The sequence below is a fragment of the Paenibacillus jiangxiensis genome (genome assembly GCF_046098255.1).
GTDB classification, from domain to species: Bacteria; Bacillota; Bacilli; order Paenibacillales; family Paenibacillaceae; genus Paenibacillus; species Paenibacillus jiagnxiensis.
Window position 1 is genome coordinate 57672 of sequence record NZ_JBJURI010000002.1, and the last position, 230686, is coordinate 288357.

Below are 230686 nucleotides of genomic sequence, written 5' to 3' on the forward strand. Positions count from 1 at the left end.
TTTGCAGAGCCGGAGGATGGCGGTGACAAAGTTGCCGATCAATCCGGGCATGGCAACGATCTGGTGCGTGTGGACACAGACGGCAATGATGAGGACAATCCCGATATTTACGCCCGCTGGTCGGACGATACTTCCCCTCTTTCTTTAAGCAAGGGCAGCATAGAGATGCATCATTCGCGGGTCGAGGCAACGGAATCGACCTATTTCAGAACGGAAGACTTTGCGCCGCTGAATGGGGAGACATTCCCGAACGGCTACACGATCGAAGCCTTTGTGAAAATCAATGATGATTTTACACAAGAGAAAAACGGGTGGATGAATATTATGAATCGCCCGAAGGGCAATGACGGGACGCCATATAATACCGGTCAATGGCCGACAGATGATGTGGCGCGGCTGGCCGTGTCCAACCTGAAGGAATTTCAGTGGGAGACATACGACAACGGGAAGGGCGATTCCTATTCGACTGCATGGTCCGGTGAAAATGCGCTCGGCCAATGGATTCATGTCGCTGCTGTCAATGACGGCAAAACAACCGACCTGTACGTTGACGGAGCCCACCAGCTGCGGACCGTAACTGGCAACCCGCTCGGAATTCAGGTGGCGAGACAGGACGGGAAATTTACACCGTGGCTGATCGGCAAACCTGAAAACAGCTTTAACGGCTGGATTAGCGAGGTGCGGATTACGGACCATGCGCTCAGTCTGAATGAAATGCTGCTTCATACCAACAATGCGCCGGTAAGCGGTAATTTGTCCCTGACCACGAAGATGAACACGCCGGTTAATGGAGCGGTACAGGCAAATGACGCCGATCTGGACCTGCTGACCTACAGTGTTGTCCAGGCTCCGGCGAAAGGCGAAGTGAAGATGGCTTCCGATGGAACGTTCACCTATACCCCGAAGAGGAACGCTTACGGGAGCGACACATTCACGTTTAAAGCAAATGACGGTAAAGTGGATTCCAACACAGCTACCGTCAATATCGAGATAGTGCCGAATATAGCGCCGGAAGCAACAAACAGTTCTTACCAGGTCAACATCAACGGGAAGCTGAGCAAAAAGCTGACTGCCATAGATAATAACGGGGACAAGCTGACTTACACGGTGACCCAGCCGAGCCACGGTACGCTGACGCTTACCGATGAGCATCAGGGAACATTTGAATATGTACCGGATGCCGATTTTACCGGCAGGGACTCTTTTACATTTAAAGCCTCTGACGGTGCACTGGAATCGGAGACGGCGACGGTCAGCATCAATGTCACCAATTTGAAGGACCATATCGTTTCTTACTGGAAGTTCCAGGATTCCGGAGACGGAACCTATGATGTAAAGGACTTGACGGGTAATGGCAACGATATGTTCCGTGTTGATGCGGGCAGTGAGGACTCACCGGATGTTGAAATCGGCTGGGACAGCGACCGTGCTCCATACAGCCGCAGTGCGGGCAGCCTCCGCATGTCCAATGATCATCAGGCGGATGAAATTTCTTATTTCCGGACTGTTGACGATGCGCCGGTGAACGCCATGACCTTCGAAGAGGGTTATACCATCGAAGCGATTGTGAAGATCCCGTCGCAATTTGATGCGGACAAGCATGGCAATGCGGGACTGCTCAGCCGGGGAGTGACAGGAGCAGCAGGCGGCAAAACGGAAGACGATCCTCAGCGCGCGATTGCCGGTTTGAATTTGACTAATCTGAAGGAGCTGCAATGGTCTGCTTATCCGACAGATCAGGACAACGTCAAGATAGCTCAATCTCCGGAAATTACCACAACCAACTGGATGCACATTGCTCTTGTAAATGATGCGGAAACGACGACAATGTACATTGACGGGTCTCCTCAGGTTACTGTGGCGGAAGATGCCAAAGGCATTGCCACTGCAATGGCGGATGGCAAGTTTGCGCCGTGGATCGTCGGTACGACCCTGTATGGCTCTGACTGGATGAACGGTTTTAACGGTTCCATTTCCGAAATTCGTTTAACGGATGTCGCACTGGATGAAAGCGAGTTTTTGCTCACCAACGAAGCGCCTCAGGTAGCCGATCTTTCGCTGACTACCACGGTTGGACAAGCTGTTTATGGACAGCTTCAGGGGGAAGATCCCGATCTTGACCCGCTGCAGTTTATCATATCGAGCGATCCGTCTCACGGTAAGGTTGCGATTACAGATGAAAGCGAAGGCATGTTTGTCTATACTCCTGAGCAGGATTTCACTGGCACCGATTCGTTTGAATATGTCGTGACAGATGGGATAGTCACTACCGACCCGGCAACCGTGCGGGTTCATGTAGGGACTGATAGCGTAATCCTGAGCAGTTTATCGCTGTCCAAGGGAAAACTGAGCCCTGCGTTTGCTCCGGAAATTACAAGCTATACTGCTGTTGTGCCATATGAAGTCAAGAATATTACCGTGACGGCCAGCGTTAAGAACAGCGTGACAGCCAGCGTCTACAACAATGTAACAGACAGCGTATATCACAATGTGACAGACAGCGTCACTGTAATTACGGTGAATGGCATCACGGTTCCCAACGGGGCTGAGAGTGAGCCAATTGATCTTGAGGTAGGAAGAAATGCGATTGAAGTCGTTGTAACGAACGGGACAGTTACTCAGGATTACAATGTGGTTGTCACGAGAAAAGACGCTGACGCTCCTGTGCCTGGTAAGGTGGAACTTACAGGTTTGACACTGTCAAACGGCACATTAAGTCCGGCATTTGATCCGTCAGTCACCTCTTATTCGTCCAGTGTTGCAAATGGGGTAACGAATGTTACGGTCACAGCCAGCGTTTATGACGCTGACTCCACTGTTATTACCGTTAATGATGTCCCCGTAGCAAATGGACAAGAGAGCGGGCCAATTGCTCTTAAAGTCGGCCAAAATCAGGTTAAGGTCGTTGTTGAAGCATTGGATGGGGCACCGTCGAAAACGTACAATGTGACGATTGCAAGAAGAACTTCCGGCAATTCAGGAGGCGGCAGCAGCGGTGGCGGTGGTGGAAACGGCGGTGGAAGCAATGGCGGCAGCGGCAGCGGTGGAGGTACAAAGGTGACTCAGCCTGCTAAGCCGGAATCCGATTCATCGATGAAAGACGGCATTCTGCACCTCACATTGAACTGGGACGAGATTAGCAAGCAAGCGAATAGCGGAAACGCCATCGTATACGAGGTGGCCGATAGTGAGCAGGCGTACACGGGATTGACCGTCGATATTTCCAGGGAGTTTTTCTTATCAGGCAAAGATTTGACACTGAAATCCGCACTGGGCGATATTACCATCCCGAGCGGAGTGCTTGAACCGGATTCATCGGCACATGCTGTCAGTCTTAATTTTATCACTGGGCAGAGACCATCTGTTCAATCAGATTCCTTGGTGCCGGTGTCGGGTCTGTACGATTTTAAAATCAACGTTGACGGCAATCAGGTTCATGCCTTTGGCAAACCGGTTGTTATTACGTTCGCTTATGATCAGGCAGACACAGATCCGAATAAAGTGGCAGTCTATTATTACAACCCGGCGACAGAGAGTTGGAAGTATGCAGGGGGCGATATAACAGGCGACGGGAAAATTAAGTATACGGTAGCGACGGGGCAGTTTTCACAATATGCCGTCATGGCGTACACCCAAACGTTTGCAGACACACTGAATCATTGGGCAAGGGCGGATATTGAATGGCTCGGAATGCGCCAGATCATCAACGGCGTGACAAAAAGCAGCTTCGTTCCTGACCAGGAAGTAACGAGGGCTGAATTTGCGGCGATTTTGGTCAAAGCGCTTGATCTGGATTCTTCGTCCACGAATCATATGTTCTCTGATGTAAGCATCGATAGCTGGTATGCGGACAGCATTGGGGCTTTGTATGAATCCGGCATTATCCAGGGCACGGGAACGAACCGGTTCAATCCGAACGGAACGATCAGGCGCGAGGAAATTGCGGCCATGATCGTCAGGGCTCAGTCTTTCCATGAAGGTGAAGCTGCAGTCAAGGAGAACACGTCCGGGGATAAGGCTTTTGCGGATGCAGAGGACATCTCCGCTTGGGCGATCCCTTACGTGGTGAAGGCCAACGAGATGAAATGGCTGCAGGGTTATCCGGATAACAAATTCCTGCCTAAGGCAACAGCCACGCGTGCAGAAATCGCGGCTGTTACACACCGATTTCTGGAGTGAAAATCCGACAGTTTGGTATACGATGGCATGAAAAACAAAAGGTCGAGAACAAGGAGATTGCTCCTGTTCTCGACCTTTTTTTGCCCACAGGGAGTTAGTGATTGATTGCTGAAGTGAAGGGTCTTTTTTTTGGGACACCCCGTTTTATTACTTTGGAGCGCGGAAGCCGGCTTTCTCTGCTTCCGCAACGGTACAGAACCATTGCTCCGGCTTGGTGCGCTCATAAGAGGGGGACTCCGGGGTATGGTAAATTTTATCCCCTTTGGAGTTGATATTGCCCTTGATGGCGCACGACGCAGCGGGAGGAGACGTTTTTGTGTTTGTTTGTGCTGCTGTGTCGGCGCCTTTTTTGCTCCCGTCAGTAATTACTGTGCCATTTTTCATTTCATCCGGGTGAAAGCCGTCCTCCTGCGCGTAATTCTCGACACTCCAGATGCCGATTGCCTGCTTCATGCTGGCCTTCTGAAGCTCTTCAAATGGATCGACATAACGCACATTCGGCGGATAGATATAGGCGACACGGGCCAAGCCTTCTTTCAGCAGCGTTTCCTGCACCATGACACCGTCAGCATATACGTATGCCAGCAAACGCCCGTACTTGTCCCGCTGTGGCCCGACATCAAATTCCAGCTCAATCGTTTTCGCCTGCTCCAGAAGCTGTTTGGTGTAAGCTTTTGCTTCCGGGCCAAAGGGCTGCACTCCCAAACGGGGGTGCGACGTCTCCGGTGTATCGATCAGCAGCATTCTCACCGATTCCTTTTTGCCGTCATAGATCACTTTCAACGTATCGCCATCGACGGCTCTGTCCAGCTTGACCTTTACACGGGGAAATTCTGTTTTGGCGGATTCCTGTGATTCCTGGACAGTATTCTGGTCAGTGTTTTGAACAGTGTCTGTGGATGTCCCGTTTACCTGGACCAGGGGAGCGGCGCCGCAGCCTGCGATCAGCAGGATCAAGAGCAGTGCTGCAATAATTGAAATCAGTTTTGGCATGTGTGGATGAAAAAAGTTCTTTGTGTTCATTGGTTCTCCTGTCTGTAAGCTGATTTAAGATTGAGCCGGCAGCAATCGGGGCTACCCGGTCAGGTTAGCCCTTTGAGCGTTTCTTTCTCCGTCGCACGATGAACAGGACAAAGGCAATTACGGCCAGCAGTACAGCCGCAGTCACTGCGGCAATCCGTCCCAGATTCGGCACACGGACGGCCAGTTCCAGCCGATTCTCGCTCAGCGGAGAGATGTCCCAGGTCAGGGTTTTACCGTCATCCGTCACCCGATCTGCATTATGAGACAGCGGACGAATGGGGAGCGTCAGGTCGAAGCTGAAATCCAGCTGCCGGGACAGCAGCTTTTTGGCAATAAAGTTCATGCTCTCCAGCTTATCGGCCAACGATTGATCGCCGTCGGGAAGCATTTGCAGAAAATCGGCGGTCAACTGCAGTTGATAATCAGTGGTAAAAAAGTGCTTCTTCACCGCAGAGGACAGTGTCATCCCCTTGGGCAGCTGCTGCGACAGCCTCTGCAGCGCTTCTTCCGGGTCCGTACGTCCGTCCGACTGAGCGGCCGTAAAAGTATGATGCAGCTGAAAGCCTTCCCGCCCGCTTTCCTGAAGCGGTTCAATCTGTATACCGTATTGTTCCAGAGGCTGCTTGTAATCCTCTAAAGCGTTCTGCAGATATAACGAGCTTAATGCATTTTCGCTAACACTGACTTCCACATCCAAATCGATGCTTCGGTCTATATGTACTGTCGCTTGCGCGTCTCCTTTGGCGCATGAACAGAGAAGCAGCAATAATGCTGCTGCGACGATTAGCCGACCGCAACGGCTGATATATAAGCTCATCCTGACTTCCCCTTTCCTGCTGCCGGTTCATCTTGGTCTTTCATCATTGTACTAAATATAGGCGCTAAAACGAATACAGCCTGCTCAAACTTTTGCACCTGCATTATTTTGCAGAAACAGCTTGCCTGGATCACGGGACTGTGATATTCTATCGATAAAAATATAGGACGTGACGGAAGCACCGTTCACCAACCGCATTGCAGCGGCTGATGAACGGTGCTTTTTTGCGTTTCTGGACAGAAAGGGGGAGAGGCTATGAATGGTTTGAGGGTGGTTTTGGCTGTGCAAAGCAAGGAGTATATTGAACCCTTGCTGGATTATTTACATGGGAGCGAATATGCGGGACGAATCCGGATGACTGCATTTTCGCAGCCGGACGCCTTTTGCCAATATATGCGGGAGTCGGTTGACGGAAAACGGCCGGATGCGGTGGTGGGGGAAGCGGCGTTTTTTGAAAGCTGGCCGGAGCATGCAGAAACATCCGTAACCTGTTTCCAGTTGAGTGAAGACGGGCGTTCGGAGAGCGGCATGATCCCGCTGCGGAAATATCAGCCTATTCCCCAAATGCTGGCAGGCATATGGGATGAATGCAGACGGCAGACGGATGGGGAGCTGCGCATAAGCAGCCGGGAGGAGACGATGGTGGTGGGTTTTGTCTCCGCATCCGGCGGCACAGGCAAAACGACGGCGGCCCTTAATATGGCCAAGCAGCTGGGCAGTGCGGGTTATTCCGTGTTCTATTTGAATCTGGAAACGGCAGACTCCAGTTCACTATTCACACCGTCGGCTGAAGGCATAACAGGACTTTCGCGCCTGCTTTATGACATGAAGACGAGGGGGACGAATCCTATTGAGTCTGTCGCGGCCTACAGCATGCGGCAGCATGATTTTAAGGCCGACATATTTCAGCCGTTGGCAAACCGCAAGGAAATCGCTGAGATGACCTGTATGGAGACCTGCGAGCTGATCCATTTGCTTTCAGCTTCCGGTCAATATGATGTAATTGTCGCGGATGCCGACGCCGGGTTAAATGCCCGCACGGAGGCTGTCTTGCAGGCCAGCAGCCGGCTGGTCTGGCTGCTGGCCGACGATGTGATCAGTATGCATAAGTGCGGGCTGCGGCTGAATGAGCTCCGGATTTTGTATAAAGATGCTTACGAAACGCTGATGGATAAGACCTTGTTTGTACTGAACAAATATGCCGGTCAGCAGGTCAACGAGTTGCCGGCTGAAGGAATGGTTCTGCATGGTGTGCTGCCGTACATTCCTTCCTGGAAGCAGATGGACCGGGAGGAACTGATGCTGAGCTCACCCATCTATCAGCGCGAGATTCGCAAGCTGTGCAGGGAACTGCTGAACGAAGCTGCCGTGGCGCTGGTGGAACCTATCCGTACATAGGGAGGACTGAATGGAGAACGGAATATTTCAGGAGCTGCGGCAGGAGATTCGGGCGGGGCTTGATCTTACTTCCTCTGTTACGAATGAGGAACTGACCCGGCAAATCGAAAACAGGGTGCTGTATGATACGAGGCTTGCCGAATTAACCTCACGCGAAAGGTATGCCCTTGTCCGCCGGATCTTTGATTCATTCCGGGGACTGGACGTTCTGCAACCCTTGGTGGACGACCCGGGCATCAGCGAAATTATGATCAACAGCCATACGGAGCTGTTTGTGGAACGGGAAGGGGAGGTCATACGCCTGCCTGTCGCTTTTGAGACCCGTGAGCGGCTGGAGGATATTATCCAGATGATCGTCGCCGGCGTGAACCGGATTGTGAACGAAGCTTCCCCTATCGTGGACGCGCGCTTGAAGGACGGTTCAAGGGTGAATATTGTGCTGCCGCCCATTGCGCTTAAAGGGCCTACCATGACGATCCGCAAATTCCCGGCCGCGCCGCTGACGATGGAAGATCTGATCCGAAAGGATGCCCTAAGTGCAGAAGCGGCCGAACTGCTGCAGCAGCTTGTGCGGAGCAAATACAACATTTTTATAAGCGGCGGTACGGGGTCGGGGAAGACCACCTTCCTGAACGCATTGTCCCATTTCATTCCGGCATCGGAGCGTGTCATCACGATTGAGGATTCGGCAGAGCTGCAAATTACGACCGTTCCTAACCTGGTGTCGCTGGAAACGAGAAATCCCAATACCGAAGGGAAGGGAGAGGTATCCATTCGTGATCTGATTCGCTCCGCCCTGCGGATGAGACCAAACCGGATAATCGTGGGGGAGGTGAGAGGCGGCGAGGCTCTTGATATGCTGCAGGCTATGAACACAGGACACGAGGGCTCGTTATCGACAGGGCACGCAAATAGCATTACGGATATGGTGAGCAGGCTGGAAACGATGGTGCTCAGCGGTGCGGAGCTTCCACTCGGCGTCGTGCGCCAGCAGATCAGCTCGGCCATCGATATTTTTGTTCATTTGTCCAGACTGCGCGACCGGTCCCGGCGTGTGCTGGAGATCAGCGAGGTGATCGGATATCAGAATGGCGAGGTCGTTCTAAATCCGCTGTTTCGTTTCAAAGAATATGCCGAAAGGGAGGGGCGTATTGAGGGCAGTCTGGAGCGAACCGGATCAGGTTTGCAGCAGCAGGAAAAGCTGCGGATGGCCGGTATAAAGCACGAACTGTTCTCGTGGGCTGAAGGAGGTGAAGACAATGAACAAAGGACGGAAGGATAAAATAAAGCTTCGCCCGGAGGAGCAACCGCAATCCGTTCCAAGGACGGAAATCAGGTCAAGATCGCCAGGAGGAACAGCCCATAACAAGGTTAATAAGAAACCGGATTCCCGTATTCGTCCACGAATATCCATTCGCCCGGCAAAGCGGGGATCGCATCATGGCCCGTCTGCGACGGGAGGGGCCGTGGGGCAGATGCAGGACTATACTGTGTACCGTTTATCGGCAGGTCAGAGATTGGTCTGTATCATACTGAGCGGATTGGTGTTTTACGGTGTCGGTTTTCTTTTCTATCACCATTGGGTGATCGCAGGTATGACATCGCTGGCCGGATTGCTGATTCCCCGGTATTACAGCAAGTTTTTGCTGGGGCGGCGGAGGACTGCTTTAAGCATGCAATTTAAACAGGCGCTTTATTCGCTTTCTTCTTCCCTGGCGGCAGGAAAATCCGTAGAGAACGGTTTTCGCGAGGCGGTGGCGGATATGAAGCTGCTTAGTCCTGACGGAGATCATGATCTAATCCGGGAGTTCAGCATCATCAGCGCCAAGATGGAATACGGCCAGCCGGTAGAGGAGGCGCTGCAGGATTTTGCCCGGCGGGCGGAGCTGGAGGATATCGTCAATTTTTCCGACGTCTTTGCGACTTGTAAGCGTACAGGCGGCGATCTTGTTGAAGTCGTGCGAAGATCCTCTGCTGTAATTGGCGAGAAAATGGACATCCAGCAAGAAATCAGTGTAATGGTGGCGCAGAAGCGTTTTGAGGCAAGGGTCATGTTTGCCGCACCCTTTTTATTCGTGCTGTTCATGAATATTTCAGCGGCGGATTATATGACGCCTCTTTATACCGGCACCGGAAGATTGATTTCAACAGGATGTCTGCTCTTGCTGGGCTGCTGTCTCCTGTGGATCAACAAAATCATGAAAATCAACGTGTAGGGGGAAGCGATATGGTGATCATCAGCTGCTTCGTACTGGCATTGCTAATCGGCGGCTGGCTGCTTCTGTACCGGATGCACGGGAAGGAATATGAGTCTTTTAAAACGGTGCGCGTTGAAGGGCTCCGTCTGCAAAAAATGGCCCCTCCGTTTCTGCATCTCCTGTACAAGTTTCGCATCTTTCAAAAGTTCCCGCTGCTCATGTTCAGACTGCAGAGGTCTGTGCAAAAGCTTTACGGAATACGCAGCAGCCAGGAGAAAACGATGCTGTTTCTGGCGGAAATGGCGGGTTACTTTTTTCTGCTTCTGGGAGGAGGGTGCATGCTGACACTGGCCATGGGGGGAGACGCGTCAGGGCTGATGCTTGGATTGGGGCTTGGCATTTTGCTGCCTGCGGCGCTCGTAAAGGATCTTCATGCCAAGGTCAGCAAGCGGGATCAGGAAATGATTATGGAGCTGCCTGAGCTGCTGGGGAAAATTATGCTACTTGTGGGAGCGGGAGAGACGGTACAGCGGGCCATTATCCATTGTACCGAACGGAAAAAGCATCAGGCTGATCATCCGCTGTACCGCGAATTGACGCAGACGATTGCGGAATGGGAAGGCGGATATTCGTTTCAGCAAGCCTTTGAGCAGCTGAGCCGCCGCTGCGGAATTCAGGAAGTGACCGTGTTTACAACAGCTGTGCTGCTTAACATGCGGCGGGGCGGGAGCGATTTTGTCATGGCTTTGGGGGAGCTGTCACAATCGCTGTGGAATAAGAGGACGGCAATCAGCCGGACGCTTGGCGAGCAGGCCTCGTCCAAGCTGGTTTTTCCGATGGCGGTTATTTTGCTGACCGTTATCGTGCTGGTGGGTGCACCGGCATTCATGATGATGAATATGTGAGGAGGAATACAAAGGTGATAACGAACGTTAATCATGGATTGCGGAAATTCTGGAAGGAAGAGGATGGACTGGGAACGTTGGAGATGATTTTGATTATTGCCATTCTTATTGCAGTGGCGATTATTTTCAGAGAGCAAATCTCCAGAATCATTACGGGCCTCTTGAAGAAAGCAGATCAAAAAAGTAACGATTTTATGGATTCCTGATGATCAAAAGGTTGCAAGAAGAAGAGGGAAGCTTCTCACTGGAAGCTTCCCTGGTCATGCCGGTTATTTTGCTGCTGATCTTTGTGCTGCTTTTTTTCTGCATCTATTTGTACCAAAAAACGATTCTTGTCCAGCTGTCTTCAACCGCGTCGGAGCGCTCTGCCTACAGCTGGGACAACAGCCATAAGGATCCGGTTTGGGGCACATTTGAGCAGGGTGAGAGAGATTCCTTGTATTGGAGACTGAAGGACGATGCCGCCCTTGGAGCGCTGTTTGGCTGGGCAGGAGCCGACAATGAGGTGAAAGTTTCCATAATGGATGCTGCTGGTGATGACAGTCCGCTTGCGGCGCAAAAAATGCTACAGGCCGCTGAAGGCCTCCCATGGGGGCTTGATGGGGAGATGAGCTATCGCAATAGCCTGATTACGCGGAAAATTACGACGAATCTGGAGAACATGGCGGAAATTCCGCTGCTGAACTCGGTCATGAGCGAGCCTGAAATGAAGTCTTCGGTCTGGGCAGGTATCGTGGATCCGGTTGAGTTTATTCGAACCGTCGAGCTCATGAGGTATTATGGCGCGAAATTTTTGGGCAGGGGCGGGGGAACGCAGGTGACGCCTGCGGCGGTCGGAGACGTCCTGCAGCAGTATGGGCAATCGGGCATGTGAGGAATTTGCGATGATTCTGTATGAATGAGCATCTACGAAAGGAGCTGAGGCATGTTTCGCAAAGGAAAGGATGAAGAAGGAGCGGTTACGGTATTTTTGATTATGGTTCTTGCCTTTGTATTTGCGTTTGTGGCCATTTTCATTGATTATGCGCGCGTAGCAGCTCTTCATGTACAGACCGAGAAGGTGCTTCATGCGGCGCTCAGATCGGTGATGTCAGCATATGATCCGGCACTTCAGCGTCAATATGGCCTGTTTGCCTATGGCGAGGGAACGGGTGACCGGATCATGGCAAAGGTGCTGAACGACAGTGCCAAGCGAACCCCGCGGGAAGGCTCGCTGGCCTTGATGAACAGCCGCCTGGACAGCAGCTCTCTCAGCATGGAGCGGAAGCTGGGGACCTATGACATTTTTAATAACCAGGTCCGCGAGGATATGAAGTATAAGGCGCCTGTTGATTTCACCTTTGAAATTCTGGAGAAGCTGAAACCTATTTCCCAGAATATGAAGGAGGCGGCTCACACGGTTGATCTGTTGAAGAGGCTGCAAAAGCTTTATGAGAAGCGGGAAGCAAGGCTTGACAGCATGCTGCAGAAGCAGAGAGAGGCGGCGGAAAGCGCAGGCAACTTGCGCAAGCTGATCATGGAAAATGGCAGCAATTATATTGACGATGCGCGGGATGTCGATAAACCCGAAACCGCGGAAGAAGCTGCCGCTCAGTATAACCCGTATTTGGATTTGTATGAAGATAACAAGAAAAATCCAAGCCTCAGAAAAGAACTGGCTCTGCAGGGGTACCGTACAAGGGTCAGCAGGCTGAAGAGTGATATTGCGAAGGAAATGGACAAAATTTTAACCAAGCATAGCAGTCTGCTGCAGGAGGCGGAAACGCAGCTGAATGAAGCGGAGAAAATCAATGCCGAGATGAAGCAGGTCATTGCCGAATACAAAGAGCGAGCTGCCAATGCGGCATATGACGATGTGTCCAGGGCACAAACATCCGGAGGAAGCGGGGGGGCTGCGGACGGCACCATTGCAAGTGCCAGACAGCAGGCCGAGGATCTGCTTACACCCGATTCTGTATTTCAGTCGCTGAGATCGGGCATCCGTGAGCAGGAACTGGCGATTAATGCCGTTAACAGCAAGGTGAAGATCATGAATTCAGGCTTGGCGAATATTTCGGCCAGAACGGAGGATGCCGACAGCCTTAAGAACAAGGTCATCCGTGCGTGCAGTGCACTGGACGAATATTTGAAGGGATATGTTCACCAGGGGGATAATAACAAGCTGACACAGGCGCAGAACCTGCTTGAGAGCAGGCGCGGGTCTGATGCAGAGCGCAAACAATTGGAAGAGCAGTCGCAAAACAAGCTGAGAGAGGCTTATCAAATTGTTGAAATGCTGTCCAGCCTGACACAGGGCAACGAGGAATTTAACGAGCTCGAACAATACTATCTCGAAAGCTTGCAATTTAATGAAGCGGCTGCTGAAGCGGGGACTCCGGCAGGGTTATCCTATGATTCTTACGACGCTGTTGGGGGCGCTATGGACAGCATGGACGGAATGTATGGTTCGACGGCGGGCCTTCTGAACAAGCTGGGGGATGAATTTTTCCAGAACGAATACGCGTTGTCCCGGTTTGAGCATGTGGATTTCAGCCGTTTCGGGAGCCTGATCGGTCCGAACAAAACGGTGGGCAACGCGGCCGAAATTTTGGGAGATCAGCTGCAGGTAAATGGCCAGGAGGTTGAGTACATTTTATACGGCTTTCATAATCCGGCAGGCAACCTTGCAGCAGCATACGGGGAAATATTCGGCATGAGGCTGGCAATCCGGACGATGGAGGGGCTGGTCAAGAACAGCTCCAAGGGGAACCCTCTGCTGGTATTGGCAGCGGCTGTATTATACGGAGTGGAAAAAGCGGTTGAGGATATGATTATGCTGGCGCAGAAAGGATTTGTGCCTTTGTCGGAGTACATAAACTTCAAGATGACCTACAAGGACCATTTGCGGCTCTTCCTGATGCTGCACAGCAATAATGAACGTAAAATGTCCCGCATGCTTGCGCTCATTCGCTTCAATACGGGGGTTAATCCTGCCGAGAGGGATACGTATGCCTCCGGTGAGGTCCGCAGCGGCATACGCTTGTGGTTTTTGCCAGGGGTGATGAAAATGCTGGGTACGGCTTCCGGTGAAGGAGAAGAGATCGAAAAGGGTGCTTTTTATGTGACAAAACAAGCGGTCTTTTCTTACTGAAACGGCTGCGTCTTTTAGGAGAAGGAGGGCGGGGGTGCGTGTGAGAAGCTGGATGCGCGGGTGCAGGGCAGGACAGGAACAGGGGAGCATTGTTCTGGAAGCCTCGCTGGTGCTGCCTGTATTCATATTTTTCATCCTGTTTTTTATTTACATGGTACAGATGACGATCATATCAACGGCCCTGCAAAATGCAGCCTCCGAAATGGCCAAGCAGGTTGCATCCAGTATGTATCCGGTATCGCTTGCGCTTGAAGCGGCCGAAGGCACAGCAGATTCGATCGGCCAGATCGAGATCGTTCCATCCTTGACGATTGAGGAGCTTGCCGCAGAGTTCGGCGGCACGCTGCCGGAGCCTGCGGGCACCTGGGTAGAGGAAGCGGTACTGGCCGGGAAAAAACCTCTGGAGAAGCTGCGGGGACAGGTCAGCGAGGCCGTAATGGACCCGGTTATGAAACCTCTGCTGAAGCCGTTTATAGAGAATACCGTTTTGGATTATCAACGGATACATATCACAGGCGTCGTTGTCCCCGGATTCGATGACAGCGGCGGTCCATACTTCAAAATTGAACTTTCCTATGAGCTGCCAATCAAGGTTCCTTTCATCTACAGGGATACGGTGCTGCAGGCAGCCGCTGAAGAAAGATTATGGATCGGAGATACGGGGGAAGGAGCCGGTGACGGAAGCGGCACAGATCCGGGAGCCGTGAATGGGGGCATACAGATTCTTTCCAAGCCTGAACCTGCGATCAAAGGGGTATACAACACCATTCAGGCCCGGGTTGCTCCGGGTGAATCCGCCAATCTGTCGATCTATTATAAATCAGGCTCCAGCACAGCCAAGCATATCGGATGGACTCAGGCCAATGCCGAGGGTACCGTGGAATGGAACTGGTTTGTTGGGACGAATACAACACCCGGCATTTGGACGTTCGTCATTGAAACAGAGAGCGGACAGCATATTGAGGTGCAGTTTGAGGTGGTAGAAAAAAATACGGCCAGGGAGCGTGTATGATGGGGGTTATGTATATCGGCTGCGCCATTTTTCTTGCGGCCGCGCTAGTTACAGATTTACGGTCCATGAAAATCCCGAACAAGCTGACTCTGCCGGCCGCGCTGGGCGGTTTGACGGTGCATGCGGTCAGCGGCGGCTGGGAAGGGATATTGTTTGCCTGCGCTGGGCTTGGAACGGGATTTGCTTTACTGCTGGTCATGTACTGGGTGGGCGCCGTAGGGGCCGGGGATGTGAAGCTGTTTGCTGGCATCGGCGCCTGGACGGGGGCAGCTTTTGTGTTTCAGTCTGCGATTTACTCTGTATTGTTCGCGGGGGTGATCGGCCTGTTCATCGTATTGTGGAAGCGTGAGGCCATTCTTCGTTTGCGGAGGGTATTGTTTAATCTAGGAGGATTTCTGATATTCCGCGTTGGGAATCCCTTTAAGGCAGGGCGGGAATCACAGCTGCGCTTTCCTTTTATGGTGGCGGTAGTTCCTGGTGTCATCAGCGCTTACGTTTACTTAAGCATTTAACATTCATAGGGGCTTAGAACAAAGCAGGACTAAAAATAATCTGACAAATTCTAGTGAGTTTTTTTGGATAAATTGGAAGGTGGGGTTAAACTGGAGGAGTAAGCGCAAGAGATTATTTGGGGGGTTAAAACATGGAGATGAAAAAAGTGTTGGTGTCGGTTTTTACAGGAATGCTTGCTGTGGCTGCGGTATGGGGAACTGCGGGATTGAAGGAAGCATCCGCGGCTTCGGCTTTCAAGGATATCCCGGCGGGGCACTGGGCCAAGGCCTCTATCGATGCTGCGGTTAACAACGGATATTTAAAGGGGTATTCGGACGGAACATTTCGGCCTAATGCCCAAGTTACACGCGCGGAATTTGCCGCCATTTTGTCCCGCGTCTCTAGCAATGAGGTGGCGCAAGGAAAAGGCAGCTTTGCGGACTTGGTAGGGAACTGGAGTGAGGAAGAAGTTAATAAAGCGATCGGAATGGGATTTATTGCCCCAAGCGATTATCCTAACGGGTTTAAGCCATCCACGTCGCTGACCCGACGTGAAATGGCAAAATGGATGGCGTCTGGTCTGTCTGCGGCACAGGAAGATTTTCAAACCGCTTTGTCCGATACGCAAGACACACTGGTTCCCGTTGCTGAATATTACAAGGGCGGGCTGAACAAGGCGGATTATCCCTATGTATCGGTAGCTTTGGGAACGGGACTGATGACCGGTTATGAAGATGGAACATTTGGACCTGCCAAAACGACCACCCGCGCCGAGGTCGCCGTCATTTTGGAGCGGTATGAAGGGGTGCAGAAGAAAAAGGCTGTAGATTTTCGGGATTTGAACGAGATGAGGGAAGTTGGTTTGACTGGGACGAATTTGACTTCGCTGACTCCTTATGAGTACGGAAAAAATGCAGAGTCCGGTGAAGTGTCTAACTTCTCACGTATTAAAGACCAAACATTTAAATTACGAAACAACCTTGGGACTGAAACCGTACATCGAATGATTATAGTTGATGCAGGAACAGATAAAAAGCCAGTGAATCTCTACGGGAAGATGTTTATAGATAAGAAATTTGACTTCCCTTCTAATTCAGATAGATATGCTGTTTTTATGGAGGCTTCTGTTGTTCCTGATGGTAACGGCCTTACTAATATGGCATTTAATAATGCTACGGGAAACCATTTTCTAAGTGCGTACAGTTTTACAAGCGGGACTTTGAAGAATTATGGCATTACCAACTTGCCGAATGAAGAGTTTGTTTCATCCGGATTCTTTAAAAATGGCGTTGAGAAGCGCTTTTGGATGTACACAACAATAGGGAAAAAGTATGATCCTAGTGTTGTAGGAGAAGGAATGTCTGTAAATGGTAAAGCTGTTTCTATGTACATTCCTAAACCAAATTAGAAGAGGTCGGAGGGATAAGTATTGCTCCCTAGAATTAACAAATTAGTTCTTGTTCTCTTCCTTGTACTTGTATATGCTTGGTCAACTTCAGGTATTCCCGCTGAAGCAGCAGGCCCAATTGCTGCTGTTAGCGGGAATATTGAAGATCAACAGGACCTGAAAGATCCATATGTAACCCCTAATGGGCCAGTTAAGGAGCAAAAATTTGTTATTCCTGTTGAGGGGACAAAAAACGCGAATCCAGGCGTTTATTGGGTTCAAAGGGATGATGGTAAATGGACGGCCACTTCTTACAGAGCATCGGGAGGGAAAGAAATAGCAGAAAACGTGGGTACAGATTCAGAGCCTTGGCCAGCAGTTGGCAAAGTAGAGGATAAAATTGATATGAACAAAAGTGTTTATCAACCTGATTATTACCAAGGTAAAGATGGTACAGAATACAGTCCATCAAAGACAACAAATGGACATATTGCAAAAGCACAGACAACAAGTGACCAAGGTATTTTTTCTGATATAACAAAATTGGAGGTTGTAGATTTATATTTTATTTTAATTACTTCACTTACTGGTGAGGATGGGCCGAGAGTACAGGATGGATCAAATCCATATAAATCAGCTTTTAATAATCAGCAGGAGGTAGATGGGAAACCGTCTACACGCCCTGGGGGGTACCCCAAAAAAACAGCTATGTATTACACACCCGTTAATCTGACTTGGCGCGGTACTATTGTCGAACACAAGAAAATCCAGGCCACGGGTGCTCAACAAATGGCGGTTGGTGAGGAAGATCAGTTCATAGGCGAGGTGGCTACCCAAGCACCCTGGGAAACGGCATACGGAGACTGGGTAGACGTTACCCAACGTCCAGAACAAACGAAATGGTCTTCGGATAACAATGCAGTAGCAATGGTAAATCTAGAGACTGGTCTTGTAAAAGCGGTAAGCCCCGGGGTGGCCACGATCACTGTGCAATGGAAAAACGGAACATATTGGCTTACGGATTCCGTCGTCGTAGCAGTAGGTGGTGTCGAACTGCCTCCAGAGGAGCCTGAAGCATCTGTGGTTTGTACTCCTCCTCAATCGGCAGGTGTCCAAACCGGGAAAGACATGAGTGCCCAGCCAAGCGGGATCATTAAAGCCGACGAGCGCGGCAGTGAAAGATTTGATGTCGCCAAAGGAATCCCAACCTCGGAAAGTCTGTATGGCAACGTAGTAGCCAAGGAGTACCTGTTCAATAACAAGTTTGAGAGATTCACCGGCACTTGTACCTTTACCGTTCCAGTCACAAAGACCTATCACCTGAAATGGACTGAGAAGGAAGAGAGGGACCGGTCGGATGGCACTTCCCATACCGTGACCGTGAAAAAGTCAAGAACGGAGACGGTGACGAAGTCTTATGAAATCATTAGAAACTACTCCTACTGGACTATTCCTGATCTGCAGGTTTATAAAATCTCGACTGCAAAGTTATTCAACTATGCGTTTGAGAACAATGGTATTGTGATCACACCAGGGAGCTCCTACAAGGTGCCCAATATGGATGTAAAGACGGATGTTGTGCATCTGGATGAACCATCACCTGTAACAGCTTCAGCTCCTAGTCAAACGATTAACGGGGGATCAAGCGAACCGGATGTTCCAGATGAAGATTTAAAGAGTTACGCTGAGAAAGCGACCCCGGAACTCGATGTCCGAAATGATGTTTTTGAGCTCAATGGGACGACTATTATGGATGGTAAAACGGTGAAGACAAGCGGGCCGACACCTTCCAAAATTCCAACGGCAGGCAAGATTGATCACAACGCTCTCTTTAAACCGGGCAATGTTGTTCCAACTTCAAAAACCAACAAAGCGGACAATGAAAGCACCGGGACCATGGAGTATGACCCGCTGGAAGGCAGTCTCAATAAGCCGGAGCCATACCGGGAGCCGATTTATAACTTGAATACCGTGACCGTTCATACCCCAGTTGTGATGTATCCAAGTATCACCAATGACAAAGAGCATAATCAGAAGGTGAAGCCGACCGCCGGCACCGCTGCTCTTGTACTGGACAGGCCTTTTACTGTCACCATTCCAACAACAGGGCAACACCGGGACATTAAAGGATATGGCAACCGTGATTATGCCAAGTATACCGCGTACAAGCAGGTGCTCTTTGAGTTCGATGTCTACAACGAGGATATGGGCAAATATATCCCCGCCAATACCTGGATCGATATTCCGATATCGCAGCTGAAAACAACATTCCGAATGCCGGTATGGGTCGATGAAGGGAAGTACACGGTACACTTCCGCTCCATCGCCGAGAATGCACCGGAAAACTTTACGTGGGAGAGCATGGCCAATATGGATGTAGCCAACCATGTTGCTGTAAATACGATTCCTGTGGAAGTGATCGGGCGTCTATATGATTTTAAAATTACGGACATAGCGGACTATGATTGGGAGACGGTATTCCGGACGAAAAAGGGGAGCTCAGAGCAAACCGGCACAGCCTATTGGGTCGGGCCGAACTCCATTGACGGGGCAGCACGCGGAAATAAGCCGCCATTCATTCTTCCGATATTGCCAGGAAGCCACCCGAATGATGGTTATAAAAACGTGGCTATTAAGACAGGCTATCATTTCAAATTTGATTTTAAAACGAAAGGCAATATGTTCGGCGCAAAAGATCATGTGAAGATCGTACCGACCTTCTATTTCGTGAGCAAAGATGGAACCAAGCGGCAAAAGGTTGATTTGTATTATCACAATCAGACCACGGGTCAAAAGTTTGTAAAGGTTGGTACCAGTCAGGATACGGTGACAAGAAGTATTGTTCTGAACAGCCCGATGCGGAACATTTCATCGACAGAGCTAAGCAATACCGCAAAATATGTGGCGACGTATGGTTTTACCGATTTTTTAAAAAAATCAAGCCAAAGGGGCATCATTGGTTCGTACAGTCTGATGGATTTAAATCAGCGGGTCCGTACATTGATTGGACCTGCATCCAATGTACCGAAAAGTGTCGAGCCAGGCAGGGCATTAGCATCCGTGCAAAAATGGTACGGAGAGTACAGCTTGCCGGCGGCTCCGTATGTGGTTCCAGTAGGGTTCAATATTGCGGAGTATGGTAGAACCAACAAGCTGACGGACCATTCGCCGATTTTCCTGAAAGACGGATACATCGCGGTGAACTTCAATATTGAAACCTATAAGGATGGAGCAGATACACCGCATTTGCGTTATTACAGACTGCCGGGGGAAAACACGCCACTGGATAACCAATGGCAGCTGGAAGGGTACAGCAATGCAGCTCAGGATAAGTATGGTCACGAATTTACAGCTCCGGACGGAGACATTGCCTATTATCATGCGAACTTGTCCAGCTATGATGACTTCAGGTCTTCTGTAACCCACTGACATAGAGGTCCGGAACTAACGCAGGCGTTCTGTTCTGGGGCCATGAGATAAAGGAAGGGCGAGTACGGGTGCAGGGCTCTCCAGCTTTATTAAAATTTGAGGAACTTGTTTTACTTTGAGGAACTTGCATTATATAGAGGAGGGAAGAGGCTTGTTTGGTCTGCAGAGGGATTTTACGCTAAATGGCGGGTTATTCATGATTATCAAACAGGAGCCTGATTTGGGATCAGCCGACCTCCACCCGGTTCAAAGCGGTATGGTTACATCCAACCGCATTCCAGGATTGTTGGGCGTTATGATCAAAGAAGTGGATTATCGGATTGAACTGCAGTATGACATCGGCGGCCGGCGGATGCTGTCCCAGATATGGAAAAACGGCAATATTTCAATGAGCCGGTTTTATGATATTATCTATCAAATTGCAGATACACTGCATAACTGCCGACAATATATGCTCGACATGAACCGTTTTATTCTGCATGAAGATTATATGTTTATTTCTGAAAGCGAGAGGTCCGGCAGCGTTAGTCTGACATATGTGCCTGTGCGCAAAAGCCTGTATGAGGGTACGGTTGGTGCACAGATGAAGCAGTTAATTATCCGCCTGATTTCCTGTATCTCCGAATTGAAAGGCGACGGAGTACAGCGGATACTTCAGGTTTGCGACGGGGAATTGTTTGACCCTGGAAAGCTGAAGGAGGTGCTGCTTCAATACATTCATCCCGAAGCAGAGGCATGGACGAAAGGGAACGTTCACGGCAGTCCAGATGCAGCAGAGCCCGGTGGTTATTCAAATCCTGGCCTGAAGCAGCATGCACCGAGATTGAAGCAGGACAACGATTCCATTCCTGAACCGGATCTGAACAGGCCACCTGCCATGGACAGTATACGGTTGCCCCGGGATCAGAGCAATTTTACGGCTGCGACATTAGCAGCCGCCCGTGGGCTGGAGAAGGAGGGCGTCAATGAGGATGAAGCGGAGGAAGGTGACGAGCCGGAATCGGCATTGTATAAATACCGGTTGCATGTCGCTTTAGGATGTTTGCTGGGGGCTGCGGTAATGTGGAGATATGTGTATCTTGAAGCGCCCGGTACAATCCGTCTGTTGATTTGTGCCATTATTACGGCAGGCTTGGCAACGGTGGCATTATTCGCATGGCAGGGGTGGAGTTTGCAGGGAATGCTCGGAAGACGTGAAGATCCCGATATCGGCGATATTCCTGGTGAAGATGATCCGGAGCCGGCAGCTCCTTTGCGCCGGAGATTCCGTTTTGCAGCAGAGCAGGAGGATGAAGGACAGGAACCGTGGAGATGGAACGTACAGGAAAATACAATGAAGTCTGAATATCAGCCGTTCAGCGTTCAGGAGGAGGATGGGGACGGCAGCTTTGAAACCTATGATGATGTTCCGGAGTACTCAATAATTCCGGCAACCACATTGCTTCAGGATAACCGCAATGATAATCCGGTAGCCGTTCGAGCCGGTGCCTTTTTGCGAAGGGTCGCGGGAAAGTCAGGTCAGCCAGAAGAGATTGCCGTCAAGTCAGGCAGCTTTATCATCGGCCGCTCACAGGAAACAGCCCAGTACGTGGATCAGACGGAGGGAGTATCCAGATCGCATGTTGAGTTGAGCCTGAAGGGAAGCGGGCAGTCGCATGTCCTGAAGGATTTGGCGTCCACGAACGGGACCCGCTTAAACGGCAGTCTGATGGTTCCTTACAAGGAATACCCGCTGAACGACGGGGATACATTCGAGTTTGCGGGAGTGGTTTACACCTATTATGCTGCCTAACCTGACTTTTTTAAGGTATTAAAAAGCATAAACTTCATGGAATAATATTCTTAATATCGTAAAAAACTTCCGATAAATGCGGTCAGGCTTCTTTGAAGGTACGTCGATAGACGGTCTTCTTAAGTTATACCGCGCCCGTGGAAACCTTAATCCGTTTACCCCTTGGTACGCAGGTCCTCAAGTGCCTGCCTCAGTTCAGGAAACTGAAATTCGAAGCCATGGTCCAGCAGCTTTTTCGGGATGACCTTTTGTCCTTCCAGCACCATCACGCTCATTTCGCCAAGGGCTGCTTTAATGAGGAAGTTAGGCACGGGAAACCAGTGAGGCCGGTGATACACGGAGGCAATGGTTCTGCCGAAATCGTCATTGGTCACGGGATTGGGGGCAGATGAATTCACTGCACCGGATATAGAACGGTCATGAAGGCAAAGATCCACAATCCTAACCATATCGGTGATATGAATCCAGGTGGTCCACTGCCGCCCGCTTCCGATCCGGCCCCCAAAGCCCATCAAATAAGGCAGCTTCAAAAGGGGAAATGCCCCTTTGTCACGGCCAAGCACCATGCTGATCCGCAGCTTAACAAGCCTGACATCATGAAATGCCTCCGCTGCGCCTTCCCATTGTTCAACAACCGTTGATGGAAAGTCGGTGGGGCGGTGCGGACTGGATTCATCAAAGGTCTTCGTTTCCGATGTCCCATAGAACGACATGGCTGAGGCCTGAATCACGACCTCCGGTTTCTTGTCCAACTGCTTAATAGCCTTGGCTAATGCCGCGATGCTGTCATCTCTCGACTGCATGATCCGCAGCTTGGCGTTCTTCGTCCAGCGCTGGTTCAGGCTCTCGCCGGACAGATTCACGACCGCATCCACTCCCGTGATCCGCTGCGGATCGCGTTCAAGCTCATTCCAGCTTACGTACTGAGGCTGACGGCCGGATATGGCGCGTTCCGGCGGCCGGCGTGTAACAATCATCATTTCGTGCCCCGCCTCAAGCCAGTAATCAGTCAGTGCGCTTCCAATAAATCCGGTGCCCCCGCAGACAGCTATTTTCATAATGATCAGCTCCTTTCAGACCTGCTTCCAATATTGTCATAATCGTACAGGTTGCAATTTCCGCTTGCTTTCTCCTACTATATAGAATATAACTTTGTTTTAACGCTTAAAACAAATCATGCCGTGAGGTCCTGTTCGGAGCTGCCATCCACAGCGGATTTGTCGGTATGTTCAATATTGTTAGATTTTTATAATCACGTTAAAATAAGTAGACATTCGAATGGCAAGGGGGGAAGAAAGATGCTGAAGATTGGTTCTCACGTATCTTTCTCGGATAAGGGGTTGTTAAGCGCGACCCGGGAGGCATCGCAGTACGGTTCCAGTTCGTTCATGATATATACGGGTGCTCCGCAAAATACGCGCCGCAAGCCGATGGAGTCCATGTATCTGGATGAAGGGAAGCAGATGATGAAGGAACTTGGCATGGAGGAGATTGTTGTTCATGCTCCGTATATCATCAATCTGGGCTCTTACAAGAGTAATACGTATGAGCTTGCCGTGAGCTTTTTGCAGGAGGAAATCCGCAGAACACATGCAATCGGGGTCCGGAACATTGTACTTCATCCGGGGGCCTATACGGATAAGGATCCGGAATACGGCATCAGCCGGATTGCGGAAGGACTGAATGAGGTTCTGAACGGAGTCAAAGAGACGGACGTGAATATCGCGCTTGAAACGATGGCCGGCAAAGGTACGGAAATCGGCCGCAGCTTCGAGGAGCTTGCAGCCATTATGGACAAGGTGGAGCATAACGAACGGCTGACCGTGTGCTTGGACACCTGCCATATTCATGATGCAGGCTATGACATTGTGAACAATTTGGACGGCGTTCTTGAAGAATTCGACAGAATTGTTGGCCTGGATCGCATCGCGGTGGTTCACCTGAACGACAGCAAGAATCCCGCAGCAGCAGGAAAGGACCGCCATGCACCGGTCGGATCGGGTTGGATCGGATTTGATACCATCCGTAATGTGGTCCATCATGAAGCGCTGCAGGGCCGTCCATTCATTCTCGAAACTCCTTGGATTGGCAAGGACGCCAAAACACAGCGCCCGATGTATGAAGCTGAAATCGCGCTTCTGCGCGGGGATGTGGCAGAGCGCTTCGGGCAGGAATTTATGAATCAAATTGAAGATTTGCATACTTTTTTCGGCAAGCAGGATATGAATTCACGCCAGTTTGTGTTGGATACCTGGACGCTGCTCAAGAACGATGCAAAAGCCAAAAAAGCAGACCCTCGCGAACCGCTCGAGCGTTTGTATGACAATGTTGCCGAAGCAGGCCTTTTTAATGAGCTTACTGAGGAACAGATTAATCACCGGCTGATTGCATGGTTGGCCGGCAAGCAACTGCTGGTGAATGCATAAGAAGCCTAGGAGGGTCTACGGAAGATGGAAGTCCATGTAAATCAACATCGAGTCAACACACACACCGTGCATGCGAATCGTGCACGCATGCTGATCTCCTGTCCGGACGGTCCCGGAATTGTGGCGGCCGTTTCCCGTTTTCTTCATGAACATGGGGCAAACATCGTGCAATCGGACCAATACACGATGGATCCGGAAGGCGGCATGTTCTTTATGCGTGTTGAGTTCGATCTGCCAAACCTGGCCGAAGCTCTGCCCCGGCTCGAGCAGGATTTCGGCGCAGTAGCGGAACAGTTCCGCATGGAGTGGAACATCTCCTGTGTCAGCCGGAAAAAGAAGCTTGCCATCTTCGTATCCAAAGAGGATCATTGCCTGGTTGAGCTGTTATGGCAATGGCAGGCCGGAGATCTGGAAGCCGATATTGCGATGGTGGTGAGCAATCACCCCGATATGAAGGAGTATGTGGAGTCCTTCGGCATTCCTTACCATCATATTCCCGTAACGGCGGATACGAAGCCTGAAGCTGAGCAGCGCCAGCTTGAAGTGATCGGCAGCGACATTGATGTCATCATTCTTGCACGGTATATGCAGATTATTTCGCCGAAGTTCATTGAGCATTACAGAAACCGGATCATTAACATCCATCATTCATTCCTCCCTGCCTTTGTTGGCGGAAAGCCTTACGCCCAGGCCTATAACCGTGGGGTGAAAATTATCGGGGCTACCGCGCACTATGTCACCGAGGAGCTGGACGGGGGACCGATCATCGAGCAGGACGTTCAACGCGTCAGCCATCGTGACGATGTCACCGAACTGAAGCGCATCGGCCGTACGATTGAGCGTGTTGTTTTGGCCAGAGCAGTGAAATGGCATGTAGAAGACCGGATATTGGTACACGAAAATAAAACCGTTGTTTTTAATTAATCAGGGGAGCAGTTCTTTGGTGTTAACTAACCAGAGAACTGCTCTCTGTTATTTTTGAGAATACAATTTCCGGCAAAATCATACACGAAATTTACGGTTTTGGTTAATGACGATGATCTATAACGGGTATATTGTCTATGTATACCTTTGTGTATGGTAAAGCTCGGCGGCAAGTGGTACAATACAGGAGTAACGAATAAGTCAAAATGAAAGATTCAAGCAGATTGAATCGCATTGACGAACTTGTGAAAAGAAGCCGCGGCCGGGGCCGTATGAAAAATCCGGCAAACATTTGGCATAGTTCAACAATTACGAGGAGGATAACCATGACAGACCAGAATCAAGAAATGATTCATAAGGACGAGAACTCAACCATCGATAACCTGTCGATCACTACCATCCGTACGCTGGCTATCGACGCCATCGAGAAAGCAAATTCCGGTCACCCGGGCATGCCGATGGGCTCTGCTCCAATGGGCTATCAACTATTCGCGAAGACGATGAAGCATAATCCGGATCAGCCAACATGGATTAACCGCGACCGTTTTGTGTTGTCTGCAGGACATGGTTCCATGCTGCTGTACAGCTTGCTGCACCTGAGTGGTTATGGTCTCCCGATGGAGGAAATCAAGCAGTTCCGCCAATGGGGTAGCAAAACGCCGGGCCATCCGGAATACGGTCATACTGCAGGTGTTGATGCCACTACCGGTCCGCTTGGGCAGGGGATTGCAATGGCTGTCGGCATGGCGATGGCTGAAGCGCAAATGTCTGCTACGTATAACAAAGACCAATTTAAAGTTGTGGATCACTTTACATATGCGATCTGCGGCGACGGCGACCTGATGGAAGGCGTATCCCATGAAGCGGCATCCCTGGCTGGACGTCTGCATCTGGGCAAGCTTATCGTATTGTTCGATTCGAACGATATTACACTGGACGGCAAACTGAACCTGTCCTCTTCTGAATCTGTGTCGAAGCGTTTTGAAGCTTACGGCTGGCAAGTGCTGCGTGTGGAAGACGGCAACGATCTGCCTGCGATTGAAAAAGCGATCTCTGAAGCTCAGGCTGAAACAGTGCGTCCTACACTGATCGAAGTGAAGACAATCATCGGTTACGGAAGCCCGAACAAGCAAGGCAAGGGCGGTCATGGCGGTACACACGGTTCCCCGTTGGGTGCCGAAGAAGCGAAGCTGACCAAGGATTTCTACAAATGGGTTTACGAAGAAGACTTCTTTGTGCCTGACGAAGTGCGCGCGCATTTTGCCAAAGTGAAAGAGCGTGGTATCGCTGTCAACAAAGAGTGGGATGAGCAATTTGCGAAATATAAAGAAGCCCATCCTGAGCTGGCGGCTCAATTTGAAACGGCAATCAGCGGCAAGCTTCCAGAGGGCTGGGATCGTGACCTGCCTAAGTATGCTCCGGAAGACAAAGCTGTATCGACACGTGTCGCTTCCGGTAATGCATTGAACGGGCTGGCTCCGAACGTTCCGTTCCTGACAGGCGGTTCCGCCGACCTAGAAAGCTCGACAATGACTCATCTGAACAATATTTCCAACTTCACTCCGGAAGACTATGCAGGCCGCAACATTTATTTTGGTATCCGTGAGTTCGGTATGGCTGCTGCCATGAACGGCATGGCGCTGCACAAAGGCGTAAAAGTGTTCGGCGGCACGTTCTTTGTCTTTACAGATTACCTGCGCCCGGCAGTCCGCCTTGCTTCTCTGATGGGCCTTCCTGTTACTTATGTACTGACTCACGACAGTATCGCTGTCGGCGAGGATGGTCCTACGCATGAGCCTATCGAACAGCTGGCATCCCTGCGGATCATTCCTAACCTGACTGTGATCCGTCCTGCAGACGGCAACGAAACATCAGCTGCATGGGCATATGCACTGGAAAATCAGAATAACCCGGTTGCCCTCGTGCTGACCCGTCAAAATCTGCCGATCCTGGCTGGTACGGTTGATGGCGCTCGTGAAGGCATCAAACGTGGTGCTTATGTGGTGTCTGATGCCAAAGACGGCAAGCCTGCCGCGCAAATTATTGCCACCGGCTCCGAAGTTCAGCTGGCTGTCAAAGCACAGGAAGCACTCGCTCAAGAAGGTATCCAGGTGCGCGTTATCAGCATGCCAAGCTGGGATCTGTTTGAGAAGCAGGACAAGGCCTATAAGGATTCCGTCATCCTGCCAGACGTTAAAGCCCGTCTTGCTGTAGAAATGGCTTATCCGATGGGCTGGGAGAAATATGTCGGCGAACAGGGCGACATTCTCGGAATTAGCACTTTCGGCGCATCTGCTCCTGGCGACCGCGTCATCAAGGAATACGGCTTTACGGTTGAGAACGTCGTGAGCAAAGTTAAAAATCTGCTTAAGTAAGCAGCTTCCATAAAACTTATCACTTCTAGTTCGCTTGAAACTTGGTTTAATCAAAGCAGTAAAGGAATCGGAACCGTCTCCCGGGCGGTTCCGGTTTCGAATCATTCATCAGCCAGTCCTGATGGATGATTCGAAACCAGATGAGGAGAAGTGGGGCATGGAACAATTCAGCGGTGTCAGCGTAGTCAAAAAAGCGAACGTATATTATGAAGGAAAGGTAACCAGCCGGACCGTTTTTCTGGCGGATGGTTCTAAAGTAACTCTTGGCATCATGCTGCCCGGAACGTATGAATTCGGTACGGACTCCCGCGAAATCATGGAAATTCTGTCCGGTGATTTAAGTGTGCTGCTGCCGGGTGAAGAAACATGGCTGGAGATCAAGGGAGAGGGTACATTCCATGTGCCGGCCCAGTCCAAATTCAAACTGGAAGTACGGAGTGTAACGGATTACTGCTGTTCATATCCGGCGTAAAGATGAGTGAAAAGGGTAAGAACATTCGGAATGCGGAAGTTTTACCCTTTTCCTCTTTCACCAGCATCAACCTTTTACCGGAACTTCTCTCGGGAGAAGCTCCATCGATCGGCATAGGGCCTGTCAAGGAACCGGACATAAACTGATATGTCATGCTTGTCAGGCCCTAAAATATAAAGTATCCTATTGCTAAGCCGCTTTATGGGCAAAATATTGAAGCGTCTTGGTTAATAGCAAAACAGGAGGTTCAATTATGTCCAAGAAGGTTTCTTTCGATTACAGCAAAGCGCTCACTTTCGTGGGACAGCACGAAATCGATTATTTTGCAGAACCGATCAAGTTGGCCCATGAGCAGCTGCACAACCAAACAGGTGTAGGCTCTGATTTCCTCGGCTGGATCGATCTGCCTACAAATTATGATAAAGAAGAATTTTCACGCATCCAAAAGGCTGCGGCCAAAATTCAAAGCGATTCCGACGTGCTGATCGTTATCGGCATCGGCGGTTCCTACCTTGGCGCGCGTGCGGCGATTGAAATGCTATCGCATTCCTTCTACAATATTTTGCCGAAGGACAAGCGCAAAACGCCTGAAATCTATTTTGCGGGCAACAATATCAGCTCTACATATGTAAGCCACTTGCTGGAGTTGATTGAGGGCAAGGATTTCTCCATCAATGTCATCTCCAAATCCGGTACGACTACAGAGCCGGCGATAGCATTCCGTATTTTCCGCGCGGAACTGGAGAAAAAATACGGCAAGGAAGAAGCGCGCAAACGCATCTACGCCACTACGGATAAAGCACGCGGGGCGCTGAAAAGCCTGGCGAATGAAGAAGGTTATGAGTCCTTCATCATTCCGGACGATGTGGGCGGACGTTATTCCGTGTTGACTGCGGTAGGTCTGCTGCCGATCGCATCAGCTGGCATCAACATTGAAGAAATGATGCAGGGCGCTGCCGATGCGGCCAAAGCCTACAGCAACCCTAATGTGGCCGAGAATGAAGCTTACCAGTATGCCGCCGTTCGCAATGCGCTGTACCGCAAAGGCAAAGCAACGGAAATTCTCGTGAACTACGAGCCTTCTCTGCATTATGTGTCCGAGTGGTGGAAACAGCTCTTCGGCGAAAGTGAAGGCAAGGACTACAAGGGCATTTACCCGGCATCGGTTGATTTCTCAACAGATCTTCACTCCATGGGTCAGTTTATCCAGGAAGGAAGCCGCAACATTTTCGAGACGGTGATTCAGGTTGAGAATGTGACCAACCACATTACAATCGAAGAGGATCCGGACGATCTGGACGGCCTTAATTTCCTGACAGGCAAAACGATGGACTTTGTGAACAAGAAAGCGTTCCAGGGCACCATGCTGGCACATACGGACGGTCAGGTTCCTAACCTTATCGTAAATATCCCGGACTTCACGCCATACACATTCGGATATCTGGTATATTTCTTTGAAAAAGCCTGCGGCGTCAGCGGTTATCTGCTGGGAGTCAATCCGTTTGATCAGCCGGGTGTTGAAGCTTATAAGAAAAATATGTTTGCACTGCTGGGCAAGCCTGGCTTTGAGGAAGAAAAAGCGAAGCTGGAAGCCAGATTGTCCCAGTAATCCGCAACAATATCAAGATATTGCAGGGTTCACAAGAAAGCAGTTCACCAGCCTGCTGGCTGATGGGCTGCTTTCTTTCAAAATGAATTGGGGAATGATCGGCCATGCTGGAACGTTACCGAACTGTACGTAGTGCCGGCCAGAAAGAAATCGTGATTAAAAAGTCACGCTTCATCGGTCATGTACGGCCAGTTGAACATGAGGAAGAAGCGATTGCTTTTATAGAAGAAATCAAGAAGCTGCACTGGAACGCCACTCATAATTGCTCTGCTTACATGATCGGCGAGCGTGATGAAATCCAGAAGCAGTCGGATGACGGAGAGCCGAGCGGCACTGCCGGCAAACCGATTCTTGAAGTCATCCGCAATCAAGGCTTGAAAAATGTGGCGATCGTCGTCACCCGCTACTTTGGCGGCATTATGCTGGGAGCGGGCGGCCTGATCAGGGCGTATACGGACGGCGCCGTAGCTGCCATTGAAGCCGGGGAAGCCATTACACGAGTACTGCACAGAGAAGTATTTGTAGAACTCGATTATACATGGCTGGGCAAGGTGGAAAATGAACTGCGGAATCGCGGCATACGCATGGGGGATACGGACTTTACGGATAAAGTGAAGTTGACCTGTCTGCCCCTGAATGGGGAGGCGGAAGCCTTCAAGCTTTGGATGACGGATATCACACAGGGACAATCGCTCATAACGGAGGGAAATCAGCTTTACTTTATTGAAGGGGAATAAAATTTATGGCTAGAAGAGCAGTAGAACGGGAGTTGTCACGGGAACGGATATTGGAGGCGGCGAGGCATCTTTTCATTATAAAGGGTTACCGCGCCATCTCAATGCGCAGCATTGGCCAGCATCTGGGGTATAGTCACGGATCCTTATACTATCATTTCAAAGAAAAAGCAGAGCTTTTCTATGCCATTGTCATGGAGGATTTCAGGGCGCTTGGTGAAATTTTGATGCAGGCCGTTCATAAAACACCTCCTGAAGGCCTCAGCAAACCGGAATATCTGATGCTGGAGTTCATCCGGTTCGGGTTGGAAAATCCGTACCAGTACGAGATTATGTTCATGATCCGGGATGAGGAGCTTCTGGCCTACTGCCGTGCCGAGCAAAGCCGATGTCTTGAACTGTTTGCATCCATGATCCGCCAGCACCTGGGGCAGGAGGAGCATTCGGAGACAGACCGGCAGCGCATTCCACACAGCCTCTTTTTATCCCTGCACGGTTTTGTTTCCTATTACATCCAGGACAGACTGACTTTTGAGGAGATCCGGCCGGCTGCGGTAGCTCATGTTAAACTGATGTGTAAAAGTATATGAAAAGCAGGTGCCGCCTGAGACGGCATTTTTATTGGCTTTTATGCTTCACGACGTTGCAATGGCATAACGTTACACAAGAAAAGGGAATGAGGAGAGACGATGGGGCTAACTTGCGCACACATCGTCTTTTTTATTTTTTCAGCCTTTCATAATCTTCACATAATATTGGCGGTGCCTTGGCCCGTCAAACTCGCAAAATAAATCCCTTGCCACCGTCCCAGCAGCAGATGTCCGTCCTGAATGATCAGCGTCTGCGAAGGCCCAGAGGTGATGGCTTTTAAGCAACCTCCCGCGTAATATCGCGTACTTCATCCCGTTTGGCTGTCGTTAATTCAAAAGTGTACAGCATAATCCCAGCTCCTTTCAGAATACATTATTTACATTGACTCTTTTTTTTCTATTTTACCCGAATGATCAAGGCACCTGCCTATAACCGTTTCGAATATAATGTATAAGGAATTTGAATAAATAGGCATTGACGGTCTGCAAATGAATTTGATAAAGTATCACTTAAGCAAAACCAAGTATACTAATTGGATTAATATATTAATTACTTGTTCCTCATATGTAAAAATATAGAACATTCCTTATGGACCGGACTTTTATGGGGGAAGGAAGGCAGGAAGCAGAGCATGAATACCGTTTTTCGTTACAAGGGATGGACGTGGGGGTTCCGCTCAACGGTTTTATTGTATTTTATCGTGTTGGTCATCTTGCCTATTATGGGGGTCTATTATAACTCTGTTACGCTCGGGTGGACCGTATTTATGGAAAGCATCAGGGACCCCATCGCCTGGAAAGCGGTGCTGCTGACCTTGAAAATGGCGGCGATTGCGGCTGTCATCAATGTCATCATCGGCACGATGATCGCCTGGGTGCTGGGAAGGTACAGATTCAAGGGGCGTTCTCTTCTGAACAGCCTGGTGGATCTGCCGTTTGCGCTGCCAACCGCCGTTGGAGGGCTGATGATTCTGCTGCTGCTCGGACCGGGCAGCCTGGTCGGACGCCTGGCTGAAGGTCTTGGCTTCGAAATTGTGTTTCACCAACCGGCTATTGTCATTGCCATGGTGTTTGTGACGTTTCCGTTTGTGATCCGGGCCGTGCAGCCTTTGTTGGAGGAAATCGATCCGTCTGAAGAGGAAGCTTCCTATACACTTGGCGCATCCAGAAGCCGGACATTCCGGAAGGTGATCCTTCCTTCCATGCTGCCGGGCATGATCAGCGGCGGAATGCTGGCCTTTTCACGGGCGTTGGCGGAATTCGGGGCGGTCGTGCTCGTTGCGGGCAACATTCCGGGAAGAACGCTGGTCGCATCGGTGTTTGTCTATGGGGAGGTCGAAAGCGACAATCCGGTGGGCGCGGCCTCGGTATCCGTCATTTTGCTGACATTATCCTTCCTTATTCTATGGGGCATCAACATCGTTCAGACAAGAGGGAGAAGACGATGAAAAAATTGTGGATCGGTCTCACTTATCTTGTATTCATCCTTCTGATTATCATTCCGTTGGTCCGGATCATTACAGGGGCTTTTGCACAGGGCTTCTCAGGTTTTACTGCTGCTCTGCTGCGGCCGGAGGCGCTGCACGCCCTTCTGATGACCGGAGCGGTTGTTGTCGTCGTCACCCTGCTTAATACGCTGTTTGGTGTTATGATGGCTATTTATCTGGTCAGGGCGGGCTGGCTGAGCGACCGGGTGAAAAACATACTGAACAGCATTGTGGATCTTCCTTATGCGGTCTCGCCGGTTATTGGGGGCCTTATGATCGTGCTGCTGCTTGGTCCTGACAGCATCATGGGGGCATTTTTTGAACAAAGCGGATTTCAGGTGGTATACGCCTTCCCTGGCATGGTGATTGCCACCCTGTTTGTCACCTTCCCGCTGATGGTGCGGGAGATTATGCCTGTGCTGCAGGAGATCGGAGCCCAGCAGGAGGAAGCAGCTTCCACACTGGGGGCTTATGGCTGGAAAACGTTCTGGTACGTCACCTGGCCTTCGATTCAGTGGGCTGTCATTTACGGTGTCGTACTGACGGTGGCCCGCTCGCTGGGGGAATTCGGGGCGGTGCTGGTCGTTTCGGGCAATATCATGAATAAGACACAAACGGCCACGACGCTGGTGTATCAGGATGTGGAGAACTTTAATGTTACCGCGGCGAACGGACTGGCGCTGGTATTGGCGGCCTTTTCCATAGCGCTGCTGCTCATTATGGAATGGTCCAAAAAAAGAAAGGAAGTGCATTGATATGCAGCATGTGGAGGTTCGGAATCTGAACAAGCATTTTGGCAGCTTTCATGCCGTCAAGGATGTGTCATTCGAAATTGCCAAAGGTCATTTGATCGGCCTGCTTGGCCCCAGCGGAGGGGGCAAAACATCGATTCTGAGAATGCTGGCCGGCCTGGAAAACCCGGACGGTGGGGATATTCTTTTCCATGGGCAGCGTGTCAATGAGCTTCCTCCGCAGGAGCGCGGCATCGGCTTTGTATTCCAAAACTATGCCCTGTTCAAGCATATGACGGTATTTGATAACATCGCCTTCGGCCTTAAAATCAAAAAAATGTCCAAGGCGCAAATCCGGGAGCGCGTGATGGAGCTCGTGGAGCTGACCGGACTAAAAGGTTTTGAAAAACGCTATCCCCACCAGCTCTCTGGCGGGCAGCGTCAGCGTGTGGCCTTTGCACGCGCGCTTGCTCCCGAGCCGCAGCTGCTGCTGCTTGATGAGCCCTTTGCCGCCATCGACGCCAAAATCCGTCAGGAGCTGCGCAGCTGGCTGCGCGACTTGATCGAGCGGGTGGGCATTACGTCCATCTTCGTGACCCATGACCAGGATGAAGCCATTGAGGTGGCGGACGAGATTATGGTCATTAACCAGGGCCGTCTGGAACAGAAGGGCACGCCTTGGGATATTTACAAAAGCCCTGGTACACCGTTTGTCGCTTCGTTTATCGGCGAATCCACGATCGTGGAGGATGCTTCAACTTTGAAGGGATTCGACACGACCGCAGCCCCTGGAACACGAGCGTTGATTCGTCCCGAATATATTGAGATGGGCCATGATCACGAATTTACTTTGCGCTCCGCTACCGAAGCCGGCACAGTACGGCATTTGCATTTCCGCGGCAGCGAGTGGATGGTGGAGGTCGAAGTGGGCCAAAACCGTCTGATTACCTACAGATCCTTGGAAAAGCAGACGCTGCATCCGGGAGAGGAAGTGCGGGTGCTCATTCACCGGGCCTACCTGTTTAACGACGAAGCAAGCTGGATGGTGGAGAACAGACTGAAGGAAGATCCGATGCCGGTTATGATCTGATGAATATGAAGGACAGCGAGGAGCATGTAATATGCGCAGCAGGTTAAGAGGAACAAAACAACGGTTCTTGACGGTGCTGCTTCTGCTGCTCGCCGTCGCAGTGGTGGCGGCGGGCTGCGGTGGAGCGGATCAGGCGCAGGAGGCGGCAGCCAGCGGCCGGCCGGCGGATGCCACTCTGGTCATCGGCGCTTACAGTGTCGTCAAGGACGCGATGGCTGAGATCATCCCCCGTTTTCAGGCCAAATGGGAGGCAGAGACAGGGCAAAAAGTTGAATTCCAGGAATCGTACGAAGCCTCCGGAACCCAGGCGCGGGCGATTGCGGGCGGCTTTGAGGCGGATGTTACCATGCTGGCCATGGAGGGCGATATCCAGAAGCTGGTGAGTGCCGGGCTGGTCAGCCCGCAGTGGAAGGAACGGAAGCATAGGGGAATGATCACGCGCTCCATCGTTGTGCTCGGCACAAGGGAGGGCAATCCGCTTGGAATTACCGATTTTGCGGATTTAACCAAGCCCGGAGTCAAAGTGCTGTATCCCAACCCGAAGACGTCCGGAGGCGCCCAATGGGACATTAATGCGATCTACGGTGCGGGCCTGAAGATGTCGGAGGAACAAGGGAAAAAGGACCCGGCAGCGGCAAAGCAGTTTCTGGAGGCCGTTCACCGGAATGTGGAATCGCTGGACAAAAGCGGGCGCGCGTCGATGGCTGCCTTTGAATACGGAGTTGGGGACGTCATTGTCACCTATGAAAATGAACTGCTGGCCCGGATTGCCAAAGGGGTTAAGTACGATATCGTTGTCCCCAAGCATACGATCCTGATCGAGAATCCGGCCGCAGTGGTCGATAAAAATGTGGATAAGCACGGCAACCGCAAGCTGGCCGAAGCGTTTGTGGATTTTTTGCAGTCAGAGGAAGCACAGCGCATTTTTGCCGAAAACGGTTTTCGTGCCGTGGATGATAAAGTGTTTAAAGAAACGGAAAGCCGTTTTCCGCAGCCGTCCGGTTTATTTGATATCAATTATTTGGGCGGATGGGACAAGGTGAGGGACGAACTATATTCCAAGCGGGGAATCTGGTATCAGGTATTAGCTGGATTGTAGGAGAAACTTGGAGAATCAAATATTGGTATTGGGAGAACACTGCCGATCTGTCCACATACGGACCGGCAGTGTTTCTTTCTGTAACGGGGTACAGGTATAATGAAGAGGCATGGGGTTGGCAGCCTGGGTGTGGCTGGCCCAACCGAAAAATGAATTTCAGGAAGGAATTCGACAGATGGATCAACTTACTTTTTTGGGAACAGGGGATGCCATGGGCGTTCCCCGCGTCTATTGCAGCTGCGAAGTATGTGAGGAAGCGCGAGAGACAGGAGCCAACCGGAGGCTGAGGTCGTCGGTATTGGTGGAGGGGGATCACGAATCATTTCTCATTGATTGCGGCCCGGATTGGCGCCAACAGATGGAGAGCATGAGCATGCGTGATACAGATACAATCCTCGTAACCCACGCCCACTTTGACCACATTGCGGGTCTGCCGGAGTGGGCGGATGCCTGCCGCTGGCTGGGCAAACGGGGACGGCTGTATGCTCCGCAGGAGGTTATAGACGTCATCCTGCGCCAGTTTCCATGGTTGAAGGGCAACCTGGACATGCTGCCTGCAGACAACGGCGTTCGCCTGGCCGGCTGGAATATTCAGGGCTGGCGCGTCAATCACGGCAAGAACGGTTATTCTTACGCCTACCGGATGACCAAGGATGGTTTCACGTGGGCCTACTGCTCGGACTCCATTGGCCTCAATGAAGCCGAGAAGCAGCCCCTGCACGGATTGGATCTGCTGGTGCTTGGAACAAGCTTCTACCACGAAGAGGCGGAGTACTCTGGCCGTTCGGTGTATGACATGCTGGAAGCTCAGGAGCTGCTGGCCGAGATCAAGCCGAAGCAGACGCTGTTCACTCATATGTCCCATGATGTGGATGTGAACCGGGCTTATTCATTGGCGGACGGTATTTCTCTCGCCAGGACAGGAACAAAGGTATCTCTGGCTCACCAAGACAGCTAGCCTTTTAGTGCGTGTTCAAAAAGTCAGGTTTTCAGCACCGAGAAGGTTGAATGAAGCTAGGGACTGAGGAGCGGAGCGTACTTGAGGTACGTGAGCACCGGAAGTCCCGGCTGAATTCAAGATTCGATGTCGAGTCCGCTTCCTGACTTACTTCGTGATCAAAAGATGACTTTTTGAACTACCTCTTTTATTTTCCGAAACTTCTTAATGAATAGATTCATAGACCGTGAGCAGTCTCTGCATCCCTTCACGGATCTGCCCTTCGTTGGCAAAAGGATAGGACAGCCTGATATGCGGATTGTCCGCGGAAGCCAGCGGATCAAAGACATGGCCTGGTATAAAAGAGACGGATTGCGCCAGCGCTGCCTGCAGGAAACGACGCATATCGACCTGACGGGGCAGCTGTACCCACAGATTAAGCCCACCTGCGGGGCTGGTCCATGTCCACCCGGAGCCCGCCAGGCTGCGCTCCATCGCCTCCTTGCGCAGCTGCAGCGCCGTGCACAGCTTCTCCAGATGCTGCTGCATGCGCGGTGAACGGAAATACTGCAGGAACAGCTTCTGGTTCAGCAGGGGGGATCCGTTATCCGCCAAGGATTTGGCTGCCAGCAGCCCCGGCATGTGGTCTCCCCGGCAGGCAATGGTAGCGATCCGCAAGCCGGGTGCAACGTATTTGCTGTAGCTGCGAATGTAAATGACATGCCCGGTTGTGGCATAGGTGAATACGGGCGGCGGAGTCTTATAACCGAAAGTAATATCATAGGTGCTGTCATCCTCAAGGATGACACACCCATACCGTTCGGCCAGCTCCGGCAGCAGCTTGCGCTGTGCGGCCGGCACGGTGAAGCCCGTCGGATTGTGAAAGGTCGGATTGATATAGAACAGCCGCGGCTTCTCGGTGCGCATGCATTGTTCGATCCGCTCCATATCATATCCGTCCGGGTGGATCTCGACCGTCAGCAGCCGTGCTCCCTGTCTGCGGAAGATTTCCATGGCTGGCCCATATGCAGGACGCTCCACCAGGACACGGTCTCCGGGGCGGATCAGGGTCCTTGCTGTCACATCGATGGCCTGCTGTCCGCCGGAAGTAATTAACAGCTCATCGGCGGTCAGGTGAAAAAGGCCAGTATCCGAAAAGTGGGCCGCCAGCGCTTCACGCAGCTCCGCATCTCCCTGGACAGTCGAGTAAGTGCCGGGAAGCTTGGGATACTCGCGAAACATATTCACCATCAGCTCCGCCCAGAACCGGTTCGGCAGCAGGGCAGGGTCAATGAGCGCTTTGGAAAACTGATAGTCCACCTGAATGGCATGAATACGTGTAAGGTCATCAGCCTGCAGCCAGCTTCCGTATACGGGATCGTCAGCCGCTTCCCGATCCGCCTGCCCGTTTGCAGGCAGTACATAATAGCCTGATTTATCTTTCACATAGATTTTGCCTTTATTTTTGAGCTCCTGATAAGCCCGGAATACCGTCAGTCTGTGCACCCCCAGCTCATCCGAAAGCCTGCGAACGGAAGGAAGCCGTTCGTGCTCCTGCCACTCTCCGCGTTCGATCCGCACCTGGATATAATCCATGACTTGTTCATACAGCCTGGTGGCGGCATCTGCCGAAAAAAACGTTTTGAACGTCATTTCTCTCACGCTCCTTTGCTTCATTGTACCTTATATGGCCCTAGTCTGTTCTATCTTATTTTATCTGTTCTGTTCCTACTGCATTATCATGAAGCACAACAAGGAGGGAACAAGATGGTAGGTGCTGCTTTTGCAATCATGTGCCTGATTTTCGGGACAACTTTTTTGGCCATTAAAGTGGGGATTGATGCTGGCCTGCCCCCGTTTCTGTCGGGGGGTATCCGTTTTGCAGCCGCAGGTGTAATCCTGCTGATTGTGTTACGAATGATTGGCAGGGCGAAGCTGTCGCTGCTGCTGCGCAAGGAAACGATGCTCAGCGGTGCCGGATTAACGTTCGGCACATTCGCTGCCCTGTACTGGGCGGAGCAGCATGTTAGCTCGGGGATCGGGGCCGTGCTGTCCGCAACCGGCCCGCTGCTGATCGTGCTGATTCAATCCCTGTTGCTGCGGCAAAAGGTGTCACGCCGCTCTGTCATTGGCTGCCTGACAGGATTTACAGGTGTAATTCTTGTGATGATTCCCGGCATTGTTGTGGACATAAGCGGATTGTGGGTGTTGGGCTGTGTGGTAATCCTGCTGGGAGAGATTTGTTATTCGGGCGGCGCGGTGTATTCCAAGCATGTGACGGAAAAGCTGGCTGGCACGGACCCGATCGCCCTGAATGCCGCTCAGATGATTCACGGAGGTCTGGGGCTGCTGGTATTATCACTTCTGACCGAAACCTGGCAGGTTAGCGACTGGGCTCCTGTTCCGGCTGCTGCCTCGCTTCTGTATCTGACTATTATCGGATCTATGGGGGGCCACAGCCTGTTTTACTGGATTATGGCGCGGACCAACCCGCTTTTTCCTTCGACATGGCTCTATATATCCCCTCCGATTGCCGTAGGTCTTGGTGTGCTGCTGTATGGGGAGGAGATCAGCCTGATCAGCCTTGCGGGTGTTGTCCTGATCCTGGGAGGATTGATTTTTATGAACCAGACGGCTTGGGATTGGCTTCGGCGCAAAGCGGTACTGTTCACAGGGAATAAAGTATTGAAACATAAAAATAAAGTTATAGACTGACGGCGCTATAAAGGGCTTCATCAGTAGTACTAGGCAGCAATCATTCAAAGGGAGGAAGTATCATGCTTGAAACCATGCTCGCGATCACTTCGATGCAGACGCCTGAAGAAGCCAGGGCCTTTAAAACCCTTAACGAGGAATGGATTGCACGCATCTTCACCATCGAAGAGGCGGACCGGATCATCCTCAATGACCCTGTAAGAAACATCGTGGATAGAGGAGGGGACATACTGATCGCCCGCGCAGGAGGTTCCATCGTAGGATGTGTTGCACTCGTGCCGACCGGATCTGGCGTGTTCGAACTATCGAAGATGAGCGTTGCACCCGAGTGCAGGGGGAGGGGATACGGACGGAGAATCATTCTTGCCGCTATTCGCCGCGCACGCGAGCTTGGGGCAGCTTCTCTCTTTTTAGGGAGCAGCACCAAACTGCCGAATGCCGTTCACCTCTACGAATCCGTTGGGTTCAAGCACGTTTCTGTTGAGCAAATCGGGCCCATGCCCTATGCAAGAGCGGATGTGTTTATGGAGCTGGAATTGAAATGAATATGACGGGCAAAGAACCGGGGATAACGTGAATATGAAAAAGAAGCCTCTTCATCGAATGGGAGAAGAGGCTTCTTTGCAGTGAATGCAGGTAAAACGGTTTATTCGTGCTTATTCCGCGTTCAGCACAAATTTATCGATAACATGCTTGACTCCGTCCTCGTTATTGGTGAGCGTAACGTAGTCGGCAAGCTCTTTAAGCGCATCGATGGCATTGCCCATGGCCACGCCAAGTCCTGCGCATTCCAGCATTTCATGGTCATTCCAGGAATCGCCGATGGCGATCGTTTCGGACATGTCGCAGCCGAAATGCTGCGCCAGGAACGTAAGGGCATGGCCCTTGGTGCCTTCTTTATGCATAATTTCGAGGAAGTAAGGCTTGGACTTCGTAATATGAACTTCATCGCCCAGCAGTTCGCGCAATTGCGGCGCAATTTCATCCAGGTAGTCCGGCTCGTCGATGATGAGCATTTTATGGGTAGGCTGTTCGATCATTTTGCTGAAAACCGGCTCAATATAATAAGACGTCTTGTTCAGTGCGGAGTAGTCCAGCAGCTTCTGGTTCTCCTCGCGCGCATACAGCTTGTCATCCACGTATGTCTGCAGATGCAGGTTGCGTTCCAGGCAGAACTCAAACAGGCGACGGGCAGCGACGATCGGAACGTAGCGCTCATATAATACCTTTTCATCCATCAGGTTTTTAACCAGCGCTCCCTGATAGGTAATGATTGGCACATTCAGACCGGTCTGGCGGGCGATAGCCTGTGCTGAAGCGTAAGCGCGTCCGGTTGCCAGCGTTACAACAACCCCTTTGGCCACAGCGGCCTCCAGCGCTTTCTGTGTTGCAGGAGTAACTTCCTTCTCATCATTGATCAGCGTATCGTCGATATCGATGGCTATCAGCTTGTACATATACGGTTTCTCTCCTTTTTCTCTATAAGTACGTTTTGGCATTGTGGACTGACACGCCATGGTACTCAATTTGATTCACATTGTAGATATTCATTCTTCAAGGAAAACAAGTCCGATGAAATCATCCAGCTCCAGATTGCCGAAATAATGCTTGATGTCCAGAGAAGACAGAGCCTCACGCACCTCAGCTTCTTCATAGCGCTTGCCGCGCAGCACATTTTCGATATCCGCCACGTCGCCGACACCGAAGAAATCGCCGTAGATTTTGATCTCCCGGATTCGTCCGTCCTTCAGGTCCATACGGATATCGATCAGGCCGACGGGGAACTTCTTGACATGCTTGATATTGGATTCAGGCGATTGGCCGTAGTTCCAGTCCCAGGATTGATAGCGCTCGGCGGAAATTTCGTGGATCTTGGCCCAGTCGGCTTCAGTCAGCTCATATTGCGGGACTTGATCCGGCTCCATGCCGAAAATATGGCGCAGCAGCTCGGCCCGGAACTCTTCAATCGTCATCGGGTGATCCATCAGGTCGGCAATGTTGGCTACACGACTGCGCACGGATTTCGTGCTCTTGGATTTAAATTTCTCCGGATTGACGTTCAGGGACGCCTGCACATCATCCAGATTAAGATTAAACATGAGCGTGCCGTGGCTGAACATGCGACCGCGGGTGGCAAACTGGGCATTGCCTGAAATTTTTTTCTCCCCGACCTGAAGGTCGTTGCGTCCCGTCATTTCCGCATTTACCCCCATGTCGCGCAGGGCGTCGATTACCGGCTGGGTGAATTTGAGGAAGTTGTGAAAGGATTGTCCGTCATCTTTGGTGATGAAGCTGAAATTCAGGTTTCCGAGGTCATGGTATACGGCCCCTCCGCCCGACAAACGGCGCACGACCTGAATATTGTTGTCCTTCACATACTCGTTGTTGATTTCCTCCACTGTATTCTGATGCTTACCTATAATAATGGACGGTCTGTTGATGTAAAAGAGCAGGTAGCTGTCGTCCAGCGGAAGATGCTTCAGGGCATATTCCTCGATCGCCAGATTGATGGCGGGATCGGTGATTCCTTTATTGTCGATGAACAGCATGTTCGTTCCTCCGTTTATGACAAGATTCGTCTTTTCATTGTAACCGAAATAGCGACAGGACACAAAAGATTGTGCAGATTGACGGAACGTGAAATACCGCGTCATAATGGGAACCAGAACTGAATTCGTCCGGAAAGGTTGATGGATATGATAGAAGTTTTCGGCCATGGGGGCGATATGGAGACGGCGGCCGCCGTGTTTGGCAGGCGTGCGACTGATTTCGTCGATTTCAGCGCGAATATCAACCCGCTTGGGCCCCCGCCCGAAGTCAGGGAGGCGCTGCGCAGCGGACTGCGGGCGGTTATCCGCTATCCCGACCCGGGTCACCGGACGCTGAAGAGCCTGCTGTCCCGCAGCTTGCAGCTCGCGCCGGAGTGGATTGGCATCGGCAATGGGGCGGCGGAATGCATGGCCCTTGTGCTGCTGGCTCTCGCCCCGGCGAGAGTGGGCATCGTGGAGCCGTGCTTCTCGGAATATGCGGAGCTTGCAGCCCAATTCGGGGCTGAAGTCAGCAGGGTGTATGGCAGGGCCTCGCAGCAGTGGAGAGCGGACAAGGTGGAGATGGTCGGTCTGATGGAAGAGATCGATTTGCTCTTCCTCGGTCAGCCGAATAACCCCAACGGGGTGCAATACGGTCAGGAGGAACTGGAATCCCTCGCTGCCGCTACGGCAAGGACGGGAACGGTACTGGTGGTGGATGAGGCATTTACGGATTTTATTCCCGCGGAACGCAGGGTGTCCTTGCTGCAAAGTCTGGAACGGTACCCGAACGTGATTCTGATCCGTTCCATGACTAAGTTTTACGCGATCCCGGGGCTGCGGCTCGGTTATGCCGTGGCTCATCCGGGTATGATCCGCCGTTTGACGGCCAAGCAGGTGACCTGGAGCGTAAATGGGCTGGCTTTGCTGGCTGGGGAAGCCTGTCTGCAATCCGGCGCCGATTATGAGGAACGGACGCTGGAGCTCGTTCAAACCGAGCGGGAGCGGCTGCTGACGGGTCTGGCGGAGCTGGGCTGTGCGGCGATTCCGGGCGAGGCCAACTATTTGCTTGTCCGCGCGCCCGGGATGTGGAGGGCGGCCGAGCTCCAGGAAGCACTGGGGCGGCGCGGCATTCTTATTCGTAGTTGTGCCATGTACCCTGGGTTGTCGGAGAACCATTTCCGAATCGCTGTCAAAGACCGGAAGGATAATCTGCTGCTGCTGGACACCTTGGGGCGTGTGCTGGAGGAGGAGCAGCGTGACAGGTAGCCTGATCATTGTGGCGGCTTACATTTTGGACCGGATCATCGGCGATCCGCGCTGGATTCCCCATCCTGTGATCGGTATGGGCAAGCTGATTACCCTCGTGGAGAGCATCATCCGCCGGTTTGCCCGGAGCGCGAGAGCCTTGCGCTGGGCGGGTCTGCTGCTTCCCTTGACCGTCGTGGGGGCAGCGTATCTGCTGACGTGGCTTGCCGTATTTTTGCTTGGACAAATCCATGCCTGGCTGGCGATTGCCGCGGAGGTGCTGCTGATTGCAACGACCATCGCCTCCAAAGGGCTGAAGGATGCCGGCATGGCGGTATACAAGGAGCTGCGTTCCGGTGATCTGCCAGCAGCCCGCGCGGCGGTGGGCATGATCGTGGGGCGGGATACGAAGGAGCTGGATGAGCCGGAAATTGTACGCGGCACCGTGGAAACAATCGCCGAAAACATCGTCGACGCGATCATTTCACCGTTGTTCTTTGCGCTGATCGGTGGCGCGCCCCTGGCTATGGCCTATCGTGCGGTCAATACGCTTGATTCCATGGTCGGGTACAAAAATGAAAAATACCTCCACTTGGGCTGGGCGTCGGCAAGGCTTGACGATGCGGCCAATTACATTCCTGCGCGGCTGACGGCGGTGCTGCTTGTCAGTGCGGCGTGGCTGAAGAGGCAGGAGCCGCTTCGCAGCTGGCGGACGGTACGGCGTGATGCACGGCTGCATCCGAGCCCGAACAGCGGTTTCCCGGAATCAGCGGTCGCGGGCGCGCTTGGCGTCAGACTGGGCGGGTACAATGTATACCATGGGGTACGCTCCTTTAGGGCCTATATGGGGGATCCAATCCGACCGCTGGAAGCGGAGGATATCAGGCGGACAACCGCGCTGATGTTCCTCTCTTCCTGGCTGTTCGTCCTGCTGTGCGTGGCAGCCGGAGGAATAAGGTGGATCGTGATTTTGTCGCAATGACAAGTCCGATTCTGTGGGGAGGTATGGAAAATGAGCAGCAATGCGCTCCTTGAACTGAATTTAATTCTGGTCCGGCATGGGACAACGCAGTGGAACCGTGAGAAGCGTTATGTGGGACATGCCGATCCGGGGCTGCTCCCGGAGGCGAAGGGTGAGCTGAGGCCGCTTGGGCAGCGGCTGCACGGGATGTGTTTTGCCAGAGTGTACTGCAGTGACCTCCGCCGCTGTATAGAGACACTGAGGCTGGCTGCGCCGCAGCTTGCGGCTGAAGCTGTCCCGGACGTCAGGCTGCGTGAGCTGGATTTCGGGGAATGGGATGGCGAAACTTACGAATCACTTAAAGATATGCAGCTGTACAGGTCCTGGCTGGATGATCCGCGCCGTGTCACTCCGCCCGGAGGTGAGAGTCTGGAGCATTTTGAGGACAGACTGACCGGCTTTCTAAACTCTCTGCGGGAGAAGGTTCTGCCGGGGGAAGAGAGTGATGCGGAAGGAATTCCTGCCGTACTGGCTGTCACCCATGGCGGCGTGATCCGTCAGCTGGCTGCGCTGACCGTGCCCGGTCTGGACTTCTGGTCCATTCAGCTGCCGCCCGCCGGCATGGCCGGGCTGCGTCTAAGATATGAGGATGGGCGCATTACGGGAAGCTGGCTGAGAAACATCTCATTTCCCTAACCCCGGCATTGCCTGCCTAACCCTGAATTGGGCCGCCAAATTCCGGCCTGGCCTGAATCGTTCACAAATTTGTAAAGTCCATTCCGGCGGGTTTTCCTTGATTTGACGGCAGACTTGCTGGTTGTTCGGGTTGTACAGCCGTCTTTTTTCACCTATAATCACTTTGAAAATGATTAAAGTTAACAGCAGACCAGGTCAGAGCGGCGGTGGATACCTGCGAATTACGCCGTTCTGTTAAAAGGGAAGCCGGTGCAATTCCGGCACGGTCCCGCCACTGTGAAACGGGTATGGACGGCGATACGCCACTGCCGCGGCTGAAGCCGCGGCGGGAAGGCGCCGGCCTTGAGCAATTCCCGTAAGTCAGGAGACCTGCCCGGTCCGCTTAGACCGTCGCTCCTTCGAGGAAAGGATGGCGGGTTCGCGGCTATGAATCCGTGGGCACGGCACATGCCTGCCGTGGATATCGGCTGGCGCAGAGCCCGGTCCTCTCATGAGGGCCGGGCTCTCTTTTGCACAGCCGGAATATACAGAAGAAAAGGGGAGTAACACTGTGACCAGATCAATAAAGAATTGGATGCCCGTGCTGCTGGCACTGATGCTGACTGTGGCGCTTGCTGCATGCGGGAATCAAGGGGCAGGCAACGAGGCTGCAGGAGACAGCGGCGCTTCGCCGCAGCAGACGGCACCGGCGGAAGAGGCGGGTGCTACGGTTTATCCGTTGACCGTCAAGGATGCGACCGGACAGGAGTTTACTTTTGAGAAAGCTCCGGAGAAGGTGATTTCCGTATCCCCGGCCGAGACGGAGGCGCTGTTCGCTCTTGGATTGGACAAGGAAATCGTCGGTGTATCGGATTATGACGATTACCCGGCAACGGCCAAATCCAAACCGAAAATGGGTGGCATTACAAAGCCGAATGAAGAGGCCATTATCGCTGCCCAGCCTGACATTGTTTTTACAGGCATATCGATGAGTGAAGAGGCCGTCAACAAGCTGCGCGAGCTGGGCATTACCATCTTCAAGACCGATCCGAAGACGGTAGAGGACGTCATGAATAACATCACCCTGTATGGCAAAATTATGGACCGCCAGAAAGAAGCAAAGTCAATTACCGATAAAATGAAGGCCGATATCGCCGAGGTGCAGGAAGGTGTTAAAAATATCGGCGAGGACCAAAGATTGCGGGTTTATGTTGAATTTTCGCCAGGCTGGACGGTTGGCAAGGGTGAATTTATGGACGAGCTGATTAGTCTGGCAGGAGGAGAGAACATCGCTTCCGACACGGAAGGCTGGAACCAGATCAGCGAAGAGAAGGTCATCGCGGCTAATCCGGATGTCATCCTGTACAGCAAAAGTGTGGTGGATGAGAATGGCCGGACCCTGGAGCAGATCATCAAAGGACGTGACGGCTGGAGCCACATCAATGCAATTCGCAACAACCGCGTGTTCGGTCTGGACGACAACCTGCTCAGCCGCCCGGGGCCGCGTGTGACGGAAGGGCTCAAGGAAGTGGCCAAAGCCATCTATCCAGAAATTTTTAAATGAACCGCAAGCTTACCGCTTACGGGCTGGCCGGATTCGTTCTGCTGATCCTGACCGTACTGATCTGCCTGGGCATCGGCTCAGTACGGCTGCCTGTCCAGCAGATCGCGGGCATTCTGATGCACCGCCTGCCGTGGGCCGGGGCATATATAACGCCGTTCTGGGACGCTCCTACCGAGCAAATTATTGTTAACGTGCGCCTGCCGCGCGTTCTGCTCGGCATGCTGACTGGTGCGGCGCTTGCGCTTGCGGGCGCAGCCTTCCAGGGGGTGCTGCGCAACCCGCTAGCTGATCCCTTTACTCTTGGGGTATCGTCGGGCGCGTCGGTCGGAGCGGCATTTTTGATTTACTGGGGACTCCAGTATTCATTTTTCGGCCTCTGGACCCTGCCGCTGGTGGCTTTCACTACAGGAATCCTTACTTTATATGTTGTGATCCTGCTGGCAGGGGAAAACGGAAAAATTCCCACCCAAAGCCTGATCCTTTCAGGTGTGGTCATGCAGTCCTTTCTGGGAGCGGTAGTCTCTTTGCTGACCGCCATGTCCAAGGAGACCGTCAATGAAATCCTGTATTGGACGATGGGCAGTCTCAGCCTGAAGGGCTGGGCGTATCCGGGCATTATTCTTCCTTACGTCATGCTCGGGCTGGTGTTCCTGTGCAGCAAAGCCCGTGTATTGAACATGCTGGCGTTAGGAGAAAGGCAGGCCGCATATATGGGCGTAAATGTGGACAGGACGAAGCTGTGGGTGCTGATAGCGGCGACTTTTCTGACGGCGGCGTCGGTATCTGTCTGCGGGGTGATCGGCTTTGTGGGGCTCGTTGTGCCGCATATGATCCGCCTGCTGACCGGACCGGACTACCGGCTGATCATTCCGCTGTCCGCGCTGGGAGGCGCCATCTTCATGGTATGGGCGGACACGGCCGCACGCACGCTGCTGGCACCGACGGAAATTCCGCTCGGGGTCGTTACGGCATTTGTGGGAGCTCCGTTCTTCGCTTACCTGCTGCAGCGCAATAAGAAACAGCGGAAAGGAGAGCTGTCGTGATGGGCACCCAATTCAGGGCAGCCAACGTGTCGGGGGTGCATAAAACCTTTGGCCGGGTGCAGGCGTTATCCGATATCAATTGGGGCGTTACCGCCGGAGAGTGGTGGGGGATCGTCGGCCCGAACGGGAGCGGCAAATCAACCCTGATCCGGCTGCTGTCCGGGGTGGACAGGCCTGATGCTGGAATCGTTCACATTCAAGGCCGGGACGCGGCTGCCTACGGACGCAAGGAGCTTTCGCGCATTGTCGCCGTGCTGCAGCAGGAAGGAGTGCCTCCGGTCGGGTATTCGGTCAGGGATGTCGTGGAAATGGGCAGATATCCTCATCTGGATTGGGCCGGCAGGGATGCTGACACAGATATCGTTGAACGCGTGCTGGATCAGCTTGGGCTTGCGCCCTTAGCCGAACGGAGGCTGGACGAGCTGAGCGGGGGTCAGCGGCAGCGGGTGGCGCTCGCCAAAGTGATGGCCCAGGACCCGCAGATTCTGCTGCTGGATGAGCCTACGACATACCTCGATCTTCATTATCAGCTCCAGTTCATGGAACTGCTGGCCGAGTGGCGGGCGAAAGCGGACATTACCATCATTGCCGTCCTGCATGATCTGAATCTGGCGGCTCAATTTTGCGATTCTTTGCTTGTGCTGAAAAACGGCCGTATCGAGGGAGCGGGAACGGCTGGGGAAATGCTCACGGAGGACAATATCCGCCGCTGGTTCGGAGTGGACAGCCATGTCATGCCCCACCCCGACAGCGCGGTTCCGCAGCTGATGCTGAAAAGAAGGGAATACGGACACTGGGACGGTCCTGTTCTTAAATACATTAAGGTTAGGAAGTGTAAGGATGAATGAAGCTCTGGAGCGGCTTGTCCAACGTATTGCATCGCCTGATGAGGAAGCCAAGCGGCTGGCCGCGGCGCATTTGGATCAATTGACGAAGCCGCCGGGCAGCCTTGGGAAGCTGGAAAGCCTGGTTATTCGGGCAGCAGGCATCACCGGTCAGCCGAAGCCTGATTTGGCACGGAAGGCCGTGGTAGTGATGGCTGCGGACCACGGGGTATGTGAGGAAGGCGTCAGCGCTTATCCTGCCGAGGTGACCCCCCAAATGCTGCTGAATATGCTGGCAGGTGGCGCAGCCGTTAATGTGTTCGCCCGGCAGGCGGGGGCGGAAGTGATCTGTGTCGATATGGGCGTAAATGCGGACATCAGTCATCCGGCCTTGCTGAACCGTAAGTTTAGAAAAGGCACCGCCAACATGGCCAAGGGTCTGGCCATGACACGTGAAGAGGCGGAGCAGGCGATTCTGACGGGAGCGGCCGTGGCCGAAGAAGCTTGCGCACGGGGAGTACAGCTATTTGTCACCGGCGAGCTGGGCATCGGGAATACGACGGCCAGCGCGGCTGTGGCCAGCGCATTTATCGGACTGGAGCCTTCGTTTCTGACAGGACGGGGTACAGGAGTGGACAATGAGGGCCTGAGCCGCAAAACGGCTGCAATCCAGCAGGCGCTGGCCGTCAATCATCCTGACAGAGAAGACGCCGTCGACGTGCTGGCGAAGGTGGGCGGATTGGAGATCGCGGGCATGGCGGGCCTTATTCTCGGCGCCGCAGCCCGTCGCTGTCCCGTCGTCCTGGACGGGTTCATTTCCGGCGCGGCAGCGCTGGCGGCCAGCCGCCTGTGCCCGGCCAGCCTGGATTATATGCTGGCATCGCATGTCTCTGATGAGAAAGGGCATGCCTTGCTGCTGGAGGTGCTCGGTTTGGAGCCGATGCTCCGGCTGGACATGCGGCTCGGCGAGGGCACAGGCGGCGTTCTGGCCCTGCCCCTGATTGATTCGGCCTGTGCGGTAATGCGCGAGATGGCGACATTTTCCAGCGCGGGCGTTTCCGATGGAACGGGAGTGCCGAGCACATGAAGTCGCTGATTACAGGCGGGGCGCGCAGCGGCAAAAGCGGCTTTGCCGAGCGGCTCTGCATGTCACGCGCCGACACGGCCGTGTACGTGGCAACGGCGCAGGCCTTCGACAATGAGATGAAGGAGCGGATCGCTCTTCACCGCAGCCAGCGTGCAGCCGCCGCCTATCCCTGGCAGACGCTGGAGGAGCCGCTGGATCTTCCCGGCCTGCTGGACAGGCTTGGAGGCAGCGGCTCGCCGCCTGCGGTGCTGGTGGACTGCCTTACTTTATGGCTGTCCAATGTCCTGCTCGCCGCCGGGGACGAAGGGGAGGCTTCTGCACGTGAAGCGGTCGAACGCCTGACTGAGGCGGCGGCGTCCTATCCCGGCGAGTTGATTCTCGTGACCAACGAGGTTGGCAGCGGCATCGTGCCCGAGTATCCCTTAGGGCGGCTGTATCGTGATCTGAGCGGGATCATGAATCAGCGGATTGCAGGTGTATGCGGAGAAGTATTTCTCGTTACCGCAGGTATCGCCGTTGAATTAAAGCGGCTGGAGTATCGGCTGTGAAGCGGGGGCTTGAGGCAGCGGCAGCGGCGTTCCAATTCCTGTCACGCTTCCCGGTTAAATCCGGAGGCGACTTCTCACCTGAACTGCTGCAGCGAAGCACCGTCTATTACCCGCTTGTTGGTCTCGCCATTGCCGCCGTAGTTTGGCCGGCAGCTTATCTGTCGACCCTTCTTCTGCCGCCGTTCCCGGCAACTGTTCTGGTCCTGATGCTTTGGGTATGGCTGACCGGGGGGCTGCATCTTGACGGGTGGATGGATTCGGCTGATGCGCTCCTGAGCTATCGTTCCCGTGAGCGGATGCTGGAGATTATGAAGGACAGCAGAGTGGGAGCGATGGGCGTGATCGCTTGTGTCCTGCTCCTGCTGCTGAAGGTTTCTCTCATCTATACGGTTTTGGATGAAAAACTCTGGTCCACTGCCTTGCTGCTGCCACTGATCTGGAGCCGATGGTTCATGGTGGCTGCCCTGTCCGGGTGGCCAAAAGCGCGTCAAGGGGAGGGTCTGGCCGGGCAGTTTCAAACGCTCAAAGGACGTGAGGTCCGCCTTGCCGCCCTCTTAGCCGCCATGCTGACCGTGCTGCTGGCGCTTCTGAACCCTGCCGTCCTCATCTCCCCATTCACGGCTGCCTTCCTGGTGATTCCGGTACTGTCGTGGATCATTGGCAAATGGACAGCACAGCGGATCAGCCGGCGGCTGGGCGGATTAACGGGCGACGTCTATGGCGCGCTGAATGAGCTGCTGGAGGCCCTGCTGCTGCTTGCGGCGGTGCTGCTGCACAGGCTGCTTTTCTAATGGAACAGGCCACAGCTTAATTTCCAATTAGGATTCATGGTGGAGAGGGGGAACTTGTAATGGTCGAAAAGAAAACGGCAGGACAGCAGACTGCCGCTGTCCTGATGCTGCAGGGCACTGCCTCTGACGTTGGCAAGAGTGTGGTCACTGCGGCTCTATGCCGGATTTTCAAGCAGGATGGATACCGGCCTGCCCCGTTTAAATCGCAAAATATGGCGCTCAACTCTTATGTCACGGCTGACGGCAAGGAAATCGGGCGCGCACAGGGAGTTCAGGCGGAAGCCAGCGGAATCGAGGCAACCACCGACATGAATCCGATTCTGATCAAGCCGGTCAGGGATATGCATTCGCAAATTGTGGTGCACGGGGTGCCCTATGCCCATATGAGCGCGGCCGACTACCGGAACCGTTTTCTGCCGGAGGCCAGGCAGACCGTCATGGATGCTCTTGACCGGCTGCGCAGCCAGTACGATATCGTAGTGATGGAAGGCGCGGGCAGCCCGGCCGAAATTAATCTGAAGCAACGGGACATCGTCAACATGAACTTGGCCGGCTGGGCAGACGCCCCTGTGCTGCTAGTGTCTGATATCGATCGCGGCGGGGTCTTCGCTTCGCTTGTGGGAACGATAGAGCTGCTGGAGCCGCATGAGGTGAAGCGGGTCAAGGGGTTTATCATCAACAAGTTCAGAGGCGATTTGTCGCTGCTGCAACCTGGGCTGGATTGGCTGGAGGAGCGGACGGGCATCCCGGTTCTCGGCGTCCTGCCTTATATCTCGGACATCAAGATCGAGGCGGAGGATTCGGTCGTGCTGGATAAGTTGCCTAAATCGCACACGCAGGGTAAGGAACTGGATATTGCGGTGATCCGCTATCCGCGGATTTCAAATTTTACGGATGTGGACGCATTGGCGGAGGAGCCGGATGTCAGTGTACGGTTTGTTACGAAGCCGGGGCAGCTTGGCGTTCCCGATGCCATCATTCTTCCGGGCACAAAGGATACGATAGGCGATCTTGAAGTGCTGAAGACTCAGGGAATTCATAAGGATATCCGGCTCGCCATGGAGAAGGGATGCACTCAGCTTGTCGGCATTTGCGGCGGTTATCAGATGCTAGGAAGGCAGCTGCTGGACCCGGATGCGGTGGAAGCGGGACAGCCGCAGGAGGCAGAGGGACTGGGCTGGCTGCCGCTGCTGACGACGTTTCTGCAGGAAAAACAGACCGTCAGAGTCAGCGGCACCCTGGCACCTGCCAATCCTCTGCCGCTCGCAGGTCGAACAGAGGCGTTCCCGGTGTCAGGATATGAGATACATATGGGAGTTACGGAACGGATGGATGGTCAGGATGAGCTGCTGCCGCTGTTCAGCGTAAGCAGAGATGACGGCGTTCCGTTTGAAGAGGGCAGCGCCGCAGCGGATGGCAGAGTATGGGGCACCTATCTGCACGGCGTATTTGATAATGACCAACTGCGCCGCTCCTGGCTGGACGGCATCCGGCTGAACAAGGGGTTGCCCCCGTTGGTCCAAACCTTTGACGCGCGGGAAGCGAAAGAGCGCGAATTCAACCGGGTTGCCGACCTGGTCCGCGCTCATCTGGATATGAAAAGGGTATACAGTATTATGGGGCTAACGTAAAAAAGGGACTGCCAAGTAGAGAAAATTAAGGACAGTAGGCAGCTTCGAAATACGAATAGAACCATTTCGGATGTAAAAGAGCGAGTATCGTGGTCGGATTCCACAAAATACTCGCTCTTTCTCATATACATGTACGTGGCACTGCGTATGAAGAACATAAGCTTGAGAACAGGGAAGCTTGCCCCTGTTCCCGCCCCTATTACCCCATCAGAAATCGCATTACATTGGGAATTTCTGATGGGCATTTTGAAGCTGGGAGACGCACGGAGCAGCGGAGAGGAAGAAGCAATTCCGGAAAAGCGGAGCGTTCGCCTTTGGCCCGAAGGGTCAACAGCGATTGTAGGAATGCTTCGTTCTCGGAGCGCCTCGGAACATACGCAAGAAGTCCACCAGATCGCCCAATATTGCGAAATCTACAGCTTGAATTTGAGCACAGCCTGCTGCAGAGCGGATGCTTCTTCGTTCAGCTTCCGTACGGTAAGGGTATGGTCATCCATCTCAGCCAGCTGGTTTTCCGCGTTGTGTCCGATCTCCTGCAGCATTTCCTGCGCTCTGGCCGTAATCTGGGCCGTTTCCTCAACAGACGCGCTGACCTCTTCGGAGCCTGCGGATACCTCCTCGGTCGCTGCGGATACGGCCTGAATGGTCAGATTGACATTCTGGATCAGATCCATCAGCTCATTGAAGGCTGCACCGGCATGCTGTACCAATTCGGTCCCGGATACAATTTCGGTATTTACCCGGTTCATGGAATCGACGGACTTTTGCGAGTCCTCCCGCAGCGTGAGCAGGTAATCGGAAATTTGCTGTGTGGCGGTTTTCGACTGGTCCGCCAGCTTACGCACTTCTCCCGCTACCACGGCGAAGCCCCGTCCGTGCTCTCCGGCTCGTGCAGCTTCTATGGAAGCGTTCAGCGACAGCATCTGGATCTGCTTCGTGATCTCAAAGATGGAGGATACAACCTCGCCGATCGCTTCCGAGCGTTCGTTCATCGTGCTTACATATTTTAAGGATTCCCCTGCGGCTTCCCCGACAAGATTCATCTGCGAAACTGCGTTCTGGGCCAGCCTATTTCCGCCCACCGCTTCATCGGCGGCTCTGCTGATCTGGTCCGATACCTCGCCGGACGATGCGGCGATATGCTGAATCCCCTGTGTAATCTCTTCCATCGCACGTGCATTCTCGGAGGCAGCGGTGGCAATCGTTATGCTGCCTTTCGCCACCTCCTCGGCGGAACGGGCAGACTGCTGCGTGGTGCCACTGATGGTATCCACCCGGCGCAGCAGCTCGTGAGATCCCTCAACAACGGCATTCGAGGTGGATAACACTTGTCCGATCATTTCTTTCAGATTGCCGGTCATCTTCCTGAAGCTCCCGGCCAGCTGTGCGATTTCGTCCTGGCCACGGATTTGCAAATCACGGGACAGGTCCCCTGCGGCGATTTGCTCGCTATGCTTCAGCAGCTCGGCAATCGGACGGGTGATTTTGCGGACGGTCAGCGTGGACACAACCCAGCCGGCAGCAATGACCCCAACTGTAATCAATAAGCAAATCCAGAAGATTTGGTTGGCTTTCTGTTCGATAAAACCTACATCTGTATTCACAGCCACAATCAAATTGCTTCCCGGAATCGAGTAAAAGGCTGTCTTATGTACCCCGTACTGATCCTTGTACACGCCGCTTACTTGCCTCTTCTGGCTGTCAATGGCCTGCTGCATTTCATTCATGAAAGGCAGCTTGTTCCCGATCTGGTAAGCTGATTCCGTGTTGCGGGCGACAACGGCGACCTCCTGGTCCGTAACGGTTGCAAGGTAGGCCGATTCCAGCTTGAGGCTGCTTACCTTGTCCTGAAGATAGGATTCCACCGTCATGACGGCTCCGGCTCCGTTCTGGCGGGTTTGAAGAGCCTGTGAAGCATTCAGTTTGCTGTACAGCTCCTGGGCGCCGGTTTCAAGGGATTGAACGGATTGTGGAACGACATAGCTGTTGATGATACTCATGGATACGGCATAAAAGCTGATGCTGAATAGCAGCGAAGCAGCCAGCAGGATAGCTATATTCAGTAGCTTCAGCTTGGCTGCAATAGAGCGGTTAAAGCGCAGCATAGGTGCTCTCCTTTCGTATTCTCTCGGGCTGTTCCGCCCTTTCTAATCCCGTTTCCGTCATGATTGCGGACGGATGCACGTCTTGCGTATGTAACTGCCTCGGCGCTTCACGGCAAATAAAGGCCTTTCCCATGCTGCGTGAAAAAACGGACAGATCATCAGGAGGAGATCTATGAGCGTTGTCGTCGTTTCAGAAGATAGGGGAATGAGGGGCGTTAAGCATCCGTGCCACTTTAGAACTAGGACAGTCCTATTTTACAAAATTAACCGCAGGTTGAATAGTAAAATTTAACTAGAATCCAAAATAAAATATGAATCAAAAGTATCGTATAACTTACATGTCACATGAATTAAAATAAATCATACCTGTTTAATATGGAATTGTGATATAGTAATCAGTGCGGCCAATTATCCAGGAAAATGAAAGCCCGGAGGCTAACCAGGGAAAAGCTTTCGGGATAAATAATACAAAGGGAGAGGGGAACTTCTGTGGATACATTTCTGGTTGTTTTGAATGTGGTAGTCTTGCTGGCTCTGCTGGGTATTTTGTACTGGATGCAGAAAAAGCATATTTCATTTACGAAAAGAGTATTTACCGGTCTGGGTATCGGACTTGTATATGGGGTAATTTTGCAGTTTGCATATGGCGCAGACTCGGAAACGCTGGCCAAATCGGTGGATTGGTTCAACCTGGTGGGCAACGGGTACGTCAAGCTGCTGCAGATGATCGTCATTCCGCTGATCATGGTGTCCATCATATCGGCCATCATGAATCTGAAGGGTAAACAGAATCTGGGGAAAATGAGCTTCTCCATTATTGCGGTGCTGCTGATAACGACCGCCATTGCCGCATCGGTCAGTATCGCAACGAGCCTGGCATTTGACCTGAAGGCCATCGAAATTACAGCAGGTGATGCGGAGCAGCAGCGCGGTGCCGCTCTGGAAGAGCGCGTAGGCGAGGTAGAGGATTTGACCATTCCGCAGCAGATACTGTCATTCATCCCATCCAATCCGTTTGAGGATATGACGGGAGCGCGCAGCACATCCACGCTGGCTGTTGTTATTTTCTCAGCATTTGTCGGCGTCGCGGTGTTGGGACTGGACCGTAAGAAGCCTGAACAGGCCAAGACCTTCCGCGGCATGATTGAGGCGGTTTACGGGGTGGTCATGCGCATCGTCACGATCGTGCTGCGTCTGACGCCATATGGCATTCTCGCTCTGATTACGAAAGTGGTATCGACCACCAACCCGGATGAAATTTTAAAGCTGATCAAATTCGTGCTGGCTTCCTATGTGGCACTCCTGATTATGTTCGTTATTCACCTTGTGCTGATCGCGCTGTTTGGCTATAATCCAGTCACTTATGTACGGAAGGTTCTGCCTACCCTGGTGTTTGCGTTTACCTCCCGTTCCAGCGCGGCTACCATTCCGCTGAATGTGGAGACTCAGACCCGCAAGCTTGGCGTATCCGAGGGCATTGCGAACCTGTCCGCGAGCTTTGGGGCCACTATCGGACAGAATGGCTGCGCAGGCATTTATCCGGCCATGCTGGCTGTGATGATTGCACCGACCGTTGGTATTGATCCGACAAGTTGGGATTTCATTCTTACCCTGATCGCTGTCGTTGTCATCAGCTCATTCGGCGTAGCCGGCGTAGGCGGCGGCGCAACCTTCGCTTCCTTGATCGTGCTGTCCACACTGAACATGCCAGTGGCGCTGGCAGGGCTGCTGATCTCCGTCGAGCCGCTCATCGACATGGGCCGCACTGCGCTGAATGTCAATGATTCGATTACGTCAGGCCTGATCTCCAGCAAAATTCTGAAGGAGAATAATCAGGATGTGTACAATGACCGTGGACCGGATCTGGACGCGGCAGCAACATCTTAAGCTGTAAAAAACGCTGCGGTTCTTTATAGAAAAAGGGACTGCTCCCCGTCATCGTTGATGACTTGCGGGAGCAGTCCCTTTTCACAATCCGGGTTGTATTATGCCAGAATTCTAAGCTCTTTGGGGAACGAGGTCAGCACTTCGACACCGTCCGCAGTAACCAGCACGTCGTCTTCAATGCGGACACCACCTTTGCCTGCAATATATATGCCAGGTTCAACCGTGAAGACCATGCCCTCAACCAGCAGATCTTCATTGGCGCCATGCAGGGAAGGGTATTCGTGAATGCCCAGGCCGAGGCCGTGCCCTACACGGTGGTTAAATGCCGGACCGTACCCGGCTGTCTCGACGATGGCACGTGCAGCCTGATCGATGGAGGCGCAGGTGACACCCGGACGCGCAGCCGCAATACCGGCAAGGTTAGCCTGAAGCACAGTATTATAAATTTGCTCAAACTCGGGGGACAGGCTGCCAAAAGCGAACGTTCTGGTAATATCGGATGCATAACCCCCTGCATATACGCCCATGTCGATCATGAGCAGATCTCCGGGAGCCAGCTTTTTCGTACCCGGTTCTCCATGAGGCAGGGCCGTCTTGGCCCCAAAGAGCACTGTTGTATCAAATGATGGCCCGTCTGCGCCCAGCTTCTTCATCCTGTATTCAAGCTCGGCCACCAGCTCCACCTCGGTCATGCCTTCCCGGACATGGGTCAGCCCGTCACGCAGCACCTCCTCCACCAGATGCACGGCATGCTTCAGCCGCTGTACTTCATCAGCCGATTTTCTAACCCGCATCTCACGCAGCACCGGACCGAGATCTTCGTAGCGGCCTGCACCAACCGCCGCGGCAAGCGCTTCATAACGCGCAACGGACACATGCTCTTTCTCAATAGCGAACGAATCGATGCTGCCGCCGATGATTTCTTTGAGAAGCTCATACGGATTATCCGTGTCGGTATGGGTAACGATGCGGCTGACGGAGGAGCTCTCACGGGCCTTCTCTTCATCGAGCGCAGGCACGATAAGCACAGGCTCCTCCCCGTTCACTAGCAGAAGTCCGAGAAATCTTTCATGCGGTTCGCTGGCGAAGCCGGTCAAATAATAGACATGCGTGGGGTCGGTGACCAGCAGACCTTGCCACTCGTTGTGAGTCAGCGCGTTAAACAGCTTGTTTATTTTATCAGTCATATGAATTCTCCCTTTCAAAATTCAGAATCTATGTATGTTCATGCTGTCTGCAGAAGGCACCCGGCCGGGAAAGTAAGCAACATGGGCGATTACAAGAGCGGGCACCGGACCCGGTGTTTCACGCAAAAGCTGTGGAAAACCAGGTCCGGCGAATTGCAAGACCCTACAAGATTCAAGCCCGTATTCCGCTCAGTGTGCTGATTCGCTCCGAAATGCCGTCGGATTTGTACAATCCACCGTGGTAACAAACGACCTGCCCGATGTCCAGGTCCACTAGCCTGTCAAGGCTCGCAAGGGCCTGCGCCATGTCAGGTGTTACAGGCTCTGCGGGACCCAACAGTTCAGAGTTGACCACCCGCATCGCATCCCCTGCCAGCAGCAGTCTGTCCCCGGGAACATAAATGGAGATGTGCCCTGGTGTATGGCCGGGTGTATGAATGATTTGAATGCCTCCGCCATAAGGGAGTGTCTCGCCATCCTCAAGGATGTGGGCAAAGCGGAAGTCCGGCAGCCTGCGCAGGAAGGCATCCGTCTCTTCTCTCATCAGTCCTTCCATCTGCGAAATTCGCGCAGGCGACAGCTTCAGGAAAGGCTTGTCGCCGGTAATATAGGGAACATCTGCTTCATGCGCCAGAAAAGCCGTGTCGGGCAGCAGGTCGGCGATGGCCCCCAAATTGCCGATATGATCAATATCCTGATGGGTAATAATGACCCGCTTTATGCTGTTAAAATCTTCTCCGGCCGCTGCAACTGCATCCCGCAGACGATCAAATTGGGTGATCATGCCGGTATCGACCAGAGTCAGTCCGTCATCGTCCTTGAGCAGTGTGGGATGGATCGTGCTTGGCCCGAAAGCGGAATCAAACGGGATTTCCAAAATTTTAACTTTAGCGCTGATTTGCATAAGGCACCTCCTTGGCTGTTTTCCAAAACCGATTCAGTCTGCCGTTGCACGAAGCTTAGACGGTGGCGTATACAGCAATAGTTCTATTTATTATAAATCTGTCCGGAGCTGATATGCAAAACAACCACTTCTCAGGTATTGTTTGGGCATAAACGCAAAACAGATGACGGTCCCGCGGGGTCTCCTGTACAATAGGCGTATATACCGGATTGTTTATTTCGGGCATTTTCAGGCATTTGGGAGGAACTTGACATGGAACAGCAGTACATCATCGATTTTGCCCGATTGGAGGATTTGCCTGCGATCGTCGCTATCTATAACTCCACCATTCCCGGCCGGATGGTGACGGCGGATGTGGAGCCGGTGACTGTAGAGAGCCGCAAGCCCTGGTTTGAGGAGCATAACCCGGAGCGGCGGCCGCTGTGGGTCATGCGCAGCGGGGATGATATTGCCGGCTGGGCAAGCCTGCAGTCCTTCTACGGGAGACCGGCCTATAACGGCACGGTGGAGATCAGCATTTATGTGAACGAAGCTTTCCGGGGAGCGGGAATCGGCAGCAGGCTGGTACAGCATGCGCTGCAGGAATGTCCGCGCCTGGGTGTGCAGACGGTGCTGGGATTTGTGTTCGGCCATAATGAGCCAAGCCTCGGACTGCTGCGCAAATTCGGTTTTGAACAGTGGGGGCTGTACCCGCGTATAGCCGTACTGGACGGAATCGAACGCGATCTTGTCATCGTGGGCAAGCGCGTGGAAGGATAAATGGCTAACATTCAAAATTTCTTGACCCGCTTCAGCATCTGGTTAAATACTTCGGAGGCAATAAGACCGACGGCAATGGAGCCGGAGATCATGAGCGCCTGCGCGGCAAGCTCGATGGCTCCGGCATATTCATGTTCCACAAAGCTGCGCATGGCGTCATAGGCGATGCCCCCGGGCACGAGAGGAATCATGCCTGCCACGCTGAAGATGATGACAGGCATTTTATACCATCTCGCAAAGGCCTGGCTCAATACTCCGATCACCAGGGTGGCGGCAAACGTGGCCAGCAGAGTGTCCCAGCGGTCGACGGTGAAAAAATAGACCAACCATCCCAGCATGCCGACAAAACCGCAATGAACCAGCGACCTGCGCGGTGCATGGAACAGTATGCCGAACGCTGCAGAAGCGATGAAGCTGGTAGCGAGCTGTTCAAGTATCATAACATTCCTCCGCTCCCCCAGATGGAAAAGATCAAAGCGACGCCTGCCCCGATGGCAAAGGAGGTCAGAAAGGCGTCAGCCCCTTTGGACAGACCTGATACCAGGTGGCCTGCCATCAGGTCCCGAATGGCGTTGGTGATCAGCAAGCCTGGCACCAGCGGCATGACAGAGCCGATGACAATGGTGTCCAGTTGATGGCCGAAGCCGGCTGTAACGAACAGCGAGGCGGCCAGTCCGATTAGGAAGGCGGCTGAAAATTCGGCGAAAAACTTCACCTGAACGAGCCGGTGAAAATACTGTACTGCCGCAAAGCCGACGCCACCGCAGATAAAGGCTGCGGGGAAGTCGGCCCATATTCCGCGGAACATGATCATGAAGCATCCGCTGGCCGCAGCGGCCGCGAAGAGCTGCACCCATCCGGAGTATGCTTGGGGACTGTGCTCCACCAGCCTAAGCTGTTCGACGGCCTGTGTGGGGGACAGCTCGCCTGCACTGATCCGGCGGGATATATTGTTCACCTCAACCACCTTATGAAGATCCGTTGTCCGCTCTATGATACGGATCAGCTTGGCCGGTTCCGTGCCGTCCATGGAAAAGATGATCCCTGTCGGAGTGACATAGCTGTGCGAGTGAAGGACACCGTAAGCGGCGGCAATGCGCGACATGGTGTCTTCCACTCTGTAGGTTTCCGCTCCGTTCTGCAGCATGACTTTTCCGGCGAGCAGGCACACCTCTATAATGTCATAACTGGAATATTGTAATGTGTTATTCATGATAAATCTCACTTTCATTGGATCCGGCATGCAGCAGCCTATGTTCGTTTCCTTATTGTAGCATGAACAGCTTCTTTCTAGACAGTATGGGCCAAAACGAAAAAACCGCCTGCATGCAGGCGGCGGAGTGCAGAATAGATGATGCTTGGTCAGGATTCCATGACAACGGTATAATAGGACTCATTTAGATGGCCCGCCACATCGGATAATCCCATCGCGCTGAGCTGGGAAGTAACAAACGCCCGCAGCCCGGAATCGGTGAACAGGTGTTTCGTTTGGGCGTCCCGTACAAAGGCTAGCTTGGATTCCTCCGTGGCATGCAGGAAAAATTCCTGGATTTTGTCGCCGTCCCGCTCCCAAAGCAGCGTATCCGGCAGACTAAACGGAGTGTGAGTGCGCTGCTCTGAAGAGACCGGCACAACGCCGAGCCCGTTCAAGGTTTGTACGGCGATACTGCGGCGGCGCGCCATGCGCAGATCCTTGATATAGCGGACCATGTCTGCAATCGGATGAATGCCAAAGCGGGTCCGGAACAGCTCCCTCACCATCTGCCGCCGCTCATCATAAAGCGGGGTCTGGCGCCGTGCCAGATCGTGCAAATAGGCGTCCGTGTGCTCATAATAATGGGTGAGCGGGCTATTATCCGTATAGACAATGCTCAGGAATTCATGCAGATTGCGGGCGACCAGCCATACGCCGTTCCAGTGCATGGGAGATACACAGACCACCGGGGCTTGCGCAAGATCGGCAATGGCACCGAAATCAGTCAAAAAACCGTACTGGAGTCCGTCTACGCCCGCGCGTGCGAACGGGATGACATCCGGCGGGGTCGACATGTACCGTATCCCCCGGCCGCGCTCCATAATCAATCCCAGATCGAAATCGAGGGAGTGCCTGTTCTCTTCAAGCTCCTGTTCAAAGTCGATAAGTTCCTGGATCAGCATCGACAAGGAGCCATAGTTAATTTCAGAACCGGGCTTCATTCAGCTCTCCTCCCTTACTGATGACATGCATTTGTGTTCGTTGGATGGCCAGAAGGGCGCGAACCAACGGATCTGATTGCGGGACCGTAACTAAAAAATTACGTGAAATTATACGAATTGTAAACCGAATTTATAAAAACTTCAGAAAATTGGTAAATAAGTATCATGAAGAGCTTTTGTCAAATAAGCGTTAAACGCCTGTGATTCTCAGGGTCTAATATAAATTATGTGATTCAAGGGTTGCGGGTGCAAGAAGACTTTGCAGAGGGGATAAAAACAATGACATTACAAAAATGGCACCAAGCGGTATTTTTTGACGTAGATGATACCATGTACGATCATTTGCAGCCAACACGGGACGCGCTTCAGCATGTGTTGGGGCTGAACGGCTCCTTTCCGTACGAGGCCGCCTATCATCGCATCCGTTATTACAGCGACAAGCTCGCGGCGGAAGGGGGGCTGCTGCACAGAGCTCCGGGCACGCCGGAGTTGGAGGATATGCGTATACGCCGTTTCATGCTCGCCATGGGGGAATTCGGGAGCAAGCTGACCTGGGAGCAGGCGGCCCAGCTACAGGCTGAATATTTGGATCGCCAGTATCGGATCACCCCTTTTGCCGGGGCCAAGGAACTAATGAAGGATTTGGCGAATAAGGGGTTTCTGGTCGGCTTGATTACCAACGGTCCTGAAGAGCATCAACTTCACAAAATCCGCGCTTTGGCGCTGGAGTCGCATGTGGCCCCTGAGCATGTTTTTATCTCGGGAGCTGTAGGCTATGCGAAGCCTGACCCGCGCATATTCGCTGCGGTGAACGAGCGGACAGGCACGACTGCCGACATGTCCTGGTATGTGGGGGATTCCTGGCGCAACGATGTGGTAGGCGCATCCCTGGCAGGCTGGAAGGTGTTATGGTTTAATCATCGACAGACAGCGCCAGAGACAGCGGAGCACTCCCCTTATGGAACGGCCGCCAGTTATGATGAGCTGAGGGAAATGCTGCTGCCGGTCACATAATAAGAGAAACCTCTATCGACGTACTTCCAAAGAAGCCAAACCGCTACCTGAAAAGGGGGAGATTGAATGAGTGAGGAATGGAGAAAGGCAGAAAGCGTTTTGCAGCGGATTGAAGTCATCGGCACCCCGGACAATACGCCTGTTACCATCAACGGTTACGCGGAAGGTGTACACTGCATCGGCATCGGCACGGATGCCGCGGTATTTACGCTGGACTCTATGCCGGAATATGCATTCAAGATCTACTCGGAACTGGCTGTGGAGAAAAAGAGCGCCGAAGCTTCCGTTTATGAGAAACTGCGGGGATGTCCCTTCTTCCCGGTATTTTACGGAGAAGGGGACAGATATATTGTGATCAGCTACGAGAAGGGGATTACACTGATGGATTGTTTGCTGCAGGGAATTCCCGTACCGGAGCAGGTCATTCAGGATGTAGAGGAGGCCCGAGAGTTTGTCAGATCCAAGGGGCTGAATCCCAGAGATATTCATCTTAAAAATGTGCTGCTGCAGAACGGACGAGCCAAGGTGCTGGATGTATCCGAGTACGTCAAGGATGGTGACGACAAACGATGGGAGCACCTCGTATGGGCCTATCACGCTTTTTATTCTGGATTTGCGGAGGCAAGGATTCCGTCCTGGGTCCTGGATACGATCAAAAATTGGTACTACAGGCTTGATAAGGCCAATCTGAATCTTGAGGAATTTGCCCAGCGGGTCAATCAGCTTTTTTCCCGCTGGATTAAATAAGCGCAATAGGATTGCTGTCTAAAAGTAAGGAAGGTCTCCTTAACCGCACTGGATAAGGAGACCTTTTCTGCTGCTGAGAAAATTTCAGCTCATATTTTTGCCGTAATAGATTTCGTCCATCTCAAGCTTGAGCCTGTCTGTGATTTCCTGCTGCTCCTTGGCGGACAGCTTTTCCTTCGTGTAACCGAACAGGTAGTTGTCCAGATCAAACCGCTTCAGTTTGCATTTGGTATGAAAAAGATGTTCCTGATACACATTCACGTCGATCATATCGAACTGATCCCTGATTTTTTCCGGAATGTAATTCTGGATGGAGCCAATGTCATGGTCGATAAACAGCTTGTTCCCGCTCACGTCACGCGTAAAACCGCGCACCTTGTAGTCGATCGTCATAATGTCGGTGTCAAAGGAATGGATCAAATAATTAAGCGCCTTTAAGGGCGAAATTTCCCCGCAGGTGGATACGTCAATGTCGGCCCGGAAGGTGCTGATGCCCTCGTCAGGGTGATATTCCGGATAAGTGTGCACGGTGATATGGCTTTTGTCGAGAGACATGACGACAGCCTCCGGCAGCGGGCCGGGAGATTCGTCGTAGGATTCTTCAGGTACTTCCACCACCGGACCTTCCGAGACCAGCACCGTAACACTGGCTCCCTGGGGCACATAATCCTGCTTGGCTATATTCAGCACATGCGCACCGATGATCTCCGTGACATGCTTCAGGATATGCGTCAGCCGTTCCGCATTGTACTGCTCGTCAATGTATTCAATGTAGGCTTCGCGTTCTTCCTTTGTTTTGGTATAGCATATGTCATACATATTGAAGCTAAGCGATTTTGAAATATTGTTGAACCCATGCAGGGTCAGGCGCTGTTCTGGCGATAAGTTCATAGGTCATTTCCCCTTATCATGGACGTATGTCGATATTAATGTTCCCGTGCTGAATTTCCTTATTCGACAAAAAAATGCTGTCCTGTGTACTATTCTCTTTACCCGTTCCGGCTTAATAGAAAACAGGGGCAAAACTGTCAAGGAAACAGCCGATGAACATTGCATGAAGTTCGTTTAACAACATATATGTAACAGTAAGTTCAAGAAAAATTTTTATATCTCATCCTATTTTAGAATTATTATAAAAAAGGATTGATTTTTAACTAGGGGATATTTATAGTGGAAACATATCAAGCATACGAGGTGATTCCGTTAATGAGCAATCAAAACCATTTGACTACAAGCTGGGGAGCTCCTGTCGGGGATAATCAGAACTCCATAACTGCCGGCCAACGCGGCCCTGTGTTGATTCAGGACGTACACCTTCTGGAAAAACTGGCCCATTTCAACCGTGAACGTGTGCCTGAACGCGTTGTGCACGCCAAAGGTGCCGGAGCACATGGATACTTTGAAGTAACGAATGATCTGTCCAAGTACACCAAAGCAGCTTTCTTGTCTGAAGTTGGCAAGCGTACGCCGCTGTTTATCCGTTTCTCCACCGTTGCCGGGGAGCTTGGTTCTGCCGATACGGTCCGTGATCCGCGTGGTTTTGCCGTTAAATTTTATACTGAAGAAGGCAACTATGATCTGGTAGGAAACAATACGCCGGTGTTCTTTATTCGTGATGCGATTAAGTTCCCGGATTTCATTCATACCCAAAAGCGTCATCCGCAGACTCATCTGAAAAATCCGAATGCGGTATGGGATTTCTGGTCCCTGTCTCCCGAGTCTCTGCATCAGGTAACGATCCTGTTCTCCGACCGTGGCATTCCGGCAACCTACCGTCATATGCACGGTTTTGGCAGCCATACCTTCAAATGGGTAAATGCCGAAGGTCAGGGTGTGTGGGTGAAATATCATTTCAAAACAGAGCAGGGCGTCAAAAACCTGGATGTGGAGCTGGCTGCGAAGCTGGCCGGTGAAAATCCGGATTATCATACGGAGGATCTGTTCAACGCCATCGAAAAAGGTGATTTTCCTGCCTGGAAGCTGTATGTTCAGATCATGCCGCTGGAGGATGCAAACAGCTACCGTTTTGATCCGTTTGACGTAACGAAGGTTTGGTCGCAAAAAGACTACCCGCTGATCGAAGTGGGTCGCATGGTACTGGACAAAAACCCTGAAAACTACTTTGCTGAAGTGGAGCAAGCTACGTTCTCCCCTGGCAACTTTGTGCCTGGCATCGAAGCTTCACCTGACAAAATGCTGCAAGGACGCCTGTTCGCTTACTCTGATGCACACCGCTACCGGGTAGGTGCCAACCACAACACACTGCCGATCAACCGTTCGGTTGCGGAAGTGAAGAATAACCAGCGTGACGGCTCCATGAGAGCGGACGGAAATGGCGGAGCCAGCACGTATTACGAGCCGAACAGCTACGGCGGACCGACGGAAGCTCCTGAGCACAAGACTACGCCGTTTGCGGTGTCCGGTCTGGCAGAAAGCACAAGCTACGATCATGACGATCACTACACCCAAGCTGGTGACCTGTACCGTCTGCTGAGCGAGGATGAGCGTACCCGTCTGATCGCCAACATCGCCGCCGCGATGAAGCCTGTTGAAAAAGATGAAATCAAAATCCGTCAAATCGGCCACTGGTACAAGGCTGACCCTGATTTCGGCACCCGTCTGGCACAAGCGCTCGACCTGCCTGTACCGCAAGGCGTTTAATATATATTTGTTAATAGTAAATTCGAATTACGGAATTTTTGATTAAAAAGAGCGAGTATTGGTGATCAGTTTCACCGACACTTGCTCTTTTTCCTTTCGCGTTGGTTCCATTTGGGTGTATATTCACTTTACAGGGGGCGCTGGCACTGTCTCCGGCTACTTCGGCGATTTGAATGGGGAGTAAATCTGCTGTGTGCAGATATTGCGCCCGCCGGAAATCTAACGGTTGCAGCAGCTGCTATTTTACGAAAAAAGGCCTGTTCTAAATTCTAACAGTTGTGACCGTCGTTATTTGCCTCAATCTAGGTGAAAATTTCCGGGTTAAGTGAAATAAGCTCCATGGCGACCGCTAGAATTTGAAATCAACGTTTTTGGAACCAATAGCGGTTATGGCACCCGTTAGAATCATTTTGTGGTTAGAAATATATCTTTGTCAGATTTGTCGCAAAATCAGGATTGGGCCGCACTGCTTTTCACCGCGATTTTGCGCCGCTTCCCGTTGACGAGCAGAATGCTCAGCACAATCAGGACCAGTCCGGCGGCAAGGTTCAGGGTAACGTGCTCACCCAGAAACAGCACGCTGCAGGTAATCGCGATCAGCGGAATCAGGAAGGTGAATGAACCGACCTTGCTGGCTTCACCCGAGCCAATCAGTTTGAAGAAGGTGAGCCAGCCGAGCGCGATGACAAAGACGGAAATAAACAGCATGTCATAGATAAACACAGGCTCCCACCGGATGGCCGTCCAGTCCTCCACGACAGCTCCGGAAGCCAGCAGCACAATGCCGCCGATCGTAATCTGGATTGCGGTCATCCATAACGTATCCACCCGCCCGGAAGTTTTCTTCATGTAGACGGTTCCGAGGGTCCAGGCCACGGCGCTGCCAATGGCGAGGAAAATTCCTTCCGGTGCGATATGTCCGGCCAGACCGCCAATGCTGATGGCAGCCACCCCCAGGAAGCCGAGCAGCAGCCCGATCAGCTTTTTCCCGGACATTCCTTCTCCCAGCCACAGCCAGGCCGCAATGCCAAGCAGTACAGGCTGCAGGAACACGATGGCAGAGAATAGGCCTGCTGGAACATAGCCAAGCCCGATCGTCTGAAAACCGTAGAACAGAACAATATTCAGCAGCGAGGAAATCAGATAGATATGCCAGTTCTGTCTGAGGCGCAGCTCCCGGAAGCGCGGCAGTGCAACCAGGATCAATAACAGACCGGCAATGCAGGTCCGCAGCCCCGCGAATAGCAGAGGAGGAGTAAAATCCAATGCAAATTTGGACAAGGGCCAGTTGATACCCCACATGATAATAAGAAAAGCAAGATACACGGCTGTCCGTGATCGTGAAAGCTTCGGCAAAACTAAACACTCCTTTCATAACAATGCTTTATAATGATACAATGGTTTCAAATATAAATAAAATGAATGTTTGTTATAAGGAGCATACCATTTACGTTATGACGAATACACAGCTGCAGTTATTTGTGAAAATTGCCGAAACCGGCAGCTTTACCAGAGCGGGGCAGGCGCTCAATATGACGCAGCCAGCCGTCAGCCGGGCCGTGTCCACGTTGGAGGACGAACTGGGTGTGAAGCTGATCATACGGGATCGGCGCAACGGGGTTGTCCTGACGGAAGTAGGCGGCCGGATTCTAGTGCTGTTTCGCGAAATCTTGAACGGCTTTGAGAAGGTGGAGCAGGAGATTGCCGCCGAAAAGGGGCTGGAGGTGGGCATCATCCGGATCGGAACGTTTACGTCAGCCTCCGCTTATTTCCTGCCAAAGATCATTCGCACGATCGGAGAGAAGTACCCGAATTTGCAGTTTGATCTGCATGAGGGCACGATTGACGAGATCCGTGGCTGGCTCGAATCCCGTCAGATCGATGTCGGCTTTACCATTATGAAGGATGAGCAATTTGAGATGATCCCGCTCCTTAGAGAGGAAATGTTCGCGGTCATCCGCGACGATCATCCGCTGTCCGAACGGACTGCCATCCGGATTGAAGAGCTGAAGCATGAGCCCATGATTATCTGCAAGGGCGGTTTTGAGGCACCCATTTATGAGCTGTTCGCACAGGCGAATACCCCGCTTAAACCCAAATTTGTCGTGTCCAACCTTACAACACTGCTGAATATGATTCAAGAGGAGCTAGGTTCGGCGATCATGACGGGCATGATGCTGGCGTATCACCCCTCGAATGTGACCACACGCGCGATTGAGCCGAGAGCATACCGGGATATTTATATGGCGGTACCGTCCTTTCAGGAAGCGCCGCTGGCCGTAAAACTGTTTATCCGAACGGGGCTGGAGCTTTTCGGGCCTGAAAAGGACAGTTAATAAGCATTGACCACCTGGATACTTGAATGCTGACGGAAGGAGATCAGCTCAGCCATTGTTCGAAAAAGCGGCGGTAGCCTTCTTTCATCACCTTGCTGGAGAAGCGCTTCAGTGCGTAGTCCTTGTTGTCCACCGATACGGTATAGGGGGAAGCCGCCGCCATATTGACGAGCTCAAACCAGTTCTGCTCATTGCCTGCAAAGGCATGGCGCGATCCGATATGGCTGTAGCAGGGATGCTCAGGTTTGACGACGATTTTTCCCATTGCCAGGGCTTCCGTAAGCGGCATCGCAAATGTATCGAATTTGGAGCAACTCCAGTACACCTTGGCCGTGTTCATGAGCGCAAATACGTCATCCTGGGATAAAGCGAACTGCAGCTTCACGTTATGCGGGATGTCGTATTTTTTCATGCTCTCCTTATATCTTTTGCCTCCGAAGACCATGAACACTTCCTTGTCCGGGTTGCTTCGCGCATATTCCAGCACCAGATCCGGACGCCGGTTCTCCTCGTCCCTGCCGATCCACAGAATGCGGTTCTGCACCACAAGAGAAGGATCGAAATGCTTGTCCACGAGCTGTTCATTGAAGCCGATGGGAATGACAGTGACGTCATGAACGCCGAATTTGTCCGCCATCTCCCGTTTCAGGAAATCCGTCTGCACGATCGCCTTGTTCACAATCGAATAGAACGGCTTCATCATTTCATAACCTGTCAGCGCGGGATCGGGAAAGCTGTGCGGGAACAGCACGCTTTTATTGAAGAACATGTTCAAAAAAGTAAACCCGGACACGGTATAGATCACATGCTCAATCTGCTGGGTGTGCAGCTGATCCAGCACGATATCATAGTTGACAAGATCGCCTTTTTCGTGTTCATAGCCTGGCAGCCAGTCATAACCGCTGACATGCCGCTCCGGAGAAATGAAGACGACCTCCACTCCCAATTCGCTGCCGATCTGACGGAGCCTTTCCGCAAAAATACGCGGTCCCTGGGCTTCCGTAAACTGAATTTTCCTCATCACTAATCCGACTTTGGTCATTTATTGTGCCACCTTGTCTTCATTATTGTCATTGTTATTGTTATGTTCGAAAAGCTCGTCCACACATTGTGTCAGACTGTCCAGCGTTTCACGGAGCTGGTCGCGCAGCGCTTCCTCCGGCCAGGTGGCGTCACCCTGTTCCAGATCCGACCAGATTAGCAGCAGCATCCAGATGGAGAAGACAGCCGCGAACAGGTAATATTCCCGTTTAAAATCATGCGGATGCAGCACCGCACCGGATTGAAGCGCCTGATCTATATATGCCTCCAATAAGCGGTTTCGGCTTTGCGAGCTCATACGTTTCGGAAAGAGCGGATGGGACATGTCGATCAGATGGTACAGGTCCCAGAGCCGGGAATTCAGATGAACATGCTCCCAATCCAGCACGATTAATCGGCCGTTCACACGTGTGTAGTTGCCAAGGTGAAGATCACCGTGGCACAGAACATCCGCTTCTGTAAAGCGTTGGTGTTCAAGCAGGTCAAAGAGGGAGCGGACAGTAAGCTGCGGCACCCCCAGGGACAGCAGGACGGCTTCCGCCTCGGCCTGTCTTGCCCTTATGTCTGCGGCAATGTCCTGAATGGGCGGCTTGGGTCCTTGCAAAGAGACCTGCCGCAGCGCTTCGGTCGGCTGTCCATGCCACCACACCATATGCGGAATAACGCTTAAAGCAAGCTCGTCATCATAGACATGAGACATGGCTCCAAGATCCTCGAAGATCATCCAGCTGGTGTCTGGATCAAGAGTGCTCGACTTCTCCAGCAGCTTGGGATATATCGGCGGAAAGGAAGGAAGCAGGTGTTCATAGACCCAACGCTCCTTACCCTCCTGTCCATCATTGGTTAAAGGCTTGAAAATATAGCTCTCGGCAGGCGACACGTAAAAACGCTCCACATGCCTGCCGTTCATGCCGGTATACAGTGTCTCTCTTTTCCATATCCGCTGACCGTCCAGCGTTCCATCCGGCAGTACGTAATGCTTCAGCATCTTCATGCCTCCTGTCTCCAGAATATCATTTTTTGCTGCGTTATATTGTACAAATCAACTGATGATGGGGAAATAGCGGCAAGCCAGGCATCGTAACGTAAACGAATGTGTGTCATGATGGACATTCTTCCCCAAATGCTGGAATAGAAGATATAAATACTATTTTCCAATGTAGGGGCTGGTATTTCAAGAGCGGGATATGGGAAAATTATGTGCTGCATCATCCAGACCTGGCCGCATGCAGCGCCGGGATGAAAATGTATCAGGAGGCCTTACAAATGTACCATATTTACACACATAATGATCTGGACGGCGTCGGCTGCGGCATTGTTGCCAAATATGCGTTCGGGACCGATGTCGAAGTGCGATATAACTCGGTGGGCGGAATCAGCCAGCAGGTGGAACGTTTTTTGGACCGGACAGAGGAAAAGGAAAGCAGCGATACGCTGCTGATCACGGATTTGTCGGTAAGCGAAGAGGTGGAGCAGCGGCTGCAGAAATATGCCGCCCAAGGCGGCCAGGTTCGTCTGATCGACCACCACAAGACTGCGCTGCACTATAATACGTATCCGTGGGCATCCGTGCATGTTGAGCATCGCGATGGCCGGCCAGCCTCAGCGACTTCGCTATTATACGATTTTCTCATCCGCCAGAAGCTGGTGGAGCCTGTGCAAGCACTCGATGATTTCGTGGAGCTGGTCCGGCTGTACGATACATGGGAATGGGAGGCAGAGGGCAAGCAGCAGGCGAAACGGCTGAACGATCTGTTCTATATGATCTCCATCGATGAGTTTGAGGAAAAAATGCTGGGTCGTCTGCATGCCGGCGGGCCGTTTGCTTTTGACGAGTTCGAGGAGAAGCTGCTCAACCTGGAGGAGGATAAAATTGAACGTTATATCCGCCGTAAGAACAGGGAGCTTGTGCAAATTTTTATCAGCAAAGAATGCGTCGGTGTAGTGCATGCGGAATCTTACCATTCTGAGCTGGCCAGCGCCCTCGGCAAGGAGAACCCGCATCTTGACTATATCGCCATTCTGAATATGGGCGGCCGGAAAATGAGCCTGCGCACCATTCACGACGATATTGACGTCTCGGAAATTGCCGGACGTTATGGCGGGGGCGGACATGCCAAGGCTTCCGGCTGCACACTGACAGAGGAGGTGTACCAGTCCTATGTGGCAGATACCTACCCGCTGGAACCGCTTCGTCCGGATGCTTTCCGCAACCGCTACAATGTAAAAGGTACCCCCTCCGGCTCGCTGTATGAAACCAATGACGGAACCAAAGTGCTTGTAAGGATGGAGGAAGAGGAATGGGTGACGGAATGGAGCGGCAAGGCAGCGGCTGACCGGTTCGGCAGCTTTGCCGAGGCGGAGCGGTATTTGAAGCGGAAGCATAAGGTATGGCTTGTGCGTGACGACATTTACGTGCGCTGGCTAAGAGACGAAGTGAGCCGGTATAAAGGTGCGGAAAGTTAGGAAAAGAGAAGGGGCGTTCAAATGGTCCATGGCCGGCTTGGGCGCTTCTTTTTGTGCAGCCACATTTTTTAAATCTTCCAGACCTGAGAGAGAGCTTATTGACATGAATTCACCCTATACTTGGATCGGTGGACACAGGGGATCTTATATTGGCTGTTAGAGCGGTGAATGCATGAAAATTCCGATATAATTGTACTGAACGAAACCGTGAAGGGGTGAAAGCTTTGTCCAAAAACAAACTGCTTGAGGTGATCGCAACCTCCATTGACGATATTCTGCAGCTTAACGAGAGCAGCGCCGACCGCATTGAGCTGGTCAGCGCACTTTCAGAGGGAGGGCTGACGCCCAGCATCGGGATGATCGAGAGGGCCGTGCAGGTGTCTGCTTTGCCTATCCGAGTCATGATCCGGCCGCACAGCCATTCTTTTCGGTACAGCAGGGAGGATCTGGAGGTTATGGTCCGCGATATTCGGTCCGTCAGGGGCATGGGAGCCAGCGGGATTGTACTCGGTGTGTTGACGGAGGAGCAGCAGGTCGATACGGAAGCTCTCTCATTTCTGCTGGCCGAAGCACAGGGTTTGTCCGTAACCTTTCATCGGGCATTTGATGAGGCGCGTGATTTGGAGCAGGCCTTTGACACACTGTTGAAATTTCCGCAAATCGACCGGATTCTGACCTCGGGTGGATGTCCGACTGCTGTGGAAGGGACGGACATGCTTGCCCGTTTGCGGCAGCGTTCGCAAGGTACACCGATCCGTATTCTTGCGGGCAGCGGGCTATCGGAGGATAACCTTGCCGATTTCCTGGAGAGTACGGGAGTTGAGGAGGTGCATTTCGGCCGCGCTGTACGTTTGGAACAGAGGCTGGATGGGCCTATCGATCCGGAATCGGTTCGCCGGATCAAACGTCGCCTGCAATAAATACAATGGGGTTGGAACTGCCCAACCCCATTTTTGAAAATTGCAAATTTATTTCGTTCACGCCAAGACAAGAAGCGATTTTTTACGCCAACGGGATTAAAAGGCAGCCCAATGTGCCGGACGGGTGAGCGACGCGGGCAGATTGGTAGAGCTATCTCCGACTGCAGCGTTGATTTGAAACTGGGTGAGAAAGAGGCTCTCGCTGAGATCGGCTCCGCGGAGGTCCGTGTCCCGAAAGTCGGCTCCGATCAGATCTGCGCCTCTTAAATCCGCGCCTCTAAGATCGGCGGCAATCAGGTAGGCTCCCCGCAAATTAATGCCTCTCATATCCGCCCCCTTCAGCTTGGCCCCGATCAGGTCTGCTCCGCGCCCGTAGCTCTTCCTGCGACGTGACGGCTTATGCCGTCTTAGCGCTTCGGCTCTTACAAGCTCGCTGGTTTGCAAGAGCAGGGCGTTGACGTCAGCACGGTGCGTGTTTATATCAAGCTCCATCAGGGCATCGGGATCAAGCCGGGTAAAATCCTCGGTCTGATCCAGTGCCGAACGGAGCTTGTCATGAACAGGACTGGCCGCTTCCAGCATCAATGTTTCATTGAGGTACCAGAGCAACTCGTGAAGCTGGCGTATGATCAGAAAGATGTCAAACATTTGCTTTGCGGATTCCGGCTGCTGCCGCCAGTCTTGCCCTTTGTAGGTAAATTGGGATACCTTTTGCCCTGCGCCAAAGCAGTCAAATACGGTACAGCCTTTAAAGCCCCGCTCTCTAAGGCTGTCATGAATGCCGCAGCGGAAGTCCCCCCGCAGATTGGGACAGGGCTGCCCCGCGTCTTTATCGGCCGCAAAGTCGGCAGATGCGGCGAACGGTAGCGCGACACAGCATAACCCGAAGCAGTTTTCACAATCAGCTTGCAGGCTTTGGTTGTTGTTTGAAGGGAGCGCTCTTGTACACTCATAATTGTTTGACATAAGTACTTCTCCTAACAATTAAGCTTTAGATTAATTGCGGCATTTGGCCGGGCATTGGTATCACCAAGTCTCATCAAGATGTTTGGCATAGTACATCAAACCGCGCTTGAAGTATTGAAGTTTTTCGTCCGAGGTTGTCTCCAGCAGATTGGTCAGCACGATTTCCATGGCTTCCTTATAGGAATGCGTATTATATAAAGCCATTGCGTGAAGGACCTGCAGCGCCCGGTTGTCAGGGAATTCTGCAACTCCCCGGCGCAGCGTTGCTTCGGCCTGCTGATAGTGTCCCAGATATCGGTATGTGCTCCCGAGACCGAGTAGGCATCTTTCCAGGTCCGATCCGGATAAACCTAAATCAAGAGCCCGCACATAGTAGGGAATCGCCTGTTCTCCCAATCCGGAATTGTCATGAGCCACTCCAAGCTGAAAAATAATCTCTGCGTCATTGGGGTAGGCGGCATCCAGTTCCAGTAAAAGGGCTATTGCATTTTTAAGTATGTCTTGATCCTGTTTGGCCCTACCTTTTTCACGCATTTGAATAGCTTCGGCTAAACGGTCTCTGGTCGTCATTTTCATTACCTTCCTCGTATTGACTTGGTCCTATACTATCACAAAATATATACAATGTTTATTGGGATATCTATCAAAGGCACGTTTGTAATCAGCTTCATCTTTCATTCCTTTGCACCGAAGTGCGCGCTTCTGCTCCAAAGAAAGAATCAGACGGTGAGCAACTGGATGATGTACTACCGTCTGATTCTTTTTAATTTCAATTTCACGGTCCTATCTTATTTCTGATGCGTGGCCAAAATAATAGAGGTGTGTATTTCAGCTTTGAATATCCCGCTGCTGTCGAGGCATAGCAAGGCTTCTTCCAGCTCTTTTTCGAATATAGCCGCCTGGTCCCCAAGGAAGCGCCTTGAGCCAAAGGAGGTTGAATATAGATTTCCAATGATCGACTCAACGGTCCATGTATGCTCGTAGATTGGCAGCCGATGCACCTCGACATCAAAGGGAGAAGCTGCCACGATATCTTCGTGACTGACGGTGGGATGAGTGTAGGTGGAGCTGCCGGCTCTTCTTTCGGGACCATACCATTTTTTAACTACCTTATCGACCGCGATTTGCCAATCTGTCGGCTCCTTCCGGTCAGGGGTATAGCTGTCAATAATGGCTACCCCGCCGTTCCGTTCAACCTTGGGATATAACAGCTCAAGCACACGCTCTCTGTACATCCAGTGGAACGCCTTGGCAATAATGACAAGTCTAAAAGACTCATGCTTAAGCCCATTAATATAGTTCTCTGCATTTCCATGCACCCAATCCACGTTGCAGATCCGCATTTCTTCAGTAATCTGGTGCGCTTCTTCCAGCATTTCCGTTTCATTATCCAAGCCTGTAATTCTTTCAAACCAATCCGCGAATCTGAGGGTTAATTGCCCTGTTCCACAGCCCAAATCAAGGAGCTTGCCTCTTCCATTCAGCGCAAAACGATTCACGATCCATCTGATTAATTCAGCCGGGTAAGCCGGGCGGTATTTGGAGTAATATTGTGCCGTTCCTTTGAATAATTCCGGGCCGTAATCCTTCATGTTGCGGCTACCTCCTTTCAAGGTAAAAAGAACTAAGAATTAAACCTCTGATATGAAAATGATGAGGACTTCATTGGAAGCTTTTAATAAAAATTATCTTCTATACTTACAAGCATAATAGAAAATTATTCCTGCGTCATTCTCCGTTGAAATAATTCGATACCAGTTAACACAAACGAAACCTCTCCTTAATATCGGGCTTACATAAAAAAAGTACGATGATCCCTATGCTGTGGCATTTATTCCTGTCCAGGGGAAATCAGGATGTTGTGGACAACGCAATAGGGAGGAAGCTGGTAAAGTGAGAAGGTATATAAGGCAAATCAATGCTCTTGTTGTACTTCTGTTATTACTATCCATGCTTCAGCCGGAACTTTACGCCAGGGCGGCATTTGATGTGCCGCCGGTATCCGGCTATGGCCAGATCATGGATTCGAGACAGACGGAACTTGCGCCTGATGCGAATTACATCTGGATGGATGTGCAGGATGCGCGTGGCCGCCAGAAGATTCACGCGGTGCAGTTCAATCCGGGGAGCGACCATCTTGAACTGCATGCCGGTACAAAGAGCGGAACGGTGTACGGGATGGAGCCGCTTACGGAAATGGCTGCTTATGCAGACAAGCCCGGAAACCGGGTCATTGCCGGGATTAACGGCGATTTCTATGAAATTTCCGGCTATGCTACGGGCGTGCCGAACGGGTTGTTTATGGATGAAGGAGTCATTCTGAACAGCGGGACTTCATCTTATGCGTTCGGTCTGACAGCCGACGGACGTTCGCTGTACGGAAAGCCGGTTTTGCAGAAGAACATAACCATCGGCGGGCAGACGTCATATCTGACGAGCATAAACCGCCTCCGCGGCGAGAATCAGCTTGTACTGTTCGCTCCCGATTATTCCGCCTCCACGAAGTCGTCCAACGATGGCGATGAGTTTGTACTGGATGTGCTGGAGGGGGAAGTGAAGAGCGGGCAGACGATGAGGTTGAAGGTGGCTGAAGTGCGGCTGAATCAGGGGGACACCCCGCTGCGGGAAGGCCAGGTGGTCCTGTCGGCATCCGGTGACAAGCGCACGCTTACCCAGGGACTCAAGGCGGGTGATGAGCTCAGCGCCAGCTTTGCCCTGGAAGGCGAGTGGAGTGAAGCAGAGCTGGCCATCGGCGGGCAAGGGCCACTCGTAAAAGATGGGGTCGTACAGACCGGAGTGGGACCGTCCGGCGTGCATCCGCGGACAGCGATCGGAACGAAAGCGGATGGCAGCATTGTTCTGTTCGAGGTGGACGGACGGGCTCCAGGCTTCAGCGAGGGCATGGAGACGGCTGAACTGGCCTCCATCATGCAGGAAATGGGCGTAGTGAACGCCATGAATCTGGACGGAGGCGGCTCATCCACACTGGTGGCCCGCATGCCGGGAACAGAAGGTGTTCAGATGATGAATCAGGGCTCGGACGGTTATGAGCGCAAAATCGGCAACGGATTGCTGCTTGTAAATACCGCTCCGGAGGAGCCTGCCGCCTCCAGGCTGGCAGTTCAGCCGGGAGCGGAACGGATTTTGCAGGGAGCTTCCTTCACCTTCAAGGCGGCAGGCATCGATGCTAATGGGCATCCGGCTCCTTATCAGGGGGAGCTGAGCTGGGAGGTGGACCCTGCGCTCGGCACCATGGACAGCAGCGGGGTGTTCACAGCTGGACAGACAGCCGGAACAGGCACAGTACGGGCATCTGCCGGAAATGCGGCGGGAACCGCGCAGATTGAGGTCGTGGACAAGCTGACGGCGCTGGAATTCCCGGACCAGGTCAAGACTTATTCAAACGGTGAGAAGGCAGTCCTTTCCGTAAAGGCATTGCGCAGCGGACAAACCATTCAAGCAGGAAATGACAGCTTTGCATGGCGTGTGGAGGGCGATATTGGCACCGTTGACGAGCATGGTGTGTTCACGGCCACCGATCAGAACGCGGCCAAGGGCAAAATCTATGTCACTTATGGAAATGTCGAAGCTTCCTTTGAGGTGAATGTGGGCCTTCCGCCGGTTATGCTGGAGGATTTCGAGGATGGCATCGGCAGCTACAAAGCAAGCAGTACGCTGGCGAACCATGTGTCCATCTCGGAGGTGACCGATCCCGATTATGTGCGCGGCGGAAGCCGGGCGGTGAAGCTGGAGTATGATTTTACAGGCACGACGGGAACATCGGGAGCCTACCTGACAGCTACCTCAACCGATAGCCGGATACAGATCCCGGGTTATCCGGAGAAAATCAGCATGTGGGTCTATGGCGACGGGCAGAAGCACTGGCTGCGCGGACAGCTCCGGGACGGCGCCAACGCCGCTATCCCGGTCAACTTCACCGAGCAGAACATCGGTGTCGACTGGACAGGCTGGAAGTATGTAGAGGTCGAGGTGCCTAAGGGCAAGACAACACCGCTGACCATGGATATGCCTGTCAGATACATGGAGACGAAGAATACGAATAAAACGGCCGGCGCGATTTATATCGACGACATTCGGGCGATCTACGGTCCTCTCGAGGAGGACAGAACTCCGCCTATTTTCAAGGATATGGTGCCAGCGTCGAATGAAATGGTGAAAACGGGCACACCAACCATTTCCGTGACAGCCGAGGATGATGGTTATGACCCGGTGCAGCATCCGGGGACGACCCTGATCGATCCGGATACGATTCGTGTCTATATTGACGGGCAGCAGGTGGAATACGGGTTTTATCCGCCCAAAGGACAGATTTCCTACAAGCCGAAAACTCCTTTAACCGAAGGGCGGCATAAAGTCAAGGTGGCGGTGCGTGATCTGAGCGGCAATCAGACGATACAAGAGTGGTATTTTACCGTTAACCTTGGTTCACCGTTCTATGTGTACGACACACCGGATACGTTGTATGCTGGCCAAACGTATACATTGGATATTTTCGCCGAGAAGGCCGCCGAGCTGAAGGAAGGGCATGTGGCTTTCCGGTTTGATCCTGCAGCTGTATCAGAGCTGGAGGTTGTGCGGGGAAGCAAGGTAAGCGAAGCCCAGCTTGTTCCGAAGATTGAAGGGGACACGGTTACGCTGGAGCTGCACGGGCTGAATGAAGCAGGCCTGGCGGACGACGAGCTGATCGGGCAAATCCGCTATAAGGTAAGAAGTGATTATATCGGTCCGCATACGCTGGAGGAAGCGGCGCAGCCATTGTCCAAGCCGCTGACCATCGCTTTTGCGTCCGGCTCGGTGACTTCCACCAAGGGAGCAGGTCAGCCGATTTCCTTCACAGGGGCGGACGTGGAGGCTATCGTTCGCACAAAGCTTAACCTGAACTGGGATCCGTATGAGATTGCCCAGGGTTATGAGGCTTCTTTCACCGTAACCGGTGAGGACGGGGCGGCGGCCGAGGGAGCGAAGCTGCTGCTTGATGGTGTGGAAGTGCCGAGAGCAGCCGCAGATGCTGCGGGAGTGCTGCGAACAGACCTGGCGACTCGCAGCAGCGGAACCTTCACTCTCCAAGCGGTGAAGGGGGACGAGTACAGCGCCGTGATGACCTTCAAGGTGGCCGAATATGCGGGCACGGCTGATCCGCGCAGCATCAATGTAACGATGGGAGCGGATGCCGCACGTGAGCGGCATTTCACATGGCACACCGATCCGATGACGACCGATACGATGGTCGAGCTGGTGAAGCGCTCGGAATTCACGGATTTTGAGGCAGACAATGTTACCCGCGTGAACGGAAGCAACTCGCTGTATAACACAAACAATGACGGAACGATCCGTGTACACAAGGCGGAGGCGAAAGGGCTGGAGCCTGACACCGAATATGTATACCGTGTGGGCGACGGCAGCTCTCATATGAGTACACAGGGCACATTCCGCACCAGCGGAATGGCCGGAGATACGACGAAATTCCTGTTTATCGGCGACTCGCAGGCAGGGGATCAGGCCGGATTCGGGCTGTGGGGACAGACGCTGGACAAGGCTTTTGAGGACATGCCGGATGTGGACATGCTGGTGCATGCCGGGGATATGGTCGATAAAGGCTTTGAACAGGAGCAATGGGATTGGTGGTTCGACGCTGCGCAGGATGAGCTGATGAACACGACGCTCGTTCCGCTTGTCGGCAACCATGAGGTTATGGGCAGCAACGGAAACGGCGATTACCTGGCCCAGTTCCACAATCCGCAGAACGGACCGGACGGTACGCGCGGCTCCAGCTTTTCCTTTGATATCAATGACACACATTTTGTCGTGCTGAATACGGAAGGATCGGCCGCAAGCTATGAAGAGCAGGCCAGATGGCTGGATGAGGATCTATCGAACACGGACCGCAAGTGGAAGGTGCTGTTCTTCCATCAGGGACCGTATGGCAGCATCTATGCCAATGAACGGGCGCAGCAGGTGTGGGTGCCGGTGTTCGACAAGCATCATGTCGATCTGGCTATGAACGGACATGATCATATTTACATGCGCAGCTATCCGATGGAAAACGGCGGCATCGTGCCGGATGGGCAAGGAACGCGATACGTCATCGGCGGCTCCTCGGGTCCGAAGTTCTATGCGTTGACGGAGCGGTTCTGGCAGGAGAAGATTTACGATGAGGATGAGCAGATTTTTACCGGGGTGGAAATTACGGATGAAGCCATAACGGTAACAGCCAAAACATTGGACGGCACGGAAATCGACCGCTTCACCATTGGCGGCGCGCGTCCCGAATCGCTTCAGGTGCTGCCGGAAACGGCGGAGCTTGCCCCTGGGGAAACCCTTGCGTTGAAAGCAGTGGTCAAACCGGATAACGCATCTGTTCAAAAAATCATATGGTCAGTGGATCAATCCGGACCGGACAGCGCGGTATCGGTTGACGAGCAGGGACTGGTGACGGCCGTGAAGCCGGGTAGTGCGACGGTAACGGCGGCGGTGTACGGCTACCCTGAAATTTCGGCCAAAAGTATAATAACAGTTGCCGGTTCGCTGAGCGGAATTGAGGTCAAGGGCAAGCAGCAGCTTGTGCCGGGCGGAACGGACCGCGTCATTGTGGAGGCTATGTATCCTTCCGGCAGCCGCAAGGCATTGACCGAAGGAGTAAAATATGCCAGCAGTGATGAGAATGTGGCGGCGATCGATCAGAACGGAACCGTTACAGCGAAGGCTCAAGGAGCAACGGTCATTTCCGCAACGTATCAAGGGTTGACGGACTCGTACAACCTGCGGGTCGTGCGTGCAGCGGACGGTATAAGAGGTATAGAAATCCATGGGCCTGCAGAGCTTGAAGCAGGAGAACGCGGCAAAGTAGTTGCAGAGGCAGTATACGGAGACGGGTCCCGTTATCTGCTTGCAGAGGGAGTTTTCTTTGAATCCTCAAATGAATCAGTTGCCGAGTTTGATCATACAGGAACGCTGAATGCTGTTAGAGAAGGCACAACGGTGATCAGCGCAGTGTATGAATCCTGGTCAGCAGATTATCTGCTGACGGTGACAAGCGGGCCGTCCGAGCCGACACCAACACCGACACCATCACCGGATCGTGACCGGGATAAGGATCGGCCGTCGGGTGGTACTGCAGGTGGAGCAGCTCCCGCGCCTGCGCCAGCACCGACGCCGCCAGCAGCGGACGACGCTGTTGTGATTACACCGGAGCAGCTTGCTGCGCGCGGCAGTGATGGTGCGGCAATCGTTGCCATCGGAGAAGATATACGGCAGGTTCTTCTCCCAGGTAATGCAGCAGACCTTCTGAATGGGGCTCCGCTGCGCATCACTGCAGCGGACGTGCAGCTGGAAATTCCTGCGGCGGTTCTGAGCGAGCTTGCCGGACAGCTCCCGTCCGGTCCATCTGCGGCGGCATGGATTTCCGTCTTGGCTGTACCGGTTGCGGATGATGAGCGTTTAATGACCGAGCTGAGCACCCATACCGGAGCGAGGGTGTCGGCCGCCGGCCTTGTGCGGAATTGGTCCATGAGCATCATGGATGCAGCAGGCAAAAGCTTCACGCTTGACACCTTCTCCGAGCCGCTTCAGGTGTCATTCGCTGCGGATGCGGCGGCAGACCGGGAGCTTACCGCAATCTACCGCATTGCGGAGGATGGATCGTTCGAGTATGTCGGCGGTAAATGGGATGGAGAGCGGATTGCAGCTGAAATTCGCCAGCCCGGGATTTATGCCGTGCTGGAGTATGACAAGTCCTTTGCCGACCTGGCATCCGGACACTGGGCCGAGCGGGTGGTGAAGCGGCTGGCAGCCAGACAGCTGATTGAGGGTGTCTCCGCTGACCGGTTCGAGCCGGGCAGAGAAGTGACAAGAGCGGAATTTATCACCATGCTGGTGCGCGTGCTTGGTCTTGAAGGACAGCATACTGAACCGGTATTCACTGATATTCAAGCAGGCAGCTGGTATGCGGAAGCGGTGAGCCTTGCAAGTCAGGCCGGGCTGGTTCAAGGAACAGGAGCAGCACTGTTTCAGCCGGAGCGCACCATTACCCGTCAAGAGATGGCGGCGATGCTGGTGAGGGCTTATGAGTATGCAGCGGATAACTCAGCTAATGAAGCAAAAGGCAGCAGCTTCTCCGATCTGGAACCCGCTCCTTCATGGGCCCGTACGGCCGCCGGCCGGGCTGGTCAGCTAGGTCTTATGCAGGGACGGGGTCAAGGGCAGTTCCAGCCTTTGGCAACAGGCACACGCGCCGAAAGTGCGCAGATGGTTCTGAATTTGCTGGAGCGTATGGAGCAGCAGTAAGGAAGAGATAGAAAAACAAAACCGTGCAAAGCCGACTAAGTAACTGCGGCTTGCACGGTTTTTTCTGTATAGGGTTTTATGTGTTTCAGGAGCTTAGTTGGAGTGCGGGCTTGCATAGATTCTGTACATGGACAATTCATTGTTTATGGATCTGGCAATGCGGAAGGCCTCTTCTACGCTCCGGCTATTTTGGATGATTTCATAGAATAGCCGAATCACAAACATAAACGCATCATTGCCATCCGGGTAATCATCCGGCCCGATATAGACTTTACAGCCGCGATCCAGAAATGCCTTTGCCAGCCTTGAATCCCCCAGTGTGCATCCATTCGCAATGACTGTTTTGCCATCCAGTTTCGCACAGCGCAATATTTCCTCCGGGCCGAAGTCTCCCTGCGGCTCTTCCTCCTCATACACATCAATGTCCAGTTCGGGCATGATGAATTTACCTGTACAGCCGTGAAAATTAAGTATGATCATATCAATGCCGTTGTAAAGGTCCTCGCCGGACAATACGGAAATGAAATCTTTTGGCCTGCCTATCCAATATGTAATGACACGTGCGCCAAAATATTCTAGAGCCGCACGTACAGCTTGAGTTTCCATATCGCAATCGGGTCCGCATACTAAAGCGACGTTTTTTACGGGCCTGCTCATTCAAGATACCTCCAAAGGCTATTTATTATGACTCACAGTACTTATTTAATCTGGCCAATCGACATGCTCAATTTGTAATTTCCATACTTCAGGAGCCTGTCGAGGAAATCATTCAGCTCCAGCGGGGAGCCAACGCGCACCCGCAGCCAATAACAGCCTTCGCCGCTTACACGGTGAACCTCGGCCACCTGCTCGCTTTGTGCAGCGAATGCCTGAAACGATTGGTGGGCTGTGTTGGAGGTCAGGAAAACAGTAACAAAGGCGTGTACCGCCTGGCCGATTTTGTCCGGATTCCAGCGCAGGGTCGTTCCTTCAATAACACCAAGATCCTGCATTTTCCGTACGCGGGCGCCCACAGCCTGCCCGGTCATGTGCACGAGCTGGCCGATGGCTTTGTAGGATTGGGAGGCGTCCTGCAGCAAATGCTTCAGGATGCGCAAATCCACCTCATCGATTGTTGGATTGCTTAACATCGTAATTTCCTTTCAGCGTGAAAGTAGAATGTGGTTTTTCCGTTCACCATGATGATTACCTTCTCATTCGTTTACATTAAGATTAAAGAAGTTTCAGCCGAGCTGAAGCATGCTTGAATCGTAAGAAAAACTTCCGCTAAACGCGATGTGTCTTCTGTGAGGGCACGTCGGGAGATGTTTTCTTAATTTTAGCAGAATCATGATCTGAAAGATAAGGGGTGTGGAGAACAATGAAGCTTCAATTGATACGCCATGCCACGCTGTGGCTGGAATATGCGGAAATACGGTTCCTGATAGATCCGATGTTCAGTGACGCCGGGGCGAACCCGCCGGTCATCAATACGCCGAACGACCGCCGCAACCCGCTCGTGCCGCTTCCTTTTGCCGTGGATGGTCTGCTTGATCCGGACGCCGTACTTGTAACACACTTGCATCCGGATCATTGGGATGAAGCAGCAATAGCAGTGCTGTCAAAATCAACACCGATTCTATGTCAGCCGGAGGATAAAGTACCTATCACATCTGCCGGCTTCAGCTCCGTATCTGAGATAAGTGAGCACATCACCTTGAAAGGTGTGACGATCTTCCGAACTGGAGGGCAGCACGGCACAGGGGAGATCGGGAAGCGGATGGGTCCCGTATCCGGCTTTATCCTCAAAGCAGAAGGCGAGCCGACGCTGTATATTGCGGGGGACACGATCTGGTGCGACGATGTGCAGAACGCATTGGATGCCTATCATCCGGACATAACGGTGGTTAATGCCGGGGGAGCGCGGTTCAATGAGGGTGATCCGATTACGATGGATGAAGGGGATGTAGTTCGTCTTTGCCAGTATGTGCCTTATACCAAGGTGGTGGCCGTGCACATGGATGCAATCAACCACTGTCTTGCCACAAGAGCGGATTTGCACGGCCGGCTGGAGCGGGAGGGACTGCTTGACCGGGTGGCTATCCCGGGAGACGGGGAGTGGGTGTGATTTAAAATCCAAAGGTTGCGATTTCTTCTGTTTATCTTTAGTCAATTTTTAAGTCGGGGTATGCACGGAGCAGCGGAGAAAACGAAGCAATTCCGGAAAAGCGGAGCGCTCGCCTTTGGCCCCGAATTTCTTCTTCATCACAGAATAATCAAATGAAATTCGGGGACAACAGCGATTGGAGGAATGGTTCGTGTTCGGAGCCTCTCAGAACGCAAGAAAGGAGGACTAGCCCGTCTTCAGGATAAAGTGGTGATTAAACGGTTCAACCTAAATAGTCCAGCGCCAGTGCAAGAAAGGTGTTTCCCGCATTCAACAGCGCCCGTTCGTCAAAATCAAATTTGGGATGATGGTGGGCATACTGGGTCCGTACATCCTCTGTTCTTGCCCCCACTTGGATGAAAGCGCCCGGTCTATGCTCCAGATAATAGGCAAAATCCTCGGCTCCCATGACCGGAGGCGGTTCAAGGAAAGCGTCCTCGCCAAAATGCTTTGCAACCAGCTTTTTCACCCTTTCCGTTTCTGCCGCCGGATTAACCAGTGGGGGGTATCCATTTAAATAGTGAATGTCAGAGCGCGCGCCACCAGCCTCGCTTAATCCCTGAACAATGCTTCTGAGTTCTTCTTCAATCTGCTTGCGTACCTCCGGGCTGAACGTCCGTACCGTGCCCTGCATCTCCGCTTTATCCGCAATGACATTAAACGCCGTGCCGGAAGAGAATTGCCCCACCGTTACCACAGCGGATTCGAGCGGATCAACTCTGCGGCTGACAATTTGCTGCAGCCCGCCCACGATCTGCGCTCCGATGACCAGCGCATCTACGGTTTGGTGCGGTCTGGCCCCGTGTCCGCCCTTGCCGTGAATTTCAATCGTAAAGGCATCAACGGCAGCCATCGCCGGACCAGCTCTCAGTCCGAGTCTGCCGAGAGGATACTCTGATGATAAATGGATGCCGTAAACTGCGTCCACTCCATCAAGGCAGCCGTCCTCGATCATAAACTTGGCGCCGCCCGGTGGTTTTTCTTCAGCATGCTGAAAGATCAGCACCAGCTCTCCATGAAGCGTCTCCCGAAATTCCTGAAGCACACGTGCAACGCCAAGCAAAACAGCCGTATGACCGTCATGGCCGCAAGCATGCATCACGCCGGGCACCTCTGATTTATAAGGAACATCCTTCTCATCCTGAATGGGCAAAGCGTCAAAATCCGCGCGGAAAGCGATGCGCGGCCCCGTGCTTCCGCCGCGGATAAAGCCCAGTACACCATTGCCGCCAACGCCGGTCCGGACTTCAATGCCGAAGGATTGGAGCTGCTCCGCAATGAAGCGGGCCGTGTTATTTTCCTGAAAAGAAAGCTCCGGATGCCGGTGCAAATATCTGCGCCATTCAATCAGCTGCTGTTCATGTTCGGCCAACCTGGCCGCAAAAGCATCATACATGGGCTCAGCCCTCCTAGCGTTGATATGTTTGTACAAATAACTATAAGTGCGAGTTCAAAAAGTCAGGTTTTCAGCACCGAAGCGTATGCTTCCGAAGTGCGTTTTTTCAAAACGCTTGAGTTGGATGAAGCTAGGGACTGAGGAGCGGAGCGTACTTGGGGTACGTGAGCACCGGAAGTCCTGGCTGAATGCAAGATTCGATGTCGAGTCCGCTTACTGATCTGCTTCGTGATCAAAAGATGACTTTTTGAACAACCTCTATAAAGGATAATGACAGGCGACGAAACGGTCATTACCAGCCGGGACAAGCTCGGGTTGTTCTGACCGGCATTTGGCTGTGGCAAAAGGACAGCGCGTATGAAAGCGGCAGCCGGACGGCGGACGGGCGGGTGAAGGGATTTCCCCCTGTATGCCGTTCGCAATGAATTGTTGTCCCGGGGTCATATGAGGAATGGATTCGATCAGCGCCCGGGTGTATGGATGGGCGGGGCTCGCGAACAGCTCATGAGAGGGCGCGATTTCCACCAGCTTGCCCAGATACATTACGCCGATCCGGTCCGAAATATGCCGGACAATTTGCAGGCCATGAGCGATAAACAAATAGGTCAGCCCCAGCCTCTCCTGAAGTTCAAGCAGAAGGTTCACGATTTGCGCCTGCACGGATACGTCCAGCGCCGATACCGCTTCATCAGCCAATATAAAGCGGGGACGCAGCGCAATTGCCCGAGCGATGCCGATTCGCTGCCGCTGTCCGCCAGAGAATTCATGCGGGTATCGATCCATCGCAGAGGCTGCCAGCCCAACCGATTCCAGCAACTCCCCGACTCTGAGCCGTTTCTCCTTTCCGCTTAATTTTTCATGGACCTCAAGCGGTGCCCCAATGATCTCTCCCACCTTCCAGCGGGGGTCAAGCGAACCGTATGGGTCCTGAAAAATCATCTGGAAGTCCCGGCGAATACTTCGAAGCTCCGCCGCACGCAGCTTCGACAGCTCCCGTCCCTGAAATTTTACCTCACCTGAGGTTTGGCTCTCCAACTGAAGCAGCAGCCGTCCCAGGGTTGATTTGCCGCTGCCGGATTCCCCGACCAGGCCGAAGGTTTCTCCTTGCCGGATGGAGAAGCTGACATCGTCCACCGCGCGGACAAAAGAACGTCGCCCCAGCCGTCCGCCTCTTACCGGGTAATATTTGCTGAGCCCGCTAATCTGAAACAGCTCTGGTGCGTCCGTCGGGCGGGAGGAGGAAACATAGGCTGGAGAGGCAGCATCGCCGGTGACAGGCGCTGCCTGCCCTGCGGATTTGCCGGAGGGTACCAAACGTTGTAAAAGTTCGGCATGCCAGCAGGCGACGTCCCGCCCGTCTTTGTGTTCGAGCGGAGGGGCCTCCTGCATACAGCGGTCCGTAGCGAAAGGGCAGCGCGGGTGAAAGAGACAGCCTGACGGCAGGTCCGTCAGCGCCGGAATCGAACCTTCGATGGATGGCAGCCTGGTTCCCTTTTCCGTGTCCAGCGTTGCCACGGACTGCAGGAGTCCCTGACTGTACGGATGGAGCGGCCGGCTGAACAGTTCGGCGGCCGCTGCCTGCTCGACGATCCGGCCCGCATACATCACGACGATTCGGTCGGCGATTTGTGCCGCCACCCCCAAATCATGCGTGATCAGCAGAATGGACATATTGAATTCCTGCTTCAGCTCCTGAAGTAGGCCCAAAATCTGGGCCTGGATGGTAACATCAAGGGCGGTCGTCGGTTCATCCGCGATTAACAGCTCGGGTCCGCAGGACAAGGCCATCGCGATCATGGCCCGCTGTAGCATGCCCCCGGACAATTCGCCCGGATACTGCTTCATTCGCAGCTCCGGCTCGGGAATGCCGACGCGTGACAGCAGATATATGGCTCGTTGCTTAGCTTCCACACGTGTTTTGAAGCGATCATGGGTCAGAATGGTCTGCATGATTTGCTGGCCGATCGTGTATACCGGATCAAAGGCGGACATCGGCTCCTGAAAGATCATCGCCATCTTTTTACCCCTCAACAGCTGCAGCTCCCTGGAGGTCGCCTGGGTTAAATCCGTCCCGTTCAGGCGAATTCGTCCGCTGGTGATCCGGCCGTGTTCGAAATCGGTCAACCGCATCACGGCTTTTGAGGTCACCGTTTTCCCGCTGCCGGATTCACCCACGAGGCAAAGCGTCTCCTGTGTCCCGATCGTCAGGGAAACATCGTGAAGCACCCGTAAAGGTTCGGGCCGGGCAGGGAATTCAACGGACAGATGCTCGATTTCAAGTAGTGGTCTCAATGCTTGCCCTCCTTCGTTAGCTTAGCTTCCGGCCTTCTTCGGGTCCAAATGGTCGCGCAGCCGGTCGCCGATCAGATTGACGGATAACACAAATAAAGTAATGGCAAGACCGGGGAAGGTGCAGATCCACCAGGCTACGGTCAGATACCCTCTGCCTTGAGATAATAGCGCCCCCCAATCGGGAATTTCCTTCACCATCCCGAGTCCCAGGAAGCTAAGCCCCGCTCCTGCCAAAATGGAGCTGCCAATACCCAAGGTAGCCATCACGAGCAGCGGGGACAGCGAACCGGGCAATATATGCTTGCGGAAGACGTCCAGGCGGGTCATTCCGATGGAGATGGCCGCCGTAATATAAGGGCGCCCTTTAATGCTCATGATCTGTCCCCTCATAACCCGGGCATAATTGGGGATGCCTGCCACGGCTACAGCCAGCACGATATTGAGCAGGCCCGGTCCCAACGCGGCCGCGATAGCCAGCGCCAGCAGGATGCCGGGAATCGTCATGAGAATATCGATGAAACGCATCAAAACCAGATCCCATTTTCCTCCCAGATAACCCGAGAGAGAACCGATCGCGCTTCCGGCCAAGCCTCCCACAATGACGGACATCAGGCCGATAAACAGCGAATCCCGGCTGCCGTATACGACAAGGCTGAACACATCCCGTCCGAAGTAGTCCGTACCGAACCAATGCTTGCTGCTCGGGGGCTGCAGAATGCTGTCTGTCTGCATCTCCGTGGGAGGATAAGGGGCAATCCACTGGGGCACCAGCGCGCAGGCCAGCATGAATAAAATAATCCCCCCGGCTGCCAGCACAAACAGGTTGGCTACATTGACGCGCCGGAAGGGCAGCAAGGGCTGAACTCTTTCGCTTGCGGTTCTCCAGAGCTTTTTGTCTATTGCGGTGTCTCTCATTTTCTGTGAAACCTCCTTCCGTTTAAAGCTGCGTATACCTGGCAGGGCAAGCGCCCGCCAAGAACCGCCTTCTTTACAGGGACCTGCGCAATCGCGGATCAATCATCGTGTACGAAAGATCCACCAGCAAATTCACCGTGACGTAAATGATCGCCGAGAAAAAGATGACTCCCTGCACGACCGGCAGATCCTTAGCCATAATTGCGTCAGCAAGGATGCGCCCGATTCCCTGTCTGGAGAACACGGTTTCGATGACGACCGTGCCGGCCAGCATTTCGCCGACCAGCATGCCGATCATCGTGATCGCTGGAATCAGCGCATTGCGGAGAGCATGGCGGTACATGACCGTTCTCTCCACAATGCCTTTAGCGCGCAAAGTGACGATGTAAGGTTCGTTCATCACTTCCAGCATGCTGTTCCGGACGAGGCGCACGATAAAGCCGGAACCGATAATGCCCAGGGTGATCGAGGGAAGCACAAGCGTTTTCCAGCCGTCCGAGCCCATCGCGGGAAACCAGCCCAGATGAACGGAAAAGATCAACAAGAGCAGAATACCGGACCAGAAGGTGGGCATCGAGATACCGAACAAGCCTACGAGACGGGCAAGGATATCGATCCACCCGTTGCGGTGAATGGCCGAGAGCACGCCCAGCAGGATGCCGACAATGACCGAAATGGCCATGCTTGCAGCCGTCAGCGCCAGAGTAGGGGGAAAGCTGGTTACAATTTTAGGCAGAACCGGGCTGGAATCCAGCAGCGATCTGCCAAAATCACCGCGTACCAGGTCCCCGAAATAATCGAGCAGCTGAACGTATAAGGGACGGTCGACGCCAAGCTGGTGGCGCAGTTTATTGATCATTTCCGGCGTGGCTGTGGATGGGTCCAGAATCGTATTGGTGGGATCCCCTGGCAGCAAATAAAGGATGCAAAATACGAGGCCTGCCGAGCCGAAAACCACCAGCAGCGAGCTGGCCAGCCTGCCCGCAATCATTCTGGTCATGATGCCGATACCTCCTCGTTCACATTTTTGCCCCGACTAATGTTGCAGCTTTACATCGTTGAATAGCGGGTATCCCAGCACATCGAATTTCAAATTCTGGACCGTTTTGGCGGCGGCTACGGTGTAAGGGAATACGTAGATCGGTATAATTACCGCCTGATCTTTAATGTACTGCTGCACTTTTTTGTACAATTCGGCACGTTTGGCATCATCCGTCTCTACCGCGCCCTGCTCAAGCCATTGATCCACCTGCGGGTCGGAAAGCTTAGACAACGTACTGGCTCCTGCGGCGGGCGTATGATAGAAAGCATAAAGGGCGTTCGGATCACCGTTAACCTGGCTGTTGCCGTACAAGTCATAATCCTGGTTCTGATAGATGACTGTCGCTACATCTTTCGTAATCTCCACCTGAACGTCAATGCCGATTTTCTTTAACTGCTGCTGGATCATGACCGCAATATCATTGCGTTTCTCACGGTTTGGCGAACCATCCACATAATGAAGCGTCAGCTTCTTGCCGTCCTTCTCCCGGATCCCGTCCGCACCCGGCTTCCAGCCGAGCTCATCCAGCAAAGCCGCCGCTTTGGCCTGATCAGGCTGAATCGAATTTTCCAGCGACTCGTCATAGCTGAATACGCCAGGCGTCAAAGCGGACCAGGCCTGGTTATAGGTGCCTAGATACAAGGTTTTTACGATCGCGCCCACATCAATGCCATACTGCAGCGCCTGCCTTGCCTTCAGTTCATTCCAGGGCGCATGCTCCCGGTTGATGAACAAGGTGTAGGGTAAACCAATGGTATCCGTCTCCAAAATCTGAAAATTTGGATCGTTTTTTAAGGCAAGTACATTTTGCGGAGGAACGGTTTCGGCGGCAAGCACCTGTCCGCTTTGTACGCTGCCGATGCGTGTCGCTTCTTCGGGGACAATTTTGAATGTGATTTTATCCAAATAAGGGGCTCCTTGATTGTCCACCGTTTCCGGGGCCCAATTGTATTCCGGATTACGTTCCACGGTGATCTCAGAGTTTTCCTCCCATTTCACGAACTTGAACGGTCCGGTTCCAACCGGATGCTTGCCGAACTCATCCCCGTATTTCTTGACCGCCGTTGGCGATATAATGCTTAACGGGCCCTGGCTCAGATTGCCCAGGAAAGCCCTGGATGGCTGGGACAGATTCAGCTTAATCGTATATTCGTCGATCACTTCGGAGGATTCGTAAGGGCTGATTTGGGCGGCGGCATTGCCTACCTTCACATTCGGATCGAGAATACGGTCGAAGGTGAACTTCACGGCTTCCGCATTAAACGGTGTGCCATCATGGAATTTAACGCCTTTGCGCAGCTTGAATGTATAGCTTTTGTGATCGTCGGATATGCTCCATTCCGTTGCGAGCCAAGGTTTAATCGTATTGTCCGGCAGTTTGACCACCAGATTATCAAACATGGTCCTGTATACACGTGTGGCAACGGCCAACCCGCTTTGCTGCGGGGCCAGCGTATCGGGTGAAGTCGCCAACGCATAGGTCAGCTCCCCACCTGCGGTCGTTTGGCCTGAAGCGGCCTGATCCGCTCCGGCAGCTGCATTCTCCCCGCTGCCGCCGGAGCAGGCGGACAAGAGCAATGAAACCGTCAAAATCAAAGCCGTCACATATCGATGCTGTTTGGATAATTTCATTTGTTCTGATCCCCCTGTGTTGAGAGTAGGTCAATTTGTGATTTTCTGTTTGGTGTAACGGTTCTCTGGATAGGGCAGCCCCAGATGCCCGCGCAGCGTATCCTCTTCATACTCGTTACGGTACAGCCCGCGCTGCTGAAGAAGCGGGACCACCTGATCCACGAAATCATGGAAGCCCCCCGGTACACCGGACCCGATAATAAAGCCGTCGGCCGCTTCCTCCCGGAACCATTCCTCAAGCTGATCCGCGATATGCTCCGGCGTTCCGATAAACGCCGTTCTTGGTGTCGAAGCCCGCAGAGCGACTTGACGCAAGGTCAAATGGAGCTCTTTCGCGTCTTTTTTGATTTTGTCCGTTGTGCTGCGGAAGCCGTTGGAACCGAAATCGCCCAACTCGGGAAACGGTTCATCCAGCGGATATTGAGTAAAGTCATGATAGTCGAAGAAACGGCTAAGATACGTTAGGGCGTCCTGTATGGAACCAAGCCCGGCAATCTCCTCGTATTTGCGCTCCGCTTCCTCCGCCGTCCGGCCCACAATGACGGATATCCCTGGGAAAATCAGCACCTCTTCCGGAGAACGGTCATAAGCCTGCGCTCTTGTTTTGACATCTTTATAAAAGGCTCGCGCTTCTTCCAATGTCTCCTGTCCGGTAAATACGGCATCCGCCGTTTTGGCCGCCAGATTCCGTCCCGCATCGGATGAGCCGGCCTGGAATATAATCGGACGTCCCTGCTTGGAACGGGCGATATTCAATGGGCCCTGTACGGAGAAAAATTCACCTTTATGGTTAAGCCGATGAAGTTTGGCCGGATCAAAAAACACGCCGCTCGCTTTGTCCCGGATAAACGCATCGTCCTCCCACGAATCCCACAGTCCTGTCGTAACCTCCAGATATTCCTCAGCGATCCGGTAGCGGTCGTCGTGGGCCGGATGTTTGCCTTTATTGAAATTGGCGGCAGCGCCGTCGGATGGAGAGGTGACGACATTCCAGCCGGCGCGCCCGCCGCTGATGTGGTCAAGCGAGGAAAACTGCCGTGCCACCGTAAAAGGCTCACTGTAGGAGGTGGACAATGTTCCGACAAGTCCGATACGCGAAGTCGCGGCAGCCAGTGCGGACAGCAAAGTGAGGGGTTCAAACCGGTTCAGAAAATGGGGAATGGAATTTTCGTTAATATGGAGCCCATCCGCAATAAATACAAAATCAAATTTACCGGCTTCCGCTTTGCGGGCCAGATCCACGTAAAGCGGGAAGCGAATGCTGGCATCCGCCTCCAACTCGGGATGTCTCCACAAGGACATGCTGGAACCAACGCCTTGCAGGAAGGTCCCCAATTTGAGATATCGATTTTGAGCCATGCTGTTTCTCCCCTTTCTCCAGCTAAAAAACAAATCCCGTCTAAACGACTTGGATTACTGTAATTTATATTTGCTATAATAGGCTAACAACCGGACAATGTATATTTGAAAAATTCAATACATCCATTTAAAGTTTCGATTGATTTCACAAAACAACTGGTTCAAATGCTGTTGGGTGATCAAGGGCACAATTTGCTTTTGGGCGATACCTTTTCTATCATTAAAAGTGGAATTGTATTAAAAATCCAAAATCAAGGGAGTGGATCGTACATGTCAGACCATATTCGATTGGGTAAAACGGATTTGCTTGTAAACCGGATCGGATTAGGAGCTAACGCGGTTGGCGGGCATAATATCTATCCTAATTTGAACGAAGAAACAGGCAAAGACGTCGTACGCACTGCGCTGGAGTATGGGGTCAACTTTTTGGATACAGCTTTTATCTATGGACCTGGCCGTTCCGAGGAGCTGATCGGGGAGGTGCTGAAGGAGACCGGGCGGGACAAGGCCGTGATCGCCACCAAAGGCGCGCATAAATTCGTGGACGGCCAAACCGTGATGGACAACTCGCCGGCCTTTCTGAAGCAGTCGGTGGAAGACAGCCTGAAACGGCTGGGGACGGATTATATCGACTTGTATTATATTCACTTCCCGGATGAAAACACGCCGAAGGACGAAGCGGTCGGCGCTCTGCAAAAGCTGAAGGAGGAGGGTAAAATCCGTGCCATCGGCGTATCCAACTTCTCCGTCGAGCAGCTGCGGGAAGCGAACAAGGACGGATACGTTGATGTGCTGCAGTCCGAATACAACCTGTTTGTGCGCGGAGCCGAACAGGAGCTGCTGCCTTACTGCAGCAGCAGCGGCATTTCGTTTGTACCTTATTTCCCGCTCGCTTCCGGCCTGCTTGGCGGTAAATATACACCTGAGACGAAGTTTAACGATTTCCGCGCGCACATTCCGTTATTCCAGGGAGAAGCGTTTCTCCGCAATCTGGAGAAGGTGGAGCAGGCCCGGCAGATTGCCGACCAAAAAGGCGTGGAGCTCGCGCATCTTGTGCTTGCCTGGTATTTGAAGCAGCCGGCCATCGACGTGCTCATTCCCGGGGCCAAGAAGCCGGAGCAGGTGAAGGATAATCTGAAAACACTGGACGTCAGCCTGACCGATTCGGAGACCCAAGCGATCAGCGAGATTTTCCGCGATTAACGGCGATACCGCTGCGGGACGCCTGTGCGTGCCAACAGTTTAACCCCTGTGCCATGCGGCCCAGGGGGATTTGTTTAATGCTTGCGGTTGTTGAACGACGGCTTTTTTCCATAAACAAGCCACAGCGCGAGGGACGAGATCAGCATTAACAGCACGGAATACACAAACAGCATGGCCTGCGCATTGACGGATGCGGATTCGTCGCTCGCTGCCTTGATGACAGGGCCAAGCGGCTGCATCAGGGGATGATATAACAATACGGTCAGATCATACTCTGAAAGCAAACTATTAAAGTTAAGCGTCACGACCGGCAACAATGTGGGCAGGATCACCGGCAAAATAACCTTGAGCATCGTATAGAGAGAGCTGGCTCCCATACTGCGGGCAGCCTCCTCCAATGACGTATCTACACTGGCAAAGCTCGACTTAATCATCCGCAAGGAAAAGGGAATCTTGACGATGATATAAGCAATCAGCATAATAGCGCCTGTGCCGATCAATACCTGATTGAACATCATGAACTTGGGTGAATTATAAGTGGTCATGAGTCCAAGAGCGATCAGCGTTCCGGGCAGCAGCCACGGAATCATCATTCCATACTCATAGACCATATTAATCTTATGGTTATCTTTTTGCACGATCCGGGATGCAATCAAAGCTAGAATGACCACAAGTATGGCCGCTGCCAGAGAATACCCCGTACTGATGACGAACGGCCGGAATGCTTCTGCAGAAGTGAAAATCGTCAAATAATTGCCCAGTGTCAGTTCACTGAGATTCAAAACTCCGGAACGAATCGCTTGAGAGCTGGAGAACGAATAAAGAACAACCAGTACGATAGGAACAGCATAAATGAGAAACAGTACATATGCCAGCGCATGTGCGGCGATGTTCAACACCGGATTTGTTATTTTTTGCTTCTGAATTTTGGATTTCACTTTGGAGACGGAGATATAATTTCCGTTCTTTTCAAACCTGTTCATGATGGCCAGCAAAACGACCGTCGCGATACCCAGAATAACGGCCAATAATGCCGCAACATCCTGCGAGTAGCTACTTTTGGCGAAGGTCATAATGACAGGGTTAATGGTCTGAAAATCCGGCCCGCCCAACACCAAAGGAGCAGACATGGCGTCCAGCCCTGTGATGAAAGTCAAAATCGTAACAGCAAACAACGTAGGCTTAAGCGTGGGCAGCACAACCCGCATAAAAATCTTTAATGAAGAGGCCCCCATATTTTTGGCTGCTTCTATCGTCTGATAGTCTATGCCCCGAATGGCATTCGTCAGAAAAATGATATGATTCGAGGTACAGGCAAACGTCATCACAAATAAGACAGCGCCATAGCCTGTAAACCATTCAGGGTTCATACCGGGAAAAAATTTAAGCAGCAAATTTGTGACCAGCCCGCTGTCGCCATATACAAATTTGTAGCCCGTACTAAGGACAATACCTCCATAAACCAGCGTACTCAAATATCCTAGTTTAAGAAAGGATGCCCCCTTGATATCCAGGTACTCCGTAAATAGAACGAGCAGTATTCCCACAATATTAACCGTGACGATCATGGAGATGGCGAGGATAAAGCTGTTCACAAGAGAGTGCATGGCCCGTTCGGAAGAGAACAGCTTCCGGATGATTTCTGCGGAGAAATGCCCATCATCGTAAAAAATACCTGTAATCATATTCAGGTTCGGATAAATGAGCAGGGCCACGATCACCCAAAGCAGTCCGACTCTAAGCACAAGTCCGCCAGGCCCAATGCGGAGCAGCCAATTTGCCGTGTTATTTTTCATCATCGCATTCACCTGCCTTCAAAACTGCATAATGTCACGGGAATTCAGGTACAGCCTGTGCGTTTCACCTGCTTCGAAATAGACATCGCCATCGTTTTTTTCAATACATTTAATATGGCTTCCACCGATATCCAAGGTATACTTGATATACATGCCGTGATATTCTCTGTCCACGATTTCTCCGTTTAAAGCCACGTCTGCACCAGACAACTTGTGGACACTGGCCCTTTCGAGGCGGATATAGCCTTCCCGGTTAAGGTTCAGCGAGCTGCCGGTTTGTTGATTTATTGTTTGCAAAATGTTTTGGTCCAGGCGGTTCATGTCCCCGATAAAGTCACATACAAATTCAGTGGCAGACCTGTTGTATATTTCGTAGGGTGTTCCGATTTGCTCAATTCTCCCTTTATTAAAAACAGCGATCCGGTCTGACAGGGTCAAAGCTTCTTCCTGGTCATGGGTGACATAAAGGGTAGTAATGCCTAATTCGCGCTGCAGCCTTTTCAGCTCGCTTCTTAGACCGGTGCGCATTTTGGCGTCAAGATTGGAAAGGGGCTCGTCCAGACAAAGGATGTCCGGCTCCAGCACAATGGCCCGGGCCAAGGCAACCCGCTGCTGCTGCCCTCCGGAAAGCTCTGCCACATTACGGGTAAAGTGGCTTTCATTCAAGCCGATTTTTTGGACCACTTCCTTAATCTTCTGATCCATCTCTTCACGCGATTTTTTCTGCAGCTTCAATCCAAACGCGATATTGTCATAAACATTCATGGTGGGGAACAGGGCGTAGCTTTGAAATACGATGCCTATTTTACGCTTTTCAACCGGCAGGTGGGTGATTTCCTTGTTGTTTACGAGAATGGAGCCCTGAGAAGGTGTAATAAAGCCTGCCAGTGCACGCAAGGTCGTCGTTTTTCCGCATCCGGAAGGTCCAAGAAAGGTGAAAAATTCACCTGGCCGGATATGAAGATTCAAACGGTCAATGGCCACGTAATCTCCATATTTGATTTGAATATCCTTAAATTCAATCATGACTGCACAAACTCCAGTTGGATCTTTTCCATCCACATTTCGATCTTCTCGGATGCGTTTTTCCAATCAATTTGTTGTGGATGTACTCTTTCCAGCATCGCTTTAATTTCCGGTTTGACTTGAGAAGCGGCATCCTTATTCACCGGAATCGTTCCGAATTGGTTGGACCACTTCGCTTGCACCTCCGCCGAACCAAACCAGTCCACAAATTTCTTGGCAAGCTCTGCGTTGTGACTGTTTTTGAAAATAGCTGTTTGTTCTACGGTGTAAGGTACGCCGACGTCCGGGACAACATAATCTACGTTTTTAGCGCCGGTATCGCTGTTGAATTGCAGCAGTCCGCTTCCCCAGATTTCGGCGATAGGGCGTTTTCCGCTGGCCACATTGCCGAAAAAGTCTTCCCCTTCTTCCTGAACATGTCCATTTTGAATGAATTTTTTGACCATGTCCCAGCCTTCCGCCGAAACGCCGTACTCACCCGACTCATCCAGATAACGGCTGATCAAGCCTACCAATATCGACTTCGAAGTGCCGCCGCCCAAGGACAAGATTGTATATTTATCTTTGAATGAAGGGTTGGTGGCCAGGTCCGTCCAATCTTTGGGCGCCGTCTGCCCGTTGTATTGATCTGTGTTGTAGATCATAAGCAAAGGCTGGGTCACGATGGGATAGTAATACCCTTCAGCATCACCAAGCGTTTGGTCGACACCACTGCTCCATACCGGCTCGTATTTCAGCAGCAGATCCTCACGCTTCAAGCGTTCGTATTCCATCGGATTGAGGCCGAAAACGACATCCGCCACCTGATTGTTTTTTTCGGCAATGGCTCTGTTGGCCAAATCTCCCGCGCCCAGACTTACAATAGAGATGTCAAAACCGGCTTCTTTGGCCTGTTCTTTCAACCACACGTCACGGCCGTCCCCGCCGGAATTGGTATATACAACAAGCGAGCCCTCAGACGCCGCCGCGCCAGGTGCTGCCGCATCAGATGAAGCCGTACTGCCTGTGGGTGAAGAATTCCCGCTTGCACAGCCTGCAACCAGCATTAAGGTGAAGAGTCCCGTAATCAGTCTGCCAAATGTTTTTTTCATGGTTTGCCTCCATTGGATGTATAGAATCTACAAGCTATTAATATATGATTTAAGCAGCATCGGCCAATCTGTCTGCAAAATATCAAAGCCTTTCCGGACACACCACCCCCAGTACGGATCCGGTCCGTGCAGAATGGAATGGTTATCGTCCATTTTTGCAGTAAGATCGATCCAATCGTTTAAGGTGATCGGATTGCAGCACAGGAGCAGCCCTTTGGATTTCAAATGCGTGATCAGCTGCTCATCGATGACAGGGCTGTGCAAATCCTCGAAAATCAATTCTGCCGCAACCCAGTTCAGCTTGTATTGATCGAAACATCCGGTCTGTTCAGCCCTGGTGATAATCGGCATAAACATAATGTCCGCCGCCTGCTCCTCCAAGGCTTGCAAATATTCGGGAACCGGATGGGATTTTAAAATAATTTGCTCATTCATGTTATGCCGTTTGATCAGCCTGATGGTTTCATCCCAATTCAGCCAGCCGCGGTCAAGGTTAATCAGGCAGCGCCCTTTCAGATAATCCAGAATATCATCCAGGCGGTTCACTCTTTCTTTTTTAATTTCAAAGTTGGAATTGCGAAGCCATAAGCTTTCAATCACCTTGGAGTCCAAGGTGCGGATATTCGTTGTGACCCCCAGCAGTACAGGCTCCATACCGTCATGGAACGCATAAAAAACGCCATCGGTAGACATGGATGCGTCTACTTCCACGATATCAGCGCCGTGTTTCAGCGCATTTTCAAAGGCTCCGATCGTATTCTGTACAATGTTGCCGCCAGCAGTGCCACGGTGAGCCATAATTAATACCTTATTTTGATCTGTCAGCTTTCTGAGGGTTTGTTGCGACTCGGACAAGGTCATTCCCACGTAATCTCCTCCACACCGTTGATGTTGAACAACTCAGATTATACACATCAATTTGAACGTATCAATCATTGTTTCGTAAAAATCATGTAAAAATTAAGTTAAAAACAGACGTTTGTTGCGAATGAGGTTGTTTTTTAGTCGAAAACAAATTGATACGTTAAAATTTTATTGCAAAATCCTGCTCTTTATTTTCGGGATGAAGTGTGATATCAATAGGTTATTAAAGTGAGAGTTCAAAAAGTCAGGTTTTCAGCACCGAGAAGGTTGGATGAAGCTAGGGACTGAGGAGCGGAGCGTACTTGGGGTACGTGAGCACCGGAAGTCCCGGCTGAATTCAAGATTCGATGTCGAGTCCGCTTCCTGATTGACTTCGTGATCAAAAGATGACTTTTTGAATAACCTCTTAAAGAAAACGGGGGAATTCGACTTGCCCACCATGCATGATATAGCCAGGCTCGCCGGGGTATCGCACGGAACGGTATCCAATGTCATCAATCAAAAAGGGAATGTCAGCATCGAAAAAATTCGTTTGGTTGAAGAGGCCGCCCGCCAGCTTGGTTACAATAAGAACGCCCAGGCGCAGAAGCTGCGCAAGGATTCAGTAAAGCATGTCGCCGTGATCATGCCTGACCTCATACAGGAAACCTATCATCAGTTCTACACAACATTGATTCAGCTTCTGGAAGAGAGAAACTATGATTCAAGTCTTCATTTATCGAAAAACGTGCCGGAAAAAGAGCAGGAATGCATTCAGCAGGCGATGTCCAACCGTCCGGAGCTGATCGTTGCGTTCAGCTGCCTGTCGGCACCGCAAGAGGCCTACAAGGTCAATACAAATGTGCTGTTTATGAATCATCCTTTTGTCGATCCCCAGCCCAATCAGGCTGTGGTGTCCTTTGATTATGCGGCGATCGCGTCTTTATTTGCGGAGAAGCTGCTGTCGAGGGGATATAAGTCAGCAGCCTATTTTGCGGAATCTGAGAATACACCTGCAGAGCAAGCTTTTTTTACGGCATTACAAAGTCTCCTGGAAACGCAGGGTGTCGCTTTATCCAACTTCAGCTACGATTCCCGTCTTTCCGGCAGCGGAGCCATTGAAATCGCAAGTCATGAGCCGGCTTTTGATGTCATCATTACCAGTGATACCGAGCGTGCCGTAAAACTGAAGCGAATGTTTGAAATGATGTCCAGACAGCTGCCGCCGGTCATTACGTTTGCTCCAAGCGAAGTGATTCCTTCATTGGATATCCCGCGCTTTGAGCTTGATTACCGGAAAATGGCCCGCTGTGTCATGGGTGTTTTAACCGGAGAGGGGATGGGGGAGAGCCGACTGTTGCCAGCTAATGGCTTCAGAAATGTGGATTACCCTGTACCTGACCTGTCTATCGAAAAAGAGATCACGCTTGCGACCATTGTGAGCCCGACCAGCGACATTTTATCGGTGTTGGCTCCGCTTTTTTACAAGGCTACTGGTATCAAGCTGAAAATCGTGGCCCTGCCGCATGAAGAACTGTATGGCATGCTGTCATCGGCGCATACCGTCCCATTTGATTTAATAAGAATGGACATGGTATGGCTATCACGCCTTGAAAAGGAGTTATGTATTCCGCTTGGACCGCGGATGCATGAATTGTCCGGGGCGATCCGTTCGTTTCTGCCGGAAATCCGTCATGTGTACTGTCCGTCAACTGCTGAACTGTATACGCTGCCGTTTGATCCCAGCATTCAAATGCTGTTTTACAGAAAAGATTTATTTGAAAATACGACGATCCGCAGAATGTTTTATGAAATGACCCATGATCAATTGGCGGTGCCAAGCAGCTTTGCGGAATATAACAAAATCGCGGCGTTTTTTACACAAAGGCTGAATCCGAACTCACCTACCAAATTCGGCACAACGATGACCTATGGATCGGCCAGTGTGGCGGCATGTGATTTTTTGCCCCGGGTCAAGGAAAAAGCAGAGGAGGTTTACCCTGCAGCTGGAAACATGAATCTGCTGTCATTCAGTGAACCGCTGCAGGAGTATCTTGAGACGAAAACATACTCGGACCCGCAGATCAGTTACTGGTGGGGAGACTCGCTTGAAGCTTTTGCCCATGGAAAATCCGCAATGACGATTGTGTTCATCAATCACGCTTCGCGGATTATCAATAATCGGTTTTCAGGTGTGCTTAACCGTGTAGGTACAGCTCCAACACCGGGGGAGACGCCATTGCTTGGCGGGGGATGCATCGGGATCTCGAAGCAAAGCAAACATGTGGATTGGTGCATGGAGTTTCTTAACTGGATTTACAGCTCCGAAATTGCCAATTTAATTACACTGTTGGGAGGGCTGTCGCCCTGCGCTTCGGTTTATGAAAACGAGGAGATTTTGGAGTTGTACCCTTGGCTGCGGGGGATCGAGCGGCATTTTAAGACAGGCTGGCGCAGAAAACCGCTTGGCTCATCCCCGGATATGAACGAAAACCAGTTCGAAAGAATCCTGGGCATGGCCGTACGCAACGCCGCACTAGGCATTATGTCTATTCCGGATGCGTTAAGAGCCGCGCAGCAGCAGTATGAAAGGGAATTAAGCAAATGAGGATGAGTTGAGCAACTTTAAAGGGAGAAAAAACCGGACTGGCAAGGGGGGAAAGCCTTGAACAGTCCGGTTTTCAATTTTTGATCCCTTAGTTTGAAAAAGCAGTCATGCTATTTATTCTCTTTATTATAAATATCATTTAGTATTTCATACGTCTCACTTAGTACGGTTTCAAAATCTGTAACATGAACAAAGAACTCCATAACATCATTTGTATCTGGTGACGAGTTCAAGTTCTGTATTAGAAATCGTGCATTTCCTTCGAACGCTATCAAGAAAATTTTCCAATCATTAAAAATATCTAAGGAGGGGCAAACGTTATGCCGTGCCCAGGACTCCTCAAGGGCCATACTATCATATTGTTCAGAGTCACCATAAAAAGCTTCATTAAGTCTATAGAAGCATTCCTTGGCATTCAGCAAGAAGAGCTTCTCATTTGATCGATTCCCATTATCTTTAACTATGGGTTCCAGTAAGAACAACACATCTCTTAATGATGTACCAGATTCATAATCACCAACACGTGTTCCACCTATCCAAAAGCAAAACTTCCCAAACATCCATGGGCCGCCGTAATCGTTATTAAGTTCGAACTGAACAGCGAATTTATTGGAATCTCCTACGAGCATGTCGATTCTCCTTTACTTGATTCCTAGTTGTTGCCTAACGCTTTTTGAGAGCTTTTCCTTGGTAATCTCTCCTGCAAAATGAACTCCTCCAGCATTATCGCTAAAATACTGATATATCTTACCATCCTTACTAACACCATACCAAGTCCCCATTCCACCACGAACAGAATTGCTATAGACCTCAACAGAATCAGAAGGCTCTGGGGTTTTTTTAGGATTATAATAGGGGCTCCCTTTGTCATGGGCAGGATTCGCTTTATATGGTGGTTTCGTTCTCTCGGCAACAGATTCAGGATGATAAGGGCTGCCCTTTAAAGCTGGCGATTCATTACTTTTCCCAGCGTCTTCACGCTTAAGCATATGGACTAAATCCCTGGCATTTATCCCGAAATTTTTAGCAGAATCAATTGCCATGTTACTTCCATGTGCTGCACCTGCTGCAGCCAAGGTGCCCATAGCTATCCCAGCGGGAGCCAGAACTACTGTTCCATCTGCTGCAATTGAAAAACCTCCAAGTGCTGCACTTGCAAATGTTTCGCTTATACCTGCTGCCGTTGAAACTCCGTCTCCTATTACTTCACCGATTTTCCGAGCAATCGGATGATCTGTTGAATTATCCGGATTAGAGGCCAGACCTAAAGAAGCATTTTCTAACACCCGAGTTGTAACTCCATCAAGAAATTCCTCGGATATATCATTAACCTTTTTTAATCCATTGAATGTTGAAATACCGGCATTTTGTAGATCTAATATCAACTGACCTGGCGGTATAGGAGTTCCGCTTCCAGGCACGTTTAAGACCATTTTACCGTCCTGTGATGAATCCACCATTGAGAAGTTCTTAGCAATGTTTGTTAGGTCCTGCCTGATCGTAGCCAGTTTTTCAAGAGTGACATTCATTGACCGTCTTTCTTTTTCGTATTTAATATAGAAATTTTCCTCTGTGACTCCAGACCATTCGTATCGAAGATTGTAAAGTCTTTTGTCCAAACTGATGCAGATTTCCTCCAGTTCTGCTCTTTTGCGATGGAAAAATTTTGCTGCATCTTCGAGTAATTCTGGAGAAACTAAAATAGTTCCCATCCAAGATTCACACTCACTTTAAACAAGATGGGAATAATTATTTCAATAGGTCTAAGTTAGGTATATCAATCTGACATACTGATTTCTAAATGATAAACCCTGCTTTAGAACCGTAGTGAGGAGGTGGAAATACGTTAGATCTGTGGAGAAAGACATGGTTCTTTGCTCCTTTTCAATTTCCGATAACTTCGTATTTGCGTATACTAAACCTTCAGGCCTGCCCTCATGTTAAATACTGAGGACAGGCCTTGAATAAAAGCTGAAGATTATGGATTTGATAGACCATTCTAAACATTCATTTTATTTATTCAAAGGGTGCTCTTATAATTCTAATAGAATGAACTACGGGGAGGAAGAAGTCATGGATTCTATCGCAAAAACACCGGAGCCGCCATATTATGCGGTCATCTTTACTTCGCAGATGTCGGGCGGGGACAACAAAGGCTATGAAGCCATGGGGGATAAAATGGTGGAGCTTGCGTCACAGCAGAAAGGCTTTCTTGGCATAGAAAGTGTGCGATCTGTGGATGGCGTCGGGATTACCGTCTCTTACTGGGACTCGCTGGAAAGCATCAAGGCGTGGAAGGAGCACAGCTTGCATAGAGTCGCTCAGGAAAAAGGGAAGTCGCAATGGTACGAGCGTTACGCCCTGCGGGTGAGCAAGGTAGAGCGGGATAGCTTCATGAATTTATGAGACTTGAGCGGCTTAACTCGCTCATGACCCGTATAAACTCCTTTGCTGCAGGTGCAGACTCGGCAAAGGAGTGTGCTATTACGCCAATCTCGCGGGTGACGGCGGGATATAAATCTTTGACCAGAAAATCATGCGAGACCGAGGAGAGGGTGAAATTCGATATGATTCCGATGCCCAGATTTTTCTTCACCAGTTGAACTAACGTCTCGGCTGTCTGCACCGTCAGATTTTCATGCAGAGGAATATGGTGCTCCTGAAGAATCAAGGATAAAGATGTCTCGTGTCCGCCTTTGCAAAAGATAAGCTCGTCCAGATATTGTTCAATATCAATTCGTTCTGCATCTTTTAATTGATGATGCTGAGGAATAATAGCGACCATATGATCCTGCACCAGGCTCATGTTTTCAAAGTCATCGAAGGGAGAGGCAACGATCCCTATATCCACCGTCCTGTCAGCCACCCACTCCTTGATCTGATTGGAGGTTCCTTCTGTCAGTTCGATGCGGACAAGCGGATACTTGGATCGAAACAAAGCGATAACTTCCGGCAGCAGCTTTGTGGATGCCGCAGGAAAAGAGCCCACTTTTATTTTTCCTCTGAGCAGCTTGTTTTCCCGGTCCGCGATTTGTTGGATTTTGCCCTCAATCGCCATCATCTCCCGGGCCAGCAGCAGGATTTCTTTTCCCGCCCCGGTGAGGATCAAACCTCTATGCTTATCCCGCGCAAACAAGAGAATATTCAGGGAGGATTCCAGGTTTTTCAGCGCCTTGCTGACCGCAGGCTGTGAGATGTACAGCTCCTTGGCGGCTTCCGTAATATTCAATTTTTCCGCAATCTTGATGAAAATCCTGAGATTGTTCATATTCATCTGTCTAGCTCTCCTATTACTATTTGGTTATATCATTTATTCCAAATATGTATTTCCGGTTATACACTTCCATGATCTAAGATGAAAAGGCAAAAGTCAATGCCACTTAGAGGAGGAACTGCTGTATGACACCAGATCAAGAAACCAATCTGACGGGAATGGCGTTAGATGGGGGTTCACCTGCCTGGAAGATATGGAGAACAGCCTGGATGGTGACAGCCGTGTTTATTTTATCGAATTCGGCCACTCCGCTGTATGTTCACTGGCAGGGGGAGATGGGCTTTTCCAATGGGACTTTAACGATTATCTTTGCGGCTTATATAGCCGGTCTGCTTATGGCGCTGCTCATTGCCGGCCAGCTTTCCGACAGGTTTGGCCGAAAGCCGGTGCTATATCCGGGGCTTGTCGCGGCTGTTCTTGCGAGTCTTCTGTTTCTTGTCGCAACCTCCGTACCCGTTCTGCTCATCGCCCGCTTTTTATCCGGGATCGCTGTAGGGGGGATTGTGTCGGCAGGCATGGCGTCCGTGGTGGACAGCGGCGGGCCAGACCGGAAGGAGCTGGCTTCACTTGCGGCTTCAGTGGCAATGGTGATGGGGGCCGGGATTGGTCCGCTGCTGGCAGGGGTTCTGGCTGAGGCTCTTGCTCGTCCGGTGGTTCCCATTTACCTGATTCAGCTTGTCATTCTGGCAAGTGCTTTTCTGGCTGCGGCTGCGATTCCTGGCAATCGGGCGGATTTTCATCATGGAAAAAGCTTTCGTCTGAGACTTCCCGCTGTGCCCTCGGCGAACCGGCTGCATCTGGCCTTCGGCATCGCTGTATTTGCACCGGGCATCACTGCAACCTCGTTTGTTTTATCGCTCGGTCCATCGCTGCTCTCACAGCTTCTCTATGTAACAAGCCCGCTTGTGGCAGGGGGAACAGCCTGCATCATGTTCATGAGCGCTACCGGCATCCAGTTCGCACTTAAAAGGCTGCCGATCCGCACAATTTTCCTAATAGGTTCTATGGCAACCATTTTGTCTATGTGCAGTATAGTAATCGCTGTTCATTTCTCAGCTGCCGTACTGCTTGTGCTCGCTGCTGTTCTGGCCGGCATCGGTCAAGGCCTGGGACAGCTGGGAGGGCTGACGCTGATTGGGCTTCATGTTCCTGAGCAGCGCAGGGCGGAGGCTAATGCGGTGCTTAATATGGGAGGTTATATTCCGGCAGCGGTGCTGCCTGTCTGCACAGGCTATCTTATCGATTATACCGGGTTGGAGACGGGGACGATGGTCTTTGCTGTGATTTTGTCGGCAGCAGCAGTCGCGGCGATTCTATTTGTCCGTATCCGGTTCGCTTGGGAGTAGAGAGTGATTTTTAGTAGGGCGTTAAATATCTCTTTCTATTGATCTATTATTTGTGAAGACAATTTTTGAGAAGATAGAAAAGGGGAATGAATTGATATTACCAAATGTGATTATCCAAACAATGTACATTTGCGAAACTTATTTGATTTCGGGAGGAAAAGAAAAATGATATTTCTGTCGATAATGATGGTGCTTCCACCATCGGATTCAAGCAACAATGAAGTCCTCTCTTTATACCAGATAAGAAGTATTATCTAGAATTTTGAATATTCCTTGGTCAGGTCACAATGTAGAAGCATCTGTTCCTATAGAAGTTTATGATGCCTCCAATGCATTACATAGCTACGTAATTAACCTGGAGATTGATGGAGATCCAGCAGGATATGTGGAAATTGCAAATAACTCAAAGAATTTTCCGGTTATTAGCTTCAGTGAAAAAAGTCAAATTATAAATAGTGCTGAAGAAAATTCTTTAAACGCAAAAGTAAGAGCAGTGGCAAAAGGAAAAAAAGAAGAGTCATCAAAGGTGGTTACTTTTGGTCCGGGTAGAGTTGGTTTAAAGGTAGACTACAAAGACGGCTCTGCAAATCTGGCTACCTCAGACGAAGTAGAAGCCATTACATCACTTGATAACCATTCTATTCAGAAAACGAAAGATTCAACTAACAATGAAAGCAAGAAGATGTGGGAAGAAATTGAGCAAATTGCCGAAGATTATTCCACTGGTGACATAGGTAATGATAGTGATGGTGTAACAGATGATATTAAGGAATCAGGTTATGATTCAGTAAATTCTTATTCAATTTATGGTGTAGGAGATTCAAATCAGTATTATTCAAGTTTATGGGATGGACCTTCCGGATGTGCACCAACTTCAGCATACAATGTAATGTATTATTGGCACTACGAAAAAGGATTAACGCGATTGCTCAGAAATGATTCAGGAGACGGTTACGTAGATAAAGATGATGCAATTGCACTTATGCGTGATTTAATGAATACCGATGATGAAGGAAATACGTATATCTCAAAACAAGATAATGCAATGGAGGATTTTGCTGATGAGAAAGGATATAAAGCAGCCTCGGCATTGAGTTCAGATCCTTCTTGGACCAGAGTAAAAAATGATATCCGAATTGGTCCAAGCTTGTTGAGCTTTTTGGGGCAAGATTATTATGGAGATCACACGGTAGTTGGTGTTGGTTTCAAAGAGTATTCTTATGACGGTAGTACTGTAGGGCATCGCTATATGAAAGTTCATGATAACTGGGGCAATACACCAAAGAGTGTATATGTTGCATACAATCGAAATTATGACACTATGTATTCATGTTACTTCGAAATATAGTTTCTTTTCGATAAGTAACCCTTGGCTTTGCTAAGGGTTACTTCAGTCATAATAATATAAGTAACATTAACATCGTTGCTGAGCAAAAAGGCGAAGGAAGGTGTTAAAATGAGAAAATCTTATTTAATTCCCTTAATTTTAGTATTAATTTGCTCCGTTGCTGGTTGTAAGGGGGAAAGCTTTGCAGATAATTCAGACACAGACAAGACAGGAAATAGGCTATTTATACCTGAAGGGTACCAGGCTCAGCTTGATGAAATGGATTTGAAGGAAATTGCAACAAAGCCATATTTTCAAAGCCCCTTTATTGCAATCGCTCAGGATAAAAATGGAAGACAGTACGCTGTTATTTTTAATAAAGGAGGGGAGGTCAGAAAAGAAGAACTTCCCTTAGGCTACGATGAGATTATAAAACAACTAGAATCCCAAGGCCAAAACATTTCATTGTCTAATGCACCATCTCTGGATAACTTACATTTATTTGTAATTAACAACAAATTAGTTTGGAACTTTAATAATTTGTATTGGGATGCAGAGGGAGAAGAAGTTAGCAACCCTTTTCAATAGAAGCCCCCTGGTCCATGAAAATCTGTCAACCTTATTGGTAACCCGCCAGATTCTTCTGATGTTTCTGCCGGCTGCTAGCAGCAATTGTACAAAGAAGGGTGATAGAATAGAGCTAATTTTTATTCCAGGAGGTTAATGATGATTGAAGATTTCTATTGCGAAGAGGTATTAAGCGGACGTACTGCGGTGGAAAAGGTGATCGAGACGGAAAATGTACTCGCTTATCATCACACGCGGCCGTTCTGGCCGGTACATATCGTTGCAATTCCCAAAAAGCATATTTCTTCCCTGATCACTTTGGAGCCTGCCGATAATGATCTGCTTATTGAACTAATGGATGTTATTAAAAAGGTTGCTTCCCAGGTGACTGAAAAACACGGCGCCTGCCGGGTGATCACGAATCTTGGAAAATATCAGGATTCCAAGCATCTGCATTTTCATATTGCGCATGGCGAGCCTTTGCATAAGAACGAATGAAGCAGAAAAGCGAAGCATATCAGGGTGTCCCGGCCTTTTCGCACAGCGGCTATCTGATGCAAATGAACTGAAATTCGGCCGATATGTAACTAATTACTAATTTGCCCCGTTAAGTAACAGAGGAGTAAAAAATCAATCAAGAAGGATGGAAGACGATGAAGAAATGGTTGTGTCTGTTTATATCAGCAGTTATGGCCCTTAGCCTCGAAACGGGTGCTCTTGCAGATGCCGCTCCCGCATCCTCAATGGAGCCGAAGGGTGATGTGGCGAAAATGTACAGGGTCAAGCATGAAATGAAATTTGATCTTCAAGGAAAAGATGCAATGCTTGACGGAAAGGCTATTGCAGCGGATAAACCCATACTAAAAGGGGGCCGTGTATATGTTCCTCTCCGTACTCTTCGGCAGTCTGGTGCAGCAGAAAGCGTTACCTGGAATGCCGCGAAAAGGCAGGTACAAGTTGTTATCCATCCTGAGGTGCAGCCGCCGCTTAGTAAGCTGACCTTCCGGATCGGTTCGGAGGATGCGTACCTAGCGGATGGAAGCGTGGTCGGCGAGAAAATACCGGCACCGTTCCTTGCTGCGGGAAAGGTTTATGTACCGGTAAGGGCGTTATCCTGGCTTGGAATGTCAGTCTCAACCGAGAAGAACACGATGGTCTGGAAGTGGAGCGATAAAGTTATAGAGGTGTTAACGCCGGAATGGGAAACTGATCAAGCCAGCACCACGTTCACCATGCTGTATCAGAAGGATATGTATATTCCGCAATACATGTATTCATTAGGAAGCGGCGCTTGGGGCGGCGAAACAGGCAAGGTCACGGAAAAAGATATATCAATGGATGGGCGGATGTATAACCGAATGCAGTTTACAGTAAAATTGCGCCCCGGGCCCAATGCGGTGATGCTCACTGCAGTATCGGCTGGCAGCAAGATTGTTACTGTGAAGAGGAAGGTAACAAATATGAGCTCGCTACCGATCACCATATTGGAGATGGGGAAGGAGAACATTGCTTTCACCAGCCCTCTTCATGGCTATAACCAGGAAATACCTGGACAAAAGATTGAAGTGTCGGGGGATATCCTGCAGCATGATGACCTGTTCGATAATCTGACCATCAGCGTTGAACGGTATCAACCGTCAAGCAAGGACAGTTTTCAAGTATATGAAGTGATTAAAAGCTTCAAGCTGCCCATTAAGAATCAAAAGTTCACAGGCACGTTCACATTAAGCGAAAAAGGCAGCTATCTGATCAGTGTAATCAGTCCTGCCTATATTTCTTCCCTCGAACATGGACCATCGATGACGCGATGGGCTGAATTCGCGGTAGAAGTAGAGTAGTGACACAAGGTGTAAATAAAGTCCAACTTAACTATTTGAAGTTGGACTTTTTCATTAAACATGTCATCAATTCTTCTCATTTTGCAGGGAAATCGATATAGCTTACGCCTTCGCCGACCTATGTTGCCGTCTTTGCCGCCCCGGGCGGTATCTTGTTCGTAGAGCTTCTGCAGGAGCCCTAACTGAACAAATTTAGATTGGTCATAGCCATACCATACCCACAACCAAAATTAACCAAGCATATAGAAGTTTTGATTTTCCAAACCATCTTCACTAAAAATTCTAGATAATCATCGTTGGATAATGATTAAGCCCCCTTTGGAACTCCTTCTTCTGTTTCGTTGGTTTACTCGATTTCCATCGGTTCAATTGAATTGAACAGGAATGGGGCGCCGTTCAGAAAATCTCTTATAATCGCTTGAGCGTAGGGTTGTTCTTTGATTAAACCGGAGGTTTCTCGCGGATCAGGGGCGTGGGTACAGTAATTCTCGATCATGAACATCACGAAGAAGCATGATAAGCTTTCGCTATAATCAGGTTCCAGTTCCCTTACGCTTTCATAACCTTGGAGAAATATTTTCCTTTTATGAGGAGGGAGTCCAATAATAGCTCCTGCGATATCGTACAGATGATACCCGTAACCACATCGGCCAAAGTCGATAGGGAAGGGCTCATCGTCTTTGAATACGAGATTTCCCATATGTAAGTCTGCGTGAATTAACCCATAGTTATGACCATTACTTTTCATAGCAACCAATTGGTTGCTGATTTTATCTGCTGCTGTTTGATAAGACTTCCACGCCTTTTCTGATAAAAAACGTTCATAGTAGAGCTCCAGCTTGGCCATATCGTTCTTAAAGCTGTCCGCCCCCCAAGCTGGACGCTTAAAGTCATGTTCGGGAACAAAGGATGCCGATGCTTCATGAAGACGCGCCATCATTGCGCCCGCATTCATCACCTGACGATCTGTTAGTTTACTGCCCGGCTGTTCTCCTTCCAGCCAGTGCATCATCGTCACGCATAAACAAAAATCTTGTTCCATAACAATCTCCAGCACATAAGTACCATCACGGGAGGCCAATGGTTTAGGGACGGTGATGCCGTCGCATTTACCGAGCGCATTCAGCCATATGATTTCAGATTGGATTTCTTCTATAGTCATTCCATTAGTATGAACTCGGACGAGGTAACAACCATCCGTTTCCGTATCAATCTTGAACGTGATCGTATCGGATAGTTGAATAAAGCGAATTTGCGTCCATGCCAGATCGTACTCCTGCAGTGCGGTTAACGCGGTTTTTCTGCCCTGCATGAGCAGCTTTCTTATCTCTTCCTCCGTATCTATTCGCATAAAATTATTCATAAGCTTTCCCCCTCTCCAGAAGTCGGCTTTCCCCCAAAATTCAGACTCTTAACGAACCGCGAAAACCCCTTGCAGCATAGTAGGAATCAGCTCCATTGTGGTACACGAAGACTGTGTCGTAGCGACGATCACAAAAGAGGGCCCCGCCGAGTTTTCTAATATTAGCAGGTGTTTTCACCCAGCTTGATGTTTTCGTATCGAAATTTCCAAGTTTCTGCAGCTCCCGGTATTGTTCTTCTGTCAAAAGCTCTATGCCCATGGCAGCAGCCATTTCAATAGCGTTATTTTCTGGTTTATGGGCTTTCCTTGACTCCAGCGCTTCACGGTCATAACAAACACTTCTGCGACCTTTAGGGCTTTCCGCTGAACAATCATAGAAAATGTATTCGCCCGTCTTTTCATCATGACCAACAACATCCGGTTCCCCGCCGGTTCTCTCCATTTCATTAAGCGACCATAATTTCTCAGCATTAGCTTCGAGCTTTGCTTGAACTTTAGCCCATTCCATGTCGTTATGACGGTTCACGTTTTTCTCAAATCTTGCTTTCAATGTTCCGAGCAGTTCTTCACGTTGATCTGGTGACAGATCCTTTTTGATACCGGTTTCATTACTCTTTGTCATGGTAGATTCCACCTCATTTCATATGTTTTGCTCCATTGGCGTTAAAGTTTATATTTCCATTATAACCACGGGAATCCAACTCAACAAACCTTAACACTCGTAATATTAACTTAGAAAAAGGTGTAGAGACCATCTTCAAAATATTCGTAATCTTCATCAGTAATAATCTTTTCACCATAACCATCGAAGAAGTCGCAATAGTCTTTAGTTGATTGAAAAATGTTGGGTTTTGGTCTTATAGCCAAGGATACATCATAACGAGGGTCTCCATAGGCACCACCGCTCCAATCAATAATTCCTGATATTCTGCCTTCGTTCACCAAAACATTATCAATGGTAAAATCGCCATGAATTAGCGTTTGCTCAAAATCAGTAGGTTTCTTATTTTTTAATTTCTCAAGTAATGCCTGATTACCATCAACCTTATAGTGTTCCAAGTTATACTCAGCTTGTTTGAGCATATCATCGAGCCATGCTCCGCCACACTTAAGTTCATTAGGACAAGGCGTCGAGTGGAGTTCCCGTAAACTCCTTCCAAAATCGAAAAGAATCTCGTACCTTGTGGCTGAATCATTTTCATAGGTTAGCATTTTACGTATGGTTTCCCCTTGTAAATATTCCAACCGCAGCCATGACTGAATACCTTCGTTTTCATCTTGTTGCTGAAGAAATTGATAGACCCTAGGAACACGGAGATGTGTTTGAAACAAACACTCTAAAATGGATGATTCTCTTCGCAACCATTCAGAGTATTGTTCTCCCCTGGTTCTTTTTAAGACAGAAACCCCTTTTTCAGAATGAATTATTCCAACATCAGACGAATGCCCCTGCCGTGGGAAGGTGATGTTGTATATAGCACCTAACTCCTTAATGACTTCGTGTGGAATTTGTTGTTGAGAAATCGGTTCCAATTTTCACCTCTCCTTTTACTACCTTTACCTAGGAATAATATGGTAAGTTATAGTTGTTGTTATCAGTTTTAGTATCTGTTGATTTTGATTTAAAAGGGGTGCGGCAGAATAATGGATCTGTATATCTCAAAAGAATTAAATAATGCTGACAAAAACTATGTAAGAAATAAGATACTTGAATTTAATTCAATGCATATTCCTGATGATTTAAAAGGCAGGTATCAAGAAGTAAATCTCTATTTAAAAAATGCTGATGGTCAGATTTTTGGTGGAATCGTTAGCGAAATATGCTGGAACTGGATGGAAGTCCATTTACTTTTTGTTGATGAACAGCTCCGCAAGTTAGGATATGGGAAAAAGCTTTTAGATCAGGCTGAAAAAATCGCTAAAGAAAAAGCATGTGAGTTCATAAAACTTGATACATTGAGCTTTCAAGCATTAGATTTTTATAAAAAGCAAGGTTTCGAAGTTTATGGAGAAATTCAAAATGCAGGCAGGCATACACATTATTATTTGAAAAAGGATATATGAATTGAGTTGTGGTTGGCAGGGCTCAATCCAATATCCTGTAAATGATGTTTATTGATTAGAGCAGCGCTCCATTTTGGCGAAGAAGTTCCGCTACGTTATTGTTACCTTGCTTGATTGCAAGAGACAATGCAGTTTCTCTACCTTCAGCTTTAGCGTTAACATCGGCCCCATGTTCGATCAATAAGCGAATAATTTCCAGGTTGTCGTCATGGAATGCAGCGGTATGCAGACTGGTATGGCCATTGCTATCGAAAATATTTGTCTGGGCATTATGTGTCAAAAGCAACCTGATAACATCCACATTACGCTCCCCAGCTAGTGCTGCATGCAATGCTGTATTCGATGGGATGTAAGATAGCTTGGAATGAGATATCGCATCAACATCTGCACCGTAATTTAGCAATATGTGCACTGCATCTTTGTTGCCAAAATGTGCCGCATACCCCAAAGGTGTAAGCCCATCACCGTTTTCCGTATTTGCAAGGTGCGGGTGAGATTCTAAAATTTCTTTTAGCCGTGAAGCTTCACCCGACTGGGCAGCTTGAAATACATCATCAATAATTCTTGCTAAATCCATTCACTTATCCTCCATTTCGATTGTTTTACACTATGTAAATACGGGTTGTACTTAGAATTATAACTGCGGTTAGAAAACTTGCTTCTTGAAAATCACTTTTTTTGACGGAACAGCGAAGGGGGCGTAGAAAAACGTTTGGAGAATAGACCACTAAACGAACTAAGACTTTGAAATCCGACTTCCAAACAAATATCGGTTATGGACTTATCTGTTTGAAGAAGAAGCCTTTTAGCTTCTTGAAGCCTTCTTTCAGTTAAATATTGATGAGGAGATATGCCAAACAATTGCTTGTAACTTCTAAGAAAATGGTTTGGTGATAAACATGCAGCTCTTGCCACGTCCGCGAGGGTTATGGATTGATCAAAGTATGCAGATATAAACTCATGGCCTATATGTATTCTTTTATACAATTCCTTACGTGTTGAGGCTCTTAGGGATTGAAGTTTCAATATTTCTTTATTAACCTGTCGATGAACTTTTAGGAGTCCATGTGCTAATTCGTATAGCTTTTCTTCCAGCCATGTTGTATCAAGACACTTGTTTGTATATTCAGACTTTATTTGAAATAGAGTCGTGGCTAACCATTGATCATTATAAGTTTTCTCAACAAAATCGACTGACATTTGCTTGGGTAAGATTGGGTCATCTAATAGCTGCTCATTTGATGCCATAATACTATGATAGACCTCTTCAACCATCATCTCAGGGAAAAAGATGCAAAATGACTCCACAGGAACCTCTGATTCAATGGTTATAGAGTACTCCTGACCGTGATTAAGCAAAAGATAGTTCCCTTCATCAACAGCAAAGTGCCCATGACCGGCATGATAGAACGCTCGTCCATTCTTAAATGTTTTAATGGATAGTGCGCCGTTACCCTTCCAAAAATAATTCTCGCTCTTGGCATGGAGAATCGGACTATAGCCTTGAATACTCTTAATATTTGTTGGCATCATATCACCTAAGAACTTCACTTTTATTAATTTTTACTATCTGCTTTTTGCTTTTCGATAAACTCATCTTTAGTTAGCCCGAATAAAATAAAATCCAAGTACTGTCCGTTAATATATACAACCTGTCTGCGTACACCTTCTTGTATACACCCTAATTTCTGCATCATCCTTGCAGAACCTTCGTTTCCCTCTAGAACATAATCATTGAATTTGTTTAGTCTTCGTTCAAGAAAAGCATACTTTAAGAGTATTTGCATAGCACTTGTACCATAACCTTGACCACGATGTTCCTTATCAATTACAATGCCAATACTGAACGTACCGTTTCTCTCGTCAATGCTGTTTAAGTTTATTCCCCCTATACTCTCGCCGTTCAAATTTTCGATAGTAAACATGATCCGTCTATTTGTTAAAGAAAAGTCAGCATTTTCCTCTGCAAATTTTTTTGCTCCGAAATAGTTGGCGGCAGTTCAATGGCACATTCTAAAAGACGACGAGCAGGAGTATCAAAGGCGCCTATGTAACAGCTTTCCCAATCTTCTGGCCGTATCGCACGCAATCTAACCTTCTCATTTTGCCAAAAATACTCACTATAATCGATTTCTCTCATATGAATCCTCCTGTAAACTATAAAGTGTCATGTATCCTATTATATACTGTAAACGCTATCTTCGTTATGATTATTCACTACACAAATTGCTCTAAAATTCAGGAAATATGTTTTCGTTAGGGGGATAGAGAGCAATGGTTGATGTCTTCGAATTACGAAATAAGATGGAATATTTTGATGAAGCAGTTAAAGTGTATTGGAATCAGTGGGGAAGCCAAAGTAACTATAAGTTTTACTATGATTGAGTACTATTGATCGTTCAATTGCTTAAATTGTTTCGTTTTTCACCACTGTCGACGATCAAACCTTATCTGATTCGGCTTCCCTGCGTCTTGTTTCACCGCTTCTATATATTCATACGGCGACAAGTCGTATATGCTGCCATGGATGCGGATGCTTAATGCTCGGGGGACTGTTTGAAATGAGTTTACCCAGAAATATTGACGGACCGAGCCCTAATAAGGCATTACTTTCTATGCATTACCACCTGAGAGTTGCTCTTTTTAAAATGAGTTTTTTCGTAGAGAGGAACTAATGACGGTTCGCAAAATAAACTTACTGTTTCAATGTCAGATAACTCATTCATCAATTTTGATAATAACTTTTGTCCTATCCCACTGCGTCGATAATCTTCATGCACTACAACATCTTCTATGTATGCTCGGAAAATTCCGTCTGAGACAGCCCTTGCAAAACCTACGAGCCGTTCGTCGTCCCATGCACCAACTGCTAATCCAAGATTCAGTACTTTAGCAATATCTTGAACTTGTCGATTAGGCCACCATCCTCCATGTTTATATAACTGGACTATATAACTGGCTTCAATTGGTCTTTCTTGATGAAACTTTATTTCGACCATTACATTTTCACCTCTCGATTCCTCAGATTACGGCAGGTAATTTACAAGTGAAGTCCATTGACTCTTTGGATAATGCATATCCATTCCTGGTATAAAACTGTACGCTCGTACTACTTGGCCAGTCAAGAAGAAACTCCAATTCATTACGAAAATTTCCCCAACATGTTCAATGTTGTCAAGAGAAGCCATAGGAAGTACACGTAACCTTATTCTCAATGTGAGGTGTTAATCAATTGAAGAAGGTTCTCATCATTGGAATTGTAGCTAGCGGTAAAACAACACTTGCCAAGAGGCTATCCGAAATAATAAAAGTTCCTTGGTATGAGTTGGATAGTATTGTTCATCATCGAACTGAGACCGGAAGGTATCAAAGGACTACAGACGAGCAGATTGAGGTTATTAAAGACATTGATAAAATTGGTGAATGGATATTCGAAGGTACAGACCGACCATCATATCGTTGCTTATTTGAAATGGCGGACACCATCATATTTCTGGATACACCTTTGTGGAAGCGCAGAATAAGAATCTTAACCCGGTTTCTCAAACAAAATCTTGGTATTGAAAAGTGTAACTATAAACCTGATATAAAGATGTTAAGAATGATGTATAAGTGGACGCGAGACTTCGAAGAAAACCGCGGGGACTTCGAATCCCGGTTGCAGTTATATAAAGAAAAAGTAATTAGACTTAACGATAACAATCACTTAAACTCTGCAACGTATTTGCATTATTTGTGGTAATATTTTCAAAAAAATGGAGGTTTGATATGAAATCATCAAGGATGTTGGTAATAACCTTATTGTTAACATTGTTCTTAGGTGCTTGTAATGGTGTAACTGAAAACACAAATAGTGAATTGACTCAGCAAATACAATCATTAAGTGAAGAAAATGAAAGGTTAAAAGAACAAATCGGAGATAACCAGAATTCTAAAGGGGGAGACACGGCCCTAAGAGAAACATTAAATCATACCTTTAAAATCATAAATGCAATGGAAAAGGACGATTACGATTTTATAGCTTCTGTTTCCTCCCCCAACATTACTATTAATCAAGAAAACAAAAGTATAACAATAGATAATAGAGAACAGAATTTTCTTAAAGGTATCAATTTTAGTAATTTAGAATATCGTTTTTATGAATTAAAAGATCAGAGGTTGATTCTAGGCATTGCTATAGTTGGAAACGAACAAAATATCGAAATAGTTTTTGAATATATTAAAGGTGATGAAAACCAATGGCTTTATAATGGTCATATCACCTGAGTAACCAGCTATCTACAACAAAGAATGGCCACACTGTAAAGTACGTGGTTATTCTTCGTTATATGCGCTTCTTAATGAGCAGAGCTTGGATTGGCTTGCTTACCCTCATACTATTGTTAGTTGGTCTGATTAGGACTTATCTTTAATTGAATAGACTCTGTTAAAGTTCAGTGTTGATTTGATGGTTACCATTGATTTCATCGAACTAACTGGAAGGATAATCCAACCGTTTCTCGAATATTATCTGAGTCGGTAATTTTATGAACTTTGTGAATATAACGTTATCTGAAAGATAGGAAATAATTATTTTTTGAAGGGATGATTAAATTGAAGCCAGGGATATTAGTTTTTCTAAATGGAACTTCAAGTTCCGGAAAGACCTCCATATCCACTGAACTGATAAATCAGAAAGAGATTCTTTTTTATCATGTATCAATTGATGATTTTTTTAATAATTACAATGATTTTATTAATAATAAATTTCTTCCAGATGAACCTCCAAAAGAAATAGATCATCAAGTTGTCTCACAAATATTTGATTCCATATTCTCAGTGTACCATTCGACAATCAAATTGTTATTAGAATTGGGCTTTAATGTAATAGCAGATACCGTAATCGACAATGACAAGAGGTTTAATGAGTTTCTTGATCAATTTTCCGATCAGCCTACGTTATTTATAGGTGTAACATGCTCGGAAGAAGAACTCATAAAAAGAGAGCAAACAAGAGGAGATAGACAGATTGGACTAGCAGCTTCACAGTTTAGCAAAGTATATTGCTTTGATGAATATGACCTCGAAGTAAATACGGAAGAGATGAATCCAACAGAATGTGCCGAAAAGATATTAAGTTTTATTAAGTCCAATAAGGAATACTCGGTATTTAAGAAATTACGTAAAAGAAATGTTAGTGTTTCCTAGATGGCGTATCCATCAGATAAAGCTGACAAACGTATTCAAGGATTCAGTCCAAATCTTTGTTCAACTTCAGAAGAGTTAGCCTTGGTTACGTTGGAAAATTAAAATTGGAGGGTGATATTGGAATGGCTAAACTGATCTACCCAATTAACGTATCTTTGGACGGTTACATGGAGGACGAGCGCGGCAATATCGAGTGGTCGATCTCCGATGACGAGGTGTTTGCGTTCTGGACTGACTTCCAGCGGCCGATTGGCACCTATATATACGGGCGTCGAATGTACGAGTCGATGGTGTACTGGGAGACGGCGAGCGTCAAAAAAGGCGATCAACCGGAGGAAATAAGGGAATTCGCGCAGATCTGGCGAGCTGCAGAGAAAATCGTGTATTCCCGGACGCTTCAGGAGGTTTCAAGCGCCAGGACCAGGAACGAGCGTGAATTCGATCCTGATGTGATTCGGAGACTGAAAGAGTCTTCAGAAGCCGACATTACGATTGGCGGCCCCGAGCTTGCTGGGCAGGCGATGAGCGCGGGATTGATCGACGAGTGTCATCTGCTTGTTAATCCGATCGTCTTGGGTGGAGGTAAGCGAGCATTGCCGGACAACCTCCGCATGCGGCTCGAGCTGCTCGGTGAGCGCCGCTTCCCAAGCGGCGTTGTTCATCTTCACTACCGCGTGATCGTCTGACCGCGACGCTAGAGCGAAATTCAGGAGATACGCTTTCGAGCTTACTAAAATCAAGTGAAATTACGAAAGCAGAAAGTTATGAGCGTCCTCCTGGAGGCACTTGGTCGAGGGTATTATGAGAATCAGGTCAAAAAAAGAAGCGGGTCTCTGCCCGCAGGATTGGTGTTTGCTCAATGTTAAACTGGTTCTATTTGGGGAGCGTTTATTTCCTTCTGCCGATATACAACAAATGAGATGATATTCCCAGGACGGAAGGGTCCTTAGCAAGTTCAATAAGTAAGTTCATCAGACTCTGCGACTGACCTTTTTCTTCCCAAGACTGCCTTTGTTCGTCACTTATTAATCCACCAATACTGGAAGATCCAATCAAATCAACGGTTTCAAATCCTTGGTTTTCCATAAAGGGCCTGATATCATTGATGTTGAAGTAATAAGCTCCTGTAAATCGTCCCTTATCTGCGTGGTTAAAAATCCCAGTATCGCGGAACTCTTTTATTGAATCCATAGTGTCATTGGGCTTCCAGTGTTGTGGATATTGCAAGGAAGTTATTGTCATTCTCGTCCTGCTTTGAAAAGCGGCAAAAATGATGCCATCCTTCTTTGTAACGCGAAACAACTCTTTTACAGCATTTATCCGTTCTTCTTCCCTTTGTAAGTGGTAAAGAGGTCCTAACATCAAAGTAGCATCAAACACCTCATTGGGTAATCCGTCCAAATTTATAGCATTTAACACATGAAAACCGTTGAAGTGTTCCGTTAAGCCCAGTTCGCTTGCCTTCTCCTTGGCAATTTCAACTAGTCTAGGTGTTAAATCAGAAAGAGTTACATTAAATCCTAGCTTGGCTAACTCCATTGAATATTTCCCGGGTCCTGCACCATTGTCAAATACATTACCATGGGGAGGTAAATATTTTTTAATGTAATGCCAGTTAATGATAAACTCTAGCGGTTCCCTATCCAACCTACCCCACTCGTCAAAAAAGGAATAATAATCAATAACGTTTTCCACCTGATAACACCTGCCTTAAATACTTCATAACGTATTACGCCGTAGGTCATAAAAAAACTGCACGATTGGATGTTTTAACTTCATCTTCTCGGACATGTTTAAAATCCGCTTTTTTCCAACTCTTCGGTCCACCAATGCTAGAATATTCAATAAGATATCATTGCTCTCTATGCTTTCCTCTACAGAGGTAGATAAAAACTTATTAGCCACAACTATAAAATTTGATTTACTTAGTGAAGTCTGTGCTGACAAAAGCTCTTTGGCAAGTCCTGAACTTTTTCTGCTTCTGGCAATGACTATTAAACGATCCTCCGGCACTGTCCCTTTGGTATCTTTTTTGATCGCTTCAATGTCGTCATGGGTGATAGAAATTTGGATATCTGGATCATTCTTAATTTCCAGCTCCGTTTGATACCATCTGATGGAGCTGGTTTTATCACTCATATTGAGTATGTTCTTTTTATCTACCGCAATATAACAAATACCTGATTTATCAGGTAAATAACGGTAACCTGGTGCGCGGTATTCCACCCTTCCATTTAACGCAGGACTGAGAAAGCTCTCCAGTTGTTGCTTCAATTTGCTCCAGGACATATAACCCCCTAAGTTCCTCCAACTTTTCACGTCTTTTTTTATTTTAACCAGGCAACTTAATTTCCAGGTTCCTCCGCGCCCTCATGCTCCTTGTTGCCAAATTCATCGAGCAGCGCACGTACTTCACTTGTAGACTTTGTGTTCATTAAGCTATTTCTTAATTCACTTGCCCCTCGAAACCCACGGACATATATTTTAAAGAAGCGGGAGAGAGGTCTGAACGAACGGGGTTCCAGTGCTGAATATTGATCATGGAGATCCAGATGCAGCCGCAGCAAATCAAGCAATTCCATGCTGCTGTGCTCCTTCGGCTCCTTCTCAAAAGCAAATGGATTATGAAAAATACCACGCCCAATCATGATACCATCCACACCGTATTGCTCAGCGAGCTGCAAGCCGGTCTGACGGTCAGGGATATCCCCGTTAATGGTCAGAAGTGTATCTGGCGCCACCTCATCACGAAGCTTCTTGATTTCGGGAATCAGCTCCCAATGAGCATCTACTTTGCTCATTTCCTCTCTTGTCCGCAGATGGATGGACAGATTCACAATGTCTTGCTTCAAAATATGGGTTAACCAGCCGCGCCATTCGTCTACGGCACTAAAACCGAGCCTTGTTTTTACGCTGACGGGCAGTCCCCCGGCTTTTGCGGCCTGGATGATATCCGCTGCAATTTCAGGACGGCATATCAGGCCGCTTCCTTTCCCATTCTCTGCTACATTCGCTACAGGACAACCCATATTTATATCGATGCCTTTAAACCCTTCTTTCGCCATACCGATGCTCATTTGACGAAAGTATTCCGGCTTATCTCCCCAGATATGAGCTACAATAGGCTGTTCATCCTCTGTAAAAGTTAAACGCCCACGAACACTATGGTTCCCCTCCGGGTGACAATAACTTTCTGTATTCGCAAACTCCGTAAAAAATACATCCGGTCTGGCTGCTTCACTTACGACATGGCGAAAAACAACATCCGTCACATCTTCCATGGGCGCCAGTATAAAAAAGGGTCGTGGTAAATCACGCCAAAAATGATCTATCATATCAAAAACCTCTCTATGAATATCATCTGTTCATGCCCTTACTTCTTCTTCACTTACAGCATGTAAAAGCAGCGTATATCAAACGATAGATCTCCGTATTACTTGTCCTTTCGCACTAACAATGTCACGGACTCCACATGACTGGTCTGCGGGAACATGTCGACAGGCTGAACCCACTCGATCGCATACCCGCCATCCAGCAGCACCTTGCAGTCCTTGGCCAAAGTGGACGGGTTGCAGGATACGTAGACAAAACGCTTCGGTTTCGTACGCAGGATCGTGTCCAGAAATTTGCGGTCCAAGCCGGTTCGTGGCGGGTCGGCGACAATGATGTCAGGGGAGAAGCCGGATTTCACCCAGCGGGGCAACAGTTCCTCTGCTTCTCCAACATAGAAGGAGGCGTTGGTCCGATTGTTACGCTCCGCATTGCGTTTCGCGTCCTCGACGGCTTCGGGAATGATTTCAATGCCCCGGATTTCTTTGGCATAAGGACCCAGCCACAAACCAATGGTGCCTGTCCCGCAGTAAGCATCTACAACGGTTTCACGCCCGGTAAGGGCAGCCGCTGCTTTGACGCTTTCATACAGCTTGACGGTCTGCTGCGGATTGAGCTGGAAGAATGCGCGCGGGGACAGGGCGAATTCCAGGTCGCCAAGCGATTCCTGCATGGCTTCCGCTCCCCAGAGCGTAATCGTTTTATCGCCGAAAATGAGTGATGTGCGCTTCGGATTTACGTTCATGGAGATGCCCGTCACTTCTGGCAGCGTGAGACGCAGCAGACGAACAAAGTCATCCTTGCGCGGCAGCTTGTTTCCAGCCGTAACCAGTGTCACCTGCAGATGGCCGGATTGAAAGCCGTGACGAACGACGATGGTACGGACACCGTCACGGGAGCCGTTGTCCTTGTACAGCGGGATTCGCAGTTCTTCCAGCACGGATTTAACTTTTTCCACGGCCTCATTGACCTTCGGATGCTGGATCGGACAGCCGCTGATATCAACGATGTCATGACTTTCCGCTTCGTACAGCCCGGCGATGACCTCACCCTGACGGCGGGTTAATTGAAGCTGTGCTTTATTGCGGTAATCCCACGGATGTTCCATGCCCAGCATCGGTTTCATCCTGATATCATCCAGCCCGGCATAACGGCTGAAGGCTTCCCGTACAATATCCGCCTTGGCTTCCAACTGGCCTTCATATGACAGATGCTGAATCTGGCAGCCGCCGCAGACGCCGAACACAGGACAAGGAGCCTCAATGCGGTGTGGGGATCTTTTCTCAATGTCGGTTAGTTCTGCCTTAATGAATTTGGGCTGGACATCAATCACTTTGGCTTTGACAACTTCTCCGCTGAGAGCTCCGTCGATAAAAACAGCCTTGCGGCGGTAATATCCGACACCTTCCCCGTTGATGCCCAGCCGCTTGATCGTGACGACGATGCGGTCGTCCGGGCGCAGTTCCTCGGCGTCGGCAGCACCTGCGGACTTACGTTGAAAGGACTGCTTGTACGCTCCTTTTGGGCTAGGGCCGGACGAGGCCGTCTTGGCGCCGGTGTTGGCATTGTTTTTGCCTGTATGTGTTTTTAACTGGGATTGTTTTTTCGGTTGTCCATAGGTCTGAGTTCCCTTGCGGGGGCGTTTCTGTTCACCCATAACAGTAATGTCTCCATCCTCTGTAGTATCGTGTTCACTATACCATGTGGGAAAACGGAATGCCATGAAGGGCACTTTGTCGTGGCTAATCACCACAGAGTTACGATATCATCCTGCATAAACAAGAAACCCGTGTCTTGAAAAAGACCGGGTTTCTCATCACACATACTATGTGTTACGTGACATGAATATAAGCCATTTAGAATTAACATTTGCGTTTCCAATTCATCTGGACTCTGCTATGTAGCTTGCCTAATTTGAGTTCAGCGCCTCTACATCCTTGCTAAAAGCATCGCTATACTGCTTGAACAATCCTGTATCAAACTCATAATCCGGGTCGATGGCTGCAGGAGGATTTTCCTTGACTTTCTTATACAGGCTGTCTATCTCATTCGAGAGTTTGGACCATACTTCTTTTGTGTCATCATACTTAGCGTCCAACCCCTGAATATAAGCATCATATTCCGCTTTTTTCTCCATAGATTTACCGAGGCGGTCTATTGTGAAGTCAATATCCAGTTTCTCGCCTGTGCTGCTGGTCCCGCTTGCGATATACCAGCTGATGTCTACAAAACCTTCATTCCAAAAATCCGTAGTTATAAAGCTGCTAATCTCACTTAGCTTAGACTCCACAGTGGGTGGTTCTGCTGCTTCAGTCGAGGTTTTCTCATTATTAGAAGCATTATCGGTAGCTTCCTTGAGCGCATCCTGAAAGGCCTCTTGCAGTTTCTCTTCGTCAGTTTTTTCTTTGCCCGCACATCCGGAAAATATAAACAGAAGCACAAAAGCTAAACCGACCAAAAAACATTTTTTTCTCCAGCTGGACATCTTGATTTCTCCTTTTTTAACAATTTTAAAGTCCCTTATGAGTTATCGGTCTCACTAATGGAATTGTTAAGATATCTGTAGATAAAACTGAACAGTTTAAAGCGCATATCAGTGTCGCCCGTTTGCCCAGTAACTCCAGTCGGTCCAGTGCTGCCCGTGGGCCAGGAATATCGAACTTTGCATAAAGGCCTTTACGATGCGGTTGCCCATTTTTTCGAACCCCGCTAAACTTAAAGATGCAGGCAGAACACGGTCGGCTTCCGAGCTCCGTTTCCTATTGAAATGATCGCGTTTTGATGGGACAATATTATGTATTGGCTGTTCGAACGTAGAAGCGTTTTAACATCTGAAAAAGGGCTCAGAAGCGTTATTAACGCAGTATTATAAGGGGTTTTGAACAATGAACGTACAGGCACCGGGCCTGGAACAGGCGCGCGAGCTTTTGATCAAGTTTTACGGCTATCCCGATTTCCGGGAAGGGCAAAAGAAAATAGTAGGGAGCCTGCTGGAGGGCAGCGATACGCTCGGTATTATGCCGACTGGTGGGGGAAAATCCATCTGCTATCAAATTCCGGCACTGATCTATGACGGTCTTACCCTGGTCATATCTCCGCTGATTTCGCTGATGAAGGATCAGGTCGATGCGCTGACCGCCATGGGAATTCAGGCTGCTTTTATTAACAGCACCTTAAGCGGCAGGGAAGTAAATGACCGTATCCGGAGAGCGCAGCGTGGAGACCTGAAGCTGCTCTATGTCGCGCCGGAGCGTCTGGAGCTGGACTGGTTCCGCGAGGAGATGGCCCAGCTGCCAATCTCCTGTGTGGCAGTGGATGAAGCGCACTGTGTGTCGCAGTGGGGACATGATTTCCGGACAAGCTATCTGGCAGTAGCTCCGTTTGTGGACGGTTTGCCGCAGCGGCCGATTCTGGCGGCTTTCACGGCCACGGCGACACCGCAGGTTATGGATGATATCGTGCGTTTGCTGCGTTTGCGCGAGCCGCAGACGTTTGTCACTGGTCTTGGCCGGGATAATCTGGCGTTTCATGTGCTGCGGGGAGAGGACAAGAAAGCTTATATCATGAACTATGTCCGCGAGCATGCCGGAGAAGCAGGCATCATCTATGCGGCGACACGCAAGGATGTCGACGATCTGTACCACCGTCTGCGTGATGCGGGGATGGCGGCAGGTCGATATCATGCGGGAATGAGCGACGAAGAACGGGCGGAAAGCCAGGAGGCTTTTCTGTACGACGATATTCAGGTCGTCGTGGCGACGAACGCATTTGGCATGGGTATTGATAAATCGAACGTACGGTATGTGCTGCATTATAATATGCCGAAAAATATGGAAGCCTATGTCCAGGAAGCCGGACGGGCCGGGCGCGACGGTGAGCCGAGCCAGTGTATTCTGCTGTTTGGCCCGCAGGATATTGTGACCCAGAAGTTTCTGATCGAGCAGAATCCGCAGGACGAGGAACGTAAGCGCAACGATTACCGCAAGCTGCAGCAGATGGTCGATTACTGCTACACAACCCGCTGCCTGCGCAGCGCGCAGCTGGATTATTTCGGCGAAGCGCATGACGACACGTCATGCGGGATTTGCAGCTCCTGCACCGATGAGCGCGAGCTTGTGGATATGACAGTGGATGCGCAGAAAATCTTTTCCTGTATCCACCGCATGCGGGAGCGGTTTGGCGCGACGATGGTAGCGGCGGTGCTGAAGGGTTCTCGCAATAAAAAGGTGCTGCAGTACGGCTTCGACAGCCTGCCGACCTATGGTGTCATGGGCAACCGCACGGAAAAGGAAATCGTTGAGATCATCAACGTGCTGATCTCGGAAGGATATCTGTCCCTTAGTGAAGGACAGTATCCGGTCGTACGGCTGCAGCAGCTGGCGGCGGAGGTGTTGAAGGGGCAGCGCCAGGTCATGCAGCGTGTCGTGCGTCATGCGACTGCCGTCGCGGGTGGTTCGGGCAGCCGGCGCAGCAGGGATGCTTACCCGTCCGCGGTCAATGAGACGGTATTCGAGCAGCTGCGCCTCATCCGCCGTGATCTGGCGGCCAAGGAGCATGTGCCTTCGTATATTATTTTCAACGATGCCACCCTGAGGGAAATGAGTGTGGCCAATCCGCGGAGCGAAGCGGACATGCTGCGTATCAAAGGGGTCGGGGAAGTGAAATTCCGGAAATACGGCAAGCCGTTCCTGGATTTCTTCCTGAATCAGGCGGACGAATCGGTCCCGTTGTATGACGACGAGTTTTAAAGCTTTTATAGAAGTTCAATCCACGCAAAGGTCGTGACCCATGAAAGTCATTCTGTCCACTTTAAACGCGAAATACATTCATACGTCGCTCGCGATCCGCTGTCTAAAGGCGTACAGCGAACGTGATTTTGATATTGAGCTGGCGGAATATACCATTAAAGACCCGGTGATGAATATTGTTTCGGACCTGTACCGGCGGGGAGCGGATGTGATCGGCTTTTCCTGCTACATCTGGAATATTGAAGAGACAATCAAGGTCATTGATGTCCTGAAAAAGGTTATGCCAGATGTGAAAATCGTGCTCGGCGGGCCGGAAGTCTCCTATGATACGGAATACTGGATGAACCGGCTGCAGAACGTTGATTTTATCGTGATGGGCGAAGGGGAAGAATCGTTTCATCAGCTTCTGCAGGAGATTGAGGGAGCGGGCAAGTATCATTTTGTGTACGGTCTGGCTTACCGCAAGGGTGAGGAGGTCATCCTTATGCCGGGGCGGCCGAAGGCTAATCTGAACGAGCTGCCGAGCCCGCACTGGTTCCCGGAGGATATTCCCGAGCTTGGGAAAAGGGTTGTCTATTTCGAGACGAGCCGAGGTTGTCCGTTCAGCTGTCAATTCTGTCTGTCCAGCATTGAGGTCGGTGTGCGATACTTCGATATCGAGCGGACCAAGTCAGATCTGCTGTATCTGATTGACAATGGCGCCAAGCTGATCAAATTCGTCGACCGCACGTTTAATATCAAGCGGGATTATGCCCTTGAGATGTTCAAGTTCCTGATCGAAAATCACCGGGGCTGTGTATTCCAGTTTGAGATTACAGCGGACATTATGCGGCCTGAGGTGCTGGACTATCTGGCGGAGCATGCGCCACCGGGCATTTTCCGCTTCGAAATCGGTGTACAATCCACCAATGATCCGACAAATGAGCTGGTGAAGCGTCGGCAAAACTTTGCCAAGCTGACCCGCACGGTAACGAAGGTCAAGGAGAGCGGCAAAATCGACCAGCATCTGGACCTGATCGCAGGCCTGCCGCTGGAGGATTACAATACGTTCCGCAAAACCTTCAACGATGTCTTCGCGCTTGGTCCGGAAGAACTGCAGCTCGGCTTCCTTAAAATGCTGCGTGGCACGGGGCTGCGCCTGGATGCCGAGAAGTATAACTATGTTTATATGGATGTCGCGCCGTATGAAATGCTGAGCAATGATGTGCTGTCTTTTACAGATATTGTCCGCTTGAAGCGACTGGAGGATGTGCTGGAGAAATACTGGAACGCCCATCGGATGGATCATACGCTGACTTACCTGATAGAGCGGGAATTTCCTTCGGCTTTCGATTTCTTTCAGGAGTTCGGGGACTACTGGGAGGAGCAGGGCTGGCAGAAGATCGGGCATCAGCTTGAGGATCTGTTCACCCGGCTTTACGCCTTTCTGGAGCAGCGCGATACGAAGCGAATGGATGTTGTCCTCGGCCTGATGAAGCTGGACTACTTCCTGAATCACAAATACAAGCCACGTAAAATATGGTGGGACATCTCGCTCGATAAAGACGACCGCAGCGGGTACGTCAAGCTGGCTGCCAAGCGTCCGGACGCCGTTAAAGCGGCGGTTGGCGATCAGTTCACATCACCTGCATTTGCTGAATTGGCAATGGGCGAGAAGGAGCTGCAGAAGTTCGCCGTGGTTGACGTGCTGCCGTTCCGGCTCGAGCATATCCTGGGCGGCGGCAGCTCTTTGACAGCCGAAGGCCGTACGCTCCTGATCGTGGTATACCAGCAGAACGAAGACCAGAAGCCGTGGTATTATACGATGCCGCTGGGTACAGAGGCTGCTGCGATATAATAAGAAGAATAATCCATATCGAATCCCTCTGGTTGAATGCATTTACACCTGGGGGATTTTTTTGAAATAAAAGCTTGACACCAAAATAAAAAAGGATTAAGATTACCTCATAATAAAATTCTTAAATTAAAGATAATTAACTTAAAGTATTCTCGAAGAACAAATAATACATAACCGAGATGGAGGAGAAAAAAATGGCTGATTTTGTACAGGTGGTAAAAGAAAGACGTTCTGCAAGCAATTTTCTTCCGGAGAACCCGATCACGAAAGAAGAACTGAATGAAATTTTTGAGCTGGTAAAGCTCGGGCCATCGGCTTTTAACCTGCAGCATACGAGATATATCGCGGTCACCGACCCGGTCCATAAAGAAAAACTTAAGAAAGCGGCATATGGGCAGTATAAAGTAGGCAGTTCTTCTGCGGTTATTGTAGTCCTGGGTGATAAAAAGGCATACCTTCAGGCAGCTGAAATTTATGAAGGACTTAAGCTGCTGGGCGTGGTCAATCAGCAGGAGTACGATCATATGGTCAACGATACCGTTGCTACCTATGAAATGAGAGGAGAACAATTTCAAAGGGATGAGGCGATCCGTAATGCCTCGCTGTCAGCGATGCTGTTTATGATGGCGGCCAAGGATAAGGGCTGGGATACATGTCCGATGATCGGCTTTGATCCGCAAGCGGTGAAAGAGGTTCTGAATATCGACGATCAGCATGAGGTTGTATTAATGATTACGATCGGGAAAGAAAAGGTGGAGAGCCGGAAACCGCGTGGTTACCGGAAGCCTGTTAATGAATTTGTAAAACATATCTAAGGGGAGTGAATGAAAATGAGTAAAAAAACGATGGGGATTCATCATATTACGGCAATCGTGGGGCATCCGCAGGAGAATGTAGATTTTTACGCCGGTGTGCTGGGGTTGCGGCTTGTGAAGCAAACCGTCAACTTTGACGATCCGGGCACATATCATCTGTATTTTGGCAATGAAAACGGAAAACCGGGAACCATTATTACCTTCTTTCCATGGGCCGATGCTCATCAGGGTACCATTGGGGATGGTCAGGTCGGGGTCACTTCCTATGCTGTGCCTAAAGGCGCCATGAATTTTTGGGAAAAACGGCTTGAGCATTTCAAGATTCCTTTTACGAGAATGGGACGCTTTGGCGAGCAGTATCTGGAGTTCGATGACCCACACGGGCTTCATCTAGAAATTGTGGAGCGGGAAGAAGGGGAACCGAATTCGTGGAATTTCGGTGGAATGGATCCTAAAGTGGCAATTAAAGGTTTCGGCGGCGCAACCCTGTTGTCGACCCGTCCCGAGCAAACAGCTGAGCTGCTGGAGAAAGTCATGGGCCTTGAATTTGTCGGAAAAGAAGGCGATATCGCCCGCTATCACTCTGCCGGAGACATCGGGAATGTGATTGACCTTAAGCTCACCTCCATCGGCCATGGACAGATGGGTGTCGGCACCGTTCACCACATTGCCTGGCGGGCAAAAGACGATCAGGATCAATTGGAATGGAGAAAATACGTGCAGGAGAACGGTTATGGAGTGACACCGGTGCAGGACCGGAACTATTTTAATGCTGTCTATTTCAGAGAGCATGGAGATATTTTGTTCGAAATCGCTACTGATCCGCCGGGATTTGCCCATGACGAATCGCAGGCAACGATGGGTCAGCAGCTGATGCTGCCGCCGCAATATGAACCTCATAGAAGCGAAATTGAGCAAGTCCTGCTTCCTTTTGAAGTAAGAGAGCTGGACTGACTGAGAAACTCTGATCACCATTTTTTTTCCGGAGGACACTTTACCTGATGTGTAGAGTTGGCCTCTTTTTTTTACCTTAAAGCGCTCTTGGATTGACCTATTAGCATAATTTGCAGATTGAGCAAGTGGAAATTTTTAATACGATGACAACAGACTGGTTGCGGAGAGTACAGGAGTTTAAGTAATTATCAGTTACTCGTCTACGGCCATAACAAAGAAACCCTGCGCTTGAATCAGCAGCAGGGCTTATGTGAGGGGCGAAGAGGCTGTTAAGGCTGTGCGCCCTCTGTAAAGATGTGAAACGTTACTCCGAATTTATCCGTTACCGTACCGTAAGCCGGGCTAAAGAAGGTTTCCTGTAAGGGCATTTGCACCTGCCCTCCCTGCTGCAGCGCTTCAAAGATGGCATGGGAACGTTCTTTATCACTCGACTGAATACAGATCGTGACCTGATTTCCAATCTGAGGAGAATGTCCGGGAAAAGAATCCGACAGCATAAGGTCTGATTCGCCGACCTTCAGCATGGCATGGGAAATTCGGCCTTTCGCAGCTTCAGGGAGCGGAAATTCCGCATTTTCCGGCATTTCTCCAAAGCTTTGCACAAATTGAACGCGAGCGCCAAGCGCCTGTTCGTAAAAGCTGATCGCCTCTTTGGCGTTTCCGTCCATAAATAAGTAAGGTGTCAGTCCTAATGTCATGGTAATCCATCTCCTCTGCATAGGTGTTTTAACTCAACGCTGTTCTTAGCGTATTTTACCAAAAGTAATCTGGGCTTGTCCCTAGGACATTCGGACAAGTTTTTAGGTAATTTTTAGTTGCTGCTCTATAGTGTGATCTAGGGGATGTAAAATTATTCCTGACAATTGTGGCGAAACCTCATGCCTTATTGTTTTTCAGAAAAAACAATTTCTATGGTGGCTGTCGATAGGCGATTGCATGGCCTATTTACTGCATCCCGATTTGGCCGAATTTGGCCAGTTCAGATTAAAATATATACGATGTCTTTATGAATCCACGGACGCCTGATGATAGTGTGAAAGAAGCTCTGGAACATGCGCGCTCCCATGACGCGAGAGACAGCGCTACGGTCATCTGCTGGACTTATGATAACGCGGCGGATGCCTTCTGATATTTAACGAGAGGAGCCGGGATGATCCGGCCCTTTAAGCCCACTGCTATCAAGCTATAACAGTTTATCGATCAGCCAAGGCTTGATTAACGGCAGCACTTCAGCCGGCTGCATAGCTTTGGTGTGATCCATGCCATCCCCAGTTAGCATCTCTACATCCCAGCCCGCGCGTTGTAACTTAGCTTTATGTTTTTGCAATAATCCGGCGATGTCCACCGTTACCCCTCCGAAATTATCTCCGTACACAATCGAATCCTTGTCTCCTGCAAAAGCAAGCTTCGGTATGGACAGCAGATGCTGCACCTTTCTGTCATCAAAATCTGTAAGACTTTGGTACAGCGTAACGAACTGTTTCGTTTGGGCCGAATTGGTGCTTACTTGTACTGTATCCCAATCGATTTCTTCAGGAGAAGTCCCGGCGTTCAGTCCTTTTCCAGAATGCTCATAAGTATTTAAGGTCTGTTCGTATGCCTTTTGGGTTACAATCAGCATTTCCCGATAAGGTCCTTCAAACGGCGGGTAACCGCCCATGATCAGGCTTTCCAATCTGCCGCTTCTGACCCCCAATTGCAGCCCTGTCAGAGCCAGCCATGAGTACCCATAGTAGCTGAAGCTCTCAACATTCATCTCATCAGCAATCCGTAAAAAATCCGTTACCACACTGTCCGCTGTGAGTTGATCAGGCCGGGGATGTGCAAAGAGATGGTCTTCATAATCAAAATACAGGACCCGGAACTTGTCCGAAAGTTCCTCAACCAGCTTCTTCCCGGCTTCGGGATCTACGCCCCACTTGGCCAGGCTCTCAGCTTCATCTCCGTAAACGGTTTTTTTAGCTCCCGGCAGCATAATCACTTTAGCGGAGCTGTCCCCCGTCAAACCGACTTCCAGTGCCGAACCGTCATGCAGTGTTACAATTTTCTTCAAGTGATCACTCCTCTTGATCGGTTTATACTCCTACCATACAACATTCATGCAATATTTCGGTTCATGCGATTGAGATGCCCGATAGTTTCAGGATTTGCAGATTTGTATGTTAATGTAGCACTTGAGGGTTTTACTTTAATGAGAGGGTTGGAAAATGGACAATACGACATATACCCCGAAGCAAATTGCCGACCAGTTGAAAGTAAGCACAACCACCTTAAGGAGATATGAAGAACAAGCTTTAATCCCTGAGGTGCCGAGAAAAAACGGAAATCACCGCTTGTACCATGCCATTCATGTTCAAGCATTTGTTACGATCCGCTCGCTGCTAAAGGGGTATGAGATTCCCGTTGCATATGAAGTCATGAGGAAAGTGAGATCAGGCGAGCATGAGCAGGCGCTTTGGCTGATCAATGCGGAGCAGCATAAACTTCAATCCGAGAAAATGAAGACTGAAGAGATTTTGACGATGATCCAAAATGCTGACTTTGACAAGTATAAAAACATAAAAATATCCAACTCAATGAGCATCCGCGAGGTATCAGTAATTGCGGGCGTTAATGCTTCCGCCATCCGGCATTGGGAAAAGGAGGGGCTGATTCACGCGAAAAGAAACCGGGAGAATAAATATAGAATATTTAGCGAAGCGGACTTGCGGAGAATTCTGGTGATCAGCAGTCTTAGAAAAACCGTCTATTATATTGAAAATATGAAAGAGCTGCTGGAAACCCTGGAAACCCTGGAAACCCTGGAAACCCTGGAAACCCTGGATACCCAAAGCTATGCCAAAGTGGAGCAATCCTTTAATCTGGCGCTGACCAAACTGAACCATCAACTGTTTGACCAATTCAGTGGAATCACGGAGCTGATGAATTATATAACTATGTACCAAAAAGAAAAAAACAATGCCCCGCAGCATTGAATACGGGAAGTAAAACGCGGATAATGATGGTGTAATGAAATGATTTACATCTTGATGTTAATCAATTTCGAACGTGCATAGGAGGAGAAAATGAATGTCTGACATCTACGCTTTTCATTTAATGGAACGTACCCGCCAAAAAATACTGAAGCATCTGGAGTCGCTTCTGGAGGCCAAGCGGAATGTAGTTCCGACAGGCTATAACAACAGTATCCACTGGCAGCTCGGCCATGTGGTTACCCTGGCTGACCGGATCATCTACGGTATTGCAGGCAAGCCGATCCCGCTTCCGGAAAGCTATACCACTTTCTTCGGGCCTGGGACGAAGCCGGCAGATTGGATCGGAGAACCGCCGTCCTGGGAAGAGCTTATGCAATTGTTTAATGAGCAGCCGTCCCGTCTCCGCGATACCTTTGCAGGAATTCTGGATGAACCTGTGGCCAAGAAGGATAACTTCGCCCAAGCCGGGACGATTGGCGAACTGATCCATTTAAGCAATGGGCACGAAAGCTCCCATGAAGGCATGATCAACGCCATGGTGAAAATATTGAAGCAGCAGTAAGAACAAGCGTGCAGTAGCAAGCATCTTGTCTAAAAAAAGTTGAAGCTTGCTATAATAAAAGCATTATCGATGTACCTTCTCAGAAGACAGACCGCTTTTAGCAGTAGAATTGTTCAGCTCCGCTGAAAACTTATAAATTCTATAATCTTCAGAAAAAAAGAGGCGACCGCAACGCGGCCGGCCTCTTTTTTTGGGCGGGCAGATTAGTGAAACTTGGGCAGCCAGTCGCCGTGCGCTTCAATCAGGTCATCACAGAGCGCAACAATATCATCCAGGGAAAGCTCTGCCGCCGTATGAGGGTCCAGCATAGCCGCATGATAGATATGCTCCTTTTTGCCCGTAATTGCAGCTTCAATCGTCAGCAACTGGGTGTTGATATTCGTGCGGTTAAGTGCGGCCAGCTGCGGCGGGAGGTCACCCACGTAAGTTGGGGTTACACCACTTTTGTCGACAAGGCACGGCACTTCCACACAGGCTTCCCGAGGGAGATTGGGAATCAGGCCCGTGTTCAGCACATTGCCCCCGATTTTGAAAGGAACACCTGTCTCGACCGCTTCAAAAATGTAAGATGCATATTCGTGCGAGCGGGTATGCTCCAAATCCGCATTATTGACCAAATCCTCACGCATCTCCGTCCAGCGCTGGATCTGGTTCACACAGCGGCGCGGGTATTCGTCCAGCGGAATGTTCAATTTTTCGATCAGCTCAGGATAGCGCTGCTTGATAAAGTAGGGATGATACTCGGCCGTATGCTCGGAAGACTCGGTATTGTAATAGCCGAACTTCAGCATCATTTCGTAACGCACCATATCATGATGCCGCTCCTTTTGCTTTTCGGCCGCACGCCGCTTGATTTCCGGGTACAGATCTTTTCCGTCCTTCGTTACCTCCAGCAGCCATGCCATATGATTGATGCCGGCGATTTTGGACTGGACACCGGTGGGGTCGAGCTCCAGATCTTTGAACAAATCCGGAATGCAGGCCTGCACGCTGTGGCAGAGGCCGACCGTATTTACACCGCCTTCGGTATTCATGACCTGGGTCAGCACCGCCATTGGATTGGTGTAGTTCAGGAACAGCGCGTTCGGACACACCTCGCGAATATCAGCCGCAAAATCGAGCATCACCGGGATGGTGCGCAGATTGCGGAAAATTCCGCCGATGCCGACGGTGTCGGCAATCGTTTGCCGCAGGCCGTACTTTTTCGGAATCTCAAAGTCGGTAATCGTGCAAGGATCATAACCTCCGACCTGGATGGCATTCACGACATATTTGGCACCACGCAGCGCCTCCTTGCGGTCGGAATACGACTTTATGATGCAGGTACTGCCACTGCTTTGCTTCAAATTGTTCAGCATCCGCTCCGAATCGGCCAGCCGCTGCGGATCAATATCAAATAAAGCAAGCTCAAAGCCCTGCAGCGCAGGGGTATGCATGCAGTCACCCAGCACATTTTTTGCAAATACGGTACTGCCTGCTCCGAGAAATGTAATTTTGGCCATGCTTGTTTCCTCCTCTTAAAAAGTATTCGCAACTGTATTTTGTTGAGGTAAAGCGCTCCCAAGCTGCTCTGCTCAAGCTATAATATAGAGAAAGTCCCCGGCGATGAGTATGGAAGAATACAAGAAGCATATGGACTTTTGTTGTATGAGCAGATGGAACAGGAGGGGTGGTGCAATGGATCACGAGGAGTTTACCGTTGGTATCAACCTGTCTCCCCGGGACAGGAGTCTGGCAGTGTTATTCAGCGGGGAGGGTAAGCCTTACCCTGCCCATAAAATCGGTCCGGCTGTCCACAGCTACTATTTAATGCATACGGTAATAAGCGGAGAGGGTGTGTTTGAGTGCGGCGGACAGTCTCTCATTTGCCGTGAAGGGGATACCTTTATCATTTTCCCGGGTGTTCTGTTCAGCTATGAAGCGGATGCCAGCCAGCCCTGGCATTATATCTGGACGGCGTTTCAAGGGGAAGCGGTACACGATTTAATGGAGGATCTGGGTCTGACTCCCCGGCAACCGGTCATACATAAAACCTCAATCCGCGGCTTAGTCAGCTTATACAGGCGTATCCGGCGTAGCTTTGAGGATTCCAACGAACCGCGGCTGCAGGATTTGGAGGCGTCCGGCTGGCTGCGGCTGCTGCTTCATCGTCTGGGAAAAGAGGGGAACCGTATCCCACTCGGACGGGAGGATTTGTCCGATATTGACCGTCAAGTCGAGCAAGCGATCCGCTGGATTACGCTGCAGTATCATCAGCCGATAACCATTGAAGGCATGGCCCAAAGCCTGGGTTATCATCGTGCGCATCTTTCCAAGGCTTTTAAGCAGAAAACAGGTCGCTCCCCCAAGCAGTATTTGATGCAGGTTCGGCTGGAGCAGGCCAAATCGCTGCTCGAGGGTACGCTGACGATAGAACAGGTAGCTTCGTCGGTCGGCTTTAAGGATGCGCTGTATTTTTCCAAGCTTTTTCGCAAATGTACGGGCCTTTCTCCAACGGAATACCGGGGGCAAAATCGTATGAAGCGGTAAAGCGGCACTGAAAGATTGATTCATACTTTAAACGGTCAGGAGGCAATTATGAATACCATTGAAGCTGTCATATTTGATCTGGACAATACGCTTGTGGATCGTACGACCACGTTTACCAATTTTGCCTGCTCTTTTACCGATACATATTTTCAGCATATAGATTTCAGGGAAGGGCTGGTCAAAAGGATAATCGAATTGGATGAGGACGGGTATAAAGAAAAAAACGCTATGTTCGAGGAACTGCTCACAGAGCTTCCATGGAGCAGTAAACCTGAATTGACGGAACTGCTTCATTTCTATGAGGAGAAGTATGTTGAACACGCACTGCTTATGGACGATGCAAGAGAAGTATTGGGACATCTCAGGACGAAATACAAAACCGGGCTTATTACGAATGGAAAGACCTCTGTGCAGTACGGCAAGCTGGATCGCCTGCAGCTGCGCAGCAGCTTTGATGTCATTGTAGTTTCGGAAGAGGCGGGAGTGAAGAAGCCAGATTCGTGTATTTTCGAAATTGCCGCGGAACAGCTGGGGCTTAAGCCTGAAGAATGTGTTTATATCGGGGATCATCCCGTAAATGACATCGAGGGGGCAGCCGCTGCCGGGATGGAGACAATATGGCTGCAGGTGAACCAGCCTTGGCGTGAAGGGCTGACGGTTACACCTATGCATTCAATTACCAGCTTAAAGCAGCTACTCAAGCTTTTATGATATCACCGCAGGGGAGGGGACGTTCATGTCCAGGTCGCATCTGGTGCTCGATATTGCCGGTGTCATTGCGACGAATCTTTCACCCATGTATTGGCAGGAGCTCGCAGAACATGCGGGCTGCAGCGCACAGGAGCTGAAGAAGAAGTTCAATCAGGAAATCCGGCAGCCCTTTTGGAGCGGAGAAATATCGGTGGCAGATTACGAGCTCTGGCTTGCCCGGGAGTATCCCGTATTAGGAAGGCACGACTTGCCGCACCTGATTCACAAGCATCTGAAGCTGCTGCCTGCCGCCGAGCTGCTGCCCCGATGGAGCGGTATCGCTGATATCCACCTGTTAAGCAATCATCGGACCGAGTGGGTGACGGAATTAATCCGGCCGTTGGAGCCATATGTGACAAGCATGCATATTTCGGATAAATCGGGATTTTGCAAGCCGGATAAACGGGCATTTGACCAGCTTCACAGACAACTGGGCGGCCGAAAAATGATCTATGTGGATGATCAGGAGAAGAATCTAGCACCGGCCAAAGAGCTGGGCTGGACTGCAGTTCTGGCAAACCCAGAGGGACAATGGACGGAGGGGGTATCTTATCTGCTGAATATGTTGAAGGACTTATAGTCGGCTCAAAACTGACTTTGGTGCTTGAGCGGGGGATAGGTGCGAGTGCGTTTAAAAGCAGGGGAATTCTAACGGTTGTGAACAACGCTATTTGGATAAAAATGAGGGGTTATCAAATGCAACGGTTGCCAGCGAGCTTAATTCCCGTTTTTCCGCAGATAAAGAACTATTTAGACTAAATAAGGCCGGGCACAACCGTTAGAAAGGAAATCTTTGTTTTCCCAGCCGAATAAGCGCTGTGGCAAACGTTAGCAAAGAAATGCACCAGATAGCTCAATCTAGAATTCGATGCTTGACCAATGGGGTTGCCTCGAAGAAAATACAATCATAAATTCGGGGGCAACAGTGACTATTGGCTTGGCCTCCAATACTGCTGTCTGTAATTCTTCGGTGACACACCGAATTTTTCTTTGAAGCATCTGGAGAAGTAGCTGGCTTGGGAGAACCCTGTTTCTTCCGTGATCTGTTGAATGGGCCAGTCGGTTTGCAGCAAAAGATTGCGGCTCTGCTCGAGCCGGTAATCCATTAAATATTCAAGCGGTGTACGCTGAAAAGCAGCTTTCATGCACCGGGCCAAATAGTTTTGATGCACGTGAAAATGGTCTTCCAAATGTTTGTTGGTGACCGTTTTTTTGAAATTTTGCTTTAAATAGATTTCGATCTGCTCTGCCAGCTTGGCAGAGCTGTTTTTGCTGCTCTGATCATACTCCAGGCTGCTGAAAATATTAACAAAGGTTTGCTGAGTCTCCCACAGCGCCAGCTTTCTGGGCTTTAATGTGGAGGCTAACAAGTAGTCCAGTTTGGCAAACAGCTCCTGCGGATTGACCACTTTTTGAAATTTGGGCAAATGAATGGTCGTATGCTCTGAATGAAAATGCAGCTCCGGAATGGGAGCGCTTGGTGTAATGAAGTTGGGTAAGGCTTGCGCGCACCAGGTGCTATTGGTTTGAAAATGGAACCAGTAAAAGGAGGTTTGCTCCGTACAGGCCTCAATGGGAAAATGGTGCTTGTCCGGTTCCAGAATCAAAGCATAATTTTCAGTAACCTGCCATGTCTGGTTCTCTTCCCCGATGTGCAGCATTCCTTCCTTGATCATAATCACGTCAAAATAACCCAGGTTATAACGGTTCGGGTGCCAATCCCCTTTCCGGTATGTCGTAAAGTTCCCCTCAATGAAATAGGGCAATGGCGGGACAAGAAAAGACAGAAAGTCCGTTTTGCTCATACAAACCAGCTCCTTTATCACGTGCATATTTGCAGGTGAAATCGAAGGCTGCAAAATGCGGGTATGTGTGAAATCATATAAGTTTTAGTTAAAGATGGCGATGTTTTTTGTAGATTCAGGTTGATAAAATAGGCACTGTAGCAAGGAGAGCTCAGGCTAACCTGGTCGGTATGATGTTTACTTTATCGTTATTTTGCGGGAAATGAAAGCGTTCTATTATCAAGGAGGGAATGTTTGATCAATGAAAACAGCAAAGCCAGTCAAGGGTGTTATCGTGGATGATTCATTTTGGAAAAAGTACAAGCAGGTGGTTGCGGAAGAGGTTATTCCTTATCAATGGAAAGCATTGAATGATGAATTGCCTGATACAGAGCCCAGCCATGCCATTGAAAACTTTAAAATTGCAGCCGGGGAATCAAGCGGTGAATATTATGGAACCGTATTCCAGGACAGTGATCTTGCCAAATGGCTGGAGACGGTGGCCTTTAGTCTGAGGGATCATCCGAACCCGGATTTAGAGGCACGGGCGGACGAAGTGATTGATCTGCTGGGAAGAGCCCAGGCTGAGGATGGATATCTGAATACCTACTATCTATTGAAGGAGCCCGGCAATCGCTGGACGAATTTACGGGACAATCATGAGCTGTACTGTGCGGGACATTTTATAGAAGCGGCTGTTGCTTATTATGAAACGACAGGCAAGACCAAGCTTCTGCATATCATGGAGAAATATGTATCACTTATTCAGCAGACGTTTGGCACAGAGGACGGTAAGTTAAAAGGTTATCCGGGGCATGAAGAAATTGAGCTGGCTTTGATCAAATTATACGGTGTGACCGGAAAGGATCAATATCTTATGCTGGCCCGATATTTTATTGAACAGCGCGGGCAGGAACCCATTTATTTTATTGAGGAACAGGAAAAGAGAAAGCTCATTCAAACATCGCCTACCTGGAATGATGATAATCATATCAATTTTGGGCTCGGCTTTGAATACCAACAGGCTCACAAGCCGGTTCGGGAGCAGACAGAGGCTGTCGGCCATGCGGTGAGAGCGATGTACCTGTATATTGCGATGGCGGACCTGGCGGCAGTGACGGGAGATGCTTCCCTGCTGCAGGCCTGTGAAACGCTGTGGGAGGATGTCACGAATCACAAAATGTATATCACGGGCGGAATCGGTTCCGCTGTCAATGGGGAAGCCTTCACTTCCGGGTATGATCTTCCTAATGACAGCATGTACTGCGAAACCTGTGCCTCGGTGGGGCTGGTCTTCTGGGCTAATCGTATGCTGCGCTTAACACCTGACCGCAAATACTCTGATGTTCTGGAACGGGCGTTATATAACGGCACGATCAGCGGAATGGACCTGGACGGCAAACGTTTCTTTTACGTCAATCCGCTGGAGGCCAATGCTTTTCAATCCTCCAGAAAAGATCAGGAGCATGTCAAAACAGAGCGGCAGAAATGGTTCTTCTGCGCCTGCTGCCCGCCCAATCTGGCACGAATGATCGCGTCGGTCGAAGATCATGTGTACACCCAGACGGAGGACACCCTGTATACACACTTATATATTGCAGGCAAGGCAAGCCTGGTTTTGTCCGGACAAGAGGTTGAAATTATACAAACTCACCGTTATCCATGGAATGCGGACTTAAGCTTCGCGATTCAGACAGCAAAGCAGGCTTCGTTTAAGTGGGCTTTTCGCGTACCCAGCTGGTGCAAGAAGGCGGAACTGAAAGTGAACGGAGAAACCGTTTCATTAGATCATCTGGAAAAAGGTTATGCAGTGATTCAGCGTACCTGGAAGGATGGGGATGTGGTCACTCTACATCTGGCTATGCCTGTGGAACGAATGCGGAGCCATCCGCTGGTTTCCATGAATCAGCAGCAGGTTGCACTCCAGCGCGGCCCGGTCGTGTTCTGTCTGGAGGAAGCGGATAATGGACCAAACCTGGCAGGGTTAAGATTGCCGAAGTGCAGCCTGATCAGGGAAGAGTTCGATGAAAGCCTGCTGGGCGGAGTTGTCAAGCTGATCGCAGGGGGTTACCGGGTAGAAAGCCCTGCCGCATTATACAGCTCCGAGCCGCAGGAATGGATTCCTCAGACCCTCACTGCCATTCCATATTACGCCTGGTGCAATCGGACCCAAGGAGAAATGCGTGTCTGGATTTATGAATCCTAATTCAAACTATTTGCTGTACTTTAATACGGATGTTTTCGTTCTTTGCATCGGGATTGCGTGAACCCTGCTGTTCAGATTTTCTTTGACGCTAGCTTTATTTGGCGTGCTGGCTGGCATTATGTTTTTCACCGCATTTGCCGACTTGAGAGTACATACAGCGGTTAAAACCAAGTCCGTTCCCATTACCTAGAATTTTGCCGCCATCAAGCACAACTGGCCCTGGATGCTCGTTGTAGCAGCCAACTTGTGCTACTGGATCGGTCTGAATATCTGTTCGTCAACGCTGGTCTATTATTTGCAGTATAATCTGGATGGCAAAGAGTTGGTGCCTTTAATCAATGGTTTGACCTCTATACAGTTGATTTCGATGGTTCTGATTCCATTGTTCGCCAGAAAACTGGGCAAATATATGATCATGATCATCAGGCTGATCCTGGTTGCTCTGGGACAAGCTGTGATTTTAATGGGAAGCACGGACCTGACCATGATTATCATCGGCTGGATTATCGGTGCCCTGGGCTCAGGTTTTGCGTGTTCCATGCCTTTTGCGATGCTGTCTGATACGGTGGATTATGGGGAATGGAAAAATGGCATTCGAGCCAGCGGATTTCTGACCTCCATTGGGAGCCTATTCTGTATCAAGGCAGGCAGCGGAGTCGGCGGATTATTACCGGCATGGGTGATGGACCGGACAGGCTATATTGCCTGGAGCGTGCAAACTCCTGTGGCGCTGTACAGAATTCAGCTCAGCTTCATCTGGCTGCCGTTTATCATCTTCTTGGTTGGCATCATTCCTATGTTTTTCTATAAGAGATTCGAAAGGAATGAGACTTTCATTCAACAAGATTTAATGGCGAGAAGAGTATAGAGTTCTATTAACAACACATTTTTGATGATTGTGAAAAGAACGCAAAATCTGTTCATTAGGCTGAGCAGGTTTTGCGTTCTTTTATTTTCCGAGGGTTCGTATTTCTGTATATTCATAGGAAAAGGGAACTATTAACAATGAAAAACATAGACAAAAAGTATGGTATGTCCGATACTTACTTTTAAAAGGTCCTATGTTAAATATATCCTCTTAAAAATAAACTCATTTCTTGGATGAAAGGAATACGCAATGAACTACATGGACGAGCATATCCTTAACCTCAAAAATCGCCTGAACAGCCATGCAGCATCTAACAATGCAGATGCAAGTAAAGCACAGACGCCTTACAAGGGTAGAACCAGCCGGATGCCGGGCAAAACAGGGCGCTGCGGATGGGGGATGAGCTCATTACCCAGGAGCGCAGCCCATTCTGGATGGACATATGGAGGTAAGCATGTCTGTACTGTGGGTATCCGGATCGAAAATGACGGGCAGGAACTGGACTAACGGCTGCGGCAGGGAGGCCGCTAGTCATGGGGAAAGGAGTCAGGAATTCATTTGAGTGTATCGCACAACGACAACGGGATCGGGTACGAAAGTCTGCGCCTCTATGGTCCCTTTCAGCCTCAGCATATCGAAAAGTTGAAGATTACGAGAGCAATCAACGAGCACGCTTATTTACATATTAGTGGTGTGTTGTCCGAGGAGCAGGGAGCAGCCTGTATCGGTCAGAGTATGGAGGAGGAGCCCATTGTTCTACGCCAACTCGATGAGCAGGGCCAATCGGTAAGAAGGCTGTTTCATGGCCTTGTCACACACATGTCGGTGCAGTGTATGCGCGGGGTGTATACCTTCGAGCTGGAGGCCGCTTCGCATTCGTATCAGATGGATATTTTGCTGAAAAAGCGCTCTTTCCAGGATGTTGACCGCACCTATGACGACTTGGTCACTGCGCTGGTCCGCAAATACAGGTATGGAGATTTGATCGACACCGTCACGGACCATGCCAAGTTAGGGGCTTTTGTTTTACAATATCAGGAGACGGATTGGGCGTTTCTGAAGCGCCTTGCTTCCCGCTTTGGGTCGGTGCTGGTGCCCGAGGTGACGGCCGCTTCGCCAAAGATCTTTTTCGGGATGCCGGAAGGGAAGCCGTATAAGGTGGAGCGGGAGGTCTCTTATCGTCTGCGCAAAACTTTTTATGAACCAGGAGCAGGATCACAGGGAAAACGGGACGGCTCGTATATGATTTACTCCATGGAAAGCTTGCAGTACTTTGCGTTGGGTGACTTTGTTACTTTGCCGATTGGGGATGGCAAGGAGCTTGTCGTTGTCCGGGTGGTGACCCGGCTGCGGGATGGCCTGCTGTACACCGTATACGATCTGCAAGCAGAGCAGGATATCCGGTATGCCCGTTATGAGAATGAGCAGGCTGCCGGCATTACCTTGATGGGCAAGGTGCTTCAAGTACAGCAGGATGGTGTGCAGGTGAAGCTGGACATTGACCCTGAGCAGGACCCGGCTGCCGCCTGCTGGTTTCCGGTGGCGACCCGCTATGCGGCGGAAGGACATAGCGGCTGGTATGATATGCCGGAGATCGGGGATCAGGTGCAGCTGTATCTGCCGACGGCCCGTGAAGCAGAAGCTTTTGTGACCGATTCGCTGCGGCAGCAGCGGTATACGCAAGGGGAGCCGGGGGTGAAGGCATGGCGCCATGCGGGTGGAAGCGGTATGGAGATGGCGGCAGAGAGCCTGACGCTATCCACTCCTGGTGAAATGTCCATTCTGCTGCACGAAAGCAGCGGCATTACCGTAAGCAGTCCGGGTGATATTGAGATAAAAGGCGGCAACGTAAAACTGGATGCAGGGCAGAACTTATCGCTCCAGGCCGGGACGGGGCTGTATTTAAAAGGCGGAGCCAGCAGCATGGTGCTCGACGGGGAGACGGATACGAACGCGCCGATGATTTATCAGGAAGGCACGGTAAAAGCCCCTGTCTATGTGGCGGACCTTCCGCCTGTACCAGAGCCGCCGCTGATGAGCATCAAAGCGTATGAAGCGGCACAAGCTGCGAAAGCGGAAAGCGCCGCTTCCGCTGCGGCCCGCCCGTCCGTCACCGCCAAAGTGACGACACCCGCCGAGCTACAGCAAGCTAACTCCTTGCTGGGCACGGTGTCCAAGCTGCTCGGATCGATCCCAGCGATGGGAGCAGTGGCGGGAGCAGCGATGACAGCAGGACCTGAAGGGGTGGCAGTAGGTGCGGTTCTGATGGCAACCGCAGCTATTCCTGTTCGAAGCACGGGGAGCGCCAGCGGGGGCGTCAGCAGCAAGGGAGCAGGAACGCATCCATTAAAGCACCTGGCAGACTTGGCGATGCAGGGGCTAATCAGCCAGTATGAACACGAGCAAGCTAGAAACGCCTATTATAATAAGTGGATTTTAGGCAAAGTGTATACAAGTGCACGACATATAGCACAGTCTGGCGGTCCGTTGGGGCTGGTTCAGAACCTGCTGACGGAATCAACAGCGATAGTTCATGCATATCAGCAGGTTCCTGCCGATGTTAAACAGCGCTGGAAGGATCACGAGCGTTACACGTCTCCAAAGGAGGAGACCTTGGATCTAAGCGATACTAGTGGGTACACTCGGGTATGGCAAGACAACATGTGGGTTTTTATTACTGATGAGACTGGACTATCAGATCAGAAAGGACTCCAACTTACCTTAGCCTATGATGAAGCAACCAAAGGAAATAATACTATTGATACGGATAGTCTGTACCAGAAAGAAATGGAAGCAGCTCTAAAGGGTAAGAATTATAACACTGGGGAAGAAATATCAGGCATACAAGCATTCGGCATTTATGCTGGCGCACTACAGAATGAGATGGGAATTGGATTTGGTGGAGGTCGCGGTGGCCGTGGCGGGAAACCAACCGGCAATAGTGTTCCACCCAGAGCCAATGGATTTTCAGCGGGTGGTTCAGGAGTAAATAACCATGGCACTCAAAGTAATCAGATTACTAGGGGGACGGGTCAAGGTGTTGTTCCTCCAAAAACAGTAATTAGTCCAGAGATGGAAGCAAAGATTTTGGAAGGACAAAGAAAGGCCCCAAAAAATGAACTAATAGGCGGACATTCGCCAAGCATCAATAATGCTAACGATAATTTTGCAGTTGAAGTATTATCAACTAATGCTGATGGTACTAAAAATGTAGTTTTTACAAAGCAATTCCCTGACGGCAATATATCCAAACTCAAAAAGAGTACTCTATTTCCTGATTCATGGTCTGATGAACAAATTCTCAGGAGTATAACTGATGTTGGTAATAGACCAGCTATTTCTACAAGATTGAGGGATGGAGCGACTTGGCATAGAGCAACTATTAATGGTGTAGAGATTGATGTAATCAAAGTTGGCGATGATGTAACAAGCGGCTATCCAACAGGTACGATAAACGCGTCGCGCCCATCAGGTTTTTAATTCAAATTAAAGTGGAGGCATCAAATATGTACAAAGAACTAGATAACCTTTTATCTGCTGATACAACAGTAGATTCTTGGTACGATGATGGCTGTGTCATAGCAAGCGAGATGCTTTCAGAGTTTAGCCCGAGTGATTGGGATGAATTATCTAATCAAGTGCTTAGTAAACCAATAGAATGGCAAAGAAAAATAGCATATTGTTTGGATAATAAGTGCAATGTACAAGAACTTAACATTCTAATATCTTTGTTCAGTACAAATGATGAGGAATTATTCGAGATATGCATCGACACGTTAAGAAGTTATTCAAGTCAAGAAAGTAAAAAATTGATATTGGGTAACCCCCAGATTCTACAACGTGTAGATGACTTATTACCCACTGCTAGCATACCAGTAAGGAAAATGCTCCAAGATTTCCTTTCAAAAATCCATTCGTAATATTTAAAATCCACATTTGGATGCAATTATACTTTTAGACCTTGATTGGCTACGTGCCTTTCAAGGTTCTTTTTCAATCTAACGCTTGAACTTTGGTCTTTCGTGTAACAGGCAGCAACAAATGAATTGAAGAACCAGCAACCATCACAGGAAGCAGAAAAGGAAATGTGGTCTATTGCCTAAGCCCGTGCAACATATGAACAGCTTCTGAAGGAAACTCGTGGTTACTCTTAGCAAGCGAGAGAGTTGCGTGAACAAGTACATTGGTGACAGTTGAGCCATATTCCTTATAAAGAGACAGGCGGAATGTCAAAAGGTACTTTTCTATATAGAGGTTGAAATTCTGCATAAATCGGTTGAAACTGTTTATTTTCCACATTGGCCAGGCTTTGTACAATAATTGTAAAGCGCTTACATATACATAAAAGGATGCTATCCGCTCCGTTACATCAGCAGGAAATACCTTAGTGGAGCAGAAATATTAAATAGCTGAAGCTTGATTTCAAATCCGGCGCAGGAGGCAAACATGGCTTCCAGCCTATGTGTAAGGAGGAAAACGCATGGGAGGAAGCGGTCGCTTCAGATTTACGGGGATTCCTACGATTCGTGGGAAATTCATTGTGCTGACACTGGCGCTCACGGTCGTCCCGATGGCAGTGCTGACGTTTACCTTTTACCGGATTGCTGCTCATTCACTTGGCGAGAAGTCGGAAGCGCTGGCTATGCAATCCTGGCAGATGAGTATGAATTATGTCAATGCGACGCTTTCCGACCTGAACGATTTAACTAATGCCATTCTCGGCAACCCTGATGTGCAGGCTGCGCTGGAGCTTACACCGGAAGACGATTATGAATATCTGCGGAACGATGAAACGCTCAGCATGGTCGTTCGCGCACAGACCCAGACCAAGCCGTATATTGTGTCCTCTCTCATTTATGCCGCCAATGGCGGACCAAGGCATTCTCTTTACCAAGGAAATGCTTCGGTCCGTTTTGGCGGCCTTCCTACATTAAAAGAAGCCGATGAGTACTATCGTCGCCTGCTCACGGAGCGGCCCATGATATGGATGGCTCATTCCCCGTTTGCAGCAGGGCGCGGGATGGCGGAGGATCGTGTTTATGTCGGCAAGCTGCTCCGCAAAACGACTGGGGATTACGCGCCGCTCGGGTTTTTGCTGCTTGAAATCGATAAGGAAACCCTGTTCCGCGGTCTTTCTTTCCATTCGGCAGACAGCAATATCCAGATGTGGGTGCTGGATCAGGAGGGGGGGCCTGTGTATGGATTGCCGGAGCAGGGTACGGCTGACAGGGAGCTTTTGCAGCAGATTGCGGAAATGGCCGCAGATCGGCCAGAGCTGGCCAAGGAATGGAGAACATGGAACGGCCGTCAGACCATGATCTCTTTTGCACCGTTAAATGAAGGGCAATGGACCCTGCTGCAAACCGTTGATCAATCCGTACTGCTTGAGGCTGCGCGTAAGGTGGGAGTATGGACGATCTGGACGTTCTGGATTGCGCTGGGTCTGGGCTGGATGCTGTCTTACAGGCTGAGTGATACGATTTATCGTCCACTGCTTCAGCTCAGCCGTTTAACGGCGGCAGACGGAAGTATGAACGCCATTGTCCCCGGACCGGCACCCGGGGCTTCTGCTCCCGTCGTTTTTGACCCCAAGGATGAGATGGGGCAGATCGGGGAGCGTTATCTTCACCTGATGCGAAAAAATCATGAGCTGTACGGTCAGGTGTACGAAGCATTGCTGTCCCGCAAGCAGGCGGAATTTCGCGCGCTGCAGGCACAGATTAATCCCCATTTCCTGTACAACACGCTGGAGTCGCTGAAGGGGATGGCCATGGCGAGGGGAGAGCAGGAAATGGTGGAGGTCATCGAAGCTTTTGGCAAATTCTTTCGCATCTCCTTAAGCTACGGACGGGAGGAAATTAGCCTGGGACAGGAAGTGGAGCATGTAAGTGCCTATGTGAAGGTACAGCGGTTCAGGTTTCAAAATTCGTTTGAATGGATTTGCGAGGTGGAGGAAGAAATCTGCGGGTTTTACGTCCCAAAGCTCATCCTGCAGCCGCTCGTTGAAAATGCCATCTACCACGGCTTCAAAGGCCGTGCCGACCCCGGGTATATCATGTTATCCGGTATGAGGGAGGGAGATGCGCTGCGATTAACGGTCAGTGATGATGGCCGGGGAATTGCAGCAGAACGCCTGGAAGCTATAAGGAATTCCCTGGAGTCCGAGCAGGGGAGCGCTCTGGGCTTTGGGCTGCGCAATGTGCATGAGCGTCTGCGGCATTATGGCCCGCAGTATGGACTGTCCGTGACGAGCGAACCGGGACATTACACCTCGGTCAGTTTGCTTGTGCCGATTCGGGCTGAATAAGGAAAGGAGAGGATCGCAATGTACCGGCTGCTGATTGTGGACGATGAGTACCATATTCGGGAAGGGCTTAAGACGATGGTGGCGCAAAGCGGCCTGTCCGTGCAAGTCAGTGCCGTTGCGGGTGACGGCGAGACCGCATTGCGTTTGTATGCGGAGCGGCGACCGGACATGATTTTGCTGGATATTCATTTGCCGGATGCAAGCGGGCTGGAGGTGGCCCGGGCTATTCGGGAAAAGGATCAGCAGACGCCTCTTTTATTTCTGACAGGGCACGAATCCGTGCCCTATATTCGTCAGGCGCTGGCGCTGCAGGCGACCGATTATTTGCTTAAGCCTGTGACAAGAGAGGAATTTGAAGCTGCCTTGTGCCGGGCCGGGGAGCGGATTGCACAATGGAAAAGAAGCGGAGAGGAGACCGCTTACCGTCAGCATTTGTCCGAGTCATTGTACCAGGAGCACCTGCTGCTGGACCTTCTGCAGCAGCGGCGTCCTGCAGAAGAGGTGATTGACGAGCTGGAGGGATTGAAGCTCTTTGGCGAGAATGGCAGGCCGCCTTATATCATACTGTGCTGTGAACTGGAGGAGCCGCCTCTCGAGGCAGCGGGTTCTGCAAGTGAGCTGCATGGGAGTCAAAATCGCGGCGCTGTTATCTTCACCGGACTTGCTTGGGACTACACGACCACGGAGGCCGGGGTGAAGGCGTACGGGGCAGCGGTGTCCCGGAACCGGCGTATCGTGCTGCTGTCGGCAGCGTCCGATCGCGCGGCGGAGCGGACGGCGCAGCATATCCGGCAGGCGATACAGGAGCAGCTGAGCCAGGCAGTCTCCATCGGGATCAGCCGCCCGGTACAGCGGCTGGAGCAGCTCCCGGAAGCGTATGAGGAGGCCATATTGGCCGCAGAACACCGGGCATGGGTCGGATTTAACCAGATCATCCCTTTTGCGAGCATTCAGACCCATACATTGAACAGCAGCGGACTGTTAGAGAAGGAGCTGCTGTTGATCACGGAGCTGCGGGCTGGAAATGATGCCGCTGTGCATACGATTTTACAGGAATGGTCGGCGCAATTGGGTGGTCTGCCCGTCAGGCAGGTGAAGATGGTCCTTACTCAGCTTGTGCTGCTTGTGATGCGCATCGTCCACAGCGATACATCCGTTCGCCAAGCGGCGGATCAGGATCAGGATCCGCTGCTGGAGCTGTCTCGGCTGCGGCATGGACGGGAAATGATTGACTATGTATTCAGCTATTTTACCCGGATGAGCTGCCGAATCCGGGAAAAGCGTGAGAAGGGGGTGCCGCGCAAATTTCAGCTTGCGAGGGAATGGATTCGCGAGCATCTGCAGGAGGACGGCGGTCTGAACAGTCTTGCTGCTTATATGAATATGAGCCCCAAATATTTGAGCGTCCGCTTCAAGCAGGTTACAGGGGAAAGCTTTGCAGATTACCAGACCCGCGTCCGTTTTGAGCGAGCCCGCGAGCTGCTGCTGGACCCGAAGCGCAAGGTGGCGGAGGTGGCGGAGTTGGTGGGCTTTGCAGATACGAATTATTTCAGCATCGCCTTCAAAAAGCATACCGGACTGACTCCTACAGAGTTCCGTAAAACATTTTTGTGAATTGTTAAATTTCTGTTAAAAAAATCATACCAAAACAAAGAAGGTCTGGACTTGTCGCGTGGTCGGCTCTGGGCTCTCCGCGCATAATGGACATATAAGTGAGTGTTCAAAAGATGACTTTTTGAACTACCTCTTGTAAGGAGAATCCGATTCAGGAAGGGGCCGGTGAGCATGGTGAAACGACGGTTAAGGACATGGGTGGCTCTCGTGATGACGACGATGTTGGTAGGACTGACGGCTTGCAGCGGGAACGCAGGCGGACCAGCCAATTCGGATGCGGTAGAGCTCAGGTTCATGTACTGGGGAAGCAATGACGAGAAGCAGGCAATGGAAAAGATGATTGAGAGCTTTAACGCTTCTCATCCGAACATCCGGGTGAAGGGCGAGCATGTTCCTGGTGACTACACGACCAAAATCAACACATTAATGGCTGCCAATCAGCTGCCGGATGTCGCCTATCTGGGCGATTCACTTACGATGAAATGGGCAAGTGAAGGCAAACTCCTTGATTTATCCTCCTATTATGACGAATATCCCGAACTAACCAACAAGCTTAAATCCTCTTATCTCTACAGCGAACCCGGCAAATCAATCGGCAATTATACCGCACTGGAAGTGATGCAGTTATTTTACAACAAGGAGTTGTTTACGGAAGCAGGTGTCCCTTTCCCGCCGGCTGATCCTGAACAGGCGTGGACTTGGGATGAATTTCTGGAAATTGCGAAAAAGCTGACCAAGGATCAGAACGGCAAGCATCCGGGGGAAAGCGGATTTGATCCAGGCAATATTGTGCAGTACGGCTTTGCTTTCGGCAACGACCGCAGCTCCTGGGGCCCGCTTCTCGCGAGCAACGGCGGAGGCTTAACGGACGAGACAGGCACGAAGTATACCCTGAATAGCCCCGAATCGGTTGAGGTATTTCAAAAGCTACAGGATCTGGTGTTCAAAGAGCATGTGTCCCCGGATTTGATTCAGCAGCAGGATATGCCGTCCAACACGATCCGGCTGCAGACGAGAAAAGTCGCCATGGTGGTAGACGGGACGTGGTCCCTGCTGGATTTTTCCAACAACAAACAGCTGCAGTGGAGCGTCGGCGTCCTGCCGAAGCTGAAGGAGCCCAAAACCATGATCGTTGCGGGAGCGACGGTGATTTTCCAGAGCACCAAGCATCCGAAGGAGGCGCTTGAATTTTATTTGTACCATAACAATCCGGAGAAGGTGGACCTGTTCAAGTCAGGCCTGTGGATGCCGATCGAGGAAAAATATTATACAGATGAGCAGGCCGTCCAATCATGGACCAATAACGCCGCCCATCCGCCGGAATTTCAGGAGGCAGGCATCAAGTATGCGAGAGATTATGCGATCAAGCCGTTGACCACTACCCTTCGCAACTGGCCGGATATCGGCTCCAAGCTGACCCCGGGACTGGATCTGATTTGGACGAACAAGAAGACGGCGCAGCAGGCGCTGGATGAGCTGGAACCCGTCATTCAGCCCTTGCTGCAGGGAGTATATCCGGATGAATAATCCGGCAGGACAGCCGGGAAAGGAGAACAGCCCATGAAGCGGCCAAAATCAGGCATGAAACGCATGGAGCGAAACTGGGGTCTGCTGTTTGCGCTTCCTGCCATCCTGGGACTCATGATCTTTACAATCGGACCGATTGCGGCCTCGTTTATCTTCAGCCTGACCGACTGGACAATAGGCGGACAAATGAGCTTTGTCGGGCTGGATAATTACCGGACCATTTTGACCGAGGATGATACCTTTGCCAAATCGATGTTTGTGACGACTTATTATGCACTGGGCAGTGTCCCTCTCGGCCTGGCGGCAGCTTTTATTATTGCGCTGCTTTTAAATCAGAAGGTGAAGGGCCTGTCGGTGTTCCGCACCATTTATTATTTGCCTACCATTGTGCCGAGCATTGCCAACACGATGCTGTGGCTGTGGATGTTTAACCCGGATTTCGGCCTGCTGAATTCATTGCTGGAGCAAGCCGGGCTGCCGGGCAGCAAGTGGATCTATGATGAGCGGACAGCTATTCCCTCTCTGATTATGATGAGCACCTGGGGCATCGGGAACACGGTTATTATCTTTTTGGCCGGGCTGCAGTCGGTTCCTGCCCATTTGTATGAGGCGGCTGAGGTAGACGGCGGCCATATGTGGCATAAGTTTGTTCATATTACCATTCCTTCAATGACTCCGACCATTTTCTTCAATCTGATCATGTCCTTGATCTCTACCTTCCAGTCCTTCAACCAAGCCTATGTCATGACCCTGGGGGGACCCAACAATTCGACCTTGTTCTATGTATTTTACTTGTGGCGCACGGCCTTTACGGAAACGAAAATCGGTTATGCTTCCGCGCTGGCCTGGATTTTGTTTTTCGTCATCATGGTATTGACTGCCCTTATTTTTTCCACGGCCAGCAAGTGGGTCTACTACGAAGGAGGTGGACGTTCATGAATCAGGTTTTACGGTCCCGCAGTCCTACTACCATCAACCGTGCCAAATCCCTCCGGGTTACCCGGGTGCTGCTGTACATCATTTTAATCACAGGCAGTGTTTTCATGCTGCTGCCATTTGTATGGCTCATTCGCAGCTCGCTGATGGGAACCTCGCAAATATTCGTGTTCCCGCCGGAGTGGATCCCTTCTCCATTTCAATGGAGCAATTATCCGGAAGCGCTAACCTCGGTGCCATTTGGCAGGTACTTCATGAATACATTCATCATTGAAGTGTGTGTGCTGGCGGGGGTGCTGTTGACCTCCATGATCTCGGCATTTTCCTTTGCACGATTACGCTGGCCGGGGCGGCAGCTGATTTTTGCCCTGCTGATCGGGTCGATGATGCTGCCTTACGCGGTGACGCTCATTCCCACCTTTGTCATGTGGCGGGAGCTGGGTGGACTGAATACGTTCCTGCCGCTGATTGTTCCCGCATGGTTTGGCGGCGGAGCATTTAATATTTTCCTGATGCGTCAATTCATGCTGACGATTCCGCGCGATCTGGATGAAGCCGCATATATGGATGGCGGCACACCTCTGACCGTGCTCTGGCGTGTTATCGTTCCCTTGTGTTCGCCGGCCTTGATCGTGATCGGCATCTTTACCTTTATTGACGTGTGGAACGATTTTCTGGGTCCGATTATTTATTTGAGTGATGAAAGGAATTTTACGCTGGCGCTGGGACTCGCGACGTTTCGCGGGCTGAACAATACAAATTGGCCTTATCTGATGGCAGCTTCCAGCACAATTTTGGCACCTGTCGTACTGCTTTTCTTTATCGGGCAGCGCTATTTTATTGAAGGCATTACTTTAACAGGCATCAAAGGCTGACAAGAAGCCTGAATGCATGAATTGGGATAAGGAGGCGAACGAGTGAAAGAAGCAGGTATGCAGGGTATCCCTGGCAGGTTGGCACGGCTGCGAGCGGAATTCTCCGCGCTGGGTGTAGATTCGATGCTGATTACACATGGTCCCAACCGCCGTTATATGACCGGTTTTACCGGCTCGGCGGGAATGGCGCTCATCACAGAACAGGATACTTTTCTGGTCACGGATTTCCGCTACATGACACAAGCAGCGGAGCAGGCGCCGGAATATTCCATCCTGAAGCATGAGGGGCCTATTCTTCAAACCGTGGCCGATCTCGCAAGGAAATCAGGCGTTCAGCGGCTGGGTGTGGAGAGCCGTCATGTCTCTCTTCAGCAGTCGGGCGAGCTCCAGGCGGCGTTGGGTTCGCTGGAATACGTGCTGACTGAGGATGTAGTGGAAGGGCTGCGCAATGTGAAGGATGAGGAAGAGATCCGTACCATCAGCGAGGCTGCGCGTATCACAGATGCCGCTTTTATGGAAGTGCTGAATTCGATCAAACCTGGCGTAACAGAGCGGCGGATTGCGGCGGAGCTGGAGTATAGGCTGCGGTTGGCTGGGGCGGATTCGGGCGGTTTTGCGTTCATCGTCGCTTCGGGAGAGCGTTCGGCGCTGCCGCACGGACTGGCCAGTGACAAGGAAATTGGCAGGGATGAGTTTGTTACGCTGGATTTCGGCGCCAATGTGCGCGGTTATTTGTCTGATCTCACACGCACAGTATTTGTCGGCAAGCCGTCAGAGCGGCATGAGGAATTATATTCCATTGTGCTGGAGGCCAACAAGAAGACGATTGCGGGGCTTCGCCCGGGGTTAAGCGGCCGAGAGGGGGACAGCTTGGGGCGGGATGTGATTGCCTCGTACGGCTATGGTGAGTATTTTGGCCACGGGTTGGGACACGGCTTTGGCCTTGAGATTCACGAGCAGGTGCGTCTGTCCCGAGAAAGCAAGTCGGTGCTTGAGCCGGGTCAAGTCCTTACGGTGGAGCCGGGGATCTACATTCCAGGCTTCGGCGGGGTCCGCATTGAGGATGATGTGCTGATCACGGATGACGGGGTCAAAGTACTGACTACCTCACCCAAAGAGCTGCTTTTATTGTAATCACGTTGTTGTTTTTCAAATCATTCGAAAAAAGAAATGGAGGGATTGATCTGCAAAAACGGTGTACGAAAGTATGGCTGACCACACTCGCGGCTTCTATGATTGTTGCTCTAACACCGGCTGTTCCGGGTGGGAAGGCTTTTGCCGAAACGGATTTACAGGCGCAAGCGCAATCGGGTGCCCAGGTTATCGACATTTTTAAGCGGACGGTGAACGATTACGGCATTGAGCTGGTCGATTGGCAGGGGTATCTGGCCAACCCATATGTGAAGCTGAAAGTTAAACCGCCGGCGGACGCTTCTTTTCCGGTAACCGTAACGCTGAAAGCACAGGGTACATCCCGCCTGATGATGGATTTGCCAAGCACGCTGTCGGCGAACGGAGCCAGCAAAACCTTGACCTTCAACAGCGCGCAGGAGGAGAAGGACTTCCTGCTGGCCATCCATCCTGACCGGGTCGGCGGAAACGGCGAAATTGAGAAGTATACGCTGTCCATGGCCGTGACGGGGAGGGATGGGCGTACGACGAACCAGACCATTCCCATTCGGGTACTGGATCAGGATGATAATGCCGAGCCGTCAATCCCGATTGATTTTGACTACCGCTTCGATACGATCATGCCTTATTTCAATGATGCTGCCACCAGAAAAGCCACAGAGCTGGCCATAAAGGACTGGTTTTATTTCTTCGATCTGAAGCCCTTCGACACGGTTCAGGCCGGGGCGGAGAACAACCATCTTCCCGGAGACGACTGGCAAAATACGATACAGGTGTCAAATAACAAAGCCTATAACGGCATGTGGGTGTTCCTAAGAGGGTTGAACGGACCGTATTCCACGGGTTATCCGGCTGCGAACGGCAAATATCACACCCGGGGCGGTGTAACTGTGCCGGGCAATTTGAATCGTTCTTACGGTCTGATTCTGGATTTCTATGATGATGCGGTTCCATTTACGTCCGTGAATGACGAAGAATGGTATCAGTCTGACCTGTCCAAGGTGACGGATGTGTATGGGCTGATGATGCACGAGTTCGGCCATGCGGTCGTGTTCAGCGATACGTTCCCTGGTGTGAGAGCGCTGAAGGAGTCGGGAGGCAATGATCCTGTCATTTTGGCTTATCAAAATAGACCGGCCCTGTTGGACAACAGCTATCATCTCTCCGGAGCGCTGGCCGAGGTGGACAGACTGAGCGGACAAAATGGCGGCTGGAACCATCTGTTCCCGACCCGGCGTTGGATGAATACCAAGCTGTCGCTGCTCGTAGCGGAAAAAGCAGGCTGGCCTTTGCGCAAAAATTTGACCCCTTTCCTCGCGCCGGAGATTGTGACGAAGGAGCTGCCCGCACCAGTTCAAGGGCAGGCCTATTCGGTCAAGCTGGAGGCCAAGGGTGGCGTACCGTTTTATGATTGGACTATTACGCAAGGCGAGCTCCCAGCTGGTTTCAAGTTGGATCGCTTCACGGGAACGATTAGCGGAACGGCGGCCAGCGGAACAGGAAACAAAACGTATACGTTCACCGTACAACTGCGGGATTATGATGAACTGGGCAAACCTGTGACACGGAGCTACACACTCAATCTGTAACCCCATTGCAGCAGTGGAAGGAGAGGGCAACGAATGAAACACGATGCGGCGGATCTGCTTGTTGTCGGCGGCGGCATCATCGGTGCGGCCATCGCTTATAATGCGGCAAAATCCGGCTTGCAGGTCGTACTTGTCGAGCGGGGAGAAATTGCCGGCGGCACTTCGTCGCGTTGTGACGGAAATATACTGGCGATCGACAAGGAGCCGGGACTGGACAGCCGCATGTCGCTGCTGTCGCAGCAGCTGGTGGCAGAGCTGGCCGGGGAACTGGAGGATGAGTTTGAGTACCGTGCGCCGGGCAGTATTTTGGTCTGTGAAAATGATCAGGAGATGCAGGCGGCACAGCAGTGGGTAACACGCCAGCAGCAGGAGGGTCTTCCATTCCGCATGCTGGACCACCAGGACCTGCGGGAGGAATGGCCGTATCTGGCCAAGGATTTGCCAGGGGGGCTGGAGTGTGCGACAGATTCTACCGTGAATCCTGTGCTGATGACCTATGCGCTGGCCAAAGCCGCACGCCGGATGGGAGCCAGATTGCTGCCGCACACGCCGGTGCAGTCTGTCCTGAAGGATGCAGGAGGCAATGTCTGCGGGGTGGAGACACCCCGCGGCGTGATCTCTGCGGGCGCAGTGGTGTTGGCGGCAGGGGTATGGACGCGCGCTATCGGTCAATCACTCGGCCTGAACCTGCCCATTATACCGCGTAAAGGACATATCCTGGTGTCTGCCCGCATGCCGTCCATCGGGAAGCGAAAGGTCATGGAGTTTAGCTATCTGATGAGCAAGTTTGGCGGACAGCGGAGCGTTGACGAAGAGGATGAAAAATACGGCATAGCCATGGTATTCGAGCCTACCGCCTCGCAAAACATCCTGATTGGCAGCAGCCGCCAGTTTGTCGGCATGGATTCACGTGTCGATCAGCAGGTGATCCGGCTGATCGCCCGCAGGGCGATTCGCTTTTTTCCGGTGCTGGCGAACACACCGCTAATGAGGGCGTATACGGGACTGCGTCCATGGACACCAGACCATCTGCCCATTGTATCGGCTGTGGAGGAAGTGCCAGGGCTGTTTATCGCTTCCGGCCATGAAGGGGACGGGATCAGCCTCGCTGCCGTTACAGGTAAGCTGGTGACGGAAATGATTCGCGGCGAGCCCACTTGTGTACCACTGGAGCCGCTTAGGTATGACCGGTTTGAAAAAGATGATGCCAGTCATGAGATTCACGGGGAGGGAACCGGATGAGCGAGCTTGGCAAAATTACGACGATCGATACGCACACCGGAGGCAATCCAACGCGAACGGTCATTCACGGCGCCCCCAAGCTGATCGGCCGTACGATGCTGGAGAAGATGACTTACATGGCAGAGCATCATGATGATTTTCGCCGTCTGCTCATGTTCGAGCCGCGCGGGCATGAGGTCATGTCAGGCTGTATTTTAACAGAGCCTTGTCATCCGGATGCCGATATCGGGGTGGTGTTTATTGAGACAGGCGGTTATCTGCCCATGTGCGGTCACGATACGATCGGCGTATGCACGGCGCTGATGGAGATCGGATTCATTGCCCCGGACAAAAAGTCCATATTGCTGGATACTCCCGCCGGCCCCGTTCAGGTGCGGCTGGATGTGAAAGAAGGCAAGGTGAAACAGGTGACGTTTACGAACATTCCTTCCTTTGTGCACCGCAGCGGGGTGGAGGTTCAGGTCGAAGGCCTCGGGCAAGTGACGCTGGATATTGCCTATGGCGGCAACTTTTACGGCATTATCGAGGCCGCTTCCGTCGGTCTTGAGCTGGAGCAGCGAAATGGGGCGTACATTGTCCGCACGGCAGTGAAGATCCGGGAGGCGGTGAATGCGGCGGTAGAGGTGGTACACCCTGAAAACCCGGTCATACGCGGAATGACGCATATTGAATTTTACGGGGAACCGACCGTTCCAGAAGCCCATTGCCGCAATGTCGTTGTTATCCCGCCGGGAGGCATCGACCGTTCACCCTGCGGCACAGGGACGTCGGCCAAGGTAGCGGTGCTGCATGCCCAGGGCAAGCTGGGTTTGCATGAACCGTTTGTGCATGAAAGCATCACGGGTTCATTATTCAGAGCTGAAATTGTGGGTGAGACGACAGTTGGTTCCTATCCGGCGGTGATCCCGCAAATTACAGGTTCGGCCTGGGTAACAGGGCATCATGAATTTGTGCTGGACCCGGAGGATCCGCTCAGGGAAGGGTTCCTGCTGTTGTAGCTTTTTTTGCGAGTTCAGGAGGCTTGTGCCAAGAAGTTTATACTTTCTCACATTTTAAAAAAAAGGTCCACGAAAGGGTTGGTGAAGTGTATGGCACGTTTTGAGGGTGTGTATGTGGCTCTGGTTACACCGTTTACAGCCGAGCTGGAGGTCGATTACAAGCGTCTGGCCGAGCTGTGTGAGCATTTGATTGCAAATGGCATCAGCGGTTTGATCCCCACGGGATCGCTGGGCGAGTATGCGGCTTTATCACCGGAGGAACGCTCGCAGGTTGTGCATACCGTCATTGACGCCGCGGCGGGGCGCGTTCCGGTCGTTGTGGGATCGGCGGCTCCGTCCACGAAGCAGGCGGTGCATTGGGTTCAGCATGCGAAGGATGCCGGGGCAGCGGGTGTCATGGCACTGCCGCCCATTAACTACAATCCACTGCCTCATGAGGTAACGGCCCATTTTGAAGCACTTGCGGAGATAGGCTTGCCGATCATTGTGTACAACAATCCTCATGATTACAAGGTAGATCTGACCCCCGAGGTGCTTGCCGGCTTGTCACGGTTGGATAATATCGTGGCCGTCAAGGAGTTTTCGGGCGATGTAAGGCGTATCCACACCATTCTGGACCATACAAACCTGGAAGTTATGGTCGGAGTGGATAATCTGGCAATGGAGGGAGCGCTGTTCGGCGCGACAGGCTGGATTTCAGGAGTGCCTAATGCCTTGCCGAAGGAAGGGGTTGAACTCTTCGAACTGGCGCGGGCGGGAAATCTGGCGGAGGCTTCCGCGTTGTACCGCAGGCTGCTGCCGCTGTTCCATTATGATGCCAAGCCGCAGCTGGTGCAGTCCATCAAATATATGATGGAGCTGGCCGGATTTCCGGTCGGCCCGACACGTCCGCCCAGACTGGCGCTGCCGCAGGCGGAATATGACCGTATTCGCGAAGCCTTTGAGGCGGCCGTTCGCCCGAGCGGAGTCTCATCTTAATGGGGGCGAAGACGGTGGAGAGCCGAAACTGGATCGGCGGCGAGTGGCTGATCCCTTCCGACGAAGACATGGTGGTGCGCAACCCTTCGGTCCTGCAGGAAGAGGTGGGAGTTGTCCGCTTTTCCACGAAGGATGATATAACGCAAGCCGGGGAAGCGGCACGGCTGGCCCAAGCGGGCTGGGCGGCATTAACTCCAGCCGCTCGGGGAGCCTATCTGTTCCACGCTGCCGGGCTGTTGGAGGCAAGCCTGGCGGAAGTGGCCGAACTGGCCAGCCGCGAGATGGGCAAGCCGATTACGGAGATGCGGGGCGAGGTGATGCGGGGCGTGCATTTGCTCCGATACTACGCGGCAGAGGGCGTGCGTTCCATCGGTACGGTCATTCCCTCCAATGAGTCTGGGGTGCTCCAATATACGAAGCGCGTTCCGCTCGGGGTAACGGCTGTCATTACGCCGTGGAATTTTCCCGTCGCCATCCCACTGTGGAAACTTGCGCCCGCGCTCCTGTGTGGCAACACGGTCATCTGGAAGCCTGCCGAGCATGCTTCGCTCACGGCGGTTCGGATCGCCGAGCTGTTTGAAGCAGCGCAGCTTCCTGCCGGTGTGCTGAATCTGGTGATCGGTCAGGGCCACGCAATAGGCGATATTTTGCTGGCGCATAAGGAATTGGATGCCGTCAGCTTTACAGGCTCAACCGCCACAGGCTTGGGCATTGCGGAGCGGTGTGCACGCCGCAACCTTAAGTACCAGACGGAGATGGGCGGTAAAAATGCGGCCATCGTATTGAAGGATGCAGATGTGGCACAGGCGGTGGCGGCGATCGTCAGCGGGGCTTTCCGCTCAGCCGGGCAAAAGTGCACGGCCACCAGCCGGGTAATCGTGGAGCGGTCTGTCTATGAAACGTTTACGGAGGCTTTGTGCAAAGCGGTAAACAGCATTCAGGTTGCCCCGGCGCTGGACCCCGCAGCTTATCTTGGACCTGTGGCGTCCGCAGCACAGTACGAGAAGGTGATGTCCTATGTGGAGACGGCCCGCCGGGAAGCCGATATTTTGGCGGAGGGCGGAGCCGCTGCCGGGACGGATCACGGGTATTACGTGCGCCCGCTGGTGGCCGCCGGACTGGATTCGTCACATTCGCTGATTCGGGAGGAGATTTTCGGACCCGTAATCGGAGTCATGCAGGCGGAGGATTTTGAGGATGCGATCCGGCTGTGCAATGACACTGTATACGGGTTAAGTGCCTCACTGTTCACCCGTGATTTACGGTTGGCCCACCGCTTTCTGGATGAAGCGGAAGCCGGTATGGTCCGCGTAAATCAGGAGACGGCCGGTGTCGAATATCAGGCTCCCTTCGGCGGCCTGAAGCAGTCCAGCTCGCACACCCGGGAGCAGGGGCAGGCGGCGCTTGATTTTTATTCAGCGGTTAAAACCTGCGCGATTAATTATGGATAAGCAGGCAGCGGCAAAGGGGGACGGTTGGAATGGATGTCAGGACGTCTGACGGGTCAAAGCATTTGATTGTCTGCCGATGTGAGGAAGTGAGCCTTGCACAGCTTGAGGAGGCGTGCCGTGAAGGAATGGACACGGTGCGGCAGCTTAAAATGGCGACACGGGTGACGATGGGGGCATGTCAGGGCAGGGTATGCAGGCAGGTGGTGGAGTCGTGGTTTTACAGCCAGTATCCTGCTGCCCGCCGGGAGGCGGAGCTGTTATCGCAAAGACCTCCGGTGCGTCCGGTCACATTCGGCCAGCTGGCGGAGGGAGGTTCCCTATGAGCGATATGCGGATTGTAAATCACCCGATTCTAGGGCCCAAGTCTGCACGGCAGCAAGTGTCCTTCACCTTTGACGGGCGTCCCATGCAGGGGCTGGCCGGAGAACCGCTGGCGGCGGCGCTGCTGGCGGGTGGTGTCCGCTTGCTGAGAAGACATGAGGAATCCGGGACGCCCAGAGGCATTTATTGCGCGATCGGGCATTGCAGCGAATGCCGTCTGACGGTTCATCCGCTTGGTACCGTCCGCTCCTGTCTGACGAGGCTGGAGGAGGGCATGATCGTGGAAAGCGGGCGACAGCTTTCGAATGAAATCACGGGGAGAATGGTGACATGAGTAACAGAGTGCAGCTCATCGTCATTGGCGCTGGCCCGGCCGGGCTATCCGCTGCGGCAGCGGCTGCCGAGCATGGTATGCGGGTCACGGTGCTGGATGAATTTACGGAACCGGGCGGGCGTATGCCCGGGCAGTATCACGAGGAGGGCGGCAAAGGCTGGTGGGTCGGAAAGCATGTTGCGGATCAGCTGATTGTCCGCTGCAGGGACCTGGGGGTGGACATTCGCTGCGGCGTATCTGTGCATGGCATGGAATACACAGGCGTATGGGGGATTTTCACCTCCTGCGGATTATTCACCGCTGACTACGTGCTGCTGGCGACGGGGGCCGCCGAAGCTCCCGTTCCGCTGGAGGGCTGGACATTGCCTGGCGTTATGTCTATTGGAGCAGCGCAGGTGCTGACCAACGTTCATTATGTCAAGCCGGGGGAACGCGGCATTATTGTAGGCATGAACGTCCTATCAATGGCGATTGCCCGTGAGTTGTCCGTCGCCGGGGTCAGGATCGCCGCGATTGCGTTGCCGTGCGCCAATCCGCTGGCAGGCGTGGCGGCCACCCCGGCAGCGGCCGTGAAGCTGCTGCTGCAGCTCTCGGAGCTCGCCCCCGCCGCCTGGATGCGCACAGGCGGCAGGCTGGCGGCGGCGCTGCGGATGGAGGGCCTCATCGCGCGCTTTTATCCCCACAGAGGCTTTCGCCTGTGGGATATACCCATCCGTTTGCGGACGGCGGTCCTGTCCGTGAACGGGCAGGACCGGGTCGAGTCCGTGACCCTGGTCCAGGTTAAACCGGACGGCTCGCCGATTCCCGGCAGCGAGCGGATCGAGCCCGCCGACTTCGTCGCATTGAGCGGCGGATTGTATCCGCTCGCCGAGCTTGCGGCGGTGGCGGGCTGCAAATTCGTCTATAGCCCGGGGCTTGGCGGGCATGTTCCGCTGCATAGTGAACGTATGGAAACCACGCTCAAGGGGCTGTATGTTGCCGGAAATATTACCGGCATCGAAAGCGGGCTGGTCGCTATGGCACAGGGCCGTCTGGCCGCCGCTTCCATTACCCATGCCGCCGGCCTTGCCGGAGCCGATGGGGAACAGCGGGTACAGGAGGCGATCCGTGAGGTCTATACTGCTCGGGAAAATGCGCTGATTCAGTTTCATCCCGGTATCACGGAGGCGAGAATGCAGCTATACCGGCAATGGGAGCAAGCCGCCGGACGCGCATATTAATGCTCGCGAAACTGAAGAAGCTTCCTTATTTAACACCCAAACTTACCTTAAAGATGAGCTCAATCAGAAATCGGGGCTTGACCCATGGATTTACCTCGAATGACTGATTTATCCGGTACATTTTTTCTTTGCTAACAGTTGTCATAGCGCTTATTTGGCCGGAAAAACGAAGGTTTCTTTGCTAACGGTTATATGCGCGCTTATTTAGGAGAGACAGCCTCTTCACCTGCGAAAAACGGAAAATAAGCTCGTTGGCAACCGTTACATCTTATAACCCCCCGTTTTTACCCAAATAGCGTCGCCTACAACCGTTAGAGTTTTTGTGTTTTTATACGCATTCGCACCTATCCCCTGGTCAAGCACCGATTTCGGCTTTGAGCCTAAAAAGGAGGAACAGAAGCATGGCGGTAAAAGTAAAGGCCCGCATGCAGGCCAGACCATTCGCGTTAAACGAGGTGAACCTGGGCGAAGGCCCCTTTAAACAGGCGATGGAGTTGAACCGCTCCTATCTGCTGGAGCTTGTGCCTGATCGCCTGTTGGCGCGCTTTCGCGAATATGCCGGACTTGCGCCCAAAGCCCCTCAGTATGAAGGCTGGGAGGCCATGTCTATTTCCGGCCATACCTTGGGGCACTATTTGTCTGCTTGCTCCATGATGTATGCCTCGACAGCCGATGAACGGTTTAAAGAAATCGCACATTACATTGTGGATGAATTGGAGCTTTGCCAAACAGCCCATGGTGACGGGTATGTGTCCGGTATTCCGGGAGGAAGAGAGCTTTTTGCAGAGGTATCTGCCGGAAATATCCGCTCCAAGGGCTTTGATCTGAACGGTGCGTGGGCTCCCCTCTATACGCTTCATAAGCTGTTCGCCGGTTTGCGCGATGCGCATCATTTGACAGACTGTGACAAGGCCTTGGAGATCGAACGCAAGCTGGGTGACTGGCTTGACGGGGTTTTGCAGCCCTTGAATGATGAGCAGATGCAGCAGGTGATGTTTTGCGAATATGGGGGGATGAACGAGGTATTGGCGGACCTGTATGCGGATACCGGAGAGGAGAGCTATCTGCGGCTGGCTGAAAAATTCTGGCACAGGCTGGTGCTCGATCCGCTGAGCTTACAGGAAGACTGCCTGCAGGGTATTCACGCCAATACGCAAATTCCGAAGCTGATCGGGCTTGCCAAGGAGTATGAGCTGACCGATGATCCGAAGCGGCGGGCGACGGCGGAGTTTTTTTGGCAGCGGGTAGTGGAGCATCATTCGTATGTCATTGGCGGCAACAGCTTTGGAGAGTACTTTGGAGCGCCGGACGGTTTGAATGACCGCATCGGGCCCTATACGACGGAAACATGCAACACCTATAATATGCTTAAGCTGACTAATCATCTGTTTCAATGGAATGGCTCTGCGAAGGAAGCGGATTTTTATGAACGGGCTTTGTTTAATCATATTTTGGCCTCACAGGACCCGGTTCACGGGGGAGTGACGTATTATCTGTCGCTGGCCATGGGCGGACACAAGCATTTTGAAAGCAAATTTGACGGTTTTACATGCTGTCTCGGCACAGGAATGGAGAACCATGCAAGCTACGGCAGCGGCATCTATTTTCATAATCATGACAAGCTGTATGTCAACCAGTTTATCGCGTCCACACTGGAATGGAAAGAAGCGGGAATCACATTAAAGCAAAGCACCTCTTATCCGGAAACGAATCATACCAAGCTGGAAATGCAATGTGATCAGCCTGTTCCATTGACGCTGCTCATTCGTTATCCTTATTGGGCGGATCAAGGAATAACCCTGCGTGTAAACGGCAAAGAACAGGAGGTCGCGTCAGAGCCGGGCAGCTTCATCCCCATTGCGAGAACGTGGTTTGATGGGGATACTGTAGAGGTGACGATGCCCATGTCGCTGAGATTGGAGGCGATGCCGGATAATCCGGGCCGGGCGGCGGTCATGTATGGACCGCTGGTGCTGGCGGGTGACCTTGGCCCGATTGATGACCCAAAGGCCAGGGATTTTCTTTACACCCCGGTATTTATCCCGCAAGCAGAGGAATTGGAGGCATGGATACAGCCGGTGGAGGGAAAAACGAACACGTTCAGCACTTCGGGAGCCGGGCATCCGCGGGATGTGGAATTATCTCCTTTTTATAAAATGCACGACCGTACGTATTCCGTATATTGGGACATCTTTACGAAGGAAGGGTGGCAGGAGGCGGAAAAGGAATACACTGCCGCACGTGAAAAGCTAGCGATTCTGGAGCAGTGCACGATCGATTTTGCCCAGCCTGGGGAAATGCAGCCGGAGCGGGATCATAACTTCCAGGGAGATGCTTCGACCCGTAAGGGATATGTGAATAACCGACCTTACCGGAATGCGGGCATTGACGGCTGGTTTTCCTTCGATTTGAAGACAGATCCGGCGCTTCCGATGCTGTTGGTGATCACCTACACGGCCGCACTGGAAATGCCCAACTGCGGTTTTGATATTTTGGTGAACGGCCATCCGCTTGAGCAGTTTAGTGAAGGTTTTGATGAAGCCGACAAGTTTTACAACATTCATGCCGAAATTCCGGCTGCCTACTTAGAAGATAAGGAACAGGCGACAGTGACCTTCAAGGCCAAGCCCGGCCAGCGTATCCGCAGATTGTTTGGGCTGAGAATGGTCAATAAGGACGTGTATGAGCGGCTCTATCAAGCGGGTAGTTAGGGATGGAATTAAGAACGAAGATATTTATGCAGAATGCCGGAGGAAGAGTGATTCATTAAAGGCTTTATAAATTGTCCGGGAAGGACAAGAGCGGCAGTTCCTTCCCGGATTTGATCTTTAGCTGTGAGAAAACTCTCAACCTCTATAGGTGCGTAATTTTCTATGAGACTGCAGCTGCCAGCCGATTAATGGCTTTGCCCTGTACTTAGCGATCCGCTTGAAGCGGAATCGGACTGATTGCTGCTTGCGCTGTTATTTGCCTTGAATTCCTTCAGCTCGGATTTTACTTCCTGGGTTGCAGTAACGACCTCGTCTTTCGCTTCCTTTACAACCCCGATCGTTTCCTTGACGACTTCGACGGCCTCGCGGCTTTTCTCAGTAATTTCGCGTCCTTTTTCGTTATATTCAGGGCCTTTCTCCTTGACCAGCTCCAGCAGATTGATGAGGGTGGTCCGCATATCTCTTCCGTTCTTCGGTGCCAGCAGTGCGCCAATCCCTGCGCCAACCAAGGCTCCTGCCACGATCCCGTATACCATTTTTTTAGTTTGCTCCTCCATGTTCATCTCTCCCATCTGTGGTAATATGGATGTTCTTGTATTGTAATTACCCAACCGTCAGGCATTTACCACATCCTTTAGATGAAAGACATCAGGGAAATGGGGAATTGAATGGGCGGTTATTTAGATCTCCCTTCTAACTAGCGCGGAAGATATGTTAAATAATGAGGACAATTAACTAGTCCCAAGAAGCTGAAGCGGAAGTATTGAATGATTCCCACACTGCCGCCGCTGTTTTATATTTTGTATTCAATTAACCAGCAATCCCGATATTCTCCCTCGTGAAGCTCGCGTTTGGGAAGAAGCCGGACTTTCCTAAAGCCGCATTTTGCATAACATCTTAAGGCTCTTTCATTGCTGGCCCGAGGGTCCATGACGACCCGGTCCGCTTTTTTGTGCTCAACTAAAAATTTAATCATAGAGGAAACAAGCAGGGTACCGATTCCTTTGTTCCAATAATCCGGCTCGCCTATGAACTGGTCTGTTCCATAGATCGTCCCATCCTTATCCGAATACCCGTATGTTTGTCCTGTCTCATCGTCTAATTGGTAGTATTGTATGTATCCTATTTCGCAGCCATCGAATTCGATAATGCATTTTACTGTGTCATCTTCCGGATCATAGTAGATATCAAGAACCTTTTCTAAATCGAAAGCATTGTCCCGCCCTTCATAAAATTCCAGAACAGCGGGGTCCGAAAGCCATGTTGCCAACAGACCGGCATCCTTGGCTTCCAACTCACGAACCATTAATTTTCCATTTTGGAACAGCATGATATTCCCTCTCTTCAGAACGTACATGAGTTGAATTTAAACGAGTTTGCTCCGATTATAACAGGCTTTCCAATTGATCAGGCAGCGTTGTCCAATGGTCCTCAATCCAGTGCATTTCCTCGACGAATCGGTGAAGCAGGACTCTTATCTCGCCTTCCATACGAACCTCTGTCCGAAGCCACCAGATGGATTCGACCAAATAAAGCATATTCATAGCGCGGGAGAGCATGCCGTAGGGCACTTCCAGATGCTCGCGGTATCCATTCAAAAATGCCCGTGCAGCTTCCTTATTGAGTTGACCGTTCCGTAAAGCTCCCGACAAGATTGCGCGGGCGATATCGATTTCCTGATATGCCATCGTCATTCTGTCAAAATCCACGATAGCAGCCAACCCCTGTTGATTCAACAGGATATTATCCACCCACAAATCCCAGTGCAGCCACCCCGTCGGACAGGATTCGAACATTCGGAAATCCATGGCTTCAACAACCTGCCGTGACCGACTGAGCCATTCCAATACAATCTCATCTCCAGCCGCCTGTGCCTTTTCCCGGTTTTCCTGCCACTCTTTGAGATATAGGTATCTGTCAGGTTCCCAGGCAGGCTTGTTCAGTGGTGGTACGGAGCGCAGCCATTTATGCATTTTGCCTGCAGCTGCCCCCAGTTGGTACATTTGAATTGTATTCAAAGATCCGGCCTCGCCGGTATACCCGTCAGTCCAATCCAACATGGTATATAATAAGCCTGACGGTGTTTCTTGAATACAATGACCACTATGCGGAAAAACCTTTGGGCATGGGACTCCGGCTCCATTCAGTTCATGCTGAATCTGGAGCGTTTTCTCGATCGCGTTTCTTCTTTCAGGCCGTACGTTCAGTTTGTAACGATCCGGATGATAATACTTGATAAACCTTGGACCCTGGTCCGTTACCATCTTCCATTTGATGTTCAGCCAACCCTTGTCAATCACAGCTGCTTCGCTCACGGAGAGACCGAATGTATGTTTAAGATGAGCTGCAATTTCGGCCGCTAGGCTCTCTTTCGTATCTTCAGTCATCGAAACGATCCTTCCAATATTATTGTTCATTTCGGTCATGCTGTTTCAGAATGGCCTTTATATGCTGCTCTGCCCTCGATATGCTCTCCTTCGTCCAAGGCGGCGCATCGGGATGATTCATGATCTCGTCAGCTGTCATCCACAGTACCTCTTCGACTTCATCGGGGCTTTTGGGATACGCAGTCCCTTGACCATACTTGCAAAGGAAAACAATATTGATTACAGTCCGCCCGTCATCTAACACAAAAGAGGAGCTGTACAAAAATTGAACAGTTTCTGCAGTTTCAATGCCAACTTCCTCAAAAATTTCCCGTCTGACCGTCCTTTCGAGAATTTCCGTAGAGGCTCCTTCCAAATCAACCTTGCCGCCGACCAGGGAGAGGGTGCCGCCTGCATGCTCCTCTTTGGCACTGCGTTTAATGAGCAGCCACTTGCCCTGATGGAATATAGCACCCTCGACGTTTACAATAAACATGTTTTCCCCTCCTGCATATGTCAATATAAGAATGCTCCTCAGTCTTTATCGAATCTTTTCGAAGATAGAGGAGCTTCTCGCTTTATTCCTTTTCACCATGTACTTCCAGAAATCCTCTTCCGTCCAATTTCACACTAAAGAAGTGATATAATTTCTGCTTCCAAATCAGCAGGCTCAATCGTAGGCTCGTATCTGCCGTGTACCTGTCCGTTTTGATCGATCAAAAACTTGGAGAAGTTCCACTTGATCCCGTCACCGGCGTAGATATCAGGATATTTTTCCTGTAAAAAATCCTTCATCCACTGTCTGTTAGAGCTCTTAGTATCGAAGCCCTGGAAGGGGGCTTGCCCGGTCAGATATTGAAATAACGGATGAGCGGAGGGGCCTCGGACGTCCAATTTTTCGAACAATGGAAACGTCACGCCAAAGCTGCTCTTACAGAACTCCTCTACTTCCGGGTTTGTACCCGGTTCTTTTTCGTTAAATTGATTGCAGGGAAAGCCGAGGATTTCAAAGCCCTGATCACGATAGCTTTCATAAAGCTTCTGTAGTCCGGCAAATTGGCGGGAATAACCGCATTTGCTGGCCGTGTTGACAATAAGCAGAACTTTTCCGCGGTAAATGGATAGTTTAACAGCTTTGCTGTCGATGGAGTTCACTTGAAAATCATAAACAGACATTTGTGCATTCCTCCTCGCTATGGTATAGACCCATCATAAGGCTGTAGATGCTATTACTCCAATATATAAAGAGGATAAATCTTATAGGTAAATATAATAAATGTTCTATTCCAAAAGACATTCTACGAAGCAGTGCCCCTTAGTTTACCAGGCTGCCAGTTAGCCAGAAATATGCCAACCAGGATTAACCCGCCGCCCCAGTATATATTTGCATAAACCACTTCGCTAAGCAGCAGCCATCCGGACAGCACACCGAAAAAAGGCGCCAAAAACAGAAACGCGCTCGTTCTGCCGGGCTCCCCTTGCTGCAGCAGGTAATACCAGACCGCGAACTGAACGATGGACCCCAGCACCGCCAAATACAAAATAATCCCGACGGATTGCATGTTGATTACCAGATAGGGAGCTTCAATAGTCAATCCCAGTGCAATAAGCAGGATTCCCCCGCACAGCATTTGATAGGCTGTTAGAACCCATATATTCATTTCGCTGCCCCATTGTTTAACCAGAAGTGTTGCGATGGCCCAGGATACGGCTGACCCCAGCCCCAGCCACGTTCCTGTCTGCAGCTGCATTTGGAACCCGAGTGTAACGATCACACCGACAAATCCGATGACTACTCCTGCCCATTGGGATAATCGATAGCGGGTCCGGAAAATGATCGTTCCGAAAATGATGACCAGCAGCGGATTAATAAACGTAAGAATGGCAGACTCGCCTGCTGTAATTGTTCTAAGACTGAGAAAGATGCAGCCCATAACCAGCGCCGTTTGGAATAGCCCGATCGTTCCGATTTTAAACCAGGCCTTTGCCGAAGCGGGGTGTGGCTTATTAGGAACCCAAACAGCCATCAGCAGTCCAGCAAGTGTAAAACGTATGCCAGCAAGCAGCAGCGGGGAAGCGTAGCTCAGTCCTATTTTCCCGAACGTAAAAGAGCTTCCCATCAGTGCAGTGGCCAGGATGACTAGCAAAATAAACACAGTTGGTTTCATGATAACCTCCTATATATGTTTTCAGGAATGGACTTATGGTAGCATGGATATAGTTCGGTTAAAGTCGAAGTATGAATGTACGGAATGGAGGATGCAAAAATGGAGGTAACGCCCAATACCGTAAAGGTGGCTGAGCTGATCGGAGACACCTCACGTATAACCATGCTTATTCGCCTGATTGGCGGAAAAGCCATCCCTGCTACGGAGCTTGCCCACGCCGCGGGAATTTCACCCCAGACAGCCAGCACCCACCTTGCCAAGCTGGTGGAAGGAGGGCTTCTTACTTTTGAAATGCATGGTCGGCATAAATATTTTCGCCTGGCGAGCAGCGAGGTGGCGCTTGCGCTGGAATCCCTGCAGGCCATCGCGCCACAAAAGCCGGTCCGCTCATTAAGGGAATCCGACCAATTGAAGGCGCTTCATTACGCGCGAACCTGTTATGACCATCTTGCAGGCAGGATTGGTGTGACCCTGAACGATCGGCTGCATGAACTCCAATGGATCGAAGAAGCGGGGACGGATTATCAGTTGACTGCGGAAGGACGGCATTTTCTGCAGGATTTCGGCATTGATGTTGAGCTGTGTCATAAAAAACGCCGGCGTTTTGCCCGGCCATGTCTGGACTGGAGCGAACGTCGCTATCATCTGGCCGGGAGTCTGGGGGCTGCCTTGACGGGGCGGCTATTCGAGCTGGAATGGATCCGGCGTCTGTCTGATGGAAGGGCTGTACTGGTGACAGAGGCAGGGATGAATGGTTTGGGAGACGTGTTTGGCATAGAGCTTAATGTTTGAGTTATTGGAGAGATGAGATGCGAGCTAACTTTTGACAAACGACAAGTCTCTTCGGATTTTCCTTGCTATGAAGAGAACTGCTCAGGCCATGTTTGTATTTGGTATCATCGGGTAACTATATGTAAGAGGCAGGGTCGCAGGTAAAGGTGGCTTTTGCAGAGGAAAGCACAGGAGCAGCTGCTCGAATACATGTAAAAGGAGGGAATTGCAATGGAATTTCAATCCGAAGACAAACTTCGCAACAAGCTGAATAAAGACGGAGATTCCCTGATGGAGCAAAAGAAAATGGAGAATGGCCAGGATATCGAGCCTGAAGCCGAAGAGTGGGTTGCGAAAACGACACCGGGGATCAGTGACGATAAGAACACCACAAAATAAGCGGAGAATGATCACAGGTCTTTGATTCAAGACAGATTGTCCTTAACGGGCATCTGTCTTTTTTAATGTTCAGGTGCCCGCCGACCATTCCAGATACCATCTCTTCGGCCATCGCGGCCGCCGGGATTTAAAGATGATCACAAGATTAGCTTATCCTAAAATAAGACATCTTCTGTCATGATTATCTGTTAAAATAATATCACTAACCAGAATGGAGGCGAAGGCGGATGCGAGCGGACCGTTTATTGCATATTCTGCTGCTGCTGCAGAATCAGGGCAGACTGACCACCCGGCAGTTGGCCGGACAGCTTGAAGTATCGGAGCGGACGATTGCAAGAGATATGGAAGCGCTCAGCATGGCCGGTATCCCTGTATATGCCGAAAGAGGGGCCAATGGGGGGTGGCGCTTGTCTGAACAATACCGAACCCGTCTCACCGGTATGAAACCTGATGAGCTTGTTTCCCTGTTCATATCCGGTCAGGAAAAGGCGCTGGAGGATCTGGGAATTCGCAGACACTTCGATTCCGCAATACAGAAGTTGTTATCCTCTGCTCCGGACACGGTGCGGCACAGCGCGGAAGACGTACGGGCCAGGCTGCATATCGATGGGGCGGGCTGGCATCAGGCGGATGAGCAGTGTCCATGCCTGCCGGCAATTCAGGAAGCTGTATGGGAAGAACGGCTGCTGTCCATTACGTATATGCGTGGTGTAGAGGCCGAAGAGCGGGTCGTATCTCCGCTCGGTCTTGTAGCCAAACGCGGCGTCTGGTACCTGGTGGCTGCAACGGATCATGGAATGCGAACATTCCGTATTTCCCGTCTGGCTGCTGCCGAGATGAAGGAGGAATCTTTTGAACGGCCACCCGGGTTTCAGTTGGCCCAGTACTGGGAGCAATCCATGGCGGACTTCAAAGCGACTCTGCCGCGATACCCGGCAAAGCTTCGTTTTCAAGAGGGACTGCTTGACAGTCTGTCCCGTACACGGTATGTAAAGCTGCTGCATATGGTACAAACAGGGCTGGAGATTGAGGCAGAGGTGGAATTCAACACCATGGAATCCGCCTGCGGCATTATTCTCGGATTTGGTCCCGGCATGGAAGTACTGGAGCCGCGTGAGTTAAGGAGTCGGGTGTGTGAGCAGGCGGCAGCTATTGCTGCTTTATATGAATAACGTTAATAGGAGGTTGTATGAAAGGAAAAGAGGTTGTTTTCAGAGTCAAGGGTCCTATTAATTTTAATATTTTGCTAGGTTTTCTTATCCTTGGGGTCATCAACTCGTTTAATCTTTATAACAATGTCGAATATGGAGGGATTGCAGGAATAGACTACCTCATTATCGCATCGTTAGGTTTGTTCTGCGTCGTCTGGCTTGCTGCCGCTGTAAGGGCGTTGACCGGCCCAAGAACCTTGAGGCTTGACGACGGCTCAGTTACTTTAGGCAAAAAAAAGATACAAAGCAGCGAGATTAAAGAGATTATTATCCATCAGGATCTTTGGGGGCTGGTGACGGTTGGAATTCTGCCGAAAGGCAAAAAAATCGTTCCTGTACATTGGTCCTTCAGATTGATAGATGACAGAGTAGGCAGCCTCAAAGCTCTTGATACATGGGCCGCAAGCAACAATGTGGACGTGGGATGGGGGCGATTTACAAGTTGGCTTTAATAATACTACTTCAGCGGGTTTGCCCTCACTGTACGATCCTTGTTAGAATGGCAGTGGGAAGTACAAATTCGTGACAGAGGGTGTATAATGGAAAACTGGATTACGTCATTTATGGAGCAGTACGGTTATTTTGGAATCTTTCTGATGATTGCCTTTGAAAACGTATTTCCACCCATACCGTCGGAGGTTATACTGACATTCGGCGGATTCATGACCACGAACTCCGATTTGACAGTGCCTGGAGTGATAGCGGCGGCTACCGCCGGGTCGGTGGTCGGAGCGATAATTCTGTATGGCATTGGCCGTATATTAAGCGTTGAGAGAATGGAAGCGATCGTTGATAGATGGGGGCATATCCTTCGTGTCAAAAGGCAAGACATACATAAGGCAGACGCCTGGTTTGACAAATATGGGCCGTGGACGGTGCTGTTTTGCCGTATGGTGCCGTTGATTCGCAGTCTGATCTCCATTCCGGCAGGCATGTCGGGCATGAATTTCTGGGTGTTCCTCGTGTTCACCACGATCGGCACGTTAATATGGAACATTATCCTCGTTAGTGTTGGAGCCGCGCTGGGAGACTCCTGGGAAAGCATTCTGGCTTACATGGATGTGTACTCGGAGATTACCTATGCCGTTATCGCAATCGCCGTTATTATATTTGTTATTTATTGGATTCGCAGAAGCCGGAAGAATTCTTAAGTACAGCATAGTAAACAGCGGAAATGAACGTTTCTATAATGGCAAGAAGCACTTCTGCTAAGTGCCGTCTGGCTTCTTGGAATGTACTTCGATAGACGTTTTACTTACAATTTAAACTAAAGGGTTCCCGATTCGGTTACAGCCGGGCTGTGCCGGAAGAACGGAACCTTTTCTATATTAATGACATGAATATCTAAAGGAGAGACTGATTATGTATGAAGCTTCTGACATATTACATCGGGCGGAGCAGTTTGTAAAGGAGCAGCTGCAGCATGACAGCAGCGGCCACGACTGGTGGCACGCATACCGGGTCAAGCAGACGGCCGTAACCATTGCGGAACAGGAAGGGGCTGACCTGCAGATATGTATTCTGGCTGCGCTGCTGCATGATGTGGCAGACCCGAAGCTGAATCCTTCCAAGGAAGAAGGGCTTCGCAAGGTGGAGAATTGGCTTCAAGTTGAGGGAGTAGAGGTTGCGGCAAAGGAGCATATTCTTGAGATTATAGCCACCATGTCCTACAGCGGAGGGAACCGTCCGCCTATACGTACGCTGGAAGGCCGTGTCGTGCAGGATGCTGACCGACTGGACGCCATCGGCGCGATCGGCATCGGCCGGGCTTTCGCCTATGGCGGGTCAAGGGGACGCCTGATGTATGATCCTGGAGAAAGCACCTGTGAATTTCAATCCGAGGAAGAATACAGGAGCCATCAGGGCACGACGATTCATCATTTTGATGAAAAGCTGCTGAAGCTGAAGGATCTTATGAATACGGAAAGCGGGCGGCAGCTGGCTGAGGAGCGGCATCAGTTCATGCTGGAATTTCTGGACCGTTTCCATAAGGAATGGGAAGGAAAATAGATTGGATGATCCGAAATTTTCGTGATAAAAACGACTTGCATTACGTAGTGGAAGCTCACAGCAGAATATGCGGCATTGAGTACCAATATGATGACAGTTTTGCACGTTTTGTTGCCGAAGGCATTGCTGCCTTTGAACGCAATCATAAGGCTGGGCGGGAAAATGTTTGGATCGCTGAGCTGGATGGCAAACCGGCGGGCTGTATCGGAATTACCGAAGCGGAAGAGCACACCGCTCAGCTGCGCTGGTTTCTCATGGAACCGGATGCGAGAGGAAAGGGATATGGCCGCCTTCTGCTGGAACATGCTGTACAGTTTTGCTTGAACAACGGATACAAGCGGATAATCTTGTGGACAAGCAGCCAGCTTAAAGGAGCCAGAATGTTGTACAATAGCTGCGGCTTCAGGCAGGTAGAAGAGAGACGCGAACTGCGCTCCGGCCAGCTTTTGACCGAGGAGAAGTGGGGGCTGAGTCTGCCACCGGAATAAGTGGGAAGCAAGTAGGGAAGCCGCAGAAAAGCGGAGAAGACAAAGCAATCCGGGAAAAGCGAGTTGAGGAATGGTTCCTTCGCGAAGAGCCTCACAGCATACGAAAGGGTGCCCAGAGGGGCACCCGCTTTGTCCGGGGTCACGCTCTTAAACCACCGTCCACCGGTAGAACGACACCTGTCACATAAGAGGAGCGATCGCTCAATAACCAGGCAGCAGCTTGCGCGATCTCATGAGGATCGGCAGCACGTCTAAGAGGCGTAATTGAGTTATTTTTTTCGATAATTGCCGGGTCCTGAGCTACCCATTTCTCTATCATCTCAGTCATGGTGGTGCCAGGTGCAACCGCGTTCACCCGGATGCCTGCAGGCCCGTATTCAATGGCTGCCGTCTCGGTCAGACTATTAACAGCCCTTTTGGCGGCTGCGTATGCAGACAGCCCCGGATTACCTCTGAAGCTGCCCACGCTGCTGTTATTGACAATGGCGCCGGTACCCGCGGTATTAAGTATAGCTTGGATTTCCGCTTTCATGGCCACCCAGATTCCTTTGTAATTTACAGCGTGAAGAAGGTCGAAATCTTCTTCTTTGACCTCTGTAATAGGTGATACGGGAATCGCAATTCCGGCATTATTGAATGCGATATCGAGGCGTCCGTGACGCTCAACGGTTGTTTGAACCGCTCGTTCGATGCTGGCGGAATCGGCCAGATCCGCTACAATGTAATCGGCTTTACCGCTTTTCGCGGTAATTTCTTCTACTACAGAACGCAGGGATGGTTCTGTTCTTGCGATGAGTGTAACCCCCGCACCTTCTTCTGCAAAGAGCTTGGCTGCTGCTGCCCCGATGCCACGGCTGGCACCTGTAACCAGGGCTACCTTATTGCTAAGCATTCCCTCAGAATTGTTATTTTTGTGCTGAGTTGCTGTTTGCATGGCCTGTCTCCTTTAAATCGGTATTGGTTTGAAAAGCTTCAAACTGGGTTGAAGCAATTTCTACGCTTGAGTATAATTTTCTAATACATTGTTGACGAGAGGTCGCATGATCATAGGTTTCCGAGTAATAGGATAGGGGGGGCTGAGATGAACGATAGCGAGCGCCGTACGGCTCTCGGTGATTTTTTGCGCAAACGGAGGTCCGGTCTTTCTCCGGATGATGTGGGATTGCCACCTGGGACGCGCCGCCGGACAGCCGGATTACGCAGGGAAGAAGTTGCACAGCTGGCGCATATCGGCACATCCTGGTATATGTGGCTGGAGCAGGGACGTGATGTCCGCCCCTCGGTGCAAGTGTTGGAGAGTCTTGCTGCGGCTCTCAGACTTAGTCCCAATGAACGGCGTCATCTTTTTTTTCTTGCAGGAGAATCACTGCCGCCTTACTTGTCTTCTCATGCTGAAGGTATCGGGTCCGCTTTCCAAAGAATGCTGGATGACCTTAATCCGAATCCTGCATATGTTTTGGGAAGACGCTGGGATTTTGTGGCCTGGAATGATGCTGCAGATGCGATTTTCTCTATTTCCGAAGTGTCACCGCCTTATGATTACAATTTAATCTGGCGGTTATCACTGACCCAGTATGGAAGATGCGCACCCCCAATTGGGAACAAAAAGCGCGGCGAATCATTGCGGAGTTCCACACGGCTACAGCCCGTTATGTTGAGGATTTGTCGTTTGCCGGATTAATTGAAGATCTTAAACGGGTAAACCCTGAATTTGACCGGCTATGGCTGCAGCATGAAACTCCCGGCTCTCTTGAAGGATTTTAAAAAAGTGCAGCATCCTGATATGGGGCATCTGGAGTTTGATCATATTACCCTGCAAATCCCCAATGATCCTGATATGAGGGTGATGATTTACACGCCTTTCGCAGCAGCACGGTTAAAACTGGAAAAATATTTGACAAAGAGATCCCCCGCAAAAAGGTGAGGGATCTCTAAATATTTTTGATACAAATCGTATCAATATTTTCGTTAGTATGATAATATGATCGTGAAAGGGATGTAATCGCTTTATTTTAAATGTTGTGATATCAAAAGGCTTTGGGGGAATGGGGATGAAGCCTGCATATAAGGCATTACATACGGACCAGGAACTATTTGCTGCGGCGGTCACTCAAGCCAAGGTAGATGTAATTATGTCGATGAATAGTATATTTAGTATTGTTGTCAACAGTGGTGGCAGTATAGAAAAGTTTACTCCTGAAGCCGTAAAAATCAACGGAGGATTCTATTTCAGAGACCGGTTTGAATTCAGGACAAAGGTATAGACAATTTCCCTTTCAGCATAAGTCCAAAGAAGGGGTGAGTGCTGTCACTACAAAACTGGACAACACTTGTCACAAAATGTTGTTATTTCAACGATCTTTCGGCCCTAATGAAGGCGATGAATCGTTTAGCTTCTTCAGGTGTCAATTCTTTGCCGTCAACAGTGAAGGAAAACCTCTCTAAAATTTTCCCATCCGATAGCTCCAGGTTTTCAGAGAATTGCCGGATTTCATCTTTGCCTGCAGGAATGAAATCATCGTCCCGCCCAAGCAGGTAATCAACCGAGACTTGAAAAAAATCAGCGATCTTACGCAGTGTATCAAAATCAGGTTTTCTTCTGTTCTTCTCATAATGAGATAAGGAGGCACGGGAAATTTCCAGCTGGGAGGCCAGCTCTTCTTGCGTCAGTTTTCGATGTTCCCTTAGCGCCGAAATTCGTTTACCGCAATTGTGCATAAATACAATCCCCTCAAATCTTTAAACATGTGATTAAGATTTACGACAAATAAGAAAAACGTCTATCGACGTATATCCAAAGAAGCCAGACCGCGTTTAGCAGTAGTTTTTCTTGCGATTATAGAATTGTTCAGCTCCGCTGAAAACTCATAAGTTCTATAATCTAAAAAAAACACGCTTGACTCGATACGTGTCGTATCATATATTGTACAATATAATAATGAAAATACATAATGTATCAAAGTAAAGGGACTTTATTCAATATCCGGAGGTGAGAAGGGGTGCTCAAGAAGTTTGCCGGACAATTGGTTCCAACACAGCAAGTCTCCTTTGTAGTTGAAGTATGTCTTCAGCAAGAAGAAATGATACTGTCTGTCACTCACAAGCAGGTTTGTTCGAAATCTATATACGTCCCGAGTCGGCAGTTAAACCATCGATTGCTTGCAATGGAGCACTCTTCATCATGTCAGCATAGTACGACTCAGGCGCTTAAAGCGGATCGAGCTTTAGTGTATGCGAAAGTAATTGAGGCATACGAAACAGCAAGCTCTTTTCCGAATACCAATTCTCCACATTTGACGGTAAAAACATGATCGGTATCCACACGTAAATAAGATACACCTTATAATACCATATGTGAAGGGTACTTTGCACTATCAAATAGCATTGCATGTGTTTTTTAAATCTTTGAATATATTACATATAAGGCTGGGTGAAGAAGTGAGCGCGATAAACGGTATCCTTCATTTTAATGGATCCATGATTAACAACAGCGAGGCTGATGCGCTAATGCAAGCTTTGCAAAAATACCCCGCCGATCAAATCAGTACATGGTTTGGCAGGGCAATTTTTCTCGGTTGTCATGCTCAATGGATTACGCCTGAATCCATTCATGAAACATTGCCTTATTATGATGCCGAGCGAAAGCTTGCAATCACTTCAGATGCAATCATTGACAACCGTGCCGAGCTGTTTGATTTGCTGCAAGTACCTCATGAACGTCGTGTGAGGATGGCCGACGGTGAACTGATTTTACTTGCTTACTATAAGTGGGAAGAAGAAATGCCAAAGTATTTGGTCGGTGATTTTGCCTTTATGATTTGGGATGAAAGGAACGATAAGCTTTTCGGCGCGCGAGATTTTTCCGGGACCCGCACACTCTATTTTTACCGGGATCATGAGCGATTCGCCTTCTCTACCCTGATACGGCCGTTATTTGCGCTCCCTTATATTCATAAGGGGCTTAACGAGCAATGGATCGCTGAATTTCTTGCGATTCCGGTCACCACCGACGCGGTGGATACAGCATCGACGGTCTATAGACAAATAGAACAAGTATCTCCTTCTCATACGATAACCGTAATGAACGGTAAAGTCACCTTAAGAAGATATTGCACTATAGCGGAGGGGAACAAGTTAAAGCTGTCGTCGAACGGGGAGTATGAAGAAGCGTTTCGTGAAGTATTTCGCAATGCCGTACATTCGCGAATTCGGACTCACCGCGCGGTAGGAGCCCAATTAAGCGGAGGGCTGGATTCAGGCTCGGTTGTCAGCTTTGCCGCCAGGGCATTGCGGGACGAGGATAAACATCTGCATACCTTCAGTTATGTTCCTGTTGACGACTTTGAGGATTGGACGTCCAAAAGAAGAGTAGCTAACGAGAAGCCTTATATCCAATCCACAGTACATTATGTAGGGAATATTACGGATCATTATTTGGATTTTAAAGGGAAAAGCCCGCTGTCAGAAGTGGACGATTGGCTGGAAACATTGGAGATGCCTTACAAGTTCTTCGAAAACTCTTTTTGGATTAAGGGCATATACGAGTCAGCCCAACAACAAGGGATAGGTATTCTATTAAACGGTCAAAGAGGCAATTGGACGATATCATGGGGGCCCCCTTTGGACTATATGGCGATTTTGCTAAGGAAGATGAAATGGATCCGGTTTCACCGCGAACTGCGGCTCCACAGTAGAATCGCAGGCATAAGACGGTTACGGCTGCTTCCCGTTATTGGCAGGAAGGCATTCCCGTTTGTACAACATCTCGCCTGGAACAAGGATGATCCGTTTCCATCGCTGATTAACCCGGAGCTTGCCAGAACAACAAATGTTTTTGAAAGATTGCGGCAGCACGATATTGATGTTACCGGTACTTATCTTGCCGGTGCATATGAATACAGAAAGAGACAGTTTGAGAAGCTTTATTTCTGGAATATTAACGGGACATTCGGAACCAAATTGTCATTGCGGTACTCCATGTGGGAACGCGATCCCACCAATGATTTGCGGGTAATTAAGTTCTGTTTGTCAGTACCGGAAGAACAATTCGTCCAGGATGGTGTCAACAGGTCGCTCATTCGCAGGTCTATGAAAAATTATTTGCCTGACGATGTAAGAATGAACCTAAGGCTTCGAGGTGTACAAGGCGCGGACGGAATTCACCGGATGAAACCGTCCTGGAATGTATTCATGAATGAACTGCAGCAGCTTAGCACTGATGCCGACTTATCCCGCTTCATCAATGTGCAAGTTTTAAAAGAAGCCATTTCAAAATTGAAGACTGGACCGCAAACCAACTATATATTTGACGATGACTTTAAAATCATCATGCGCAGCCTGATATTTCACCGATTTCTTAGGAAATTTGCGTAATTTTGTAGTAACTGCGAGTGGTAGCCGAGGTTCTATACCTTGCCTATACATATTTAATAACGGTGAGGAGGTGAGAGCATGAAAAAAACATGGGAAACGCCGGAAATGGAAGTTCTCAATGTGAAAATGACATTAGCAGGTCCAGGTAAAAAAACACCTGATGCGGTACAGCCTGATGAGGATGACCCTGTACAGTATAGCTAATTCGCAAAACAGCGTGACGGTTGACTGTGTTGCTGCCCTTTACATAAGTGTTGGAATGTATAAGGGCAGCATTTTTTTAAAACAGACTTCATAACCGTTTGGAGTGAATAGAATGATCGTTACGAATCAGACAGCCGTCTACAAAGCTTTCGGATTAACGATATCAAGCGATATTCCTCTTCCTGAATTGCATGAGTACACATGCTACGATGCAGATCATGTAAGTGTTTTTATCCAAAAAGCCGATTTAACACAATTATGGAGCGAGTTTGCCGGGCAGCAAAATAAATTCGCTGTAAAAGATAATATCGTCATGTTTCAACTGCCGGATGTGGGCACATTTTGCATCCAAGACGGGGAAAGTATCCGTGTTTCTCCCGCAGAAGGAGTAGATCCGAATAAAGTACGTCTATACATTCTTGGCACATGCTTAGGTGTTGCATTGCTGCAGAGAAAAATACTCCCCCTCCATGGAAGTGCCTTAGCTATTGATGGAATGGTGTATGCGGTAGTCGGACAGTCAGGGGCCGGCAAATCCACACTCGCTTCCGTATTGATGAAACGGGGGTATCAGCTTCTGAGCGATGACGTTATTGCGGTCTCGTTTACTCAGGACAATACGCCTTTGGTAACACCCTCCTACCCGCAGCAAAAACTGTGGAAGGAAAGCATCGATCAGCTTGGGATGGAAATTGCTGATTTTCAGCCATTATTCGAAAGAGAAACCAAGTTTGCCGTCCCGGTCGCTTCCCATTTTTATTCGGAACCGCTGCCGCTTGCCGGCATATTTGAGCTTGTTCACACACAGGATGATCAGATTGGAATTCACCGGATCAAAGGACTTGAGAGCCTGTTTGTCTTGAATCGGCACACGTATCGCAAGTCGGTTGTGGCTTCACTGGGATTGTCGGAGTGGCACTTCAATACCTCAGTCAGGTTGCTGAGCAGCATCGATGTTTTCCGGTTGCAAAGACCGACTACTCGATTCACAGCTCCTAATCTGGCTGATTTAGTGTTGTCCGAAATAAGCAAAATGTGATACATATCAGGTCCCAGTGCCCTTGTACGGTTAGTTCCTTATAAGGGCCTTTTCCATTCGACAAAAATAAAAAAAGTTTCGCTTGACTAGATACGTTTTGTATCATAAATTATTAAATAAGAAATAAACATACATTATGTATCATTGAGGGGTGAAAGAGAATTCATGAAAAGTAATATTTCTGTACACGATACGATACTTCAACGCAGCGGGAACCTGGCCAGCGATATGGACGGGGACAAAGTCATGATGAGCATCGAAAGCGGGAAGTATTATAATCTGGGAAAAGTGGGGGGCAGAATTTGGGAGCTTGCAGCATCACCGGTCACAGTCAGTCAGATCGTCGAAACGCTTGTTTCCGAGTATGACATTGAGCGGGAACTGTGCGAACAGCAGGTGATCAGCTTTGTGGCCGCATTATACAAGGAAAGCCTGATTCAACTTGAGGCAGAAGTAAGCGCGTGAATCCCATGTGGAGCAAAATTAAGAAATTCATCTCCTCTTCCCCGTCAAAGCGTAAGCTGTTCATGGAAGCCTGCTTTTACTTGGCATGGGCCCGAATTTTAAAAAGTTTGCCTTTTTCCAGGGTCGCTCCTTCCCTGGGAGCCTCCATGTTAGAAACACCATATACACAGGATCCCCGGAATGAACCGGCATTAAGAGCCATCTCATATGCAGTCCGGACGATGAGCCGCCATACGCTCTGGGAAAACACGTGTCTGGTCAAGGCGATTGCAGCAGTAAAGATGCTGGAACGGAGGGGAATTGAAAGCACATTGTATATGGGAACGGCCAAGGATCATGCTGGCAAAATGATCGCTCATGCTTGGGTGCGAAGCGGGTCTGTGTACATCACCGGGTTTGAGGAAATGGAGAAGTTCACCGTGGTAGGAACGTTCGGGAAACCATTGAATTCTAAAGCGGGCAAAAGGGGATTAAGCAAAGCATGAATCGTACATTCCATCTCAATACAGCACATTTTCCAAAGGAATTAACGCTGCTGCTTGAATTGCTGCAAGAGTGCGATGAAACGGAAATATCTGAAAACATGAAAGATAAACTGCCGGATATGGACTGGGACCGATTTCTGGAGCTTGTCAGACACCACCGGGTATATCCCCTGATTTATCTAAAGCTGAAGAATGTAGACAAAGAGCTGATTCCTGCGCAAGTATTGCAAAACCTGCATTCAGATTACATAAGGAATACGTTCCAAATGCTTCATCTAAGCGGAGAGATGGAGACCATTTGCAAAATTTTCAATGAAAACGGAATTCGTACTCTAATGCTGAAAGGACCGGTGCTTGCTGAAGCATTGTACGGGGATATTTCGCTTAGAACATCAAGAGATTTGGATATTTTGATTCATGTAGCTGATATTGAGAAATCAGAAGAAATTCTAAAAAATTGCGGATATAAATTAAAAGATGAATTCCCTCGGATCTTAGGTGACTGGAAGTGGAGGACCCATCATATCAATTATTTTCACCCTCAAAAAAAAATTGAAATTGAACTGCATTGGAGGTTGAAATTAGGCATTGGCAATGAACCCGACTTTAAAGAGCTCTGGGAACGAAAAGTCCGCAGTTCTCTTACATCTGAGCCGGTCTATTTTCTTGGGGAGGAAGATCTATTTCTATTTCTCACTTCCCATGGAGCCCGTCATGCTTGGTCCCGTCTTCGGTGGCTGGTCGATATAGACCGCCTGGTAAGGAAGGGGCTAAGATGGGAAGTTATATGTTTTCTGCTCAAAAAGCATCAAAACCTTCATATAGCAGGACAATCGCTGTTGCTGGCTTCAGAACTGCTTCAGACACCACTAACGCAATCCAAGAAGCTTTTAACATTTAACAGACATGCTTTTCAAATTGCGCAGCAATCCATTTTTTTTATAAAAGAGAAAGCTGACTTATTTCCAACTCCCCCCAAGTATTTAGCAGGCCGCTTAAACCGTTATTTCATTTCACTAATGCCGTTGTCTCAAAAATATAAATATTACATCAGCATACTTCATCCTACTTCTTACGATGCAGAGCTGCTGCCGTTGCCGAAATCATTGCACTTTATATATTTCCCTTTGCGTCCTTTCTTATGGTTTTGGCGGCAAATGAAGCATAGGACGCATGCTTAGGGAGGGAAATATGGGAAACGTCCTGCTGTTCGTGAACAAACTGCATGCTTTTGCCGGCATTAAACTGTATTTGAATCTGCTCTGCATGATCATAATTAGTTTACTTGATGGGATCGGGATATTTCTGCTTGTACCCATGCTTGGTTTAATCGGGATATTCGATGTTCATATAGGAAATTTTTCATTCATTTCGATTTTCGATGCAGTACTTCGGACGATACCTACAGCCTATCAGCTTGCTGTCATTTTAGGAATATTTATATTAGTTATTTCAGCACAGGCTCTGTTACAGAAAAATCAGTCTGTGCTGGATGCTAAAATTCAACAAGGCTTTATGCGGAGCTTAAGATTGGATATTTATCAGGCATTGCTAAAGGCAAACTGGATTTTTCACCTGAAGCGAAGAAAGTCTGATTTTCAGCATATCCTGACATCTGAGCTGGGCAGAGTGAATCATGGAACAACTCTTTTTCTGCGGCTTATCACATCAATTACTTTCATGGTTATCCAAATTGGCATAGCACTTTGGCTATCCGCCAAGATGACTCTGTTAGTTCTTTTCTGCGGAATATTACTGGCATTTATTTCACAAGGTTTTATTAAGCATTCCAAAGAATATGGCAATCAAACAACCGAACTCGCGAAAAGTTACTATGCTGGCATAAACGATCAGTTAAACGGGATTAAAGATATAAAGAGTAATATGCTTGAACAATCTCATATTTCCTGGTTTCACAAACTGAATCATGACATTGAATTGAATGTAGTCGAACAAATCAAAGTACAATCTAACTCCCAATTATTGTATAAAATATCTTCAGCAATACTGATCGGGCTGTTTATTTATTTGTCTTTGGAAGTATTTCATACGCAGGCCGGTCAATTGATGATCATTATAATTCTGTTCTCACGTTTGTGGCCAAGATTTACTGGAATACAGTCTAATTTGGAACAGATTGCATCGACACTTCCTGCGTTCAAGAATCTGGTTGATATACAGAAAGAATGTGAAAGTGCCGTTGAATCGATAGCCTTGGATCGTACCCGCAGTGCGAATACCTTGCGAGTGAAAGAAGGAATTGAGTGCCGGGACGTTTATTTCCGCTATGAGCGAAGCCAGGAATTCTATGTTCTTAAAAATATTAATTTGTTCATTCCGGCTAATCGGATGACCGCTATTATAGGAAAATCCGGTGCAGGAAAAAGCACTTTAATTGATATGTTGATGGGGCTTTTGCGCCCTGAAAGAGGGGAAGTAGCGGTGGACGGATTACCTCTCTCGGATGAAACGATGCTTTTACTGAGGGGTACCATTGGATATGTTCCACAGGATCCGTTCCTGTTCCATACAACCATTCGCGAAAACCTTCTGATGATGAATCCGGCGGCGAGCGAAGAACATTTATGGGACGCCTTAAAGTTAGCTGCTGCTGATGAGTTTATTGAACGTCTTCCTCATGGGCTTGATTCCGAGATTGGCGACCGCGGCGTCAGGCTTTCCGGAGGCGAAAGACAGCGGTTGATACTGGCAAGGGCGATCTTACGGAATCCTTCTATTCTTGTGCTTGATGAGCCTACAAGTGCGCTAGACGCTGAAAATGAGAAAAGAATACAAGTAGCCCTTAACAGACTTAAAGAAGAAATGACCATTATAGTCATTGCTCATCGGCTTTCGACGATTCGAAACGCCGATCAAGTGCTTGTACTGGAAGATGGCCGTATTATTCAGGAAGGCGGGTATCAACAGCTTTCTAAAGAAATGAATGGAGTATTTGGCCAACTGTTGAGGTATCAAATGGAAATGAACAATTGAGAGAAAGAGATGGATGCGCTTTCGAGAAAAAACGACAAAACAGAAAAGAATTTTGCTTGACATGATACTAATTGTATCATAAAGTGAAATTATATACTAAATGATACTAATTGTATCAGTAGCTCTGTTCACTCATTCACTTTGAATAGAAACTAGATCTTAGCGGAGGCGATTAAAGGATGATGGAGCCGTCAATGGGGATTAAAGAATATGCCGCAGTATTAAGAAAGAGGTTGTGGCTTATTGCTGTCTGTGTGATTGTTGTAACTTGTGCAACAGGCATATATAGCTATTTGTTTACTAATCCGTCGTATCAAGCTTTTTCTAAAATAATTGTAAATAAATCCAAAGAAAGTAAGCTCGACTTAAATGAAGTCAATTTAAACATTCAATTGGTCAATACATATAAAGAGATTGTTTTGACATATGCGGTAATGGACCGGGTTGTCCAGAAGCATCCTGAGCTTGGGCTATCCGCGGATCAATTAATAGGAAAAATTAAAATTGGTACTGTCAATGATTCACAAGTCATGACGTTATCCACTCAAGATCTTTCTTATGATAACGCCATAAAAACCGTGAACGCGGTAACGTCGGTATTTAAAGAAACGGTCCCGACCATTATGAGTGTCGATAACGTGGAGATTCTTAGTGAGGCGAAGAATGCTTATGATGTTTCTCCGAACCCGATTTTGAATGTCGTTATAGCTTTTATAGTAGCGCTGATGTTATCGGTTGGTACTGCATTCCTTCTAGAGTATCTGGATGACACTGTTAAGAGCGAGGCAGATATCACCGAACTCCTTGGAGTGCCAACGTTTGCAGTTGTTGCTGTCATTACGAGGGACGACTTGATTCCACAGGATCAGAAACTAAACAAGCAAAATATGGAGGGAGCTCCTTATGCGACAGTTAACTCTTAAATACCCCTTGGCTATGGATATTAACCCGGCATCCTTTATAGCAGAATCCTACCGTACATTACGTACGAATATTGAATTTTCAGCTTTCGATCATGATATGAAGACGATTGCCGTTACTTCAGCCAGCCCCCTGGAAGGCAAAACTACAACAGCGGTAAATATGGCGACGGCTTTCGCTCAAGCGGGGAAAAATGTAGTACTAATTGATGCGAACTTTCGCAAACCGATTATTCATAGCATCTTTAACAAGGATAATCGCGGCGGTCTTTCCAATATTATCGCTAAACAGTACTCCGTTCTTGAAATGGTACAGGAAACGTCTATCGATAACCTGTCGCTGATCACATCGGGGCCTATACCTCCCAATCCGTCGGAAATGCTCTCTTCCCATAATTTCTCGGAAATGCTGGATGAGTTGAAGGCGAATTACTCTATCATCATTATCGATACGCCGCCTGCCTTAATTGTTACAGACGCGCAGGTAGTTGCCGCCCAATGCGACGGGGTTATCCTCGTTGTCAACGCAGGGAAGGCCAAGCGCGAAGCTGTTGTCAAGGTAAAAGAACACTTAGATCATGCCAGAGCGAGACTTCTGGGTGTCGTTCTCAACAATGCAAAACGAAACAAAAAGAGTAAACAGGAAGAGTTTTACTACGAAAACAGGGCATAGGGGCAGCTTTCCCAAAAATATATTGTTTCTTATTTTAAGGTAATAGGAGATAACTATTTAAATTTAATTTTTTATAGGTAATGCCTACTGAACCTTTATCACTGTAGGCACTCGGCCATGCTGTGGGTTCAGTGGGACCTTAGACGTTGATCGTCGGTGGTGTGGCGTGAGGATGGGTTCAATGCCCAATATTGTTTTTCTTTTGTTGATAGAAAGCTAAGATGTACAGCCTTCCAAGCCGGAACGCTGCAGATCTTGGTTTTGTATCCAACATAATTGGGAGTGTACAGGAGATATAGCGAAAAAATGGAGGGAAACAAATCTATGAAGAAGGTACGCAAAGCAATCATTCCAGCAGCTGGGCTAGGGACAAGATTTTTACCGGCTACCAAGGCAATGCCGAAAGAGATGCTGCCGATCATTAACAAGCCTACGATCCAGTACATTGTGGAGGAGGCAGTAGAATCGGGAATAGAGGATATCATCATCGTGACAGGCAAGGGAAAGCGTGCAATCGAGGATCACTTCGATCACGCGTTCGAGCTCGAAACCAACTTGGTGGAGAAGGGGAAGCTGAAACTGCTTGAAGAAGTGCGTCGACCCTCCAGCGTAGACATTCACTATATTCGCCAGAAGGAACCGAAGGGGCTTGGGCACGCGGTATGGTGTGCAAGACGTTTTATCGGTGACGAGCCTTTTGCCGTTCTTCTGGGAGACGATATCGTACATAGCGATATTCCTTGCTTAAAACAGCTGATTCAACAGTATGAGAGAACCGGCACATCGGTAATCGGAGTACAGCCGGTACCAGATCAAGATACTACCCGATACGGCATTATCGATCCGTTAACCCAAAATGACCGGTTGTATCAAGTCGGCACATTTGTGGAGAAACCGCCGCTTGGGGCCGCGCCGTCCAACTTGGCGATTATGGGGCGTTATATTCTAACACCTGAGATCTTTGAAATATTGTCTGCCCAAGAGAAAGGAGCCGGAGGAGAAATACAACTAACGGACGCCATTCAGAAATTGAATAATATTCAGGGAGTCAACGCATTTCATTTCGAAGGTATCCGGTACGATGTCGGCGATAAACTGGGCTTTATCTTAACAACTCTGGATTATGCGTTGAGGGACGGTGAGCTCAGCGGGGAATTGTTAAAGGCAATGGAGGCAATTGTATATAGAAATCTGGTACGCACGCAATGAATCTATCAAAGGGGGGGCAGGAGATGCAAGATTATACCAAAAAAACTCAATTTGCTGAAACAGGAAGGTATGCTCCTACTGCCGCTAGAAACCCAAGAGTTTATCTGGCATCCAAGAGAACTTTGGATATCCTTGGGGCGTTATTTGGCATTGTATTTTTGCTCCCTGTGTTGATCTTAGTTGCATTATTCATTAAGTTGGAGGATCCCAAAGGCCCGGTTCTATTCAAGCAACAGAGAATAGGAAAGAACGGAAAACCTTTTAACATGTACAAATTCCGTTCTATGGTGTCGAATGCTGAAGAGCTTCTTGAGAAATTGTTGGACAGAAATGAAGTCAGTGGCTTGATGTTCAAGATCAAAGAAGACCCGCGGATTACGAAAGTAGGCAAAATCATAAGGAAAACGAGCTTGGACGAATTGCCGCAGCTGTTCAACGTACTGAAGGGTGAGATGAGCCTGGTAGGACCAAGGCCACCATTGCCGAGAGAAGTAAAGGAATATAACTCTTTCCACTGGAGAAGACTTGAGGTCACTCCGGGATGTACGGGCCTGTGGCAGGTAAGCGGGCGTAATCACGTTGGATTTGAAGAAATGGTGGAGCTGGATATTCAGTATATTCAGAACCGAAATATGGTCTATGATATGAAAATTATTTTATTAACCTTTAAAGTGTTATTCGGCTCTGATAATGCGTTTTAAAGAAACAAAACGTTTGTAGAAATTTAATGTATACCTGGAGGTAGTTGAATGAAAATACTCCACGTCTCTTTAGGTCTACCTCCTTACCGAACTGGCGGACTAACGAGATACTCCATTGATTTAATGGCAAACCAGGTTTCATTATCCCATCAAGTCGGTTTGCTTTATCCAGGCCATTTTAAGGTTGGCGGTAAACTTAAAATCATAAGTAATGACATATATAAGGGAATTGATGTTTATGAAATCGTTAATCCTCAGCCGGTTTCATTGCTTGGTGGTATTAAAAATGCTGAAAGGTTTTTGAGGCAAGCTCCAAGAAGCATCTATATAAACTTTTTGAACCATTACAAACCGGATATCATTCATATACATACACTCATGGGTATTCATAAAGAACTTCTTGAAGCAGCCAAGGAACTGGGAATTAAAATGGTTTTTACTTCACACGATTACTTCGGTATCTGTCCAAAGGTTAATTTAATGGACTGGCAGGGGAGAATATGTGATGACTATGAGAATGGTCTAAAATGTGTGAAATGTAATCAACATGGCTACAGTATGTTGAAAATTTCAATTATGCAATCGAAGATGTACAGAGAATTAAAATATAATCCAATGATCAATAAAATACGTGCAAAGCAAGTGGATAAACAAAAAGTTGTGACGATGAAGGGATTGGAAGACAATGTTGATCAACCTGACCCTTCATTAGCTGATAGTTACGTTAAGCTGAGACATTACTATACCGGAATGCTGTCCTTGGTGAACACATTTCATTTTAACAGCACAGTAGCCCGAAAAGAATATGAGAAATATATGACTCCAAACGGAAAGGTTATATCCATCACACATCAAGATATACAAGACTGCAGAAAAGTAAAAAATTATTCAGACCATACTAAACCTTTATATTTGTCATACCTTGGACCGGTTGATAAATATAAAGGTTTTTATATGCTGCTTCATGCCTTGGAGCAATTAATGGATCGGGATGATTGGAAATTAAGGGTCTACGGTGATGTCGAGCCAACTGGAATTCATTATGATGCAGATAAGATCCGCTTTTTTGGAAAATATCAACACCATCAGCTCCCTGAAATCTTTAAGGAAACCGATCTTATAATCATTCCGAGTATTTGGAAGGAAACCTTTGGTTTCATTGGTTTAGAGGCATTATCCCATGGGGTACCGACACTCGTTACAGATTGTGTTGGTTTTAAAGACCTGATTGATGACGCTGTTACAGGCATGGTATGCAAGCCAAACTCAGAAGATCTGGCAAAACACCTGATCTCCGTTTTGGACCATAGGGAAGCTCTTGCGCAAATGAACAGAAATATTGTTAGTTATGATTTCGACTTTTCCATGAACAGACATACAACCACAATCATTGACTTGTACAAGAGCACAATGTTAGATACGGGTGATATTGTTGAGGAGGAGCGGATTGAACATGAACCAATCCAATATTAGGGTAGCCTTTTGTGGTACAAGAGGGCTTCCGGCTAATTACGGAGGATTTGAAACAGCGCTGGATGAAATAACAAAACGCTTTGTAAAAAAAGGTATTCACTGTGAAGTTTTTTGCAGAGGGGATGGGGGTAAGAATAGGAAAAAAGAAATGTACGAAGGAAGGGAATTGGTTTTCATAAAAGGAAGTAGGCACAGGAAGCTGGATACCTTTATCTCCTCAATTCATACAGGACTTTATTTAATAAAGCATAGGAAAGAATATGATTTCATTTTTTGGTTCAATAATGCTAACTTTCCGGGTATTCTTTTAACTTTACTTTCAGGCGTGAGAATGGCAATAAATACGGATGGCCTTGAATGGAGAAGAGCGAAATGGTCTCTCCCCTTCAAGGCCTATTATTTTTTATCTTCCTTCTTTATTTGTTTGTTATGTAGAACCCTGATATCCGATTCGGTTTCGATTCAAAACTACTATAAGAAGACATTCAAGAAAAAAACACAGTTTATACCCTATGGTGCTCCTGAAACCAAAGAGTATGGCAGTGAAATGAAGAAGGAGATTCTTGGGAAATACGGGCTGGAAGAGGGAAAGTATTTTTTGCAAATTACACGTTTTGAACCGGACAATCTGCCCCTGGAAATTATCAAACAATTTCAACACTCCCATTTAGGAGATCTCGGGTATCAATATGTGCTGATTGGATTGAAGGATGAGACGGAATATGCAATGAAAATTAAATCGGAATCGGGGACGAGGGGGGTTAAGGTGCTGCCGGCAAATTATAATCCAACGGAACTGACAGTTTTGAGGAATTGCGCTTATTGTTACGTGCACGGAAATTCTGTCGGTGGAACGAATCCGGCACTACTTGAAGCCATGCAATCGGCTAAGCGGATTTTGGCCATTGATTGCCCCTTTAGTGAAGAAGTCTTGGGTGCAAATGGAAAGCGGTTTACTATTGGGAACCTGGGTCAGGTTTTTATGGATTCATTACATTTGGAAGACCAGTCGTTATCTATGAAACATCGGATTAAACTACACTATCAATGGGATGAAGTAGCAGAGTCTTACAAAAATATAACACAAGAAAAATCAGCGAATTATGTGGTGGTGGCGACTGCGCATGAAGGAGCAAAGGCAAGCAGTTAATGATGATGATTGTAACCAGAACTATATAAAAGGAGCTTTTTAAAATGAACATCATTATCTCTAATGCATACTGTTACCTGAATAAAGGGGATGCCGGCATTATTAGAGCCATGGTACAGGAATTTAAGAAAGAATATCCGGATTCGAAAATTAAGGTGATCTCCTTATACAAAGATCTTGATCAGGGGAAATATGGGGACTGTGAAGTTATCGATTGTTTGATTCCCCCGTATAAAGGCAAGAGCAGATTAATGAAGATCATCAGAAATGTTTTCTTATTCTGTTTGATTTATTTGCTTAATTCCCTTGGAGTCCCTTTTAATTCCACGTCGAAGGACATAAAAAATGCAGATATTGTGGTTAGTTGTGGCGGCGGATATTTGAAAGCTAGGAATCTTGCCCAATTTTTAGGTGACTTCATGTATCATTATGTTCAATTTACTACAGCTCTGCAATATAGAAAAAAACTCGTCATATATGCACAGACCGTCGGAACATTCGGAAATGAATTTGTTAAATCAAGAATTAAGAATCTTTTGCAGAAGTCATCGTTGATTCTTCCGAGAGAGACTATTTCCTATAACTATTTATGTGGCTTTATCCCAGACGCCAAGAATTATTTCCACACAAGTGATATTGCTTTCCTTCTTGATAAGAAAAAAGTGAATGTAAATATTCCTTTTCAGCAAAAATTAAAAATCGGGATCACTATGCGTACGTGGCATTTTCCTGGTGAAGCAGATCGAGCTGGTCTACTTGAGAACTATAAAATGGCTGTTATAAATATGATTAAGCATATTTCATCAAATTATAATGCAAGTATTTATCTCATGCCACAAGTCATCGGCCCAGGACCGGACAATGATTTGCTGATTAGTACGGAGGTGTATCAAGAGTTCTTAAAAAACGATTCCGTTCACCTGGTTAATGATGACTTAACTCCGGAAGAGCTGAAATACTTGTATTCAAAAATGGACTTATTTATTGGTACCAGGATGCATTCCAATATTTTTGCTTTATCAGAACATGTACCTTGCGTGGCTATATCTTACGACCTGAAGACGGATGGTATCATGCAGGACGTTGGGTTGGGCGATTATGTGCTAAATATTAAAGGAATTAAGGAGAAGGAGCTCATTCAAAAGGTGGATAGCGCTATTCATTCCCTTGATTCAATGAAAGAGATCCTTACCCTGTCCGTTCCGAAAATCAAAGATAAATCCAGACTTAATAATGTTCTTTTGAACCAATTAATCAAGGGCAAATTGAACAATGGGAATGGGGAAGCACTTACCCAGAAAACAAGTAATTTAAGTATGGAACTTTAGAGCAGGAGCTAATAAAGGAGAGTAACTGTGAAGAAAAAGAACATTTTGTTTTTAGGGGCCTTTCAAGAGCCGGGCGGAGAAGAAGAAGTAATTACTTATTTATTTAAAAACGTTGATCAGAGTCAATTTACTCCCTATCTTTGCGGCCCGGCAAGAGCTGACTTCTTTCAAAAACATTCCATCGGTAAGGACCAATTATTGGATTTGGAGATGAATAGTATTTATGATATCAAATCCATTAATAAATTAAAACATTATATCGATCATTACGACATTGATATTATCCACTCTCATGGAAGCAGAGGTGGTCTATTTGGAAGGATCGCAGGATTTCTATCAAAGAAAAAGCCAGTAAATATTTGGACTCTCCATTTGTTAATTAACGAAAATCGTTACACAATTTCCAAGTCTAGAAGACTAACCTACACAATGATCGAATCGGTGTTGGGCAAAATGATGACCGATCAAATCATTACCGTTTCTAACGATTTAAAAAGGAAATATGAGCAGCTACATAACATTAAAAATATAATAACGATTCACAATGGAATTGACGTTCAAAAATATAATTGCGAAAAATCAAGTCACAATATCCTAGATCAGAAGAGGCAATTAACGTTCGGTTTTGTTTCCCGATTATCCAAACAAAAGGGCATCCCGTACTTAATTCAAGCGCTCAATCAGGTGGTAAAGGATCCCAGTTATGCGAGCAGGATCAAACTGCAAATCGTCGGTACGGGTGATCAGGAAATGGAAGTCAGACGTATGGTGAAGGATTTGGAGCTTGACGCGTATGTATCAATGCTGGGCTTCAGGACGGATATTCCCGAAATCCTGGCAAGTATTGACGTACTGGTGTTGCCCTCTATGTTCGAGGGTTTCCCGATGGTCATTCTGGAAAGTCTTTGTGCGGGAACTCCTGTTATCGCTTCGAATGTTAACGGTGTGCCGGAAGTGATTCAGCATCATGTCAACGGCCTCCTGGTAGAGCCAAGAAATGTAGACCAGCTGGCGGAGAGCATGAAATTTTATGTGGATCATCCTGAAAAAATCATCGAACATGGGGAACAAGGCCAGTCATTAGTGCATAATTACTTTACGAAAGACGTTATGATGAATAAGCACATGAATCTGTATAACTCCTTGTTGCAGGTTAATTGATGTGAAGAAAAACATTACATTCTTGTTTGTTGTGATCATCATGCTGTCCCTTATTGCCAAACTATCCGGGCTGATACGAGAATCCGTAACGGGTTACTATTTCGGGGCTGGCGAGGAACTTGATATTTTTTACTTTGTATATTCAATCCCCGAATTGTTTATGACCGGAATTGTTGCAGCTCTTTCCATTGCAATCATTCCAACGTTATCCCAAAAGGAACCGCTATTTTGTTTGGATAACAGGAGATTTATATTTAACTTGGTGATCATTGGGTCAATATTCTTTGTTCTCATATGCCTGCTCGCTATTTTATTTAACCATTCAATCATGGATTTTATTTTGAGAAATACCAGCGGTAAATTTAGCTATTCTTCCGTTTTTAATGTGTACCTCATCTCCATGATCCAATTGATTCCTACGTTTCTATTAGGCGTTTTTCAAAGTATCGTGACGAAACAGGAAAAGTACAAAACAGTAACGCTAATAAGCATCCCGTTTAACGCGCTCATTATATTATCCATCATGATCTATTCCGATCATTTGGGTGTCCAATCGATCGGACTTGGAATGCTGGGAGCCGTCCTGGTTCAGGTGTTCATACTATGGTTGATCCTCCGGAAAGACGGCTTAAACCTTGAGTCGTATAAGGTGGACATCAAATTCGACAGTACCATGATAAATTTCATGTATCTCTTGCTGCCTGTCTATTTCGGAACAATTATCCAACGTGTCGGCATCTTCGTTGACCGGACGATTGCCAGTACTTTGCAAACCGGAAGTATATCGGCGTTATCCTATGCGGATCGATTAATCCAAATGGTTATCATGATCGTCATCAATACGATCGGTATGATTATGTTTTCGAAAATTTCATCTGCAAAAGATGATCCTTCACACAGCAGTGAGATTATGAACAAATCCATAATATTCAGCTTTGCGTCCATACTGCCAATTACCGGTTTCCTCCTAGTCTATGGCCGTGATATTATCAATATTTTGTTTAATAGAGGAGAATTCGACGAGCAGGCATTAAATCTAACAACTATGGCTCTGTGTGGATATAGTATCGGGCTCATAGGGATATGCATCAGGTATTTATTGAACCGTGTATATTTTGTAAACAATAACGTAAAGACACCGACGATCAACACCATCGTATTTTGTATTGTGAACATTGTTCTTAGCATCGTGCTAGCCCGAATGTTCGGTTTACTCGGAATTGCGCTCGCCTATTCGATTACCATGATTTTGGCAAGTGTGGCTTTGGTCATTGACGTGCATAGGCGGTATAAAATTATGTCAAGCATTCGTTGGGGGAACTGCGTAAAAGTGACTTTGTTATCGATAGTTTTGCTGGGTTTCTGGATGGTGTTGAACATGCTGCTTCCAGATGGTCTAAGCTCACTGATTAAAATCGTCATTTCAGGCATAAGCGGTGCATTTCTTTTTACGATCATGCTGCTAGTAGTCAAAGTTGAGGGCTTGGATATCATGCAATTCATTCGTCAGGTTCAACGTAAAATCTTGCGCAATAATGTTCGTAGAGAAGTCATGTAAGTTCATTTCAATATATTTGCAGAGAGGAGATCTTTTCATATGAAAGGTATTATTCTTGCAGGTGGAACTGGTTCAAGGCTCTATCCATTAACGAAAGTTACCAACAAGCATTTACTCCCGGTAGGTCCGTATCCAATGATTTACCACGCTGTTCACAAATTAAAAGAAGCAGGAATTTTCGACATTCTCATCATCACGGGGCGTGAGCATATGGGAGATGTCGTAAATTTGCTGGGAAGCGGTCATGAATTTGATGTGACATTTTCTTATAAAGTTCAGGACCAGGCAGGCGGCATTGCACAAGCACTGGGTTTGGCTCAAGGTTTTATAAGGGATGAACCAATGGCAGTCATACTTGGAGATAATATATTTTCGGATAATATTACACCTTACATTGATAACTATCGCTTACAAGGTTCAGGCGCAAAAATTTTGCTCAAAGAGGTACATGACCCGGAAAGATACGGTGTAGCTGAATTGGATGGTGCCAAGATACGTTCCATAGAGGAAAAACCCAAGCAGCCTAAAAGCTCCTATGCCGTAACGGGTATTTATATGTATGACGCCAGCGTTTTTGATATCATTAAAAATTTAAAGCCTTCCAGCCGGGGTGAATTAGAGATTACAGATGTCAATAACGCGTATATTGAGCAAGGCGAGCTTACTTATGACATTTTACAAGGATGGTGGACAGATGCAGGAACGCATGAATCCTGGGGAAAAGCAAATGAGTTGCTGCGGGGTGAAATTTTTGATTTGAATTTCGGGCGTCAAATGGCTGTTTCAACAAAATAAGGGAGTACATCAAAATGAAAATTATAAAAACCAAGTTGGACGGGGTCCTGGTAATCGAAACCGATGTATTCGGAGATCACCGGGGCTTTTTTACTGAAAGTTACAATCAAGAAAAGTTCAATAATGAGGGGATCAGTTATCACTTTATTCAAGATAATCATTCGCTCTCAGCTCAAGCGGGGACATTACGGGGGCTGCATTTTCAGTTGCCTCCCAAGGCCCAAACCAAATTAGTTCGGGTTGTAATGGGGGCAATATACGACGTAGTTGTTGATATACGGAAAGGCTCCCCAACCTTTGGTCAATGGGTTGGCGTAATATTGAGCGAGTCCAATAAACGGCAGCTGTTAGTACCGAAAGGGTTTGCGCACGGGTTTTGCACGATTGTTGAGAATACACATGTACTTTACAAAGTTGATGAATATTATTCAAAAGAACATGACAGGGGTCTACTGTGGAATGACCCCGAACTAGGAATCAGTTGGCCGACGGATCATCCTGTGTTATCAGACAAAGATAAGCTGCATCCTACCATAAATGAGTTAGAAGGGATCCTTTTTAATAGGGAGGAATAGATGATAATGAACATACTGGTCACAGGCGGAGCTGGATTTATCGGAAGCAATTTTATTAGATATATGATAAACAAATACCCGGAGTATGTGATTGTGAATTTCGATAATTTAACCTATGCAGGTAATTTGGAAAACCTCAAGGATATTGAGCTTCATTCAAATTATTACTTTGTTAAAGGGAACATCTGTGATGCTGATACAGTAAATCATATAATACGAAACTATGATATAGAGATGATTATAAATTTTGCAGCAGAGTCACATGTCGATCGAAGCATTGCGGACCCTGGTGTGTTTATACACACAAATGTGACCGGAACTCAAGTTTTGCTTCACGCTGCGAAAGAGTGTGGTATTAGCAAATACGTACAAATATCGACGGATGAAGTATACGGGTCCCTCGGGGAAACAGGTTATTTTACCGAAGAAACCCCTTTATCCCCCAATAGTCCATACTCAGCCAGTAAAGCAGGTGCTGATCTGCTTGTTCTTGCTTATCACGAAACCTTCGGCTTGAATGTCAATATAACTCGCTGCTCGAACAATTATGGCCCGTACCATTTCCCTGAAAAGTTAATACCGCTAATGATCACTAATGCTCTTGAAGATCAAGCTTTGCCTGTATACGGTGACGGTATGAACGTGCGGGACTGGCTTCATGTTCTGGATCATGTGGCGGCAATTGATCTGGTAGCACATCATGGGAAATCGGGTGGAGTTTACAACATAGGTGGGCATAATGAAAAGCGTAATATTGAAATCGTTGAAATCATATTAGAATACCTGAATAAGCCTAAAGAACTGATTCGATATGTTCAGGATCGTCTTGGACATGACAGGCGTTATGCAATCGATCCATCCAAAATTGAAAAGGAGCTTGGTTGGCGACCAGCTTATACATTTGAAACAGGAATTGTTACTACAATTGATTGGTATCTTAACAATCAAGAATGGTGGAAAAGGATAAAATTCGGTGATTACTTAGAGTATTATTCCAAACAATATGGAGAGTCATTGCATGGACAAGTATAAAATTATTGTAACAGGCGCTAATGGTCAGCTTGGAGTCGATATGGTTGAACATCTTAAAAGCCGGGGGCATCTTGTATATGGTTATGGGCGGCAAGAGCTTGATATTACAAATCATAAGCAGGTAAACAATATTATCCATGATATACGACCGGAAGTGATTGTTCACTGCGGGGCATACACTAAAGTTGATCTAGCGGAAGCAGAGCCGGAGCAGGCTTATTTGGTAAACGGGTATGGTACACGGAATGTTGCCGTAGCTGCAGAAGTCATAAATGCAAAACTTGTGTATTTAAGTACTGATTACGTTTTTAACGGTGAGGCAGAGGCGCCTTATGATGAATTTGAAAAGATTGAGCCTATTAATGTCTATGGACGCTCTAAAAGAATGGGAGAATCCTTTGTAGAACGTCTTCATAGTAAGCACTTTATTGTCCGAACATCATGGGTTTACGGAGAACATGGCAGTAATTTTGTGAAAACGATGATTAAATTGGGCTTAGTGAAGAAAAGCGTTTCTGTTGTAAACGACCAAATTGGCTGCCCGACATATACAAAGGATTTAGCTGAAAGCATAGGCAGGCTATTCATAACAAACAAGTATGGCACTTATCATATTTCCAATTCCGGTCATTGTTCCTGGTATGAATTTGCAAAGGCCGTATTTAGATTAACGGGCATTGAAGCAGATGTTATCCCAGTTACATCGGAGCAATTTGTTAGGCCGGCAAAGCGACCGAAATATTCGGTGTTCAATCATATGGCATTAAAATTAAACGGTTTTCCTATGTTAAGGCATTGGGAAGATGGATTAAACGATTTCTTACAAGCTTCAATTTTGAATGGGAAGTACGGAGATGCTCCAAATAATAATGCAATTTTTTCACATGGGAGCTGAGCGTTTGTTTTGCGCAAAAAATACAATACGAAATGGGCAATCACTTATAAAGGTAAACATTATAAAAGCCTGTATGGAAAGAAAAAGGCCTATGATCTGTACACCCAGTTAAGCCAAAGCCTTGAGGGTTTAGAAATCGTTCCTGCAACGAAGCGGGAGAAGAAGAAGCCTGTCATCGGCAAAGCAAGAAGAGAATACAATCGTCAATGGCGGGCGAATAACAAAGACAAAGTGAAGGAATATAACAGAAAGTATCGTTTGAGGAGAAAAGGTCCTGATCAATAAGCCCGTTGGGAAAATAGTTTCATTACCGAAAAAGGGACTATTGGAATGCTAACTTAGTTCATATTTGAGGAAAAACCCTTTGATGGCTGGTATATAAACATGACTTGTTTTGCTCACTTGCGACCAATGTAACAGCGGGAGAGGAATGCAGGACTATTGAACTAACAAAGATTGAATAATTTCTACAGAAATTATCAAATTCCTCTCTACAAGTTTCGCCAAACATTTTCTATGGTATACGGTATGATATTCCTAAAGAAATGGATGCGATGATTTTCGTTCCTTATCTGGGCACCTTAGGACGTTAGGAGCAAGTGGTGCAACCGGCCTTTCTACTTGTGCTTAAATAATTGTGGGATTATTTGTCTTTTTGCGAAAAAATGATAGTTCCCGTTGTTAGAGAGGAAGGTTGTGCAATATGCGCGATAATGGCAAGGTGGTACTCGAAGTTAAAGAAGTTTTGGACTATCTTGGAATAGACTATGACAAATGGAGAGAGTTTAACGATTCGCATGAGACGTACCTCCAGGATCAGTCTGAAGACCCGGAAGACTTATTACCTGAAAGGCATATTAATGATTTGTAACCTTTCGATGAACGTGAACGAGCTTCTCCGTTTAACTTAAAAAGTCTCATAATTTTCTCCAATCTCAGCGAGGAGTCTGCTGCCCCTCCCCCGATCGTAGGCCCCCCAGTACATATCCCCCAATGAACTAAAATAAAAACAGATTTAATAAGCAATTGGCAGGACAATTTGCATGACCGGTAATGCAGAAGAAAGGGAGTCGGCCAGAATATTATCTGGCCGACTTCATACTTTTCCGAGGAAACCTAACGCTTCTGGACCGAAAGGAGGGGAAGGCATTTACATAATTAATCCTTAATGATACAATTGGTATTAGTTAGATACGATATGTATCGTTAGGAGGAATACATATGCAGAAGTATCCGAGACAAGAAGAGGAAACCATATGGAAATAGTGATCTCAAAAACAAAGTTTCCATTATTGATTTTTTTAATGTTGTTAGTATCGTTTGTTTTATCAATGAACCTGTTGATAGGGATATGTGCTATTGTAGCAATTACGTTTACTTATGTTGCTTTTCGTATCGGGATTAAGAAGCTTCTTCTTTTAGGCATTGTGTTCGTAATTATTATACCTCCAATAAACTTTTTACCACCTTCATTGAGTATAGGTGTTATTAACCCTTTGACTTGCTTAATAATCTTATGCTTTGTGGTTTCCATACTGTACAAGTTGAAAAGAAAAGATTTACCCTTGAAGGCTTCGTACTTTTGGCTGTTCATAATATTTGTGTCAACTATGCTTGCCAGTGTTTTTAATGCGTATTATCAAGATGTGGCAATTTATCAATCATTACGCTTCATTATGGGGTCATTACTCGTTTATATGTTGGTTAGTTACCTTGTAAAAGACAAAATGGAGATTGGGTTTTTAATTAACGCAGTGATTTCAATCGTCAGCATACACTCTGTATATGCTATTGTTGAGTATGTATCTGAGTACAATTTTATATTTTATGATATTTTGCATCAGAAGCTATCAAATCTTGAACAATTTAGACGAGTATACCGTGCATATGGTACTACAGGATTGCCTAATGTACTATCTTGCTTAATTGTAACTGTTGTTCCGTTGATCATATATAAATTTAAAGAATCCAAAAAGTGGATAAATCTTGCGCTCCTTGCGGTTAATCTTGCAGCGCTCTACTGTACTATGTCCAGAGCAGGTGTGGCGGTCTTAGTAGTTACAGGATTATTATACTTTTTGGTTAAAAAGAATCGAACAAAAACCTTATATCTTGGAGTTGTACTGATTGGTTTTGGAGTATTAATGGGATGGAATTATATTGGTGCCCAAAATGTTGAACTGGAAAAGTTGGAACTACGTTGGGATATAAATAATATCAAAGAAAGCGGATCATATTGGCATCGAATGTATAAACTTGAAAGTGCCCAATTGATATTACAAGACAGGCCTTTCCTTGGAATAGGGTTCGGCAATTATCCATATGTATCGGATCATTCTGAATATTTAAATATATCGGATCCTAACGCCTTAAACACATTTGATAATATGTACCTTAAAATTGTTTCAGAAACAGGTATTGTCGGATTTTCAGTATTTGTAGTTTTGATCGGGGTAATGTTAACTAGTATAATTCGTGGAATCCGGTTTACAAGCGGGGAAAGTCGTATTTTGTTAGGGTGTATCGCTTTTTCAATCATTTCCTTTTTGATTTACTCCGTAATCCTTGAAACATTCTTTTGGAATAGTTTAAACATATTATTTTGGTTGCTTGTAGCTGTAGGATTAAAAATTGTTAGTCTTAGTAGAGCTGATTATTTCAGAAATTCTGAGGTTGGAACTAACTGATTATGTTTTCCGTAGTTCACAGACGTATCCCAAATTTATCCATACCCTACTTGGTACAGAGTAGGGTTTTTTTTATGTCTAAGACAAAGCCCAATCAGTATCGATATTCTGCGAATATCATTTTATAAAGTCACTGTTTCTCATAAACCGTCTAAAGGAGTAATAAATTTCCAAAGAAATTCGGTTGCTGGTTAGAAAAAAATTATGAATGCCAATGTTATCGCTTCGTCAACTGTTGTAGTAGGGAAATAATTATGGTAAGGCGGTGACTTAGTATTGGACATTGAGGCTAGAAGATTGGCCATTGCAGCGGCGCAAAAATTTTACTATGTAAATATTACTGAAGAAAGGTTTGGAGCTAAGGTAACAAATACTGCCTCCCAAAACGATGTTGCCATTCAAGCAGCAATAAATGAAGTTGAAAACGGTGGCGGGGGCTGTGTTATAATTCCAGCCGGGGCCTTCCAATTTAACGAAATAAAAATCACTAAACCATATGTTACAATAGACGGCACTGGAATATTGATCAACGGACGCATTGTGGTTGGAGACGAAAATGTCCCAACTGATTTATATTTCAAGATCAGAAATATTGATATTAGGCGAGATTTTTTAGCTGAAGGAACAACAGGCATTGAGTTTTATAATGCTTGTATAGGTGAAGTTACAGGTGTTACATTTAGAAATATTGATAAACCATTGTATTTTAGACCTGTCGCAAGTGAATATTTCCATCAATCAGATAATATAAAAATGGACAACAACAGGTTTAAAACCTGCAACTACTGCTTATATGTAGATCGTCCAGAAACTCCTACGAAAATATATCAAGTCGGGGATATTTCGTTTACCAGAAATTGCGGATTTGACATACAAAAAAAGCATGCATACTTCCTTGGTGTTGATGGTCTGAAATTTGACGATAATGTTCTCTTCTTTCCCGGACATGCAACAAAAAATCAGACAAAAGAACAAAACCTATATATTGATGTTGGAAATTTCATTGGTATTTCGGGAAATCAATTCTTTGAAGCAGGGTACGAAGGAATTGTTTTGTCCCGTTGTAGAAATTTCACGATTTCAAACAATCGCATACCGTGGTCAGGGCAACGGCAACCATCAGATGCTATTCGAATTATGGGTGGGGATCAAAATGGTCAAATATACAACGTTGGCACAATCGGTTTTAATCAAATTGAGTACCCGACTCGCCACGGAATCTCAATCGAAGGAGACTGCGGTTATATAACGGTTGGTAGTGGAAACACAATACGCAGTGTCGGAAATGCATATGGTTATTACGGTACAGTAGATTTGAACTCTATTCCCCATCACGCTGTAACATGTGAAGTTACCTGTCAATTTATTTTTGTACAAGGTAATAATTGTCCAAACAACACATTCCGTCTTTTGGGCGGCAATAATATAGCTGTGAATAATCTTGAGGCTGGTCGTGTGTTACGGGATAGCTATTATATTTTATCGCTTCAGGGAACCGAAACATCGGCAGCAGTTGGGAAGTATGATGGTATAGACTTGGCACAAGCTGCTCCTACAACAATAACGTCATTTTCCGGTGGATTTGACGGGAAAGAAATCACCTGTTTATCTTATAACGGCAATACAACTTTTGCACATGGACTAGGGGCTGCACAATTTTGCCTAAAGGACAGGATAAATGCTACCCTGCCTGCTCACGGAACCATCACATTTAAGTTTCTCAACTCCAGATGGTACGAGATATCGAGGAATTTTTAGTGACTAATCTAAGATAATAAAAACAATATATTATATCAGTGAAGGCGAGCACACTCCCTCCTCAAATTCGTATGTGGGAGATGAGTCGCCATCTTTTGTGTTAAAAAACAGAACGTGTGTTCCATTTATCACTGGCCTTTAAACTTGTTAAATAAGAAACTAGGAGAGATTAAACGATGGATCCAGTATTAATCAATGTTATGGATTTAGGCGCTGTTGGGGATGGTGTTACGGATGATACGGCGGCTATAAACAGCGCTATAGACGTGGCCTATAAACAAGGCGGAGGAACTGTCTTTATCCCCAGAACTTCGTCGGTATATAGAGCGGTAAAAATAGGGTTGCGCAACAAAGTTTCAATTATTTCTGATGGAGCAAAGTTAATACCGATAACTTCATCTGAGCCTAGTTTTATGTATGTTGCCGAGGATGGTTTTATTCAGAATGTGACTTACAGAGGTTTCAATCTTGAGGCTAATGGAACGAATGAGAAGCAAATTGGTATAGATTTTACTTGCAAACCGCAGAAAGGTCCGGACTATACAGGGGGGCTCTGGTACTCTGAAATCAAAGATATAAAGATCAGTAACTTTGGCGGTATAGGGTTGAGGCTATACTGTAATGATTCCGAAGATGAATATCCAAAAAATGACTTAGCAAACCAGTTTCTAAGGTTTATCAACGTAAGGATATTCAGAAACTCCCAAACAGCAAAATGTTTAGAGATTACCGGCCAGTTAGGGCAAACAGTGTTCGAAACTTGCCAATTCGACGGAAACAGTAGAACACTTGGAGGGGTAAACGTTGACTTGGTAAGTCTGCTGACTACGAATGACCAATTGTCGGGTCCAGTCAAATTCGACAACTGCACATTCCAAGCGGCACAAAAAGCAATTAAAACTTATTATGTAAGCAATCTGGTCCTTGACTCCTGTTGGTTTGAAAATCTTGATCAGGTTGTTGATCTTACATCTTCATCAAATGCCACTATAGATAACTGCCACTTTACAAATGTAGGGGCTGCTAAGGGCGGGACTGGTTATGGTGTGTCTGTAGGAACTTCATGTTCTGTTGGTGGAGCAGGCAATTTTATTGTAGGTAACATCGATAACTTTGTAGTAGGTAATTCAACACTGGTTAACCGTGGCATAAACATTAGTGCCGCATGGGGTTCTGATGCTTCAATACCTTTGAAAGACACTACTCCAGACGTTTCAGGGGCCGCCATTGTATCAAATACATTAAAAGCATTTAAACACAAAATTATGTTTGTTCATATAACGACAAATCCTACAATATCAAATATTCAATCTCATCATCTGGAGGGAGAGACACTTGTCCTAAGATGCTGGGCCGGCGGAGATAATTCCAAGATTTTGACCGTGAACGGAGTAGGAAATATAGTAATGCCCAACGGAGTAGCTAAAATAACTTTGAAGCAGAACGACACAATAACATTCATCAAAACAGATTCTATCGGACTTCCGTCGCAGTATATAGTGATAGGTCACACTGGGGATGAAACCGGTTAAAAAAACGAAGTGTAATACCATATGCCGAAGTGAAGGTATATGGTATTATACTTTGCCTTATTTACATATACCCTTTCTCACCATACGGCTGAAGACGTTCCATCCACGCCTTCTCCAGCTTCTCGAGCGCATCCTTCGCATCAAAATAGCCGGATTCCGGCTTCTTGAGCACCTCCAGCACCTCGATTTCGAAAGCACCTTCTCCATCCCTCGACCAGTCGGCTTGCAGGGCGGCGTTGCGGCTTGAACCCATATTCAGCTCAAATCGTTTGCCGTTCAGCGATTTTAAGTTGGGGGTGGAGCTGATAAACAGCTTTCCGGTTTTCTTATGACGGATGCAATACACCCCGGCTTCAATCTTGACTTCTTTATATTGTTCCACAAGTTCTTTTCTGCGGTTCATGATTCCCATTCCTTTCTTATTCGCCGACCCAGTACTGGCTGCCGTCCTCTTTGCGATCCATCAGGCCATATTCGATGAGATACCTGCGGATCGTAACATAATCATCATAGGCGGAAGAGAGTACTTCATTGACTTCCTTTTCGGTATATGTTTTGCCCAGCTCAAAACGTTTGACAAGGTGGCGCAGGACGATCAGCTTATGCTTCTGCTGCAGATCGAACGTCTTTAGGCGGCCATCAGGGCCGTCCGGGAAATATTTGGACAGCACCTTCTCGTTTTCCGCGGTCGTAATGTTGTACCGTTCATCGAGCATCGGAGCTTTGACCGGTACTTCCACGATGGTAGGAGCGTGACGGTCCCGGTCCTTCAGCAGCTCCATCAGCGTCAGGAAAACTTTCGCCTGCCGTTCTTTCTCCTTCAAGGCAAAGCGGTGATTCCGGATGGTGGACGCGCTGCCGATGCCCGTTTCCTGCTGCACCTCGGTGTCGCTTTTTCCTTGATAAAAAAGATGCAGCAGCCTGTTCTGATGCTCGGTCAGTCCGGTCAGCTTCTTATCGAGGCTGATGAGATAATCGAAGACGGAGCCGTGTTTTTGCGTTATATGAAGCTTCATATAACGTTCAGCGCTGTAAAAAACACCGTCCTCCTGATAAATAATGCCTTCCTCCAGCTCGGTCCCGTCGAGCAGACAAATATATTTGTCGTCCTGCCGAATGTAGCCCTTTTTCAAATCATCTATATGCGCGCTCCAAAATAGTCCGGAAAGATCCATATATTATAAACACCTCATTGAATTGTTTGTTTATTACATAGATAATATAAATTTTCGTTTGTGTTTTGTCAAATGTGAATACTTTTGTTTGCTTTTTTAATAGGTGATACTCCCGATCTGCTGTAAAATAAATCCTGAGGAGGCGAGAATATGTTCAGTCAATATGGGGAGTTATGTACTCAAGTGTACAATCTGACCAAACCAATAGGTATGTCCTTGGGTGGAGATATTGAGTATTATAGGGAGCGCTTGTCCGGTGTACAGGGATCGGTGCTGGAAGCGGCGGCAGGTACAGGCAGGGTGATGGTGCCGCTGCTGGAGGCAGGCTTCTTAATGGAGGGCATGGATTCTTCGCCGCAGATGCTGGAGATATGCCAGCGCGCTTGTACGGAAAGAGGGTTTACACCGGTGTTATACAACGGACGGATGGAGGATATATCTCTGCCTCAATCTTATGCGGCCATTATTATTCCGGGCGGGTCCTTTCTGCTGCTGGAGCACCGGGAGCACTCCCTGCAAGCTCTGCAGGCATTTTACAGACATTTGCAAAGCGGGGGCAAATTGCTGCTGGATTTGTTTTTGCAGACAGAATTCCGGACAGGCATCGTAAATACTTCAACATTTCCTGCTGCAGACGGGGCGGTTATCACCTTGGAAGAAAAGGTTGTGAGCGTGGATTGGCTGAATCAATGCAAGATTTCCCATCTGCGTTATGAAAAGTGGAAAGAGGGAGTGCTGCTGCAGACTGAACTGCAGTATTTTCCCATCCAATGGTTTGGGATGGAGGAGTTCAAGCTGATGCTTAAGGAAGCAGGATTTATGGATATTACGATTTCGGCCGGATACCGATACAACCGTAAGCCTGATCATGCCGGACAAATGATAACTTATGAAGCCGTCAAGCCATAGTGATGTTCCATGAAAGGATTATGCGATAAAGTGGTTGGTCTTGAAGCTCACGGAGATCTTTATGAGCAATTAAAAAAGGCCGTCCGAAGACGGCCTTTCCACCCGTGGCGCTATTGAAACCTTGATCCGCATCCCGCGCCTCCGTACCGCTCTGTTGATTAGAGAGTAACGGATCGGGTAAGGGATACGTTCAACATGTGATTACTAATGTTGACGCACCTCCTTTCCTGATGCTTACACTTTATCATATTAGGGGAGCAATAACCAGTGTTTTGTAAAAATAAATATTCAAGCCTGTAAAATGGAGAAATCAATCAGGAGGGGTAATGGATTACCATACTCATTTTAATCATCCCGCTGCCGGAATTGTGATAAGCGTGGGTTTTGTCCGCCCGAAAACGTATGGAGTCCCCGCTCTTCACTGTAAACTCCTCATTACTAATTCGAATGGTCAGTTCGCCGTCAAATACGGTGATAAACTCCTCTGTTCCTTGTCTATGAGGCTCTGAAGCCAGGAACCCTCCCTCGTCAATTCCAATCGAGTATATTTCGAAACTTCGCCCGTCCTCAAACGGAAAGAACGGGTAAATCCGATATTTTCCTTGATCCTCCTGTAAGGGCCGGATATGCTCTTTGTTCACAATGATCGTTTCCGGCTGCGGCTCATGAATCAGGGAAGTAAACGATATTTTTAACCCGTTGGCAATTTTCCACACCGTGCTGATCGAAGGATTCGATTCTCCGCGTTCGATTTGTCCCAGCATCGTTTTGCTGATGCCTGTCAGCTCAGCAACCTTGTCAAGACTCAGTTTTCTGCTGTCCCGCAGGCTTTTCAGGTTTCTGGCGAGTATAAAATTGATGGTTTCCAGAGCGATCACATCCTTATCATTGTGCTTTATAGCGTATATAATGTATAATCATAACGATCATTTGTTATGACGTACATATATTCAATTATAGCGTACAAAGGGGTGTCGATATGCTGTTGTTTTCTTTTTTGCTGTATGTATTTGTGACTTCATTTACGCCTGGGCCCAACAACATTATTTCCATGTCCAATGCCAGCAGCTTTGGCTTGAAAGCAACCTTTCGCTTTATTTTCGGTGTAACGGTCGGCTTTTTCCTCCTGATGCTGCTGTGCAGCTATTTCAATCTCGTTTTGTACCAGCTTATACCCAAGATTAAACTGGCGCTGAGCATTTTGGGAAGCCTGTATATGCTCTGCCTTGCTTATAAAACCATTATGCCATCCGGGAAAAAGGAAGCAAATTATAATCAATCCAGCACGTTTATGACAGGTCTGATTTTACAATTTATCAATCCGAAAGGAATATTGTACGGCATAACGGTTGTGTCTGCTTTTATTATACCCTTTTATCAATCCGGTTGGGTCCTGACTCTGTTTTCACTGCTGCTTGCCCTGGTAGGATTTATGTCGACTTTGAGCTGGGCGTTTTTTGGGGCGATATTTCAAAAGTTTTTGTCCAGGCATGAGCGGGTATTCAACCTTTGTATGGGATTGCTACTGGTGTATTGCGCATTTTCAGTGTATATGTAAACGAGCCATAATCGAATATTGTTATACCCAAAATGACGTGGATATCGAAAACTGATGTCCATTTTTTTGTGTTTATACACACCCTGCTTACATGGCTTATTCGTTGGCGGAAGACCGGTTCTTGCCTCAGGTTATGAAGCCGGCTTTGATTACATATGAAATTTTATTACATAAAATTTATTTTATGTTGTAATTTTATTTCAGATCATGTAAACTGAGTGCAAATCACAGAGGAGATGGTAGCTGTTGTTGGATCATTTGAAAACAGAAACAAGGAACCAGCGCTCAATGGATCTGGACCAACTGTCAACATTATCGGTCTTGGAGCTTATGCAGGAGGAAGATGCAAAAGTATCATTGGCAATCCGAGAGAAGCTGCCTGAAATCGAACGAGTAACGTTACGCGTCATCGAGAGCTTCAAGCAGGGGGGGCGGCTCATTTATACGGGAGCCGGTACAAGCGGCCGCATGGGCATTTTGGATGCCGTTGAATGTGTTCCGACGTTTGGTACCGGCCCGGACATGGTGCAGGGGGTAATCGCCGGTGGCGACAAGGCCATTCGCTTTGCGGTGGAAGGCGCGGAGGATTCAGCGGAACAGGGAATGGAGGATCTGAAAAAGCTTGATTTAAGCGAGAAAGATATCGTTCTCGGTATTGCAGCGAGCGGGCGAACCCCTTATGTCATTGGCGGACTGCAATATGCGGCCAGGGTTGGAGCTGCCACAGCCAGCCTGGCATGCAATAAAGACGCTGAAGTCAGCAATTACGCCGAATACCCGATTGAAATTATAACCGGTCCGGAGGTGCTGACAGGGTCCACTCGTCTAAAAGCCGGAACGGCGCAAAAGATGGTGCTCAATATGATTTCAACGGCCGCCATGATTGGTATCGGCAAAACGTTCAGCAACCTCATGGTGGATGTTCAGCCAACCAACGAGAAACTGGTAGTCCGGGCTAAATCGATGATCAGAGAGATTACTGGATGCGATTTCGAAATCGCTTCCAAATATTATGAATTAAGCCGGCATCAAGTGAAGGTGGCCGTGATTATGCTGCTCGCGGGGCTGGATTATGAGGAAGCTCGGGGGAAACTGCAAGAGTCGGACGGCTTTATCCGGCGGGCCTTACAACAAAAGTAAAGGGGATATGACCATGGCAAAAGAGAAGGATTTGGCCTTAGGGATTCTGGATTCGATCGGCGGCATCCAAAACGTCGAAGTAATAACCCATTGTATGACGCGCGTCCGTCTTACCTTGCGGGATGTGGATGCCGCCGATATCGAGCGACTGAAAAAAGTGCCCGGCGTATTGGGCGTGGTTGTTGAATCTACCCTGCAAGTGATCGTGGGCCCGGGCACCGTTGGCAAGGTGGCGAATGAGATAGCTGATATCAGCGGAGTCGAGATGGGGGAGATCATCCCGCTGAATGTGTCGGCTTCGGCTGCGGACAGCGGACGGACTGACCATAAAGCGGAGGCTTCCAGAATAGCGGCTGAAAATAAAGAAAAATTTAAAAAACGGAATGATACGCCGATTAAAAATTTTCTGAAATCCATTTCCCACATCTTTATTCCATTAGTCCCCGCTTTTGTGGCTGCAGGGCTGCTGGCGGGAATCACCTCCGTTATTGCCAACTTTATCACGTCAGGCCATCTGAACGGAGAAGGCTGGCAGCAATTTAATCTGATCCTGAATGTGATCAAAAACGGCATCTTCTCCTATATGGCGATTTTCGTAGGGATCAACTCTGCCAGGGAATTTGGGGCAAGCCCGTCTCTGGGCGGTGTCATTGGCGGTGCCACACTGCTGACGGGAATGAAGCCGGAGCTGCCTATCATGAATCTGTTTACAGGCGAGCCGCTTATTGCCGGTCAAGGCGGGATTATTGGCGTTGTCCTGGCCGTGTGGATGTTATCCGTCATTGAGAAAAGATTGCATAAGATCATCCCCAATTCGATCGATCTGATCGTAACTTCCTTCCTTAGTGTGCTGCTAACCGGACTATTGACCATTTTTGTGATTATGCCCTTTGCGGGTTTTGTCGCAAGTAATCTGCTGATTGCCGTCAACTGGATTCTGAATGTAGGCGGTGCATTGTCCGGGTTCGTATTAGGCGGAATCTGGCTGGTCATGGTCATGCTGGGCATGCACCATATTATGACCCCCATTCATATTGAGTTGATCAATCAGACAGGTGTGACCGTACTGCTGCCGATTCTGGCGATGGGAGGAGCAGGGCAGGTAGGCGCTGCGCTTGCGCTTTGGATTCGCTGCTACAAAAACAAACCGCTGATCAATATCCTCAAGGGAGCCCTGCCGGTTGGTGTATTGGGCATCGGCGAACCGCTCATTTACGGCGTGACCCTTCCGCTTGGCAAGCCCTTTGTGACAGCATGTATTGGCGCCGGGTTCGGAGGAGCCGTGATCGGTTATTTCGGCAACGTCGGGGCCATCGCCATCGGAGCCTCCGGCATTGAAATGCTGCTGCTGATCGCGGACGGCAAATGGTGGATTTATTTGTTCGGCCTCGTAACGGCATACTTCTTCGGATTTTTGTGCACCTACCTATTCGGCGTGCCAAAGGAAGCAAGACAGCCTAAAGATGCGTAGTCGAAGCGAACTCATTTTGACCAAGGATAGGAAGGAACCAAAAAGGAGTGATTTAAAATGGGTGGCGTTCTTGTTTCGCTGACAGAGCAAAGCATCGACAGTACTTTGGAATATCTGTCCTTCATGCGGCAATACGGGTTTGATACGATTTTCACCTCTCTGCAAATCCCCGAGGAGGAGCCTGAGGAGCTGCTTGAACCATTAGGTCGGATCGGCGGATTCGCCAAAGAGCATCAGATGATGCTGATGGTGGATGTGTCTCCGAGAGCCTTCCGGAATTTCTCGCTGGATCAACTGAAAGAGCTGGGCGTTACGGGACTGAGAATCGATTATGGAATGGAAAATGACGAGATCGCCGCGCTTACTCATGATTGGCAGGTATCTCTCAACGCTAGCACGATTGACCCATCCTTTCTGGATGATCTCAGAAGACTTGGAGCCGACTTCAACGCTCTGGAGGCATGGCATAATTATTATCCCCGTCCGGAGACAGGTCTTGAATGGAGCACGTTCAAAGTACAAAACGAGTGGCTAAAATCGCAGGGGCTGAAGGTCGGAGCCTTCATTCCGGGGGACGGGCAGCTGCGGGGACCTTTATATGAAGGATTGCCTACCTTGGAGCAGCACCGGTATCAATCGCCGTTTGCCAGCTACCTGGAGCTGATTACCGAAGGGGCGGTGGACCTTGTAGTCATTGGAGATTTATCACTTAGCGAGTGGTCGATGTCGCAGTTTATTTCATGGCATGAGGGCACCGTGCTGCTCGGTGTCCGTGAGCAGCATCCGTCTCATGTGTGGGACGAAATCCATCATAACCGGCCGGATATCGCGCGCGACGTCATCCGCTCGGAGGATGCGCGAAGACATTTTAAAGGAAATATCCCGCCTGCCAATTGTGTAGAACGGCCGTCTGGAGCCTTGACCCTGGATAATGACCATTACAAACGTTATAAAGGAGAGTTTCAAATCGTACTGAATCCTTTGCCGCCTGATGATCGTGTAAACGTCATCGGATATGTCATTCAGGAGGATCTTCCTTTGCTGCAGTTTTTGCAAAAAGGGGCATATCCCTTCCGTTTTCTTGCCAGAGAATCGGATCGGGAATAATATAAAAGTATTGAGATAGCTTATAGATTAAATGGAGGCGTTGGTGTGGGTGTTGGTCAAATATTGTCACGAATTGAAAATGTGATGCCTAAATTGACGCAATCCGAGCAAAAGGTGGCGCGGTTTGTCCTGTCTGCTCCGGAAGAAGTCGTATTTATGTCGGTGCACGAGATGGCGGATCGCTCCCTTTCCAGCAGCGCCTCCGTTGTCCGCTTTTGCCGCTCCATGGGCTTGAAAGGTTTTCCGGAATTAAAAGTGGCGCTATCGGCCGACCTGGCCAATGACCAGAAGTCCGGTTATTATGATTTGAACAAGAACGACAGCTCGGCCAATCTGGTCGATAAAATTCTTTCCAATGCGGTGCAGTCCCTGAGAGACACGGTGGGCCTGCTGGATATCGAAATGATAGAGAAGGCGGCACAAAGCCTGTACAACGCTCCGGCGATTTTCGCCTACGGCGTGGGCGCTTCGGCTTTGGTGGCGGAGGACATTGCGCAAAAATGGCTGCGCTTGGGAAAAAACGCTTACGCTCTGTCGGATGTGCATGTTCTGACAATGAGCATGGCGAACGCGCCCAAGGGCAGCGTTTTTATAGGGATATCGTACAGCGCGGCTACCAAGGAAGTATTACAATTGATGAAGTTTGCCAATAAAACGGGACTGGTGACGATCAGCTTTACCGGATTCGGAAGAAGCGAGCTTTCGGAAATCAGCGACTTTAGCCTGTATACTTCCCTTGCCCCGGAAGCGAAAGTCAGAAGCGCGGCGACCAGCTCCAAACACAGCCAATTTTTCATTGTCGACGTACTGTATTACGTTTGTGCTTCAATGGATATCGAGAACTCGCTCGACAAAATCCAAAAGACCAGGGATGCGATCCAGGATTTGAAACAGATCGAGTCGAATGAATAAAACGATCATCCCCGCATGAAAAAACCGCTGACCCCTTCAGCGGTTTTTTTTACCATACTGACCATTTTGCTAATCCTGGCATACTTTTACCAATCTTTTTGCTTAATGTTCAACTGTTGATTCTTTTTCTACCTCTTTTACCGCCTGAAAAAGAATCCGGACCAGATCGTCCCAATCTTCTTCATCAATACACGGAACAGCGAGACGAAGATCCGTATCATTAAGCGCAATCGTTCCCACCTGATAATGATCCAGCAGATGACGGCGCAGTTGCTCGGCCTGGACGGTTTTTAGACGAAGACAGAGAAAGTAACCTGAATTAAAAGGATACAAACTCCAGGCAGCTTCATATTGAGGAAGTTGAATTGCCGCCTTGGCACGACGCGCACGATGCTGAATAATGTCTTTTTTATTTTGCTTCTGTTCGGCGTAATGAGGGGACTGCAGCGCCCGCAGCACAAAGGTCTGGGAAGGATGCGGACCACTGGAGATGCTGGCCCGGATCAAACCGCTGACCTTTTGTTCCAGCACTTCCACCGCCGCCTGTTCTTCAGTTGCAAAAGTCAAAAAGCCTACACGCAGACCGGTTGCGTAGTCCTCTTTGGTGGCTCCGTCTACCCGGACCGGCAGAATGGAAGGGTGAATATGTACCAGTCGGGCAAATAGTGATTCCTGCAGTGTGTCCTTTTCATACCACAGGCCGAAATAGGCGTCATCCACCAGCGCTACAATTTGAAGGCCCTGGTCTGCAGCTTCAAGCAGAACCTCTGCAATAGCTTCTCCTTCTGCAGGAGAAGGCATATAACCTGTAGGATTGTTAGGGAAATTCAGTACTACGATAGCTTTTGCGCCAGGCTGTTCCGCAGCCAGCGCCTTCCGCAGCCCATCCAGGTTATAACTGCCGTCTACATTGTAGAACGGATAGCTGACCATCCGGCTTTTACGCCTTACACCAAAGGTAATTTCGTAATTTTCCCATATTTTATCAGGTGTGATGACCGCATCGTTCTCATCTGCCAGCAAATCGGCAATGAGACTTAAACCGTGTGTTAGTCCTGTAGTTACAATAGGCAGGCCGATATTTTTATCGGCCAGAGAAGGGTTTTCCGAACGGACCTTTTCAAGCCATAAACGTCGTAATTCAGGTTTACCGGCAGTAGGGGCGTATTCATAAATGTCTTTGGGGTCATAAGCGGACAGCGTATCCTGAATGATTGCCAGGTGCATAGCCTGCCCGTTTTCCACAGCCGTTCCCAGTGTTGCATTGTAGCGGGTGGCACGCCGTTTCGCCTCACCGGATTGGCTTAAAATGCCTTCCCGGATATAATAAATATCTTTACCTAATTCGGACAGCATAGAATATATTGCAGGTGCTGCCTGCTCCAATTGATGATTTTGCGCTTGTGCCAGCTGGTGCATATTGATCTACCTCCATCATTTCTCGAAATTTTCACTTCATTAATCAAGTACTCCGAACCTTGGAATATCACTCTTTTATGCCGCTTGAAGTGACTCCAGTCACAAAGAAACGCTGCAGAGGCAATATAGCCAGGGCTGGTATAAGAATAGCAATGACCGAAGCGGCGAACAGTTCATTCCAGTAGGTTCCGAATTCCGTTGTAAAATCGCTTAATGCTACCTGAATCACCTTATATTGCGGAGAGCGGGTAATCAGGAGGGGCCACATGAAGCTCTCCCATTGATTAATAAAAACCATCAGTCCCGCACTGAGAGTAACCGGCTTGCATAAAGGCATAATGATGCTTCTGTAAATCCGAAAGGGGCCGGCTCCATCGATCCGGGCCGCTTCCACCAGGGAATGCGAAATATCGAGAAAGAACTGCCGGTATAAGAAAATAACCAGTCCATTTGCGAGTCCGGGGACGACGATTCCCGTGTAACTGTCTACCCAGCCTAATTTCTGCACCAGGTTATATAAAGGAATAGCCGTCACTTCAAAAGGAACCATAAAAGCAATCAGTACAATTCCGAACAAGAGGTTCTGCCCTCTAAACCGGTAAAAGGCGAACGCAAAAGCGGCTAATGAACCGATCAATAATCCCCCGGCAACTTCCAATGCTCCGGTAAAGAAGGAATTAAACAGAATTCTGCCAAATCCCCGGTCCGTAAATAAAGTAACATAGGCTTCCGTATTCCAATTCAGCGGCAGGAAAGTCTGCCACGTAACCGGCGAAATATATTTATACACATCCTCCAGGGAGCGAAATGAGGAAGCAAATACAAATCCCAGTGGAAGCAGGACGATCAAGGCAGCCAGTATATGAATGGCATACAGCAGCGGCATACGGGCCCCATACTTTAGGTTCATCACTTTCCCTCCTGTCAGTTCCCCGTACGCAACCACTTTAATTGCAGGGTGATAATAAGCATTGTCAGTATAATCAGCAGCACCACAATCGCAGAAGCCCGGCCGGGATCTGAATACAAAAAGGCACTGTTAAAGCTCTCCAGCATAAGTGTATTGGTACTGTGCTCCGGTCCTCCCTGGGTCAGAATGTACATGGGCGAAAACGAGAAAAAGTGGTGACTGGTAACGGCGACCGCAACAAAGGCAATCGGACGACGCAGCAGAGGTATCGTAATATGACGGAATTGCGCCCACCGGTTTGCCCCGTCGATCGAAGCCGCTTCATATAAGGCGGCAGGAACTTCCTGCAGACCGGCGAGTAAAAAGAGAGCCCAATAACCTACACTTTTCCAGACGACGATGCTGATCATCGATGCCAGCGACTGGTGAACCGAAGATAAAAATGGCTGCTGCTGCAGACCAAGACTGCCCAGTATTGAATTCACTACTCCCTGTTCCGGACTGAGCATGATTCCCCAAATTACGCAAGCGGTCGGAATGGATATCGCCACCGGAATGAAATGAATCGTTCTGAACAGGGCCCGGCCTTTAATGCTGCTTTGCAATAAAAGCGATAATGCCAGCGCCAGTACAATAATGATCGGGTCGATCAGCACATTGTACAGCAGTGTAACTTTAAGTGACTGCCAGAAAACAGGGTCCTGAAACAGCGTTATATAATTTTCGGCGGCTACGAACAGCTTCTCCCGGGTCAGGAAATCCGTCCGGAACAGGCTGTCCCAGACTGCTGCCAGCAGCGGGTACAGCTTGAACAATGACAATCCGGCCAATGCAGGCAACAAGAATAAATAAGGCGCAGATTTGCCCTGCTTCATGATTCATCACTCCTTTGCAGAGAGCAATGCCGGCTGTTGCTCCGGCATTGCCCTGGGACCCGCAGATACAGTTATTTGTTGCCTACAGAACTGTATTTGCGAAGCTGGCTATCGATCAATGAGGCTGCCGAATCGAGCGCCTGCCTAGGATCGGTGCCGTTCTTAATATCTTCCGCCGCTTTGTTGAAATTGCTTTCCCATTCCAGATACCCCGGGGTGGATGGACGGTTCACGGCTGTCGTGGCAGCTTCGGAAGCAGCCAGACGAATAACACTGCCCGGCAAATCATCATAACTGCTGTCTGTCTGCACATGTTCCAGGAGCGACCGTAGTGCCGGCACCTGTCCGCTATTCTCGAACAGAATTTCGGCTCCTTCTCCCTGAGTAACGTATTTAACGAATTCCGCCGCTTCTTCCTTATGAGTAGAATAGCTGGAGATACCGAGGTTAAGGCTTCCTGTCGGCGTTGCCGTCTCCCCTCCTTCAAAATATGGATGCGGCGCAATGCCATAATGAATACCGGATTCTTCAATCTTGTTCAGATTGGCGGTATTGGACAGGAACATGGCGACTTTGCCGGAGGTGAAATAATCCGGCGCTTCCTCACGTTTGATTTTTGGACTTACTTTCCAGACATTGAACAGATTGTAGTAGTATGTCAGCGCATCAATGCTTTCTTGGGAATTGGTATATCCCGTGGATACAAGGCCGGTTGAATCCAGCACCTGCGCTCCCTTGCTTTGCAGCAGCGGCAGCAACTGATAGGCCCGTCCAATCTGATCAAAACTGAACCCGTACACGTTATCCCGGGTCAACTTGCGGGCCAGAACGGTTGCCTGCTCCCAGGTCATCCGATCCTTTGTATCTGCTGAAGGGTAGTCAATCCCGGCCTGCTCGAACAGGTCCTTGTTGTAAAAGAGTACGACACCGGAGGTGTTCATCGGTACGGACATCAAATGTCCCTGATAGCTTCCCGATTCGACGGCCGATTCCGTCCAATTCGCTTTTTCCTCCTGGCTGAACCACTGGTCAAGGGGTTCGAGATAGCCTTTGACTGTATAATTGGCCGTCAAAGGCACGTCCACGGTCACGACATCCAGATCTGTTGCTCCTGCAGCCAGTTTGACCTCATTGCTTTCCGTTAACTTGGTATACGGATTGTATTGCACATCTACTTTAATTTCCGGATGTTCTTTTTCAAAAGCTGCAATTACGGGAGTTAATGATTTTTCCCAGTTGGAATGGGTAATAAAATGAATCTCTGTTACTTCAGCAGAGGCCATGCCGGAGGATGCTTCCTGCCCGTTCGAGCAGGCCGTAAACGCCAGAGCACCGGCTGTAACAAGCGATAGTATGGATAATTTTTTCATCTTCTCTCCCCCTGATGTAAAACTTATATAACTTATCAATTTACTAAGAATTAAACGTATGATAACATGTTAGCAATTCATTAGTGAAATATATAAATATTATTATCATCATAACTTCGAGGAATGGTGATGGAACAGGAGACCGGGGTGGATCTGCGCAAACTGGAACACTTTATGGAAGTCGCCGTGACGGGAAGCTTTACCAAAGCTTCACAGAAGCTGCATATCGCTCAGCCTGCCATCAGTAAATCGATCCAGAAGCTGGAGGAGGAACTGGAGTTGATTTTGTTCGACCGCTCGGAGAAATCTGCTCAGTTGACGTCCGAAGGCAAAGTGCTGTTGAAGCATGCTGTTGAAATTATGGACAAGATGAAAGCCACTCATCAGGAGATGAGGGAGTTAAAAGGACTTCAGAGCGGTGAGATACAGATTGGTCTTCCCTCCATGTTCAGCAGCGGATATTTTCCGCCGATCATCAAGGCGTTTAAAAAGAAATATCCGAGAGTACGCATCAATGTTACGGAAGAAGGAACCATGGAGATCCGTTCCCTGATTGAACAAAAGGAAGTCGATCTGGGAATTATCAGCTATCAGCCCGCTGAATTAGAAGCTGTTGCTTCTTCAATGCAGATTGAACCGCTGCTGATAGATGAGCTGGTAGCCTGTATGCCTATAGACCATCCGCTGGCAGAGCGATCTTCGGTTACATTATCCGAGCTTCTGCATGAACCTCTCGTGTTATTCAAAAAGGGGTATTACCAGCGCAAGCTGCTGGAGGAAGCCAGTAATTACTCAGGCATTCCGCTCCATATTACATTTACTTCTAATCAGTTGTCGCTTATTCGTTCACTGGTTATCGAAGGACTGGGCATTACGCTCTTCCTGCGTATGGTCACCCATGCCGATAAGCGGGTTCGTTCCATTCCGCTGAACCCACCCGTGTATATTCACCTCGGTATAGGACACAAAAAAGATACTTATATATCCATTGCCAGCCGAGCTTTTATTGATTTTATGAAACAGTACCTGCAAAATAAAGGAGATCATAATGGCGAATCCGATTCTTACTGAGGCTACTGCCCCTGTACAGCGTCTTCTGATTGATGTGGATACAGGAACCGATGATGCATTGGCACTTATTTACGCATTACAACAGAAAAACACTGAAATGATCGGAATTACAACAGGAACCGGCAATACAAGCGCTAAACAAGCGACTGTAAACACCCTCCGTCTGCTGCAGATGATGAACGCAACCGGCATTCCGGTAATTAAGGGCGCTCATCAACCGTTGCGACGGGAATGGTTAGGGCCTAAGACCGATTTTCATGGGCAGGATGGACTTGGCGATTATCCATGGGGAGATGAATCTTCAAACTCTTTTGAGGCTGCAGCTGATAACTCTGAAAATGATCAGGCGGCACATTTTATAGTACAGCAGGTTAATCGATACCCGGGAGAGCTTACTTTCGTATCCCTGGGCAGATTAACCAACCTGGCTCTGGCATTTCAGTTGGACCCGTCACTGGAGCGAAAAATCCGGGAAGTGGTCCTGATGGGCGGCGCTTATGCCGTGCCGGGCAACATCCGGCCTACAGCTGAAACCAATATTTATAATGATCCGGAAGCAGCAGAGCAAATATTCAGTTCTTCTGTTCCGCTTACTATGGTAGGACTGGATGTAACTACAAAAGCATTGTTCACTCCTTTGCATATGAGCGTTTGGGAAGATAGGATTTCATCTCGTTCGGCTCCGGTGATCAAACTGATTCGCCATTTATTTCAATTCCGTATGGGGGCTTATCAGCGTAAAAAAGATATTTTTGCCTCTCCACTGCATGATCCTTTAGCTGTCGCTATTGCACTGGATCCTGAGCTTGCGGTTACGAAACGGATTCCCTTATACGTAGAGCTTGAGCAGGAGCACAATCTGGGTGCCACACTGCCGCTTCAGGCCGATACTGAAAAATCATCCCAGAGGCGGCCGGTTAAGGTATGCGTGGATGTGAATGCAGAGAAATTTATTCAACGCTTCATTTATAGTCTGAGCCACTTCCCAATCTAGATTAATTTTTCGGCCCCTTTACATACAAATAAGACCATTTTATAATTAAGAAAACGTCTATCGACGTATCTTCACAGAAAACAGACCGCATTTAGCGGAAGTTTTTCTTGCGATTTGTACACAAACGAATTACCGGGGTATAGCGCAGCCTGGTAGCGCGCACCCTTGGGGTGGGTGAGGTCGTGGGTTCGAATCCCGCTACTCCGATATGTTATTTGATGATGTCCTGCTGACGCATACGGCGCGGCGGGACATTTTCATTCCAGCCGCTCCTTTTTTGGAAATACATAGAGAAAGAAGGTATACGATGCTCCGCCGATTTTTCAGCTATTATCTGCCTTACCGGCCGCTCTTTATTCTGGATTTCACATGTGCCGTATTTGCCGCGCTGCTGGAGCTGGGTTTTCCGCTTGCGGTCAATTATGTCGTGGATAAACTGCTTCCACTGGGAGAGTTGGGGTCCATTCTGCTGGCCTGCCTGGGACTGCTGGGCATTTATGCGTTAAATACAGCGATGCAATATATTGTGAACTATTGGGGGCACATGCTTGGTGTCAATATCGAGACAGATATGCGCCGCAGGCTGTTTGAACATATGCAGAAGCTGTCCTTCCGTTTCTTCGATAACAACAAGACCGGTACGCTGATGTCGCGGATTACGAATGATCTGATGGAAATCGGCGAAATGGCGCACCATGGCCCCGAGGATTTGTTTATTGCGATTATGACGCTGCTTGGTGCCTTCACGCTGATGTCGTTTATTCACCTGGAGCTGGCGCTCCTGATCTTCGCGGTGATTCCACTGCTGATCTGGCTGTCGATCTATTTCAATAAAAAAATGACGCGCGCGTTTGACGGCATGTACAGCAGCATGGGCGAATTCAATTCCAGGGTGGAAAATACGATCGGCGGCATCCGTGTCGTACAGGCGTTCTCGAATGAAGAGTTTGAAAAGCAAAGATTCAATCATGACAACGGCCGCTTCCGCGCGGCCAAGCTGACGGCCTATAAAATCATGTCCAAGGGCTTGTCCATGAGCTATATGCTGACCCGGTTTGTATCCCTCTTCGTCTTGATCAGCGGTGCTTATTACGTAATTCAGGGAGAGCTCAGCTATGGCGAATTTGTCGGCTTTATCCTGCTGTCCAACGTATTTTTCCGTCCTATCGATAAAATCAACGCCATTATCGAGAGCTATCCGAAAGGGATAGCCGGTTTTAAGCGCTACTCAGCGCTGATGGACATGGAGCCGGAGGTGGCGGATTTTCCTGGGGCCGTGGAGGTGGAAGGCCTGAAAGGGGATATCCGCTATCGCGGAGTGAGCTTTGGATATGGGGAAAAGGAGAAGGTTCTGCAGGATATCAATCTTGATATCCGTGCCGGTGAGACCGTTGCATTTGTAGGTCCGTCCGGTTCGGGGAAAACGACGATCTGCAGCCTGCTGCCCCGTTTCTATGACGCCGACAGCGGCGCTATCACTGTGGACGGGATGGACATCCGGCAGATGACCCTGTCCTCGCTGCGCCGCCAGATCGGTATCGTGCAGCAGGATGTATTCCTGTTCTCCGGCACCATCCGTGAAAATATCGGCTACGGCAAGCTGGATGCCAGCGACGAGGAAATTTGGGAAGCGGCGCGCAGAGCTCAGCTCGTGGAGTTTATCCGCTCCCAGCCTGATGGAATGGATACGGTCATCGGCGAACGGGGTGTGAAGCTGTCGGGCGGACAGAAGCAAAGGCTGGCCATTGCGCGCATGTTTTTGAAAAATCCGCCCATCCTCATTCTGGACGAGGCTACCTCGGCGCTGGATACGGAAACGGAGGCCGCAATCCAGCAGTCTCTGGCGGAATTGTCCCAAGGCAGGACAACACTGGTCATTGCTCACAGGCTGGCGACCATCAAAAATGCGGACCGGATCATTGTTGTCACCGAGCAAGGGGTTACCGAGCAGGGCAGACATGACGAATTGATCGCATCCGGCGGTGTTTACAGCCGCTTGCATGCCGCCCAGTTCGGCTCCTGATCATGCCATTTGAACAACCTCTTATAGAATGAAAAGGCCAATCCGCCGGATAACAGATGGATTGGCCTTTTAAAGTTTTGTTTATTATAATGGGAGATGGCCTGATTCATATCAAATTTGCATTAATATGTTGAAAAATAGGAAATGTTATCGGAGTGCAAAATTTTATACAATGGTGACTGGGAAGGAAAGCGCTTATAAAAATGATAGGCTGGCATGCATTCCGTTTCGGAAAAATGCCGGGCACACGCATTCATCTTTCCTCTTAAACTCAAGAATGAACTCTGTGAAATGGATGATGGACGGAGTTTTGTAATAGGTTGGAAATGAGCAATCAAATTTAAAGACCGATTCCGTCCAGCGATGAATCCCAAAACATGACGAAGGGAACGAGATGACGATGGCAGACAGTGACAGACAAGTGCCATGGCAGACGTATTACGGACCGAACCTGGGGTATGTGCAGGAACAGTATGAAAATTTCATCAAGGATCCGGCTTCCGTGGATCCGACGTACCGGCAGCTTTTTGAACAGTGGGGTGAACCTCCTCAATCGGAGGGGAGCGGTGTTCCCGTAATTTCCGAAACTCAGGGGGGGACTACGCTTATTCGGCCGGCAGCCGATGCAGGCCTATTGCAGAAAGCGGTTACAGCAGGCAAGCTGGTCTCGAACATTCGCTCTTACGGCCATCTCGCAGCCGACATTGACCCGTTAGGATTAAGCCCGAAGGCGGACACCGGATTGCTTGAACCGGAGTTTTACGGGCTGACCGAGCAGGATTTGAAGGCTTTTCCAGCTTCTTTGATTTGGGACGCTGCTCCTCAGGATGCCCTCAACGGATGGGATGCCGTTCAAAAGCTGCGTGAAGCCTATACAGGGCCGCTGGCGTTTGAATTCACCCATATCCATGATGAGAAGGAAAGGGACTGGCTGAATCGCAAGGCGGAATCGGGCTGGAATGCAGAGCCTTTAAACGCGGAGGAGCGCAAGGCGCTGCTCGGCAGACTGGTTGAAGTGGAGCAGTTTGAGGAATTTTTGCATAAAACCTTCGTCGGACAAAAGCGCTTCTCGATCGAAGGAAATGACGCGCTTGTGCCCCTGATTGACGAGGTGGTGCACAGTGTTATCGAGGCTGGAGCAAGCCATGTCCTGATGGGGATGGCCCACAGAGGACGGCTGAATGTGCTGGCTCATGTGCTGGGCAAGCCGTACAGCAAAGTCTTTGCCGAGTTCCACCATTCCCCGAACAAGGATCTGATTCCGTCCGAAGGCTCGACCGGCATTAATTACGGATGGACAGGGGACGTGAAATACCATCTGGGAGCCGACAGATATGTGAAAGAAGGAGAAGCTGTCCGTGCGCGTCTGACTCTGGCGAACAACCCGAGCCATCTGGAATATGTGAATCCGGTGGTGCAGGGCTTTGCACGTGCAGCGCAGGAGGACCGCAGCGTGCCTGGGTATCCGATACAGGATGTCAACAAGGCTGCAACCATCGTTATGCATGGCGACGCGGCTTTTCCAGGGGAAGGAATTGTTGCGGAAACACTGAACTTTAAAGGCTTGAGAGGATTCAGCAACGGCGGAACCATTCATATCATTGTAAACAACAGACTCGGCTTTACGACGGACAGCAGCGATTCCAGATCGACTCATTATGCAAGCGATCTGGCCAAGGGCTTCGAAATTCCGATCATCCATGTGAATGCGGATAATCCGGAGGCCTGCATCGCTGCAGCGCGTATTGCTGCCGAATACCGGAATATATTCAAGAAGGATTTCCTGATTGATCTGATCGGTTACCGCCGCTACGGCCATAACGAGACAGATGATCCGGAGACCACTCAACCGCTCGTTTACCGCAAGGTGAAGCAGCATCCAACAGCAAGCAATCTCTACAATAAATATCTGGTGGAGCAAAGCGTAGTGGATGCATCCTACCGCAGCGGTCTGGTGGAAGAAGTGCAGACCCGGCTGAAGGCGGCGCATGAAGAAGCGAAGAATCATCCGAAGGAAGAGCCAGCGGAAGACAAGCGTAGTGCCAAAAGTAATAAGCTTAAGCTTCAGACTGGTGTTCCGGCAGCCCAGCTGCAGGAAATAAACGAAGCTTTGCTGAAATGGCCGGCCAATTTCCGGGTGTATCCGAAGCTCTCCAAGATTCTGCAGCGCCGGAAAAGCGCCTTTAATGCAGGCGAGAAAATCGACTGGAGCCTTGCGGAGACGTTGGCTTTCGCCAGCATTCTGGCCGACGGCAAGCCGATCCGCATGACAGGCCAGGACGCGGAGCGGGCTACTTTCGCACACCGCAACCTTGTGCTGCATGATCCGGAGACCGGGGATATGTTCTGTCCGCTGCACGCGCTGCCGCAGGCCAAAGCTTCCTTCGCGATCTACAACAGTCCGCTGTCGGAAGCGGGAGTGCTCGGCTTTGAATACGGCTATAACGTTTACTCACCGGAGACGATGGTCATCTGGGAGGCGCAATTCGGGGACTTTGCCAACTGTGCGCAGGTCATTTTCGATCAGTTTATTTCCGCAGGGCAGGCCAAATGGAGACAAAAGTCCAGCCTCGTGATGCTTCTCCCGCATGCTGCTGAAGGGCAAGGGCCAGAGCATACGAGCGCCCGTCTGGAGCGCTTCCTGCAGCTGGCAGCGGATGACAACTGGACCGTAGCCAACCTGTCCAGCGCAGCCCAGTATTTCCATCTGCTGCGCAGCCAGGCGGCTATTGGCGGTACGGAGCAGGCGCGGCCGCTCGTACTGATGTCGCCGAAGAGCCTGATCCGCAACAACCGTGTCGCTTCGCCGGCTGCCGAGCTCAGCGAAGGCTCGTTCCGCCCGATCCTGGAACAGCCAGGGCTGGGAGGACGTGCCGACCGTGTAGAACGCATCGTTCTGTGCAGCGGCAAAATTGCTATCGACCTGGAAGAAGCGCTGGAGAAGGAAGGCGGCGAGGAGCTTGACTGGCTCCATATTATCCGTGTGGAGCAGCTGTATCCTTTCCCAGAGCAGGAAATCCAGCATGTGCTGAAACGGTTTGGCAAGGTGAAGGAGCTGCTGTGGGTGCAGGAGGAGCCGAAAAATATGGGCGCCTGGACTTACATGGAGCCCCGTCTGCGGGCCGTGGCTCCTAAGGGGGCTGTGGTGAACTACCAGGGCAGACCGGAGCGTTCAAGCCCTGCGAGCGGTTATCAGCACGTACACGCGATGGAGCAGCAGAACATTATTCAGTCAGCTCTGAAGAAAATATCGAACAAAACCAATATTCCACTGGGGAGGTAGCGTCTGTGAGCGAGATTAAAGTACCCGCAATGGGGGAATCCATTACTGAAGGAACAATTTCCAGATGGCACGTTAAAGAAGGGGATGCGGTATCCCAAGGAGACGTCCTGCTGGAGCTGGAAACGGATAAAGTCAATCTGGAGATCAGTGCCGAAGAGTCCGGCGTGCTCGAGAAAATTATCCGGCAGGAAGGGGAGACGGTAGAGATCGGAGAATCCGTCGGTGTGATCGGCAGTGGTGCGGGTGTAAGTCCTGCCGCTCCTCCTGCCACCACGGAGGCAGCTTCAGCCCCGGCTGAAGTCAGCCCCCCTTCCGTTCCTTCCAAGGGTGACGACAAGCAGCTCACCGGCAGCGGCACGGCAGTCGTGCCACCGCCAAGCGACAGTTCGCAAAAGGCCTCCCCATCCGCCCGCAAGCTGGCGCGTGAGCGCGGCATTGATCTGGGTGAAGTTCAGGGAAGAGACCCAATGGGACGGATTTATCAGGATGATGTGAAAACTCACACTTCTGGCGCTGCTCCGGCTGTTCAGCCGCCTGCGCCGCAGGCTCCTGCCAAATCGGCGGCCGCAGCCCAGCCGGAAGGCGGGTACGGCAAGCCGGTTGAACGCCAGCGGATGAGCCGCCGCCGGGCAACCATCGCCAAGCGTCTCGTTGAAGCTCAGCATACGGCAGCGATGCTGACTACCTTTAATGAGGTCGACATGACGGCGATCCTGGAGGTGCGCAAGCGCAGAAAAGACAAATTCAAGGAAAAGCATGATGTTGGCCTGGGCTTCATGTCCTTCTTCACGAAGGCGGTTGTCGGCGCGCTCAAGCAGTTCCCGACGGTGAATGCGGAAATTGATGGCGATGAAGTTGTGCTGAAGAAATTTTATGATATCGGTATCGCCGTTTCCGCCAAGGAAGGTCTGGTTGTTCCGGTCGTGCGGGATGCGGACAGACTGGGATTTGCGGAAATCGAGAAAAGCATTGCTGAGCTGGCGAACAAGGCGCGTTCCAACACGCTGGCCTTGTCCGATCTGCAGGGCGGCACCTTTACAATTACCAATGGCGGGGTATTCGGTTCATTGCTCTCAACGCCAATTTTGAACACTCCTCAGGTGGGGATTCTGGGCATGCACAAGATCCAGATTCGTCCGGTTGCCATCGATGAGGAACGCATGGAGAACCGTCCTATGATGTATATTGCCTTGTCCTATGATCACCGCATTATCGACGGCAGCGAAGCCGTACGCTTCCTGGTGACGGTCAAGGAGCTGCTGGAGGATCCTGAATCGCTTCTGCTTGAAGGATAAGGGATAACACACGGCGAACTATTAAAGGCAGACTGCGCTTTAGCGGTCTGCCTTTTTTGAATGGACTATATATGGAAGGGCCTGGTGAACGCATGAGTGTCGAATGGAAAGACAGGTATCCGATAGGAGAATTTGAGGCGCCTGATCGGATTACGGATGAACTGCTGCAGTCCTGGATTAAGGACATCGCTGAGCTGCCTGCCAAGCTGCGCTCCGCTGTAGAGGGGTTGAATGAGGAGCAGCTGAATACCCCTTATCGGGACGGAGGCTGGACGGTGCGGCAGGTGGTTCACCATGTGGCCGACAGCCATATCAACAGCTACGTACGGTTCAAGCTGGCTTTGACGGAAGACGGTCCCACCATCAAGCCTTATGATGAAGGCCGCTGGGCGGAGCTTCCCGATGCCAGACAGCTGCCTGTTGAAGTATCGCTAAGTCTGCTGGACTCGCTCCATGAGCGGTGGACAACGCTGCTGCATTCCTTTGGGCCCGAGCAGTTCAGCCGTTCGTTTATTCATCCGGAATCGGGTGTGGTCAGTCTGGAGACGGCCACAGGGCTGTATTCCTGGCATGGAAGGCATCATACGGCGCACATCACTTCATTGGCAAAGCGTATAGGGTGGTAGTTGGGGAATGAAATTACATGAAAAAAGAGCATCCTCCGCCTTTTCCAGGCGCGAATGATGCTCTTTTTTGTCTTATCTAGAGGATACTGTCGAAAAATGACGCCGCAGCCAGCCAATCGCGTCGGCTATCACTTCTTCCCGGTTGATTTCATGCAGCATTTCATGCCGCCCGTCAGGATACAGCTTATATTCCACCCGTTCCATTCCCAGCTCCTTATACAATTGAAACAAGGAGAGAACGCCTTTGCCAAACATGCCGACAGGGTCTCTGTCACCGGCGAAAATATATACCGGCTTTGTTTTATCGATTTTAACGAGAGACTCTGGTAGATGAATCTCCTGCAAAAGCCTGAAAAAAGAACGGAAGAAGTCGGTCGTGCAAATGGCACCGCATAGAGGGTCCTGAATAAAGCGGTCAACCTCCTCCGGGTCCCGTGACAGCCAGTCAAAGCCGGTCCTCGCCGGGCGGAAGGAGCGGTTAAACCCGCCGAATACGATGGCGTTTAGCAGCAAGCTGCGGTGTTCGCTCCCCTGCAGCATCCCTTGGATGACAGCCAGCCTTTCCCCGAAGCGAAGCAGCTTGCGGGGGCCGTTGGTGCCTGAAAGGATAAAACCGTCGTAGGACTGCTCCGGGTCGCACATCACCTTTTGTGTCAAAAAGGAACCCATGCTGTGCCCGAACAGGATGCGAGGCACGCCCGGGAATTCCATAGACGCAATCTCCCCGACTTCGATTAGATTGCGGGCCATTCGGTTAAAGGCATCCGGTCCCGGGTTGCCCAAGCTGTTCGGTGAGGCTGCGGTTTGGCCATGTCCGATATGATCATTGGCGTATACGGCATAACCGCTAGCTGTCAGGTACTCCGCCAGTTCCAGATAGCGGTAGGCCGTTTCGCACATGCCGTGCGCGATTTGCACGATACCGTGCACGTCTGCTTCGTTGTCAGGCAGCCAGCGGTACACAAATACGTTATGTCCGCCATGATCCCACATGGTAAACGTATGTTCTTTCATCTGTGGCGTCACTTCCTTGAATGTGAACGGTCGTCCGTGCTGGGTATGGACCTGCTTAAGATATCAGAAAGTATAAACTTCCTGGAATAAGCCTCCTGATATCGCAAGAAAAACTTCCGCTAAATGCGGTCTGTCTTCTGTGAATGTACGTCGATAGACGTTTTTCTTATGGAAGGTAGGATCTCAGCACGGTGCCTTCCCCGGCCAGGGAATACGCCCCGAGGTTGGCCGGCAGCAGGAAGCAGTCTCCCGCTTTGTAGGCCAGGGAATCGCTGCCGTTATCCCATGCAAGCGATCCGTTTCCTTCGCATACAATCAGGATGGTGAAGCTGTCGTGGGTCGTGGACAAATCCCACTTTCCGCTTACAATACCCTTTTCCACCGTAAAATAGTCACAGGTTGCAAGCTGCAGCCATTCCCCGGCCTTGGCTCCCGATGTTTTCATGGAGGTTGCTCCCGCCCCTTCGAAGGAGGTTACCTTCAGGGAATCCTCAATATGCAGCTCACGCGGCTTGCCGTCCAGTCCAGGGCGGTTGTAATCGTAAAGCCGGTATGTAGTATCCGAATTTTGTTGGATTTCCGCTACGAGCACACCTGCGCATAAAGCATGCACCGTTCCGGCCGGGATAAAGAAGGTGTCTCCTGCTTGCACCGGAACCTGGTTCAGATGCTCCATGATGGTTCCGTTTTCAAGTGCCGTGCGCATGCTTTCCGGGGTAACGCCGTCCTTAAGGCCGTAGATGATCTTGGCGTCCGGCTTTGCATCCAGTACATACCACATCTCCGTTTTACCCAGCTCGCCTTGTGGCAGACCCTCGTAGCTGTCTGTCGGATGGACTTGAACGGACAGGTCGTCATTGCAGTCCAGCAGCTTTATCAGAAGTGGAAAGCGGCCACCCTTTTCAGAAACGCCTTTGCTGCCGAGCCATTCCGTACCGAATTGCTCACGGAGCTCGTCCAGTCCTTTTCCGGTCAGAGGACCGTTGACCACAGACGTTGTGCCGTTGGCATGGTCTGCAATCATCCAGCCTTCGCCGATGTGTCCTTCCGGCGGGGTGAGGCCGAATCGTTCCAGGGCTCTGCCGCCCCAGACTCTTTCTTTAAATTCAGGTTGAAATTGCAGCGGATAAGGTTTCAGCATGATTTCTCTCTCCTTCATCGTTAAAGTTTTCATAAAATTCAACGTATTTTTCAATTGATGATACCATGATGCCTACATGCTCGATTTTGGTTACTGCCTGATGCGCGGACCGCCTTTCTTTAAGAGTTTTATGTAAGGCGACCGGGAAACCCAGGTTATCCGGCCGTGCCTATCTGTAAGTGGCTACAGCTTATGTGCTTTCTTCTCCACGGCAATGATGTAAGGAGCCGAGGGACGCTGCAGCTGCCGATAGATAATGCTTTGGAAGCCGTCCGCAGGCAGTGTGGCGGCCCATTCGGTAACCGCAAGGGCTTCTTCCTCTCCGCCGGGATGGCCGGGGTAAAGCACTGCCGTCAGGATGCCACGCGGACGGAGTACCATGAGGGCGGCGTTCATGGCCGGAATGGTGCTGTCCAGTTTCGTAATGACGGCGGGATCAGCTCCTTCGGCCGGCAGATAGCCCAGATTGAACATGACGGCAGACACGGTCCCGCGCAGCTCTACAGGCAGCTTGTCGCGTATCAGGGCATGGCTCTCATGCAGCAGGGTCACCTGCCCGAGGGGACCAGCCACCTTGTCGAGACGTTCCTGCGTCAGGCGCAGAGCTTCTTCCTGAATATCGAAGCTGAAGACGCGGCCGCGTCTGCCCACGGTCTTGGCGAGGAACAGGGTGTCCGCACCTGTGCCTGCCGTCGCATCCACTGCCACGTCTCCCGGTTGAACCCTTGCGGTGACAAGCTGGTGGGCATAGCTGAGAACCGACAGGAAACCCATCAGGCATTCCTCCAGTATTTGCCCTGCCATGAATCGCGGGCCTTCAACTCTTTATCTATCCCGTTGAGGACCTCCCATTTCCGCAATGACCACATCGGACCGATCAGCAGATCTCGCGGCGCATCGCCGGTCAGCCGGTGCACGATCATTTCAGGCGGGAGGAATTCCAGCGTATCGACAATCAGCTTGATATATTCGTCCATTTCCAGGAAGCGGAGAAGACCGGCCTCGTACTGCTTGACCATGGGCGTTTTGCGCATCAGGTGCAGCAGGTGGATTTTAATGCCCTGTACATCCATCTTGGCTACGGCACGGCCGGTATTCAGCATCATCTCATGTGTTTCCTGGGGAAGGCCGTAAATGATGTGGGCACAGACGCGTATGTTGCGTTTGCGCAGCTTTTCCACCGCATCCAGATAGCACTGGGTATCGTGGGCCCGGTTAATCAGCTGCGAGGTGGATTCGTGAACGGTCTGCAGCCCCATTTCCACCCACAGATACGTCCGCTCATTCAGCTCTGCAAGATAATCCACCACATCATCGGGAAGGCAGTCAGGGCGCGTGGCGATGGATAGACCGACAACTCCCGGCTGCTCCAGTATCACCTCGTAATATTCGCGCAGCTCCTCGACAGGGGCATATGTGTTGGTGTATGCCTGAAAGTAGCCGATGTATTTGGCGTTTGGCCATTTCAAATGCTGCCTGTCCCGGATCGTATTGAATTGGGTCACCAGATCATCGCGCCGTCTTCCGGCGAAATCCCCCGACCCGCGGGCACTGCAGAAGGTGCAGCCTCCCGTGGCAATTGTTCCGTCCCTGTTGGGACAGGTAAAGCCGGCGTCAAGCATGACCTTGAATGTTTTTTCCTGAAACTGCTCGCGCATCTCATAATTCCAGGTATGGAACCGTTTGTCCCCCCACAAGGCAGGGGGGGTAAGCAAGTTTGAATTCATATGTGCTCCCTCTATATATTTTGAGAACGCTAGGGCTCTCATTTCAGACGTCCAGACTCTGTTTATTGTACCAAAAAACAGCTTCAAATGGGAATTAGCCAAAAGGAGTAATAGCGGAATTTCAGCGCAGAAAAGGCTTTGCGACAATTGAAATACATTACATGATGTGTTATATTGAAAGCGGAACCAGAAGTTGAAGCAAACATTGCTGATCCAGTTCTGTCCACACATTTTACAGGTCCGGTCCACTAAAAAATAACCGTGAGGTGATCAGGATGAATACGCCCAGCCATCAGCGCCCTGAGAAGATATTGGTTGAATTGACGTTCGATGAGGCACTTGCACTGACAGGGGTGCGTTATCCGGCAAATCAGCATATCGGAACAAGTGCCAGACAAAAAATTCGTGCCGCATGTGAAAAGACATTTGATTTCTCCCCCAAGGATAAGGTAGACTATGAACTACTGACTTAGTTGGACCCCAATCCAAATATATCGAAAAAGGAATTTCTTTCCGTTAATCATCCTGAGTGACGGTGGGGATTCCTTTTTCACTTTATACGTCTTGAATTTTCCGTTTACTTTTGCCGTGAAGTTCGGCACAATATTGCAGGGGACATGAATGCAAATCATGCGGTCCAACAAGATTATAAGGCATAATGGAGGAGTAACATGCGTTTACGCGGCAGAAAAGGAATTCGCGAAAGTCTGGAAGAGCAGCAGGATCTGGTCATTCTGCAGCCAGCGCAATATAAAGGGCAGTGGGCACGCCTATTTGGCAACGACCGTCCCATCCATGTTGAATTTGGCATGGGCAAGGGTCAGTTTATCAGCCAGATGAGCGTCCGCAACCCGGAGATCAATTATATCGGTTTTGATATGTACGACGAGCTTGTGCGCCGGGCCAGTGAGAAGGCACGTGCCGCCTGGGGCGGAACAGAAGCGGATTCGCCGCCTAACGTCAAGCTTGCCCTGGCAAACATTGAACGTATTGAA

The 230686-nt window shown here is 49.5% G+C and carries 205 protein-coding genes, 1 tRNA gene, 3 pseudogenes and 2 riboswitches (2 of these 211 only partly in view); of the genes and pseudogenes, 138 read left to right on the plus strand and 71 right to left on the minus strand.

What is annotated here, in order from left to right; all coding sequences use genetic code 11:
- On the plus strand, positions 1–4179 hold the 3' portion of the coding sequence (locus ACI1P2_RS02125) for an Ig-like domain-containing protein (RefSeq protein WP_408976112.1). 1650 nt of this gene lie to the left of the window's left edge; only the last 4179 of its 5829 coding nucleotides appear in the window; its start codon lies beyond the left edge, outside the window; its stop codon occupies positions 4177–4179.
- A 147-nt stretch (positions 4180–4326) separates the two neighbouring features.
- Here the strand turns inward: ACI1P2_RS02125 and ACI1P2_RS02130 are convergent, their stop codons facing one another.
- Positions 4327–5172 carry a thermonuclease family protein gene (locus ACI1P2_RS02130; protein WP_355316883.1) on the minus strand — a complete coding sequence of 282 codons (846 nt, stop codon included), beginning with the start codon at positions 5170–5172 and terminating at the stop codon, positions 4327–4329.
- Positions 5173–5266: 94 nt separating this feature from the next.
- Entirely contained in the window at positions 5267–6019 is a 753-nt protein-coding gene (locus ACI1P2_RS02135) for a DUF3153 domain-containing protein (protein WP_355316406.1), read from the minus strand.
- A gap of 255 nt (positions 6020–6274) precedes the next feature.
- On the opposite strand from ACI1P2_RS02135, the gene ACI1P2_RS02140 reads away from it, so the two are divergent.
- The 12 genes from ACI1P2_RS02140 to ACI1P2_RS02195 all read left to right on the plus strand — a co-directional run bounded on the left by ACI1P2_RS02140 (position 6275) and on the right by ACI1P2_RS02195 (position 21762).
- The gene (locus ACI1P2_RS02140) at positions 6275–7417 is read left to right on the plus strand and encodes a P-loop NTPase family protein (protein WP_355316408.1); all 1143 of its coding nucleotides are present in this window, start codon (positions 6275–6277) and stop codon (positions 7415–7417) included.
- Between the two features lie 10 nt (positions 7418–7427).
- Positions 7428–8699, plus strand: coding sequence for a CpaF family protein (locus ACI1P2_RS02145; RefSeq protein WP_355316410.1), 1272 nt, complete (start codon positions 7428–7430; stop codon positions 8697–8699).
- Between the two features lie 193 nt (positions 8700–8892).
- Positions 8893–9633: a type II secretion system F family protein gene (locus tag ACI1P2_RS02150; protein ID WP_355316885.1), complete on the plus strand. Its 741-nt coding sequence runs from the start codon at positions 8893–8895 to the stop codon at positions 9631–9633.
- An 11-nt stretch (positions 9634–9644) separates the two neighbouring features.
- Positions 9645–10520, plus strand: coding sequence for a type II secretion system F family protein (locus ACI1P2_RS02155; protein WP_355316412.1), 876 nt, complete (start codon positions 9645–9647; stop codon positions 10518–10520).
- Between the two features lie 14 nt (positions 10521–10534).
- Positions 10535–10726: a Flp1 family type IVb pilin gene (locus ACI1P2_RS02160; RefSeq protein WP_355316414.1), complete on the plus strand. Its 192-nt coding sequence runs from the start codon at positions 10535–10537 to the stop codon at positions 10724–10726.
- Complete coding sequence (locus ACI1P2_RS02165) at positions 10723–11394, plus strand: TadE/TadG family type IV pilus assembly protein (RefSeq protein ID WP_408976123.1); 672 nt, start codon at positions 10723–10725, stop codon at positions 11392–11394. The genes ACI1P2_RS02160 and ACI1P2_RS02165 overlap by 4 nt, the downstream gene beginning before the upstream one ends.
- A 51-nt stretch (positions 11395–11445) precedes the next feature.
- Positions 11446–13650: a hypothetical protein gene (locus ACI1P2_RS02170; RefSeq protein ID WP_355316418.1), complete on the plus strand. Its 2205-nt coding sequence runs from the start codon at positions 11446–11448 to the stop codon at positions 13648–13650.
- 34 nt (positions 13651–13684) lie between these two features.
- Positions 13685–14662: a pilus assembly protein gene (locus tag ACI1P2_RS02175; protein WP_408976113.1), complete on the plus strand. Its 978-nt coding sequence runs from the start codon at positions 13685–13687 to the stop codon at positions 14660–14662.
- Positions 14662–15174 carry an A24 family peptidase gene (locus tag ACI1P2_RS02180; RefSeq protein ID WP_355316420.1) on the plus strand — a complete coding sequence of 171 codons (513 nt, stop codon included), beginning with the start codon at positions 14662–14664 and terminating at the stop codon, positions 15172–15174. The genes ACI1P2_RS02175 and ACI1P2_RS02180 overlap by 1 nt, the downstream gene beginning before the upstream one ends.
- Positions 15175–15305: 131 nt before the next feature.
- Positions 15306–16562 (plus strand): S-layer homology domain-containing protein, encoded by a 1257-nt coding sequence (locus tag ACI1P2_RS02185; protein WP_355316422.1) that lies wholly within the window; start codon positions 15306–15308, stop codon positions 16560–16562.
- Between the two features lie 687 nt (positions 16563–17249).
- A complete protein-coding gene (locus ACI1P2_RS02190) occupies positions 17250–19970 on the plus strand; it encodes a DUF5704 domain-containing protein (RefSeq protein ID WP_355316424.1) in 2721 nt (906 codons plus the stop codon).
- Between the two features lie 151 nt (positions 19971–20121).
- The gene (locus ACI1P2_RS02195) at positions 20122–21762 is read left to right on the plus strand and encodes a DUF6382 domain-containing protein (RefSeq protein WP_355316426.1); all 1641 of its coding nucleotides are present in this window, start codon (positions 20122–20124) and stop codon (positions 21760–21762) included.
- 155 nt (positions 21763–21917) lie between these two features.
- On the opposite strand, the gene ACI1P2_RS02200 is transcribed toward ACI1P2_RS02195, so the two are convergent.
- On the minus strand, positions 21918–22820 hold the full coding sequence (locus tag ACI1P2_RS02200; RefSeq protein WP_355316428.1) for a TIGR01777 family oxidoreductase: 903 nt from the start codon (positions 22818–22820) through the stop codon (positions 21918–21920).
- A gap of 240 nt (positions 22821–23060) precedes the next feature.
- Between ACI1P2_RS02200 and ACI1P2_RS02205 the strand changes: the two genes are divergently transcribed.
- The 7 genes from ACI1P2_RS02205 (at position 23061) to ACI1P2_RS02235 (ending at position 30892) form a co-directional block, all read left to right on the plus strand.
- Complete coding sequence (locus ACI1P2_RS02205; protein WP_355316430.1) at positions 23061–24188, plus strand: deoxyribonuclease IV; 1128 nt, start codon at positions 23061–23063, stop codon at positions 24186–24188.
- Between the two features lie 24 nt (positions 24189–24212).
- Positions 24213–25112, plus strand: a complete 900-nt coding sequence (gene purU / locus ACI1P2_RS02210) for a formyltetrahydrofolate deformylase (RefSeq protein ID WP_355316432.1) — start codon at positions 24213–24215, stop codon at positions 25110–25112.
- A 326-nt stretch (positions 25113–25438) separates the two neighbouring features.
- The gene (tkt, locus tag ACI1P2_RS02215) at positions 25439–27487 is read left to right on the plus strand and encodes a transketolase (protein ID WP_355316434.1); all 2049 of its coding nucleotides are present in this window, start codon (positions 25439–25441) and stop codon (positions 27485–27487) included.
- Between the two features lie 157 nt (positions 27488–27644).
- Positions 27645–27959: a pyrimidine/purine nucleoside phosphorylase gene (ppnP, locus tag ACI1P2_RS02220; RefSeq protein ID WP_355316889.1), complete on the plus strand. Its 315-nt coding sequence runs from the start codon at positions 27645–27647 to the stop codon at positions 27957–27959.
- 253 nt (positions 27960–28212) lie between these two features.
- Positions 28213–29568: a glucose-6-phosphate isomerase gene (locus tag ACI1P2_RS02225; protein ID WP_355316436.1), complete on the plus strand. Its 1356-nt coding sequence runs from the start codon at positions 28213–28215 to the stop codon at positions 29566–29568.
- A gap of 104 nt (positions 29569–29672) precedes the next feature.
- Positions 29673–30305 carry a YigZ family protein gene (locus tag ACI1P2_RS02230; RefSeq protein WP_355316438.1) on the plus strand — a complete coding sequence of 211 codons (633 nt, stop codon included), beginning with the start codon at positions 29673–29675 and terminating at the stop codon, positions 30303–30305.
- A 5-nt stretch (positions 30306–30310) separates the two neighbouring features.
- On the plus strand, positions 30311–30892 hold the full coding sequence (locus ACI1P2_RS02235; RefSeq protein WP_355316439.1) for a TetR/AcrR family transcriptional regulator: 582 nt from the start codon (positions 30311–30313) through the stop codon (positions 30890–30892).
- 138 nt (positions 30893–31030) lie between these two features.
- Here the strand turns inward: ACI1P2_RS02235 and ACI1P2_RS02240 are convergent.
- Positions 31031–31173 (minus strand): annotated as a pseudogene (locus tag ACI1P2_RS02240) (YjbQ family protein); the annotation flags it as partial.
- A gap of 351 nt (positions 31174–31524) precedes the next feature.
- Between ACI1P2_RS02240 and cysT the strand changes: the two are divergent.
- From cysT to ACI1P2_RS02265, 5 genes are all read left to right on the plus strand, one after another.
- Positions 31525–32340 carry a sulfate ABC transporter permease subunit CysT gene (gene cysT, locus ACI1P2_RS02245; RefSeq protein WP_355316441.1) on the plus strand — a complete coding sequence of 272 codons (816 nt, stop codon included), beginning with the start codon at positions 31525–31527 and terminating at the stop codon, positions 32338–32340.
- Entirely contained in the window at positions 32337–33134 is a 798-nt protein-coding gene (locus tag ACI1P2_RS02250; RefSeq protein ID WP_355316443.1) for a sulfate ABC transporter permease subunit, read from the plus strand. Before cysT ends, ACI1P2_RS02250 begins: the two co-directional genes overlap by 4 nt.
- A 1-nt stretch (position 33135) precedes the next feature.
- The gene (locus tag ACI1P2_RS02255) at positions 33136–34200 is read left to right on the plus strand and encodes a sulfate/molybdate ABC transporter ATP-binding protein (RefSeq protein WP_355316445.1); all 1065 of its coding nucleotides are present in this window, start codon (positions 33136–33138) and stop codon (positions 34198–34200) included.
- A gap of 31 nt (positions 34201–34231) precedes the next feature.
- Positions 34232–35299: a sulfate ABC transporter substrate-binding protein gene (locus tag ACI1P2_RS02260; protein ID WP_355316447.1), complete on the plus strand. Its 1068-nt coding sequence runs from the start codon at positions 34232–34234 to the stop codon at positions 35297–35299.
- Between the two features lie 175 nt (positions 35300–35474).
- Entirely contained in the window at positions 35475–36257 is a 783-nt protein-coding gene (locus ACI1P2_RS02265) for an MBL fold metallo-hydrolase (protein ID WP_355316891.1), read from the plus strand.
- Between the two features lie 204 nt (positions 36258–36461).
- Here the strand turns inward: ACI1P2_RS02265 and ACI1P2_RS02270 are convergent, their stop codons facing one another.
- Entirely contained in the window at positions 36462–37889 is a 1428-nt protein-coding gene (locus ACI1P2_RS02270) for an aminotransferase-like domain-containing protein (RefSeq protein WP_355316449.1), read from the minus strand.
- A gap of 114 nt (positions 37890–38003) precedes the next feature.
- On the opposite strand from ACI1P2_RS02270, the gene ACI1P2_RS02275 reads away from it, so the two are divergent.
- Together ACI1P2_RS02275 and ACI1P2_RS02280 are read left to right on the plus strand one after the other, a co-directional pair.
- Positions 38004–38951 (plus strand): DMT family transporter, encoded by a 948-nt coding sequence (locus ACI1P2_RS02275; RefSeq protein WP_355316451.1) that lies wholly within the window; start codon positions 38004–38006, stop codon positions 38949–38951.
- A 62-nt stretch (positions 38952–39013) separates the two neighbouring features.
- Positions 39014–39496 carry a GNAT family N-acetyltransferase gene (locus tag ACI1P2_RS02280; RefSeq protein WP_355316453.1) on the plus strand — a complete coding sequence of 161 codons (483 nt, stop codon included), beginning with the start codon at positions 39014–39016 and terminating at the stop codon, positions 39494–39496.
- Between the two features lie 111 nt (positions 39497–39607).
- Here the strand turns inward: ACI1P2_RS02280 and ACI1P2_RS02285 are convergent, their stop codons facing one another.
- Together ACI1P2_RS02285 and ACI1P2_RS02290 are read right to left on the minus strand one after the other, a co-directional pair.
- On the minus strand, positions 39608–40408 hold the full coding sequence (locus ACI1P2_RS02285) for a Cof-type HAD-IIB family hydrolase (protein ID WP_355316455.1): 801 nt from the start codon (positions 40406–40408) through the stop codon (positions 39608–39610).
- A 90-nt stretch (positions 40409–40498) separates the two neighbouring features.
- Positions 40499–41500, minus strand: a complete 1002-nt coding sequence (locus ACI1P2_RS02290; RefSeq protein WP_355316457.1) for a lipoate--protein ligase — start codon at positions 41498–41500, stop codon at positions 40499–40501.
- A 147-nt stretch (positions 41501–41647) separates the two neighbouring features.
- Between ACI1P2_RS02290 and cobD the strand changes: the two genes are divergently transcribed.
- From cobD to ACI1P2_RS02340, 10 genes are all read left to right on the plus strand, one after another.
- Positions 41648–42748, plus strand: coding sequence for a threonine-phosphate decarboxylase CobD (gene cobD / locus ACI1P2_RS02295; protein WP_355316459.1), 1101 nt, complete (start codon positions 41648–41650; stop codon positions 42746–42748).
- A complete protein-coding gene (gene cbiB, locus ACI1P2_RS02300; RefSeq protein WP_355316461.1) occupies positions 42738–43709 on the plus strand; it encodes an adenosylcobinamide-phosphate synthase CbiB in 972 nt (323 codons plus the stop codon). The genes cobD and cbiB overlap by 11 nt, the downstream gene beginning before the upstream one ends.
- A 30-nt stretch (positions 43710–43739) precedes the next feature.
- Entirely contained in the window at positions 43740–44384 is a 645-nt protein-coding gene (locus ACI1P2_RS02305) for a histidine phosphatase family protein (protein WP_355316463.1), read from the plus strand.
- A gap of 175 nt (positions 44385–44559) precedes the next feature.
- A riboswitch (cobalamin riboswitch) is annotated at positions 44560–44775 on the plus strand.
- 183 nt (positions 44776–44958) lie between these two features.
- Entirely contained in the window at positions 44959–45927 is a 969-nt protein-coding gene (locus tag ACI1P2_RS02310; RefSeq protein WP_355316893.1) for an ABC transporter substrate-binding protein, read from the plus strand.
- Positions 45924–46970 carry a FecCD family ABC transporter permease gene (locus ACI1P2_RS02315; protein WP_355316465.1) on the plus strand — a complete coding sequence of 349 codons (1047 nt, stop codon included), beginning with the start codon at positions 45924–45926 and terminating at the stop codon, positions 46968–46970. The genes ACI1P2_RS02310 and ACI1P2_RS02315 overlap by 4 nt, the downstream gene beginning before the upstream one ends.
- Positions 46970–47818: an ABC transporter ATP-binding protein gene (locus ACI1P2_RS02320; RefSeq protein ID WP_355316895.1), complete on the plus strand. Its 849-nt coding sequence runs from the start codon at positions 46970–46972 to the stop codon at positions 47816–47818. The genes ACI1P2_RS02315 and ACI1P2_RS02320 overlap by 1 nt, the downstream gene beginning before the upstream one ends.
- The gene (gene cobT / locus ACI1P2_RS02325; protein WP_355316467.1) at positions 47811–48881 is read left to right on the plus strand and encodes a nicotinate-nucleotide--dimethylbenzimidazole phosphoribosyltransferase; all 1071 of its coding nucleotides are present in this window, start codon (positions 47811–47813) and stop codon (positions 48879–48881) included. The genes ACI1P2_RS02320 and cobT overlap by 8 nt, the downstream gene beginning before the upstream one ends.
- On the plus strand, positions 48878–49429 hold the full coding sequence (cobU, locus tag ACI1P2_RS02330) for a bifunctional adenosylcobinamide kinase/adenosylcobinamide-phosphate guanylyltransferase (protein WP_355316469.1): 552 nt from the start codon (positions 48878–48880) through the stop codon (positions 49427–49429). Before cobT ends, cobU begins: the two co-directional genes overlap by 4 nt.
- Positions 49426–50220: an adenosylcobinamide-GDP ribazoletransferase gene (cobS, locus tag ACI1P2_RS02335; protein WP_355316471.1), complete on the plus strand. Its 795-nt coding sequence runs from the start codon at positions 49426–49428 to the stop codon at positions 50218–50220. The genes cobU and cobS overlap by 4 nt, the downstream gene beginning before the upstream one ends.
- 59 nt (positions 50221–50279) lie before the next feature.
- Positions 50280–51851, plus strand: a complete 1572-nt coding sequence (locus ACI1P2_RS02340; RefSeq protein ID WP_355316473.1) for a cobyric acid synthase — start codon at positions 50280–50282, stop codon at positions 51849–51851.
- A gap of 413 nt (positions 51852–52264) precedes the next feature.
- Here the strand turns inward: ACI1P2_RS02340 and ACI1P2_RS02345 are convergent, their stop codons facing one another.
- Complete coding sequence (locus tag ACI1P2_RS02345) at positions 52265–53956, minus strand: methyl-accepting chemotaxis protein (RefSeq protein ID WP_355316475.1); 1692 nt, start codon at positions 53954–53956, stop codon at positions 52265–52267.
- Between the two features lie 489 nt (positions 53957–54445).
- Between ACI1P2_RS02345 and ACI1P2_RS02350 the strand changes: the two genes are divergently transcribed.
- The gene (locus ACI1P2_RS02350; RefSeq protein ID WP_355316477.1) at positions 54446–55843 is read left to right on the plus strand and encodes an L-cystine transporter; all 1398 of its coding nucleotides are present in this window, start codon (positions 54446–54448) and stop codon (positions 55841–55843) included.
- A gap of 98 nt (positions 55844–55941) precedes the next feature.
- Here ACI1P2_RS02350 and ACI1P2_RS02355 read toward each other — a convergent pair whose 3' ends face one another.
- Positions 55942–57030 (minus strand): M24 family metallopeptidase, encoded by a 1089-nt coding sequence (locus tag ACI1P2_RS02355; protein WP_355316479.1) that lies wholly within the window; start codon positions 57028–57030, stop codon positions 55942–55944.
- 172 nt (positions 57031–57202) lie between these two features.
- Positions 57203–57934 carry an MBL fold metallo-hydrolase gene (locus ACI1P2_RS02360; protein WP_355316481.1) on the minus strand — a complete coding sequence of 244 codons (732 nt, stop codon included), beginning with the start codon at positions 57932–57934 and terminating at the stop codon, positions 57203–57205.
- 252 nt (positions 57935–58186) lie between these two features.
- Here ACI1P2_RS02360 and ACI1P2_RS02365 point away from each other — a divergent pair, with 252 nt between their 5' ends.
- Positions 58187–58693 (plus strand): GNAT family N-acetyltransferase, encoded by a 507-nt coding sequence (locus tag ACI1P2_RS02365; RefSeq protein ID WP_355316482.1) that lies wholly within the window; start codon positions 58187–58189, stop codon positions 58691–58693.
- Positions 58694–58704: 11 nt separating this feature from the next.
- Here ACI1P2_RS02365 and ACI1P2_RS02370 read toward each other — a convergent pair whose 3' ends face one another.
- The 3 genes from ACI1P2_RS02370 to ACI1P2_RS02380 form a co-directional block, all read right to left on the minus strand.
- Positions 58705–59130, minus strand: coding sequence for a threonine/serine exporter family protein (locus tag ACI1P2_RS02370; protein WP_355316896.1), 426 nt, complete (start codon positions 59128–59130; stop codon positions 58705–58707).
- Entirely contained in the window at positions 59130–59906 is a 777-nt protein-coding gene (locus ACI1P2_RS02375) for a threonine/serine exporter family protein (RefSeq protein ID WP_355316483.1), read from the minus strand. Before ACI1P2_RS02375 ends, ACI1P2_RS02370 begins: the two co-directional genes overlap by 1 nt.
- A gap of 149 nt (positions 59907–60055) precedes the next feature.
- On the minus strand, positions 60056–60889 hold the full coding sequence (locus ACI1P2_RS02380; RefSeq protein WP_355316485.1) for a hypothetical protein: 834 nt from the start codon (positions 60887–60889) through the stop codon (positions 60056–60058).
- A 279-nt stretch (positions 60890–61168) separates the two neighbouring features.
- On the opposite strand from ACI1P2_RS02380, the gene ACI1P2_RS02385 reads away from it, so the two are divergent.
- Positions 61169–61903 carry an HAD family hydrolase gene (locus ACI1P2_RS02385; protein ID WP_355316487.1) on the plus strand — a complete coding sequence of 245 codons (735 nt, stop codon included), beginning with the start codon at positions 61169–61171 and terminating at the stop codon, positions 61901–61903.
- 66 nt (positions 61904–61969) lie between these two features.
- Positions 61970–62650, plus strand: a complete 681-nt coding sequence (locus ACI1P2_RS02390) for a serine/threonine protein kinase (RefSeq protein ID WP_355316489.1) — start codon at positions 61970–61972, stop codon at positions 62648–62650.
- Between the two features lie 84 nt (positions 62651–62734).
- Here ACI1P2_RS02390 and speD read toward each other — a convergent pair whose 3' ends face one another.
- Positions 62735–63541: an adenosylmethionine decarboxylase gene (gene speD, locus ACI1P2_RS02395; RefSeq protein WP_355316491.1), complete on the minus strand. Its 807-nt coding sequence runs from the start codon at positions 63539–63541 to the stop codon at positions 62735–62737.
- 315 nt (positions 63542–63856) lie between these two features.
- On the opposite strand from speD, the gene katA reads away from it, so the two are divergent.
- Positions 63857–65311 carry a catalase KatA gene (gene katA / locus ACI1P2_RS02400; protein WP_355316898.1) on the plus strand — a complete coding sequence of 485 codons (1455 nt, stop codon included), beginning with the start codon at positions 63857–63859 and terminating at the stop codon, positions 65309–65311.
- A 450-nt stretch (positions 65312–65761) separates the two neighbouring features.
- Here the strand turns inward: katA and ACI1P2_RS02405 are convergent, their stop codons facing one another.
- Positions 65762–66667, minus strand: coding sequence for a DMT family transporter (locus ACI1P2_RS02405; RefSeq protein ID WP_355316493.1), 906 nt, complete (start codon positions 66665–66667; stop codon positions 65762–65764).
- A gap of 98 nt (positions 66668–66765) precedes the next feature.
- Between ACI1P2_RS02405 and ACI1P2_RS02410 the strand changes: the two genes are divergently transcribed.
- A complete protein-coding gene (locus tag ACI1P2_RS02410; protein ID WP_355316495.1) occupies positions 66766–67647 on the plus strand; it encodes a LysR family transcriptional regulator in 882 nt (293 codons plus the stop codon).
- Positions 67648–67690: 43 nt separating this feature from the next.
- Here the strand turns inward: ACI1P2_RS02410 and ACI1P2_RS02415 are convergent, their stop codons facing one another.
- Both ACI1P2_RS02415 and ACI1P2_RS02420 read right to left on the minus strand, forming a co-directional pair.
- Positions 67691–68689, minus strand: a complete 999-nt coding sequence (locus ACI1P2_RS02415; RefSeq protein WP_355316496.1) for a glycosyltransferase — start codon at positions 68687–68689, stop codon at positions 67691–67693.
- Positions 68690–69676 (minus strand): phosphotransferase family protein, encoded by a 987-nt coding sequence (locus tag ACI1P2_RS02420; protein ID WP_355316498.1) that lies wholly within the window; start codon positions 69674–69676, stop codon positions 68690–68692. It abuts the gene before it with no gap.
- 278 nt (positions 69677–69954) lie between these two features.
- Between ACI1P2_RS02420 and ACI1P2_RS02425 the strand changes: the two genes are divergently transcribed.
- Together ACI1P2_RS02425 and ACI1P2_RS02430 are read left to right on the plus strand one after the other, a co-directional pair.
- Positions 69955–71154, plus strand: a complete 1200-nt coding sequence (locus tag ACI1P2_RS02425; RefSeq protein ID WP_355316500.1) for a DHH family phosphoesterase — start codon at positions 69955–69957, stop codon at positions 71152–71154.
- A 224-nt stretch (positions 71155–71378) separates the two neighbouring features.
- On the plus strand, positions 71379–72074 hold the full coding sequence (locus tag ACI1P2_RS02430) for a copper homeostasis protein CutC (RefSeq protein ID WP_355316502.1): 696 nt from the start codon (positions 71379–71381) through the stop codon (positions 72072–72074).
- Between the two features lie 96 nt (positions 72075–72170).
- On the opposite strand, the gene ACI1P2_RS02435 is transcribed toward ACI1P2_RS02430, so the two are convergent.
- The 3 genes from ACI1P2_RS02435 to ACI1P2_RS02445 form a co-directional block, all read right to left on the minus strand.
- Positions 72171–73040, minus strand: coding sequence for a pentapeptide repeat-containing protein (locus tag ACI1P2_RS02435; RefSeq protein ID WP_355316503.1), 870 nt, complete (start codon positions 73038–73040; stop codon positions 72171–72173).
- Between the two features lie 60 nt (positions 73041–73100).
- On the minus strand, positions 73101–73610 hold the full coding sequence (locus ACI1P2_RS02440) for a tetratricopeptide repeat protein (protein ID WP_355316505.1): 510 nt from the start codon (positions 73608–73610) through the stop codon (positions 73101–73103).
- 218 nt (positions 73611–73828) lie between these two features.
- Positions 73829–74632, minus strand: coding sequence for a class I SAM-dependent methyltransferase (locus ACI1P2_RS02445; RefSeq protein ID WP_355316507.1), 804 nt, complete (start codon positions 74630–74632; stop codon positions 73829–73831).
- A gap of 301 nt (positions 74633–74933) precedes the next feature.
- Between ACI1P2_RS02445 and ACI1P2_RS02450 the strand changes: the two genes are divergently transcribed.
- Positions 74934–81344, plus strand: coding sequence for a phosphodiester glycosidase family protein (locus tag ACI1P2_RS02450; protein ID WP_355316508.1), 6411 nt, complete (start codon positions 74934–74936; stop codon positions 81342–81344).
- Between the two features lie 93 nt (positions 81345–81437).
- Here ACI1P2_RS02450 and ACI1P2_RS02455 read toward each other — a convergent pair whose 3' ends face one another.
- On the minus strand, positions 81438–82001 hold the full coding sequence (locus tag ACI1P2_RS02455; RefSeq protein WP_355316510.1) for a delta-aminolevulinic acid dehydratase: 564 nt from the start codon (positions 81999–82001) through the stop codon (positions 81438–81440).
- A gap of 41 nt (positions 82002–82042) precedes the next feature.
- Positions 82043–82474: an Lrp/AsnC family transcriptional regulator gene (locus ACI1P2_RS02460; RefSeq protein ID WP_355316512.1), complete on the minus strand. Its 432-nt coding sequence runs from the start codon at positions 82472–82474 to the stop codon at positions 82043–82045.
- A 230-nt stretch (positions 82475–82704) separates the two neighbouring features.
- Here ACI1P2_RS02460 and ACI1P2_RS02465 point away from each other — a divergent pair, with 230 nt between their 5' ends.
- A complete protein-coding gene (locus tag ACI1P2_RS02465; RefSeq protein ID WP_355316514.1) occupies positions 82705–83451 on the plus strand; it encodes an MBL fold metallo-hydrolase in 747 nt (248 codons plus the stop codon).
- A gap of 262 nt (positions 83452–83713) precedes the next feature.
- On the opposite strand, the gene ACI1P2_RS02470 is transcribed toward ACI1P2_RS02465, so the two are convergent.
- The 6 genes from ACI1P2_RS02470 to ACI1P2_RS02495 all read right to left on the minus strand — a co-directional run bounded on the left by ACI1P2_RS02470 (position 83714) and on the right by ACI1P2_RS02495 (position 92126).
- Positions 83714–84886, minus strand: a complete 1173-nt coding sequence (locus tag ACI1P2_RS02470) for a M20 metallopeptidase family protein (protein ID WP_355316516.1) — start codon at positions 84884–84886, stop codon at positions 83714–83716.
- A gap of 258 nt (positions 84887–85144) precedes the next feature.
- Positions 85145–87178 (minus strand): ABC transporter ATP-binding protein, encoded by a 2034-nt coding sequence (locus ACI1P2_RS02475; RefSeq protein ID WP_355316518.1) that lies wholly within the window; start codon positions 87176–87178, stop codon positions 85145–85147.
- A gap of 21 nt (positions 87179–87199) precedes the next feature.
- Entirely contained in the window at positions 87200–88093 is an 894-nt protein-coding gene (locus ACI1P2_RS02480; RefSeq protein ID WP_355316520.1) for an ABC transporter permease, read from the minus strand.
- 73 nt (positions 88094–88166) lie between these two features.
- Positions 88167–89093: an ABC transporter permease gene (locus tag ACI1P2_RS02485; RefSeq protein WP_355316522.1), complete on the minus strand. Its 927-nt coding sequence runs from the start codon at positions 89091–89093 to the stop codon at positions 88167–88169.
- Positions 89094–89129: 36 nt separating this feature from the next.
- Positions 89130–90767 (minus strand): ABC transporter substrate-binding protein, encoded by a 1638-nt coding sequence (locus tag ACI1P2_RS02490; protein WP_355316523.1) that lies wholly within the window; start codon positions 90765–90767, stop codon positions 89130–89132.
- 30 nt (positions 90768–90797) lie between these two features.
- Positions 90798–92126 (minus strand): LLM class flavin-dependent oxidoreductase, encoded by a 1329-nt coding sequence (locus ACI1P2_RS02495; RefSeq protein WP_355316525.1) that lies wholly within the window; start codon positions 92124–92126, stop codon positions 90798–90800.
- A gap of 270 nt (positions 92127–92396) precedes the next feature.
- Here ACI1P2_RS02495 and ACI1P2_RS02500 point away from each other — a divergent pair, with 270 nt between their 5' ends.
- On the plus strand, positions 92397–93329 hold the full coding sequence (locus tag ACI1P2_RS02500; protein ID WP_355316527.1) for an aldo/keto reductase: 933 nt from the start codon (positions 92397–92399) through the stop codon (positions 93327–93329).
- 74 nt (positions 93330–93403) lie between these two features.
- On the opposite strand, the gene ACI1P2_RS02505 is transcribed toward ACI1P2_RS02500, so the two are convergent.
- Genes ACI1P2_RS02505 through ACI1P2_RS02520 form a run of 4 tightly spaced genes read right to left on the minus strand, consistent with a single transcriptional unit; the run spans position 93404 to position 98040 of the window.
- Positions 93404–95128 carry an ABC transporter permease gene (locus ACI1P2_RS02505; protein ID WP_355316529.1) on the minus strand — a complete coding sequence of 575 codons (1725 nt, stop codon included), beginning with the start codon at positions 95126–95128 and terminating at the stop codon, positions 93404–93406.
- Positions 95129–95143: 15 nt separating this feature from the next.
- Entirely contained in the window at positions 95144–96151 is a 1008-nt protein-coding gene (locus ACI1P2_RS02510; RefSeq protein ID WP_355316531.1) for an ABC transporter ATP-binding protein, read from the minus strand.
- Complete coding sequence (locus tag ACI1P2_RS02515; protein WP_355316533.1) at positions 96148–97242, minus strand: extracellular solute-binding protein; 1095 nt, start codon at positions 97240–97242, stop codon at positions 96148–96150. The genes ACI1P2_RS02510 and ACI1P2_RS02515 overlap by 4 nt, the downstream gene beginning before the upstream one ends.
- Positions 97243–97269: 27 nt before the next feature.
- Entirely contained in the window at positions 97270–98040 is a 771-nt protein-coding gene (locus ACI1P2_RS02520; RefSeq protein WP_355316535.1) for a glycerophosphodiester phosphodiesterase family protein, read from the minus strand.
- 460 nt (positions 98041–98500) lie between these two features.
- Here ACI1P2_RS02520 and ACI1P2_RS02525 point away from each other — a divergent pair, with 460 nt between their 5' ends.
- Positions 98501–100693, plus strand: a complete 2193-nt coding sequence (locus ACI1P2_RS02525) for an extracellular solute-binding protein (RefSeq protein ID WP_408976114.1) — start codon at positions 98501–98503, stop codon at positions 100691–100693.
- A 110-nt stretch (positions 100694–100803) separates the two neighbouring features.
- Here ACI1P2_RS02525 and ACI1P2_RS02530 read toward each other — a convergent pair whose 3' ends face one another.
- The gene (locus ACI1P2_RS02530) at positions 100804–101322 is read right to left on the minus strand and encodes an Imm42 family immunity protein (RefSeq protein ID WP_355316537.1); all 519 of its coding nucleotides are present in this window, start codon (positions 101320–101322) and stop codon (positions 100804–100806) included.
- Between the two features lie 12 nt (positions 101323–101334).
- A complete protein-coding gene (locus tag ACI1P2_RS02535; protein WP_355316538.1) occupies positions 101335–102405 on the minus strand; it encodes a WXG100 family type VII secretion target in 1071 nt (356 codons plus the stop codon).
- 361 nt (positions 102406–102766) lie between these two features.
- Here ACI1P2_RS02535 and ACI1P2_RS02540 point away from each other — a divergent pair, with 361 nt between their 5' ends.
- Positions 102767–103099 (plus strand): antibiotic biosynthesis monooxygenase family protein, encoded by a 333-nt coding sequence (locus tag ACI1P2_RS02540; RefSeq protein WP_355316540.1) that lies wholly within the window; start codon positions 102767–102769, stop codon positions 103097–103099.
- Here ACI1P2_RS02540 and ACI1P2_RS02545 read toward each other — a convergent pair.
- Positions 103086–103967: a LysR family transcriptional regulator gene (locus ACI1P2_RS02545; RefSeq protein WP_355316542.1), complete on the minus strand. Its 882-nt coding sequence runs from the start codon at positions 103965–103967 to the stop codon at positions 103086–103088. The two genes, ACI1P2_RS02540 and ACI1P2_RS02545, sit on opposite strands and share 14 nt — an antisense overlap.
- Before the next feature lie 125 nt (positions 103968–104092).
- On the opposite strand from ACI1P2_RS02545, the gene ACI1P2_RS02550 reads away from it, so the two are divergent.
- The 5 genes from ACI1P2_RS02550 to ACI1P2_RS02570 all read left to right on the plus strand — a co-directional run bounded on the left by ACI1P2_RS02550 (position 104093) and on the right by ACI1P2_RS02570 (position 109045).
- Entirely contained in the window at positions 104093–105313 is a 1221-nt protein-coding gene (locus ACI1P2_RS02550; protein ID WP_355316544.1) for an MFS transporter, read from the plus strand.
- A gap of 262 nt (positions 105314–105575) precedes the next feature.
- Entirely contained in the window at positions 105576–106661 is a 1086-nt protein-coding gene (locus ACI1P2_RS02555) for a C39 family peptidase (protein ID WP_355316546.1), read from the plus strand.
- Positions 106662–106769: 108 nt separating this feature from the next.
- Positions 106770–107228: a hypothetical protein gene (locus ACI1P2_RS02560; RefSeq protein WP_355316548.1), complete on the plus strand. Its 459-nt coding sequence runs from the start codon at positions 106770–106772 to the stop codon at positions 107226–107228.
- A gap of 135 nt (positions 107229–107363) precedes the next feature.
- Positions 107364–107705 carry an HIT domain-containing protein gene (locus tag ACI1P2_RS02565; protein ID WP_355316551.1) on the plus strand — a complete coding sequence of 114 codons (342 nt, stop codon included), beginning with the start codon at positions 107364–107366 and terminating at the stop codon, positions 107703–107705.
- Positions 107706–107860: 155 nt separating this feature from the next.
- Positions 107861–109045 carry a stalk domain-containing protein gene (locus tag ACI1P2_RS02570; RefSeq protein ID WP_355316552.1) on the plus strand — a complete coding sequence of 395 codons (1185 nt, stop codon included), beginning with the start codon at positions 107861–107863 and terminating at the stop codon, positions 109043–109045.
- Positions 109046–109391: 346 nt separating this feature from the next.
- Here the strand turns inward: ACI1P2_RS02570 and ACI1P2_RS02575 are convergent, their stop codons facing one another.
- The 3 genes from ACI1P2_RS02575 to ACI1P2_RS02585 form a co-directional block, all read right to left on the minus strand.
- Positions 109392–110408 (minus strand): phosphotransferase enzyme family protein, encoded by a 1017-nt coding sequence (locus ACI1P2_RS02575; protein WP_355316554.1) that lies wholly within the window; start codon positions 110406–110408, stop codon positions 109392–109394.
- A 40-nt stretch (positions 110409–110448) separates the two neighbouring features.
- Positions 110449–111030 (minus strand): DUF4256 domain-containing protein, encoded by a 582-nt coding sequence (locus tag ACI1P2_RS02580; protein ID WP_355316556.1) that lies wholly within the window; start codon positions 111028–111030, stop codon positions 110449–110451.
- A 110-nt stretch (positions 111031–111140) separates the two neighbouring features.
- The gene (locus ACI1P2_RS02585) at positions 111141–111941 is read right to left on the minus strand and encodes a phosphotransferase family protein (RefSeq protein WP_355316558.1); all 801 of its coding nucleotides are present in this window, start codon (positions 111939–111941) and stop codon (positions 111141–111143) included.
- A gap of 111 nt (positions 111942–112052) precedes the next feature.
- Between ACI1P2_RS02585 and ACI1P2_RS02590 the strand changes: the two genes are divergently transcribed.
- Positions 112053–112472 (plus strand): GNAT family N-acetyltransferase, encoded by a 420-nt coding sequence (locus tag ACI1P2_RS02590; protein WP_355316560.1) that lies wholly within the window; start codon positions 112053–112055, stop codon positions 112470–112472.
- 55 nt (positions 112473–112527) lie between these two features.
- Here the strand turns inward: ACI1P2_RS02590 and ACI1P2_RS02595 are convergent, their stop codons facing one another.
- The 5 genes from ACI1P2_RS02595 to ACI1P2_RS02615 all read right to left on the minus strand — a co-directional run bounded on the left by ACI1P2_RS02595 (position 112528) and on the right by ACI1P2_RS02615 (position 115471).
- Entirely contained in the window at positions 112528–113049 is a 522-nt protein-coding gene (locus ACI1P2_RS02595) for an ankyrin repeat domain-containing protein (RefSeq protein ID WP_355316562.1), read from the minus strand.
- Between the two features lie 92 nt (positions 113050–113141).
- Positions 113142–114005: a helix-turn-helix transcriptional regulator gene (locus ACI1P2_RS02600; protein ID WP_408976115.1), complete on the minus strand. Its 864-nt coding sequence runs from the start codon at positions 114003–114005 to the stop codon at positions 113142–113144.
- 23 nt (positions 114006–114028) lie between these two features.
- Positions 114029–114397: a GNAT family N-acetyltransferase gene (locus ACI1P2_RS02605; RefSeq protein WP_355316566.1), complete on the minus strand. Its 369-nt coding sequence runs from the start codon at positions 114395–114397 to the stop codon at positions 114029–114031.
- Between the two features lie 14 nt (positions 114398–114411).
- A complete protein-coding gene (locus ACI1P2_RS02610; protein WP_355316569.1) occupies positions 114412–114612 on the minus strand; it encodes a hypothetical protein in 201 nt (66 codons plus the stop codon).
- A gap of 466 nt (positions 114613–115078) precedes the next feature.
- Positions 115079–115471, minus strand: a complete 393-nt coding sequence (locus tag ACI1P2_RS02615; RefSeq protein WP_355316571.1) for a GNAT family N-acetyltransferase — start codon at positions 115469–115471, stop codon at positions 115079–115081.
- Positions 115472–115704: 233 nt separating this feature from the next.
- Here ACI1P2_RS02615 and ACI1P2_RS02620 point away from each other — a divergent pair, with 233 nt between their 5' ends.
- From ACI1P2_RS02620 to ACI1P2_RS02635, 4 genes are all read left to right on the plus strand, one after another.
- Positions 115705–116214: a P-loop NTPase family protein gene (locus ACI1P2_RS02620; RefSeq protein WP_355316573.1), complete on the plus strand. Its 510-nt coding sequence runs from the start codon at positions 115705–115707 to the stop codon at positions 116212–116214.
- 26 nt (positions 116215–116240) lie between these two features.
- Positions 116241–116738, plus strand: coding sequence for a hypothetical protein (locus ACI1P2_RS02625; RefSeq protein ID WP_355316575.1), 498 nt, complete (start codon positions 116241–116243; stop codon positions 116736–116738).
- A gap of 327 nt (positions 116739–117065) precedes the next feature.
- Entirely contained in the window at positions 117066–117659 is a 594-nt protein-coding gene (locus ACI1P2_RS02630) for a chloramphenicol phosphotransferase CPT family protein (RefSeq protein WP_355316902.1), read from the plus strand.
- Between the two features lie 122 nt (positions 117660–117781).
- Positions 117782–118345, plus strand: a complete 564-nt coding sequence (locus ACI1P2_RS02635; RefSeq protein WP_355316576.1) for a dihydrofolate reductase family protein — start codon at positions 117782–117784, stop codon at positions 118343–118345.
- A 202-nt stretch (positions 118346–118547) separates the two neighbouring features.
- Here ACI1P2_RS02635 and ACI1P2_RS02640 read toward each other — a convergent pair whose 3' ends face one another.
- From ACI1P2_RS02640 to ACI1P2_RS02660, 5 genes are all read right to left on the minus strand, one after another.
- Complete coding sequence (locus ACI1P2_RS02640; protein ID WP_355316578.1) at positions 118548–119354, minus strand: class I SAM-dependent methyltransferase; 807 nt, start codon at positions 119352–119354, stop codon at positions 118548–118550.
- A gap of 24 nt (positions 119355–119378) precedes the next feature.
- Positions 119379–119948 carry an SF0329 family protein gene (locus tag ACI1P2_RS02645; protein WP_355316580.1) on the minus strand — a complete coding sequence of 190 codons (570 nt, stop codon included), beginning with the start codon at positions 119946–119948 and terminating at the stop codon, positions 119379–119381.
- 56 nt (positions 119949–120004) lie between these two features.
- A complete protein-coding gene (locus tag ACI1P2_RS02650) occupies positions 120005–120994 on the minus strand; it encodes a tRNA dihydrouridine synthase (RefSeq protein WP_355316582.1) in 990 nt (329 codons plus the stop codon).
- A gap of 98 nt (positions 120995–121092) precedes the next feature.
- Positions 121093–122646: a 23S rRNA (uracil(1939)-C(5))-methyltransferase RlmD gene (gene rlmD / locus ACI1P2_RS02655; protein ID WP_355316584.1), complete on the minus strand. Its 1554-nt coding sequence runs from the start codon at positions 122644–122646 to the stop codon at positions 121093–121095.
- Positions 122647–122898: 252 nt separating this feature from the next.
- Complete coding sequence (locus ACI1P2_RS02660; RefSeq protein ID WP_355316586.1) at positions 122899–123474, minus strand: hypothetical protein; 576 nt, start codon at positions 123472–123474, stop codon at positions 122899–122901.
- Between the two features lie 400 nt (positions 123475–123874).
- Between ACI1P2_RS02660 and recQ the strand changes: the two genes are divergently transcribed.
- The 4 genes from recQ (at position 123875) to ACI1P2_RS02680 (ending at position 129343) form a co-directional block, all read left to right on the plus strand.
- The gene (gene recQ, locus ACI1P2_RS02665) at positions 123875–125737 is read left to right on the plus strand and encodes a DNA helicase RecQ (RefSeq protein WP_355316588.1); all 1863 of its coding nucleotides are present in this window, start codon (positions 123875–123877) and stop codon (positions 125735–125737) included.
- Between the two features lie 40 nt (positions 125738–125777).
- Positions 125778–127574 carry a B12-binding domain-containing radical SAM protein gene (locus ACI1P2_RS02670; RefSeq protein ID WP_355316590.1) on the plus strand — a complete coding sequence of 599 codons (1797 nt, stop codon included), beginning with the start codon at positions 125778–125780 and terminating at the stop codon, positions 127572–127574.
- Between the two features lie 194 nt (positions 127575–127768).
- Positions 127769–128389, plus strand: coding sequence for a nitroreductase family protein (locus ACI1P2_RS02675; RefSeq protein WP_355316592.1), 621 nt, complete (start codon positions 127769–127771; stop codon positions 128387–128389).
- Between the two features lie 15 nt (positions 128390–128404).
- The gene (locus tag ACI1P2_RS02680; RefSeq protein ID WP_355316594.1) at positions 128405–129343 is read left to right on the plus strand and encodes a ring-cleaving dioxygenase; all 939 of its coding nucleotides are present in this window, start codon (positions 128405–128407) and stop codon (positions 129341–129343) included.
- Positions 129344–129612: 269 nt separating this feature from the next.
- On the opposite strand, the gene ACI1P2_RS02685 is transcribed toward ACI1P2_RS02680, so the two are convergent.
- The gene (locus ACI1P2_RS02685; RefSeq protein ID WP_355316595.1) at positions 129613–130041 is read right to left on the minus strand and encodes a VOC family protein; all 429 of its coding nucleotides are present in this window, start codon (positions 130039–130041) and stop codon (positions 129613–129615) included.
- A 485-nt stretch (positions 130042–130526) separates the two neighbouring features.
- A complete protein-coding gene (locus ACI1P2_RS02690; protein ID WP_355316598.1) occupies positions 130527–131396 on the minus strand; it encodes an alpha/beta fold hydrolase in 870 nt (289 codons plus the stop codon).
- 154 nt (positions 131397–131550) lie between these two features.
- Here ACI1P2_RS02690 and ACI1P2_RS02695 point away from each other — a divergent pair, with 154 nt between their 5' ends.
- Entirely contained in the window at positions 131551–132318 is a 768-nt protein-coding gene (locus tag ACI1P2_RS02695) for a MerR family transcriptional regulator (RefSeq protein ID WP_355316599.1), read from the plus strand.
- A gap of 94 nt (positions 132319–132412) precedes the next feature.
- The gene (locus tag ACI1P2_RS02700) at positions 132413–132880 is read left to right on the plus strand and encodes a DinB family protein (RefSeq protein ID WP_355316600.1); all 468 of its coding nucleotides are present in this window, start codon (positions 132413–132415) and stop codon (positions 132878–132880) included.
- Positions 132881–133083: 203 nt separating this feature from the next.
- Here the strand turns inward: ACI1P2_RS02700 and melA are convergent, their stop codons facing one another.
- Positions 133084–134382, minus strand: coding sequence for an alpha-glucosidase/alpha-galactosidase (melA, locus tag ACI1P2_RS02705; RefSeq protein ID WP_355316602.1), 1299 nt, complete (start codon positions 134380–134382; stop codon positions 133084–133086).
- A gap of 175 nt (positions 134383–134557) precedes the next feature.
- Here melA and ACI1P2_RS02710 point away from each other — a divergent pair, with 175 nt between their 5' ends.
- Genes ACI1P2_RS02710 through ACI1P2_RS02720 form a run of 3 tightly spaced genes read left to right on the plus strand, consistent with a single transcriptional unit; the run spans position 134558 to position 136739 of the window.
- Positions 134558–135409, plus strand: a complete 852-nt coding sequence (locus tag ACI1P2_RS02710; RefSeq protein WP_355316603.1) for an AraC family transcriptional regulator — start codon at positions 134558–134560, stop codon at positions 135407–135409.
- A 48-nt stretch (positions 135410–135457) separates the two neighbouring features.
- Positions 135458–136120: an HAD family hydrolase gene (locus tag ACI1P2_RS02715; RefSeq protein ID WP_355316605.1), complete on the plus strand. Its 663-nt coding sequence runs from the start codon at positions 135458–135460 to the stop codon at positions 136118–136120.
- Positions 136121–136145: 25 nt separating this feature from the next.
- On the plus strand, positions 136146–136739 hold the full coding sequence (locus ACI1P2_RS02720) for an HAD family hydrolase (RefSeq protein ID WP_355316606.1): 594 nt from the start codon (positions 136146–136148) through the stop codon (positions 136737–136739).
- A gap of 349 nt (positions 136740–137088) precedes the next feature.
- Here ACI1P2_RS02720 and ACI1P2_RS02725 read toward each other — a convergent pair whose 3' ends face one another.
- Entirely contained in the window at positions 137089–137964 is an 876-nt protein-coding gene (locus ACI1P2_RS02725) for a helix-turn-helix transcriptional regulator (protein ID WP_355316608.1), read from the minus strand.
- A gap of 241 nt (positions 137965–138205) precedes the next feature.
- On the opposite strand from ACI1P2_RS02725, the gene ACI1P2_RS02730 reads away from it, so the two are divergent.
- The 19 genes and pseudogenes from ACI1P2_RS02730 (at position 138206) to ACI1P2_RS02820 (ending at position 164251) form a co-directional block, all read left to right on the plus strand.
- Positions 138206–140149, plus strand: coding sequence for a glycoside hydrolase family 127 protein (locus tag ACI1P2_RS02730; protein ID WP_355316610.1), 1944 nt, complete (start codon positions 138206–138208; stop codon positions 140147–140149).
- Positions 140150–140225: 76 nt separating this feature from the next.
- Positions 140226–141017, plus strand: a pseudogene (locus tag ACI1P2_RS02735) (MFS transporter); the annotation flags it as partial.
- Between the two features lie 558 nt (positions 141018–141575).
- The gene (locus ACI1P2_RS02740) at positions 141576–144497 is read left to right on the plus strand and encodes an EndoU domain-containing protein (RefSeq protein WP_355316612.1); all 2922 of its coding nucleotides are present in this window, start codon (positions 141576–141578) and stop codon (positions 144495–144497) included.
- Between the two features lie 26 nt (positions 144498–144523).
- Positions 144524–144937, plus strand: a complete 414-nt coding sequence (locus ACI1P2_RS02745) for a hypothetical protein (RefSeq protein WP_355316613.1) — start codon at positions 144524–144526, stop codon at positions 144935–144937.
- Between the two features lie 560 nt (positions 144938–145497).
- Entirely contained in the window at positions 145498–147324 is a 1827-nt protein-coding gene (locus ACI1P2_RS02750; protein ID WP_355316615.1) for a cache domain-containing sensor histidine kinase, read from the plus strand.
- A gap of 18 nt (positions 147325–147342) precedes the next feature.
- Positions 147343–148938: a response regulator gene (locus ACI1P2_RS02755; RefSeq protein ID WP_355316617.1), complete on the plus strand. Its 1596-nt coding sequence runs from the start codon at positions 147343–147345 to the stop codon at positions 148936–148938.
- Positions 148939–149109: 171 nt separating this feature from the next.
- A complete protein-coding gene (locus ACI1P2_RS02760; RefSeq protein ID WP_355316619.1) occupies positions 149110–150465 on the plus strand; it encodes an ABC transporter substrate-binding protein in 1356 nt (451 codons plus the stop codon).
- 33 nt (positions 150466–150498) lie between these two features.
- Positions 150499–151404: a carbohydrate ABC transporter permease gene (locus ACI1P2_RS02765; protein WP_355316621.1), complete on the plus strand. Its 906-nt coding sequence runs from the start codon at positions 150499–150501 to the stop codon at positions 151402–151404.
- Positions 151401–152276 (plus strand): carbohydrate ABC transporter permease, encoded by an 876-nt coding sequence (locus tag ACI1P2_RS02770; RefSeq protein ID WP_355316623.1) that lies wholly within the window; start codon positions 151401–151403, stop codon positions 152274–152276. The genes ACI1P2_RS02765 and ACI1P2_RS02770 overlap by 4 nt, the downstream gene beginning before the upstream one ends.
- Before the next feature lie 57 nt (positions 152277–152333).
- Positions 152334–153410, plus strand: a complete 1077-nt coding sequence (locus ACI1P2_RS02775; RefSeq protein ID WP_355316904.1) for a M24 family metallopeptidase — start codon at positions 152334–152336, stop codon at positions 153408–153410.
- Between the two features lie 98 nt (positions 153411–153508).
- Complete coding sequence (locus tag ACI1P2_RS02780; RefSeq protein ID WP_408976116.1) at positions 153509–154996, plus strand: Ig domain-containing protein; 1488 nt, start codon at positions 153509–153511, stop codon at positions 154994–154996.
- 33 nt (positions 154997–155029) lie between these two features.
- Complete coding sequence (locus tag ACI1P2_RS02785; protein WP_355316624.1) at positions 155030–156238, plus strand: NAD(P)/FAD-dependent oxidoreductase; 1209 nt, start codon at positions 155030–155032, stop codon at positions 156236–156238.
- Positions 156235–157236 (plus strand): proline racemase family protein, encoded by a 1002-nt coding sequence (locus ACI1P2_RS02790; protein WP_355316626.1) that lies wholly within the window; start codon positions 156235–156237, stop codon positions 157234–157236. The genes ACI1P2_RS02785 and ACI1P2_RS02790 overlap by 4 nt, the downstream gene beginning before the upstream one ends.
- 90 nt (positions 157237–157326) lie before the next feature.
- Positions 157327–158214, plus strand: a complete 888-nt coding sequence (locus ACI1P2_RS02795; RefSeq protein ID WP_355316627.1) for a dihydrodipicolinate synthase family protein — start codon at positions 157327–157329, stop codon at positions 158212–158214.
- A gap of 14 nt (positions 158215–158228) precedes the next feature.
- Positions 158229–159665: an aldehyde dehydrogenase family protein gene (locus tag ACI1P2_RS02800; RefSeq protein WP_355316908.1), complete on the plus strand. Its 1437-nt coding sequence runs from the start codon at positions 158229–158231 to the stop codon at positions 159663–159665.
- A gap of 29 nt (positions 159666–159694) precedes the next feature.
- Complete coding sequence (locus tag ACI1P2_RS02805; protein WP_355316629.1) at positions 159695–159988, plus strand: (2Fe-2S)-binding protein; 294 nt, start codon at positions 159695–159697, stop codon at positions 159986–159988.
- A complete protein-coding gene (locus tag ACI1P2_RS02810; protein WP_355316630.1) occupies positions 159985–160320 on the plus strand; it encodes a (2Fe-2S)-binding protein in 336 nt (111 codons plus the stop codon). The genes ACI1P2_RS02805 and ACI1P2_RS02810 overlap by 4 nt, the downstream gene beginning before the upstream one ends.
- Positions 160317–161540, plus strand: coding sequence for an NAD(P)/FAD-dependent oxidoreductase (locus tag ACI1P2_RS02815; protein WP_355316632.1), 1224 nt, complete (start codon positions 160317–160319; stop codon positions 161538–161540). The genes ACI1P2_RS02810 and ACI1P2_RS02815 overlap by 4 nt, the downstream gene beginning before the upstream one ends.
- Before the next feature lie 401 nt (positions 161541–161941).
- On the plus strand, positions 161942–164251 hold the full coding sequence (locus ACI1P2_RS02820; protein ID WP_355316634.1) for a glycoside hydrolase family 127 protein: 2310 nt from the start codon (positions 161942–161944) through the stop codon (positions 164249–164251).
- Between the two features lie 185 nt (positions 164252–164436).
- Here the strand turns inward: ACI1P2_RS02820 and ACI1P2_RS02825 are convergent, their stop codons facing one another.
- From ACI1P2_RS02825 to ACI1P2_RS02850, 6 genes are all read right to left on the minus strand, one after another.
- Entirely contained in the window at positions 164437–164808 is a 372-nt protein-coding gene (locus tag ACI1P2_RS02825; RefSeq protein WP_355316636.1) for a YtxH domain-containing protein, read from the minus strand.
- A gap of 236 nt (positions 164809–165044) precedes the next feature.
- Positions 165045–165581, minus strand: coding sequence for a GNAT family N-acetyltransferase (locus tag ACI1P2_RS02830; protein ID WP_355316637.1), 537 nt, complete (start codon positions 165579–165581; stop codon positions 165045–165047).
- 55 nt (positions 165582–165636) lie between these two features.
- On the minus strand, positions 165637–166668 hold the full coding sequence (locus ACI1P2_RS02835; protein ID WP_355316638.1) for a phosphotransferase enzyme family protein: 1032 nt from the start codon (positions 166666–166668) through the stop codon (positions 165637–165639).
- The gene (locus ACI1P2_RS02840) at positions 166658–167113 is read right to left on the minus strand and encodes an NUDIX domain-containing protein (protein WP_355316640.1); all 456 of its coding nucleotides are present in this window, start codon (positions 167111–167113) and stop codon (positions 166658–166660) included. The genes ACI1P2_RS02835 and ACI1P2_RS02840 overlap by 11 nt, the downstream gene beginning before the upstream one ends.
- Before the next feature lie 134 nt (positions 167114–167247).
- Positions 167248–167793, minus strand: a complete 546-nt coding sequence (locus ACI1P2_RS02845; RefSeq protein WP_355316641.1) for a glutathione peroxidase — start codon at positions 167791–167793, stop codon at positions 167248–167250.
- Between the two features lie 122 nt (positions 167794–167915).
- On the minus strand, positions 167916–168785 hold the full coding sequence (locus ACI1P2_RS02850) for a DMT family transporter (RefSeq protein WP_355316643.1): 870 nt from the start codon (positions 168783–168785) through the stop codon (positions 167916–167918).
- 99 nt (positions 168786–168884) lie between these two features.
- Here ACI1P2_RS02850 and ACI1P2_RS02855 point away from each other — a divergent pair, with 99 nt between their 5' ends.
- From ACI1P2_RS02855 to ACI1P2_RS02885, 7 genes are all read left to right on the plus strand, one after another.
- Complete coding sequence (locus ACI1P2_RS02855) at positions 168885–169577, plus strand: ArsR/SmtB family transcription factor (protein WP_355316645.1); 693 nt, start codon at positions 168885–168887, stop codon at positions 169575–169577.
- Between the two features lie 210 nt (positions 169578–169787).
- Positions 169788–169955, plus strand: coding sequence for a hypothetical protein (locus ACI1P2_RS02860; RefSeq protein WP_355316647.1), 168 nt, complete (start codon positions 169788–169790; stop codon positions 169953–169955).
- A 227-nt stretch (positions 169956–170182) separates the two neighbouring features.
- Positions 170183–171127 (plus strand): helix-turn-helix transcriptional regulator, encoded by a 945-nt coding sequence (locus ACI1P2_RS02865; protein WP_355316649.1) that lies wholly within the window; start codon positions 170183–170185, stop codon positions 171125–171127.
- A 17-nt stretch (positions 171128–171144) separates the two neighbouring features.
- Positions 171145–171618 (plus strand): hypothetical protein, encoded by a 474-nt coding sequence (locus ACI1P2_RS02870; RefSeq protein WP_355316651.1) that lies wholly within the window; start codon positions 171145–171147, stop codon positions 171616–171618.
- Between the two features lie 87 nt (positions 171619–171705).
- Positions 171706–172317 carry a DedA family protein gene (locus ACI1P2_RS02875; protein ID WP_355316652.1) on the plus strand — a complete coding sequence of 204 codons (612 nt, stop codon included), beginning with the start codon at positions 171706–171708 and terminating at the stop codon, positions 172315–172317.
- Between the two features lie 211 nt (positions 172318–172528).
- Positions 172529–173176 (plus strand): HD domain-containing protein, encoded by a 648-nt coding sequence (locus tag ACI1P2_RS02880; protein WP_355316654.1) that lies wholly within the window; start codon positions 172529–172531, stop codon positions 173174–173176.
- Between the two features lie 5 nt (positions 173177–173181).
- Positions 173182–173664: a GNAT family N-acetyltransferase gene (locus ACI1P2_RS02885; RefSeq protein WP_355316656.1), complete on the plus strand. Its 483-nt coding sequence runs from the start codon at positions 173182–173184 to the stop codon at positions 173662–173664.
- A 139-nt stretch (positions 173665–173803) separates the two neighbouring features.
- On the opposite strand, the gene ACI1P2_RS02890 is transcribed toward ACI1P2_RS02885, so the two are convergent.
- Entirely contained in the window at positions 173804–174598 is a 795-nt protein-coding gene (locus ACI1P2_RS02890; RefSeq protein WP_355316658.1) for an SDR family NAD(P)-dependent oxidoreductase, read from the minus strand.
- Between the two features lie 147 nt (positions 174599–174745).
- Between ACI1P2_RS02890 and ACI1P2_RS02895 the strand changes: the two are divergent.
- The 3 genes and pseudogenes from ACI1P2_RS02895 (at position 174746) to ACI1P2_RS02905 (ending at position 175928) form a co-directional block, all read left to right on the plus strand.
- Positions 174746–175428, plus strand: a pseudogene (locus ACI1P2_RS02895) (helix-turn-helix transcriptional regulator).
- On the plus strand, positions 175415–175588 hold the full coding sequence (locus ACI1P2_RS02900) for an MmyB family transcriptional regulator (RefSeq protein ID WP_408976117.1): 174 nt from the start codon (positions 175415–175417) through the stop codon (positions 175586–175588). Before ACI1P2_RS02895 ends, ACI1P2_RS02900 begins: the two are co-directional and overlap by 14 nt.
- Positions 175589–175715: 127 nt before the next feature.
- Positions 175716–175928, plus strand: coding sequence for a hypothetical protein (locus ACI1P2_RS02905; RefSeq protein ID WP_355316662.1), 213 nt, complete (start codon positions 175716–175718; stop codon positions 175926–175928).
- Positions 175929–176010: 82 nt separating this feature from the next.
- Here the strand turns inward: ACI1P2_RS02905 and ACI1P2_RS02910 are convergent, their stop codons facing one another.
- On the minus strand, positions 176011–176382 hold the full coding sequence (locus ACI1P2_RS02910) for a helix-turn-helix domain-containing protein (protein ID WP_355316664.1): 372 nt from the start codon (positions 176380–176382) through the stop codon (positions 176011–176013).
- A gap of 720 nt (positions 176383–177102) precedes the next feature.
- On the opposite strand from ACI1P2_RS02910, the gene ACI1P2_RS02915 reads away from it, so the two are divergent.
- The 25 genes from ACI1P2_RS02915 (at position 177103) to ACI1P2_RS03035 (ending at position 203671) form a co-directional block, all read left to right on the plus strand.
- Positions 177103–179037, plus strand: a complete 1935-nt coding sequence (locus tag ACI1P2_RS02915) for an asparagine synthase-related protein (RefSeq protein ID WP_355316666.1) — start codon at positions 177103–177105, stop codon at positions 179035–179037.
- A 78-nt stretch (positions 179038–179115) separates the two neighbouring features.
- The gene (locus ACI1P2_RS02920; RefSeq protein WP_355316668.1) at positions 179116–179241 is read left to right on the plus strand and encodes a paeninodin family lasso peptide; all 126 of its coding nucleotides are present in this window, start codon (positions 179116–179118) and stop codon (positions 179239–179241) included.
- Positions 179242–179353: 112 nt separating this feature from the next.
- A complete protein-coding gene (locus tag ACI1P2_RS02925; RefSeq protein ID WP_355316670.1) occupies positions 179354–180280 on the plus strand; it encodes an aldolase in 927 nt (308 codons plus the stop codon).
- Between the two features lie 165 nt (positions 180281–180445).
- Positions 180446–180745 (plus strand): lasso peptide biosynthesis PqqD family chaperone, encoded by a 300-nt coding sequence (locus tag ACI1P2_RS02930; RefSeq protein WP_355316672.1) that lies wholly within the window; start codon positions 180446–180448, stop codon positions 180743–180745.
- 5 nt (positions 180746–180750) lie between these two features.
- The gene (locus ACI1P2_RS02935; RefSeq protein WP_355316909.1) at positions 180751–181230 is read left to right on the plus strand and encodes a lasso peptide biosynthesis B2 protein; all 480 of its coding nucleotides are present in this window, start codon (positions 180751–180753) and stop codon (positions 181228–181230) included.
- Positions 181227–182411, plus strand: a complete 1185-nt coding sequence (locus ACI1P2_RS02940) for a nucleotidyltransferase domain-containing protein (protein WP_355316674.1) — start codon at positions 181227–181229, stop codon at positions 182409–182411. The genes ACI1P2_RS02935 and ACI1P2_RS02940 overlap by 4 nt, the downstream gene beginning before the upstream one ends.
- Positions 182412–182421: 10 nt before the next feature.
- On the plus strand, positions 182422–184224 hold the full coding sequence (locus ACI1P2_RS02945) for an ABC transporter ATP-binding protein (protein WP_355316676.1): 1803 nt from the start codon (positions 182422–182424) through the stop codon (positions 184222–184224).
- A gap of 179 nt (positions 184225–184403) precedes the next feature.
- Positions 184404–185147 (plus strand): YveK family protein, encoded by a 744-nt coding sequence (locus ACI1P2_RS02950; protein WP_355316678.1) that lies wholly within the window; start codon positions 184404–184406, stop codon positions 185145–185147.
- Between the two features lie 13 nt (positions 185148–185160).
- Positions 185161–185817, plus strand: coding sequence for a CpsD/CapB family tyrosine-protein kinase (locus tag ACI1P2_RS02955; RefSeq protein WP_408976124.1), 657 nt, complete (start codon positions 185161–185163; stop codon positions 185815–185817).
- Positions 185818–186141: 324 nt separating this feature from the next.
- A complete protein-coding gene (gene galU / locus ACI1P2_RS02960; RefSeq protein WP_355316682.1) occupies positions 186142–187026 on the plus strand; it encodes a UTP--glucose-1-phosphate uridylyltransferase GalU in 885 nt (294 codons plus the stop codon).
- A gap of 23 nt (positions 187027–187049) precedes the next feature.
- Positions 187050–187727 carry a sugar transferase gene (locus tag ACI1P2_RS02965; protein ID WP_355316683.1) on the plus strand — a complete coding sequence of 226 codons (678 nt, stop codon included), beginning with the start codon at positions 187050–187052 and terminating at the stop codon, positions 187725–187727.
- A gap of 48 nt (positions 187728–187775) precedes the next feature.
- Positions 187776–189200, plus strand: a complete 1425-nt coding sequence (locus tag ACI1P2_RS02970; protein WP_355316685.1) for a glycosyltransferase — start codon at positions 187776–187778, stop codon at positions 189198–189200.
- A complete protein-coding gene (locus ACI1P2_RS02975) occupies positions 189181–190350 on the plus strand; it encodes a DUF1972 domain-containing protein (protein WP_355316687.1) in 1170 nt (389 codons plus the stop codon). The genes ACI1P2_RS02970 and ACI1P2_RS02975 overlap by 20 nt, the downstream gene beginning before the upstream one ends.
- Positions 190351–190394: 44 nt before the next feature.
- Positions 190395–191678 (plus strand): polysaccharide pyruvyl transferase family protein, encoded by a 1284-nt coding sequence (locus ACI1P2_RS02980; protein WP_355316688.1) that lies wholly within the window; start codon positions 190395–190397, stop codon positions 191676–191678.
- Positions 191679–191705: 27 nt separating this feature from the next.
- A complete protein-coding gene (locus ACI1P2_RS02985) occupies positions 191706–192839 on the plus strand; it encodes a glycosyltransferase (RefSeq protein WP_355316690.1) in 1134 nt (377 codons plus the stop codon).
- Position 192840: 1 nt separating this feature from the next.
- Entirely contained in the window at positions 192841–194397 is a 1557-nt protein-coding gene (murJ, locus tag ACI1P2_RS02990) for a murein biosynthesis integral membrane protein MurJ (protein ID WP_355316692.1), read from the plus strand.
- A 39-nt stretch (positions 194398–194436) separates the two neighbouring features.
- Positions 194437–195192 carry a sugar phosphate nucleotidyltransferase gene (locus ACI1P2_RS02995; RefSeq protein ID WP_355316694.1) on the plus strand — a complete coding sequence of 252 codons (756 nt, stop codon included), beginning with the start codon at positions 194437–194439 and terminating at the stop codon, positions 195190–195192.
- 14 nt (positions 195193–195206) lie between these two features.
- On the plus strand, positions 195207–195767 hold the full coding sequence (gene rfbC / locus ACI1P2_RS03000) for a dTDP-4-dehydrorhamnose 3,5-epimerase (protein WP_355316695.1): 561 nt from the start codon (positions 195207–195209) through the stop codon (positions 195765–195767).
- Between the two features lie 6 nt (positions 195768–195773).
- Positions 195774–196799, plus strand: coding sequence for a dTDP-glucose 4,6-dehydratase (rfbB, locus tag ACI1P2_RS03005; protein WP_355316697.1), 1026 nt, complete (start codon positions 195774–195776; stop codon positions 196797–196799).
- The gene (rfbD, locus tag ACI1P2_RS03010; RefSeq protein WP_355316698.1) at positions 196786–197694 is read left to right on the plus strand and encodes a dTDP-4-dehydrorhamnose reductase; all 909 of its coding nucleotides are present in this window, start codon (positions 196786–196788) and stop codon (positions 197692–197694) included. The genes rfbB and rfbD overlap by 14 nt, the downstream gene beginning before the upstream one ends.
- A 9-nt stretch (positions 197695–197703) precedes the next feature.
- The gene (locus ACI1P2_RS03015; protein WP_355316700.1) at positions 197704–197979 is read left to right on the plus strand and encodes a hypothetical protein; all 276 of its coding nucleotides are present in this window, start codon (positions 197704–197706) and stop codon (positions 197977–197979) included.
- Positions 197980–198232: 253 nt separating this feature from the next.
- A riboswitch (cyclic di-GMP riboswitch) is annotated at positions 198233–198317 on the plus strand.
- Positions 198318–198397: 80 nt separating this feature from the next.
- A complete protein-coding gene (locus ACI1P2_RS03020) occupies positions 198398–198565 on the plus strand; it encodes a hypothetical protein (RefSeq protein WP_355316702.1) in 168 nt (55 codons plus the stop codon).
- A gap of 385 nt (positions 198566–198950) precedes the next feature.
- Positions 198951–200381 (plus strand): O-antigen ligase family protein, encoded by a 1431-nt coding sequence (locus ACI1P2_RS03025; RefSeq protein WP_355316704.1) that lies wholly within the window; start codon positions 198951–198953, stop codon positions 200379–200381.
- Positions 200382–200678: 297 nt separating this feature from the next.
- On the plus strand, positions 200679–202139 hold the full coding sequence (locus ACI1P2_RS03030; protein WP_408976118.1) for a hypothetical protein: 1461 nt from the start codon (positions 200679–200681) through the stop codon (positions 202137–202139).
- Positions 202140–202315: 176 nt separating this feature from the next.
- Positions 202316–203671: a glycosyl hydrolase family 28-related protein gene (locus tag ACI1P2_RS03035; RefSeq protein ID WP_355316707.1), complete on the plus strand. Its 1356-nt coding sequence runs from the start codon at positions 202316–202318 to the stop codon at positions 203669–203671.
- 61 nt (positions 203672–203732) lie between these two features.
- On the opposite strand, the gene ACI1P2_RS03040 is transcribed toward ACI1P2_RS03035, so the two are convergent.
- Both ACI1P2_RS03040 and ACI1P2_RS03045 read right to left on the minus strand, forming a co-directional pair.
- The gene (locus ACI1P2_RS03040) at positions 203733–204074 is read right to left on the minus strand and encodes a GIY-YIG nuclease family protein (RefSeq protein WP_355316709.1); all 342 of its coding nucleotides are present in this window, start codon (positions 204072–204074) and stop codon (positions 203733–203735) included.
- A 16-nt stretch (positions 204075–204090) separates the two neighbouring features.
- Positions 204091–204846: a DUF2087 domain-containing protein gene (locus tag ACI1P2_RS03045; RefSeq protein ID WP_355316711.1), complete on the minus strand. Its 756-nt coding sequence runs from the start codon at positions 204844–204846 to the stop codon at positions 204091–204093.
- A gap of 150 nt (positions 204847–204996) precedes the next feature.
- Between ACI1P2_RS03045 and ACI1P2_RS03050 the strand changes: the two genes are divergently transcribed.
- A complete protein-coding gene (locus ACI1P2_RS03050) occupies positions 204997–205755 on the plus strand; it encodes a class I SAM-dependent methyltransferase (protein ID WP_355316713.1) in 759 nt (252 codons plus the stop codon).
- A gap of 314 nt (positions 205756–206069) precedes the next feature.
- On the opposite strand, the gene ACI1P2_RS03055 is transcribed toward ACI1P2_RS03050, so the two are convergent.
- Entirely contained in the window at positions 206070–206624 is a 555-nt protein-coding gene (locus tag ACI1P2_RS03055; protein ID WP_355316911.1) for a helix-turn-helix domain-containing protein, read from the minus strand.
- A 110-nt stretch (positions 206625–206734) separates the two neighbouring features.
- On the opposite strand from ACI1P2_RS03055, the gene ACI1P2_RS03060 reads away from it, so the two are divergent.
- The 5 genes from ACI1P2_RS03060 to ACI1P2_RS03080 all read left to right on the plus strand — a co-directional run bounded on the left by ACI1P2_RS03060 (position 206735) and on the right by ACI1P2_RS03080 (position 211943).
- Entirely contained in the window at positions 206735–207313 is a 579-nt protein-coding gene (locus tag ACI1P2_RS03060; protein WP_355316715.1) for a LysE family transporter, read from the plus strand.
- A 246-nt stretch (positions 207314–207559) separates the two neighbouring features.
- On the plus strand, positions 207560–208453 hold the full coding sequence (murQ, locus tag ACI1P2_RS03065; protein WP_355316717.1) for an N-acetylmuramic acid 6-phosphate etherase: 894 nt from the start codon (positions 207560–207562) through the stop codon (positions 208451–208453).
- Between the two features lie 13 nt (positions 208454–208466).
- Positions 208467–209924 carry a PTS transporter subunit EIIC gene (locus ACI1P2_RS03070; RefSeq protein WP_355316719.1) on the plus strand — a complete coding sequence of 486 codons (1458 nt, stop codon included), beginning with the start codon at positions 208467–208469 and terminating at the stop codon, positions 209922–209924.
- Positions 209925–209981: 57 nt separating this feature from the next.
- Positions 209982–211031 carry a DUF871 domain-containing protein gene (locus ACI1P2_RS03075; protein ID WP_355316721.1) on the plus strand — a complete coding sequence of 350 codons (1050 nt, stop codon included), beginning with the start codon at positions 209982–209984 and terminating at the stop codon, positions 211029–211031.
- Between the two features lie 45 nt (positions 211032–211076).
- Entirely contained in the window at positions 211077–211943 is an 867-nt protein-coding gene (locus ACI1P2_RS03080) for a MurR/RpiR family transcriptional regulator (RefSeq protein ID WP_355316723.1), read from the plus strand.
- 102 nt (positions 211944–212045) lie between these two features.
- Here the strand turns inward: ACI1P2_RS03080 and ACI1P2_RS03085 are convergent, their stop codons facing one another.
- The 4 genes from ACI1P2_RS03085 to ACI1P2_RS03100 form a co-directional block, all read right to left on the minus strand.
- Positions 212046–213362 (minus strand): aminotransferase class I/II-fold pyridoxal phosphate-dependent enzyme, encoded by a 1317-nt coding sequence (locus ACI1P2_RS03085; protein ID WP_355316725.1) that lies wholly within the window; start codon positions 213360–213362, stop codon positions 212046–212048.
- Positions 213363–213429: 67 nt separating this feature from the next.
- Positions 213430–214272, minus strand: coding sequence for a carbohydrate ABC transporter permease (locus tag ACI1P2_RS03090; RefSeq protein ID WP_355316727.1), 843 nt, complete (start codon positions 214270–214272; stop codon positions 213430–213432).
- 14 nt (positions 214273–214286) lie between these two features.
- On the minus strand, positions 214287–215147 hold the full coding sequence (locus ACI1P2_RS03095) for a carbohydrate ABC transporter permease (protein WP_355316729.1): 861 nt from the start codon (positions 215145–215147) through the stop codon (positions 214287–214289).
- 71 nt (positions 215148–215218) lie between these two features.
- On the minus strand, positions 215219–216517 hold the full coding sequence (locus tag ACI1P2_RS03100) for a sugar ABC transporter substrate-binding protein (protein ID WP_355316731.1): 1299 nt from the start codon (positions 216515–216517) through the stop codon (positions 215219–215221).
- Positions 216518–216664: 147 nt separating this feature from the next.
- Here ACI1P2_RS03100 and ACI1P2_RS03105 point away from each other — a divergent pair, with 147 nt between their 5' ends.
- The 7 genes from ACI1P2_RS03105 to ACI1P2_RS03135 all read left to right on the plus strand — a co-directional run bounded on the left by ACI1P2_RS03105 (position 216665) and on the right by ACI1P2_RS03135 (position 225809).
- Positions 216665–217588, plus strand: coding sequence for a LysR family transcriptional regulator (locus ACI1P2_RS03105; RefSeq protein ID WP_408976119.1), 924 nt, complete (start codon positions 216665–216667; stop codon positions 217586–217588).
- On the plus strand, positions 217566–218582 hold the full coding sequence (locus ACI1P2_RS03110) for a nucleoside hydrolase (protein WP_355316734.1): 1017 nt from the start codon (positions 217566–217568) through the stop codon (positions 218580–218582). The genes ACI1P2_RS03105 and ACI1P2_RS03110 overlap by 23 nt, the downstream gene beginning before the upstream one ends.
- A gap of 133 nt (positions 218583–218715) precedes the next feature.
- Positions 218716–218789: transfer RNA gene (locus ACI1P2_RS03115), tRNA-Pro, on the plus strand.
- 100 nt (positions 218790–218889) lie between these two features.
- Complete coding sequence (locus ACI1P2_RS03120; protein ID WP_355316913.1) at positions 218890–220605, plus strand: ABC transporter ATP-binding protein; 1716 nt, start codon at positions 218890–218892, stop codon at positions 220603–220605.
- A gap of 394 nt (positions 220606–220999) precedes the next feature.
- Entirely contained in the window at positions 221000–223888 is a 2889-nt protein-coding gene (locus ACI1P2_RS03125) for a 2-oxoglutarate dehydrogenase E1 component (protein WP_355316735.1), read from the plus strand.
- 5 nt (positions 223889–223893) lie between these two features.
- Positions 223894–225183 (plus strand): 2-oxoglutarate dehydrogenase complex dihydrolipoyllysine-residue succinyltransferase, encoded by a 1290-nt coding sequence (gene odhB / locus ACI1P2_RS03130; RefSeq protein ID WP_355316737.1) that lies wholly within the window; start codon positions 223894–223896, stop codon positions 225181–225183.
- A 92-nt stretch (positions 225184–225275) separates the two neighbouring features.
- Entirely contained in the window at positions 225276–225809 is a 534-nt protein-coding gene (locus ACI1P2_RS03135) for a YfiT family bacillithiol transferase (protein ID WP_355316739.1), read from the plus strand.
- A gap of 72 nt (positions 225810–225881) precedes the next feature.
- Here the strand turns inward: ACI1P2_RS03135 and ACI1P2_RS03140 are convergent, their stop codons facing one another.
- From ACI1P2_RS03140 to ACI1P2_RS03155, 4 genes are all read right to left on the minus strand, one after another.
- A complete protein-coding gene (locus tag ACI1P2_RS03140; protein WP_355316741.1) occupies positions 225882–226823 on the minus strand; it encodes an alpha/beta fold hydrolase in 942 nt (313 codons plus the stop codon).
- A 166-nt stretch (positions 226824–226989) separates the two neighbouring features.
- On the minus strand, positions 226990–227964 hold the full coding sequence (locus ACI1P2_RS03145; protein WP_355316915.1) for a type I phosphomannose isomerase catalytic subunit: 975 nt from the start codon (positions 227962–227964) through the stop codon (positions 226990–226992).
- Between the two features lie 183 nt (positions 227965–228147).
- A complete protein-coding gene (locus ACI1P2_RS03150) occupies positions 228148–228738 on the minus strand; it encodes a class I SAM-dependent methyltransferase (RefSeq protein ID WP_355316917.1) in 591 nt (196 codons plus the stop codon).
- Positions 228738–229691, minus strand: coding sequence for a TIGR01212 family radical SAM protein (locus ACI1P2_RS03155; RefSeq protein ID WP_355316743.1), 954 nt, complete (start codon positions 229689–229691; stop codon positions 228738–228740). The genes ACI1P2_RS03150 and ACI1P2_RS03155 overlap by 1 nt, the downstream gene beginning before the upstream one ends.
- A gap of 275 nt (positions 229692–229966) precedes the next feature.
- Between ACI1P2_RS03155 and ACI1P2_RS03160 the strand changes: the two genes are divergently transcribed.
- Positions 229967–230164: a hypothetical protein gene (locus ACI1P2_RS03160; protein ID WP_355316744.1), complete on the plus strand. Its 198-nt coding sequence runs from the start codon at positions 229967–229969 to the stop codon at positions 230162–230164.
- 198 nt (positions 230165–230362) lie between these two features.
- Positions 230363–230686 carry the 5' end (the start) of a tRNA (guanosine(46)-N7)-methyltransferase TrmB gene (trmB, locus tag ACI1P2_RS03165; RefSeq protein ID WP_355316746.1) on the plus strand. It continues 408 nt past the right edge of the window, so 324 of the gene's 732 nt are visible here — the first part of the coding sequence; it begins with the start codon at positions 230363–230365; its stop codon lies beyond the right edge, outside the window.

Excerpts from the sequence above, each read along its gene's own strand:
- ACI1P2_RS02355 (WP_355316479.1), bottom strand. The coding sequence starts at position 57,030 with ATGACTGATAAAATAAACAAGCTGTTTAACGCGCTGACTCACAACGAG.
- ACI1P2_RS02905 (WP_355316662.1), top strand. The coding sequence starts at position 175,716 with ATGAAGCCTGCATATAAGGCATTACATACGGACCAGGAACTATTTGCT.
- cobD (WP_355316459.1), top strand. The coding sequence starts at position 41,648 with ATGATAGAAGTTTTCGGCCATGGGGGCGATATGGAGACGGCGGCCGCC.
- ACI1P2_RS02725 (WP_355316608.1), bottom strand. The coding sequence starts at position 137,964 with ATGAGCAAAACGGACTTTCTGTCTTTTCTTGTCCCGCCATTGCCCTAT.
- ACI1P2_RS02365 (WP_355316482.1), top strand. The coding sequence starts at position 58,187 with ATGGAACAGCAGTACATCATCGATTTTGCCCGATTGGAGGATTTGCCT.
- ACI1P2_RS03060 (WP_355316715.1), top strand. The coding sequence starts at position 206,735 with ATGCTGTTGTTTTCTTTTTTGCTGTATGTATTTGTGACTTCATTTACG.
- ACI1P2_RS02885 (WP_355316656.1), top strand. The coding sequence starts at position 173,182 with ATGATCCGAAATTTTCGTGATAAAAACGACTTGCATTACGTAGTGGAA.
- ACI1P2_RS03090 (WP_355316727.1), bottom strand. The coding sequence starts at position 214,272 with ATGAACCTAAAGTATGGGGCCCGTATGCCGCTGCTGTATGCCATTCAT.
- ACI1P2_RS02440 (WP_355316505.1), bottom strand. The coding sequence starts at position 73,610 with ATGACGACCAGAGACCGTTTAGCCGAAGCTATTCAAATGCGTGAAAAA.
- ACI1P2_RS02925 (WP_355316670.1), top strand. The coding sequence starts at position 179,354 with ATGATCGTTACGAATCAGACAGCCGTCTACAAAGCTTTCGGATTAACG.
- ACI1P2_RS02765 (WP_355316621.1), top strand. The coding sequence starts at position 150,499 with ATGAAGCGGCCAAAATCAGGCATGAAACGCATGGAGCGAAACTGGGGT.
- ACI1P2_RS02980 (WP_355316688.1), top strand. The coding sequence starts at position 190,395 with ATGAACATCATTATCTCTAATGCATACTGTTACCTGAATAAAGGGGAT.
- katA (WP_355316898.1), top strand. The coding sequence starts at position 63,857 with ATGAGCAATCAAAACCATTTGACTACAAGCTGGGGAGCTCCTGTCGGG.
- ACI1P2_RS02850 (WP_355316643.1), bottom strand. The coding sequence starts at position 168,785 with ATGAAACCAACTGTGTTTATTTTGCTAGTCATCCTGGCCACTGCACTG.
- rfbC (WP_355316695.1), top strand. The coding sequence starts at position 195,207 with ATGAAAATTATAAAAACCAAGTTGGACGGGGTCCTGGTAATCGAAACC.
- ACI1P2_RS02975 (WP_355316687.1), top strand. The coding sequence starts at position 189,181 with ATGAACCAATCCAATATTAGGGTAGCCTTTTGTGGTACAAGAGGGCTT.
- ACI1P2_RS02445 (WP_355316507.1), bottom strand. The coding sequence starts at position 74,632 with ATGAAGGATTACGGCCCGGAATTATTCAAAGGAACGGCACAATATTAC.
- ACI1P2_RS03150 (WP_355316917.1), bottom strand. The coding sequence starts at position 228,738 with ATGGGTTTCCTGTCGGTTCTCAGCTATGCCCACCAGCTTGTCACCGCA.
- ACI1P2_RS02965 (WP_355316683.1), top strand. The coding sequence starts at position 187,050 with ATGCAAGATTATACCAAAAAAACTCAATTTGCTGAAACAGGAAGGTAT.
- ACI1P2_RS03145 (WP_355316915.1), bottom strand. The coding sequence starts at position 227,964 with ATGCTGAAACCTTATCCGCTGCAATTTCAACCTGAATTTAAAGAAAGA.
- ACI1P2_RS03125 (WP_355316735.1), top strand. The coding sequence starts at position 221,000 with ATGACGATGGCAGACAGTGACAGACAAGTGCCATGGCAGACGTATTAC.
- ACI1P2_RS02360 (WP_355316481.1), bottom strand. The coding sequence starts at position 57,934 with ATGCAAATCAGCGCTAAAGTTAAAATTTTGGAAATCCCGTTTGATTCC.
- ACI1P2_RS02545 (WP_355316542.1), bottom strand. The coding sequence starts at position 103,967 with ATGAATATGAACAATCTCAGGATTTTCATCAAGATTGCGGAAAAATTG.
- ppnP (WP_355316889.1), top strand. The coding sequence starts at position 27,645 with ATGGAACAATTCAGCGGTGTCAGCGTAGTCAAAAAAGCGAACGTATAT.
- ACI1P2_RS02480 (WP_355316520.1), bottom strand. The coding sequence starts at position 88,093 with ATGAGAGACACCGCAATAGACAAAAAGCTCTGGAGAACCGCAAGCGAA.
- ACI1P2_RS02530 (WP_355316537.1), bottom strand. The coding sequence starts at position 101,322 with ATGCTCGTAGGAGATTCCAATAAATTCGCTGTTCAGTTCGAACTTAAT.
- ACI1P2_RS02780 (WP_408976116.1), top strand. The coding sequence starts at position 153,509 with ATGATTGTTGCTCTAACACCGGCTGTTCCGGGTGGGAAGGCTTTTGCC.
- speD (WP_355316491.1), bottom strand. The coding sequence starts at position 63,541 with ATGAACTTATCGCCAGAACAGCGCCTGACCCTGCATGGGTTCAACAAT.
- ACI1P2_RS02200 (WP_355316428.1), bottom strand. The coding sequence starts at position 22,820 with ATGAAAATAGCTGTCTGCGGGGGCACCGGATTTATTGGAAGCGCACTG.
- ACI1P2_RS02720 (WP_355316606.1), top strand. The coding sequence starts at position 136,146 with ATGTCCAGGTCGCATCTGGTGCTCGATATTGCCGGTGTCATTGCGACG.
- ACI1P2_RS02625 (WP_355316575.1), top strand. The coding sequence starts at position 116,241 with ATGAAATCATCAAGGATGTTGGTAATAACCTTATTGTTAACATTGTTC.
- ACI1P2_RS02520 (WP_355316535.1), bottom strand. The coding sequence starts at position 98,040 with ATGGCTCACCGTGGCACTGCTGGCGGCAACATTGTACAGAATACGATC.
- ACI1P2_RS02230 (WP_355316438.1), top strand. The coding sequence starts at position 29,673 with ATGCTGGAACGTTACCGAACTGTACGTAGTGCCGGCCAGAAAGAAATC.
- ACI1P2_RS02855 (WP_355316645.1), top strand. The coding sequence starts at position 168,885 with ATGGAGGTAACGCCCAATACCGTAAAGGTGGCTGAGCTGATCGGAGAC.
- ACI1P2_RS02685 (WP_355316595.1), bottom strand. The coding sequence starts at position 130,041 with ATGACATTAGGACTGACACCTTACTTATTTATGGACGGAAACGCCAAA.
- ACI1P2_RS02150 (WP_355316885.1), top strand. The coding sequence starts at position 8,893 with ATGCAGGACTATACTGTGTACCGTTTATCGGCAGGTCAGAGATTGGTC.
- ACI1P2_RS02260 (WP_355316447.1), top strand. The coding sequence starts at position 34,232 with ATGCGCAGCAGGTTAAGAGGAACAAAACAACGGTTCTTGACGGTGCTG.
- rlmD (WP_355316584.1), bottom strand. The coding sequence starts at position 122,646 with ATGGGTGAACAGAAACGCCCCCGCAAGGGAACTCAGACCTATGGACAA.
- ACI1P2_RS03025 (WP_355316704.1), top strand. The coding sequence starts at position 198,951 with ATGGAAATAGTGATCTCAAAAACAAAGTTTCCATTATTGATTTTTTTA.
- rfbD (WP_355316698.1), top strand. The coding sequence starts at position 196,786 with ATGGACAAGTATAAAATTATTGTAACAGGCGCTAATGGTCAGCTTGGA.
- ACI1P2_RS02825 (WP_355316636.1), bottom strand. The coding sequence starts at position 164,808 with ATGGAGGAGCAAACTAAAAAAATGGTATACGGGATCGTGGCAGGAGCC.
- ACI1P2_RS02265 (WP_355316891.1), top strand. The coding sequence starts at position 35,475 with ATGGATCAACTTACTTTTTTGGGAACAGGGGATGCCATGGGCGTTCCC.
- ACI1P2_RS02385 (WP_355316487.1), top strand. The coding sequence starts at position 61,169 with ATGACATTACAAAAATGGCACCAAGCGGTATTTTTTGACGTAGATGAT.
- ACI1P2_RS02830 (WP_355316637.1), bottom strand. The coding sequence starts at position 165,581 with ATGCTGTTCCAAAATGGAAAATTAATGGTTCGTGAGTTGGAAGCCAAG.
- ACI1P2_RS02515 (WP_355316533.1), bottom strand. The coding sequence starts at position 97,242 with ATGAAAAAAACATTTGGCAGACTGATTACGGGACTCTTCACCTTAATG.
- ACI1P2_RS02425 (WP_355316500.1), top strand. The coding sequence starts at position 69,955 with ATGTACCATATTTACACACATAATGATCTGGACGGCGTCGGCTGCGGC.
- ACI1P2_RS02955 (WP_408976124.1), top strand. The coding sequence starts at position 185,161 with ATGGATATTAACCCGGCATCCTTTATAGCAGAATCCTACCGTACATTA.
- ACI1P2_RS02595 (WP_355316562.1), bottom strand. The coding sequence starts at position 113,049 with ATGGATTTAGCAAGAATTATTGATGATGTATTTCAAGCTGCCCAGTCG.
- ACI1P2_RS02380 (WP_355316485.1), bottom strand. The coding sequence starts at position 60,889 with ATGAAGCCCGGTTCTGAAATTAACTATGGCTCCTTGTCGATGCTGATC.
- ACI1P2_RS02635 (WP_355316576.1), top strand. The coding sequence starts at position 117,782 with ATGGCTAAACTGATCTACCCAATTAACGTATCTTTGGACGGTTACATG.
- galU (WP_355316682.1), top strand. The coding sequence starts at position 186,142 with ATGAAGAAGGTACGCAAAGCAATCATTCCAGCAGCTGGGCTAGGGACA.
- ACI1P2_RS02190 (WP_355316424.1), top strand. The coding sequence starts at position 17,250 with ATGTATTACACACCCGTTAATCTGACTTGGCGCGGTACTATTGTCGAA.
- ACI1P2_RS03100 (WP_355316731.1), bottom strand. The coding sequence starts at position 216,517 with ATGAAAAAATTATCCATACTATCGCTTGTTACAGCCGGTGCTCTGGCG.
- ACI1P2_RS03040 (WP_355316709.1), bottom strand. The coding sequence starts at position 204,074 with ATGAACCGCAGAAAAGAACTTGTGGAACAATATAAAGAAGTCAAGATT.
- ACI1P2_RS02600 (WP_408976115.1), bottom strand. The coding sequence starts at position 114,005 with ATGATGCCAACAAATATTAAGAGTATTCAAGGCTATAGTCCGATTCTC.
- ACI1P2_RS02285 (WP_355316455.1), bottom strand. The coding sequence starts at position 40,408 with ATGTACAAGCTGATAGCCATCGATATCGACGATACGCTGATCAATGAT.
- ACI1P2_RS02235 (WP_355316439.1), top strand. The coding sequence starts at position 30,311 with ATGGCTAGAAGAGCAGTAGAACGGGAGTTGTCACGGGAACGGATATTG.
- ACI1P2_RS02605 (WP_355316566.1), bottom strand. The coding sequence starts at position 114,397 with ATGTTTACTATCGAAAATTTGAACGGCGAGAGTATAGGGGGAATAAAC.
- ACI1P2_RS02970 (WP_355316685.1), top strand. The coding sequence starts at position 187,776 with ATGAAAATACTCCACGTCTCTTTAGGTCTACCTCCTTACCGAACTGGC.
- ACI1P2_RS02820 (WP_355316634.1), top strand. The coding sequence starts at position 161,942 with ATGGCGGTAAAAGTAAAGGCCCGCATGCAGGCCAGACCATTCGCGTTA.
- ACI1P2_RS02495 (WP_355316525.1), bottom strand. The coding sequence starts at position 92,126 with ATGGCTCAAAATCGATATCTCAAATTGGGGACCTTCCTGCAAGGCGTT.
- ACI1P2_RS02485 (WP_355316522.1), bottom strand. The coding sequence starts at position 89,093 with ATGACCAGAATGATTGCGGGCAGGCTGGCCAGCTCGCTGCTGGTGGTT.
- ACI1P2_RS02935 (WP_355316909.1), top strand. The coding sequence starts at position 180,751 with ATGTGGAGCAAAATTAAGAAATTCATCTCCTCTTCCCCGTCAAAGCGT.
- ACI1P2_RS03075 (WP_355316721.1), top strand. The coding sequence starts at position 209,982 with ATGGGTGGCGTTCTTGTTTCGCTGACAGAGCAAAGCATCGACAGTACT.
- ACI1P2_RS02320 (WP_355316895.1), top strand. The coding sequence starts at position 46,970 with ATGGGCACCCAATTCAGGGCAGCCAACGTGTCGGGGGTGCATAAAACC.
- ACI1P2_RS02860 (WP_355316647.1), top strand. The coding sequence starts at position 169,788 with ATGGAATTTCAATCCGAAGACAAACTTCGCAACAAGCTGAATAAAGAC.
- ACI1P2_RS02940 (WP_355316674.1), top strand. The coding sequence starts at position 181,227 with ATGAATCGTACATTCCATCTCAATACAGCACATTTTCCAAAGGAATTA.
- ACI1P2_RS02310 (WP_355316893.1), top strand. The coding sequence starts at position 44,959 with ATGCCCGTGCTGCTGGCACTGATGCTGACTGTGGCGCTTGCTGCATGC.
- ACI1P2_RS02615 (WP_355316571.1), bottom strand. The coding sequence starts at position 115,471 with ATGGTCGAAATAAAGTTTCATCAAGAAAGACCAATTGAAGCCAGTTAT.
- ACI1P2_RS02510 (WP_355316531.1), bottom strand. The coding sequence starts at position 96,151 with ATGATTGAATTTAAGGATATTCAAATCAAATATGGAGATTACGTGGCC.
- ACI1P2_RS02205 (WP_355316430.1), top strand. The coding sequence starts at position 23,061 with ATGCTGAAGATTGGTTCTCACGTATCTTTCTCGGATAAGGGGTTGTTA.
- ACI1P2_RS02700 (WP_355316600.1), top strand. The coding sequence starts at position 132,413 with ATGTCTGACATCTACGCTTTTCATTTAATGGAACGTACCCGCCAAAAA.
- ACI1P2_RS02130 (WP_355316883.1), bottom strand. The coding sequence starts at position 5,172 with ATGCCAAAACTGATTTCAATTATTGCAGCACTGCTCTTGATCCTGCTG.
- ACI1P2_RS02435 (WP_355316503.1), bottom strand. The coding sequence starts at position 73,040 with ATGTCAAACAATTATGAGTGTACAAGAGCGCTCCCTTCAAACAACAAC.
- ACI1P2_RS02470 (WP_355316516.1), bottom strand. The coding sequence starts at position 84,886 with ATGTATGATGCTTTTGCGGCCAGGTTGGCCGAACATGAACAGCAGCTG.
- ACI1P2_RS02225 (WP_355316436.1), top strand. The coding sequence starts at position 28,213 with ATGTCCAAGAAGGTTTCTTTCGATTACAGCAAAGCGCTCACTTTCGTG.
- ACI1P2_RS02455 (WP_355316510.1), bottom strand. The coding sequence starts at position 82,001 with ATGAGCAGGCCCGTAAAAAACGTCGCTTTAGTATGCGGACCCGATTGC.
- ACI1P2_RS03045 (WP_355316711.1), bottom strand. The coding sequence starts at position 204,846 with ATGGATCTTTCCGGACTATTTTGGAGCGCGCATATAGATGATTTGAAA.
- ACI1P2_RS02570 (WP_355316552.1), top strand. The coding sequence starts at position 107,861 with ATGAAGAAATGGTTGTGTCTGTTTATATCAGCAGTTATGGCCCTTAGC.
- ACI1P2_RS02185 (WP_355316422.1), top strand. The coding sequence starts at position 15,306 with ATGGAGATGAAAAAAGTGTTGGTGTCGGTTTTTACAGGAATGCTTGCT.
- ACI1P2_RS02415 (WP_355316496.1), bottom strand. The coding sequence starts at position 68,689 with ATGACCAAAGTCGGATTAGTGATGAGGAAAATTCAGTTTACGGAAGCC.
- ACI1P2_RS02785 (WP_355316624.1), top strand. The coding sequence starts at position 155,030 with ATGAAACACGATGCGGCGGATCTGCTTGTTGTCGGCGGCGGCATCATC.
- ACI1P2_RS02420 (WP_355316498.1), bottom strand. The coding sequence starts at position 69,676 with ATGCTGAAGCATTACGTACTGCCGGATGGAACGCTGGACGGTCAGCGG.
- ACI1P2_RS02345 (WP_355316475.1), bottom strand. The coding sequence starts at position 53,956 with ATGCTGCGCTTTAACCGCTCTATTGCAGCCAAGCTGAAGCTACTGAAT.
- ACI1P2_RS02270 (WP_355316449.1), bottom strand. The coding sequence starts at position 37,889 with ATGACGTTCAAAACGTTTTTTTCGGCAGATGCCGCCACCAGGCTGTAT.
- ACI1P2_RS02770 (WP_355316623.1), top strand. The coding sequence starts at position 151,401 with ATGAATCAGGTTTTACGGTCCCGCAGTCCTACTACCATCAACCGTGCC.
- ACI1P2_RS03155 (WP_355316743.1), bottom strand. The coding sequence starts at position 229,691 with ATGAATTCAAACTTGCTTACCCCCCCTGCCTTGTGGGGGGACAAACGG.
- ACI1P2_RS02750 (WP_355316615.1), top strand. The coding sequence starts at position 145,498 with ATGGGAGGAAGCGGTCGCTTCAGATTTACGGGGATTCCTACGATTCGT.
- ACI1P2_RS02540 (WP_355316540.1), top strand. The coding sequence starts at position 102,767 with ATGGATTCTATCGCAAAAACACCGGAGCCGCCATATTATGCGGTCATC.
- ACI1P2_RS02760 (WP_355316619.1), top strand. The coding sequence starts at position 149,110 with ATGGTGAAACGACGGTTAAGGACATGGGTGGCTCTCGTGATGACGACG.
- ACI1P2_RS02315 (WP_355316465.1), top strand. The coding sequence starts at position 45,924 with ATGAACCGCAAGCTTACCGCTTACGGGCTGGCCGGATTCGTTCTGCTG.
- ACI1P2_RS02490 (WP_355316523.1), bottom strand. The coding sequence starts at position 90,767 with ATGAAATTATCCAAACAGCATCGATATGTGACGGCTTTGATTTTGACG.
- ACI1P2_RS03140 (WP_355316741.1), bottom strand. The coding sequence starts at position 226,823 with ATGAAAGAACATACGTTTACCATGTGGGATCATGGCGGACATAACGTA.
- ACI1P2_RS02145 (WP_355316410.1), top strand. The coding sequence starts at position 7,428 with ATGGAGAACGGAATATTTCAGGAGCTGCGGCAGGAGATTCGGGCGGGG.
- ACI1P2_RS03035 (WP_355316707.1), top strand. The coding sequence starts at position 202,316 with ATGGATCCAGTATTAATCAATGTTATGGATTTAGGCGCTGTTGGGGAT.
- tkt (WP_355316434.1), top strand. The coding sequence starts at position 25,439 with ATGACAGACCAGAATCAAGAAATGATTCATAAGGACGAGAACTCAACC.
- ACI1P2_RS02500 (WP_355316527.1), top strand. The coding sequence starts at position 92,397 with ATGTCAGACCATATTCGATTGGGTAAAACGGATTTGCTTGTAAACCGG.
- ACI1P2_RS02920 (WP_355316668.1), top strand. The coding sequence starts at position 179,116 with ATGAAAAAAACATGGGAAACGCCGGAAATGGAAGTTCTCAATGTGAAA.
- ACI1P2_RS02390 (WP_355316489.1), top strand. The coding sequence starts at position 61,970 with ATGAGTGAGGAATGGAGAAAGGCAGAAAGCGTTTTGCAGCGGATTGAA.
- ACI1P2_RS02680 (WP_355316594.1), top strand. The coding sequence starts at position 128,405 with ATGAGTAAAAAAACGATGGGGATTCATCATATTACGGCAATCGTGGGG.
- ACI1P2_RS02695 (WP_355316599.1), top strand. The coding sequence starts at position 131,551 with ATGGACAATACGACATATACCCCGAAGCAAATTGCCGACCAGTTGAAA.
- ACI1P2_RS02180 (WP_355316420.1), top strand. The coding sequence starts at position 14,662 with ATGGGGGTTATGTATATCGGCTGCGCCATTTTTCTTGCGGCCGCGCTA.
- ACI1P2_RS02465 (WP_355316514.1), top strand. The coding sequence starts at position 82,705 with ATGAAGCTTCAATTGATACGCCATGCCACGCTGTGGCTGGAATATGCG.
- purU (WP_355316432.1), top strand. The coding sequence starts at position 24,213 with ATGGAAGTCCATGTAAATCAACATCGAGTCAACACACACACCGTGCAT.
- ACI1P2_RS03095 (WP_355316729.1), bottom strand. The coding sequence starts at position 215,147 with ATGAAGCAGGGCAAATCTGCGCCTTATTTATTCTTGTTGCCTGCATTG.
- ACI1P2_RS02275 (WP_355316451.1), top strand. The coding sequence starts at position 38,004 with ATGGTAGGTGCTGCTTTTGCAATCATGTGCCTGATTTTCGGGACAACT.
- ACI1P2_RS02170 (WP_355316418.1), top strand. The coding sequence starts at position 11,446 with ATGTTTCGCAAAGGAAAGGATGAAGAAGGAGCGGTTACGGTATTTTTG.
- cobU (WP_355316469.1), top strand. The coding sequence starts at position 48,878 with ATGAAGTCGCTGATTACAGGCGGGGCGCGCAGCGGCAAAAGCGGCTTT.
- ACI1P2_RS02890 (WP_355316658.1), bottom strand. The coding sequence starts at position 174,598 with ATGCAAACAGCAACTCAGCACAAAAATAACAATTCTGAGGGAATGCTT.
- ACI1P2_RS02135 (WP_355316406.1), bottom strand. The coding sequence starts at position 6,019 with ATGAGCTTATATATCAGCCGTTGCGGTCGGCTAATCGTCGCAGCAGCA.
- ACI1P2_RS02670 (WP_355316590.1), top strand. The coding sequence starts at position 125,778 with ATGAAAGTCATTCTGTCCACTTTAAACGCGAAATACATTCATACGTCG.
- ACI1P2_RS02645 (WP_355316580.1), bottom strand. The coding sequence starts at position 119,948 with ATGTCCTGGAGCAAATTGAAGCAACAACTGGAGAGCTTTCTCAGTCCT.
- recQ (WP_355316588.1), top strand. The coding sequence starts at position 123,875 with ATGAACGTACAGGCACCGGGCCTGGAACAGGCGCGCGAGCTTTTGATC.
- ACI1P2_RS02550 (WP_355316544.1), top strand. The coding sequence starts at position 104,093 with ATGACACCAGATCAAGAAACCAATCTGACGGGAATGGCGTTAGATGGG.
- ACI1P2_RS02590 (WP_355316560.1), top strand. The coding sequence starts at position 112,053 with ATGGATCTGTATATCTCAAAAGAATTAAATAATGCTGACAAAAACTAT.
- ACI1P2_RS02875 (WP_355316652.1), top strand. The coding sequence starts at position 171,706 with ATGGAAAACTGGATTACGTCATTTATGGAGCAGTACGGTTATTTTGGA.
- ACI1P2_RS02805 (WP_355316629.1), top strand. The coding sequence starts at position 159,695 with ATGGATGTCAGGACGTCTGACGGGTCAAAGCATTTGATTGTCTGCCGA.
- ACI1P2_RS02715 (WP_355316605.1), top strand. The coding sequence starts at position 135,458 with ATGAATACCATTGAAGCTGTCATATTTGATCTGGACAATACGCTTGTG.
- cobT (WP_355316467.1), top strand. The coding sequence starts at position 47,811 with ATGAATGAAGCTCTGGAGCGGCTTGTCCAACGTATTGCATCGCCTGAT.
- ACI1P2_RS02995 (WP_355316694.1), top strand. The coding sequence starts at position 194,437 with ATGAAAGGTATTATTCTTGCAGGTGGAACTGGTTCAAGGCTCTATCCA.
- ACI1P2_RS02710 (WP_355316603.1), top strand. The coding sequence starts at position 134,558 with ATGGATCACGAGGAGTTTACCGTTGGTATCAACCTGTCTCCCCGGGAC.
- ACI1P2_RS03135 (WP_355316739.1), top strand. The coding sequence starts at position 225,276 with ATGAGTGTCGAATGGAAAGACAGGTATCCGATAGGAGAATTTGAGGCG.
- ACI1P2_RS02565 (WP_355316551.1), top strand. The coding sequence starts at position 107,364 with ATGATGATTGAAGATTTCTATTGCGAAGAGGTATTAAGCGGACGTACT.
- ACI1P2_RS02835 (WP_355316638.1), bottom strand. The coding sequence starts at position 166,668 with ATGAACAATAATATTGGAAGGATCGTTTCGATGACTGAAGATACGAAA.
- ACI1P2_RS02505 (WP_355316529.1), bottom strand. The coding sequence starts at position 95,128 with ATGATGAAAAATAACACGGCAAATTGGCTGCTCCGCATTGGGCCTGGC.
- ACI1P2_RS03110 (WP_355316734.1), top strand. The coding sequence starts at position 217,566 with ATGGCGAATCCGATTCTTACTGAGGCTACTGCCCCTGTACAGCGTCTT.
- ACI1P2_RS02945 (WP_355316676.1), top strand. The coding sequence starts at position 182,422 with ATGGGAAACGTCCTGCTGTTCGTGAACAAACTGCATGCTTTTGCCGGC.
- ACI1P2_RS02340 (WP_355316473.1), top strand. The coding sequence starts at position 50,280 with ATGGTCGAAAAGAAAACGGCAGGACAGCAGACTGCCGCTGTCCTGATG.
- ACI1P2_RS02140 (WP_355316408.1), top strand. The coding sequence starts at position 6,275 with ATGAATGGTTTGAGGGTGGTTTTGGCTGTGCAAAGCAAGGAGTATATT.
- ACI1P2_RS03160 (WP_355316744.1), top strand. The coding sequence starts at position 229,967 with ATGAATACGCCCAGCCATCAGCGCCCTGAGAAGATATTGGTTGAATTG.
- ACI1P2_RS02290 (WP_355316457.1), bottom strand. The coding sequence starts at position 41,500 with ATGCTGTTCATCGACAATAAAGGAATCACCGATCCCGCCATCAATCTG.
- ACI1P2_RS02250 (WP_355316443.1), top strand. The coding sequence starts at position 32,337 with ATGAAAAAATTGTGGATCGGTCTCACTTATCTTGTATTCATCCTTCTG.
- ACI1P2_RS02950 (WP_355316678.1), top strand. The coding sequence starts at position 184,404 with ATGATGGAGCCGTCAATGGGGATTAAAGAATATGCCGCAGTATTAAGA.
- ACI1P2_RS02840 (WP_355316640.1), bottom strand. The coding sequence starts at position 167,113 with ATGTTTATTGTAAACGTCGAGGGTGCTATATTCCATCAGGGCAAGTGG.
- ACI1P2_RS02610 (WP_355316569.1), bottom strand. The coding sequence starts at position 114,612 with ATGAGAGAAATCGATTATAGTGAGTATTTTTGGCAAAATGAGAAGGTT.
- ACI1P2_RS02845 (WP_355316641.1), bottom strand. The coding sequence starts at position 167,793 with ATGTCTGTTTATGATTTTCAAGTGAACTCCATCGACAGCAAAGCTGTT.
- ACI1P2_RS02865 (WP_355316649.1), top strand. The coding sequence starts at position 170,183 with ATGCGAGCGGACCGTTTATTGCATATTCTGCTGCTGCTGCAGAATCAG.
- ACI1P2_RS03120 (WP_355316913.1), top strand. The coding sequence starts at position 218,890 with ATGCTCCGCCGATTTTTCAGCTATTATCTGCCTTACCGGCCGCTCTTT.
- ACI1P2_RS03070 (WP_355316719.1), top strand. The coding sequence starts at position 208,467 with ATGGCAAAAGAGAAGGATTTGGCCTTAGGGATTCTGGATTCGATCGGC.
- ACI1P2_RS02930 (WP_355316672.1), top strand. The coding sequence starts at position 180,446 with ATGAAAAGTAATATTTCTGTACACGATACGATACTTCAACGCAGCGGG.
- ACI1P2_RS02660 (WP_355316586.1), bottom strand. The coding sequence starts at position 123,474 with ATGTCCAGCTGGAGAAAAAAATGTTTTTTGGTCGGTTTAGCTTTTGTG.
- ACI1P2_RS02675 (WP_355316592.1), top strand. The coding sequence starts at position 127,769 with ATGGCTGATTTTGTACAGGTGGTAAAAGAAAGACGTTCTGCAAGCAAT.
- ACI1P2_RS03085 (WP_355316725.1), bottom strand. The coding sequence starts at position 213,362 with ATGCACCAGCTGGCACAAGCGCAAAATCATCAATTGGAGCAGGCAGCA.
- ACI1P2_RS02790 (WP_355316626.1), top strand. The coding sequence starts at position 156,235 with ATGAGCGAGCTTGGCAAAATTACGACGATCGATACGCACACCGGAGGC.
- melA (WP_355316602.1), bottom strand. The coding sequence starts at position 134,382 with ATGGCCAAAATTACATTTCTCGGAGCAGGCAGTACCGTATTTGCAAAA.
- ACI1P2_RS02255 (WP_355316445.1), top strand. The coding sequence starts at position 33,136 with ATGCAGCATGTGGAGGTTCGGAATCTGAACAAGCATTTTGGCAGCTTT.
- ACI1P2_RS02575 (WP_355316554.1), bottom strand. The coding sequence starts at position 110,408 with ATGAATAATTTTATGCGAATAGATACGGAGGAAGAGATAAGAAAGCTG.
- ACI1P2_RS02730 (WP_355316610.1), top strand. The coding sequence starts at position 138,206 with ATGAAAACAGCAAAGCCAGTCAAGGGTGTTATCGTGGATGATTCATTT.
- ACI1P2_RS02535 (WP_355316538.1), bottom strand. The coding sequence starts at position 102,405 with ATGGGAACTATTTTAGTTTCTCCAGAATTACTCGAAGATGCAGCAAAA.
- ACI1P2_RS02910 (WP_355316664.1), bottom strand. The coding sequence starts at position 176,382 with ATGCACAATTGCGGTAAACGAATTTCGGCGCTAAGGGAACATCGAAAA.
- ACI1P2_RS02460 (WP_355316512.1), bottom strand. The coding sequence starts at position 82,474 with ATGTTAAGCAATCCAACAATCGATGAGGTGGATTTGCGCATCCTGAAG.
- ACI1P2_RS02560 (WP_355316548.1), top strand. The coding sequence starts at position 106,770 with ATGAGAAAATCTTATTTAATTCCCTTAATTTTAGTATTAATTTGCTCC.
- ACI1P2_RS02795 (WP_355316627.1), top strand. The coding sequence starts at position 157,327 with ATGGCACGTTTTGAGGGTGTGTATGTGGCTCTGGTTACACCGTTTACA.
- ACI1P2_RS02280 (WP_355316453.1), top strand. The coding sequence starts at position 39,014 with ATGCTTGAAACCATGCTCGCGATCACTTCGATGCAGACGCCTGAAGAA.
- ACI1P2_RS03020 (WP_355316702.1), top strand. The coding sequence starts at position 198,398 with ATGCGCGATAATGGCAAGGTGGTACTCGAAGTTAAAGAAGTTTTGGAC.
- ACI1P2_RS02305 (WP_355316463.1), top strand. The coding sequence starts at position 43,740 with ATGAGCAGCAATGCGCTCCTTGAACTGAATTTAATTCTGGTCCGGCAT.
- ACI1P2_RS02410 (WP_355316495.1), top strand. The coding sequence starts at position 66,766 with ATGACGAATACACAGCTGCAGTTATTTGTGAAAATTGCCGAAACCGGC.
- ACI1P2_RS02650 (WP_355316582.1), bottom strand. The coding sequence starts at position 120,994 with ATGATAGATCATTTTTGGCGTGATTTACCACGACCCTTTTTTATACTG.
- ACI1P2_RS02155 (WP_355316412.1), top strand. The coding sequence starts at position 9,645 with ATGGTGATCATCAGCTGCTTCGTACTGGCATTGCTAATCGGCGGCTGG.
- ACI1P2_RS02755 (WP_355316617.1), top strand. The coding sequence starts at position 147,343 with ATGTACCGGCTGCTGATTGTGGACGATGAGTACCATATTCGGGAAGGG.
- ACI1P2_RS02815 (WP_355316632.1), top strand. The coding sequence starts at position 160,317 with ATGAGTAACAGAGTGCAGCTCATCGTCATTGGCGCTGGCCCGGCCGGG.
- ACI1P2_RS02870 (WP_355316651.1), top strand. The coding sequence starts at position 171,145 with ATGAAAGGAAAAGAGGTTGTTTTCAGAGTCAAGGGTCCTATTAATTTT.
- ACI1P2_RS02745 (WP_355316613.1), top strand. The coding sequence starts at position 144,524 with ATGTACAAAGAACTAGATAACCTTTTATCTGCTGATACAACAGTAGAT.
- cysT (WP_355316441.1), top strand. The coding sequence starts at position 31,525 with ATGAATACCGTTTTTCGTTACAAGGGATGGACGTGGGGGTTCCGCTCA.
- ACI1P2_RS02810 (WP_355316630.1), top strand. The coding sequence starts at position 159,985 with ATGAGCGATATGCGGATTGTAAATCACCCGATTCTAGGGCCCAAGTCT.
- ACI1P2_RS02775 (WP_355316904.1), top strand. The coding sequence starts at position 152,334 with ATGCAGGGTATCCCTGGCAGGTTGGCACGGCTGCGAGCGGAATTCTCC.
- ACI1P2_RS02880 (WP_355316654.1), top strand. The coding sequence starts at position 172,529 with ATGTATGAAGCTTCTGACATATTACATCGGGCGGAGCAGTTTGTAAAG.
- ACI1P2_RS02580 (WP_355316556.1), bottom strand. The coding sequence starts at position 111,030 with ATGACAAAGAGTAATGAAACCGGTATCAAAAAGGATCTGTCACCAGAT.
- ACI1P2_RS02375 (WP_355316483.1), bottom strand. The coding sequence starts at position 59,906 with ATGAATAACACATTACAATATTCCAGTTATGACATTATAGAGGTGTGC.
- rfbB (WP_355316697.1), top strand. The coding sequence starts at position 195,774 with ATGAACATACTGGTCACAGGCGGAGCTGGATTTATCGGAAGCAATTTT.
- ACI1P2_RS03050 (WP_355316713.1), top strand. The coding sequence starts at position 204,997 with ATGTTCAGTCAATATGGGGAGTTATGTACTCAAGTGTACAATCTGACC.